The following is a 230686-nucleotide window of genomic DNA, read 5'->3' as shown; positions in this document are numbered from 1 at the left end:
GGCCAAACTGCTGATCGTCGACGATCTGCCGGAAAACCTGCTGGCCCTTGAAGCGCTGATCAAGCGCGAGGACCGCCAGGTGTTCAAGGCATTGAGCGCCGACGAAGCCTTGTCCCTGTTGCTGGAGCATGAGTTCGCCATGGCGATTCTCGATGTACAGATGCCCGGCATGAATGGTTTCGAGCTGGCCGAATTGATGCGCGGTGGCGAAAAGACCAAGAACATCCCGATTGTGTTCGTCAGCGCCGCCGGCCGCGAGCTCAATTACGCCTTCAAGGGCTATGAAAGCGGCGCCGTGGATTTCCTGCACAAGCCGTTGGATATCCATGCGGTGAAAAGCAAGGTCAACGTGTTCGTCGACCTGTTCCGCCAAAGCAAAGCCATGAAACAACAGGTCGAAGCCCTGGAGCGCAGCCGGCGCGAGCAGGAACTGCTGCTGACGCGCCTGCAGGCCACCCAGGCCGAGTTGGAGCAGGCGGTGCGCATGCGGGACGACTTCATGTCGATCGTCGCCCACGAAGTGCGTACGCCCCTTAACGGCCTGATCCTGGAGACCCAACTGCGCAAGATGCACCTGGCCCGTGACAACGCCGCCGCGTTCACCCTGGACAAGATGCACGCCATGGTCGACCGCGATGAGCGCCAGATCCAGAGCCTGATCCGCCTGATCGAAGACATGCTTGATGTCTCGCGCATCCGCACCGGCAAACTGTCGATACGTCCGGCGCGCTTCGACCTGACGCAGTTGGTGAGCAACCTGGTGGAAAACTTTGCGCCTCAAGTGGCTGCGGCGGATTCGTCCATGACACTGGCCGCCGACGGCCCGGTGGAAGGCAACTGGGACGAATTCCGTATCGAGCAAGTGGTGACCAACCTGCTGACCAATGCACTGCGTTACGGGGCCAAAAGTCCGGTAAAAGTGCGTGTGTACAGCGAGCATGGCGAGGCGCGGGTGGAAGTGCGCGACCATGGGATCGGCATCAGCGAAGAGAACCAGAAGCGTATTTTCCAGCAATTCGAGCGCGTCTCCGCCAGCCAAGTGGCGGCGGGCCTGGGCCTCGGGCTGTTCATTTCCGAGCAGATCGTTGCGGCCCATGGTGGCACTATCGAAGTCGAGAGCCAGATAGGCGAGGGCGCCTTGTTCCGGGTATGCCTGCCGTTGCAGGCCTCGGCATGAATTCAATCGTCACCTCGACGCAACCTCTGCGTGACCCCATGGTCGTAATTGCAGCAATTGACCGGACTAAGGCTTCCCATGAGTGAAGATGCACAAGATGTCGTTCTGATCGTCGAGGACGACGAATCCATTATGTTTGTGCTGGGTGAATACCTGGCCGGCCTGGGCTATCGGGTGTTGAAGGCGATTGATGGGGAGCAGGCCTTCGAAATCCTCGCGACCAAGCCGCACCTGGACCTGATGGTCACCGATTACCGCCTGCCCGGCGGGATTTCCGGGGTGCAGATCGCCGAGCCGGCGATCAAATTGCGCCCTGAGCTGAAAGTGATCTTCATCAGCGGTTACCCGCAGGAAATCCTCGACTGCAACAGCCCGATCACGCGCAATGCACCGATCCTGGCCAAGCCGTTTGATCTGGATACGCTGCAAGAGCATATCCAGCGGTTGTTGGCTTGAAAGAGGCGGCGTCTTTCCGTTGCGACGCCGCTGTTTTCAAAGGGTTGATGGCTTTAGTTTGTTGACATTGGCATTGAGCACGCTGGCCGGGGTAAAGGCGAACTGCCAACCTGCATTTCCATTAAATCCGTCGATGAAGTTCTGCAAGCCTTTGTGTTTGCCATTGCCAAGGTTGTAAACCGTCATTGCGCCACTGAGTTGGGGCGGGTTGCCATTCCTCACCATTGCCGCATCCAGGTCCAGGTTGTTCGTATTGAACAGCATCAACTCATTGCTACTGGTTTTCTGGACGTAAACAGTGTGACCAAACTGGCCATTTGGCGTGGAGTGCTTGAAATTAAGAAACCCAGACTCGGTAATCTCGACCGGGTTGAATGTATCTTTCAAGTTGCCTGGTTTGACCTCCATGAGCTCAAGGTAGCGGGTTGAATAATTAATGCCGTCACTGCCGGTCGTTGCGTCTGTAACGGCATCGAATACTTTGGGAGAGAGCGTCTTTTCAGCCTGCCCGACACGCAGGGACGCTTGATAACAGTTCAGCGCATGATTGTCCGGGTCTGCATGCAGTTTCTCCCAGTTCATCTTCAATTGTTGGTGGCTGAGAGGACGCGGCGCGGCGGACGGAATAATTTGCGCCTCGTACAGTTTTTTGAACTCCGGACCGAACACACTGTTTTTCTGTTGCCACTCATCGTCATGGTCAAATACCTTGAACTTCAGTGTGTTTGAATCGTTGGCGTGGGTTTTATACTGCACATTCATTTTTTTATCGTGAAACAGCTTTTTAAGGCCTCCTTCCATGTCCGCCGCGCTCGAAAACGTTGCGACACCGTGGTTGGGGTCATAAAAGTAAAAGCTTTTGACATCACCCTCGATTTTGACGCCGGCGGCCATTGCGTGGCCCGGAGAGTCAATCATCACCGACTTTGAAACCGCGGAATCGGCCAATCCCTTTACCATCTCTTGATAGGTCTCCAAGCGAGGGACTTTGCCGGCGTGGAAGGCCGTTTCGCCACCTACCTGGACCTGAAGCTTGCGCAGCGATTCCATGAACCGTCGGGAAGCGGGGTCTGTGGGAAAAGCCGCTGCGGTGTACATGTTCTTGATCAACAGATGATCCTTGCCCTCGGCCATAGCGCTCGCGAATGTGCGCGCCAATGCCGCGCATTGTCCTTCGGACAGTTGGGATGTCTGGCTGAAGTAAACCACTTGCGGCATGGGCGTCACGCTGCCGAAGCGCGGTTCTATATTGTCGATGAAACGGGCCACACCACGATGACCGAACGCGTAGGCGAGATCGTCGTATCTGCGCATCAAGACACCTGCCTGAAGGGCGGTCAGGTTTTGGTTACCGCCCAACTTGATCAGGTCCGCAATTTTTGAGGACTTTGATAGCCCGGGTACACTTGCCAGGGTTCCAGAGCTGTAGCCATTTTCAAATGCGTCCCTCTCGTTACCTTCCCGGTGCTTACGAACAGCTTTTTTCCAAGTGTTTACAACATTGTCATCGAGCTTGCTGACATCCCTCGTCGTCTCCCAGCCTCCCAAACGGTTCGTTTCCAGTCGTGCACTGGGCACGAAGTCATCCAGCGACTTGCCAAACGCCTGTCCGTTGGCCGTATCGAAAGCGTGCCATTTACCGCCGCTGAGCACGGCGGGCCCTTCAACAACGGTACCTTGCAGCTTGAATGTCCCGATGGCACTGGCGTCGAAGCGTTTGCTGGCCTTGAGCAGGTCATAGCTGTCGATACTGCCGCGTAGCCAACGGTAGGAATAGACGGAGCCGTTTGCTCCGGCCTTGGCTGATCGAACCGCCAGATTACCCAAACCGTCCAGAGGATTGAGCGTACTGATCGCTGCGCGCCCGACAATTTTTGCTCCTCGGGCGATTTTGCTGGCGACAGAGGCACCCAGCTGGAGGGCCTTGGCGCCTTTGGCTGCGGCACCCAATCCAAGCATGAAGCCGAAAGCATCCATGGTCAGGTCGATAATGCCTTCACCGTAGTTACCCTCACTGAAGTTTTTGATCGCGGACCTCAATGGAATCAAATTCAGCATGAACTCCGTGGCGGTCTTGTAAAAGGGCACTTCAGTGTCGAATGTGGTCAGCCCTAGGGCGGCTGCCTTGAGACCCTCAATATTCACCTCTTTCATCATCGCAGCAGCAATGTAGGAGGTGCGGTCACTGCTGAAGCTATTGGGTATGCCCGATGCACCTTTGGTTTCATCGGCTATGCCGCTGTCATAGGTGCCTGAGGGCACAACCTCCCGGTACGTCACAGATCCCTCTTGCTGCGAGACATCAAAGTCTCCCAAGTCATCGCGGTGGAGGATTTTGTTCTGCTTGATATCTATTTCGTAGATATTGACCTTACCCTCGCGTTCGGTCCTCACCAGCAGGCTATGGCCCTCAGACACGGTCGTCCTGCTTTTCACGACGCTGCGGCTGAAGTGATCATGCTCGGTGATGACTTGTTTGGCCAACGTGATCTTGCCAAACTCGAAATTGCGTCGGTGTTCCAGGCTCTGTGTCGATACGAGCTGTTTGACTTGGGTCGCCACGCTCTTGTTGATGCCGTCGGCGTAAAGGGGGAAGGCGACTCTGAAGTCGTTTTTCAAATGCGGAAGATCGATCAGAACGGGCAGTATTGTGTCGAGATCGACATCGGTTGACGTGGAGATCCACTGGTTTGCGCTGTCGGCCGTGTCCCGCGTAATCCCATCATAAAAACCCGGCGTCCCCTGCGCGCCGTCGTGCATATACAGATCAAGCAACGAGTAGGGGCCGGGGAAATCCAGGTGCTGACGTTTCAACTCGATGCATTTTTTCTCAAAGAGCCCGGGCGCCATATCAGGAAAGGCCTTGGCCAGTTCCTGCAATCCTTTTTGCTTCACATCGGGCATTACCCTCGAATGGGCGGCAGACGCCGCACTCAATTCGCTGATGTGTTGATCAAATGCCTGGCGCACCGTCAGCATGGACTCATCGGACGCAGGAAACTCCATCCCGTTGACGACCGCCCAATCCTTCAGCGCCTGTTGTTGCGCCTGGTACTCGACCTGGCGCTGCTCAAGGCTGATCGGCGCGATGTCGGCGGCGAGCATTACTTGCGCATACGTCATAGCCGCCGTAGCCCCCGGCGCGCTCGCCTCGATGCGTGAAACTGCGGTAGCGAAACTGACCCAGCTATGGGTACCGAACTTCACCGCATCGGGGATCCCCTTGACCAGCAACTCCGGGGCCTGAGAGGACAACAGCAGGTGTGCCAAAAGCTGAGCTTTTTCGTAGGAAGAGGACCTGCCGGTGTCAAGCAAGTGATCAGTCAGTGTCAGCACAATCTCTGAGGCCGTGTACGCACCATTTCTGGCATCTGTAAGCAAAAAACCCGCGATATTGCGTTTATCGCCTTGCTGCGCGTGCTGTGGATCGGCGCTCATGGCCGCCAGCAACCAATCATTCGCACTGCCGCTGACGGACCTGTTATTAAACCGGGCTTGAATCGCTTGACCCAGCGCACGGCCTTTTGGCGAGTTGATCAGGCGATCGAGCAACTGACGCGGATTGCTGAGCGCCTCAGGCGTGATGACTGCCTTATCCAGCAGGTATTCAAGCACGTTGGCGAATGGCGAAATGTCGATATCGCCAAAGGCCCCCTGACGCAGGTCTGCCATGAGTTCCAGTCGTGTGAGGTTGTCTGCGGGCAGCGGCCAGTCGAGCGCACCCGCGTAGTTGTCATGCTCGGGACGTACGGGGGGTGGCGTTATCAATGCCTTTACAATATTTTCCAACTGGGCGTGATCGGTTGGAATATCCCAGCCATTACTTGCAAACACCTGTCTGAGACTGGGTGTAGTGCCCGCATATTCAGAATCACTGTCGGGATGGACCGATGCATGGTAGTCCGTCAGATAGGTCGAGATCTCAGCCGTGCCCGACTGCAGTCCCGCGAGCAATGTCTTCAATGTTTCAGCGACATTGCGTCGGGTGTGCACGTTACCCAGCAAGGCTTTTTGCTGTGCCAAGGTGTCTTCGTCGCGCTGGGCGCGCAGCTCTGCGAACGCTGGATCGTTGATCACAGGAAAGCCTTTCCCGGCCGCAAAGTCCGCGACACGCTCCTGGGGTGTTGGGAGAGGCGAAACATTGCGTTCTCTGTAGAAATGACCGATCAGTGCCATCGGTGCAATGTTGCTGGTCTTGGCCTGAGGCGGCTTGAATGTCGCAAAATACGAACCGGCAGCAATAACGCGTGCGGCCATCATGAGGTGGCGGCTCGCGGCCGCCCACTGCGCATCGTCCTGTCCTACAGTGTGTATGACTTGCCGCGGGTCCAGGAGGCGTTTGAGCCGGAACATGACTTGTCCCGTGCCTGGGTTGATTTCCAATGAGTCCGGGTCAATGCCGCGCTCATTCATCCATTGCGTGATATCGGGCGCCTGGAACGCACGTCTCAACTGCGCCCACCATTGACCGAACGTCGAGTGGGCTGGAATGGGCGACACCTGACCGTCCAAAGCATGATCATCCAAGGACTTGGCCAGCGTTATTCCGTAGTGTTTTGACAGCTCCAGATCGCCTTGGCTGCGGGTGTTTTCTTGAGAAGGGGGAGATTCTATGGATTGGCTACTGGAAGCAGGGGGCGCTTGGGTGAGGGGGCGTTGCTGAAATTGGGTCAATGGCAGGTGGCGGGGCGCTGTATCGATAGGGCCGGCAACGGTCATAGGTTCGCTCGTCGGGATGTATGAATACCAGAGTGTTTGTATTCATAACCACAACAACGATTCCAATCCTAATGTGTGTAGCTGTTGCCAGGCATATCACGCTTTATTGCTGGATCATTTCCCGAACTTTCGCCGTCAACAAATCGAACGTGAACGGCTTGGTGATCAGTTGCATGCCTGGATCGAGAAACCCACCCCGCACCGCCGCATGCTCGGCATAACCGGTGATGAACAATACCTTGAGCTCTGGCCGGATCTGCCGACCGATTTCCGCCAGTTGGCGGCCGTTCATGCCGGGCAGGCCAACATCGCTGATCAGCAGGTCGATGCGCTGGGCCGACTCGATAATCGGCACGGCTGTATCAGCATCACCCGCTTCCACAAACCCATAGCCCAACTCTTTAAGCACTGCGCTGACGAGCACACGCACAGCAGGGTCGTCTTCGACGATCAGGACCGTTTCTCCGGCATTGGCGAAGGGTAGCAGCGCTGCATCGGTCGCCACATCGGCCACGACTTCCCCAATGAATCGAGGCAGAAACAGGCTGACTGTCGTGCCTTTGCCGACTTCACTGTGAATGGTGACGTGACCATGGGACTGGCGGGCGAACCCGTAGATCATCGACAACCCCAGGCCCGTGCCCTGGCCAATCGGCTTGGTGGTGAAGAACGGATCGAACACGCGCCCCATCACACTTTCCGGAATGCCGCAGCCGGTGTCACTGACGCTCAGTTCAACGTAGTCACCGGGTTTCAAGGTGCCATAGGCGGCCGTGAAGACGCTGTCGAGGTGGCGGTTGGTGGTTTCCACGGTGAGGCTGCCGCCGTTGGGCATGGCGTCGCGGGCATTGATTACCAGGTTGAGCAGGGCGCTTTCCAATTGGTTGGGATCGGCCTCGGCGGTCCACAGCTGACCGGTGAGGCGCATGTCCAGGGCGATGCTCTCGTTGATGCTGCGTTGCAGCAATTCGCCCATCGAGGTCACCAGTTGGTTGATCTCAACGGGTTTTGAATCGAGGGATTGCCGGCGGGAGAACGCCAGCAAGCGGTGAGTAAGGCCCGCAGCGCGGTTGGCTGAGGTCACACCGAGGTCGATCAGGCTGTCTAGGTCGTCCAATTTGCCACGGGACACACGCCTTCGCAGTAGCTCCAGGCTGCCGATGATGCCGGTGAGCATGTTGTTGAAGTCATGGGCGATGCCGCCGGTCAACTGGCCGACCGCTTCCATCTTCTGGGACTGGCGCAGGGCATCTTCGTTGTGGCGCAGTTGCGCCGTGCGTTCTTCGACCTGTTGTTCCAGGGTTTCCAGGGTGCGTTGCAGGCGCAGTTCGCTTTCACTCAGGTCGATCAGCCGGTCGCGGGCTTCGTATTGCCGACGACGCCCGCGCAGGGCGGTGCTGACCAGGCTGATCAGCGTCACCGGGTGGAACGGACGCTCCAGGAACGTCACGTTGCCCAGCAAGCCGCTGAACTGGGATGAACCGTTCTGTTCGCTGCCGCCGTGGTGGGTCATCAAGACAATAGGCAAATCCGACCAGGCCGGTTGTTGATGCAGATGCTCCAGCAACGGATCCAGGTCAAAACCGCGCAGGGCTTCGGCAGCAATGATCAGCAGGCCGCAACCTTCCTCCAGCGCCTCGCACAGCATGACCAGGTCGCTGGCGACGATGCCGTTGTAGCCGGCTTCATTGAGCATCATCAGCGCCAGCGAGCCGTCACGGCCCATGGGCGCAAGGATGATTGCACGCTCGGAGATGGGGGTAAGTGCCAACACTAGCCCAAATCCTTGAGCAGGGGAGAACCGGCGCCCATGTAGGTGGGAATGCCGCGCAGGACCCCCTGGAAGTTGTTCAACGGCTCGCCGACAGTCATGCCACGGCTGCCGATGCGGTACTCACGAATCGTCGACTCATGGGAGCCGGTACGTTTCTTGATAATCGAGATGGCGCGACGCACTTCACCGATGGCCTCGAAGTAACGTAGCAGAATCACCGTGTCGGCCAAGTAAGTGATGTCGACCGGCGCCTGCATGTCTCCGACCAAACCATGCTGGGCGACGGTCATGAAGGTGGCGGCACCACGGCGGTTGAGGTACAGCAGCAGTTCGTGCATGTGCAGGATCAGTGCATTCTCTTCCGGCATGGCGGCCTGGTAGCCGTTGATGCTGTCGATCACCACGGTCTTGATGCCCCGGTCGTCCACGCACCGGCGTACACGGTGGGAGAACTCGCCGGGCGACAGTTCAGCGGCATCCACTTGCTCGATCAGCAGGTTGCCGGTGGCTTGCAAGGCCGCCAGGTCGATGCCCATGTTCTTCATGCGCTCGAACAACAGGCCCAGCTCTTCATCGAAAATAAACAGCGCGGCCTTTTCGCCACGGGCCACGGCGGCGGCGGCGAAAATCATCGAGATCAGCGACTTGCCCGTACCGGCCGGGCCGAGGATCAGGCTGCTGGAGCCGGTCTCGATACCACCGCCCAACAACGAATCCAGCTCGCGGATGCCGCTGGTGAGGGTCTCGCGGTTGTAACCGCCACGGTGTTCGGCCGCGACCAGGCGCGGGAACACATGCACGCCACCTTGCATGATGGTGAAATCATGGAAGCCGCCACGGTATTTTTGCCCGCGGTACTTCACCACCCGTACCCGGCGACGTTCGGCACCGTAGTTGGGGGTCAGTTCTTCCAGGCGGATCACCCCATGGGCGACGCTGTGCACGGTCTTGTCCAAGGATTCGGTGGTCAGGTCATCCAGCAGCAGTACGGTGGCGTCATAACGCACAAAGTAATGTTTGATCGCCAGGATCTGCCGGCGATAACGCAAAGAGCTCTGCGCCAGCAGGCGGATTTCGGAGAGGCTGTCGACGACCACGCGAGTCGGCTTGACCCGCTCAACCACCTCGAAGATCTGCCGCGTGGCTTCGCCAAGCTCCAGGTCGGAGGAATACAGCAGGCTTTGCTGATGCTCAGCGTTGAGCAGGCTTTCCGGTGGGGTCAGTTCGAAAATATGGATATTGTCATCCAGATCCCAGCCGTGGGACTTGGCGCCTTGGCGCAGTTCACGTTCGGTCTCGGACAGAGTGATGTACAACGAAGTCTCGCCGTTTTTCGCGCCCGCCTGCAGAAAATGCAGGGCGACGGTGGTTTTACCGGTGCCTGGTTCACCTTCCAGCAGGAACAGATGGCTGCGCGATAGCCCGCCGGAAAGAATGTCATCCAGACCTTCGATGCCGGTGGCCGCCTTTTCACTGAACAGCTCGTTGGATGTAGACAAGGAGTGCCCTCAGGTCACGTTCAAATAGAGGGGCGCACCGGTGTTGGCGCGCCATATTTACTTGACCGTAGTGGCCATTGGCGGTTCAACGTTTCGTAAAATTTGTACAACGCTGGCTTGGGTTTACAAGTTTTTAGTCTGAATCTACAGACCTTGTTGCAACGCCGGATCATCCGGGTTCTGTTGCTCAAGCTGCGCAAGCAGGACCTGGACGTTCTGCAACTGACCGCTTTCCTTCCAGTAATTGATCAGCAGCACCCGTGCCTTGCGATTGGCGGGGTGGCGTTGAATGATTTCCTCCAGTTGGCGCTGGGCGGCTTCCAGCTCTTGCTGGGCATGCAGCGTGGTGGCGAGGTCGTAGCGGTAATCCTGATTGTCCGGTTCCAGCTCCACCGCCTTGGACAGGCCGAGCAGCGCGTACGGCCGCTCGCCGTGGTGCAACAACCACATGCCCAAGGCATGTTGCAGGTAGGCTGACTCAGGGTGCGCGGCCAATTGGCGCGCCAGCAACTGGCGGGACTCTTCCGTCTTGCCCTGCTTATCCAGCAATTCAATCTGCGCCACCACCGCTTGCAGATTGTCCGGTTGCAGGCGCATGGCTTGTTCCAGGGCATTTTGCGCCTCCGGCAACAGGGCGCTGTGGATGTACAGGCGCGCCAGTTGAATCCAGCCTTCGGCCGATTCGGGCTGGGCCTTGAGTTTCTTCACGAACTCATCGAGGACCTGCTGCAAGGGCCCGAAGTACAAGCCCAACGTATCGGGCGACAGGCCAAGCAAGGCATTGGCGGCGGCAAACCGCACGTCCTGCTCGGGATCGTCCAGTACCGGCCCGAGCAACAGCGTGCGTTGACCGGTGGGCACCAGGCCGACAATGCTGTGGATGGCGGCTTCGCGCACCAGGGGCGACTCGCTGGCCAGGTCTTTGTCTGCCAGCTTCAGCGCTTGGGGGCTGGGGTAGTTGGGTAATTCAGCATGCAACGCAGCGCGACGTTCGGGCGACAGGTCCGGCCGGCCCAGTTGCTGGTACAACACGCGGGCTGCGCCGGGTTCGCCGTTACGCGCCTGTTTCAGGGCCTTGGAGTAACCATGGGCGATGGCGGGCGCTACAGCCACCGGGGTGGAGCGAGAGAAATACCAAGTGATCAGCACAATCAACAGCAGGGCGCACAGGCCGACGATGGAGTAACGGCGTGACTTTGACATGCAGGCGTCCGAAAGCGTGGGCAGCAAAGCCGTCAGCTTCGGTCAGACCACGGCAGGTGTCAAACCCGCATCAGGTCAGCACGTATTCCACCGGCTCCAGGGGCGGCGGCAGGTCGGTTTCACCGAGGGCCGCCAACACTTCGCGCTCCAGGGTGCGCAGGAGGGCATTGCAAGGCAGGTCGTTTTCGTCAAAGCCGAACGGGTCTTCCAGGTCATCACCGATTTCATCGAGGCCGAAAAACGTGTAGCTGACAATGGCGGTAAACACCGGCGTCAGCCAGCCCAGCGGCTCGGCCATGGCAAACGGTAGCAGGATACAGAACAGGTAAATGGTGCGATGCAGCAATAAGGTATAGGGGAAGGGCAGCGGCGTGCTCTTGATCCGCTCGCAGGACGCCTGCACCTGACTGAGGCTGACCAGACGCGCCTCCAGTTGGGTGTAGCGCCATTCGCTGATCACGCCTTGTTCGGCTAATACGGAAAACCGCGCGCCGATCTGTTGCAGCACGTTATCGGGCAAGTTGGGGTGGCTGGCCTGGACCTGACTCCACGGCTTGATGGCCAGGGCTTCATCTTCATGACGCAGCCGGGCGACCAGGCCATGGGCAAAGCCACACAGGCTGCGCAGCAAGCCCGCCCGCTCGGCGGGATCGCGCAGCACCTGGGTTTCGCGAATCAACGAGCGCACGTCGATGATCATCTGCCCCAGTAGCTTGCGGCCCTCCCACCAGCGGTCGTAGCAGGCGTTGTTGCGAAAACTCATGAAGATCGACAACGACAGGCCGAGCAAGGTGAACGGCGTGGCATTGACCTTGGAAAAGTACGCCGGGTGCAGGGTTTCCACCAGCACGATCACCGAGGCCAGCAGCGTGACCAGCAAACTGCGCAGGGCGATGCGCTTGGCAATCGAGCCCTTGAGGGAAAACAGGATGCCCAGGAGGTTGGGTTTGGGTCGGACTATCATTCAGGGGCGGGCTTCTTGGGTGGCGCAGCCCATCAGAGTAGAAGCCTGCAGTGTGCCCGTCCAATCGCTTGGGCTGACCGGCTGATCGGCGCGGTCGATGACTGGCCAAACCAGTCAGGCAGGTTGAGGGCTTTGACCATTGCCGCAGTGGCGCTCTGGGGCGACTATTTCGACGATTCGGACTGTTAAAGAGAATAACAATGCAGATTGAAAACAAGATCTTCCTGGTCAGCGGCGGCGCTTCTGGCCTGGGTGCGGCCACCGCTGAAATGCTTGTAGCGGCAGGCGCCAAGGTGATGCTGGTAGACCTCAACGCCGAAGCCGTGGCCGCCAAGGCCCAGCAGCTGGGCGAGAATGCCCGCAGCGCCGTGGCGGACATCAGCCAGGAAGCGGCCGCCGAAGCCGCCGTGCAGGCCACCGTTGCTGCGTTTGGCGGGTTGCATGGGCTGGTGAACTGCGCCGGGGTAGTCCGTGGCGAGAAAATCCTCGGCAAGAACGGCCCCCACGGCCTGGCCAGCTTTGCCCAGGTGATCAACGTCAACCTGATCGGCAGCTTCAACCTGCTGCGCCTGGCGGCCGCCGCCATTGCCGAAACCGAGGCGAATGCCGACGGCGAGCGCGGTGTGATCATCAATACCGCCTCCGTCGCCGCCTTTGACGGGCAGATCGGCCAGGCGGCGTATTCTGCGTCCAAGGGCGCCATCGCCAGCCTCACCCTGCCGGCCGCACGCGAGCTGGCGCGCTTCGGCATCCGCGTCATGACCATCGCGCCCGGCATTTTCGAGACGCCGATGATGGCCGGCATGACCCCGGAAGTCCGTGATTCCCTGGCGGCCGGCGTGCCATTCCCGCCACGCCTGGGCAAACCCGCCGAATACGCCGCGCTGGTTCGGCACATCATTGAAAACAGCATGCTCAATGGCGAGGTGATCCGTCTTGACGGTGCCTTGCGTATGGCAGCCAAATAAGGAGGATTTTCCATGACCGATCCCATCGTGATTGTCAGCGCCGTGCGCACGCCCATGGGTGGCTTCCAGGGCGACCTCAAGGGCCTGACTGCGCCGCAGTTGGGTTCCGCCGCGATTCGTGCGGCCGTCGAACGTGCCGGTATCGCCACCGATGCCGTGGATGAAGTGTTGTTCGGCTGCGTACTCCCCGCAGGGCTCGGCCAGGCGCCAGCACGCCAGGCTGCCCTGGGCGCGGGGCTGGATAAGGCCACGCGTTGCACCACCCTCAACAAAATGTGCGGCTCAGGCATGGAAGCCGCGATCCTGGCCCATGATTCGCTGCTGGCCGGCAGCGTCGACGTGGTGATTGCCGGTGGCATGGAAAGCATGTCCAACGCGCCGTACCTGCTCGACCGCGCCCGCAGCGGCTACCGCATGGGCCACGGCAAGGTGCTGGACCACATGTTCCTCGACGGATTGGAGGATGCCTACGACAAAGGCCGCCTGATGGGCACCTTTGCCGAGGACTGCGCCCTGCACAACGGTTTTACCCGCGAGGCCCAGGACGCGTTCGCCATCGCGTCCCTGACCCGCGCGCAGGAAGCGATCTCCCACGGCCATTTTGCCGCCGAGATTGTCCCGGTACAGGTCACCGTGGGCAAAGAACAGAAAACCATCCTGCATGACGAACAACCGCCCAAGGCCAAGCTGGACAAGATCAGCAGCCTGAAACCGGCGTTCCGTGAAGGCGGAACGGTGACGGCGGCCAACTCCAGTTCGATTTCCGATGGCGCGGCGGCCTTGCTGCTGATGCGTCAGTCCGAGGCTGAGAAGCGTGGTCTCAAGCCCTTGGCCGTGATTCATGGGCATGCGGCGTTTGCCGATGAACCGGGGTTGTTCCCGGTGGCGCCGGTGGGCGCTATCCGCAAGCTGATGACCAAGACCGGTTGGAACCTGGATGAAGTGGATCTGTTCGAGATCAACGAAGCCTTTGCCGTGGTCAGCCTGGTGACCATGAGCAAGCTGGAAATCCCCCACGGCAAGGTCAATATCCACGGCGGCGCCTGTGCCCTGGGCCACCCGATCGGTGCGTCCGGTGCGCGGATCCTGGTGACGCTGCTGTCGGCCCTGCGCCAGAACGGCCTCAAGCGTGGCGTCGCCGCCATCTGTATCGGCGGTGGTGAAGCCACGGCCATGGCTGTTGAATGCCTGTACTAAGGACTGACCATGCTGCCCAATGACGAACAACTGCAAATCAGCGACGCCGCCCGGCAATTTGCCCAGGAGCGCCTGAAACCCTTTGCCGCCGAATGGGACCGCGAGCATCGCTTTCCCAAGGAAGCCATTGGTGAAATGGCCGAGCTGGGCTTCTTCGGCATGCTGGTGCCGGAACAGTGGGGCGGTTGCGACACCGGCTACCTGGCCTACGCCATGGCCCTGGAAGAAATCGCCGCCGGTGACGGCGCCTGCTCCACCATCATGAGCGTGCACAACTCGGTAGGCTGCGTGCCGATCCTCACGTTCGGCAACGATCAGCAAAAAGAACAGTTCCTCAAACCCCTGGCCAGCGGCGCCATGCTCGGCGCCTTCGCGCTGACCGAACCCCAGGCCGGTTCCGACGCCAGCAGCCTGAAAACCTGCGCGCGCCTGGACGGTGATCATTACGTACTCAATGGCTGCAAGCAGTTCATCACCTCCGGGCAGAACGCCGGGGTGGTGATTGTATTTGCGGTGACCGACCCTGCGGCGGGTAAGCGCGGGATCAGCGCATTCATCGTACCGACCGATTCGCCGGGCTACAGCGTGGCGCGGGTCGAAGACAAGCTCGGCCAGCATGCGTCGGATACGTGCCAGATTCTGTTTGAAGACGTGAAGGTGCCGGTCGCCAACCGTCTCGGGGAGGAGGGCGAAGGCTACAAGATTGCCTTGGCCAACCTCGAAGGCGGCCGCGTGGGCATCGCCTCGCAAGCGGTGGGCATGGCCCGCGCCGCCTTTGAAGCGGCCCGCGACTATGCCCGCGAGCGTGAAAGCTTCGGCAAGCCGATCATTGAACATCAGGCCGTGGCCTTCCGCCTGGCGGACATGGCCACGCAAATCGCGGTCGCCCGGCAGATGGTGCATTACGCGGCTGCGCTGCGTGACAGCGGCAAGCCAGCCTTGGTAGAAGCCTCGATGGCCAAGCTGTTCGCCTCGGAAATGGCCGAGAAAGTCTGTTCGGCCGCCTTGCAAACCCTGGGCGGTTACGGTTACCTGAGCGACTTCCCCCTGGAGCGGATCTACCGCGACGTGCGGGTCTGCCAGATTTACGAAGGCACCAGCGATATCCAGCGCATGGTCATCTCACGCAATCTCTAAGGAGCCGATACATGAGTTACGAAACCATTTTGCTCGACGTCCAAGGCCGCGTCGGGCTGATTACCCTCAATCGCCCACAAGCCTTGAACGCCCTCAATGCGCAACTGGTCAGCGAATTGAACCAGGCGCTGGATGGCCTGGAAGCCAACCCGGAAATCGGCTGCATTGTGCTGACGGGCTCCAAGAAAGCCTTCGCCGCCGGTGCCGACATCAAGGAAATGGCCGAGCTGACCTACCCGCAGATCTACCTTGATGACCTGTTCAGCGACAGTGACCGCGTGGCCAACCGCCGCAAGCCGATCATCGCCGCCGTGAATGGCTTCGCCCTCGGTGGCGGCTGTGAGCTGGCGCTGATGTGCGACTTCATCCTGGCCGGCGACAGCGCCAAGTTCGGCCAGCCGGAAATCAATCTCGGCGTACTGCCGGGTATGGGCGGCACCCAGCGCCTGACCCGCGCCGTGGGCAAGGCCAAGGCCATGGAAATGTGCCTGACCGGGCGTTTTATCGACGCCGTAGAAGCGGAGCGCTGCGGGATTGTCGCGCGGATCGTGCCCGCCGATGAACTGCTGGAAGAAGCACTGAAAGTCGCCACCCTGATCGCCGGCAAGTCGGTGCCGATCAGCATGATGGTCAAGGAAAGCGTGAACCGTGCGTTTGAAGTGAGCCTGTCGGAAGGCGTACGTTTTGAGCGCCGGGTGTTCCATGCGGCGTTTGCGACGCAGGATCAGAAGGAAGGCATGGCGGCGTTTGTGGCCAAGCGTGCGCCGGAGTTTAAAGACAAGTAAGCGCATGTAGGAGCTGGCTTGTGTGGGAGCTGGCTTGCCTGCGATGCAGGCACCTCGGCGGTGCTGCTATCGCAGGCAAGCCAGCTCCCACCTTTGTTGTGTAGCGTGTCAGTTACAGCTGATAATTTTTCAGTTCGCGAGCAATCACCATCCGCTGAATCTCGCTGGTCCCCTCATAAATCTGCGTGATCCGTGCATCCCGGTAGTAACGCTCCACCGGATAATCCTCCAGATAGCCGTACCCACCATGAATCTGCATCGCTGACGAGCAGACTTTCTCGGCCATTTCCGAGGCAAACAGCTTGGCCTGGGAAGCTTCCGACAAACACGGTTTGCCGGCACTGCGCAGTCGCGCGGCATGCAGGATCAACAAGCGCGCGGCATTCAGTTGGGTCTGCATGTCGGCCAGCAAGTTGGCCACACTCTGGTGTTCGATGATCGCCTTGTTGAACTGCACGCGATCACGCGCATACGCCAATGCTGCCTCAAACGCGGCACGGGCGATGCCCAGCGCCTGGGCGGCAATGCCGATGCGTCCACCTTCCAGGTTGGAGAGGGCAATCGCCAGGCCTTTTCCGCGCTCACCCAACAGGTTGGCCTCGGGCACTGTGCATTGGTTGAGGGTGACGGCGCAGGTGTCGGACGCGCGGATGCCCATCTTGTGTTCGGTGCGGTCCACCACGAAGCCCGGTGTTGCGGTGGGCACCAGAAACGCCGAGAGGCCTTTTTTGCCCAGTTCTGGGTCGGTCACGGCAAACACGATCGCCAGTTTGGCGCGCTTGCCGTTGCTGACGAATTGCTTGGCGCCGGTGATCACCCACTGGCCATCGCGCAGCTCGGCGCGGGTGCGCAGGTTGTGGGCTTCGGAACCCGCTTGGGGTTCGGTGAGGCAGAAGCAGCCAATCGCCTGGCCGCTGGCGAGGTCCGCCAACCATGTCTGCTTTTGCGCTTCTGTGCCGTAGTTGAGGATCGGCCCGCAACCCACTGAATTATGGATGCTCATCAGCGCGCCCGTGGCGCCGTCGCCGGCAGAAATCTCCTCCACGGCGAGGGCGTAGGCGACGTAATCGACATAGGTGCCGCCCCATTCTTCCGGCACCACCATGCCCAGCAGGCCGAGTTCGCCCATCTTGGCGACCAGGGCATCGTCGATCCAGCCCGCTTTTTCCCACGCTTGGGCGTAGGGCGCGATTTCGCCACGGGCAAAGTCGCGCGCCATGTCGCGAATCATCACTTGTTCTTCAGTGTATTCAATGTCTTGCATGGCTTAATTCGCAACCTTCTCGAAGTGATGAAAGAAGCTTTCTACATGGCTGAGGGCCAGACCATGCAGGGTGGGTGGGTTCCAGCGCGGGGCTTTGTCCTTGTCGATGATCAGGGCGCGCACGCCTTCGATCAGGTCGCCACGTTCGAACCATTGGCGGTCCAGGTGCAATTCCAGGGCAAAACATTGCTCAAGGGGCAGGCGGCGACCACGGCGTAGCATTTCGAGGGTGACGGCCATGGCCAGGGGAGAGCGCGTCTGCATCAGGTTGGCGGTGGTCAGTGCCCATTCGTGGCTGTCGCCGACGGTGACTTGCTGTAGCTGCTCGACGATGCTCGGGACATCCGGCAGCGCGAAGAAATGGTCGATGGCCGTGCGCAAGGCGGCCAGCGGTGCGTCGGGGAGTTGCTGCACGGCCAGCTTGGCGAGCACGCCTTGCAGGTCCTTGAGCGGCGAGTCGTGCCACTGAAGGCGGTCAAGCTTCTGGTCCAGATCGGCCAGCTTGGTGCTTTCCAGATACCAATCCGCCAAACCGCAGTAGAGCGCGTCGGCTGCGCGGATCTGCACCCCGGTGACGCCCAGGTAAATCCCCAGCTCACCCGGAATGCGCGGCAGGAAGTAACTGCCGCCCACATCAGGGAAGTAACCGATGGCCACTTCCGGCATCGCCAGGCGGCTGCGCTCGGTGACCACGCGCAAGTCAGCGCCTTGCACCAGGCCCATGCCGCCGCCCAGGACAAATCCATCCATGAGTGCCAGTACCGGTTTGCGGTAATGGTGGATGGCCAGATCCAGTGCGTATTCCTCGACGAAAAAGTCCTGATGCAGCGTATCGCCGTTCTTGAAGCTGTCGTACAGCGAACGGATATCGCCTCCGGCACAGAAGGCCTTTTCGCCGGCGCCGCGCAGGACCACGGCGTACACTTGCGGGTCATCGGCCCAGGCCTGCAGTTGGGACGTCAGGCTGCGCACCATGTTCAGGGTAATGGCGTTCAAGCCAGCGGGGCGATTGAGGGTGAGGTGGCCGATATGGTTACGGACCTCGGCGAGGACTTCGTCCTGAAGTGTTTCTGCGTGGCTTGCCTCGGATGAAACCTGAGCAGTCATCGATAACTCCCTGCTTTTATTGTTCTTTATCAAGATGTTCGCGGACGAACCTTCTTGTGATCGTACCAGTGCAAATTTCCCCAGTACAACCGTGAATCCTGCAGGTCGTTTTTGCATTTATGCAGGGGGGTACGATGGGCTCAAGGCACCCGGCTGGCCAGGACTTCACCAATGCTGCGGCGTCGCGCGTGGGTTTCTGCGGCGTGGATCAATTGTTCCAGCTCCGTGGGCTCCACATCGTAGAACTGCTCCATGTCGGCCAGCGCCAGCTTCAAATCGGCGGCAGTAATGGCGGGGTTTTGAGCGGCATCAGAGTTATTCAAGGGAAACGTTGGTGCTTCAGCGGCGCCTTTGGGATACCGCGTGCGAGTGGCGTTGTTGTAAGCCAGCGCACAGGCCAGCAGCGCGCCAGCCCCGAGCAAGACCGCGCCCAACTCATACCAACCGAGGGCGGCGGAGGCGGGGTCGGCCAATACCAGCGTCATGGCCAAGCCGCCGGCCGGCGGATGCAGGCAGCGCAGCCAGCACATCAGCACCACGGTCATTCCCGCCGCCAGGCAGGCACCTCCCAATGAAGGGCCCAGGACGCGAGCCACCAGCAGCGCCACGACACCCGCACACAGGTAGCTGCCGATAATTGACCAGGGTTGCGCCAGGGCGCCGGACGAAACAGCGAACAACAGCACCGCCGAAGCCCCGAGCGGGCCCAGCAGGTGCAGCGCCACCTCCATCCCAAACACTTGTGAGCACAGCCAGACACTGAACAGTGTGCCCAGGGCCATGCCGATGGCGGCACGGCTCCATTCGGTGGGGCGGGTGTTGATAGCAGCGGGGAACCAGCGAGCGAGCATTGAAAGTGGATCCATAAACAGCGGGCAAAAAAAAAGACTTGTCTGGTTGCCCGGAAAAGCCCTTTGAAAGTTCCAACATTTGGGGGAAGGAACGCATGCAGTGTGCCGCCCCGGAGAACAGGGCGCCAATGCATATTAATGAAGGTTGAGTGCAAAAAAAATGAAGTTGATCCTCAGGGTTGTGGGCTTTTTTCCAGATGCAGCAGCACGTAAGGGTTGCGATCAAACTCGCCGGCCAAGGTCGGCGTGATGGAACGCAAGCGTGGGTCCGTCAAGCCTTCATAATCCGCCTCGCTCATCACCAGCCACGCGGGCCCCTGGAGGGGCTTGAGGTCGGCCGCCTGCTGAGTGAACAACGGCACCTGGTCGCAATCGAGGTTGACCATGTACTTGATGGCCTTGGCGTCTTTGCCCAAGCCGTGCAACACCACCGGTGCCTTTTGCTGCATCACCTGTTCATGCACTTGCAAAGTAAAGGTGCGGGTGTCGTAGACACTGCGCTCCAGCGGTTCGACCACCATAATGTAGGTGGTCCATACGGCCAGTACCGCCGCAAACGCCGGTCCGACCGTACGCAGTTGTGTCTTGAGCAGCGCCAGCAGTGCCACGACTTGCAACCCACCCAGCACACCGAATACCCAGCCCAGATGGCTCAACTGTTCCGGATAGCGCGGCCGTGCGAACAGCAACCCGGCGATCAACAGTGTCGGCAACAACGTCCAGATACCCAGCATCAATCCGCGCAACCCGGCAAACAATCGCCCATGTGCAACCTGGAACGGATACGCCGCAATCATCGCCGCCATGGGCAGCATCGGCAGCACATAGCGCGCCTTCTTCGCCTGGGGAATCGACAAGCCCAGCATCACCAGCAACCCGGCGGCCGCGCAGTACCACACCAACTGCAACGCCGGCCCAGGCGCCCGGCGCCCGCTGATCAGCATGGCCAACAGCACCAGCACAGCCATCGGATACGCCAGGGCATAGTTGCCCAGGGAACTGGTGAAGTAATACAGCACGCCGCTGGAACCTTCGCTGCCGTCCATGCGCCCGAGGAATTGCATGCGGATCACGTCCTGCATGAACGGCTCGCCGCCACTCAGCTTGGCCATCAGCAACAGCAGGCCGACACAGGCCACCAACAACGCCAGCGCAAGCAAGCCGAAGCTGAACAGTTGCCGCCATTGGCGGTTGATCAGGTAATAGCTGCACAACACGCCCGTGGGAATGACCAAGCCGATCGGCCCGCGCACGGCAAAGCCGATAATCAGCAGCAGGTACAGCCAATGCAGGCGTTTACCGGCGCCAAAGTGATCGTGGGCATACCCTAGGTAAAACACCGCCAAGGCGATGGCGGCCAACATCTGGTCGAGGGACACCGCGCGGGTTTCGCTGATGAAGGTGCTGCTCAGCAACAGGATCGCAATGCTCAGCAAGCCCCAACGCTGGGAGTAGGGCGCGGTCAGGCGATACACCAGGGTAACGATCACCGCCGAGGCCATCGCCGTTGGCAACCAGGCTGTAAGGCTGGTGACCTGGCCCAGCGGCAAGGACAACAACCACGTCAGCAGCGTCGACGTGGCCAGGTAATCCGCATAAGGCTGGCCGTAGGTGGTCGGGAAGAATCCCGGTCCATGGCGCAGCATCTCCTGGGCGAACAGCACGAAGCGGGAATCGAAGCCGATAATCGCCTGGTGCCAACTGCCGGCGATGAACAGCAACAACGCCAGCAATCCCAAACCGAGGGATTGGCGGCGGATCGTTGGGGTTAACAGGGGCGGTCGATCTTTGTTCACGTCTCAGGCTTCCACGACCTGCGGCAACCACTGCTGCTGCGGAATCGGCAACTGGCAGGAGTCGCCACGGCCGATCGGGTAGTACTGGAAGCCTTTGCGCGCCAGGCGCTCGCCGTCGTAGAGGTTGCGACCGTCGAAGATCACCGGGGTTTTCAGGCGCTGGTGGATCAGATCGAAGTCCGGCGCCTTGAACTGCTGCCATTCGGTGCAGACGATCAGCGCATCGGCGCCACCCAGGGTGGATTCCGGGGTGCCCATCAGCATCAGCCGTGGATCATCGCCGTAGATACGCTGGGTTTCCTGCATGGCTTCGGGGTCGAACGCACGCACGTTGGCGCCGGCGGCCCACAAGGCTTCCATCAGTACGCGGCTCGGCGCATCGCGCATGTCGTCGGTGTTCGGCTTGAACGCCAGGCCCCACAGGGCAAAGGTCTTGCCGCGCAGGTCGCCCTTGAAGAACGCGTTGATGCGTTCGAACAGCTTGCTCTTCTGGCGCTGGTTGATGGCTTCCACCGCTTCCAACAGGTCGCTGGAGCAGTTGGCTTGTTTGGCGCTGTGGATCAGGGCACGCATGTCCTTGGGGAAGCACGAGCCGCCATAACCGCAGCCGGGGTAGATGAAGTGGTAGCCGATACGCGAGTCGGCGCCGATGCCCAGGCGTACGGCTTCAATGTCCGCGCCCAGGTGTTCGGCCAGCTCGGCGATCTGGTTGATGAAGCTGATCTTGGTCGCCAGCATGCAGTTGGCGGCGTATTTGGTCAGCTCGGCGCTGCGCAGGTCCATGAAGATGATACGGTCATGGTTGCGGTTGAACGGGGCGTACAGGTCGCGCATCACCTCGCGCACTTCTTCGCGCTCGCAGCCGATGATGATGCGGTCCGGGCGGCGGCAGTCGGCCACGGCCGAGCCTTCCTTGAGGAATTCCGGGTTGGAGACGATATCGAACTCCAGGTGACGACCCGCCAGGTGCAGGGCTTTTTCGATATGCGCGCGCAGGGTGTCGCCGGTACCGACAGGCACAGTGGATTTTTCCACCAGGATCACCGGCTCCTTGCGATGACGAGCGACGGCATCGCCCACCGACAGCACGTACTTCAGGTCCGCCGAGCCGTCTTCATCCGAAGGCGTGCCCACGGCGATAAACAGCACTTCGCCGTGTTCGACCGCGAGCTTCTCGTCATAAGTAAAGTGCAGTCGCCCGCTTTCCAGGTTTTCCTTGACCATCGCCGCCAGCCCCGGCTCGAAGATCGTCACATGGCCTTTCTGCAAAGATTCGACCTTGTTTTTGTCAACGTCCATGCAGATGACATCGTGACCGACTTCGGCCAATACGGTGGCCTGCACCAGACCGACGTAACCACTACCAAATACACTGATTTTCATGGGGCATTCCTGGGACTTGTAGCGCTAGCACGACGAGAGTTGATAACCAGCACACCGAGGATGACCAAGGCCACCCCCAGGGTTTTTGAAACGGAAAAATGTTCGTTGAACACCGGCAGGCTGGCCGCCAGCAGGTACACCAGCGCGTAGCTGATGCTCAACAGTGAGTAGGCGCGGCCCAGCGGCAGGTGCTTGAGCGCACCGAGCCAGCAGAGCATCGACAGCGCGTAGGCGAGGATCGCCAGGCTCACCACGCCGAGGGCGCCAAGATCGATCTGTGCACTGAGCCATTCGTTGGGCAGCGGCAAGCGCGTCATGCTCCAGCGCATGCCCAACTGGGCAGCACTGACCAGGCCGACACTGCCCAGGGCCAGGGCAAAACCTTGGACCCGGCTCATACGTGACGCCCCAACAACACGACACCACCGATCACCAGCGCCACGCCCAGCCAATGACGGCTGTCGATGGGCTCATGAAAGACAAACCGCGCCACCAGGGTGACCAGCACAAAGTTCAGGCTGAGCATGGGGTAGGCGATGCCCACTTCCAGGCGCTGCAACACCAGCAGCCACACCAGCAGGCCGAGGCCCAAGCACATCAGCGCCGACCACAGCCACGGCGAACGCAGCTTCAGCGCCCAGCCCTGGGGCACATCGCGCCAGCTTTCCACGGCGAATTTCTGCGACACCTGGCCCATGCAGGTCAGCAGGCACGCGGCCAATAACAGCAGCAGGGTGATCACGGCGTCACCTGCGGGAAGATCAGGATCACGATATTGCCTTGCTCATAGCGCTTGCCGTCATTGGGCAGCAGCGCCACTTCAGCGATTTCATCGTCACCTTTGACGCGCATCACCACGCCGACCGGGCCTTTTTTACGCGCCTCGCTCATCCACTGCTGGACTTGAGTGATGTCAATCTTGTGGTGCGTGGCGTCCGGGTAGGCCAGGCCGTATTTGACTTCGCCGACGGTGTTGTAGAGCGTCACGTCCGGGCGTGCCAGGCGCCAAGACAAGGCCGACGCCGCGCCGAGGTCGTTGCTCAGCAGGGCCGTGGCTGGCTGCAGTTCCTGCAGGTGGTCGATGATGAATTGGTCAGGTGTCTTGTTGTAGACCACCGAATGCGGCAATGCGGCTGGCAACAAGGCCACCATCAGCCAACTGCCGAGTACCGGCGCGGCCCACAGACGTAGCGGTCGCGCAGCCTGCAGCAGGTTGACCAGGATCCAGGCGAACAGAAAGGTGAACACCAACACCAGGCTGAGGGTTTCCTGGCCGTGCTCGTATACTGGCTTCTTCAGTTGCACCCAGGTCAGCGCCAGCAAGGCCACCACGCCGATGACCAGGTTCAGCCAACCGTTGATGCGCAATGCACGGCTACGGCCCTGGGCCAGTTTGTCGGCCAGGGTGTTGCCCATCAACAACGCCAACGGCAGCAGGCATGGCACGATGTACGAGGGCAGCTTGCCCTTGGCCAGGCTGAAGAACGCCAGGGGCATCAGCAGCCACAGCAACACAAAACCGATCTTTGCGCTGCGCTTGTCTTGCCAGGCCTGTTTGAGCGTGGACGGCAACAACGCCACCCACGGCAGGCAGAACGCAACCAGCAGCGGCAGGTAATACCAGAACGGCTCGGCGTGCTGCGCATCGTCGCCGGCAAAGCGCTGGATATGCTCGTGCCAGAAGAAGAAGTTCCAGTAGTCGGGCTCTTGCAGGTGCACGGCCAGCGCCCACGGCAGGCTGACGACAATTGCTACAACCACAGCGACCAGGCCATAACCCAGCAGCTCGCGGAAACGCTTTTGCCAGATCGCATAGGGCAGCGCGATCAATACGGGGAGCAGCCACGCCAGGAAACCCTTGGTCATAAAGCCCATGCCGCAGGCAAACCCCAACAGCGCCCAGGCACCGAGTCGCCCATTGCGGGTGGTGCTGTCGAAGCAAAACCACAAGGCCACACCGGTCAGGTTGACCCAGAACGTGAACTGCGGATCGAGGTTGGCATAACCGCCCAGGGCCGCCACGCTGACAAAACTCATGTACAGCACGGTGCTGATCAGGCTTTTTTGCGGGTCATTCCATAGCCGGCGTGACACCAGGTACACCAGCACAATGCTCAAGCCAGTGCTCAAGGCCGACGCAAAGCGCACACCGAACAGGTTCTGCCCGAAGATCGCCTGGCCCAGCGCGATCATCCAGTAGCCCGCGGCGGGTTTTTCGAAGTAGCGGATGCCCATGAAGTGCGGCGACGCCCACTTGCCGGTCAGCAGCATTTCCTGGCTGATCTGCGCGTAGCGCGTTTCGTCCGGAATCCACAGGCCATGGGTGGCCAGTGGCAACAGGTAAAACACGCCAAACGCCAACAGGAGCAGGGGCAGGGCCCAACGGCGGATCATGCCTGTTGCACTCCGAGCCAACCCTCGCGGCCGGGCAAGGCGCCGCGCACCAGCTGTTGCTGGGGCAGGGTGGTCAGGTCCGCCGGCAGCAAGTCGCCCAGCGGTTTGAAGTCGATGCCGCGCTGCCCTGCCTGGGCGAGCAACTGGCGAAAATCATTGGCCATCAGAATCCCTTCTACTTCTGCGTGGATCGTATAGACGTTGAGCTTCGACGCGGCAAAGCGGTCGAGGATGAACGTGTTGAAGTCTTTGGCAGCCACCACCGGCCCGACGACTTCGTCGAAGGTCGGCAGGTCCACCGGAATTTGTGGGGTGCCCGCACTGCCATCGGCCAACGTGGGACGAAACAGGCTGGTGCCCCGGCAATCACTGTTGTAGCGGAAATTGAAGGCTTGCTTGGCTTGCACCACGCGCTCGTCGGCACGCCAACCGGCGGCGGCCGAACAGTCGATGCGCTCGCCGAGAATGTCATTCAAGGTGTCGACGCCACGGCGGATCTGTTCGATCAGCTGTGCCTCGCTCCAGCGCCCGGTGTTGGCCTGCCAGCCGTGGTGGTCCCACGCATGCAGGCCCACCTCATGCCCGGCGGCCTTGGCCTGGCGCATCAGATGCCCCAGGTCACGACCAATCGGCTTGCCTGGCCAGGCGGTGCCGGCCAGCAAGATATCCAGGCCATACAGCCCGACGGCGTTGGAACGCAGCATCTTCCACAGGAACTGCGGGCGGATCAGGCGCCACAGGTGGCGCCCCATATTGTCCGGCCCGACACTGAAGAAGAACGTCGCTTTTACCCCCGCTTCATCCAGGGACTCAAGCAACCGTGGCACACCTTCACGGGTGCCGCGGTAGGTGTCGACGTCGATTCGCAAGCCTGCCTGCATTACTTCTTGTCCGCTATTTCGAGCATGGCTTCACGCAGGAAGAAGTCCAGCGTGTTGCCGATGGTTTCGCTCATTTCCACGGTCGGCTCCCAGTTCAGCAGGCGCTTGGCGTTTTCGATGCTTGGCTTGCGGTGGGCCACATCCTGGTAACCGGTGCCGTAGAACGCCTTGCTCTCGACATCGCGGAAACCGGCGAACGGCGGGAAGTTGCCACGCAGCGGGTGCGCTTCGAACTGACGCAGCAGCTCTTCACCCAGTTGACGGATGCTGGCTTCGTTCTCCGGGTTGCCGATGTTGATGATCTGGCCATTGCACGCGTCGTTGTCGTTATCAATGATGCGCGCCAGGGCTTCGATACCGTCAGCGATGTCGGTGAAGCAACGCTTCTGCTCGCCACCGTCGAACAGGCGGATCGGCGTGCCTTCCACCAGGTTCAGGATCAACTGGGTGATCGCACGGGAGCTGCCGATACGCGCCGAATCCAGGCGGTCGAGGCGCGGGCCCATCCAGTTGAAGGGACGGAACAGCGTGAAGTTCAGGCCTTTGGCGCCGTAGGCCCAGATCACACGGTCCAGCAGTTGCTTGGAGACCGAGTAGATCCAGCGTTGCTTGTTGACCGGGCCGACCACCAGGTTGGAGGTGTCTTCGTCGAAGTACTGGTCCTGGCACATGCCATAGACTTCAGAGGTCGACGGGAAGATCACGCGCTTGTTGTACTTGACGCAGTAGCGCACCAGCTTGAGGTTTTCTTCGAAGTCCAACTCGAACACGCGCAGCGGGTTGCGGGTGTACTCGATCGGGGTGGCGATGGCCACCAGCGGCAGGACCACGTCGCACTTCTTGATGTGGTACTCGATCCACTCGGTGTGGATGCTGATGTCGCCTTCCACGTAATGGAAGTTCGGGTGGCTGCGCAGGCGCTCGATGGCGTCGGAGCCGATGTCCAGGCCGTAGACTTCGTAGCGGTCGTCACGCAGCAGGCGCTCGGACAGGTGGTTACCGATAAAGCCGTTCACGCCGAGGATCAGCACGCGAGTACGGCGTGGCTTGCGGCCAGACTCGGCACCACGCAGCACGGAACCGTCGACCAGGCCCAATTCGTTGGCCAGGGACGGGCCGGCCAGGTACAGGCCGTTGTCGTTGCGCTGGCCGAACTTGACCACCAGGGAGTCTTCACCGCAGGCAATGCGCAGCGGGTTGACGCTGATCACACGGCCCGGCGCGAGGCCTTCGTTGCCCTTGACCACTTCGGCTTGCCACACGATCAGCTTGTGCTCGCCCACCGCGCAGAAAGCGCCTGGATAGGGTTGAGTCACCGCGCGCACCAGGTTGAACAGTTCTTCAGCCGGCTTTTTCCACTCCAGCTTGCCATCGGCAGCGGTGCGGCGGCCGAAGTAGGTGGCCTGGCTTTCGTCCTGGACGGTTTCAGCCAATTTGCCTTGGGCCAGTTGCGGCAGGGCATCGCGCAGCAGGTTGCTGGCGGCCTCGCGCAGTTTGGCGTGCAGGGTCAGGCCGGTATCCGAGCGGTCGATCACGACTTTCTGCTGGGCCAGGATTGCGCCAGCATCGGCACGCTTGACCATGCGGTGCAGGGTCACGCCGGTTTCGGTTTCGCCGTTGACCAGCACCCAGTTGGCCGGGGCGCGGCCGCGGTATTTGGGCAGCAGCGAGCCGTGCAGGTTGAACGCGCCTTTGCGGGCGGTAGCCAGCAGGGGCTCACTCAGCAGGTTGCGGTAGTAGAACGAGAAAATGTAGTCCGGGTTCAGCTTGGCGATGCGCTCGATCCACAGCGGATGGTTGGCGTCTTCCGGCGCGTGCACCGGAATGCCATTGCGTGCGCACAGTTGGGCAACGGAACCGTAGAAGTTGTTTTCCTTCGGGTCGTCGGCATGGGTGAACACAGCAGCAATTTCGTAACCGGTGTTGAGCAGCGCTTCAATGCCTGCACAACCAATATCGTGGTACGCGAATACAACAGCTTTTGAACTCATGTTTAGACCTGATCAGCAGAAGTAGAGGTATGGGAAGACACCAGGCCGTCAACGACGACCACGGGAGCCGGTGCTGCCGGTTGGTTGCGCAGCACTTTTTCGATAAAGAAGCGTGGGCGGGCGCGCACATCGCTGTACATGCGGCCCAGGTATTCACCCAAGAGGCCCATGCCGATGAACTGGCCGCCGGTGAATACGAACAGCACCGCAAACAGCACGAACATCCCTTCGCCGGCCCATTCGGCACCAAAGGCCAGGCGCAGGACGATCAACGCAATGGCAAACAGCATGCCCAGCGCCGCCAGGCTGAAGCCGACGATGGACAGCAGGCGCAGCGGGGTGGTGGTCATGCACGTCAGCAAGTCGAACATCAGGCTGATCAGGCGCATGGCGCTGTATTTGGACTCACCGTGTTCACGCTCGGCGTGGTGCACCAGGATCTCGGTGGTGTGGCGGGCAAAGCCGTTGGCCAGGATCGGGATAAAGGTGCTGCGCTCGCGGCAGGCCAGCATCGCGTCGACGATGGTGCGGCGGTAGGCGCGCAGCATGCAGCCGTAGTCGGTCATGGCCACGCCAGTAGAGCGCTGCACGGCCAGGTTGATCAGGCGCGAAGGCCAGCGGCGGAAGGCCGAGTCCTGGCGATTATTGCGCACAGTGGCGACCACGTCGTAGCCGAGGGCAGCTTGTTCCACCAGGCGCGGGATTTCTTCGGGCGGGTTCTGCAGGTCGGCGTCGAGGGTGATCACCACTTCGCCCCGGCACTGCTCGAAACCGGCCATGATCGCCGCATGCTGGCCATAGTTGCGGTTGAGGATCACCGCGACCACGTTGCTGCCGTCTTCAGCAGCGGCGTCTTCCAGCAGTTGGGCCGAATTGTCGCGACTACCGTCATCCACCAGGATGATTTCGTATTCGTAGGCCAGTTGCTTGCAGGCTGCAGTGGTGCGGCGCAGCAATTCAGGCAGGCTCTCTTGTTCGTTGTAGACCGGGATAACGATCGACACGCAATGAATAGGGTAGGGTTTCAAAGATTCATGACCTCGGGGTTAGAGCAACTTGGAGCATGGAAACAGCAGCAATCATTAGGCGAAAGTCCAGGCCGCAGGCTAAAAAGCGGAACCAAAGGTGAAGCGTAATCAAGAGGTTAGACGATATAGCGCGGTTTGCTATGAAGTGCTGTGTTTAAGATTAAGCGTAAAAATGTGGAACAGATATGAAAGGCAGATGAAAAACTCGTTTATTTGACAGGTAGACAGCTAGGGTTCAGCTAGGCAACTAACGCTTAGTTGGCAGGCGAAATAGGAACGGTTCGGCGTGCGTTTGGTTCAACTTGAACGCGCGACCTCGGCCACCCCATTTAGTGAAGAATCTTCTCTGCAATACGCCCCAAGTGCCGGTAAAGTAAGCCGTCTCTTGCCAGGGTGATCGGATGAATAGCGTGCAGCGTTTACGGGGCCAGTTGCGGCCAGTGTTGATGGGTTTGTTGATGAGCGTGGCGTGGGTCAGCACCGTACAGGCCGACGACGGGGTCGCGCTCACGAGCATTGACCAGGTGCCGGACGGTGTCGAGGTGCGTGGCAAGCAGATCGCCGCCTACACCTGGGACGACAAACAAGGCAAGAACCTGCTGGTGCTTGCCGAGCAGGTCAGCGAGCGTGACGACGACGGTACTCAGTCGGCGTTTGTGTACGCGGCCCAGTACCTGATCGATGGCAACCGCCCCAAGCGCGTATGGATGCTCTACGACGATGTGCAGCATTGCGAGTTCGACGCCTCGCTGCGCTTTGACCGGGCTGCAACCAAGGTCACTGACCTGACTGGCGATGGCATCACCCAGGCCACCGTGGGCTATTCGCGCACCTGCACCAGTGATGTCAGCCCTAACGAATTCAAGCTGATCATGCATGTCGGCAAGTCGCAGAAGTACCGTCTGCGCGGTGTCGACCGGGTCGGCGCGGCCTGGTGGGACGAAGAGGCCGGCGCCTTGCGTGGCATGCCATTACCCAAGGATTGCAGCGTGGCCGGGCAGCAAGCGTTGGTCAGCCAGTACAAGGAGCAGGGCACCGAGTTGCCATTGCCCGGTTGCTACGGCGACGAAAAGGATTTTGCCAAGGCCCCCGACGCCTACCTTACGTTCATGCGCCAGCACTGGTTCGCGCTGATGCAGAAGCAGGACAGCGACTGGAGCCAGACCCAAGTCCAGCCGCAGGACGCTACCGAAGATGACGACACGGCCCCGTGATTTTGTGCCAGGGCCGCTCCTGGGTTAGACTCAGCCTTCGCCAATTCACTAAATACCTCGATTAATCAAAGGCTTGTTCGAGGTATTTAAGCCAAAGGCTGACATAACTTGACTGAGTCTATCCGCAACCCGCTGACCCTTTACCTCACCCGCCTGGCACCCTCCAGCCAACTGACCATGCGCTACGTGCTGCAAGACGCGGCCGACCGCCTGGGCTTTGAGGACATCAACCTCGACGACATCGACTGGCACCTGCTGCAACCCGAGCACGTGATTGCCCTGGTCGCCGCCTTGCGTGAGGACGGCTATGCGCCGAACACCTCATCGTTGTACGTCAACGCGGTACGCGGTGTGATGAATGAAGCCTGGCGCCTGAACCTGATCAGCCAGGAACACCTGCTGCGCATGCGCACCGTCAAGGCTGCACCGGGCACGCGCCTGAGCCAGGGCCGCAACCTGCGGCGCAGTCTGATCCGCGAAATGATGGAAGTCTGCGCCGCCGACCCACGCCCGCAAGGTCTGCGGGACGCAGCGGTGATCGGCATTCTCTACGGTTCCGGCATGCGCAAGTCGGAGTCGGTCAACCTCGACCTCGCGCAGATCAACTTCGAAGAACGCAGCCTGCGGGTGATCGGCAAGGGCAACAAAGAGCTGATCAAGTATGCGCCGGACTGGGCGTTTACCAAGTTGCAGGCGTGGCTGGCGTTTCGCCGCGAGCAGCTCAAGGAAGGCGAGCAGGATGACAACTTCCTGTTCAATCGCATCCGCCGCGGCAGCCATATCACCCGCGAACGCATCACCAAGCACGCGATCTACTACATCGCTCGCCAGCGTGGCGAGCAAGTGGGGGTAAAGATCATGCCCCACGACTTCCGCCGCTCGTTCATCACGCGGGTGATTGAAGAACATGACTTGTCGATTGCGCAAAAACTGGCACATCACACCAATATCCAGACCACCGCCAGCTATGACGTGCGTGACGACAATGAGCGTCGGCGCGCGGTGGATCGTTTTGATTTGTGATTTTTCGGCTCCAGGGCCTCACTTGACTTAAGGAAGATGTAACGACATGACGTTTGTGGAATTTTGGTGGTCAACCGCAGTAGCGTTGGCTGTTTGGGCCGTGCTGACGGCCTCTATCTGTATACGCGTTCGAAGCGGCAAGGTGTGGAGGCGCTCCACTGCGGCCCGACAAAACATCATTTTGGGTCTGCTACTGGTTTTGCTGTCGGCGGTTCCACCGGCATTTTTGTTGGATAAGCTCGACGATTTCAAGGCCACTCAAGATGCAGAGTCCCTAGACGCGCAAACCAAGAGCGATAAAACCAACGCGGATACTGAGAGAAAACGATGCGGGCGGGCCCTCTCAGAGGGTAAACAATGTGATGAGCCCAAACCGGGATCGGACATATCCTCGTTCAGCAAACCGCTGTATCGGACACTGGATAAATTCGTCGATGTCATTGGCCTCGTACTGGGTCTGCTGGGTGGCGCCCTGGGAGTGAACATTTTATCCGATGGTTTACTGAGAAAAGACGTTTCGCCGATGCGCCTTGTCCGTCGAGAAGTCAAAACGACGCGAACTATTGGTTTCAGCAATTGGCAGATCAAGCAGGTCACTACCAAGACCTGTACCCGCTCAAGCGAAAACGTCTGAACTTAGGAGGGCGGGGCGCTGGCCAAGTGAGCCGGTAGGCGACGCAAGGTCCACAGTGTGGTGAGCATCGCAGCGATGGCGCATAGCGCAATGCCAATCAGCATCGGCGCTGGCGTGTGATCGGCGAACACACCGATCACCGTCATGGACACGGCCGCCGTGATCATCTGGATCGCCCCGAGCAGGGCCGACGCAGAACCGGCCACGGCGCCGTGGTCCTCCAGCGACAACACGCCGGCGGCCGGCAACAGTAGACCGAGAAAACCGAAGCCGATAAACAGCAACGTCATCATCAAGGCCAGGCTGTCGACCCACAACGTCGTGACCGCCAGCACCGCCATAACCGCCGCCACAGCCACCACCGACCAACGAATCAGCGGCGCCAGGCCAAAGCGTGCGCTGAGGCGCGCGGTGAGTTGGCTCATGGCGAAAAACGACGCAGCATTCACGGCAAACCCCAGACTGAACTGCGTGGGCGTCAGGCCGTAATGTTCAATGTACACGAACGGCGCGCTGCCGATAAACACAAAGAACGTCGCCAAACCGAATCCGCACACCACCGACAAACCGATGAATACCGGGTCTCGCAGCAATGCGCCATAGCTGCTGAAGGCGTTGCCCAGGGTCTTGCCCAAGCGCCGTTCGGCGGGATGGGTTTCCGGCAGTTGCACGATGGTCATCACCAGGCACGCCACCGCAAGCACCGCCAGCACGGCAAACACTTCGCGCCAGCTCCACAACGAGATGACCAGGCTGCCAGCGAGCGGCGCAAGGATCGGCGAAACACTCATCACCAGCATCAGCAACGCCATGAGTTTCGCGGCTTCATGCCCGGTGTACAGGTCACGCACGATGGCGCGCGGAATCACCATCCCCGCGCACGCGCCGAACGCCTGCAGGGCACGAAAGGCGATCAGTGATTCAATCGTCGGCGCCAGTGCGCAACCGACACTGGCCACGGCAAAAATCACCAGGCCGGCATAAATCGGCGGCTTGCGCCCGAACACATCACTGATCGGCCCGTAGAACAACTGGCACACGCCGACAATGACGAAGAACACCGTCAGGCTCATCTGCACCAACGCCGGCGAGGCGTGCAGGCTCGCGCCCAGGGTCGGCAGCGCCGGCAGATAGATATCGATGGCGAACGGGCCGACGGCAGTGATCAAGCCCAGCAGGAGGGCAAGGTGGGCGATACTTCGAGACATGAGCAGTTCCGGGCGGAGCAAGGGCCGGTCAGCTTAAGGGATACGCGCAGATCCGCAAACTTAGGCTTCAATAAGCAGTAGGGATGGCCGATAACATGAGCAGCGGGGCTTCTGCGGTTGGGTTCCCAACCGGCTGACCAGGCACGGGGATACCAGCATGACGATCAAACTACGCTTGATGCTGTTGATAGCGACCGGATTGCTCGCCGCCTTGATCATGAGCCTGGCCGGCTACCTGGGAAATACCCGGATGGGCACTGCCGTGCAAGACAGCGAAGTGAGCATGACGGTGCTGCGCAACCATATGGAAGCCGACATGATGCACGACGCCCTGCGCGCTGACGTGTTATCGGCGATGCTGGTGGGCCTGGGCAAAAGCACCAGCAGCAAGGCCGAAGTCGACAGTTCTTTGAAAGAGCATGCCGAGCATTTTCGGCAAGTATTGGCAGACAACCTCAAGCTGCCGCTGGACGATTCGCTCAAGGCAAGCCTGGAAAAAATCAAACCCAGCCTGGATAACTACATCGCCACCGGCGAGCGAATCGTCGCCCTGGCGCTGGACAATCCTGAAGCCGCACGCGCGGAACTGGGCACGTTCAACAGCGCGTTCAGCCAGTTGGAAGATCAAATGGCGGGCCTGAGCGAGTTGATCGAAACCAATAACCAGCAGACCAGCATGGGCACCCGGCAGACCATCAGCAACGCCAACGTCACCCTGGGCGTGGTGTTGATTGCCAGTCTTCTACTGCTGTTGGCCCAGGGCCGTTGGGTGATCCTCAGCATCATGGGCCCCTTACAGGCGGCCAGCCGCATTGCCGCCAGCATTGCGCGTGGCAACTTGAGCGAACCCATCGTCGAGCCCCAACGCAAGGATGAAGCCAGCGCCTTGATCCGTAGCCTGGCGACGATGCAAAAGGACCTGCGCGGCATGATCGACGTGGTGCGCAGCAACGCCCATGGCGTCAATGGCATGAGCGAGCAACTGAGCCGTGGCTGCCATGAAGTGGCCGGCAGCAGCCAGCAACAGAGCGCCGCCGCCAGCACCATGGCCGCTGCCGCGAGTGAAATGACCGCAAGCATCGAGGAAATCACCCGGCATGCCGGACGCGCACTGGACATGGCCAACCAGGCGGAAACCTTGGCCAAGGACGGCGGCCGGGTGATTCATCAGGTGGTCAGTGACATGGATGGCATTGCCCGTTCCGCGCAGCAATCGGCCCAGGTGATCCGCACGCTGGACAAGGAGTCCGAGGCCATTTTCAGCATTATCCAGGTGATCAAGGGGATCGCTGACCAGACCAACCTGCTGGCCCTGAATGCCGCGATCGAGGCCGCTCGTGCTGGCGAGCAGGGGCGCGGATTTGCTGTGGTTGCTGATGAAGTGCGCAACCTTGCCGGACGCACCAGCGCGTCGACCCAGGAAATTGCCGCCATGGTCGGGCGTATCCAGCAAAACACCCGGGAAGCGGTGACCAGTATGGAGGAGGGCGTTGCTCAGGTGGACAAAGGCATGGCGGTCACCGCCGAGGTGGAGCGGGCGATTCGCGAGATTCTCCAAGCGACGTTGAATACCACGGAAATGGTCAACGATATCTCCCGGACCATCGGCGAGCAGAGCCTGGCCAGCAATGAAATTGCGCACCAGGTGGAGATGATTGCGGGGATGTCAGAGAGCAATAGCCGGGTGATCGGGCAGACGGCCTCGACCACCGATGAACTGTCCAACCTGGCCGGGAAGTTGTCGCAGTCGGTCGATCGCTTCCAGATGTAAGCTATTGATTTAACTCAACTAAATAGTCATTTAGTTGAGTTGGCTATCAGGGCAGGGGACTCAAGACTGGGAGAGGGTGGCAGTACGCCGCTCAGCGATACGCTCAACGGTTTGCATATGCTCCGTACCCCATTGGCACAGCCCGCCCAACGCCGTCGCCAAGGACCGCCCGAACGGTGTCAGCGAGTACTCGACCTTGGGCGGTATCTCCTGGAAATCCACGCGGGAGATGATCTCGTCGCGCTCCAACTCCTTGAGTTGCTGGATCAGCACCTTATCGGTTACGCCGCCAATCGCGCGTCTTAATTCCCCATATCGATGAACATTTTGCGCCAGGTTGAACAGCACCAATGGCTTCCATTTACCGCCAATCACCGCCAGGGCGGCCTCGAGCCCGCAATTGAATGAGTTGTTGGCCATGATCGAGCTGACTCCACGTAGGGTACTTACTAAAAGGTGCATACTATTCAAATTAATAGCACGGATCTACAGTTGGGCCTCAACCTTATTCACTGGAGTTCACCATGAGCAGGCTCAACGGAAAAATCGCAGTCATTACCGGCGGCAACAGCGGCATCGGCCTGGCAACCGCCATTCGCTTTGCGGCTGAAGGCGCTCAAGTCGTCATTGTAGGCCGTCGACAAGAGGAACTGGACAAGGCGCTGCAACTGATCGGCCCTGAAGCCATCGCCATACAAGGCGACATTTCAAAACTGGACGACCTCGATCGCGTGTTCACCCAAGTCAAAGCCGCCAAAGGCCGGGTCGACGTGCTATTTGCCAATGCAGGTCTGGGGGATTTCCAGCCGATCGGCTCGATCACCGAGGAATCGTTTGACCGTACCTTCGGCATCAACGTCAAAGGCACGCTGTTCACCGTACAAAAAGCCTTGCCACTGATGAGCGCCGGCAGCTCGGTGATCCTCACAGGTTCGACCACAGGCACCATGGGCACACCGGCATTCAGCGTGTACAGCGCCACCAAAGCGGCGCTGCGTAATTTCGCCAGGAGCTGGGCACTGGACCTGAAAGGCACCGGCATTCGTGTCAACGTACTTTCACCAGGGCCGATCTCGACACCGGGTCTGGACTTGGCGCTTTCAGGTACAGGCCAGAAAGACGCAATCATCGACGACATGACCGCGCAGGTTCCGTTGAGCCGTATTGGCAAGCCGGAAGAAGTTGCAGCGGCAGCGTTGTTCCTGGCATCGGATGAGAGCAGCTTCATGACCGGCAGTGAAATGTTTGTCGATGGAGGCTTTGCTCAGGTTTGAGTGAGATAGGGGTTTTGCCTGTTGAAATCTGATGGGCACTGCCCCTGATTACGCAATACGATATTACGCATAATGTATATTATGTTAAACGACAGGCTATGTGATAAATGTTCATGAGCCTTGTAAGGTACTGATTCGACGAATCCGGTTTGGATGACTAGTCTTGCAACGGGCCATGTATTTCTTGTTCATGGCGAGACCTTGAATGAGGTGTCTGCCAATGAAGCTGGTTCAGTCTCATTTCTCGTCAGGCCAGCGCGTGCCAGTGCTTGTGCAGGATGGTTCAGCGGCGCCCTTGCCCAAGCTGGTCCCATTTATCTACGTCCAGCTCAGATTCAAGCATCGTGCCTACAACACCGTCGCAGCGCACCTGCGTGCGATCCAGGCTTTCTACACCTATGCCGAAAGCCGGGGGCTTGATATCGATGAGGCCATCATGGCCTGTCACTTCGAGACGATTTTGGCACTGCTGGACGGTTACACCCTCTGGCTCCAAAGCGGTCGCCAGGCGGATAATCTGGTCGCCCGAATCGGCACAACTGCAACGGCATCTCTGCCACCGATAGATCCGCACACCCGTGACCAGTACCTGCGGCAGTTGAAGCAGTATCTGTCCTGGTCTGTTACACGATACATCCCGCGCGCTCGTCAGAATTCAGCCACTCAAGCTAACCTCGAGGTGGCATTTGCAGATGTTGCCGACGTCATTGAGCGACGCTTTGACAGCCATATCACCAATGTTCGTCCCGACCATGCCCGTTATCGCAGCCTGACCGATCCCCAACTCCAGATCGTTCGCACACTGATTCGTCCGGGTGCTGTGGGAAATCCGTTTCCCAAGCGATTGCAGTTGCGCAATTGGCTAATGATTGAATTGTTGCTGGAAACCGGCATGCGTCGTGGAGAGCTTTTGAAGCTCTACACCACGGATATTAATAAGGGTTCTCAGCACGCCTATGTCACCATCAATGACCGCGAACATGACCCCGCCGACCCACGTGCTGAAGAGCCTGCGCTGAAAACCCACGGACGAACCGTAGGTATTTCTGCACAGTTGTATGAGGTCTACGAGCACTACATCCAGAGCGAACGGCGCCCTCTACGTGACGGCAAACCGATGAAATTGCTGCACCGCTATCTGTTCATCTCTGACAGAGGCCGCCCGCTGTCGATTCGCGCATTGTCTAACGTCCTCGATCGGCTGTTTCTGACCATTGAACTGGCGCATCCGGGGTTGTTGCCTACTCTTTCTGCGCATGACTTTCGCCACACCTTCGCCGACCGTTTCTTGGCTTACCTGGTCGAGCAGCGTGGGCACGACCTGGAGCGCGCCACGGACGAACTTCGGCGAGTCTGCGGTTGGGCTGAGACTTCGGCGATGCCACGTCGTTATGCAAGTCGTTATCTAGCCGAGTCGGCCAACCGCCATAACGCGCAGCGTGCCTCGTCAGCGTGGGGCCGACTTGACAGTTAAGGAGCTTCGTCGTGCCTAAATCAGCCGATCCTAAACAGGCATCACCCTCCTCCTCTCTTTCGGCTTACGTATTCGAGGGCCCGGCTCTGGTTGCGATTCGAACTCGCACCAATGATCAGCCAAAGTACGTCGATACCCGTTTGCCGGTGTGGACGTGGTACGACGGCGGGCTCGCAATGACAATCGATTGGGCTGCGCTTCAATTGAACTCAGAGCTCATCGAAATTGGCAAGGGCTTCATGGCCTACGCACTTGAGAAATACGCGCCTCGAACAGCGGCAATGTTCGCAGACTCCCTTCGCTCTTTATCTAATACGAACCTAGCGACTGGGCTCCCTTGGGAATCCACCGAGCTAAGCTCAGCTCTTGAAGAGTTAAAAAAATCTAGAAGAGCTTTGGTAGGATTTCGAGCGTTTTATCGCTGGGCAAACGATAGAGGAATTAATGGGTTCGACACAAGATCTTACTTAAAAGTCAAGGATGCAAGATCGGATCGGGTTGATCCGTATGCGAGAATTTTTCTCTCGCAGTCTAGCTTAGAGCTCGATGAAGAAATTCGGTTGCTAAAGCGCATCGAACGAGATTTATCATTCTGCTCTTGGGAGGAAATCCAGCTTAATATGGCACTTCACTTGGGTTTCGAACTCGCACCAAGATCCATCCAATTTCATTCGCTAGACATTGCCGATTTTGAGTTAATTGAAAGTGCTGATCATGAGACGTACTATACTCTATGGCTCCCCATGGCCAAAAAGATCGGCCAGCGCAGGCCTGAGAGGCGCCCCCGTAAAATAACCACCCGCCTGGGCGAGAAAATCTCACGGCACGTTTCAGAAATTCAACGCCGTTTTGGTAGCGACTGTGAACCATTATTCGTCAATCCTTGTGGACGGCGTCTCTCGGTTCTTGAAATCGGTTCAGGCCTCAAACACGAGTTGCGTGAAGCTGGGATAGATAGGCCGAATCAAGTAACCATGTTGTTGCGTCATCACCTCGGGCAAGGCTTGGCGGATCAGGGAACTCCGGCGGACATGATTGCCGAACTGCTCGGACACAACAGCACGGTTGCAGCGCGTGCTTACGTAACGGCCACCCCCAACATTGCCCGGGTCAAAGAGAAAGCACTAGGTAAAAGTCCGGCCTATCAACGCATCATGCGCAGCTTATTAACTGGGGAAATCGTCCAACGCCGCGATACAGCTCCTGAAAGAGCCGTCCGCGGCGTCATTGATACGCAATACATAGGCGATATTGGTGCCTGCGCCCTGCCCGTTCATACCCACTGTCCCTACAACCCTATATACGCGTGCTACACCTGCAAGAAGTTCCATCCCTTTGCTGACGGCCGCCATGAGCAGGTAAAGGATGCGCTCCAGCGGGAGGCCCAACGGTTCATTGATATGGCAGAACTAGCCGGTGACCTCATTCACAACCGGCCCCTCGCCCAGCATCAGACAACCATCCTAGCGGTAAGCGCTACGATCGAGCGCTGCCGGCAACAAAGTGAGGATGCTGCAGATGACGCTGTCTAAAGCAAGTCAACGCCTCGAAGGTTTTGTTAAACAGGAACAAGCGATTTTCCATTCGCTACCGATTTCAACACCGTGGGCGTCATCGTTATGGGGCGTTGGAGGCTGGTTACCACAACGGGGAAAGCAAAATACGCTCACCTTCGAGGCGCACCGGCAAGCACTCGAAAAAACGGGCTATCCTACTCCGGCGAAGGGCCCACTCCCTCTCGTTTTCCAAGATTTTAACAAGGCCCTGATTGTGTATTTACAACGCACCCGGAGCCTGAAATTTTCGATGGTGGCTGCATACAATATTGCCGTCCGCCGGCTCTACAATCCCTTGTTTGAGCGCGGTGTATCCGACCCCACACAATTGACGCGAGGAGACTTTGATCGCGTCGTAGGATTTCTCCGTGAGAGCAGCTACAAAAATCTCTATGATGCGATCTCTCACCTCCAAGTAATAGCGGATACGATTGATAATATGCAATTAACCGAGATCGCCATCCACTTTGAGCATGATACAAAGCCAGAAAAACGCCGACACGATTACATTTCATTGTACGATCCTGATCGAGTGGTAAAACAGCGTAAATCTGATGATAAATTACCTTCTCGTGAGGCGATGGAGGCATATGCCATATGTTCGAACAATCCACTCAGTGACGGCGAAGAAATTCTGCTGCGCGTGATCGATTTATTGATCGCGACTGGACAACGAGGTAATGAAGTAGCAGTAATACCCTATGATTGTTGGGTCGAAAGGCCGATCAAAGGGACGACAGGGGAAGTAGTTGTCGACGCCCATGGCAAGCCTCTGGTCGAATGCGGGATTAGGTACTTTGCGGAAAAGCAATTTCAATCCCGAATTCATTGGTTTGCGGAAAGCGATGTCCCTCTAGCTAGGCGTGCAGTCAAGCGACTTAAATTACTGACCCAGGAACAACGCGAAATAGCTAAATGGCAAGAAGATCATCCAGGGCGGCTCTGGGACTACTCGCCCAAGAAGGAAATGTCAGAAGCTGAAGTTTTTAGCTGGCTTGGATTCAGTCAGAATCGCGATGCGTCTCGGAACCTAAGTGCGTACTTTTCAAGAAATGGAATCCATCCTAGCAAGGCGCGGAGGCGACATTACTTAGCCGGCGATATTGAGAGTTTTCTAGTCCCTAAACTTCATGATCATGCCGCGCTTACCGAAAATGTCAGCGGTAAGCTTCGTATACTCCTAAAAACGAGTGAAACACTTGCCATCGCATTTGAAGGACAATTTCGATTGGGGGGGCGTGAGGCCAATGTGTTCCGTGCCATCCCACGACGAGTGATGTTGGTTGACATTAACCGAGCGCTCGGCGCGGATCCGCGATTCTCGTCCATATTCTCGCGCCGTTCATTATTTGAAGCTGATGGGACACCGATCAAGCTGACTAGCCATCAACCGCGCCATTGGCGAAATACTATTTACCATCTTACTGGGATGAGCAATGTTCAGCAGGCGCTGGCTCTGGGGCGAAAACGCCTCGACCAGAATGTCTATTACCAACACACAAGCATTGAAGAAAACACCGCTACCCATCAAGAGTTCTTGGCGTTCAATAGCCATCGCGAGCGTATCGACTTTCTACATGCGGGCATAAGAAATAAGCGCATTCATGGCGCTTTGACCGACAGTTACCATGCTTTGCTATCAGATAAAGGTACAACAACTGCTGAAGCATTCCTCACCGTACACGCCACGGCGCTACATGTGACCCCTTTCGGAGGTTGTATCCACGATTTCTCCCAGGCACCCTGCCCTAAGCATCTTCAATGCTGGAATGGCTGCTCGCATCTACATCTGATGGGCACTCCATCGGAGCGGGTCAACCTTGAAAAACAAGCCAAGAATCTAGCTAAGGCAATATCCATCATGCGCGACGCAGGCACCGGAGAGGCAGGCAGCGATGTATGGCTAGCAGACCAGGAAGACAAGCTCAACAATTTAATATCTGTCCTTGCACGCGATACCAATGGAGGTGTGCAACGCGTGTTTCCAAATGGGCGTCCAATCACGGTTGCGGACTCGGAGAAACGACACAGTTCGGTATCAGATGACTAGAGGCAACTATGGCACGACGACAGACATTGAGGGGCGGCACTCTTGACGAAGCAATAGACGCTCTCCTCGCCCAGATGATTAGCTCAGGAGTGGAGCTCGCTCCCATTTCCCGACCGGAGGTGCAGCGCCGACTGGGCCTGACAAGCCGAGCTACGCTAGGAGGTGACCGTGGAGACAGAATCGAGTCAGCCCGAATTGCACAACTTAAGGAAAGCGGGAGAGATCCAGACCATGCCCGTCGGCGTAGAACCCTTGAAGAACGTATTGCAATTCTTAGGACGGAAAATGCAGTCCTGGTGAGACAGCGAGACCAGCTTTTTGAAGCCCTTTCGGCAATAGCTAACAACTGCCTTCTAAGTGGACTGGATGTGGAGTCGATAATGGCGCCGCTGAGGAACACCCATAAATCTACGTAGCCAGTCTATTGACTACAGATTACGGCATGATCAGCTGAGCTGCCCTAGGATCAGCTTGTACAGGTTTCTAACGACTATACATTACGGTATGGGCTCCATGCTGTGACCCTACAATCAGGTCAGCAGGTAGAGGCAGCTAAGTAAGGTCTGCCCGGTTGGATGGCTGAAGCGGTAGGGCGCGGAACGGTAGCAGAGGAACCCATAGCGAGTTGCAGCATCTCTTCAACCTGGCTTGTGCCTTGCTGACTAATCAGCATCTGCGCTGGTGCCATGCCGCCGAATCGCACCATGGGCTTTGAGAGCCAAAGCTTGGCTTTGTCGGACCCACCAAACACCGCATCGGCCATAGGCGTGGGTATGCGCGACGCGAACGAAGCGATCACTCTTCTCAACTGTCAGGAGCTGATCGCGGTTGATGCGACTCTTTAGCGTTCGCAGTGGGATAAATTGATCGCGTTCGAGCTGCGACACCGTTCCGTCTTCAGTCAACTGCACCAATCGCTATATCACATGATGTGTGACGGTCACGGTTTGATGCAAGAAGTTGACATCTGCATCAATCACCCATAGTGTTTCATCCGTAGCCCTTGAGGCACTTGAGTTCTATCCCCTAGAGGGATCTGCAAAGCCCGGTTAGTGACCGGGCTTTTGCCTTTGTGCGATTCGGGATTGGACGTCAAGGTAAGCGCAAGCCTCATAGCACTTTGCTGTCAGCGGAGCTCTATGAGCCGCGCTGACATCACGTCGAATACCTGCGCCCTTGCCCCCAGGGTTAGCAATCAGCCGTGCTTGGACACATGGTTTGAAGTAGTCAACTCTAAAATCGACCACCCGGCATTCTTGAGTGCCGCCCGCCGCTTTTCGCCTGCGGCTCCCTCCCCCAGTGAGCTCTGACGTATGGCCAGACACAGCATATGAGTCGGTCGGGTCATCCCCACGTACATCAGCATCATGTCCTTCTTGATGCTCTCCTGGGGACGTTTGGTACCTGCTTTTTTGCCTTCAAGGCACGGCATAAGCTTCTGAATGAAGTGGCTTTTCCGGAAGGTCTCTAGAATCAACGTAGCAGCGTGGGTCTTACCCTTTTCCGAATGGATGGATGACATCCGGATATCGACGCCGTCGGCCCCATCCTGGAATCGGTAGGTGTTGACCAGGGATCCTCCGCTCTCTCCGACCTCAGTGGCTGCTGGGGCAGACTCCCAGGCAAGGTATTGGCGGCCTGGGAGGTCAACCGTCACACCCTCGGAGTCATAGAGCACGGCTGCCAGCAGCAAGAGTTTCGGGGATATGACCGTGATCCAATCCTGCTGCGTGATTTCAGACGATACAAACAGGATCTGCTGGAGACACTCGCGGTACTGGGCGAAGGTTTTGATCCTAGTCGCGAGCTTTTCCTCCACTGAGGTTTTGTGTCGGCCTCTCAGTCGCACTGAGCTGTTTGGAAACGCCAACTCGCCGAGATTGATCAGGCACGAGGCCAACAGTTCAACGGCCGAATAGGCTGTGGGCTCCTGCATCGCATAACGCCGCGCGATATGGGCGCCTTCCGCGAACGTGCGGGGCTTGAACGAAGTCTTGGTCGTATCAGACCGATAGGCTGGCCAGTAATGCTCCAGGGCCTTTGGGTACTGGTTCGCTTTGAAGTTCTCAAGCCGGTGCACGGCGCCGACGGCGAACACACCAGCCTTGCGCGTATCCGCTGGTAAATGTTTCAGCACCAGCTTGCCGAATTCGTCCAGCACCCCGGTTGCATCCTTGTCTGGAAAAACGATGATCGTGTTAGGGACGGTGCTGGTTTCGCCGTCAGCCCGAAGTCCTTTCAAGCCATCCGTGATGGGGACATACGCAAAGGGGTTAGCTATCGACGCGATGGCCTGATCAAAGCGGAAGCTGCTCGCGATTTCCAACTGACGTCGCGGGTCAGGGAACGGATCCAGAAGCGCCGTCTTCTTCTCGAAGATTTCCTGATTGGGATCGCCGACGCGGATGAGCCGGACAGCTGGGTCATCATGGGGAAAGATACGTTGAAGCACGCGCGCTTGCTCAGGCTGGGTGTCCTGCATCTCATCGATCAATACGCACGGAAACCGTAGGCGTAAGGCGGCGCCCACACTTTCCTCCTGATCGAGCAAGGCATGGCCCAACACGAACACTTCGTCGAAGCAGAAGTACCCGGCCTTGGCTGCACCACTGAGCGATTTTACCACGCTCTTGTACGTCTCCGTATGTGGTGCAAAACCAATATCTTCATCGCCGAGCGGCTGGTCGAAATCGGCAGACCGGATCCGCAAGCTGAGAAGGGTTTTGAATTTTTTCTCGAAGGCGGTCTGTGCACCTAGATGTTCGCGGTACGTCAGTTCCTTTCGACGGGCTTTATGGGTGGCCTCATCGTCGATTGCCTGCAGCGCGATGCTTTTCGAACGTAACCATGGCAAGGCCAGGAATCGGCCGGTGAAGCCATGAATGGTGTCGATGTAGTGAGGAAAGCGCAGCAGCCGTTGCCCCACCTCTGTACCGCCTAGGCGCTTTTCGATCTCCTCCCGGGCGGCATTGGTGTGCGAGAGCACGCAGATACCCTGCATGCGGCTCTTCCAATGACGAGCCAGGATGGCGAGCTTCGCGACAACCAGAGTCGTCTTCCCACTACCGGGACACGCCGCCACGTCCATGGTATTCATGGACTTCAAGAAGTTGCGACGGGGCTCGTCCAGCGCCTCCAGCCCCATCAACTCAATGACCCAGTCAACATCGGCGTCGGTGATGGGGGCGACCAGTTGGCTGAGCGTCATTTGGCTGCCTCTTCCAAAGAATCCGCAGCTCCTGGGCTTGGCGCGGCGTGTACCGGCGTCCGGTGAACCGGGCTGGTGGCGGTCAAGGCAGAACCACTAGTCGCATATTCAATCGCATGGACAACATAGGTGGGCAGTAGAGCCCGCAGCTTGGTGGCGTCCAGGGTGTGGTCATCGAAGCGCTGGTCAATAAAGTCGATCAGGTGCTGGGCCGCGATTGCTTTTGACGCCCTGTTGAATAGCTTGTAGATCGAAGAGCAACGGGCTTCCTCGGTAGCATGTGCGGCCTGGATCTTATTGAATTCTGTCTGCGCCTTCTTCAGCAAGGTGGCCTTGGTTTCCGTGCCACCATCGATCTTCTCCTCATGGATGGCCAAGTACGCGGCATGATGGACTTCCTTCGAGAGCCCCTTAAATGCCAGGTCGTATTCGAGCGTCCAGTGGTCGGCCACGAACGTTCGCACACATTGCCCATCGCTCTCGGCGCGCTTTTCGCGATGTTCCTTGAGGCCCTTTTCAATTTCCGCCTGGGTGGAGCCAAAGTCTTTCATGGCGCGCCAGCGCCGTTTGGCGATGTCTGGCCACTCCGCCCCCTTCACTCCCTTCAGGCCCCGAATCTCGGGGGCGCAGTCCGGCATCACGTCCATGTCGGTGATACATGCCGTGGGCACGGTGATCTCGCCCTGGGAGGTATCCTTGCGCTGCAGGATCTTTGAGTAGCGCCGCAACCCCACACCGCCCACGTTGATGACCGAAACTCCGTGTTTGGTGAGATCCTTGCCCAGCCGTCGCGCAAGCGAAGGCAGCAGAATGGCTTCCGCATCACCTTCCACGACAAGCAAGCCCTTGGCAAAAAACAGGCCCGCCTTGGTGACGTCCAGGAAGCGACTGAGGAAACGATAATCATCAGGTGCCAAGCAGGTCTGTTCCTCCGCAAGCGAGAAGGCCTGCTGACGCTGCATCAGCACCAAGTTCTGCAGAGGGATTTTCGAGCTCAGATTGGGGCTGTGCGTGGTCAGGATAACTTGAACCGGCCTCAAGCCTGTAGATGGCTGGGCCGCGGCCTCAAGAAACTCCATCAATTGGAGCTGGCGCTGCGGGTGTAGGTGGGCTTCAGGCTCTTCGATGAGCAACAACGGAAGACCGTCAGGCTCTTTACCGAGCAGCAGTAACTCGCAGGCCATGAACAACACGTTGTTGGAACCCAACCCGTAAACGCCCCGAGCCTCACCAGTGGCATGATCCAACAGCCCGAGTTCCAGGCGCTCTAGGATCTGCTTGAGCTTCGCGGGATCAGTTCCGGCCTCCCCGAAACCGATTCGGCTTGTCAGGGGCTGGCCAGCGAGCGATAGCGGGCGTAGGTATGTGTCGTTGATCTCCTTCTGGGCGGAGACAATGGCGGAATGACTGTTCACTAGGTGGCGAAGAAAGTCGCCCATGCCGGCAATGCTCAAGGCTTCAGCGTCAGCGAGGTCAGTTGGGAGCGCCGCGGGGTCGAATGAACTGCCGGCGTCAATATTGGGGAAACTACTCAGTACCTGGGACAGCCGAGAGTTTCTGCCCGGGGACATCTCCCGCTCTGCGTCACGCAGCGGTTTCAGGTATGCGGTGGCCAGCAGTTGCCGTACACCCACGTCCAGAGACGTGCCTTCTCCGTTTTCACCCGAACGAACCGAGATATCGACCCATTTGCGGGTTGAGGCAGAGGCGACGACGCGGCGAGCTGACCAGTGAACGTACAGCCGTCCCACGCCGTCCTTGTAGGTTACGTATTCAGCGAAAGCGCCGAGTTCGGCAGGGCTAAGTCCTTCCAGGGTGCATCTGAGGGTGATGGTTTCCGCCTGAGTGCCATCGCTGGCAATGTGAAAGTCCTCAATCTGCAGTCGAAGATATTCAGCATCCCGGGTTTGCAGAACATAGCGGATCGCATCAATGACGGCGGTTTTACCCGCGTCGTTTTCGCCAACGAGAGCAGTCACCCCTTCATTGAATTGGATATCCAGTGCACCATTGGCATGGCCGAACTGGCGGAAATTCTCGATCCTTAAAGCAGAAAGGTACACAGAGCTGCTCCCATCTTGGTTTTATGGCAGGGAGCGATCTCGTCCAGAGCAAATCTGACTGGCGCCCCCCATCCCTAGGCGTGCCGGCTATATGCCATGAAAGCCAAGCGCAGGCTACCCAATGCCTAAATAAAACCACACCGTAGTGGTCAGCGAGAAATTCAGTCGAACGGTCTTGTCCTTATGTCTGAACCTGCAAGCAAGAGGGGGTGTGCTACCATTGCGCCATCCTTGCCAAGAAGTTCTTTCTGCTCTCAGGTGATCGCCATGGACGACGTAGTAATAACGCATTCCGATGTGTACCAGAGCTGGCAAAACCACCTCTTCAATTTCAGTCTGGATGACCCTAAGACCAAGGCGCCTGGCCTGCGAAAGCCGCAACTAGCAGCGCTTTACGCCACCCTTGGTCATCTGGTGGTCGACCCCTCTACTACGGCTACCGTGGTCATGCCCACGGGTACAGGTAAAACCGACACAATGCTCGCGCTGGTCATCGCTGCGAGAATGAATCGGACACTGATTCTTGTACCGTCGGACGCCCTCAGAACTCAATTGGTGAACAAATGCGCTGAGATGAAGACGCTGCGTACCGTGGGAGCAGTATCAGATACGGCGCGTAATCCTATCGTTACTGCCATCGACTCGAAGATGTCTGAGGCGCAGGTTGCTGAATTGGCTACCGCCAATATCATTGTGGCCACTCCCCAAGCCCTGCAGCTGTTCGACGAGACCGCCTTGGGTGCGCTGGTGAAAATGTGCAGCCACCTGATGATCGATGAGGCACACCACGTCGCGGCGACTAGTTGGAACCGGATAAAGACTGCCTTCAGGGGCAAACCTTGTATTCAGTTCACAGCGACGCCATTCCGGGAGGATGGTCTGGCTCTGACTGGAAAGATCATCTACAACTACCCGCTCCGGGATGCGCAGCTCGATGGATATTTCAAAGGTATCGAGTTTCATCCTGTACGAGAGTACAACCTTAAGCTGTCCGATCAGGCCATTGCAGACAAGGCCGTTGAGCTGCTCAGGGCTGACCTCAAGGCAGGGTACAACCACTTGATGATGGTACGGGCCAAGTCGCACAAGCGTGCGACAGACCTATTTGAGATTTACAAGCAGCACGCAGACTTGACGCCGGTCTTGATCCACAGCAAGGTGCCGAACCAAGCTAGGGTTCTGGCGGAGATCGTCAAGAAAAAGCACCGGATCATCGTCTGTGTCGACATGCTTGGCGAAGGCTTCGATCTGCCCGAGCTCAAAATCGCCGCCATTCATGATCAACACCAAAGCCCTGCGGTGACGCTCCAGTTCATTGGCCGGCTGACGAGGGTAGATGCTGCCCTTGGTGATGCCAAGTTCGTGGCCAACATTGCTAACCAGAAGACCGACCACCAGATGGCAGCCCTCTACAAAGAGAGTGCTGACTGGGGTGCAGTCATTCGCGACGTGAGCGAGCAAAAGGTCAGCCGGGAAGTTGAGAAGGCGGACTTCAACGAGCAGTTTGCCGACGGTGACGATGCCCAAGTGATATTTGGGCTGAACCCGAACCCCAAAATCAGCGCCTTGGCGTATCACGTCTCCCCCACAGACTGGAGACCACAGCGTGCGCATGGCCTGGATGGGCGCAGAGAAACACTGCAGTACATCTCGATCAACGATCAGGCCGATACAGTCATTGCCGTGACTCGACGAGAGACGTTGGTCGGGTGGGCTCAGACCGAAGAAATTTTCGATACCAATTGGATTCTGTACATCGCGTTCTACAACAAGGCGCAGAAAACCCTCTTCGTTCACACTTCGGGTGACGACACTCAAGCGACTCGTTTTCTCAACCTGGTGGCCAAGGACCCGCGTCGCATCAATGGTGAGCCGACCTTCCGTACGCTCCACGATATCAAGCTGATGAAGCTGCAGAACGTTGGCCTATCCCGCGCCCGTAAAGACCTGCGGTTCACGATGCACGTGGGGCGCGATATCAATCAAGTGATCAGCGACATCGAGACGGGCAACGCGACAAAATCCAACATCTTCGCCACCGGTTTTGAGAATGGAGAACGAACCACCGTGGGCTGCTCGCACAAAGGCAAGATCTGGGAGATGAACTCCTCTCCGATCAACTACTGGGTTGAGTGGTGCAAGCGCATGTCGGTCAAACTCAACGACGATACCATCGACCCTGCTGACGTACTCAAAAATGTCATGCGTGTTGAGCAAATCAAGGGCAAGTGGCCAGAAGGCCTGTTCTACGCCGACTGGCCTGTGTCGATTGCGATCGAAAATGAGCAAAGGATCTCGCTTTATTTTCAGGGAGAGACCTTCAACCTTCTCGACGTCGAGCTTGGTAAGCCTGAATACAACGGCGCGCGGACGCTGGATATCCCCGTCTTGGTTGCGGATAACGACGGTGAGGAGCGTCGCCTCACCACGATCGCAATCAAGCTGTTGGAGGACGGATACAAGACCTCCTGCCCTGGCGTGAAGATCCTTTACCCACAGGAAATGCCACTCGACTCCTACTTGGATGGAGAGCCGCTTGTATTGCTCAAGGTCGACGGTTCCATGGTGCAGGGCAACTACCGTCAATACTCGCTCAACAGCGTGGATGTCAAATTACCGGCCGGTTTGCTCGAACCATGGAGTTGGGGGACGACGAAAATCCATCAAGAGTCCATGCGTGCGGAGCGACGTGCGGACTCTGTACAAGGCTTCACCTTCGCCAAGATCGCTGACGAATACTCGATCGTCTTCAATGATGACGGCAAAGGCGAAATCGCTGACCTGGTGGCAATCCGGGAAAGCAAGGACGCGATCTACGTAGACCTCTATCACTGCAAATTCTGCCCAATGACGGATGGCGTGGCCGCGCCCGGGGCGCGCGTCGCCGACGTCTATGAGGTATGCGGTCAGGCGTCCAGATCGGTGAAATGGCTGTACACCGGCGATAAGTTCTTCAACCGACTGATGGATCGCTACCAACAATCACTGCTCAAGGACTTCGACAGAATCCTGAAAGGCACGCCTCAGCAGCTGGAGATACTGCGCAACAAATGCCACGACCACGAGCTGATCTTCAAATTTGTCATCGTGCAACCCGCGATATCAGCGAAGAAGGTTTCGAAGGAGCAGCTTGCCGTCCTGGGCACGAGCTACTCATACATCAAGAGTATCTCGGGATCGGATATCAAGGTCATCGTTAGCCCATAATCAACTTACATCAGGGGAATCGCAACTGACTCCCCTGATGTCATGCCTCCAATACCTACTGTCGTTTATATTCTGGATGCAACAAACCCGATACGCATAGGAATACCATCATCAAACATGGCGAAGAAATGAAGACAGCAGACAACTGGACAGCAAGGTACGAAGACTTCCTGGCTTGCTCTGACCGGCTCACCCAGGAGCTGGACAGGTTTGAACGCCAAATGCGGGCCAACAAGGCAGTGCTCGACCAAGCCGGTCAATACACAGAGCATGTCGACGTGACCAGCAAGCGGATTAGTGAACAGGTCGAGCGAGCGCAGGCGGCGTGGTCAAAGGCGGACGACATGGCGGCCCAAGCGGCCAAGGTTGCTTATTTGTCCGCGTTTGAGGGTGTTAAATCATCTCTAAACACCGTTACGGAAGAACTAGCTCGGTCGGTTCAAGCAAACACTAGGGCTGCAACTCTAGTAAACCAATCGTTCACTCAAACACGAAATTCGATCCTGTTGTTGGGGGGCGCGTTCGTGGTGGTCAGTGGCTTGGCTATCTTTGCCGCCGTATATCTGGCTAGCATCCGACCTTCCCCTACCGATCTTGAAACGAGCCTGAACGCGGCGCGCTTTGAATTGATTTGGAACAACGCCAATAAGCAAGAGCAGATCAGGCTGCGAAAGCTGCTGCAGCGCTCTCCCGAATAGAAACCGATTTCTGATGAGCGATGGTTATGGCAATTAGCCAAAGGTCCGCCCATCACGCGGCTCTCGGGTGATGCCTTGAGTGCGCTTATGCTCATAGGTTTTCTCTCTGATCCTGGGCTCTAACATCAACTGGAGAGCGTCAAGCCCCTGAAATCGACTGTGAGCGTATCTTGCCGGAGTTCGACCATCTCCTGGCAGGTATACACACACCATCCCTTCAATGGAGGAGGCATCGCCCTTTCCCTGTCCTGCAAGCTGCCCTAATTCATCTACATAGCGTTTGAAACGCTCATAGGTTCCGCCCATCAATCGGGATCCAAGAAAGGTATCCAGAAAGGCCTGTGTGCTGATATCCGCGGAGTCGTTCATTTCCAAAGCTGTGTCCATAAAGGGGGCGACATGCACCGCATAACGGTTCAGCAGATCAATCTCTTCCACGATTGGAATCGCAAAGCCGGGTGGTTGATGCCGATGAGTCGTCCCCCAGCAGACAAAATGAAAATCCAGGCAACGACGTAGGAAATCGCTGCGCATCGCGAGTAAGTGAAACAGTTTTTGCCGGAGAGGTTTCTTCGCCTCCGTGCGAATGGCCAAGAAGTTCGCCTTGAATTCAATGAGCGCAAAGCGAGCATTGGCGGCTAACAGATGATCTGCAAAAACGTTGTCCTGAGCTCCGAGCGATGTATTCGCCCACCCGGGGATCAATTCATCAGGTGCTGAAGTAGGAAATCTTGCTTCGAAAGCCCGGGAAAACCGAAGAATAACATTATGTTCCATGTCCCGCTGGGACGGGTCAGTTTCTGCCACTAGGTTCAGTCCTTTTAACTCCCCCTCAATGCTCAGGGGCAATACTTCAGATGGTACCTCGCCCAGGCAAGATGGGCATCAATGGAGTTCGCTGGCGGCCGGGCAACTGAATCACCCCTGGTTTCCTAGACACCTCCGAGCCTCACAGACCGGGCGAGCTCCGGGCTTATGTGAAGATGCACGGAATAGTCATAAAATAACGGCTCAATTACGTTTGCTCCAAACCACAATCCGCTTGGCTTCAGGTTTAACGGCCCCCAAAAAACCCCTTGTAGCAAGTGCTTCGATCAGTCGGCGATCCACATCATGAACCGGGAAATTCACGCGCCTCTTTTTGAGTAAAGCCTGATACTCCTCACCCGCGAGTGGCAACACTTCAGCTACTTCTAGCCAACTGCAGCCCATTGAGAGCGCATGGATCAGTATGTTGATCCGTTGCTCTCTAGAAAGTGCCCCAGCCGGGAGCAGCCTCAGCATCGTCGGAAGGTAGGCCATCGGGAATCGCAATCCATCACGTGTTGCGCGTTCACACACCCTAGCCAATGCTTCAACGGCACCTTCGCATGTGTCATAGGCATCGCCGGGAATGCCCGACCATATCTCGATGTCTTCAGCTGTCGAGCACATTTCTGCCTTGCTCAGCTCAAGGGCCAACGACACCGGTAATGCCGACATGTCCATCTGCTCTCGGGCAAGGCTCCACCGGCGGATGAGGTAGGCGCCTAGATACGTGAACGCATGTTCGGCAATGAACGCCCTGATGTCTTCCCGGTACTCGACCATGTCACTATTAACGAACATGATCCACCGGTTGCGAGGCGTCGCGGTGTCCATGACAACGCCTGGGCTCAACACGACCTTTGAGAGAAGCGTGCGAAGGGTGGCATTGTCGACTTGCGGCGCGCGAATGAGGAAAGTCTGCAAGCCATCGTTGCGATTCGCTTCCTGCCATAATTCTTCAGCCAGGTCTTGAGCGTTGTGCTTGAGGTAATCAACGAATGTAGCTAGTGCTGACTCACCCAAATCGACGAAGTCTTTGGATTCTTTATCAGCTACAAGCGCCCGATTGAAGTACGTCCAAGCCGCATCACCAACAGGGTGAACACGTCCCGCCATCAGGATCTTCGCCCATAACGAGGTCGGTACCGCGTCAAGGTCAGTCACGCTGCAAGTTGTATTTTCGAGCAATACCTCCAGTGTGTAGGGTTCGCTCTGGCAAAGTCCGAACAAGGCCACGAGCGATTCCGGTGTCTCCTCGAGCCCCCCCTCTTGGCTTACGAGCTGCGCCACGAAACCGTCCGGATCCTCCTCGATCATGCTGTCCAGGCCAGTAATTTCCAGCTTGCTGAGACGTTGGTACGTTACCCTATCACTCTGATTACCCGGATCCAGTGCCTGGCAGAGCAATTGCAGCATTTTGAGGTTCAGTGCCAAACACCCCCACTCCACCATTTGCCGCAGGTCTTCAGCCGTGGCACTCGAATCAAGGTTCGAGAATTGCGCCGGCAGCTCCCTGACCCACCTCCATCCGCGCTGGTTGCTCGCAATCTTCGCGGCGACAACCGATGCCTCACGAAGCTCACTGATGGCCTTCCGTAGCCCGCGAGGCTTATCGTCGAGTGTTTGCATCTCCGTGGGTGTCAGAACATCCAGAAGCGAAACGAGGAACTGCTGCCTCAACGTGGGGGCTTTAAACCGATGATGGTTAAGCAGTAAAGGGATGAGGTCGCGGTCTGCGTCATAAATGGCTCTTATGAGCGCCGTGGCGTGCATCCGAGGGGTAATCGATGCAACAGCCTCGGCGAAACGCTCTGTGTAAATATGACCACTTCGAAGGATTAAGCGGAGCTTGTCTTTCCTGGCAGCCGCGTCATCCTTGTGCGTGTGCAGTAGCTCATGGATGAGATCAACCATGATACCGCGCCCGCCATCTACCGACTCCAGATCCAGCTTGCTGACCACAAGCTCCGGATTATGTATTGGGGTAGTTACATCGTACTCCTCACCCCGAACCATTCCCATTATGAGGTTCTTGTCCGACTGGGTGAGTGAGCCTTCGTAGAAATAGCCTAGGTAATCGACATAGTCAGTATCGAAGAAGCCGCGGTGAACTAGGAAGACTATGAGTTCCAACCCTTTCAGACGCTTGGCAACTTCATTGCCGTACCCCATGGATACAATCTGTCGGAAGCCTGCCGTTTTGAGACGCTGCACCTTGCGTCGGTTCGTGTCGAACTGGTCATCCAGCTCATCAAGCGAGGTCTGGAAGTGTTCCAGGCGCTCATCATAACGAGCTGCTTGCAGAGCCTTTTTAGATAGAACGGCTTGTCCGACATCCTGCCAGTGTGAAATCACCATAGGTTGCACGCTTCGGCATGCTACTACTTGGGCGAACACGGGATCAGATACGAAGTCCAATAGCGTAAAGATAGTCCCGCCATCTAGCCGAACGTGGTTTGCAGTGGGTTTACTTCCAAGTTTCAAAATCTCAAACCAGACGGACATTCGCAAATGCTCCACGCTATCGGCTACCTCGTCTTCACGTGCTGCACGCTGATCCTTTAGCGCTTGAGCTTCCGTATCGAGCAAATGTGTTTGAGCTTTTACCCACTTTGCGTAGCCATCAACGACTCCGTAGATCGCGCCTCGCCGCTTGACCAAGTCCGCATAGGCATTAGGGTGCAGGTTTCGAATCGCAACCATGGCAAACAGTTTGTTGGGATCCAGCTCCAGACCGTCCTTGGCCAGTGCATTCGCGTAGACGTCATACTCGTTGACGATATTCTTGATCAGCCGCATTTCGTCGATGTAGTAGGGGCGAATAGAGAAAACGGAAAAAATCGTACGCTAGGGTTTTCCGGGCAGCCTTAGCGGCCGAAACTTCCCGTCCTCCAGCCTGCGGCTCTGCCGCCAGACGTATTTGCCGGTCAGGTTGATGTGTTCCCAGCCCAGCGGCGACAGGTATTGCAGCAGCTCGCCGTCCACCGGTTTGCCGGCCTCGACCAACCCCTGGGTGGCGCGCTCCAGGTACACCGTGTTCCACAGCACGATGGCGGCCGTCACCAGGTTGAGACCGCTGGCCCGGTAGCGCTGTTGCTCGAAACTCCGATCCCTGATTTCCCCAAGGCGGTTGAAGAACACCGCCCTGGCCAGGGAGTTGCGTGCTTCACCCTTGTTCAGACCGGCATGCACGCGGCGGCGCAGTTCGACGCTCTGCAACCAGTCGAGGATGAACAGCGTGCGCTCGATCCGGCCCAGCTCGCGCAGGGCCACGGCCAGGCCGTTCTGGCGTGGATAGCTGCCGAGCTTGCGCAGCATCAGCGAGGCGGTGACGGTGCCCTGCTTGATCGAGCTGGCCTAGCGCAGGATGTCATCCCAGTGGGCGCGGACGTGCTTAATGTTCAGGGTGCCGCCGATCAGCGGGCGCAGCGTCGGGTAGGTGCGCAGTTCCTGGGCGTGCTCGCGGCGAGTCACGTCTCGCTCGCCGTACTTCGGCCAACTCGCCGGGTCGGCCTGAACTTGCTTGGCCACCCATAAGATGACCGGCTCGGGCGGCTCGCTGTCGGTGCCCAACGCATAGCCGGGGTAGCGCAGCAGGCTGAGCTGCACCGCGAAGCCAAGGCGGTTGGCGTCGCGCGTCGCTGGCGGATCAGCGACAGGTCGGAGTCGTTGAAGGTGTAGTAGCGGATCAGGTCATCCTGGCTTTCCGGTAGCGCAAGCAAGGTGTCGCGCTCGGTGGCCGAGAGGATCGAGCGACGCGGCATAAATCAGTCGTCCGTGCGGAGGTACTGGTAGAGGGTTTCACGGCTGATGCCGAACTCGCGGGCGAGCTGCGCCTTCGGCTCGCCGGCAGCGGCCCGCTTCCGCAACGTGATGGCTTGCTCGTCGGAGAGAGCTTTCTTGCGGCCACGGTACGCGCCGCGCTGCTTGGCCAGGGCGATGCCCTCGCGCTGCCGCTCGCGGATCAGGGCGCGCTCGAACTCGGCGAAGGCCCCCATCACCGACAGCATCAGGTTGGCCATCGGCGAGTCCTCGCCGGTGAAGACCAGCCCCTCCTTCAAGAACTCGATCCGCACGCCACGCTGGGTCAGCTTCTGCACCAGGCGGCGCAGGTCATCGAGGTTGCGGGCCAGGCGATCCATGCTGTGCACTACCACGGTGTCCCCTTCGCGGACGAAGCTCAGCAGCGCTTCGAGCTGGGGGCGCTGGGTGTCCTTGCCCGAGGCCTTGTCGGTGAACACCTTGCTCACCTCGGTCTGCTCCAGCTGGCGTTCCGGGTTCTGGTCGAAGCTGCTGACCCGGACGTAACCGATGCGTTGTCCCTGCAAGATGCCTCCATGGGCTGGATGGGCGGCAGGGCTTACGTTGGTTTTGGTTCCATTGCACCCGAAGCCTTGAATTTATCAGGCTGAAATCTAAGACCTTGGCAAGCATGTGTCAAAGAATGTGAAAGCGGACTCTATTCTGACGGCGCGGCACGGGCATGCCTGACATCCGGTTAGGGTATACCTCAAATTGACACTGCGTATTCCAGAGAACGTGATGACGGAAGGTTGAACCTTCCGTCATAGCGCATCTGGTTTGGCCTCCCGTCAGCCAACCACGGGAAACACTGACTCGATCATTGGAGAATGGTCAGCTTGGCCTTGAGATCAATGGCTCTCGCGAAGTTGTGGTAATTCGGCGATGTTCGCTGCACCTGCGCGTGCAATGCTTTCAGCGCCGCCGAATCCGCCGACGACTCCATTTCGACCTCATACTCGACCTGGTCGTACCCTGGATTGATCCCAGGATCGATTCCAAGAAAACCTCTCAGATCGAGGCTTCCCTTCGTGCGGATAGTCAGCGATTGCAACTCGATGTTCATTGCCGCCGCATTTGCCGCGTAGGTTGCAGTCATGCATGCGTTCAACGCAGCCAGGATCAATTCTTGTGGATTAGCGGCCGTGTCGGTACCGAGCAATTCTGCCGGTTCGTCCGCGTCGATGACAAAGCCGCGCGCCAAGGCCGTGTCACCTAGTACGAGCGGCATGGTTCGCGCACGCGTCCGGGTGCCACCCTCCCAGGTTGTCACGACGCCGAACGTCGCGATGCCTGCGGCGGGCTTTGCTGCGACCTGATCTGCAAACTCACGCAATGCGCCGACGTTGATCCCGTTGCCGGGAGTTCCTTTAATGTTTGTGTTCATTTCTCGTTCCCCCATTATGTGTTACGCCCGGCCATCACGCCGCCGTCAACGTCCCAGATTGCGCCCGTCACCCATGCTGCCTTGTCCGACAACAGGAAGAGGATGACCTCGGCGACGTCTTGTGGCGTCCCAACCCTGCCGATTGGGTGGAAGCTGTTGAATCCCTGTAAGGCGCCATGAACCTCGGCCTTGGGTATGAATCCCTCGTAAATCGGCGTTTCGACAACCGCCGGAGAAACGGCATTGACCCTGATTTGTTTGGATGCCAGCTCCATCGCAAGGTGCTGGGTCAGCGAATGCAAACCTGCTTTTGCCATCGAATACGCGGACGACGGCGTAGCCGCAATCGCCTGCTTGCCCCACATCGAGCCGATGTTCACAATGGCGCCGGGACGCTCGCTGGCCACGAGATTGGCCACGACTTTTGTGTGATGAAGAAGAACGCTTTATTCAACGTCAAATATTGTTCGTAATCACTTTCCGTGTGCTCAAGAAACGCCTTCGGGAAGAACACCCCAGCCGCGTTGACCAGAAGATTGATGTCCTTGTGGTGTTCATCGATGGTATGCAGGAGTCGCTTCACATCTTCGGCTCGCGAGAGATCGGCAGTCAGGGCGGTCACGGTGCCCAACGACGACAGCGCCTTGCGGGCCTCTTCGGCCTTGTCTTCACGGTGACCGACGATGACGACGCTTCCGCCTTGCTCAAGAACCATGCGGGCAGTTTGCAGTCCCATCCCGCTAGTGCCGCCGATGACCAACAACTTCTTGCCATTAAATTCAGTACTCATAATAATCTCCTTAACTACCAACTAAATGGTAGGGTTGTGTTGCAAAAAAAGTGCCGACCTCAGGTCAACACGGTGGAAAGAAAAGTGTTTCCAACTTGTAGGTCCGCGTGACGACCGCATGCCACGGCCCACCATCATCGAGCCTTCCAACGCGCACAAGAATGCCTCTGCGAGAGCCTCTGGGGTGGAATTCGAGGTGATCAGCGCGGCACGCTGACCATCGGCAACGACAAGAGTCAACCAGTCGAGATTGACTTTAAAGAATCGCTCGACCTCGCTCACAACGGCGTCCGGCAGCGAGTCCGACTCGGCACCCAACATGCCGCAGACACAAAGGCGCCGGTCCTTGGCGAAGGTGCGTTCGAAAAGTGCCGCATACGCAGTTAGCCTGTCAGGCGCTTTCGCATGCTGCCCTTCGATGCTCAGCAACTCCTCACGAAACCGGTGCGTGTAGCGCTGTGCGACCACGGCCACGAGTTCACCCTTCTTGGGAAAGTGGTGGTGGATACTTGGTTTTTGATGCCTACCAACTGGGCCACGTCGTCGTATGAGAAGCCGTTGTAGCCGTGCTGCTGTACCAACCCTTCAGCGGCATCGACCACCCGCTCGGCGGTCGGCGAGATTTCGGAGAAATGCTTCATGCAAGCGCCTCATTTGATTCGGCGACTGGCAGGTGGCCTGTCTTGACCAGGATGGTGCAGCCTGTATTGCTGAAGGGACGGTGAGCACTCAAATGCGGACTGCGCATCCATGTGCCGGTAGGGTAGCTTCCGAACTCATCCTCAAAGACGCCTTCCAACACATAGATTTCTTCACCGCCGTAGTGACGATGCGAATTGAATCGTGTCCCCGGGGCCCAGCGCACCAAAGCCGTATGTTGTGTGTCGAACTCAGAAAGTGGCATCACCGACAGACCCGGCACGAGGCCTGGAAACCAGGGGCCGTTACGGGTGTCGACCACGGTGCGTTGGCTGTCGGCTAGATCAAGATGGCGCAGCTTGACGAACAACGTGCAACCCGTCGCGGAGCTCGGTGCATGCGAAGAACCTGGTGGATTCTTGATGTAAGTCCCAGGCCCGAAGGTCCCGGATTCGTCGCTGAATTCGCCGTCCAGGACCAGAATCTCCTCGCCCAAGTCGTGCTTATGATTTTCAAAAGCGGAGCCCGGCGCGTATCGCACGATCGAGGTGGCACGCGCCACTTCGTCGCCATCACGCTCCAGTAACTGGCGTTGAATCCCGGTCGCTGGCGAATCGACCCACTGTAAGCTTGAAGGCTCGACGACAACACGCTGCGAAAGATCTGAATTGAGTTTCATGGCTTTATTTCATCTACCGACTACTTGGTAGGTAAGTTATAAGATCCCGATTTGTTTGTCAAATAGCTTTCGCCATTTTCTTTCATCCATTGAAAAAACAATGAATTGGTTACAAGAACTCGCGAAGCTTAGCGTACGATTTTTTCCGAATTCTCTATCGTCCCCAACAAGAACCGTTTATTCGACGCTGAACAGCGGCGCCCCCAGCCGGCCGACATCCACTTCGATGCCCAGCCCCGGCCCCGTCGGCGCGCTGCCGAAGCCGCCCTGCGAACGCGGCTGGTAGTGGGCCAGGTGGCCGTCGGTCCAGTCGTTGAAGAACGGTGTCATCAGCAGGCTTTCAGGGCGGGTGGTGGCTGCTACGTGGCTGGTGGCAGCGGTGATGATGTCGCCGCCCCACATGTCCTCCACCGACACCGCCATGTTCAGATCCTGCAGCAGGTCGCGGGCGCGCACCAGGTTGGTCAGGCCGCCGAGCTTGCCGAACTTGATGTTCACCGACACCGCGTTGGCCTCGTACTTGGCGCGGAACACTTCGTCGGCGCTGACGATGGATTCGTCCAGCACCAGCGGCAGGCTCGAGCCGCGGGCAGCGAGGATGCAGTCAATGGTGCTGCGGCACGGCTGCTCGACATACACCGGCAAGCCGGCCATGCCCTGGATCGCCAGCTTGGCGCTGGCCAGCGACCAGCCGCCGTTGGAGTCGGCGACGATCACCGTCGCGGTTGCGGTGGAATTCCACCAGCCCTTCCGACTCCAGGCGCTTGAGCGCCTCGCGCACCGGGATCTTGCTGACGTTGAACGACTTGGCCAGTTCGTCTTGGCGGATCGGTTCGTCTTCCGGCAACTCGCCCTTGATAATCGCGTCCCGCAGGTGCTTCAGGATGATCTCCGAGCTGGAAGGGGCAATGCCCAGGTTGGGGACGTTTTTCAAGAAAAGAGACACGGTGGTTTTTCTCCAGGGCGGACTTCGAATATTTTATACGAAATTTTTCAGCCCGCACCATAGCCCGATCCGCGCCTGCCCCGGTAGCCCGGAGCAGGTACAGGATATGTCAGGCCGCCGCCGTGCTCGCCCGGCCATTGACCAGGCGCGTGATGCCCAGCGGGTTGTCGCGCTTGAGAGCATCGGGCAGCGCGCTGTCCGGGAAGTTCTGGTAGCACACCGGGCGCAGCCAGCGCTCGATCGCCAGGCTGCCGACCGAAGTGCCGCGCGCATCCGAAGTGGCCGGGTAAGGCCCGCCGTGAACCATGCCGTCGGCCACCTCGACCCCGGTCGGGTAGCCGTTGACCAGCAGGCGCCCGGCCTTGTCCTCCAGCAGCGGGATCAGTTCGGCGAAGGCCTCCAGGTCTTCGTCATCGCCGATCAGGGTCACCGTCAGCTGACCTTGCATGGCCTCCAGGCCACGCAGCAGTGCGGCCTTGTCATCGAGGGCAATCAGCACCGATGCCGGGCCGAACACCTCTTCCTGAAGCACTTCATCGCCTTCAAGCAGCAGGCGCTGATCGGCGCCGAACAGGCGGGCCGGCGCCTGCCCGTCGGCCGCGCCCTCCGCCAGCAGGCGAATTCCGTCAGTGTCCTGCAGATGCTGCGAACCGCACTGGTAGCTGCGTAGGGTGCCGGCATTGAGCATGGTCTGCGCCGGCTTGCCTTGCAGGGCGCTGCCGAGCACCTCGCCGAAGGCGCTGAAGGCCGGCGAGCGCAGGCCGAGCACCAGCCCCGGATTGGTACAGAACTGGCCGCAGCCGAGCACGATCGAGTCCGCCAGTTGCCCGGCGATGACCACGCCACGCCGCTCGGCGGCACGGGGCAGGACGATCACCGGGTTGATGCTGGACATCTCGGCGAACACCGGGATCGGCTCCTTGCGCGCGGCGGCCATGTCGCACAGGGCACGGCCGCCCTTGAGCGAGCCGGTAAAGCCCACGGCCTTGATCCGCGGGTGCTTGACCAATTGCTCGCCGACCCCGCTCCCGTAGATCATGCTGAACACCCCCGCCGGCAGGCCGCAGCGCTCGACCGCCCGGGTGATGGCGCCAGCCACCAGTTCCGAGGTCGCCATATGCCCGCTATGGGCCTTGAACACCACCGGGCAACCGGCGGCGAAGGCCGAGGCGGTATCACCGCCCGCAGTGGAAAAGGCCAGGGGGAAGTTGCTCGCGCCAAACACCGCCACCGGGCCAATGCCGATCTTGTATTGGCGCAAATCCGGCCGCGGCAGCGGCAGGCGCTCCGGCAATGCGCTGTCGATCCGCGCGCCGAGGAAATCACCACGGCGCAGCACTTCGGCGAACAGGCGCAACTGGCCCGTGGTGCGCTTCTGCTCACCCTGGATCCGGGCACTCGGCAGTGCGGTTTCGCGGCAGACGATGGCCACGAAATCCTCACCCAGGGCATCGATCTCGGCGGCCACGGCGTCGAGGAAATCGGCTCGCTGCCCGGGGCTGGTGCTGCGGAATCGAGCCGCCGCCGCAGCGGCGGCATCGCACGCCTGGTCCACTTCCTCCGCGCTGGCTTGCCAGAAGGTCCAGGGCAGTGCCTCGCCGGTGCTGGCATCGACACTGCGATGGGGGGTGGTGCCGTTGGCGCAACGCGCACCGGCGATGAAGTTCTTGCCTGATATAGCCGTCATCACATGTTCTCCAGGCGCTACCGATGCAGTAGCGCGTTCAGTTCGTCCAGCAGTTCATCGTTGATCTCGACGCCCTGCGCCAGGCTGCGCCGACGCGCCTCGTAGCGCCGGGCGGAAGGCAGGCGGGCACCCTGCTGCTCGATGCTGTCGAACAGGGTTTCCGCGCTGTGCAGGTAATGCTCGTAGCGCTCGCCAAGAAAGCGCCTGGGGTCGAAGGCCAGGATCAGCTCGCCATGGAACGGCGAGGCTCCCGCACCAGCGTCGTGGGCCAGCGACTGGGCGCTGGTCAGGTCGCCGATCAGCGGCCCCGCCAGCAGTTCGATCATCGCCGCCAGGGCCGAGCCCTTGTGCCCGCCGAAGGTGAGCATGGCGCCCTGCAGCACGGCCTCGGCCGACGTGGTCGGCTCGCCGTCGGCAGATACGCCCCAGCCCAGCGGCACCGGTTTGCCGGCACGCCGGTGCAACTCGATATCGCCACGGGCAATGGCGCTGGTGGCCATGTCGAAGACAAACGGATCCTTGCCCGGGCGCGGCCAGCCGAAGGCGATCGGATTGGTCCCGAACACCGGCCCGCGCCCGCCCGCCGGAGCGACCCAGGCATGGCTCGGGTTGCAGGCCAGGGTCACCAGGCCGAGGTCGGTCAGGGTCTCGATCTCGACCCACAGCGCCGAGAAGTGCACGCAGCGGTTGATCACCAGGGCCGCCACGCCGTTGTCCACCGCCTTGCGCCGCAGCAGCGGTACACCGCGGTCGAAAGCCAGCTGGGAAAAGCCACCGGCGGCATCCACCCGCACACTGCCCGGCGCATGGTCATGCACCTGCGGCTCGGCGCGCGGGTCGACCTTGCCGGCCTTCAGCGTGGCGATGCACACCAGCAGGCGGTAGACGCCGTGGGAAGCGCACTCATCCCGTTGTCCGCAGACCATGGTCCGCGCCACGGCAAGCGCCTGTTCGCGACTGAAACCGTGCAGTTCGAGCACCGCGCGGGCGAGGCTGTCCACCTCGCTCAAAGCAAGACGCGCCAAAAGTCGTTTCTCCATCAGGATGTCCGGCGGCGAACGGGTCGCCGCCGGACCGGGGCAGGGTCAGTGGGGCATGCCGGCAGGCAGTCCGGGTTTGTCCAGGGCCGGCGCCAGCGCTTCGCGCCAGGCCGACACTTCCATCGGCGCAGCGACCTGGCCGAGGATGTGGTCGGACAGTTTTTCCGCCAGCATGATGGTCGGGGCGTTGGTGTTGCCGGTGGTCAGCGCCGGGAACACCGAGGCGTCGACGATGCGCAGCCGGTCGATGCCATGGACGCGGCCGTCATGGTCGACCACCGCCATCTCGTCCACCCCCATGCGGCAGGTGGAACAGGCGTGGAAAGTGGTGCCGGCGTTGTCGCGGATCCAGGCTTCCAGCTCGGCATCGCTCTGCAGGTGCTTGCCGGGGCTGAGCTCCTCGCCGCGCAGTTCGTCCCAGGAGCGCTGGGCGATCATTTCCCGGGTCTTGCGCAGGCCTTCGCGCAGTTGCTCCAGGTCGCCCGGCGCGGTGAGGAAGTTCAGGCGGATCAGCGGATCGGCCTTGGGATCCTTCGAGGCCAGGGTGACGCTGCCACGACTGGCCGGGCGCATGACGCTGGTGAAGTACTGGAAGCCCGGGGTGATGCGCGCCTTGCCGCGGTAGAACTCGCCCACCATGGGGAGAAATTCGTGCTCCAGGTTGGCGTACTCGACCTGGTCGTTGCCACGGAAGAACGCCCCCACCTCGAAGTAGTTGGACGCCCCCAGGCCACTGCGCGCGGCCATCCAGCGCGCCCCGACGAACAGCCGCCCGAGCGGCGACAGCGCGCGGGTCGGCGACACACCCTGCTTGGGCGTCGAATACTGGATCGCCACGGCCACGTGGTCCTGCAGGTTCTTGCCGACCCCGGGCAAGTGGTGGCGCAGCTCGATGCCGAGGGCCTTGAGCTCGTCCTGATCACCGATGCCGGCGAGCAGCAGCAACTGCGGCGAACCGAAGGCACCGGCACTGAGGATCACTTCCTTGGCGGCATGGCTGATCTGCTCGACGCCATCGATCTCGTACTTCACCCCGACCGCGGCCTTGCCGGAGAACACCAGGCCGGTGACGAAGGCGCGGCTTTTCACCACCAGGTTGTCGCGCCCGGCGGCCGAGTCCAGGTAGCCACGCGCGGTGCTCCAGCGCTCGCCCTTGTAGGTCGAGGCCTGGGCCACGTTGACTCCTTCCTGGCGCTCGCCGTTCTGGTCCGGGTTCAGGCGCAGGCCGTAGTCCTGGCCGGCGCCGAGGAAGGCCTGGTACAGCGGGTTGTCGGCCTTGCAGCGGTGCACGTGTAGCGGCCCGGAACCACCACGGAAGTTGTCCGTGCCACCGTCGAAGGTCTCCATCTTCTTGAAGTACGGCAGGCAGTGGCTGTACGACCAGTCGGGCAGCCCGGCCGCCGCCCAGCCGTCGAAGTCCAGCGGGTTGCCGCGGACGAAGACCATGCCGTTGATCGACGACGAACCGCCAAGCACCCGGCCACGGTGCTGGTCGCTGCGGTTGCCGTTCAGGCCCGGCTCGGGCTCGCTCTTGAAGCCCCAGTTGAAACGCTTGCTTTCCAGGGGCAGGCCCAGGGCGGCGGGCATCTTCAGGATCACGCTATCGTGGCGCGGCCCGGCCTCCAGCAGCAGGACCCGGGTGGTGCGTTCGGCGCTGAGGCGGTTGGCCACCACGCACCCCGCCGACCCGGCACCGACCACGATGTAATCGAACTCGTTCTTGCTCATTTGCCGCGCCTCATTATTTCAGTTGGATCCAGATCGTCTTCACTTCGGAATACTGGTCATGGGCCAGGAACGACTTTTCGCGACCGCCGAAGCCGGACTGCTTGAAGCCACCGAACGGCACCGACTGGTCGCCTTCGGAGAAGCAGTTGACCGACACGGTGCCGGCACGGATGGCGCGGGACACCTTGTGCGCGGTGTGCAGGTTGTTGGTGTAGAGCGATGCGGCCAGGCCATAGGGGGTGTCGTTGGCAATGGCGATGGCCTCCTCGACGCTGGAGAAGGTGATCACCGAAAGCACCGGGCCGAAGATCTCTTCGCGGGCGATGGTCATCTGGTTGCTGACGTCGTCGAAGATGGTCGGCTCGATGTAGTAGCCGCCGGTCTCCTGGCGAATGCGCTGACCGCCGAGGATGATCCGCCCACCCTCCTCCACGCCCGCCTTGATGTAGCCGAGGATGTTGTTCATGTGCTTCTCGTCGATCAGCGCACCGATGCGCGTGCCTTCGACCAGCGGATCGCCGACGGTCCAGGTCTTGAAGTGCTCGACCAGCGCTTCCAGCAGCCGGCCCTTGACCTTCTCATGGACCAGCAGGCGCGAACCGGCGCTGCAGTTTTCGCCCTGGCTGAAGAGAATGCCGATGGCCAGTTGCTCGACGATCGGCTGCAGGTCATCGACATCGTCCATGACGATGGCCGGGCTCTTGCCGCCCAGTTCGAGGATGACCTTCTTCAGGTTGGACTCGGCGGCGTACTTGAGGAAGTAGCGGCCGACTTCGGTGGAGCCGGTGAAGCTCAGGCAATCCACGTCCGGGTGGCGACCGAGGGCCTGGCCGACGGTCTCGCCGAAACCGGTGACGATGTTGAATACGCCGGCCGGGATCCCGGCCTCGGCCACCAGTTCGGCGAAGCGCAGGGCGCTGAGGGTGGTCTGCTCGGCGGGCTTGACGATCAGCGAGTTGCCGCCGGCCAGGGCCGGGGCGGTTTTCATCGCCAGGACGGCCAGCGGGAAGTTCCACGGGATCACCGCGCCGACCACGCCGACCGGCTCACGCACCACCAGCGAAACCAGGTCGCCGGGCGTCGGCGAGCTCTGGTCGTAGAGCTTGTCGATGGCCTCGGCGTGCCAGCGCAGGGTCTCGATGGCGTCCGGCAGGTCAGCGGCCAGGGCGTCGTCTACCGGCTTGCCGTTGTCCAGGCTTTCGATCAGGGCCAGCTCTTGGGCGTGCTGCTCGACCAGGTCGGCCAGGCGCAACAGCGCACGCTTGCGCTCCTTCGGCGCCAGGCCGGCCCAGCGCCGGTCCTCGAACGCCGCCTTGGCGGCCGCTACCGCCACCTCGACATCCGCCGCGTCGCACTCGGCGATGCGGGTGAGGACTTCACCGTTGGCCGGGTTGACGGTAGTGAAGGTCTTTCCGTCCAGGGCATCGACGAAGCGTCCATCGATAAAGGCCCTGGTCTGGAAGCGCTGGGCCTTGGCCCGCTCGGCGAAGTTGGGGCGAAGAGTGTTGGTCATGCTGTTTCCTCATTGCTGGATAGGTGACTGCCGCACGGGCATGGCTGGACCGGGTTACTCGCAGAGCACCGACTTGATCCGTTCGTACTTGGCTGGATGGCATCGCTTGACGTAGAAGCCGTAGGCCCAGCCGGCGGCGAACACGATGAACACAAGCGCCGCCAGCAGGTTAGCCCAGGTGCCGCTGAGGCCCAGGAGCAGCTCCACGCTGCTGAGCGCGTAGTAAAGGAAGACGCACAGGCCGGCGACGGCGATCAGCGGGGCCAGGAAGGCATTCCAGAAGCGCTGGTCGCAGCGGGTGCGGCGGAAGAACACGAAGATGGCGATGCTAGCGATGGTCTGCGCCAGGACGAGGCCGATCGCGCCCATGCCGGTCATGCTGGCGTACAGCACGTTGTACGGGTCCAGGCCCATCACCGCGAAGAAGCCGACGCAGATCACGGCACTGACGGTCTGCACGATCGAGGCGACGTAGGGGGTCTGCGCCTTGCGTCCGGTGTAGCCGAGCGGCGACCAGACCAGATGCTGGCGGCCCAGGGAGTACAGGTAGCGGGCGATGTTGTTGTGGATGGTCACCATGGCCGCGAAGATCGCCGTGACGATGAAGATATTGAAGAAGCTGGTGGCCCAGCCGCCCAGGACCATGTCGCTGACCCGGAACACCAGTTTGCCCGACTCCTTGGTGGCGATCTCCACGGCGTGATCGGTGCCCAGGGTGCAGATGATCAGCCAGGTGACGCCGCTGTAGATGGCGGCCATGAAGAACACCGAAAAGTAGGTGGCGCGGGGAATGGTGCGTTTCGGGTCGCGGGCTTCCTCGCTGTAGATCGCGCTGCCCTCGATGCCGCTGAAGGTGACGCAGGCGAACATCAGGGCCACGCCCAGGCCGGGGCTGAGCAACGCCGACGGTGCGAAGGGCGCCAGGCTGAACGAGGTTTCGGCTGGGCTGTTCAGCAGCATGCCGCCGGCCAGGACGAACAGCAGCAGGCATTCGAAGCTCATCAGGAAGCCCAGCACCCGCGCGCCGGAATGCACGCCACTGACGCCGAGGTACAGGCAGGCGGCCGCCGCCACCGCTGCGCACAGCCACCAGGGCACGGCCACGCCGGTGGCCTGGAGGATCACCTCGGCCGCATAGAAGCCAAAGCCGCCATAGAGGCCGACCTGGATCGCCGTATAGGAAAAGATGGTCAGGGCCGCCGTGCCCAGGCCGGTCAACTGGCCCATGCCCAGGGTCACGTAGGCATAGAGCGCACCGGCATTGCTGACATGCCGGGCCATGGCCACGTAGCCCACGGCGAACAGCATCAGGATCGACGCAGCAAGAATGAAGGCCGCCGGCGAACCGACGCCGCTGCCGATGCTGAGCATGATCGGCACGACGGCGACCACGCTGGTCATCGGCGAGGCCGCCGCGATGATGAAGCAGGCGATGGACGTAACGCCGAGGGTGTTGCGTTTCAGACCGTGGTTGCTACCGCCGCCGAGCGCTAGGGCATCGGCGGAGCGCACCTCGGGTTGCTGGGTATGATTCATCGTTTCAGCTTCCTGTAGTTATTTTTGGCAGCTAAACAAAGGGGAAGGCCCATTATTTTATATTGTATACGATTGTTTCCAATCTGCACCCTGCGCCGTTTCCGGATTGCTCCGGTACGCGCCGTGAAATCCGTTTTCCTTCTCGCCGGTCAAGCGGGAAAGACGGCTGCAGCAACAGCCCTGCAAACATCTACATCGAATCCGTGAAAATTACCCTTGGGGTCGGTATAAGAGAAGCCTGGCAGGCCATCACTGATACCACATTGAACAAATCCCTTCTTCTTGACATTGTCGAGCGTCGTACCGGCCATGGCACCCATTGACATCATCGAACTCAGCGTCAGTGCTGCGACTGTCAGGCCAACTTTGAAGATCTTGTTTTCATTTTTCATGTTATTGCTCTCATGGATTGCAGCAGAGACATTCCGCCCAAGAGATGACGCTCTAGCAGGTACTCAACCAACTCTCAGAGGCAGAAAACATCAGACAGGCCACTACGGCCCAGAGAAACAATCAGAAGATTTTTTAAGTGGCATAGGCTGCCCTCTTTTTATTTTTAAAAAGCCCCGTTTCCGGGGCGAAATATGAAGCACCGTCAGACCTACCGAATTACTGAATGTCAGGATCAGCAATTGAGTGTGCCCAACCGAGAGTCTCCTCCCGGTTGAGATCAACCTAGCGCCTATAGAAAAAGAGAAAAAGCGAATAATTTTACAATATTACGTAAGCTAAGCTTACGAATGCGGCTACACGCCACTATGATGTTGATTTTTAGGGGGGTCACCGAATCTCAGCCGCGTGTTGCTCTAGGCATTGTACGAACACCTGAAGCGCCGGGCTCCTCTTCTCACCCTTGCGAAATGCAATGGATATGCGGCGCCGAATCTCTGGTTCCAGTCGACAAATTCGTGTGCCCTGTAAATCTTTACGAGCCCTAAGTCCAGGGAGTATGGCAATCGCGCACCCCTCGCTAACTAACGCTCTGGTAACCTCGAATCCCTTGCAACGCGCGATGATGTTGGGCGTGTACCCTGATTTCTGGCAAGCATCGGTCAACATCCTGGTGTAAGTGGAGGAGGCTGTATCCATCACCCAGTTTTCATGCTCAAGATCCTGCCACGTGACAGTCTCCATCACTGCTAAGCGATGATCAGGCGACATCATCACGTTGAACACGTCTTCGATGAGTGGTGTGATTTCGATACTGGGGTCAAGCAGGCCGGGTGGTACGTTCAAGTCATCGATCAGCGCAATATCTGTCTGCCAACTGCGCAGAGCATTCATCCCTTCCTCAGGCTCCATTTCCTCAAACAGCACCTCCAGGCGAGGATGAGTGGCATGGAGTGTTTGAATTGTCTTGGGCATCAACGCTGCTGCAACTGAGGGAAATGCAGCAATCCTCAGGTCTCCAGCCACGACCTTTTTCAACTCGGCCATATCGGCCCTAGCGGATTCGAGCTCTTCAAAGATCCTATTGGCTCGCTCAACGAGCTTTCTGCCAGCGATGGTCAGATCTACGCCTCTCCCGCGCCGTTCTACCAGATCGATCCCCACCTCCTGCTCCAACAGCGAAATCTGCTGGGAGACAGCGGATGGCGATACGTGCATCGCTTCAGCAACGGCTGCCATGGTCTTACGTACCGCAAGCTCTCTCAAGGCACGCAACTTACTGATATCCATCAAGTTTCCCCTAAAAAGCGACATCTCAGAAAATCATTAAGTATTGCTTACGTATTATTGAAATATTATTCGCTTTTTTTGATCTGGGACAGGGTATAGGTTTGAAAAAAACCCCAACAAAGGTAACGCCGTAATGACCCACTCCTACTTCAACGACAATCTTGCTGAGCGCGACCCGCTGATCTTCAAAGCTCTCCAAGACGAGAAAAAACGTCAGCAAGGCCAGATCGAACTGATCGCCTCTGAGAACTCGGTGAGCTTCGCCTCTCTGGAGGCCATCGGTTCGGTCATCACCAACAAGACCGTTGAAGGCTACCCAGGCAAGCGTTTCCACGGCGGCGCTGATTTCGCCGACGTTGTCGAGCAAGCTGCCATTGACCGCGCAAAAGAACTTTTCGGCTGCGGCTTCGTGAACGTGCAACCACACTCCGGCACCCAGGCCAACCAAGCTGTGTTCTTTGCACTTCTGCAACCAGGCGACACAGTATTGAGCCTGGATCTGGCTTCGGGTGGGCACCTGAGCCACGGCGCAAAGCCGAACCAGTCGGGCCGTTGGTTCAGCATCGTTTCGTATGGCGTAGATCGCGAAACTGGCCGAATCGACTACGACAACGTCGAAGCTCTGGCCTTGGAGCACAAGCCGAAGCTCATCATCTCGGGTGGCTCGTCTTACCCACGTGAAATCGACTTCCCGCGTATGCGAGAGATTGCCGATAAGGTTGGCGCAACTTACCTGGTGGACATGGCCCACTTTGCCGGACTTGTCGCTGCTGGAGTGCACCCTTCGCCGATTCCACACGCAGACATCGTGACCTGCACCACCACCAAGACCCTCCGTGGTGCTCGCGGCGGCTTGGTCATGACCAACCGCGAAGACCTCTTCAAGAAGCTTCAACCGGCTGTTTTCCCAGGCGTACAAGGCAGCGCACACCTGGCAACCATCGCCGGTAAAGCAGTGTGCCTCGGTGAAGCTCTGACCGATGAATTCAAGACCTATGGTGCAAACGTCAAAGCGAACGCTCGCCTGCTTGCAGAAGTTCTGCAGAAGCGTGGTGTACGCATCGTCAGTGGCGGCACTGATACTCATGTTGTTCTGGTAGATGTTTCGTCCAAGGATCTGACCGGTCAGCAGTCGCAGGACGCGTTGTCGGAAATCAACATCACCTCGAACAAAAACCCGATTCCGTTCGACAGCGCCAAGCCATCAGAGTGGAAAGGCCTGCGCCTGGGTTCGTCAGCGGGTACTACTCGAGGTTTTGGTGCCAAAGAGTTCGAAGTCATCGGCAACCTGATCGCAGATATCTTCGATGCACAAGTTGCTGACGAAACTACCCGTGCCGCCGTCATCGCGAAGAGCCGCGCAGTAGTTGCCAAACTGGTTGCCGACTTCCCAATCTATGCCTAAGGGGTACATGGCGGATGCCTAGACCATCCGCCTCACTCCACGCTGTAGGAAAATAAAAATGAGCGTTCAACTTCCCAATGATCCAGCGCGTGACGATGTCCTGGCTGGCCGACCTGCGCTTTGGCTAAACCCGAACCTGAAAGCCAACGGCATTGCTGACCAATCGCTGCCGATCCGGGCTGCTCAAGTTAAAGAGGCCGAAGAAAACTGGCAGCTGCTGGCGCCAGTGCTGGAGACGTGCTTCCCCGAACTCAAGGCATCGAAGGGCCGGATCCAGTCCAAGCTGATCGAAGCCGAAGATCTGCGTGGTGCTCTCGGGTATGGCACTTCGGAATACGGTCGTGTCTTCGTCAAGGCAGACGGGGACTTGCCCGTCGCGGGTTCGATCAAAGCACGTGGTGGCGTTTATGAAGTCTTTATGCACGCCAAGAAGATGGCTGAAAAGCGCGGCATCCTGACTCCTGGTGGCGATATTACCGTCCTGGTGGGAGAGCAGGCCCGCGCTCTTTTTGCCCAGCACACCATTGCCGTGGGCAGCACAGGTAATCTGGGGCTGAGCGTTGGTATTGCCGCTCGCGCTCTGGGCTTCCGAGCAGTGGTGCACATGTCGTCGGACGCCAAACAATGGAAAGTTGATCGGCTCACACGCCTGGGCGTGGAGGTCGTGCAGCACAAGGCCGACTATACCACTGCAGTCGAACACGCTCGCATTGATGCAGAGGGCGATCCAAGCATCTACTTCGTGGATGATGAGCGCTCGGAAATGCTGTTCTTCGGTTACAGCGCTGCTGCCAGCGAGCTGGCAGTGCAGCTCAAAGAGCAGGGGGTCACCATCGATGAAGACCATCCATTGTTCATCTACCTGCCATGCGGTATTGGCGGTGCACCCGGTGGCGCGGCATACGGACTGAAAGCTATTTTCGGCGATGCCGCTCACGCTTTCTTTGTTGAGCCGGTTCAGTCTCCATGTGCCATGGTTCACATGATGAGCGGTTCTAAAGAGCTGATTTCGGTGTATGACGTTGGCCTGACTAACCGAACTGAAGCAGACGGTATGGCGGTTGCCCGTATGTCGGAGTTCGTAGCGGATGTCATGAAGCCAATGCTGTCCGGCGTTTTCACTGTCGACGACGACGACTTGTTCCGCTGGCTCTGGAAGGCGCAAACCACTCAAGCAATTCGCCTTGAGCCATCAGCTACTGCAGGCTTTGCCGGCCCAGAGTTCATCGTGAACAGCAATCAAGGTCGTGCTTATCAAGAAGCTCACGGACTGAGCAATAAACTCGCTCAGGCAACACACGTCATTTGGACAACTGGTGGCGCTTTCGTTCCTGAAGAGCAATTCAAGGAATTCATGGCGCGCGGAGCTTTACTGGTCAAATAAGACCAGAGCTCTAAAGGGGGTGGCAAACAACACCCCCACTCCTCAAATTTGCGCCAATGAAAACCAATCACGCCAGTCAATGACGTTGAGGTGTTAGTTTCATGAACAATCAATTCTTGGCCGACCGTATCGACGGGAAAGGCTTTGCAGCCAATCTCGTGGACAAACTTACGGAAGAAGTAACCGAGATTAAAGAGCAAACAGGACTCATTCCTGGCCTGGCTGTTGTACTTGTTGGCGAGGATCCAGCAAGTGGCGTTTATGTAAGTGCCAAACACCGCCAGACATTGGCCATCGGTATGCAGTCGTTCGTTCATAGGCTGCCCGCTGATACAACCCAAGCTGAGCTAATGGGTCTCTTGGACGAGCTGAATGCCGCTCCGGAAGTTAATGGCATTCTCGTGCAACTACCTCTTCCTGCACACCTTGATACCAACGCGGTTATCAATGCCATTGATGCAGACAAAGATGTGGATGGTTTTCACATCCTGAACGCTGGCCGTTTGGCCACAGGCCAAGACGCCTTGGTTCCCTGCACCCCGCTGGGCTGCTTGATGATGCTGAAAGACCGTTTGGGCAGCTTGGCCGGAATGAATGCTGTAGTTGTCGGCAAATCAAACATTGTTGGTAAGCCAATGGCCCAGCTGCTGATGGCCGAGAACTGCACCGTGACCGTCGCGCACTCCAAAACGCGAGATGTCCCTGCGTTGTGCCGAACTGCCGACATTTTGGTGGTAGCGGTAGGGCGGCCTGAGATGGTGAAAGGCGATTGGATCAAGCCAGGCGCTGTCGTTATCGACGTAGGTATCAACCGCATTGAACGTGATGGCCGGTCGCGCATCGTCGGCGATGTTGCATATGACGAAGCAGGGCATGCATCGGCGATTACACCAGTACCAGGCGGTGTTGGCCCGATGACCATTGCGTGCCTGCTGGCCAACACTGTGACCGCGTTCAAGCGTCAGCACAAAATCGTAACCAAAAAAGAAGCTGTTGCTGTTTAAGGTGATCCCAAATGACCAAGACTAAAAATAATTATGTACTGCGAGTAACTTGCCCTTCGATCCGTGGCGTCACAGCTGACATCACCAGCTTCTTGTCTTCTCGCGGCTGCAACATCCGCGACAGCGCACAGTTCGACGATGAGAGCACCAACCACTACTTCATGCGTATTACCTTCCGTTCGGAAGAAGGCCAGTCGCTTGAAGATCTGAGAAAAGAGTTCCAACCCCTTGTTGATAAATACAAGATGGAGTTCGAATTCTTCGATGAGCGCGCCAAGCGCAAAGTCATTCTGATGGTTTCCCGTTTCGGCCATTGCCTGAACGACCTGCTGTATCGCTGGGGCATCGGCGCCCTGCCAATCGATATTGTCGGTGTGATCTCCAACCACCTGGATTTCCAAAAGGTGGTCGAAGGGCATGGTATTCCCTACCACCATATTAAGGTGACCAAGGAGAACAAGGCTGAAGCTGAAGCAGCACAGATGCGCATCGTCCGCGAGGCGGGTGCAGAGCTGATCGTACTCGCCCGTTACATGCAGATTCTGTCTGACGAAATGTGCCAGCAGATGTCGGGGCGGATCATCAACATCCATCACTCGTTCCTCCCGTCGTTCAAAGGCGGCAGCCCCTACAAGCAAGCCTTCGAGCGAGGCGTGAAGTTGATCGGTGCAACCTCTCACTTCGTCACCGCCGACCTGGATGAAGGCCCCATCATCGAGCAAGACATTGTTCGAATCACCCATGCGCAAAGCCCAGAAGACTATGTCTCCTTGGGTCGAGACGTAGAAAGCCAGGTGCTGGCACGGGCCATTCATGCCTACGTGCACGGGCGTGTGTTCATGAACGAGAACAAGACGATTGTGTTCCCGCCGTCGCCTGATTCGTACTCCTCTGAGTCTATCGGTTGAGATGAGCGCGTCCCGCGCTCGTTTCGCCATAGTACCTAAGTGTTTGATCAAAAATTGGTGTAGGTGACTTGTACCCTCTTGGACGTCAACCCAAGGGGGTATTCCTACTCGTAAAAATTGAAATTGCAAGTTGAAGTAAGCCATGCCTAATCAATAAAGCTTCGGCACTTTACCTATCTCATTTATAGCTGCCCAAATAAAGAAAACAAGGTGCGAGGCATAGAAATGCAAGATACAACTTGGCTGTTAGGAGTTCTGTTTTCCTCCATTGCACTGATCATCTTCTTGATCATGAAAGTACGACTTCACGCTTTCTTGGCGTTGATAATCGCGTGCTTTGTCGTCGGCTTCGGCTCCGGCATGCCGGCAACTCAAATCGTCAAATCACTGGAGTCGGGAATAGGCGGAACCCTTGGGTTCCTGATCGCCATCATCGGGCTCGGCGGCATCTTGGGCAAAATGCTTGAGGAGTCAGGCGGGGCCGAGCGGCTGGCCAAGACTCTTCTCGACAACTTGGGATCAACACGGGCCCACTGGGTCATGGCTATCGTCGGCGCTATCGCTGGCATTCCTGTGTTCTTCGAGGTTGGATTCGTACTTCTCATACCTTTGGTGTATGTGGTGGCCCGCGAAACCAAGATCAACTTGATGTTTCTTGGGATCCCACTGGCCATCTCTCTGATGACCATCCACTGCATCCTCCCCCCCCCACCCGGCTGCCATGGCCATCACTGGTATGCTACATGCCGATGTAGGTACCGTGATTCTTTACGGCCTTATGGTCGGCATTCCGACCATGATCATTGCCGGGCCCATCTGGGTGAGTCTGTTCTGCGGAAAAGCAGCGAGCGAAAAGCAGCAAAGCTTCTTGGAGTCGCACGGAAAGCACTTGCCTGCTGAACGGGCACTCCCAGGCATCGGCATTACGCTGATGACCATCGCCTTGCCACTGATCCTGATGGTCTTCAAAACCGCTGCTGCTGGCCTACCGGCTGACTCTCTGGTACAGCATGTCGCGCAGTTTGTGGGCAACCCACTGACCGCCCTGATGATCTCCGTCGCCTTTGCCTACTGGTCTCTTGGCTTGCGCCAAGGCCGCACCATGCAGCAACTGCTAGAGATTACCCAACGCGGTTTCCCAGCGCTTGCAAACATCATCTTCGTGATCGGCGCCGGCGGGGCTTTCAACGCCGTCCTTATCGAGAGCGGCGTTGGTAAAGCGATTTCGAACATGCTGGCCGGCACTGATATCAACCTGATCATCCTGGCATGGTTCATCGCATGGCTGATGCACTTCGCCGTGGGCTCGGCAACTGTGGCCATGGTAAGCGCTGCGAGCATGATCAACCCAATGCTGGCCGCTGACCCTCACCTGAAACCGGAAATCTTGGTCGTCGCTATTGGCGCCGGCTCCATAGGCTGGGCACACGTCACCGACTCGGCATTCTGGGTCGTGAAGGAGTATTTGAATGTCTCGCTGTCGGAGGCACTCAAGAAGTTTACCGGAGGAACCGTTGTTGCCTCCCTCGTTGCACTCCTGGCCACCCTGATACTGAATTACTTCCTAGGTTGACTTTAGCCATTTGCCATTGACGGCCTCCTTTCCCAACCTATTTGACGCCAAGCGGAATGGACGTCAAATAGGTAAGCACCTGGTGAATTGAAACTATGCCAACACATTATGTTTATCTCGGCCTTGGCAGCAATGTAGAGCGGGAAATCCACATTGATATGGCCCTGTCGATGCTTGAAGAACACATCGACCCTCTGCGCCGTTCGCCTATCTATGAAAGCGCCTCGATAGACCCTCGACAATCCCCGTTTTACAACCTGGTCGTAGGGGGCAGTACCGACCTCAGCCTGGCCGAACTCAACGCGTGGATCAAAGACATCGAACTCCTTCATGGGCGAACCAGCAGCACTCAACGCTTCATTCCCCTTGATATCGATATCTTGCTGTTTGATGACCTCGCGGGCCTCCATGAGGGGATAGAGCTCCCCAGAGCAGAAATTCTCGACCGGGCGTTCGTGCTCTATCCGTTGCAGCAACTGGCCCCACACCTCAAGCACCCAGGCCTCGGCATTTCATTCGCCGAGTTGTGGCGTCAGTTGCAGCCAGGGCCTCAGCTGTCATCTGTACGTTATCCCTTCGGTGTCAGCTCGTTTGCTCTTACAGTGCAAGCCGGGAGATTTCCGCTACCGGGTGATCCCTGCCAGCTCGCAGCGATATAGCCCGATCAACGATCCACACGTCTTGAACTCGCTGGAGCCTTGTATGCAGCCTTTTCACGTGCATCCTCTCCCTTACTTGGCAGACCCCACCGTCTTTTTCGCAGTTATCCGTAATGCCCCTGGGGCTGTTCTCTTTGACTCTGGTCGCCCAACGTCCCAACGAGGCCGCTACGATCTGATGAGCGCCTGGCCGATCAGAAGCTTTCAACCGTATGAAGGTGAGTCTTCAGCAGCATTCGCAGAGCGTTTACGGGCTGCGCTCAAGAGCCTCGGGCATAGGCGCCCAGATGAAGAGTTGCCATTCACGGGCGGCCTCATGGGGTATCTCAGCTATGACTTTGGCCGAGCAGTGATTGGTCTCAAGCCGTCGGAGAGGGTGCAGATCCCAACTGCCCTTATCGGTCTATACACCTGGGCCCTAGTATCAGACCATCAAACGCGCCAATCACGACTGATCTTCAATCCGGCTGTAAATAACCAGGAACGCAAAAGCATCATTTCGCTGTTTCAATCGGGCACGACAAGGAAAACAGACGAGCCTTTCACATTGGGCGCCAAGTTTACTCCGACCGTTACCTACAACGCTTACGAAAATGCCATCTCCAGCATCCATGACTACATCGCAGCGGGTGACTGCTACCAAGTGAATTTCACACAGAAGTTCTTTACCAGCTATTCGGGCAATCCATGGCGCGCCTATGAAATCCTCCGAAACCATTGCGCAACCCCTTTCGGTGGCTACATCAACCTGGGTCAGCATGACGCCATAATGAGTTTTTCACCCGAGCGCTTCATTCAGAGCATCAATGGGCGGGTTGAAACTCGACCTATCAAGGGCACGATGCCTAGGGGCCGGACAAGCGCTGAAGACCAACACTACGCAGAAAAACTGGCAGCCAGCGAAAAAGATAGGTCTGAAAACCTGATGATCGTTGACCTGCTTCGTAACGACATCGGGAAGAACTGCAGATCCGGCTCAGTCAGCGTCCCTGAGCTGTTCAGCATCGAGTCATACCCAAACGTTCATCACCTGGTCAGCACTATCCAGGGCGAGCTAGCCGAGGGCAGAGATCCGATAAACCTGCTGTTCGATGCGTTCCCCGGTGGATCGATCACGGGTGCACCGAAGAAGCGCGCCATGCAAATCATCGATGAGCTGGAAGCGACTGAGCGCAGCATCTACTGCGGCTCTATGTTCTATCTCGACACAGCCGGCCATATGGACAGCTCGATCACCATCCGGACACTGCTCGCCAACAGTGGGACGATCAGTTGCTGGGGTGGTGGAGGGATAGTGGCCGAGTCGACCGCCCAGGGTGAGTATCTAGAGTCCGTGACGAAGATCCGAAACCTCCTGAAGTGCCTGGAGAGCTACTTTCTACCGTAATCAACCTAGTTCACGACATCAGCAACAGATTCAGTGAACAGGGTGCACTCCGGCAACGTGACGCCCTTCTTGACGATCACGCCTCCACACAACACTGACTGAGCGTGAACAGTGACGCCCCGCTTCAACACCGGGCTTTTGCATGCCCCTACAGGGCTGCGAAGGACGCTAACCGCATTCCAAAGCGTGACATCGTCTTCGATCACCACACCGTCATCAATCACCAAGCCTTGGCCATGGCGGACAACTACACCTTTGCCGATCTCCGCGCCAGGATGAATATCGATTCCCCACACCTGAGCAGCCCAGTTCTTCAACATCATGGCGTTGTGGTGTTCGAGATTGAGCCAGAGCATATGACTGATGCGATAGAGCTGCAGAGCCTGGAAGCCTGCACAGGAGGACAGCGCGACATAGTGATCGACACAGGACGGATCATCTTTTACGAAACGCTCGAGATCAGCTGCAGACTGCACAGCGATTGCCGGCTCAGAGCGGAGCAGCGCCGTCAGCCAGGCCTGCAGCTTGTCTCCGCCCAGGTGCCTCAAGCTGAACCCGAGATTGGCGCCCAGAGCTGCCTCGAAGCAGTCATGTTCGAGAACGCGGTACTCCACATTCCATCGCATAACGGGGTTCCAGCCCGCAAACTGCTCAGCTTGTTGCCTGAGCGAACGCCATACCTTGCTCATGTGGCCTCATGAATTTCAGAATCAAGGAGATGATGAGTTAATGTGGCACGTAGTTCCACAACAGTATAGCTTAAGGTTCCTTAAGCATTAGGTAAGAATAGCTTACCAAAAGGAGGAACCTACCCAAGCCTTACGCTGATGAGTAATTTTGAAGCATTAAGGGGACGATAGAGAATTCGGAAAAAATCGTACGCTAAGCTTCGCGAGTTCTTGTAACCAATTCATTGTTTTTTCAATGGATGAAAGAAAATGGCGAAAGCTATTTGACAAACAAATCGGGATCTTATAACTTACCTACCAAGTAGTCGGTAGATGAAATAAAGCCATGAAACTCAATTCAGATCTTTCGCAGCGTGTTGTCGTCGAGCCTTCAAGCTTACAGTGGGTCGATTCGCCAGCGACCGGGATTCAACGCCAGTTACTGGAGCGTGATGGCGACGAAGTGGCGCGTGCCACCTCGATCGTGCGATACGCGCCGGGCTCCGCTTTTGAAAATCATAAGCACGACTTGGGCGAGGAGATTCTGGTCCTGGACGGCGAATTCAGCGACGAATCCGGGACCTTCGGGCCTGGGACTTACATCAAGAATCCACCAGGTTCTTCGCATGCACCGAGCTCCGCGACGGGTTGCACGTTGTTCGTCAAGCTGCGCCATCTTGATCTAGCCGACAGCCAACGCACCGTGGTCGACACCCGTAACGGCCCCTGGTTTCCAGGCCTCGTGCCGGGTCTGTCGGTGATGCCACTTTCTGAGTTCGACACACAACATACGGCTTTGGTGCGCTGGGCCCCGGGGACACGATTCAATTCGCATCGTCACTACGGCGGTGAAGAAATCTATGTGTTGGAAGGCGTCTTTGAGGATGAGTTCGGAAGCTACCCTACCGGCACATGGATGCGCAGTCCGCATTTGAGTGCTCACCGTCCCTTCAGCAATACAGGCTGCACCATCCTGGTCAAGACAGGCCACCTGCCAGTCGCCGAATCAAATGAGGCGCTTGCATGAAGCATTTCTCCGAAATCTCGCCGACCGCCGAGCGGGTGGTCGATGCCGCTGAAGGGTTGGTACAGCAGCACGGCTACAACGGCTTCTCATACGACGACGTGGCCCAGTTGGTAGGCATCAAAAAACCAAGTATCCACCACCACTTTCCCAAGAAGGGTGAACTCGTGGCCGTGGTCGCACAGCGCTACACGCACCGGTTTCGTGAGGAGTTGCTGAGCATCGAAGGGCAGCATGCGAAAGCGCCTGACAGGCTAACTGCGTATGCGGCACTTTTCGAACGCACCTTCGCCAAGGACCGGCGCCTTTGTGTCTGCGGCATGTTGGGTGCCGAGTCGGACTCGCTGCCGGACGCCGTTGTGAGCGAGGTCGAGCGATTCTTTAAAGTCAATCTCGACTGGTTGACTCTTGTCGTTGCCGATGGTCAGCGTGCCGCGCTGATCACCTCGAATTCCACCCCAGAGGCTCTCGCAGAGGCATTCTTGTGCGCGTTGGAAGGCTCGATGATGGTGGGCCGTGGCATGCGGTCGTCACGCGGACCGGCCGAAGTTGGAAACACTTTTCTTTCCACCGTGTTGACCTGAGGTCGGCACTTTTTTTGCAACACAACCCTACCATTTAGTTGGTAGTTAAGGAGATTATTATGAGTACTGAATTTAATGGCAAGAAGTTGTTGGTCATCGGCGGCACTAGCGGGATGGGACTGCAAACTGCCCGCATGGTTCTTGAGCAAGGCGGAAGCGTCGTCATCGTCGGTCACCGTGAAGACAAGGCCGAAGAGGCCCGCAAGGCGCTGTCGTCGTTGGGCACCGTGACCGCCCTGACTGCCGATCTCTCGCGAGCCGAAGATGTGAAGCGACTCCTGCATACCATCGATGAACACCACAAGGACATCAATCTTCTGGTCAACGCGGCTGGGGTGTTCTTCCCGAAGGCGTTTCTTGAGCACACGGAAAGTGATTACGAACAATATTTGACGTTGAATAAAGCGTTCTTCTTCATCACACAAAAAGTCGTGGCCAATCTCGTGGCCAGCGAGCGTCCCGGCGCCATTGTGAACATCGGCTCGATGTGGGGCAAGCAGGCGATTGCGGCTACGCCGTCGTCCGCGTATTCGATGGCAAAAGCAGGTTTGCATTCGCTGACCCAGCACCTTGCGATGGAGCTGGCATCCAAACAAATCAGGGTCAATGCCGTTTCTCCGGCGGTTGTCGAAACGCCGATTTACGAGGGATTCATACCCAAGGCCGAGGTTCATGGCGCCTTACAGGGATTCAACAGCTTCCACCCAATCGGCAGGGTTGGGACGCCACAAGACGTCGCCGAGGTCATCCTCTTCCTGTTGTCGGACAAGGCAGCATGGGTGACGGGCGCAATCTGGGACGTTGACGGCGGCGTGATGGCCGGGCGTAACACATAATGGGGGAACGAGAAATGAACACAAACATTAAAGGAACTCCCGGCAACGGGATCAACGTCGGCGCATTGCGTGAGTTTGCAGATCAGGTCGCAGCAAAGCCCGCCGCAGGCATCGCGACGTTCGGCGTCGTGACAACCTGGGAGGGTGGCACCCGGACGCGTGCGCGAACCATGCCGCTCGTACTAGGTGACACGGCCTTGGCGCGCGGCTTTGTCATCGACGCGGACGAACCGGCAGAATTGCTCGGTACCGACACGGCCGCTAATCCACAAGAATTGATCCTGGCTGCGTTGAACGCATGCATGACTGCAACCTACGCGGCAAATGCGGCGGCAATGAACATCGAGTTGCAATCGCTGACTATCCGCACGAAGGGAAGCCTCGATCTGAGAGGTTTTCTTGGAATCGATCCTGGGATCAATCCAGGGTACGACCAGGTCGAGTATGAGGTCGAAATGGAGTCGTCGGCGGATTCGGCGGCGCTGAAAGCATTGCACGCGCAGGTGCAGCGAACATCGCCGAATTACCACAACTTCGCGAGAGCCATTGATCTCAAGGCCAAGCTGACCATTCTCCAATGATCGAGTCAGTGTTTCCCGTGGTTGGCTGACGGGAGGCCAAACCAGATGCGCTATGACGGAAGGTTCAACCTTCCGTCATCACGTTCTCTGGAATACGCAGTGTCAATTTGAGGTATACCCTAACCGGATGTCAGGCATGCCCGTGCCGCGCCGTCAGAATAGAGTCCGCTTTCACATTCTTTGACACATGCTTGCCAAGGTCTTAGATTTCAGCCTGATAAATTCAAGGCTTCGGGTGCAATGGAACCAAAAACCAACGTAAGCCCTGCCGCCCATCCAGCCCATGGAGGCATCTTGCAGGGACAACGCATCGGTTACGTCCGGGTCAGCAGCTTCGACCAGAACCCGGAACGCCAGCTGGAGCAGACCGAGGTGAGCAAGGTGTTCACCGACAAGGCCTCGGGCAAGGACACCCAGCGCCCCCAGCTCGAAGCGCTGCTGAGCTTCGTCCGCGAAGGGGACACCGTGGTAGTGCACAGCATGGATCGCCTGGCCCGCAACCTCGATGACCTGCGCCGCCTGGTGCAGAAGCTGACCCAGCGTGGCGTGCGGATCGAGTTCTTGAAGGAGGGGCTGGTCTTCACCGGCGAGGACTCGCCGATGGCCAACCTGATGCTGTCGGTGATGGGGGCCTTCGCCGAGTTCGAGCGCGCCCTGATCCGCGAGCGGCAGCGCGAGGGCATCGCCCTGGCCAAGCAGCGCGGCGCGTACCGTGGCCGCAAGAAAGCTCTCTCCGACGAGCAAGCCATCACGTTGCGGAAGCGGGCCGCTGCCGGCGAGCCGAAGGCGCAGCTCGCCCGCGAGTTCGGCATCAGCCGTGAAACCCTCTACCAGTACCTCCGCACGGACGACTGATTTATGCCGCGTCGCTCGATCCTCTCGGCCACCGAGCGCGACACCTTGCTTGCGCTACCGGAAAGCCAGGATGACCTGATCCGCTACTACACCTTCAACGACTCCGACCTGTCGCTGATCCGCCAGCGACGCGCGACGCCAACCGCCTTGGCTTCGCGGTGCAGCTCAGCCTGCTGCGCTACCCCGGCTATGCGTTGGGCACCGACAGCGAGCCGCCCGAGCCGGTCATCTTATGGGTGGCCAAGCAAGTTCAGGCCGACCCGGCGAGTTGGCCGAAGTACGGCGAGCGAGACGTGACTCGCCGCGAGCACGCCCAGGAACTGCGCACCTACCCGACGCTGCGCCCGCTGATCGGCGGCACCCTGAACATTAAGCACGTCCGCGCCCACTGGGATGACATCCTGCGCTAGGCCAGCTCGATCAAGCAGGGCACCGTCACCGCCTCGCTGATGCTGCGCAAGCTCGGCAGCTATCCACGCCAGAACGGCCTGGCCGTGGCCCTGCGCGAGCTGGGCCGGATCGAGCGCACGCTGTTCATCCTCGACTGGTTGCAGAGCGTCGAACTGCGCCGCCGCGTGCATGCCGGTCTGAACAAGGGTGAAGCACGCAACTCCCTGGCCAGGGCGGTGTTCTTCAACCGCCTTGGGGAAATCAGGGATCGGAGTTTCGAGCAACAGCGCTACCGGGCCAGCGGTCTCAACCTGGTGACGGCCGCCATCGTGCTGTGGAACACGGTGTACCTGGAGCGCGCCACCCAGGGGTTGGTCGAGGCCGGCAAACCGGTGGACGGCGAGCTGCTGCAATACCTGTCGCCGCTGGGCTGGGAACACATCAACCTGACCGGCAATTACGTCTGGCGGCAGAGCCGCAGGCTGGAGGACGGGAAGTTTCGGCCGCTAAGGCTGCCCGGAAAACCCTAGCGTACGATTTTTTCCGTTTTCTCTATTCGCCCCTAGTAGCACACCGTCTCTATGAGTTTGAGATTCAATCCATCATCGAGCGGTTTGCCGGCCAGCTGGCGCGCCTTCATGAGCTCGACCAGCTTTTCCCTGGAGTTCTCGGAGTTGATCACAGGGATGATGGGGATGATGAGGTCGAAGAATTTCGTCTTGTCCGTAACAGTGAACAGCTCATCACGGATGGCATAGACGAAATGGACAGAACGTCTGATCTGAGGTGATCGCTGGATGATGAAGTTGATCTCTCTCAGCCTGAAGAAGATGTCCTGGATGTCGAAACGATCCAGGTCTTCAATGACTACTACGTTGATATCACTGCGCTCGAAGCAATAGATGATCTCATCGACGTTTTTATGAAGCACCGATCCATGATGAGTCGCCTCAAGCTTGCCTCCCTTGAGGGTCAGGCCATCGATGGTGAACAGGGACATGAACCTCAACCCCGAATACAACAGATAGACAGCACCAATGGCCACACCAGCCAATGCTGCAGAGTCGGGAAGAACCATCAATCCCTTGATCAGCCATTCCAGCGACACGGTTTTTATCATCGCAAGCTTGGGTACATAGAGCCTCAAGGCGCAGACGGCAAGTAGAGTAAACCCGAGGGTGCGCATGCTGATACTGAAGGTTGAGGCCTGGGCTATCCGCTTCAGGCGAGTCTTGGGCACTTTCGCTGCGGGCACCGCGTAGAGCAGTTGCTGGACGATGGTCTCTTCAATGCGATTGACCAGGTCGACATCGCCTGGTGTGTGCTCGCCCCCAGTAACAGCCGGGCCCTCAGGTTCCGAGTCAAGGTTGGAAGGTTGACCACTCGGCTGAGGTGTCAAACCCAAGGTGGGTTTGCTGAAGGTTGCTAGAGACACATAGGTGTGGTTGAACTGTGGATGATTGCTGAAGAACGTCTTCAGCACGCTGCTCTTGCCCGCGCCATAGCTACCTGTGAGCGCGATGTTCAGAACATCGGGGTTTTCTAGTGCATGTAGCAGCTCACGCTCATACCGGGCCGATCGGCCATCCGTCACAATGACGGGAGTCAAGGGCTCAAAGAAGGGGTCAACGCTGTCCCCCTGGTGACGGGTAGAAAGCACCCTCCACGCGGCTCTCCCTCCAACCACAAGCGCTTCCCACGCCAAGCCTAGACGACTTTTGATAGCTCCCAGCATCTACCCCGATCTCATGCAATGGCCTTCCGTGTCCCGCTGAGCAGGCGAATGACCGCTAATAGTCCAGTCGATGCAGCTTTGGCGCTGCAACAAAATCCATAGAGGCTATATGCCATATTCGGTCGCGAAACACCACGTAAGCGCTGAAGTGGAACATACCTGAACCATCCGGACGGATGGGCGACGAGACTAACGACGGGAAAGCTAGATCTATGAACACCAATCGATGAACAGATGCATTCATTTCAGGAGCATTGAGCTAGTAATTGAGCGCTTTTGTGGCGCTTATGAACATTCGACATCGCCCACTTGTTAAATCGTGTATTAAGATTGCGCCGACTCTGCTCCCACACGCCCAGTACCCGCCACGCGTTTAACCCATGCACTTTCACAAGTAATTTCCCCCACCCCTAGGTATGCTCCGCGTTTATTGCCGATCACTGATACCGGGATGCCAGCCCAGTTCTCTGCTGCCCACGCAGTGTATGGAGCCGTATCCTCTCAAGGACGTTTGAACACGATGAGTACCCCTGCGCTGGATATCAGCAGCCTGACGCCATTGCCTTACCACCAGCGTGTGGTCGACTACCTGAAAGCCCATGAACCTGCCGTGTGGGAATGGGCCTCGTCCTTGGGCGTTCAGGAGGAACACGCCCAGGATGTACGTGCGCAATTGCTGCGAGACACTTATCGCTTGAGCCCCGAGACCCATCCGCAGGCTTATCAGGCCTGTGAAACCGCATTGCAGTGTTTGCAGATCAAGGCACCCGCCACCCTTTACCAGGCTGGCGACGGTGCGATGAACGCGAGCCTGTATTACCTGGCCGATGAAGTGCATGTGGTGTTTTATGGGCCGATTCTTGAGCGTCTGGATGCCCAGGAACTGCTGGCATTGCTCGGGCATGAGCTGGCTCATTACCGGCTGTGGTCGGAGCACGGTGGTGACTTTCTCACCGCCGAGCGGATTCTCAATCACGCCATGGCCGATGTGAATACGCCGCCCAGCCTGGAACAGACTGCACGTCTATATAGCCTGCACACCGAAATCTATGCCGACCGCGGCGCGGCACTGGTGGCCAATGGGTCAGAGGCGTCGATTACCTCGCTGGTCAAGATTCACACCGGCATCGTCAGCGTCGATGCGGCCAGTTACTTGAAGCAGGCCCGCGAGCTGGATGGTAAGGATGCCCAGCTGTCCCAGGGCGTCTCCCATCCGGAGACGTTTTTGCGCTCCCAGGCGGTGGACAGCTGGTGGCAGCAACTCCCGCAGACGGATAACTGGCTGGATCGCCGGTTGCGCGGGCCCTTGTCGCTCAATCGTCTGGATGTGACCGACCAGGTCGAGTTGACCGCCCTCACCCGCGGCTTTATGGCCCATTTCATCGGCTCACCGGTGTTGCAATCCGAGGTTGTGCTCAATCAAGTACGTGGTTTTTTCCCGGACTGGAAAGACAACGAAACGCCGCTCGACCTGACGACGTTGAATGCCGAGCGCATCGACACCAGCATCCATGAATACCTGCACTTCATCATGCTCGACCTGAGCCTGGTGGACCGCGACTTGCGGGATGAGGCTCTGCTGCACGCCGCGCGCACCGCGAAGAAACTCGGCAGCGCCGATGACTTTATCAGCGTGCTCAAGCGCGATATCAAACTACCCAAACGTGAGCTCGACCCGCTCGTTCGCGCGCTCAAAGCGGAGGTCGACACATGGACCCAGTAATCCAACCCGTCACGTTCACTCAATTACTGCAGAGCCACGATGGCGCCGCCGTGCCCATCGACGATGTGTTGTTCCTGGCGCTGCCACTGCTGCGTGAGGTGGCACAGCTGCACGAGCTGGGACGTGTCGCCCAGCTCAGTTATCTCGATGTGATGCAAGGGCCGGAACGCACGCTGCAACTGCGTTACCCTGAAGGCGTGCCGCCACGGCTGGCGCTGGAAGCGATCAAGCAGGTGCAGCCCAATCCGGAATCGGCGCTGAACGTCGTCGGCAAAGTCCGCCTGACCCGGGATTCGGAAAGTGGCGTGGCCATTACCGACCTGCAAGTCCAGGAGGATCTGCATCAAGCCATCGACCACCCGGTGTTCCTTCCGGACCTGCACAGTTGGGAGCATCGTCTCGGGCACCACGATGAGATCACCGACATATTCCAGCTCGGCCAGTTGCTGGCGTGCCTGGCGTGCGGGTTGGATTTCACCGATATCAATGACCTCAAGACGTTTGCCCGGCACCGTCGCAATCTGTTCCAGCTCAATGGCCGGCTCAACCCGGTGCTGGCCAACCTGATCGTCGAGATGACGGAGCTCAACCGCCACGAACGTGCCACGGATGTGGGCTCGCTGGCGCGGCGCCTCGAGTCCTGGCGCGAACAGCCGGCCAGCCTGGATGTCGAGCGTGTGCTGGCCCAGGCTGAAGGCCCGGCATCGCGGCGTACGGTGGTGCTGGAACATCTGCGCAACCGCTTGTTTGACCTTTCGCGGCGCAATCGCCTGCTGTATTTCCGGCCGACCCAGGCCAACGTCAACTTGACCGTGGCCAGCGTGCCGTTGGTGATGCGTATTGAAAGCATCCGGCCCGAAGCGCTGTGCACCTGGCAGCCGACCTTCGGCGGGTTCTCCGAACAAGTGCTGAGCGGCAAGCCCGTTGGCCTGCAACAGTGGCTGCGCTTTGAAGATCAGACTTGGTTGCAGGCGTCGCTGGAGCGCATCATCCAGGAAACCCGGCGCGACCGTGCCGAGTTTGGCTTCAGCAACCTGCGCCTGGTGGTGGCCTTCATGCGCTGGCACAACCTCAAGGACACGCCGGAAGAACGCATCGTCACCCCGCTACTGTGGCTTCCAGTGGAGTTGAGTCGCAAAAAAGGCGTGCGTGACCAGTTCGTGTTGCAGTGCGACGAAACCGAGGCCGAATTCAACCCGGTCCTGCGCCATCAACTGCGTCAGCTCTACGATATCCAGTTGCCGGAAACCGTCGACCTGCAAAAGACTTCGCTGGAAGACATCCACGCCGATATTGCGCGCCAGATCAAACTGACCGAACCCGGCGTCGAGTTACGCCTGCAAAGCAAACCGCAAATCGAATTGATCCACCAAAAGGCCGTGCAGCATCTGCACCACTTCCAGCGCCGTCGTGCCCGCCAGCGCTCGGCGATGCCTTTGGTGAAACCGGATTTCAGCTACGACCGCGAAGATTTCCGTCCGCTGGGCCTGCAATGGTTCCAACAGAAGGTCCTGCCCAGCGAATTGCCGCTGCGCCTGGCCGTAGGCGCCAAACCTGTGCTGCGCAATCAACATCCTCAGATGGTTGCGAGCAGCGCCGAAAACAGCACCTTCGCTCTGCCCGAGAACCAGGGGCATCGCTACGCCTGGGACATCGACCTGACCCAGGTGACCCTGGCCAACTTCAACTATCGCAAGATGTCGCTGGTGCGTGACTATGCCCAGTTGATCGACGAACCGGCGCAGAACGAAGCGTTTGACCGGATGTTTTCCATCGAACCTCGCGATGTCGAGGTCCAGGCCCCCGACGCTATCCCACTACCCGAACAGTGGAACGTGGTGGCCGGCGACGCGACACAAAATGCTGCCGTCAGCCTGGCCCGCACTGGGCGCAACTTCATTATTCAGGGACCGCCGGGCACGGGCAAATCCCAGACCATCACCAACCTGATCGCGGACTACGCCGGTCGCGGCCTGCGAGTGCTGTTTGTCTGTGAGAAACGTGCGGCGCTGGACGTGGTATTCCATCGCCTGCAACAAAGTGAACTGGGCGACTTGTGCTGCTTGATCCATGACTCCCAGACCGATAAGAAAGCCTTCGTGGGTAACCTGCGCGAGTGCTATGAGCGTTGGATCGCCGGTGATGCCCAGTCGCCGCAGTTGCAAGCGCGGCGCGACACCTTACTGGCCGGCCTGAGCCAACAGCTGGGCTTGATCGAGCGTTTTGAACAGGCCATGACAGGCGTGCCGGAGTCCTTGGCATGCTCGGTACGCGAGCTGGTGCGTCATCTGATCGAGCTGCCGCCCGTGGTTGCCAAGCTACCACCCGAAGCCTTGGAGCGTCTGCCCGAGTGGCGTCATTGGCAGGCCCAAAGCGAGCTGACCGGCCGCGTGTATCAGGCGATCAAAGAACGTTTCGGCCTTGACAGCTTTGCACGGCATCCTTTCAGCCGCTTGGCCTCAAGCCTGATTACCCATGAACATGCGTATGGTCAACTCAAGGCATTCCTGGATGAAGCCAGTGGGTTGATGGACAGTGTCGAACTGTTTCTGGAGTCATCGTCGAGCCTACTGTCCGGGAATACTCGCCTGGCAGATGCGTGCGTACTGACCCAGGCCGCCGAACAACTGACCAGCGCCAACCTGGCCGCGCACCTCGATCTGCTGGAGCCAGGCTCATCAGGCTCTCAAGCGCTGCATGCCGAACAAGCGGCGTTGCAGGCACTGGCCGTGCAGCAACACAACGCCCGCGAATCCACCCACCACTGGCGTGAAAAACTGGCGCCGCAAGACACCCAGGCGGCCCTTGAGCTGGTACAGCGGTTGGAAAGCTCGCCGCTGCGTTGGCTGCAACCCGCCTGGTGGCGGCTGCGCGGTGAATTGCAACGACGCTACGACTTCAGCCAGCACGCGATTCGCCCGAGTTTGCGCAGTGTGCTCGACAACCTGGCGGGCGAGCACCGCGCCACGGCCGAGTTGCACGCCGAGCAGCAACGCTTGCAAGGCCGCTATGGCATCCCGGACATCGACCTGTTCGTACACAACCTGCAGGCCCTGCTCCAGCAACTCAGCGCATCACCGCTGTTGCGCCAGTGGATCGAAAGCCTGCGGGGTAACCCGGGCGCCCTCCCCGGCGTGCGCCAGGAAGCCAGCCTGCGTCAGCCGTTGGCACGCCTGGCCGAGCTGGTCGCGCAACATTGTGTGTTCGACCCCGCGCCGAGCCTGGGCGAGTTGGCGGAATACCTGCGCGATCTGCGTGAAGAACTCGACGAACTGCCCGATACCCTGCCCCTGCTCAATGAGCTGCACCAGGCCAATCCTGTCTGCCTCGCGGTCGTGCAACAGTACGCCTTGGCGCAACGTGCACTGGACGGCTTGATTGCCCAGGAAAACCTGACCCGCCTGTACCGCGCCAACCCACAGCTGGCCCGCTTCGATGGCCCGGCCTTGAGTTTGGCCGCGCGCCAGGTCAGCCAGGCAGAAAGCAACCTGCTCAAAAGCAACGCTCACGTGCTCAGCGCGACGCTGCACCAGCGTTTTCTGGAGCATGTGAAGCAGTCGGCGATGTCGGTGACGCAACTGGACGCCCAGGCGCGCGAGTTCAAGAAGGCCTACGCCAAGGGTCGCCGTGAACTGGAGCATGAGCTGGGCAAGACCATGCGCTATCGCTCCATTCGTGAAATGGCCAGTGGTGACAGTGGCCGGGTGATCAACGACCTCAAGCCCATCTGGTTGATGAGTCCGCTGTCGGTGTCCGACACCCTGCCATTGACGCCGGACCTGTTTGACGTGGTGATTTTCGACGAAGCCAGCCAGATCCCCAGCGAAGAAGCCGTGCCGGCCCTGAGCCGTGCGCAGCAGGTGATTGTGGTGGGTGACGAGATGCAGTTGCCACCGACCAACTTCTTCTCCAGTGCCGGCGACCAGGACGATAACGAACTGATTGCCATGGAGGACGGCGAACAGATCGCTATCAACCTGGATGCCGACAGCCTGCTCAGCCAAGCCGCGCGTAACCTGCCGGCGACCCTGCTGGCGTGGCACTATCGCAGCCGCCACGAAGCCTTGATCAGTTTCTCCAACGCAGCGTTCTATGAAGGGCGGTTGATCACCATTCCCGACCGTCGTATCGAGCGCCCTGCCCCGGCCCACGCCGCGCTGGACTCCTCGGATACCGAGGCCGTGATCCAAGGTGCCGACACGCTGTTGGAAAGCCCGATCAGCTTCTTGAAGATGAGCGACGGTGTCTATCTCAGCCGCAGCAACCTGGCCGAAGCACGCTATATCGCCAACCTGGTGCGTGAACTGCTGCAACGCGAGACCGGCCTGAGCCTGGGCATCGTGGCGTTTTCAGAGGCCCAGCAAGGCGCCATCGAGCAGGCGTTGGAAGACTTGGCTAGCAGCGACTCGGCCTTTGCCACACGGCTTGAGCGCGAGTATGTGCGTGAAGATGCCGGGCAATTCAATGGCCTTTTCGTCAAGAACCTGGAAAACGTCCAAGGGGACGAGCGTGATGTGATCATTCTGAGCATCTGCTACGCGCCAGGGCCGAACGGCAAGATGCTGATGAACTTCGGCCCGATCAACCAGCGTGGTGGGGAAAAACGCCTGAATGTGATCTTCAGTCGCGCCCGCAAGCGCATGGCGATCGTCTCCAGCATTGAGTCCGAGGCCATCACCAACACCCACAACGATGGTGCCGCTGCACTGCGCGCGTTCCTGCAGTTTGCCCAGGCCAGTGCCACTGGGGATGCGCCGCGCTCCCAAGGCATCCTCGCCAACCTCAACCCAGGCGCCAAGCAATCCTTTGCCGTCAGCCTGCCCAAGGACCACCTGCGCAGCGCCCTCGCCGCCGCGTTGCGCAAACGCGGGCATTCGGTCCAGGAGTATGTCGGGCGTTCGCAGTTCCGCTGTGACCTCGCGATCAGTGACGCCAGCGGCGAACACTTCAGCCTCGGCGTACTGCTGGACGGCGACACCGCAGCGGCCACGGACGTGCGTGAGCGCTACATCTTCCGCCCGACGGTGCTGCGCAGTTTCGGCTGGAAGATCATCGACGTGCTTAGCCATGACTGGCTGCGCGATCCGGAGGACGTACTCAATCGCATCGAATCGCTCCTGCGAGGTGAGGAAGCCCCTGCGCTGCCAGAACCGGAACAGGTAGAGGAAAGCGTCGAGATCGAGGCTGAGCCGCCTGTCACCGCTGAAGCGACACCCTTGATGCGCGAGTTCACCTTCGGTGAAGGCAACTCCAACAAGTTCTGGCGTATTGGCGTCGCAGAAGCCGAGGTGACGGTGCATTTTGGCCGTATCGGCACCAAGGGTCAGACCCTGATCAAATCCCTCGACAGCCCCGAGCGCGCGCTGCGTGAGGCGCAAAAGCTGATCGAGGAGAAGCTGCGCAAAGGCTATCAGGAGCAGACGGGCTGAACCGTCATACCTGAGCCACAAACCACAAAGCCCGCATCCTAGATGCGGGCTTTGTCGTCTCACCTCAAACGCTTACCACAGGTAGCGATAGCCGACGTTGACCGCATACGGCTGCTCGATGCCGTCGCCTTTGCTGTATTCGGCATCGATAAAGAACTTGTGCTGCTTCGCGGTCTGCAGGATGACCCCGCCACCGATTTCTGCGCGAGACCCCGGCAGGTTGCTGTCCAGGCGTGTGCCGTTGACCTTCACGTGGCTGTCACCGGCGTGCTCAGTGATCCATGAGGCCTTGGCATAAGGCTGCACCGTCATGCCGTTATCCAGCTTCAGGTTACGGCCGAACAGGCTGCCCACGCGGCTCTGAACGGAGGTCACGGCGTCCTGCTCGACGTTGAGGCCGTTGCTGGCGTTGTAATTGCCACTGCTGATACGGAACGCCTGCACTTCCAGTTGCGGTTCGACGAACCAGCCTTGTCCCAGCTGGAGTTGCTTGCCGATTTCAACATCAACCGCCACGGCATGGTTTTTGTACTTGGCATCGACCTTTTCGCCCGTGTTGCTGGTGATGTCGACCTTGTTGTCCAAGTGGGTGTATTTCAACACGCTGTCGACGTACACCCCGCTTTGGTCAACATAGGTGGCGTAGCTGCCGAGCATGGCGCTGTCGGTGGTGCCTTTGCCGCCTTCGCCGAAGTCCTGGCGAGCCTCACCTTTACCGGCCATGCCACCGAGGTAGAGCTTACCGTTGTAAAACGCAATGGCCTTGTCGGCGCCGATCTCGAAACCGTTGACCTGCTGCTTGAAGGCGCGACTCGAGCCCGTGTCAATCTGTTGCTCCTTGCTGAAACCACGTGTCCACAGGCCTCCGTCATCCTCGCCCATGCGCAGCTCGCCCAGACGCTTGACCAAGGCATTCATTTGCGCGCCGATCAGTGCGCCGGACGCTGCGTGCTGCGCGACGGCAGCATTGGCGCCTTTGCTCAGGCTCTCGGTGCCACGGGCCATACCCGCCAGATACCAGTCATCACCGCGCTGCTCAAGTTGGTAGCGCAAAGCGCCCACGTCAACGGCGCCGCCGTGCAGGTCGAACTTGCCTGTGCCGCCATGGGTGTCCACCAGCATCAGGGCGCCGCCTTGGGCTTCATGCCCTGAATCGGCGACGAACAATGTGTGTTCGCCTTCGAATTGACCTTCAACCTTGAGCAAGTCGCTTTGCAGGGTCGACAGGTCAGCGTTGAGCAGGAAACTGCCATTGCCGCTCAAGTCGCCAATGGTCAGGGTCTTGAACTGACCATCGCTGTGATCAACGTTGACACGGCTGTCTTGCAGCGACAGCGAGCCAAGCGAAGAGTCGCCAGTCATCGTCCACGCACTGCCGCTGCTGAGTGTCAGGCTGTGCAAACCCGAAGAGGCGCCTTCCCAACTTGAGGCGTTGAGGGCCAAGCGGCTGTCGACGGTGTAGTCCCGTTCGATGACCACGTCGCCTTTGAGGCGGGAGCCGCCGCTGGCGTCAAGTGTGACACGCGCGACCCGCTGGCCGCCCCCCGCGGCGGTTCCCCCGGCCATCAGGGTTTTGCCTTCGAGGGTAGAACCCTCAGCGGTGACATCGAAGGCGCTGCTGTCATTGGCTTTGATTGCAATGTTGTCGGAGCTCACCTGCGTGTTTTGCAGCTGGATTCTTTGCAGGCCGGATGTGGCGCTCGACAGTGCGGTGGCATTGGCGCCATTCACCACCACACGGGAATTCGTCAGGCTCGCTGTGGAATTGCTCGATCCATCACTGACGCGCAGGCCGGTATTGAGGCCGGTATCGCCGCCATTGATGACGATATCAACGTTATTGCCCACGGTTGTGCCGCCATACCGGGTCACAATGCCGACGCCACCCTGCTCACCCTGGATGCGCACAGTGTCGAGCGACACCCGGCCCGCGTCGTTGTAAATGGCTGAACCCCCCGGCATCGCCAGGTTGATCTCGCTGTTGGTCAGGTTCAGCTGCGATCCGGAAAAGCCCCAGATCACCGGGCGATCACCCCCGGTTTGGGTCAGGTACACGTTATTGGCGTTGACGGTGCCTTGCCGGATCCACATGGCAACTTGTGCCGCAGTCAGGTTGGCCGACTCAAGATTCACCGTGCCCCCAAGATCCACGAATACAGCGGCGCCTCCCCCACTGCCTGGCAGGCCCGCACGTGTTGTGGTGATGTCCATATTCTGGATGTCGACGGTTGCCCCTGACGTTGCCTGGACGCCATAGCCGTTTGTCCCGCTGGTGGTGATGCTGCCGCCCTCCAGGCTGACGCGAGAGCCTGCACCGGTGGCAAATACTCCACGACTGTTGGCACCCGAGGTGGTGATAGCCATGTTGGCCCCTGTCACCGTCCCGCCCGCCGAGGTGTAGATCCCATGCGCGCCGGAGTTGGTCGTGTCGATGATGCCTGCGTTGACGTTCACGGTGCTGTTCGCGCCGGTCAGAAGACCCACCCCGTTCACACCCGTGGTCGCGATGTCGAGATTGCTGATGTCGACCTGGGAGTCATTCACTCGCAGGCCAGTACCGCCACTTCTGATGGTCAGCCCTGTGCCATGCAGCTCGCTGCCCTCGGTGACATTCATCGCAATGCTGTTGCCCAGTGCAAAGACTTGAGCATTGGTGATGTTGACCTGTGACGCGCCGGAGACCAGCAACCCCGGTGTATTGGCCTGCAGGGAGGTCAACCTCGTATCGATCAGGTTCAAGGTGGAATTGCTTTGCACCAGGACGGTGCCCAGACCTGTGCCCGAGGCAGCGAGTACACCGCTGGTCCAGGTTGCGTCGCCCCCATTCATTACCTGCAACACGGGGTTATTGTTACCCGCTGCGGCTTTTGAACCGGTGCCGCTGTAGGTCGTGCCGTCAACGGTCACGACCGCCGCGTGGCCCAGCGCAGAAAACGCCCAGAGCAGGCTGGCAGAAAGGGCTTTGAGTGGAAACGCAGGGCGTTTGACGCCCGAGGGGTCAAGACGCTGGGGGCTGATGCAGTTCATGTTTTCTCTTCGAATGGGTGCTTTCCCGGCACGCTTCAGCACATCGAGTTTTGAAGCGCATTGAAGAGAGATGAAAACAGGAAGGAGTAAGGCGAAGACCTGGAAATTTCCTCCTGACTTGTAGGAAAATTCCGACACGGATCTTGCATAGGTCTGTTCAGGAGGGGTGCTGATACAGTGTCATGCGAGATGGAGGAGTATGTGCTTTGCGCATACCCCATTCTCAAACGTCATAATCCTGCGTTTTCCTACATGGTAATCTCACACGCCTATCCATAGGCATTGATCGTATGTCGACAATAGCTCCAACCAGGAAAGATCATGCCAAAAAAGTCTCACACAGCCCTGCGCCGCAATTTCCGTGAACTGCTCGCAACGCCATCATGCGTTGAAACCGCTTCTGTATTTGACCCCATGTCCGCGCGTATCGCAGCTGACCTGGGTTTTGAGGTTGGCATCCTGGGCGGCTCCGTCGCCTCATTACAGGTACTGGCAGCTCCCGATTTCGCGCTGATCACCCTGAGTGAGTTCGTTGAGCAAGCCACCCGTATCGGGCGTGTCGCCCAACTGCCGTTCATTGCCGACGCCGACCACGGCTACGGTAACGCGCTGAACGTGATGCGCACCGTCGAAGAGCTTGAGCGTGCCGGTGTGGCCGCGTTGACCATTGAAGACACGTTGCTGCCCGCGCAGTTCGGCCGCAAGTCCACCGATCTGATCTCCATCGAAGAAGGCATCGGCAAGGTCCGCGCCGCGCTGGAAGCCCGTGTTGACCCTGAGCTGTCGATCATTGCCCGGACCAATGCCGGTGTGTTGCCGACCGAAGCCGTCATCGAGCGCACCCTGGCGTATCAGAAAGCCGGCGCCGATGGGATTTGCATGGTCGGTGTAGCGGACTTCGAGCATCTGGAGAAGATCGCGGAGAACCTGACGGTGCCACTGATGCTGGTGACTTACGGCAATCCCAAGCTCAATGACGCCAAGCGCCTGGCAAGTCTCGGCGTGCGTGTGGTGGTTGCCGGTCACGGCGCTTACTTTGCCGCGATCAAGGCGACTTATGACAGCCTGCGTGCCCAACGCCAATTGACTCACAGCACTGATAACCTCAGCGCCACCGAGTTGACGCACACCTACACCTTGCCGGAAAACTACGTGGCGTGGGCTGAAGAGTTCATGGACGTCAAAGAGTAAAGCGCCCCGCTCCGCTTTCCTTGCTGGCAAAAAAAGTTCCAACGCCCCGGTTGATCAATGGCTGTCGGGGGCGCTGGAACAAAACTGAATAAAACCGCAGGGTTTAAGCGACCCGGGCTGCTTGCTGCAGAAATCTCAAGATTTCATAGGCGATCAATTCAGGCGCCTCGCGCTGTGGAAAATGCCCCACCCCCTCGATAACAACCCGTTCGTAGTGCCCGGAAAAGAACGCTTCACGGCCTTTGGAGCTGTCTGGGTGATTGCACGTATCGGCACCGCCATGCAGGACCAGGGTTGGTAGCGACAGGACTGGGGCTGGAATCAGTTTCAAATCTGCGGCATCCGATACCGCATCGCCGTCAACGAATCCCCATCGATGGCGGTAGGAATGCAACACCACCTCCGCCCAATCCGGTCCTTCAAATGCACGGCTGGCCGTCTGGAAGTCGTCCTCCGTAAACCATCCGGCAGGTGACCAGGTTTCCCACAGAGTGCGGGCGAATTCATGCCGGTTCTGCTCAACCGTTTCGCGCCCCCTGGGTGTCGCCATGAACCAGTGATACCAGTAATTTCGCGCTTGCTGGAGGGAAATGGGTTGATGAGGATCATTGGTCCCGTAGCCCACCGACACCATCACCAAGGCCGAAGCGACACCCGGCCGGAGCCCGCAGGCGTTGGCAACAGCCCTGGCTCCCCAGTCATGGCCGACCAGCACGGGCGCCTGCAAATCCAGGGCGTCGATGAAATCCAGCAGGTCCAGCCCCAAGGTTGCCAATGCGCCACTGCGTGGTGTGTCGAGGTCACGGAACGTGGTGGGCGCGAACCCCCGCAGTGCCGGCGCCAATACACGAAAGCCGGCATCGGCCAAGGCTGTTGCGGTGCGCATCCAGGTTTCAGGACTGTCCGGCCAGCCATGCACCAGTACGGCGACTCTGTTCGAGCCGGGGTTCCATTCCAGATAACCGACGTTCAACAGCGGTGTGGACACAAAGGCGTAATTCATGATGGTGCAGGCTCCAGGCGATTAGCTCAGACAGATGCTATCGCCGCGAAACAAACTGATTCATGATGAATTGCGACTGATTGACAACTTTTTGAGGTGAATGCCGTGAGCCTGGACAATCCCGCCGTTTCCCTGGATCTCTCCCTGCTGCGGACCTTTTTGACGGTGGTCGATTCAAGCAGTTTCGCCTCAGCAGCGGAGGTGCTGGCCATCACGCCTTCGGCGGTCAGTGGCCATATCAAGCGCCTGGAGGACGACGTCGGGGTCCGGCTGCTGACCCGGACAACCCGCCGTCTGGCGCTGACCCCCGAGGGAGAATTGCTCTACACCTATGCGCGAAACATCACCTCGCTGGAACGGGAGTTTCGCGCAAAGTTGCGCGGCTCGCATGTCGAGGGCCGAATCCGTGTTGGCTCTTCCGAGGACTTCGCAGGCACGTGGTTGGCCGAGGTACTGCAAGCCTTCGGGCGCAGTTTTCCGCGCACGGCCATTGAAATGAAAGTCGGCATCACCTCCGATCTACTGCAACAGCAGCAGCAAGGCAAACTCGATGTGGTGTTCGGCAAACAGTGCAGCCGAGTGACGGATGAAGGCGATCTGCTGTGGGAAGAACCGCTGGTGTGGGCGTTCAATTCAAAGGCCGTACTCACTGACGACAGCCCTGTTCCACTGGCGGTATTCCCGGAGCCCTGCGTGTATCGTGAAGCCGCCATCCGCGCATTGTCGGGTGCAGGGCGACCTTGGCGGCTGGCATTCGAGAGCAGCAGCATGGCCGGGTGCATTTCCGCCGCCCTGGCCGGCTTTGCCGTTGCACCCTTGGCCCGTAGCCAACTGCGCGAAGGTATTAAAGAGCTGGGGGCAGCTGAAGGTCTACCGCCCCTGGCCTGCGCACGATTCTATGCCTTTTACGACAAAGCCGAAGGCCCCCTCAGGGCCTTGGTCGAGTCCGTCAAGGACATTGGCAGGCGCCGCCGTTTTATCTCGCACTCATTCCAAACCAACGGTTAATTCAAAAAGTACCCGTGCTGCGTTTTTTAGCGTGTATCCCTGCTGTATCGTAAAACCGATACACGCTTTCAAATCAACGCAACGAGGCAGTACCGTGAATAGGATATGCAACAAGGTTAGGGTTCACGGCGCTGTACTGTCTGGGTGTTTGTTAGTTGCGACATGCACTCAGGCCTCCCAGGCACCTGTCCCTGCCTATGGGCTGTATAACGTTGCCGATTCATTAAAGAAGAACATGCAACAGCCGTATTACACGGCCCCTTACTTACTGTCTGATACGCTGGCCTCACGCCAGGGCATTGCCTTGGTTGTTTGCGTACAAAAGGCCCTGGCCGAGCGGGAGTATTACACCGGGGAGATCGATGGCATCGTCGGGCAGGAGACCGAAACCGCGCTGTTCCTGTTTCAAATGGACCTGGAGTTGAATATCACCGGCAGCATTAACTCCGCCACCCTGGAAAAACTCAATATCGACACACCTGAATGGTTTAGCCAGTAAGCCATTTCTATGAACCTGTCTGTCACTGAATTCCCCTGGCGCTTTCGAGTAGTCATCTCACTCTTTGCAGCGCTGGTCGCTTTGATCTCCTGGCGCATCCTCGATTTGCAGGTCATCAACCGGCAGTTCCTGATAAAACAAGGGGACGCCCGCAGCCTGCGCCATCTCCCACTCCCCGCGCAGCGCGGCCTGATCACTGACAGAAATGGCGAACCGCTGGCTGTCAGTACCCCCGTCATTTCCTTTTGGGCCAATGCCCGGGAGCTTGCCATTGCGCAAGACAAATGGCCGTTGCTGGCGGCGCTGCTGGAGATACCTGAACCCCGGCTGGCCGCGTTCCTGGAAAAAAACGCGCATAAAGAGTTTGTTTACCTGAGCCGGCGCCTACCACCGGACAAAGCCGACGCGATCACCCACGGGGTCCATGACAACCACATCCCCGGCGTATACAGCCTGGAGGAATCCCGTCGTTTCTATCCGGCAGGTGCTCTGACCGCCCATGTCGTGGGGTTCACCGACCTCGACGACAAAGGCAGCGAAGGCATCGAATTGGCGTTCGACAATGTGTTGAAAGGGGTTGCGGGACGCCAGCAAGTCCTGAAGGACCGACGTGGCAGCCTCATCCGCGACCTGGGTACCGCCAAGCCGGCAAGGCCAGGGCAAGACCTGGCGTTGTCGCTGGATCTGCGCTTGCAATACATGGCAAACCGGGAGCTTCAGGACGCCATCAGCGCCAATGATGCCTTCGCCGGCAGCGTGGTCATCATGGATGTCCGCACCGGGGAGGTGCTGGCGATGGTCAATTACCCCACCTACAACCCCAACAACCGAAGCCATCTCCAACCGGTGATGATGCGCAACAGGGCCTTGATTGATGTGTTTGAACCCGCCTCGACGATGAAGCCCTTTTCCATGAGCGCTGCGCTGGAGTCCGGGCGCTGGAAGCCTACCGATACCGTCGAGGTCGGTTCGGGGATCCTCAAGATCGGCCGGTATACGATCCGAGACCTGTCCAGGACCCAGGGCCCGGTGCTGGACATGACCGGCATCCTGATCCGCTCGAGCAACGTGGGAATGAGCAAAGTGGCATTCGATATCGGCGGTGAAAAGGTCTTCGACCTGATGCGCCGTGTCGGCCTGGGGCAGGAAACCGGGCTGGGTTTTCCCGGTGAGCGGGCCGGCAACTTGCCCAACTACCGGGAGTGGCGCCCGGCCGAGACCGCGACGCTTTCATATGGGTATGGGTTATCTGTCACGGCCGTCCAATTGGCCAAGGCCTACGCGATCCTCGCGGACGGTGGCAAAAGCGTGCCGATCACCCTGCTTCGGCGGTCCTCGGCGCCCGCCTCCGTCCAGGTGATTCCAGCCACCGTTGCGGATACCCTCAAGCACATGCTGCAACAAGTCATCGAAGCCCCCAAGGGCATATTCCGGGCCAAGGTGCCTGGCTACCATGTGGCCGGTAAAAGCGGCACGGCGCGCAAAACCAGTGCCGGCGTAAAGGGCTACACAGCGAACGCCTACCGCTCCGTCTTCGCGGGTTTTGCGCCCGTGCAGGATCCTCGGTTTGCCATTGTGGTGGTCATCGATAACCCACGCAAAAACGGCTATTTTGGCGGGCTGGTAGCGGCTCCGGTGTTCAGTCGGGTCATGGCAGAAGCTTTGCGGATGTACAACATCCCGCCTGACAACCTGGGCGAGAACACGCGTTAGCCCAGGCGGGCCATGACGAAGTCGACAAAAGCCGCCAACTTGGGCAGGGACTTTTTCTGGCGCGGGTACACAATTTGTACCGGCTTGGGCTCAGGCAAAAATGCCTCCATGATGCTGACCAGCTTGCCGTCTTTAACGGCATTGGCGACCAGAAAGTCGGGCTGCATCAGTATGCCGTTACCTGCAATGGCGGCCTGGAGCAACACCTGGCCGTCATTGCTCTTGAGCACTGCGCGCTCTGGCCAGGGAAACTCCGCATCGCCGCTTTTCAGCGACCAGGCAAATGTGTTGCTCCAGGAGGTGTGCGTCAGAATATCGTGCGTACGCAAATCCTCGGGCGTGGTGGGTGTTTGCCGCGCCTGGAGGTACTGAGGCGCCGCACAGATCACCATGCGATAAGGCGGAAGCGGCTTGGCAATCAGATTGGCTTCGATCAGTTCGGAAATCCTGAAGCCTATATCGAATGAGCTTTCGTACAGGTCCATGACCTCGTTGCTCAGGATCAACTCGATCTGGATGTCCGGGTAAGCGCGCATAAAGTCCGAGACCAACGGCGCCACCAGGGAAACCCCCAAGGTCATGGGCGCGGTGATGCGCAACAACCCGCTGGGCTTGCCGGTGGAGGCCTCGACCAGGCTGTAGGCATACTTGACCTGCTCCAACGCGAGTTTGGCTTCCTCGTAAAACAGCCGGCCCTCGCCCGTCACCGATTGACGTCGCGTTGTTCTTTGAATCAATTTGGTATTGAGTGTGGTTTCCAGGCTTTGAATGTGGCGGCCTACCATGACAGCGGACATGCCCACCAATAAAGCAGCGTCGGCAAAACTTCCGGCTTCGACCACTGCCACAAATACTTCCATCTGCCTGAGTTTGCTCATGAGCGAATCTTCACACCTTAAAAAACGACGCTAACAACAAGGCCGCAGAAAAATACGCACGCTTGTTAAGTTCGTCAACACTCACTATCGGAGCGATAACTTTATAAGTTAGATAACGGCGTATTAAGTACTTCGGGTTCGACTATTACTAACTCACGCTACTTTTCTACTGTGAAGCGCAAAGGCTAGATTGCTAACCTCAGGTTAGTAGACAGCAAACGGCCGGTCCATTTATTGCTGGCGTGTTTATGCATAGAGTCATCCGTCATCACCCTGAGCGACGAGGCTTTCCCCATGCAAACCCTACTGGATACCGCACTCAGCGCCTTTCCCAAGGCCGACCTGCTGCAAGGCCCCACCCCGATTCAACGGGCGTCTCGGTTGGAACAGCACTTGGGCTTGGTCGAACAAGGCATTGGCCTGTTCCTCAAGCGTGATGACCACATGCTCATCGGCGGTGGTGGCAACAAGCTGCGCAAGCTGGAATTTCACCTGGGGGCTGCGCTTGCACAAGGCGTTGACACGATTATCACCGTGGGCGGTATTCAGTCGAACCATGCACGCTTGACCGCGGCCGTCTGCGCAAGGCTGGGAATCGCCTGCGAATTGGTACTCACACGCTCGGTGCCCAAGACGGAACTCGAGTATGAGCTCAACGGCAACGTGCTGCTGGACCAGCTGTTTGGTGCCCAAATGCACGTGTTGGACAAGGGCGCTGACGCGTTGGCCGGGGCCGAGGCCAGGGCGGCACACCTGCGCGAACAAGGCCGCAAGGTCTTGGTGCTTCCAACCGGAGGGTCGACGGCGGCAGGCAGCCTGGGTTATGCGCGCTGCGCTGCGGAAATCGTTCGCCAGGAAGCGTCACTCGATCTCGCCTTTACTCAAGTAGTGGTGGCCAACGGCAGCTCTGGCACCCACGCGGGGCTCTCTGCAGGCTTTGAGCTACTGGGCAGGGGCGCTTCCATCGTCAAGTCGTTTTCCGTACTCCATGATCAACAGACCAGTACCCACCGAACCTTGCAATTGACCCTGGAGACGCTGGCCTTGCTCGGCAGCAAGGCCGACCTCGACGCAGCGGTTATCCATGTCGACGGCGGTCAACTGGGCGAAGGTTACGGCGTGCCCACTGAGGCCATGGTGGACGCCGTGCACCTGATGGCCCGTTTTGAGGGCTTGCTGGTGGACCCTGTGTACTCCGGCAAGGCGTATGCCGGGTTGTTGGCCGACCTGCGCCAAGGTCGTTTTCGCCGTGGCGACAATGTGTTGTTCGTCATGACGGGGGGCACGCCTGGGTTGTTTGCCTACCGCGCGGCATTGACCCAGGCGTGAGCGCCCTTCCGTCGGTCAGTAGTTGGCGCTGGGGTTGCCCACCTCGATATAGCCGTTCTTCGGCGCGATGATCACGTCCAAGGGCGGCGGTGTAACGCCAAAATCATCCAATTGGTCCTTGAGCCCGGTGTACCAATCCTCTTGCTGTTTCTTGCGTGCATTGTCGGCCTTGATGTCGGCAATGATCGCGTAGATCAGCCCGCCGACTGCAGCAATACCGCCCACGGCACCGGCCAAGGCGCCTGCGGCACCGCCGATAACACCTGCGGCTTCGGCGACACCTGCCGCCACGGTCGTGATTCGCGGCACCACGTACGTGGCCACTTCTACTGCGCCCGCCACCGCCGACAGGCCATTGAGCCCGGCAAAGGTGCCCTGGAAGCCTGCGCCGACCTTGTCACCACTCTGGGCGGAGTTCTTCGCAGAAATCGCCCCGGTCACCAGGCCGAGCACGTTACCCGCCACGCCGCCCAGGCTCTTGCCGATGTTTTCCACGTCTTTCACGTACTTGGGCGCGTCAAACTTGTAGGTGCCTTGTTTGGTGCGGTCGAACTGATCCTGGACAAACTTGGCGCCGCCCTCCAGGAACAGACCCGCCGCCTGGAATGACTGGCCCACCGTCTGCGCCGTGCTGCCGCCCTTACCGCTGGCGATACGCGTGCCGATAGCCCCGGCGAGCAACACGCCGGACACGCCGTGCATCACCCCGGTTTTATACGCATCGCTGACCCCGGACGGGAGGTTACCGCCCCAACTCAGTTGGACTTTCTTGATCGCATCGTCGAACTTGGCGCCGCCACGCATCGCATCGTCCACCGCGCGGATACCGCTGATGATATCGGCGGTCTTCGGCGGAGCTTCTCCCGGAGGCGTGAACGCGGCAATGTTGTCGTTGATCACCTGTTCCAGGCGCGGATCATTGGCGCCGCTGACACCCAGGCCACGGTAGAAGTCATCGATGGTCTGGCCCTTGAGCAAGTCCTCGCGACCCAGCTTGGCGGCAGCGTCGTTGAACGTCGAGGTGCCGGCTTGCACGGTCTTGTCATCGAGCACCGCGTCGAAGATCACCTTGTTCACCCCGGACTGGATCACCGCCTTGTCGGCCGGCATGCCACTGGCAATCAGGTCGGACATTTCCTTGCCGGACGTGATGTGTGCGTACTCGGCCTGGACCTTGTCCTTGATCGCCTGCGGCGCGTTGTCCAAGGCCTTTTTGTAGTCCGGCTGCTTGCCCAGGGCCTGGGCGTAGAAGTCCGGGTACTTGATAAAACTCGACAGTGCGTCGGTGGTGCTGGCGCCCTTGGCGGCGAAGGCACTCTCCAAGGCATCGGTGCTGGATGAGGCTTCCAGGCGCCGCTCCATTTCCGCTTTGAGTGCCGGGTCGGCGGCGACCACTTTCTGCAGTTGCGCGGTGCCCTGGGTGTTGAGGAATTGTTGTACGTCCGGGTCCTTGCTCAGCGTGTCGATGCGGCTTTGCACGTCTTTGATGAAGTCTTCGCGTTGCTCGCCTGGGGACTTGCCCTCGCCTGACCACTCTTTGGCGGCATCCGGCCCCTGGTGGGCGAAGGCATCCGCCCCGGCCTTGTAGTTGGCCAAGCCTGTGGACAGCTGGATGATCGCAGCGACTTTATCGGCGCCGCTGGCGCTGGTCTTGCCGGTGGTGAAATAGTCGGCGCCGACCTTGGACGCGTCCCCTCCAGCCGCCTTCACCGCGTCTTCCGTGGCCTTGGCGTTGAGGTCCTTGATCTGGTCGTCGGCACTGTTACCGTCCAGGCCCTTGAGGTTCTCGTAGCCGTACTTGCCAAAGTCCTGCAGACGGCCCGCCTCGGTCCCATGGCGGGCTTCACCGTCCTTGGTGAAACCGTCGATGCGGCCGTTGCCGACGTCACCGCCGTCGATGTGCTTGCCGGTTTCGTCGTAGTTCTCGACATAGTTGAGTACTTGGGCGGCACGCCAGGCGGCATCGGGGTCGTGTTCGAAATCACCGACACGCTCGCGCAGCTTGTCCTTGACCCCGCTCTGATTGCCGAGGTTTTTCAGCAGCGGGTTGTCATCGATGATCTGTTGTGCGCTGCGGGTATCGCCCATCGGCCGGCCTTCGCCTGGCAGTGGCAGGTGGTTGGACGGTGCGTCACCCTTGGGCGGCGTTTTCGGCTTGGGTTGCGGCAGTTCGCCCTTGAGCGTGTCCCAGCCGTATTTGCCAAAGTCCTGCAGGCGCCCGGCCTCTGTCCCGTGGCGGGCATCGCCGCCTTTGGTGAACCCGTCGATACGCCCATTGCCAGCGTCATTGAGTTCGGCGCGCTTGACTGTCGGCTTGCCGTTCTCGTCGAGTTTCTCGATGTGTTCCAGCACGCGGCTGGCGCGGTAGGCGGCGTCTGGGTCATGTTCGAAATCACCGACGCGCTCGCGCAGCTTGTCCTTCACACCGCTCTGGTTGCCGAGGTTTTTCAGCAACGGGTTGTCGTCGATGATCTGCTGGGCAGAACGAAAGTCCCCGCTTGGGCGTCGGGTGTCAGGGCCGAGACCATTGTCGCCCGGTTGATTGTCTACCGCCCTGGATACCGCTTTGTTCCAATTCGCGTTGGCGCCTGCGGTGGGTTTGCTGTCGACCGGATTGACCTGCATCACCTATCTCCTGTTTGGGCGTGGGGACAGGGATTATTGAAGGGTGAGTGCAACAGTCTTGTGACATGCGGACGATCGGCACATCCCAGGCAATTATGAACTTCAAGCGCATAACTCGTTTGTGTTTGCGTGGATTATCGAAGGCAATCCCTCACCGTAACCTGTGCCCATAGCGCAAGCACACCGCCTTGCGCAGCACACAAACGGAGCTTTCCATGACCTTATCCACTCCCCGCCAGCTTGAAGGCAAAGTCGCGCTGATCACCGGCGCCAGCTCTGGCATTGGCCGTGCGGCCGCCGTTGTCCTGGCTCAACGCGGCGCAAAGATCGTTGCCGCTGCCCGCCGCCAGAGTGAGCTGGACGAGGTGGTTGCCGAGATCACCGCCCAGGGCGGTATCGCTTCCTCCATCGTGGTCGACGTAACCCGCGAAGCCGACATCATTGCCATGGTCCAGTTTGCCGTGGACACCTACGGCCAGTTGGACATCGCCTTTAACAATGCCGGCACCGAAGGCGTGTTCGCGCCGCTGATCGAGCAGGACAATGCGCGCTTCGACCTGGTGTTCGAACCCAATGTGCGCGGCGTCTTCAACTGCATGAAGTACGAGGCCAAGGTGATGCTGGAGCAGGGCTTTGGCAGCATCATCAATAATGCGTCCATGGGCGGCGTGATCGGTTTCGAGAATGCCGCGCTGTATATCGGCACCAAGCACGCCGTGGTGGGCATGACCAAGACCGCATCCATTGAGTGGTTCAAGCAAGGGGTACGGGTGAATGCGCTGTGCCCAGGGCTGATCGAAACGCCCTTCCACCATCGCGGGATCTGGCCGTCGGTGGAAGCCCAGCAGGCGTTCGCCGCCAGCACGCCGGCCAGTCGTTTCGGCACGGCTGAAGAGATGGCGACGGTCGTGGCGTTCTTGGGCTCGGAAGATGCCAGCTACGTGTCCGGTCACGCCCTGCTGGCCGACGGCGGCTACTCGGTGGCCTGACGGTTACGCGCCTGGAAGAAGTCGATAAATGCCCGGAGCTTTCCGGGCATTTGCGCACGGTTGGCGTAATACAGATGGAAGGTCTCGGCGGGCGCCGCGTATTTTTCCAGCAACGCGACCAACGCGCCGCTGGCGATGTCCGCCTGGGCAAACGGCCGGAACACCAGGGCCACGCCACACCCCAGGCGCGCCGCCGACAAGGTGGTGCGCATCTCATCCAGCACCAGGCGTCCCTTCACCTGGAGCTCGACATTGGCCTTGCCGATGCGAAACGTCCAATCCATCAGCGGCCCGCGACTGCTCAAACGCTGATGGATGCAGTCGTGGGCCAGCAGGTCTTCAGGTGTGTTCAACGGCGCCGAGCGTGCCAGGTACTCCGGCGTGGCCACGGCCACCATCGGCTGCGATGCCCCCAGCGGCACAGCAATCATGTCACGCTGCAAGGCCTGGCCCAGGCGGATACCGGCGTCGAAGCCTGCGCCGATGATGTCGCTCAAGCCATTGTCCAGGGCGATATCCAGGCTGATGTCCGGGTACTGCGCGAGAAACGCCGCCACATGCGGTTCGATCAGCGAGGCGTAGGCCACGTAGGAGCTGTTGATTTTCAACGCGCCATACGGGCGGCTGGCGGTGTCGTGTACCTGCTGCACCGAGAAGCGGATCTGCTCCAGGGCCGGGGCCAAGGTGTCGAGCAATTGGCTGCCCGACTCGGTCAACGCCACGCTGCGCGTGGTGCGGTTGAACAGGCGCACGCCCAATTGCGCTTCGAGCTGCTTGATGGTCTTGGACATCGCCGTGGGCGTGACCTCCATCTCGGCCGCCGCCCGCGCGAAGTTCATATGACGGGCCACGCATTCGAACGCGATCAAGGCCGGCAGGTGGGTGGATTTCAGGCTCATGCAGCGTCTCGAAGGGTGGATGCCAATGGTGTCGCGCAGCATAGGTGAGTTCAACTAACCCGGCCACGCAAAAAAATCCGCCGCAGAATCTGCGGCGGCAACCAAAGGATTTTGTCGAAGCAGAGCGGCTAAGACAGCGTCCACGCTACACCCGCAGTCGATTAAAAATAGTGAAGTTTAATTAATCGAGTTTCATCCATTGACCCGCTGCAGGCCCCGCAGACTGGGCTTAGAATCAAGCTCGGCAACCACGCCGAACACAATAAAAAACCGTAACAGCTCACCTGCAAACATCTGCCCATACACCTTTATGCACCCTCCAATCAGTGCGGTGTTTTTGTGCGCGCGTTCATTCTTCCGGGGAAGTTACAACATGATTAAACAGTCGAGCCTGTTAGCACTGGCGGTGTGTGCCGGTATCAGTCAACTGGCGTTTGCCGAAACGGTCACCGACCAGGCGGACTCCAAGGGGTTTATCGAAGGCAGCAGCGTCACCGGGTTGTTGCGCAACTACTACATGAACCGTAATCGCGAAGGTGGCCGGGCCGATAACATCGACTGGACCCAGGGCGCGATGCTCAACTACGCCTCGGGCTTCACCCAGGGCACCCTCGGCTTCGGCGTGGATGCCTACGCCTACGGCGGGCTGAAACTGGACGCCACCCACGCGGACGCCGGCACCGGCAACCTGCCGACCGACCGCCATGGCGACCCCGAAGACGCCTACGGCTCCGTGGGTGCGGCGGTGAAGATCAAAGTCTCCAAGACCCAACTGAAATTCGGTGACATGCAACCCACCGCCCCGGTCTTCGCCACCGGCGGCACCCGCCTGTTGCCGCAGACCGCCACCGGTTTCGACCTGACCAGCAGTGAAATCGCCGGCCTGGACCTGGAAGCCGGACACTTCACCAGCACCAACAGTGGCATGACCAGCAACCATGACCACGATATCTACGCGACCTACGCCAATATCGCCGCCAACAGTGCCAGTTTCGTCGGTGGCAAATACACCTTCAGCCCGTCCCTGAGCGCGACCGTCTACGCCGGCGAACTGGAAGACATCTGGCGCCAGTACTACACCAACCTCAACTACGTGATCCCGCTGGCCCATGACCAGTCACTCGCGCTGGACGGCAACCTCTATCGCACCCTCGATACTGGCAGCGCCAAGGCCGGCGCGATCAACAACACCACCTACTCGCTGGCAGCAGCGTACTCGTTCCTGCAGGCGCACACGTTGACGCTGTCGTTCCAGAAAGTGCATGGCGACACGCCGTTTGACTACATCGGCACCGGCAACAACGGCGCGGGCGAAGGCGGCGATTCGGTGTACCTGGCCAACTCGGTGCAGTGGGGGGACTTCAACGGGCCGGGCGAACAGTCCTGGGGCATTCGGTATGACTTGAACATGGCCAGTTATGGCGTGCCAGGGCTGAGCTTCATGGGCCGCTACATCAACGGCTCGGACATCAATGGCACCCATACACCGGATCACAGCGCCTATGTGGGCGACTACGGCGCCGACGGCGCGCACCACGAAACCGACCTGGAGGCCAAGTACGTGATCCAGAGTGGCCCGGCGAAAAACCTGTCGTTGCGTGTCCGCGATGCGATCGTGGCATCGAACGCCGACCAACGTGATGGTGACCTGAATGAGTTGCGGCTGATCGTCGACTATCCGTTCACCTTGCTCTAATCATTCCGGCATCGCCCCCAACCGCTGGCGCATCCCTGCGCTGGCGGCTGGACCGGCTTGGATCGTGCACTGGTCCAACGGCACACACTGGCCTGCGGCATTCGCCATCGCCGGCTGCACCGGCAACCCGGTCGCACGCTCTACTACTTCCACACTGTGACCTTCTTCTGCGAAATGCCGGTTGCCCCAGGCCACCAGCGACATCAGCACCACGCTGAAGTCCTCACCCTTGGCCGTCGGCACATATTCGTAGCGTGGCGGTCGCTCGCTGTAGGGCCGACGCTCCAACATTCCCGCCTCCACCAGGCCATTCAGACGCCGCGTCAGCATATTCGGCGCGATACCCAGGCTGCGCGAGAACTCGTCGAAGCGGCGCAGGCCGTGCAAGGCGTCGCGCATGATCAGAATGCTCCACCACTCCCCTACCCGCTCAAGGCTGCGGGCGATCGGGCATTCGTCGCTGATGAGGGACTTGCGTTGCATGGCGTTTCCTGTGGGTCAGTGCAAATGTGTGTGACGCCATGTTACTTTCATGATGATAGTGACGTCCATAGGGTCTGTTCCCTCACCGCAACCGGAGTCGATTGATCATGAGTAAACGCATCGTTGTGACAGGCATGGGCGCGCTGACGCCGTTGGGCGCTGACGTGGAATCCACCTGGCGCCGCCTGTTGGCCGGGCAATCGGGAATCCGTCGCCTGCCGGAAGAGTTGATCGGGGATTTGGCGGTCAGCATCGGTGGCCAGGTGCAGAGCGCTATCCAGGATCCTGAAGCCGGATTTGACCCGGACCGCCTGCTGGCGGCCAAGGAACAACGCAAGATGGACCGCTTTATCCTGTTCGCGCTGGCGGCGGCGGATGAAGCCTTGAAACAGGCTAGTTGGGCGCCGGACACAGTGGAACAACAGGAACGCACGGCGACCATCATTGCGTCGGGTGTTGGCGGTTTCCCGGCGATTGCCGATGCAGTACGCACCACTGACAGCAAAGGCCCGCGCCGATTGTCCCCGTTTACCATCCCATCCTTCTTGAGCAACATGGCCGCCGGGCATGTGTCGATCAATTACGCCTTGAAAGGCCCGTTGGGCGCGCCGGTGACGGCCTGTGCCGCGGGGGTGCAGGCTATCGGTGATGCGGCGCGAATGATTCGTGCCGGTGAAGTCGATGTGGCGGTGTGCGGCGGCGCGGAAGCGGCGATTCATCGGGTCAGCCTGGCGGGTTTTGCGGCGGCGCGGGCGCTGTCCAGTGACTTCAACGGCACGCCTGAATTGGCTTCGCGGCCATTCGATCAGGCGCGCGACGGTTTTGTCATGGGCGAAGGTGCCGGCATCCTCGTTATCGAAGAACTGGAGCATGCCCTGGCACGTGGCGCACAGCCCATTGCGGAGTTGGTGGGCTACGGCACCAGTGCCGATGCCTACCACATGACGGCCGGCCCGGAAGACGGCGACGGTGCGCGACGCGCCATGCAGCAAGCCTTGCGTCAGGCCGGAATCGAGGCAGCCCAGGTGCAGTACTTGAACGCTCACGCGACTTCCACACCGGTAGGCGACAAAGGCGAACTGGCCGCGATCAGGACGGTATTCGGTGCTAACGGCAGCCCGGCGATCAGTTCGACCAAGTCCGCTACCGGGCACCTGTTGGGCGCTGCGGGCGGTATCGAAGCCATCTTCACCGTACTTGCCCTGCGCGATCAGGTCGCCCCGGTCACCCTCAACCTGCAAAACCCCGACGTGCTGGCGGACGGCCTGGACCTGCTGCGCGGCGCAGCCCGGCCGATGCCGATTGAATACGCGCTGTCCAACGGCTTCGGCTTTGGCGGCGTGAATGCCAGCGTGTTGTTCCGCCGCTGGGCGTAGTTTGCCCCTGCGGTATTTTTCGGGGACCATGGGCGCCTTTCTGAACCTGCCAATGAGAGGCGCCCATGGCCAACCACGACCTGCACTACACCCCGGATCCCGATGCCGACTCGATTTCTTCGGATGTGATCGGCTTCAACGGCATCCTGGTGTCCACCCAGATCCCGACCCGCGCCGATGGCAGCCTGGAGCTGGGCGATATCACCCTGCAAAGCGAATGCACCCTGCAAGCCTTGAAAGTCGCCCTGGAAAAGGCCGGCAGCTCCATGGACCGGGTGATGCACCTGACCATTTATCTGACGGATATGGCTGATCGCGCGGCCTTCAACGAGGTCTACAAACGCTTCTTTGCCAAGCCCTGGCCCGTGCGTGCGGCGGTTGGCGTTGCCGCGTTGGCGGTAGAGGGCATGCGCGTGGAAGTCACCGCGATGGCCGCTCAAGCCTGAGTGGGTGCCGGTCAGGCATTTCACAGCTACAATGCGCGCCTCAACCGTGACAAGCCTGACTAAAAAAACTATGTCCTTGCCCAAGCATCACCTGGAATTGCTCAGCCCTGCCCGCGATGTCGCCATCGCGCGCGAGGCGATCCTGCACGGCGCCGACGCCGTGTACATTGGCGGCCCGAGCTTCGGCGCGCGCCATAACGCCTGTAACGACGTGAGCGATATCGCGTCCCTGGTGGAATTCGCCCGCCGTTACCACGCGCGCGTCTTCACCACCATCAACACCATCCTGCATGACAACGAACTGGAACCCGCGCGCAAGCTGATCCATCAGCTCTACGACGCCGGCGTCGACGCGTTGATCGTGCAAGACCTGGGCGTGATGGAGCTGGATATTCCGCCCATCGAGCTGCACGCAAGCACCCAGACCGACATTCGTACCCTGGGCCGCGCCAAGTTTCTCGACCAGGCTGGTTTCTCGCAGCTGGTATTGGCCCGTGAGCTGAACCTGCAGGAAATCCGTGCCATCGCCGATGAAACCGATGCCGCCATCGAATTCTTCATCCACGGCGCCTTGTGCGTGGCGTTCTCCGGGCAGTGCAACATCTCTCACGCACAGAACGGCCGCAGCGCCAACCGGGGCGATTGCTCCCAGGCCTGCCGCCTGCCGTACACCTTGAAAGATGACCAGGGCCGCGTCGTGGCCTTTGAAAAGCACCTTTTGTCGATGAAAGACAACAACCAGAGCGCCAACATTCGCGCACTGGTCGAAGCCGGCGTGCGTTCGTTCAAGATCGAAGGCCGTTACAAGGACATGGGCTATGTGAAGAACATCACCGCCTATTACCGCCAGCGCCTGGATGACGTGCTTGAAGACCGCCCGGACCTGGCGCGCGCCTCCAGCGGCCGCACCGCGCACTTCTTCCTGCCGGACCCGGAAAAAACCTTCCACCGTGGCAGCACCGACTATTTTGTTACCGATCGCAAGGTCGACATCGGCGCCTTCGACACCCCAACGTTCACCGGCCTGCCGGTGGGTGTGGTGGAAAAAGCCGGCAAGCGTGACTTGCAAGTGGTCACCCATGAGCCGCTGTCCAATGGCGATGGCCTGAACGTGCTGATCAAGCGCGAAGTGGTGGGTTTCCGTGCCAACATCGCCGAGCCTAAGGGCGAGTTCGAGGAAGACGGCGAGAAGCGCTACCGCTACCGCGTCGAGCCGAATGAAATGCCGGCCGGCCTGCACCAGTTGCGGCCGAATCATCCGCTGAACCGTAACCTGGACCACAACTGGCAACAGGCGCTGCTCAAGACCTCATCCGAACGCCGTATCGGCCTGACCTGGGCCGCGCGCCTGCGTGAAGAACAGTTGGAAGTCACCGCTACAAGCGAAGAAGGCATCAGCGCCAGCGTCACCCTGCCCGGCCCGTTCGGCGTGGCCAACAAGCCGGAACAGGCGCTGGACACCCTGCGCGACCTGCTCGGCCAACTGGGCACCACCGAATACCACGCGACCAACATCCAACTGGATGCGCCGCAGGCGTTCTTCATCCCCAACTCACAGCTCAAGGCCTTGCGCCGCGAAGTGATCGAAGCGCTGACCGCTGCCCGTGTGGCCGCTCACCCGCGTGGTGGACGCAAAGCCGAAACCACCCCGCCGCCGGTCTATCCGGAAGCGCATCTGTCGTTCCTGGCCAACGTCTACAACCAGAAAGCCCGTGATTTCTATTACCGTCACGGCGTGAAGCTGATCGACGCCGCCTTCGAAGCCCATGAAGAAACCGGCGAAGTGCCGGTGATGATCACCAAGCACTGCCTGCGCTTCTCGTTCAACCTGTGCCCTAAACAGGCCAAGGGTGTCACGGGCGTGAAGACCAAGGTCGCGCCGATGCAACTGATTCACGGCGATGAAGTGCTGACCCTGAAGTTCGACTGCAAGCCGTGCGAGATGCACGTGGTGGGCAAGATCAAGGGCCACATCCTTGGCTTGCCGCAGCCGGGCAGCGCAGTGGAGCATTTCAACCCGGAAAACATCATTTTCCAGGGTACGCACTGACGCTCTGGGAGCGGGGCCACCACCAGCCCCGCTGCAACCCCGCCGCCGCCAGCAGAATCGCCGCCACACCCAGCCATTGCAGCCAGCCCAGACGATGCCCGAAGGCGATCCAATCGACGAAGATCGCCGCAATCGGGTAGATGAACGACAGCGCGCCGGTAATGGCCGTGGGCAGTTTCTGGATCGCGCCGTACAACAACACGTACATCAAGCCGGTGTGCACCACACCCAGCGTCACCAGTGCCGTCCAGGCATTGGGGGTGGCCGGCAGACTGTTCCAAGGCACCATCGGCGCGAGTAACAGCGCGCCGGTGGTCACCTGGATCAACGCCATCAAATGCGGCGGCACTTCTTTTAGACGCTTGATGATCAGCGCCGCAATCGCGTACAGAAAGGCCGCGCCCAGCGCCAGGGCGATGCCGACCAGGTAATCGTCGCCGGTCGGTTGATCGCCATGGGCGGTGACAATCGCGAGCATCCCCAGGAACGCCACGCCCAGCCACGTCAGTTTCTGCGCGGTGATCTTTTCTCCCAGGAACACCGCCGCCAGCATCACCAACATGAACGGCTGCACGTTGTACACCGCCGTGCTGATGGCAATCGACGCACGGGAATAGGATTCGAACAGCAGCAACCAATTGCCGACAATCGCCACGCCGCTGAGCATCGCCAGGCCCAGCTTGGTCCAGCTCAGCAGGTCCAGGCGCAAGTAACCCAGCAGTGCGCAGACCAGCAACAGCGTCAGCCCGCCGATCACGCAACGCCAGAACACCACTTCGATCACCGACACGCCAGACACCAATACAAACCAGCCAATGGTGCCCGAGATCAGCATGGCGGCGATCATTTCCCACGACCCGCGACGGATGGATGTGTCCATGATTGAAGCTCCTCAAGTGAGGCTCAATTATGGCAATCTGCTTGGAAGTGGCTCCAGCGCCTAAAAAAGGCAAAACCACTGGATTACCTTTACTTATTAGGTAGACACCATGATTGACACCATCGACCAGCAACTCATCGCGGCTTTGATGGACGACTCGCGCCTGTCCCTCAAGGCCCTGGCCGGCATTACCGGGCTGTCCTCGCCCAGTGTCGGCGAGCGCCTGCGCCGTCTTGAAGAGCGCGGCGTGCTGACCCACTACACCGTCAACATCGACCCCAAGCATTTCGGCTACCTGCTGCAAGCCATCGTGCGCATCCGCCCCCTGCCCGGCAAATTGCATGAGGTGGAACGGCAGATCCAGGCGATTCCCGAATTCACCGAATGCGACAAGGTGACCGGCGAAGACTGCTTCATCGCACGCCTGCATGTGCGCACCATGGATCATCTGGACAGCCTGCTCGACAAGCTGAATGCCTACGCCGAAACCAACACTGCCATCGTCAAGAAAACCCCGGTGAAACGCCGCCTGCCGCCGCTGGGGGATTAGTGATTTTGAGTCACTAGCGCAATGCCTGAGCGAGCATTCCGTCATGACTGAGCGCTGTTTATCCTGGCGCCACTCTTTGGAACAACAGGTAGAACGCTCATGTACGTCATTACGGGAATCACAGGCAAAGTCGGCGGCGCTCTGGCGCATAATCTGATCAAGGCGGGTCAGCCGGTGCGCGCGGTGGTGCGCGATGCAGGCAAGGCAGCCTACTGGGCTGACCTGGGCTGCGAAGTCATGTTTGCAGAGATGGAAGATGCTCAAGCGCTGACGGCTGCATTCACAGGCGCGACCGGCGTGTTCATCCTGCCGCCGCCAGGCTTTGATCCGCACCCCGGCTTCCCCGAGGCCCGCGCCGTGATCAGCGCGGTCAGCCAGGCCCTGCAAGCCGCCGCACCGCCGAAAGTGCTGTGCCTGTCGACCATCGGCGCCCAGGCTGAGCAGGTCAACCTGCTGACCCAGCGCACCTTGATGGAGCAAGCCCTCAGCGCCCTCGACATCCCCGTCACCTTCCTGCGCCCGGCGTGGTTCATGGAGAACTCGCTGTACGACGTGATCTCAGCCCGCGACACCGGCGTGATCCACAGCTTCCTGCAACCGCTGGACAAAGCTGTGCCGATGATCGCCACGGCGGATATCGGCAGCGTAGCGGCACAGTTGCTGCAACAGAACTGGGCCGGCCAGCGTGTGGTGGAACTGGAAGGCCAATGGGTGAGCCCCAACGACATCGCCCGCACCCTGACGCAATTGCTGGGCCGCGACGTGCATGCCGAGGTGGTTGAGCGGGATACCTGGGAAGCGCTGCTACGTTCGCAAGGTGCGCAGAACCCATTGCCGCGCATGCGCATGGTGGATGGGTTCAATGAAGGGTGGATTTGTTTTGAGCATGATCAGGTGCTTAAAGGGGCGACGCCGTTACAAACCGTATTGCGCGAGCTGATGAATAAATAAACAGGTTTTCTGTGGTGAGCAGGCTTGTTGTGGTGAGCAGGTTTCCTGTGGCGAGCCCGCTCGCCACAGGAAGCGGCAGCCGTCAGTCATGCAGCGCTTTTGCCGCAGCAAGCAAGCCTTGGAACTTGCGGTAACGCACTTCCAGTACCACCTGCTGCTTGGCATCCGGAAAATATCGCGCCTTCACCGCCATCCCCGCCTGCAACAAATCTTCCCCCTGCCCGATCGACAGAAAGCCCAGCTTCGCCGCGCCGATGCAGGCGCTCAACTCACTGCCGTGCAACGTAAAGATCTCCCGTTGCAGGATGTTGGCCAGCAACTGCGCCCAATACTCGCTGCGCGCCCCGCCACCCACCAAGGCGCAGGCCCCTATATCGGCGCCGGCCGATTGCACGGCGCGCAGCGCATCCAGCAAACCGAAACCCACGCCTTCCATCACGGCATAACCCAGCATCGCGGGTGTGCAGTCGTGGCCCAGGCCCATGAAACCGCCGCGCAGCAGTGGGTCGTTGTGGGGGGTGCGTTCTCCGGCAAGGTACGGCAGAAACAAAGGCGTGCTGAGTGGCACGGGTTGTTCGATCGGTAATTGCGCCTGCACCTGGTCAAGCAACGCCTGTTCATCCGCAGTGCCCGTCAGCCGTGTGACCCAGCGTAGGCAACTGGCCCCGGCGAGCATGGCGCCCATGGTGTACCAACGGTTCGGCAGCGCATGGCAGAAACTGTGCACGGCGCTGGCCGGGTTGCCGGCGGCGTGGCCGGTGATTGCGACGATGGCTGCGCTGGTGCCGAGGGTGATGAAGCCGTCGCCAGCATTGATCGCACCGATACCAACAGCCGCCACCGGGTTGTCGCCACCGCCGCCAGCGATCACGACGTCAGCCGACAACCCAAGGTCCATCGCCGTCAAACAAGCGCTCGCGGCACCGCCTTCGATCAACCGGGGCATTTGCTCCGGCGCAAGTCCCGTAGCGCGCAGCATGGGAGCGAACCACGCGCGTCGTGCCACATCCAGCCATAACGTGCCGGCAGCATCCGACATCTCACTGATGCGCTCGCCACTCAGGCGCAACCGCAGGTAGTCCTTGGGTGACAGCACACAGTCAATGGCCCTGAACACTACAGGTTCATGGTGTTGCAGCCACAGCAATTTCGGCGCCGTCAGCCCGGCCATCGGCAAGCTGCCGGTGATGCCGGAGAATTCCGGGCCCAACTGCTCGGCCTCGGCGACCGCACGGGAGTCATCCCACAGAATCGCCGGGTACAACACCCGATCATCCGCCCCCAACAACACCGCGCCGTGCATCTGCCCGGACAGGCCAATACAGGCCACACGCGCAAATGCCTCATGTGTGCGCAACTGGGCCAGCGCTTGCAAACAGGCCTGCCACCAATCCTGCGGGTCTTGCTCGGACCAGCCGCTATGACGCCGCGACACGCTCAAGCGCACGCCGGCATGGGCCAGCACCGTACCGTCGAGGTCCATGAGGATGGCCTTGAGTTCCGAGGTGCCGAGGTCGATGCCGAGGGAAACGGGATTGCTCATACGGGGTCATTCCACTCCATTACAGCCACATGAATGACGCCATTGCAGGGTCGGCGCCAAGCGCAGGCTCTGGGTCGGCGCGTGGGGCGATGCCATGCGTTGTAACAACAGGTTCACCGCTTGGACACCGAGTGCCTGCACCGGCTGCGCGATCAATGTGAGGCGCGGCACGAAAAAATCCGCCCAGTCGAAATCATCAAAACCCACCAGCGCCATCTGCGCTGGCACGTCGATCTGCGCGTCACGCAGGGCCTGCATGGCCCCCAGGGTCATCAGATTGTTACCGGCCATGATCGCCGTCGGCGGTGCCGCCAAGCCCAGCAACTGCACCGTGGCCTGGCGCGCCGGCTCAGTGTTGGAGCCGCCATTGACCAGCAGCTCCGGATCAAACACCAGCCCCGCCCCCTGCAATGCGGCGCGGTAACCAGCGACACGTTCATCAGTGGTGCTGAACCCCTCGCGACCTGCGATAAAGCCGATCCGCCGATGACCATGGCCGATCAGGTGTTCAACCAGCGCCTGGGTAGGCTGGGCATTCTCCACCCCAACCTGGTCGAAGTCTTCACTCATCATGCGGTCCACCAGCACCGCTGGAATTTCGTTGGTGCGCAGATAATCCAGGGCCTTTGAGCCGTTTGAAGGCGCCAGCACAATCCCATCCACCCGCCGATGATGCAGCGCCGTGACGACCCGCAGTTCCTGCTCCGGATCATCATGGGTGTCGACAAACAGCATCATGTAGCCGTGCTGGGCGCACGCGGTTTCAATCGCGTGCACCGTTTCGCTGAAATAGTGGTTGGACAACGCCGAGATCGCCACGCCAATCGTGTTGGTGCTCGACCGGGCCAGCGAGCGCGCCAGGGTGTTGGGGATATAGCCCAACGCCTGGATCGCCTGCTGCACCGCCAGTACGGTGGCCGGGCTGACCTTGCGGGTGCCGTTCAACACGTGGGACACCGTCGACGTCGACACCCCCGCCCTGCTTGCCACGTCATCCATGGTGACCACGACGCTGTTCCTTCTCAGTGGATCAATGTTTGCTCGACCAACCGCTGTACGTCGCGACGTTGTCACGGGTGATCAGTTTGGGCGTGAGCAGGGTAACCGCTTCGGCCGGGGCTTTGTCATTGAGAATGTCATTGCCCACATTGACGGCGGTCTGCGCCATGGCCCACGGGTCCTGGCTGGACGACGCCTGGATCTGCGTCTCGGTCTTCAAGGCATTCTCGATATCCGGCGCCCCGTCGACCGAGGTGATGATAATGCCGCTGCGCTTGAGCTGCTTGGCGGCCAAGTCGCTGCCGATGGCTTGCGGGTCGTTGATCGCGAACAGGCCGTCGATTTTCGGAAAGCGTGTGAGGTAACCCTGCATCACGTTCAAGCCACCTTCGCGGGAGCCTTTGCCGTCCTGGTCGTCGGACAGCACCTTGATGTCCGGCGCAGCGGCCAGCGCGGCCTTGCAGCCTTTGACGCGGTCAGTCACGGCGGTGACTTGCGGGCCGTTCTGGATGATCACGTTGCCTTTGCCGGAGAGTTTGTCCACCAGGTACTGGCAGGCCAGCTTGCCGGCTTCGACGTTGTCGGTCTGCACGGTCGCGTTCACGCCCTTGGCGTCCACATCCACGGCGACGACTACGATGCCGGCATCGCGGGCTTTCTTGATCGCCGAGGCCATGGCGGAGGGGTCGACGGCGTTGATCAGGATCAGGTCGACCTTGGACGAAATGAAATTGTCGATCTGCGAAAACTGCTTGCTCAGGTCGTAGTCAGCCGACACCGAAGTCACCTTGACGTTGGGGTTCAGCTCCTTGGCCCGCGCCGTTGCACCGTCGGCCAGGGTCACGAAATACGGGTTGCCCAGCGAGCCCATACTGATACCGAGGGCCTTCAACTCACGGGCTTCGACGGCTTGGGACATCAGGGCAGCCAAGGCAATGACGGGAAAGATACGTTTAAGGTTCATGCGGGTCTCTCTTGTGATTGTTGTAGGAATCAGGTCCGCGCACCGGACTGGCGATAACGATCCAGCGCCACCGCGCCAATGATCACGATGCCCTTGATGATGTATTGCCAGATATCCGACACACCCAGCAGCACCAGGCCGTTGGTGAGCACGGCGATGATCAGCGCACCGATCAACGTGCCGCCGATGGTGCCGACGCCGCCGGTAAAACTGGTGCCACCGAGAATGACTGCTGCAATCGCATCCAGCTCATAGGATTGCCCCAGTTGCAGGCCATTGGCGGCAAACAACCGCGAAGCGCTCATCACTGCGCCCAATCCGGCCAGCGCACCGGACATGGCGTAGACGAACAGCAGCACTTTCCACACCTTGATCCCCGACAAGCGCGCCGCTTCCGGGTTACCACCCACCGAGTAGATCTGCACGCCCATCACCGTGCGGCGCAGGATGAACCACGACAGCGCCACCACGGCCACGGCAATGATCACCAGCCAGGGCACGCCGAGCACTGAGTCATTGCCGATAAAGGCAAACGGCAGGTCCGGGTTGAATACGGTCTTGTCATCTGCCAGCAAACGCGCCAGCCCGCGCATGGCCGTCAGTGCGCCGAGAGTGACGATAAACGGCGGCAGGCGCATGAAGGCGATCAAGCCGCCGTTGACCAACCCCAGCAGCAGGCCAAAGCCGATACCGGCAGCAATCCCGAACATGCCGAACTGCGGCGACATCGATGCCTGCAACGCCACCACGGCTGAAGCAGCCAGGATCGCGCCCACCGACAAGTCGATACCGGCAGTGAGGATCACAAAGGTCATGCCCGCCGCCAGCACCACATTCACCGACGCCTGCTGGGTGATGATCGACAGGTTCTGCACCGTCAGGAAGTTCTCGCTGGCCAGGGCAAAACCCACCAGCAGCAGGATCAGCACCGGCAACATGCCCACCGTGCGCATCAACTCGCGTGCGCGTTCTGCTTTACCGATTGTCGCGATATTCAACTCAGCCATGGGCAACCACCTGATCGCCACCGGTGGCGAGGTCAATAATGCGTTCCTGGGAAATAGCCTGGCCGGAGGCGCCGCCGACTTCAGCGACGAGCTGGCCTTCGCGCATGATCAGCACACGGTCGCAGGTGCCGATGATTTCCGGCAGCTCGCTGGAGATCACCACGATGCCGACACCGGCCTGGGCCAATTGATTGATGATGCGGTAGATCTCGGATTTGGAGCCGATGTCGACGCCACGCGTAGGCTCGTCGAGGATCAGCACGTGCGGCTTGACCTCCAGCAGTCGCGCCAGCAACACCTTCTGCTGATTGCCACCGGACAGCGCGCCGACATTCACCTTGCCCGACGCCACGCGAATCGACAGCGACTTAATCGCGTCATTCGAGCGCTGCAAGGCATGCCCGCGATCCAGCACGCCACCGGCATGCGCATCCGGCACACAGGCGCAGACGTTGATGTTGTCCGCCACGCTCATGTCGAGGAACAGGCCCTGGGCCTTGCGGTCTTCGGTGAGGTAGACCACGCCGGCACGGATCGCGTCCGCCGGGGTGCGCAGTTGGGTGACGGTCTTGCCGACCACTTCCAAGGTGCCCGAAGTGCGTGGGTCGGCGGCAAAGATCAGCCGCGCCAGCTCGGTGCGCCCTGCTCCGACCAGCCCGGCAATGCCCAGCACTTCACCGGCATGCAGGTCGAAGCTGCAATGGCGCACGCGCTTGCCGTCGGCCATGTCGCGCACGCGCATCACCAGGTTGCCGGGGTTGTAGGCGGCGTGTTCCTTTTTGTAGAAGCCTGACAGGTCGCGGCCCACCATCATTTTTACCAGCACTTCGGCCGACAGCGCGTCGCGGGTCAGTTCACCGATGTATTGGCCGTCGCGCAGCACCGAAACACGGTCCGACAGCTCGTAGATCTCGGCCATGCGGTGGCTGATATAGATGATCGCCAGGCCTTGGGTGCGCAGTTGCTTGATCAGCGCGAACAACCGGTCGGTCTCGCGGGATGACAACGGCGTGGTCGGCTCGTCCATCACCAGGAGCTTGGCGTGGGCATGCAGGGCGCGGGCGATCTCCACCAACTGGCGCTCGGCAATCGACAGGCTGCTGACCCGTGTGGCGGGTTTGAACTCGGCGCCGAGACGTTGCAGCACCTCGATGCACCCCGCCTCCATGCCCTTGCGGTCGATGGTCCAGCCACGCCGCAGTTCGCGGCCCAGGTAGATGTTCTCGGCCACGCTCAGGTTGGGGCACAGGCTCAATTCTTGATAGATAACGGCAATGCCGAGGGTTTTCGCGGTGGCGGGGTCGAAACAGGTAATGGGTTCACCGGCAATGCGGATTTCACCGCCGGGGTCGGCTTGATAGGCGCCGGAGAGGATTTTCATCAGCGTGGACTTGCCGGCGCCGTTCTCCCCCATCAAGGCGTGGATTTCGCCGGGGTAGACCTTCAGGCCGACATTCTTGAGCACGCGCAAACCATTGAAGGTTTTGCTGATGCCCTGCATTTCAAGCAAGGGTTCAAGGCTCATGAATGAGCTCCTGGTTTTATTATTTTTGTCGTCAGTGGTCCGACTCTAATGTAGAAACATTTCCTTACGCAAGCGCTTGCTTCATGGTTTTTCTGCATGAAGAAACGTTTCATCAAGCCAATTTATTGAATAGGCACGCAAAGCATCGAATTTACCGTTTGTCTGCTATTGTCCAATGACCTCATCTCCTCCTCATCGCCCCCAAGCGATCTTCTGTGAGCATGCTCTGCACCCTCGTCGGTTGACGATGGTGGGCCTGAACGTCACGGAACGCCCAAGCGATGGACACACCGTTACCCGAACAGCCGCAATCGCGCGCCGAAAAAATCGTCGAGTTCAAACGGCAGAAAACCCTGCTCAAGACCGGCGCGCTGCAAGACGCCATCTTCAACAGCGCCTACTTCTCCAGCATCGCCACCGATGAAAAAGGCGTGATCCAGATTTTCAACGTCGGCGCCGAACGCATGCTCGGTTATGCCGCCGCCGACGTAGTCAACCGCATCACCCCCGCCGATATTTCCGACCCTGTCGAGCTGATCACCCGCGCCGCTGCCTTGAGCCTTGAGTTGGACACACCGATCACGCCGGGTTTCGAAGCCCTGGTGTTCAAGGCCTCACGCGGTATCGAGGACATCTACGAGCTGACCTACATCCGCCAGGACGGCAGTCGCCTCTCGGCGATGGTCTCGGTGACGGCCCTGCGCAACCGACATGACACCATCATCGGCTACCTGCTGATCGGCACCGACAACACCGCGCGCAAACAGGAAGAAGCCGAGCGCAAAGGCTTCGAGCGCGCCCTGGGAGAAAAGAACCTGGAGCTGGAACACGCCAGCCACATGAAGTCCGAGTTCCTCGCCACCATGTCCCATGAATTGCGCACGCCGTTGAATGCGGTGATTGGCTTTTCCGAGGCGCTCAAGGACGGCCTGGTCGGCGACATGAGCGAGACCCAGCGCGAGTACATCGGTGACATCTTCACCAGCGGCCAGCACTTGCTGTCGTTGATCAACGACATTCTCGACCTGTCCAAGGTCGAGGCCGGGATGATGGAACTGGAGCTGGAAAGCGTTGAGCTGGCGGGCCTTTTGGCCAACAGCTTGCTGATAGTGCGGGAAAAGGCCGCGCTGCAACGTATCCAATTGAAACTGGAATGCCCCGACGACCTCGGCCACCTGGAACTGGACCTGCGCAAGACCAAGCAGATCGTCTACAACCTGCTGGCCAACGCGGTGAAGTTCAGCGAACACGGCAGTTCGGTAACGCTGACGGTGCGCCAGGTGGCTCGCGATCAGGTCGGGCAAATTCCCGGCGATTGGCCGGTGTATCGCTTTGCCTTGCCCGCGAGCCCTCAGCAGCAATTCCTGGAGTTGAGCGTCAGCGACACCGGTATCGGCATTGCCGAGGACGATATGGGCAAGCTGTTCAAGGCCTTCAGCCAGATCGACAGCAGCCTGGCGCGAAAATTCGAAGGCACGGGCCTGGGGTTGGCGATGGTCAAGCAACTGGCGGACTTGCACGGCGGCAGTGTCGCGGTGGCCAGTCGCGAAGGCTGTGGCGCGCGGTTTGTGGCGTGGTTGCCACTGCACCGCGCGGCGGAGGCTCCATGGCCCACGTCCTGATCGTTGAAGACAATGAAGCCAATATGCGCCTGGCGCGCCTGTTGCTGGTGAACGCCGGTCATACAACCGTGTGGGCGCCCGATGCCGAGACCGGCCTGACCCAGGCCCGCGAACAGCAACCGGCCTTGATCCTGATGGATATCCAACTGCCCGGCATGGACGGCCTGACCGCCACGGCCCTGCTCAAGCAGGACCCGCTGACGGCGCACATTCCGGTGATCGCCCTGACCGCCATGGCGATGAAGGAAGACCGTGAAAAGACCCGGCTGGCCGGCTGCGACGCCTATGTGATCAAACCCCTGCGTTACAAGGAGCTGTATCAGGTGATCGATACGCTGCTGCAAACCCACAACGACCCTCTCAGATGAGAATGCACCCATGGCCACGCTGCTGATCGTTGATGATGAACCTCAGGTGCGCAAGCTCCTGGAAACGCTGTTGCACCACGAAGGCTACCAGACCGTCAGCGCGAGCAGCGGCGAAGAGGCGCTGCAGGTGGTGGCGCAACAGGCGCCCGACCTGATCCTGCTGGACATCATGATGCCGGGGATGGATGGGTATGAGGTGGCCAGCCAATTGAAAGGTGACGACGTCACGGCGGGTATTCCCATCATCATGCTGTCGGCCCTCAGTGATCCTGGTGCGCGCGTCAGTGGCCTGGAGAGCGGTGCCGAAGAGTTCATCAGCAAACCGATCGAGCGTATTGAACTGTCTTTGCGTGTGCGCAACCTGCTGCGGCTCACCGCTCACGGCGAGCGGGCGGATAACCTACGCCAAGCCCTGCAACCCGACGTCGACCGTCGGGACCTGGAAAGTGCCTTGCGCCAGGCCGTGGAACGCAATGAATTCATCGTTCACTACCAGCCTAAAGTCGAGCTTGCGACGGGCCAGCTTTGCGCGCTTGAGGCCCTGTTGCGCTGGGACCGACCGGGTCATGGCGCCGTTTCCCCCGCGGTGTTCGTACCGGTATTGGAGAGCCTCGGCCTGATCGTGCCGGTAGGACGCTGGGTGATCGAGGCCGTTTGCCAGCAGATTGCCGCCTGGCAACGCAGTGCCATTGGCGCCGTGGAGGTGTCGGTCAACGTTTCCGGCCATCAACTCATAGAAGGCGACCTGATTGCCGATATCGCACGTATCCTCGCGCAAACCGGCGTCGAGCCGCACTGGCTGGAAGTGGAGCTGACCGAAGGCTCGCTGATGGAAAACACCCAGCACACCATCGCCAGCCTGCAACGCTTGCATGCCATGGGCGTGAAAATCTCCATCGACGATTTTGGCACCGGCTATTCAAGCCTGGCGTACCTGCGGCGTTTTCCCATCGACACGCTGAAGATCGACATCGCATTTATCCGCGAAGTCACCAGCAACCCCCAGGACGCCGCGATCACCCGCACCATCATTGAGCTGGCCCACAGCCTAAACCTGCGGGTGGTCGCTGAAGGCGTAGAAACCCAGGCGCAATTAGCGTTCCTGAAGCACGCCGGCTGCGATCAGATCCAAGGCTACCTGTTCAGCCGGCCATTGCCGGTGGACACCCTGGAGCGGCTGCTGCTGGAGCGTTCAGAGACTCCGTGAAATCTCCTCGCGCAGGCACTCGATCAATCCACGGTGAGTCGCGCTCAGGCGCTCGGCGCCGCTGACCAACGCCAGTTCCGACGGCGGCACAGGAGGAAGCTCGGTGCAGATGCGGTGGCTGGGCAGTACGGCACTTTTCGGCAGGATGCTGATACCCAACCCTGACGTGACCGCCGCCTGGATCCCGGTCAGGCTGTGGCTGCCAAACGCCACGCGCCAACTGCGCCGGGCCTTGTCCAAGGTGCGAATGGCGCGCTGGCGGTAGATGCAGCCTTGGGGAAACAGCGCCAGGGGCAAGGTGTCGAGTTGCATATCCTGGCCCTGGCCACATACCCACACCAAGGGCTCCGGCCAGCTGGCGTGGCACTCGCCGCTGCCGGCTTCGCGCTTGACCAGGGCGATGTCGATTTCGCCGCTTTCCAATTGCCGGCGCAGGTCGGTGCTCATGCCGCTGACCGTCTCCAGCCGCGCCTCGGGGCGAGCACGTACGAAACCCGAAAGCATCGACGCCATGCGCGTCGCGTCGAAATCCTCGGGCACGCCCAGGCGCACCGGCACTACGCGGGCCTCAGTGTCCAAGGCATCGCGGGCTTCGCGGGACAGGTTCAACAGACGGCGCGCGTAATGGGTCAGCAGTTCGCCGTGTTCGGTGGCACTGACTTGCTGGCCCGAACGGTCGCGCACCAGCAACACCTGGCCGACGCTTTCTTCCAGCTTGCGAATCTGCTGGCTGACCGTGGACTGGGTGCGGTGAACGCGCTCGGCTGCACGGGTGAAGCTGCCTTCGTCGACCACGCAGACCAGCGTGTGCAAGAGTTCCAGATCAAACATGGCGGCAACCTTCTTATCGACAATTCAACTGTGATGTAGAGGCTAATTTAATTTCCTACTAAGAGCGAGGTTTCCTATGCTGCATCGACCACCCACTCTTTTTACAGGTGCTCCATGCCACTCGAACACTCCCCTCGCCCGCTGTGGCTGACCTTTGATTGCTACGGCACCCTGATCCAATGGGATGAAGGCCTGCGTGCCGCCATCGACCGGATCCTGGATCAGAAAGCCGAACACCAGGTCGACCGCGAAACGCTGCTCAGCGTCTACGACCACCACGAACACGCCCTGGAGCAAACCCCACCGCACCGCAGCTTTCGCACCCTGGCCGGGCTGAGCCTGCAACTCGCGCTCAAGGAACTGGGCTTGCCTGCCAATGACCACGATGGTGCGACGCTCACGGATAGCATCAGCGCAATGCCACCGTTTCCCGAAGTGGTGGATACGCTCAAGCAGTTGAAGGCCCTGGGCTACAAACTGTGCATCGTTTCCAACACCGACGATGACGTGATCGCCGGCAATGTGGCGCAACTGGGTGGCCACATCGACCGGGTGATCACCGCCCAGCAAGCCGGTGCCTACAAGCCCAACCGCCGCCTGTTCGACTATGCCCATGAACAACTGGGCGTGAGCCTGGATGAGGTGGTGCACATCTGCGCCAGCCCGCACCTGGATCACGCCGCCGCGCGCGATATCGGTTTTCGCTGCGTATGGATCGACCGTGGCACCGGCCGTCAATTGCTGGCCGACTACACACCCGACGCGATCCTGCCAACCCTCGACGGCGTTCCCGAACTGTTCAAGTCCTTGGGGTGGTGAACCATGGCCCATACCTTCACGCCCTCCTCCCTTGGCCCGCGCGCCGGGCGCTTGAATCTCGATAGCCTGGCCGCCATCGACGCCCGCGTAGAACTCGCGGCTTGCCTGCAATTGGCGGCGCTGCATGGCATGGAAGAAGGCATCTGCAATCACTTTTCAGCGACGGTGCCGGGGCATGACGATGTGTTTTTCGTCAATCCGTTCGGCTACGCCTTTGAGGAAATCACTGCGTCCCGTCTGCTGGTGTGTGACTTTCACGGCAACGTGATCGACGGCGACGGCACGCCGGAAGCCACGGCGTTCTACATCCACGCCCAGCTGCATCAACAGCAGCCGCGCATCAAGGCGGCGTTCCATACCCATATGCCGAATGCGACGGCACTGTGCCTGCTGCAAGGCCCGCCCTTGCTGTGGCTGGGGCAGACGGCGTTGAAGTTCTATGGGCGCACGGCGGTGGATGAGGATTACAACGGCCTGGCGTTGGATAACGGTGAAGGTCAGCGTATCGCTGCAGCGTTGGGCGATGCCGACATTCTGTTCCTGAAGAATCATGGAGTGATGGTGGCTGCGCCGAACATCGCCGAAGCCTGGGATGATCTGTACTACCTGGAGCGGGCGGCCGAGGTGCAGTTGAAAGCCATGGCCAGCGGGCAGCCGCTCAAGCCGATTGACCCGACGGTGGCGCAATTGGCCTATGAGCAGATGCGTGAAGGCGACCCGGCGAGTGCGCGGGCGCATCTGGACAGTGCGATGCGGCGGTTGAAGCAGCGCGGTTCACCGTTCGATCAATAACAAAATGGGGGCCTGGGCCTAATGCCAGTCAGTTGAGGCGAACACTGTACCTGTGGCGAGGGAGCTTGCTCCCGTAGGACTGCGCAGCAGTCCCAGGCTTTTTAAACAAAGAGCTGGGGCCGCTTCGCGGCCCAACGGGAGCAAGCTCCCTCGCCACAGGTCACTTTTTACACGTTCAACTTCTTAACTGACTGGCATTAGGCCTGGGCCCCCACTCTTTTGGTTACTGCGCGTTGGCCTTGGCCGCATCATTGATGATCGCCACCACCCGCGCCGGGTTCGACACCATCACCACGTGCGAAGCGCCCTTCACGTCCACGGTTTCCTTGGAGCCCGCACGGTCAGCCATGAATTTAAGCGCGGCCTCAGGAATATTTTTGTCCGCTGAACCGTATATGAAGTAGGACGGCACGGTTTTCCAGGCCGGGTCACCCGACGGTTCCTTCAGCGCAGCTTCGGTGATCGGGCGTTGCCCGGCTGCCATCAACTGGGCTTCCTTGGGCGCCATGTCGGCGGCGAACTGGCTGTTGAACTTGTCTTGCTGGATGTACAGGTCGGTCACGCCGTCCTTGGAAATCACGGGTTTGTCCAGGGTCGGACCGAGGGTGCCGCCAGGGTAGCGGCCGGACAGCTCAAACGCGGTCTCGCCTTTTTCCGGGGCGAAGGCGGCGACGTAGACCAGCGCCTTGACCTTGCTGCTGCCATGCACGGCGTTGGAGATCACCGAGCCACCGTAGGAATGGCCGACCAGGATCACTGGGCCTTGGGTGTGTTCGACGATATCGGCCACGTAGTCCGAGTCGGTCTTGACGCTGCGCAGCGGGTTGGCCACGGCGACCACCGGGTAGCCTTCAGCCTTGAGCCCGGCGATCACGCCGTTCCAGCTGGAGGCGTCGGCGAACGCGCCGTGCACCAGCACGACGGTGGCTTTCTGTGGGGCGGCAACACTGGCGGTGGCGACACCGAGGGCGAGTGCGCCGGTGATCAGGGCGGCGGCGACGCGGGAGAACTTGAAGGTTTTCATGAACGTTTGCTCCGTTGGGGGGTGGGCGCTCAAGGCGTTGAACGTGAGGCCATGATGCCGAAGCGTGTTTTACAAATGGAGGCTAATAGTCGACGATATGGCGCAGATCGTCTAAACAGATCGTTAATTGAAATCAGGTGAGTCATGGATCGTTTGTCCACACTGCTGGTGCACTTCGGCATCGGTGCCGATACCTTTCACAGTGGGCCGCTGCACGACGCCCTCGACACCCGCGATCTGCAGCAGCGCGGTCGGGTCTACCTGCTCAAGGACGGCCAGGCCAGCCTGGAAATGCCCGACGGCACTCTGCGCATTCCCGAACCCAGTTTGGTACTGGTGCCGCGTCCCCTGCCCCATCGGCTGGTGGCGACCAAAGCCGATCGCGCCCAGGTGGTAGCGGCTTCGTTGCGCTTTGATGGGGGCATCGATAACCCGTTGTCCGTGGCGCTGACCGACACCATCGTGATGCCGCTCAAGCAGATCCCGATGATCGCCGGCACGCTGGACTGGCTGTTCGATGAAGCCTTCGCCGAACACTGCGGACGCGAGGCGGTGATGAACCGGCTGTTCGAGCTGATGGTGATTCAGTTCCTGCGCCACATGATGGCCTATCACAGCATGACCACCGGCATGATGTCGGGCCTGGCCGACCTGCGTCTGGCGCGGGCCATGACCCTGCTGCACAACAACCCCGAACGCCCGTGGACCGTGCAGGAAATGGCGGTTGAGTCGAACATGTCCCGTGCCAGTTTCGCCGCGCACTTTCATAAAGTGGTCGGCCAGACGCCAGCCGACTATGTACTGAGCTGGCGCGTGAGCCTGGCGCAGAAACGCCTGCGTGAAGGTCGCCCCATCGCCCTGATCGCCGACGAAGTCGGTTACGAAAGCCCCTCGGCGCTGGCCCGTGCGTTCCGGCGCAAGATCGGCACCAGCCCGCGCGAGTGGCTGCAGTTGCAGACGCCGCTACGGGTCCAGCACGCCGCCGCTGTAGCTGCCGGATAAGCGTGTACCGGTGAACTTGGCGACCACCGAGCCTTGCGCTACCAGGCGTTCGCGATGCCCCGTGATCATGCGTCCGGCCTGGGCGGCGTGCAGGGTCACTTCGGAGGTCGGGTCACCGGGGCGGCCGATAATGCGTGCGAAACGCTGGCCTTCTTCCAGGTCGTCGCCCAGGCCCTTTTCGAACACCAGTACGCCGGCGCAAGGGGCAAGTACGGTTTCCATGCAGCCCATGTCGACCACGTCGCCTTGCCATTCAGCAATGTCGGCCACCTCGTCGATCACACCGTTGATGCACAGCCAGGCCCACAGCCCATCCGCGTCCTGTTGCGCCAGGGCGTCGCTGACGTCTGCCTGCCCGCGCAGTTCAATAGTGGCGGCCAGTTGCGGTGAAGCGTGGTTGATGAGGGTTTCTTCAAAGGAGCCATCACCGCCTTCATCCCAGACAATCACCAGGTCCACCTGCAACGCTGCCGCCAGTGCCAGGCCTTGTTCGGGCCAGAAGCTGCGGTGGATGTAGAGATAGGGCAACGCCTCGTCGTCGGTGTGCAGGTCCAGAATCAAGTCGGCCTCGGCGGCCAGTTGCACCAGGCGTTTCTGCCATTGCGCCAGGTTGCTCGCCGGGCGCGCCATGGCCAGCGAACAATCGAAGGCACGGTTGAAGTTCTGCCCGGTGGCTTCGTGAAAGCGCCCGAGCAAGCGGCCCTGGCGAAACTGGCCGATACCAAAGGGGTTGGCTTGGGGGACAACCGTGACCGTGCCTTTGAGCCGGCCCTGCTCGGCGCACGCCTGCAAGCGCGGCAGGAGTTGATGCAGCACCAGCATCCCAGCGATTTCGTCGGCGTGCACACCGGCCTGCAGGTGCACCTTCGGTCCGCGGCCGTCGCCGTCGAAGCGCCAGGCGCCGATGTGCAGCACATTGCCGGAATCGCCCGTCACCTGCCACGAAAGGTCTTTCGCCATGCCTTGCCCTCCTCTGATCAATTAATCGGTAGAGATTGAACACATGTTCAACTAACCTGAGCGCTGTGCTGTTTCACCCAAGGCCTGCCCATGACCCCCGATCTGCCCAAACTGCGCCGCGCCGACCCCGACGAACGCCGGGACCTGCTGATTGCTGCCACCCTCACCTGCCTGGCCCGCGATGGGCATGCGGGGATTTCCGTGCGCCGTATCGCTTCCGAGGCCGGGGTGTCGGTGGGGTTGCTCAACCACCATTTCGGCAGCATCGACGCGCTGATTGCCGAGACTTACCACAAGCTGGCCAACGAACTGACCAGTGCCCTCTGGGCGCACGTGGAACAGGCCGAAGGCCCTGCTGCGCGCCTGGATGCATTCCTCAGCGCCTCGTTCTCGCCCCGGGTCATGGACCCCGACCTGCTGGGCGTGTGGGTGGTGTTCTGGAGCCTGATCCGCCATTCGCCCCACGTGAACCAGTCCCACGAAAACAGCTACCACGCCTACCTGGCATTGATCCAACAGCTGCTGGACGATCTGGCCCGCAGTGAAAACCTGCTGATCCACGACAGCCACCTGGCCGCCATCGGCTTATCGGCGATGCTCGACGGACTCTGGCTCGAGGGGTGCCTCAACCCCGGCACCTTCAGCCCCGCCAACGGCCTGCACATCTGCCGCTGCTGGGTACAGGGGTTGCGTCAGGGTGCATTCGGCGCCGATCACGTCCTGTGACACCGGATGCCGTGCGCTGAGCATGGCAAGGGTGCCGCTGATGGCGATCAACACCGCGCCGATGATCAGTGAGCCATCCATCAATGTGCCCCACACCAGGCTCGACAGGAGGAACGCCCAGATCAGCCCGGTGTATTCGAATGGCGCGAGTAATGTCGCGGTGGCGCGGCGAAAGCTGGCAAACAGCAGGAATTGCCCAATGCCGCCGACCAAACCTGCCGCCAGCATGCCCAGCCAGGCCGGCGTGGGCGCCGGTGTGTGAGTCCAGGGCAAGGTCACGCCCATGCACAGCACAAACACGACGTTGGTAATGAGCATTTGCTCCAGCACCGAGCTGCTCGGGTCGACCTGGCGCAACTGGATATAGGTAAACGCCCAGCACAACGCCGCGCCCAACGTCAGAGCGATGGGCCACGGGTCGAGCATATGCGTAGGACGGCAGGCGATGACCACCCCGACAAAACCGATGATCAGCGCGATCCATTGCCCCCGGCTGGCGCGCTCCTTGAGGATCAGCGCAGCCAGCAGCGTGACCATGATCGGCGCAGAGAAATACAGCGTGGTCATTTCCGCCAGGCTCAGGTCCTTGGCCGCCGTGTAGTACAGCAACCATGCGAGCGACGACAACAAGCCGCGAATGATCAGCAAGCGCCGGCTCACCGACGTCCAGGCACTGCGCACCAGGCCCATGCGCCCCGCGATCAAACACGCGACCACTACCACCAGGCTGCGCCAGAACAGAATGGTGAACACCGAGTAATCGGCCACCAGCCACTTGACCACAGCGTCCTGCAACGCCAGGAACAAATACGCCAGCGAACACAGGGCAATCCCTTGCAACGAGCGGTCCTGTTTCATCCGGCCGACCTGCGCAGCGGCGTACCGCGCCGTTCGGCGATGGCGTAGACACCTTCGATGAGAAAGGTCAGGCACAGGTAGACCGCCGCCACCAGCAGCAGCGGCTGGTAGATCTGCAAGGTCTGCGCGCGGACTACGTTGGCCGCGCCTAACAGGTCGACCACGGCAATGGTCGAGGCCAGAGCGGTGGATTTGAGCAACATCACGGTCTCCCCGGCCAAGGTCGGCAACAACAGGCGCATTGCCCGTGGCAAACGCACGCGCAACAAGGCCTGGCGCGGCGTCATGCCGAATGCCGAGGCGGCTTCCATTTCGCCCTTGGGCACCGCCAGCAGGCCACCGCGGATCACTTCGCCGACGTAGGCACCCACCGACAACACCAGGGCAAACACGATGTACCAGTAGCCGTCACGCAAGTACGGCCACAGAAAGCTGCCGCGAATCATCGGGAACTGGGCAAACAGACTGCCCAGCCCATAATAGAAAATGTAGATCTGGATCAGCAGCGGCGTGCCGCGCAACACACTGGTGTAGGCCAGCGCGCCACGGGCCAGCCATTTGCGCCGCGACAAGCGCGCCAGCGCCACCAGCACCGCCAGCGCGAAACCCAACACCGCCGAGATCACCAGCAGCGACAAGGTGGTCTGCAAGCCTTTGGCGATCAGGCCGGCGTAATAACTTATCCATTCAGGCATGGCCCGCTCACTCGACAACCGGCATCCAGCGACGGATTCGTCGCTCCAGGCGCCCGGACAGGTAGTTGGAAGCCAGCGTCACCAGGTAATACAAGGCGGCGGCCGTGAGGTAAAACAGCAGGTACTGGCGGGTCGAGCCTGCGGCCTGCTTGGCGGTGTACAGCAACTCGTTGGTGCCGACCACGCTGATCAAGGCGCTGTCCTTGATCAGGTTGATCCACAGGTTGGACATGCCGGCCAGGGCGAACGGCGCCATGATCGGCAAGGTCACCCGGCGGAACAGGCCAAACCCGCTCAAGCCAAACGCCCGCGCCGCTTCGATCTGGCCGTGGGGAATCGCCAGGATCGCCGCGCGGAAGATCTCCGACGCGTAGGCGCCCTGCACCAGGCCCAACACCAGGATCGCCACCAGCGGGCCGCTGATGTTCATCTGCTCGAAGCCCATCCCCAGCATCAGCGCGTTGAGGCCCATGGAGCCGGCGTAATACAGCAGCAGGATCAGCAGCAGTTCCGGCACCGCACGAAACACCGTGGTGTAGCCGCGCATCAGCAGCGCAATCGGCCGTGGCGCACTGAGCTTGGCGCAGGCCACCACCAGGCCGATCAACACACCCACCGCAAACGAGCCGGCGGAGATTTGCAGGGTCATCCATAACCCTTTGAGCAACGCATTGCCCCACCCTTGTTCGCCGAAGCTTAAGAGATCGAGCATTATTCGGTCTTCTGGGCGACTTGTTGATAGGGGCTGTCACAGGTCTTGCTGACAAACGCCGGGGTGTCACCGCGCTTGCACGGGCTGACCGACAAGCCGAAATAGTGCTGCGACAGGTCGTCGTAGTCCTTGCTCACCAGCAATTCGCCGATGGCCTTATCCAGGAGCGCCTTGAGCGCCGTGTCTTCCTTGCGCAGGCCGGCGCCGACACCTCGGCCGATGATCGGGTCGTAGGGCACGCTGGCAATATGCGCCAGACCGCTGGCTTCCGGGGTCTTGACCATCATGGCAATGGCGGTGTCGTCGGCCATCATGTAGTCGATACGCCCGGCGATCAGGTCGGCGTTGGCCGATTCCTGGGTGTCGTAGTACTTCAGGTCCGCGATGTTTTCGTAATACTTCTTCAGGTAGTTGGCGCTGACCGTAGAGATCTGCACGCCGATCAACTTGCCCTTGAGGCCCGCCGGGGAGATCTCGACTTCGCTGCCTTTGGGCCCGGCAACGCCTAACAGGGAATCGTAGTAGGCGCGGCTGAAAGCGATCTGTTTTTCACGCTCATCGGTCACCGACATCGACGAGAAAATCACGTCGATTTTCTTCGCCAGCAACGAAGGAATAATGCCGTCCCACGCCACTTCCTTGATCTGGCACTCGGCTTTCATGCCTTCGCAGAGTTTGTGGATCAGGTCCACTTCAAAGCCGGACCACTGGCCGTTGCCGCCTTTAACGGTGAAGGGCGGATAGGGTTCCGCGGCGACCGCAAACACGATGGGCTTTTCCGCCGCCTGGGTGAAACCTGCAGCCAACATCAACACAGCACTGCTCAACCACGTTGCCATACGCTTGGATTTCATGATTTTGCCCCGTCTTTTTATGGAGTTAGCGAGTTTGATGCGCGTTGACGAACTGTCGGCAACGTTCACTGCGTGGGTCGATAAACACCGCATCCGGCGAGCCGGTTTCTTCGATCATGCCTTGGTGCAGAAACGCCACTTTCGACGACACATCCCGGGCGAACGCCATTTCATGGGTGACCAGGATCATGGTGCGGCCTTCCTCGGCCAGGGAGCGGATAACGCGCAGCACTTCGCCCACCAATTCCGGGTCGAGGGCCGAGGTGGGTTCGTCGAACAGCATGACTTTGGGACGCATGGCCAGCGCACGGGCAATCGCCACCCGTTGCTGTTGGCCGCCGGAGAGGAACGCCGGGTATTCGTTGCGCTTGGCGGCCAGGCCGACGCGGTCGAGCAAGGCTTCGGCGCGTTCGATGGCCTCGGCACGGCTTTCGCGCAGGACCTGGGTGGGGGCTTCGATGAGGTTTTCCAGGACCGTGCGGTGCGGCCACAAGTTGAAGTTCTGGAACACCATGCCCAGGGTCGAGCGAATACGTACCAGCTGTTTGGCATCTGCGACCAGGGGCGCGCCGGGCCGACCGTAGTTGAGCTTGATGCTTTCGCCGTCCACATGGATGCTGCCCTGGTCCGGCACTTCGAGCATGTTGATGCAGCGCAGCAAGGTGCTTTTACCCGAGCCGCTGGCGCCGATCAGCGAGATCACGTCGCCTTCGTGGGCCGTGAGGGAAATGCCCTTGAGTACTTCGATATTGCCGAAGCGTTTGTGCAGGTCGATGACCTCGATCATCTTTTTGACTGCGGCCGGCGGCACCCCTTCGATCCTGGGCGCCGCCGCAACACGCGGCTCACCGGCCAGCTTGGCGACAAATTGCACGATGCGTTGGCAGGCTTCGCTCAGGCGCTCTTCACCCAGGGTGAACGACAAGCGCACGAAACCCTGGGCCGGCTCGCCAAAGGCGGCGGCGTCGAGCACCGAAACCCCGGCTTCCCGAAACAGGCGCCAGGCAAAGTCGAGGGAGCCCAGGCCGGTGCCGCGTACATCCACCAGCACAAACATCCCGGCTTGCGGCGCCTGCACCTGGATGCCTGGGCACGCACTCAGCCCCCTCACCACCAGGTCGCGTCGGCGCCGATAAATCTCGCGCATGCCCTGGGTCACCTCGTCATGGGCCAGTACGGCGGCGGTGGCGGCTTCCATCACAAAGCCCGGCAGCCCGTAGAGCATGCTGAGCACCAGGGTCTCGGCGTGGGCGACCATCTGCGGCGTGGCGATGATCCAGCCAATGCGCCAGCCGGTCATGGCATGGGACTTGGACAGGCTGCCAATCACTACGCAGCGCTCGGCCATGCCCGGCAGCGCTGCAAGGCTGTGGTACTCACCGTCGAACACCAGGCTTTCATAGACCTCATCCACCACCACCCACAGGTCGTGGGCGATGGCCAGGTCGGCAATGGCTTGCAGTTCGTGCGGGTTGAGCACCACGCCGGTCGGGTTGTTCGGGTTGGAGAAGAAAATCGCCCGCGTACGCGGTGTGATGGCTGCGCCGAGCAACTGGGCATCGAGGCGAAAGCCGGATTCCGGCGAACAGGGCACACGCACCAGCGTCGCACCGCTGGCCTTGAGCGTGGCCTCGTAGGTGACGTACATCGGGTCGAGCACCAGCACTTCATCACCCGCTTGCAACAGACACAGGGAGGTCACAAATAAGGCGTTCTGCGCCCCGGCCACCGTGATTACGTTTTCGGCGTTCAGCCGACGGCCCAGGGTCTTGCTGTAGCGTGCCGCAATGGCCTCGCGCAATGCCGGGCGACCGGGAATTTCGGTGTAGTGGGTGTCACCTTCGCGCAAGGCGCTCACGGCGGCGTCGGTGATGAAGGACGGCGTGGCGAAATCCGGATCGCCAACGCTGAGGATGATGATGTCTTCGCCCTGGCTGGCCGCTTGGAATGCGGCGTGGTGGATGTCCCAGGCGGCTACGCCCTGCCCTGCAATTCGTTCGACGAAGGGGGAAAACCGCATGCCAGAGCCTCTCGTTCAAGAAGAAACAGCGCGAACCCGTTACGTGACAAACGGGTGGATGCGGTCAACATAGTTCAAACTGAACAGTCGTTCAATGGGTAAGTCTGCGGCCGTGTCGTTTATGCTCCAAAGAGGTCGTTGTGGTGATTTTTGTCGGTTTACAGCTGGCTCATCAGGTCGCAGCGATAGTCCTGCAGTTCGCCGGCCGAGCCGAGGTTCAGCTCGCTCAACGTGACATGAGTGCTCAGCAGCACGAAATTGCCATCGGCACGCGGTGCCATCAGCAGGCTGTACTGGCTCATCGAGTCGCCTTGGGCGTCCACATAATCACGCAACACTGCCAGTGGGTCGCGCAGCTCGGCATCGGCCGCCGACAGCAGCCGGGCGCTGTAGGTGTGCCCCATCAACTGCACCGGCAGCGTGCGCCACTGCTCATCCAGCACTTGCTGGTTGAGCGTGCTATAGACATCCCGGCGCAGGCAGGCGATATGCACGTGCAACTGGTTTTGGGAGCGACCGTAGCGAGAGTTGATCGCCACCGAGACGAACTGATCGGCAATCGGTTTTTTCAAGCCCTCGGACAACACCCGGCGATGTTGCCAGGCCTGGGTGAAGTAATGCGGCAGCAGCGCGCGGCCAAGGGCCGGGTCTTCAATACCGGTGACCTTGTCCGCCGGCATCAGCAGGTTGTGCAGCGGGCCGTTGCGGTCTTTGTACAGGACGTAGCCGCGGTCCAGGTCCACCGCCAGGCAGGGGTCGGGCTTGAGCTGCTGTTGCTGGTGGGGCACACATTGCTGGCTGACGGTCTGCCACAAGGCATCCGGGTTACCCCGCCACTTCCAGGCCCCCACGAGCACCAACCCACAGAGCAAACCACCAGCGATCGTGACTACGGAACCGCGCTTCATGCAAAAACCTCGACGTACAGGGATGTTATGTGTGTTGCTGGCGACATCCCTGTCGCAGGGTTAACGCTTGGGCGGGGCCAAAAATTCCGGGCCGATCGGATCTTTTATCGTGCTGGCCAGAATACGGTCGATATGCGTCAGGTCTTCGGGCGTCAGGTGCCAGCCGAAGGCTTCCTCGTAGCCTTTCAACTGCTCAGGGCGCCGGGCGCCCCACAGGGCGATGGTCGGGCCTTGATCGAGCACCCAGCGCAGGGCCAGGGCCAGCACCGATTTGCCGTGGCACTCGCGGGCATACATATCCAGCGCGGCCACGGCGGCCAGGTATTGTTCGAAACGCGGCGCCTTGAACTTGGGATCGAGCTTGCGCACGTCATCGCCAACAAAGCGCGTGGCCGAGTGCATGCTGCCGCTCAGTAAACCGCGGCACAGCGGGCCGTAGGCCAATACCACCAGGGAATGTTGCTCGGCATAGGGCAGGATGTCGCTGTCGATGGCCCGTTCGAACAGGTTATAGGGCGGCTGCACCGTGGCCAGTGCGGTGTACTGGCTGAAATCGTCCATTTGCGCAGAGGAATAGTTACTCACGCCGACCGCGAGTATCTTGCCTTCACGGCGCAGGCGTTCCAGTTCATCGGCGGTTTCTTCCTGGGCCACCAGCGGGTCGGGCCAGTGGATCTGGTACAGGTCGATGTAGTCGGTATGCAGGCGCACCAGGGAATCTTCGACTTCCTTGCGGATGCGCTGGGCCGTGGCGTTGCGCCGGGGTGTGCCGGTGTCCCATTGCAGCCCGGCCTTGGTCGCGATCACCGCGCTGTGGCGCACGCCGCGCAGGGCTTTGCCGATCAGCTCTTCGGACAGGCCAAAGCCGTACACGGGCGCGGTGTCGATCAAGTTGATACCGATGGCCAGGGCATGGCGCAGCGTGCGGATGGCCTGTTCATTGTCCGCCCCGCCCCACAGGTGCCCGCCCATGGACCAGGTGCCGAGGGCAATCCGCGAGACCGTTTGGTCGATGCCGGCAATTCTGATGGTCTCAACGTGCATAAAAAAATCCCATGGCGCGCAACAATGCTTAGAAAAACAATTACTCTAAGTCATCTACGGTTGAATAGGGCTCAACGCCGCATGCAGCCGAATTCCCGCACAAGAGACTTGAAATGGCTGCTTTCAACCGCTCCGAATTGGCTGATCTCAACGTGTTCATGGCGATCATCCGCCGCCGCAGCTTCCGCCACGCCGCCCATGAACTGGGGGTGACCACCTCGGCGTTGAGCCACACCATGCGCAACCTGGAAACCCGCCTGGGCGTCAAGCTGCTCTATCGCACCAGCCGCGCCGTGGAACCCACCGATGCGGGCTCCCTCTTGGCGGAAAAACTCCTCCAGGGGTTTGCCACCATCAAGGACGGCCTCGACACCCTGGAGTTGTACCGCGAGGCACCGATCGGCCGCCTGCGCCTGAATGTGCCACGGGACGCGGCGGTCTTGCTGCTGGCGCCGATTCTTGGGGACTTTTGCGCGGCTTACCCGCAACTGCGCCTGGACCTGATCGTGCAGGACCAGATGATCGACATCATCGCTGAAGGTTACGACGCGGGTATCCGCTACGGTGCCACCGTGCCCCAGGACATGGTCGCTGTACCGCTGACGGCTGAGCTGCGCTGGATCATGGTCGCCTCCCCCACCTATCTCGCCCGACGGGGCACGCCCCAGGCCCCCAAGGACTTGCTGGAGCATGCCTGCATCCGCATGTACCTGGGCGACAAGACCACCTACAAGTGGGAATTGGGCAACGGCACACGGCAACAACGCATCGACGTGCCCGGCCACTTCAGCGCGGCCGATACCGAGACTATCGTCAATGCCGCGCTGCAAGGGGTGGGGATTGCCTACTGCCTGTCCAATCGTGTGGAGCAGGAGCTGAAAGAGGGGCGCCTGGTGGAGGTGATGCCTGACTGGGCCTGCATGGGCGAGCCGCTGTGCATGTATTACCCCAGCCGGCGCCAGTCACAGCCGGGGTTGCGGCAGTTGATGGATATGATCCGGATGAAAACCATTGGCTCACAGATGATCGAGTGACGCTCAGTCCTGGTTTTCGGTATTGCCCACATCCGCCGCGTCATCCAGATCGTTGAGCGGCACTTCTGCATCGTCCATCAGTGAACCCGGGTCTTCGTTACCTGGGTCGTTGAGTTCATCGTCGAGTTCTTTGGACATGACCGTCTCCTCTAACCGCCTTGGGTGTCGATATCGGCATCGGTTTCAGGCTTGGGCTCAGGCTTGGGCTTGAAGTCTGGACTGTAGTCGTTTTCCTTGGCCTTGGGGTCTTTGGCCGGAACCGGGTCTTTGGGCGCATCCGCACCGGTGGCGGGTTGTTTGTCTGTGCTCATGGTTACCTCTCGGAAAATATCGCCTGGGTAGAGTTAAGGTCATGCCCAGGGCGGTGAAGTTCCATCGGCTTACGACCCTGGGTTGTCGACCTGGATGTAAAACGCATAAGCGGCGAGCAATACCCAGAACACCATGAACAGCCACGGCGCGCGCATGGAGAACAGCAGCGACTTGCGATAGCCCTTGTGGGACGACTCCATTTCGGAAAACAGCGGTGACTCGTCGTACGCCATGCCCATTACCGGCTCGCTGCGCAACAACTCGCTTTGCTTGAAGTGCCAGTGGTCGATGATGTCATACGCCGCGCGTATCCCTGGCCAGGCGTTGAGGGAACTGAGGATGCCCAGCGCCGCGAGGAAAATCGGCACCACCACGGTGAACAGCTTGCCCCACTCGGGGTTGAGGTTGCCCATGCCGGAGACGAAGGCGATCACCAGGAAGGACTGCGCGGTGAGATAGGCGTCCGTACGGTTGGCGAGAATGGTGGTTTCGTATTGGATTTCACGCCGGTAGAAGTCCAGGCGGTCCTTGGGCGAACCGAAGATCTTGGCGTTGTGTTCGCTGTGATCGGGCAGGCTCGATTCCGGTGTCTCTGGTGAAATGATTCTGGGCACGTCGGTGCTCCATGCAGGTTCGTGTGCTGTTAGAAGAATCGCGGGCGGATGAAGTTCAAGTTTGTTCGTGCACCAAGTCGGAGCATGGGGTGCACTGTAGTGAGCGGGCTTGCCCCGCGCTGGAGTGCGTAGCGCTCCCGCTTTTGGTGGGGCCGCTGCGCAGCCCAGCGCGAGGCAAGCCCGCTCACTACAAAAGCCTGTCAGCTGGACAGCTTGAAAAGGGTTTCCGGCACAAGCATTGCTTTATCCATTCATCTGCCCGGATACAGGAGCATTGGTTACCCCCCGACCCAGAGCCGACCCCCATAAGAAAGTAAGGACCAGGCCCATTGGCACCCACCGCCACGGGCTCATAAAAAATGCGTTTTTTGAAACGGCAGTGCCACCTGTTCCCCTCGGCACTGACAAGGTACTGGAATGGCTCGATCTTTCTTTGATGAAATGAATGACGCAAACGGCGTGTGCCGTGCGCATTACCAGGATTTTTCCCGCTGGCTGGCGAATACGCCGCCGGAACTGCTGGCCCAGCGTCGCCGTGAAGCCGATTTGCTGTTCCACCGCGCCGGAATCACCTTCACCTTGTATGGCGACGAGCAAGACACCGAGCGCCTGATCCCCTTCGACATCATCCCGCGCAGCATCCCCGCCAGTGAGTGGAGCGTGATCGAACGCGGCTGTATCCAGCGCGTCAACGCGCTGAACATGTTCCTCGCCGACATCTACCACGACCAGCGCATCATCAAGGCCGGGATCATTCCGGCAGACCAGGTGCTGGGCAACGAGGGTTACCAGAAGGCCATGGTCGGGCTGGACCTGCACCGCGACATCTACTCGCACATCTCCGGCGTGGACCTGGTGCGCGATGGCGACGGCACCTACTACGTGCTGGAAGACAACCTGCGCACCCCCAGCGGTGTGAGCTACATGCTCGAAGACCGCAAGATGATGATGCGCCTGTTCCCCGAGGTGTTCGCCAAGCAGCGCATCGCACCGGTGGACCACTACCCCAACCTGCTGCTCAAGACCCTGAAAAGCTCAAGCCGCCTGGACAACCCCAACGTGGTGGTGCTGACGCCGGGTCGCTTCAACAGTGCGTTCTTCGAGCATGCGTTTCTGGCCCGTGAAATGGGCGTTGAGTTGGTCGAGGGTGCGGACCTGTTCGTGCAGGACCTCAAGGTGTTCATGCGCACCACCGACGGCCCCAAGCCGGTGGATGTGATCTACCGGCGCATTGACGACGCTTTTCTCGATCCCAAGGCCTTCAACCCTGAGTCGATGCTCGGCGTGCCCGGCCTGGTCGCCGCCTATTGCGCTGGCAATGTGGTGCTGGCCAATGCCATCGGCACCGGCGTGGCCGACGACAAGTCGATCTACCCCTATGTGCCGGAAATGATCCGTTTCTACCTGGACGAAGAACCGGTGTTACAGAACGTACCGACTTTCCAGTGCCGTAAGCCGGATGAGCTGTCGCACGTGCTGGCCAACCTGCCGGAACTGGTGGTCAAGGAAACCCAGGGCTCCGGCGGTTACGGCATGCTGGTCGGCCCGGCCTCCAGCGCCGCCGAGATTGAGGATTTCCGCCAACGCATCAAGGCCAGGCCCCACGCCTACATCGCCCAGCCGACGTTGAGCCTCTCCACCTGCCCGACCTTTGTCGAAAACGGCATCGCCCCACGGCATATCGACCTGCGGCCGTTTGTACTCTCGGGCAAGGAAACCCGCCTGGTGCCCGGTGGCCTCACCCGTGTGGCGCTGAAGGAAGGTTCGTTGATCGTCAACTCGTCGCAAGGCGGCGGAACCAAGGACACCTGGGTGGTGGAGGGCTGAGTATGTTGAGTAGAACCGCCGCAGATCTGTACTGGATGTCCCGTTACCTGGAGCGCGCCGAGAACCTGGCGCGCATGCTCGAAGTCAGTTATTCCCTGTCATTGATGCCCCAGGCCGGGCGCAGTGACGGCCTGGATGAGCTGGCCATGTCCTTGCTCAGCAGCGGCACCCTGGACAGTTACCTGGAGCGCCATAAACAGCTGGACGCCGAGCGCATGCTGCACTTTTTCGCCCTCGACGAAGAAAACCCGGCGAGCATCTACAACTGCCTGCGCGCCGCACGCGGCAATGCTCATGCGGTACGCGGGCGCATCACCGCCGACATGTGGGAAAACCTCAACGCCACCTGGCTGGAAATGCGCAGCATCGCCGCCGGCGGCCTGGCGCGGCATGGCATCAGTCACTTCTGTGATTGGGTCAAGCAGCGCTCGCACCTGTTCCGGGGGGCGACGTCCGGGACGATCATGCGCAATGACGCCTACCGGTTTATCCGCCTCGGCACCTTTGTCGAGCGCGCCGACAACACCCTGCGCCTGCTGGATGCGCGCTACGAGATGTTTGGCGAGGAATCGGAAGAAGTCAGCGACTTGTCGGCACGCGGTTATTACCAGTGGAGCGCCCTGCTCCGCGCGTTGTCGTCGTTCGAGGCGTATACCGAGCTGTACCCGAATGCATTGAATGCCCGCTCCGTGTCCGAGTTGCTGCTGTTGCGCAGTGATGTGCCGCGTTCGTTGCATGCCTGCATCGAAGAACTGAGCCATATCCTGGCGGACCTGCCCGGCAGCTATGGGCGCACGGCGCAGCGTTTGGCGGCAGAGTTCGAGGCGCGGCTGAGGTACACGGGCATCGATGAGATTCTGGAAGATGGCTTGCACAGCCGTCTCACCGAGTTCATCGATACCGTGCGCGAGCTGGCCCGCGCGATTCATAGCTCGTACCTGGAAGTTGTCTGAAGACTACTGGTTCTTGACCAGGGCAGGCTCTGCCCGGTACTGGTCAGGGAACAGCTTTTTCAGTTGCGCCACTTTCGGCAGGTCGTTGATCACGATGTAGGGGTAGGACGGGTTCTCGGTGAGGAAGTCCTGATGGTAGGACTCCGCCGGGAAGAACGCCTTGCCCATTTCGATCTGGGTGACGATGGGTTTGTCGAAGGATTTAGCGGCATCCAACTGGGCGATGTAGGCCTGGGCGACTTTTTGCTGCTCCGCGTTCTGCGCGAAGATTGCAGATCGGTATTGGGTGCCGGTGTCCGGCCCCTGGCGGTTGAGTTCGGTGGGGTTGTGGGCGACCGAGAAGTAGATCTGCAGCAGCTTGCCGTAGCTGACTTTACTCGGGTCGTAGGTGACGGACACGGACTCGGCGTGGCCGGTATCGCCCTCGCTGACCGCTTCATATTGCGCGGTACTCGCCGCCCCACCGTCGTAACCGGACACGGCGTTTTTCACCCCTTGCACGTGCTGGAATACCCCCTGCACACCCCAGAAACAGCCACCGGCGAACACGGCGGTTTGCAGGTTGCCTGAGGTTGCAGGCAGGTCCAAGGCCGGCGGCGCGATGACGACGGCATCGTCGGCGGCGCCGAAGGAGAAGGCTGAGCTTTGGCCGACAAAGGCGGCGAAGGCCAGTGCGGGCAGGTATTTGAATACATTCATGGCAGGCACTCCGGGTTAACCAAAGGTGAAGGCATACGCCGACACGTTGGGGTCAAGGAATTCGATGGTGAAGGTGCGGTCCTGCACGGCGCCCGGCTGACGCACAAGCTGGTACAAGCGTTGTTCGGTGACGGTGCCGCGGCCATCCGGGGCCACGTCGGTGCCATGGGCGTCGGCTGGGGCCTGGCCATCGATCGTGACTTTGAAGCGCACCGGTTTTCCATCGGCGCCAGGACCCAGTACCAGATGCAGGTCGCGGGCATGGAAGCGGTAGACGATGCGCCCGCCGGCCTGGTCGAGGGTGACCTGCTGGCCGCCGACGTTCCATTGGCCTTCCAGGGTCCAGTTGTTCAGGGCCAGGGGGCCGGATTTGACGAAATTCTCGGCGCGCTGGGCGCCCAGGTAGGTTTCCGGCGATTGCACTTCGTTCATGTCCGGCGCTTGCTGCACGCCCTTGGCGTCGGCTTCGATCAAGCCGCCAGCGACGTGCAGGGCACCGGCTTCACGCAGCAACTGCTGGATCACCCGCTCCGACTCGGCATAGTCGCCCTCGCCAAAGTGGTGATAGCGGATCTGCCCCTTGGCATCGGCAAAGTAATGGGCCGGCCAGTACTGGTTGTTGAACGCGCGCCAGACCTTGTAGTTGTTGTCGATGGCCACCGGGTAGGTAATGCCCAGGTCCTTCATGGCCTTGGTCACGTTGTTCACGTCGCGTTCAAAGGCGAATTCCGGCGCGTGCACGCCAATCACCACCAGGCCCTGGTCGCGGTACTTGTCGGCCCAGGCCTTCACGTAGGGCAAGGTGCGCAGGCAGTTGATGCAGGAGTAGGTCCAGAAATCCACCAACACCACCTTGCCCTTGAGCGCTTCGGCGCTCAGTGGCGGGCTGTTGAGCCATTGCACGGCGCCGTCCAGGGGCGGCAGCGCACCTTCGATGGGCAGTGTGTCGCTGTGGTTGGCGGCGGCCATCATTGCGCCCCCCGCCATCATCGCCCCGCCCTTTTGTTCCGGCTTGGCGCTGAGCGTGTCCACCAGGCGTTGCTCCAGGCCGCCGGTGGAGGCAGTCGATAACCGCGACAGCACGCCGGTGTCCAGGCCCAGCGCAATGGCGGCCACCCCGGCCAGCATCAGCGCACCCAGGCCTCGGCGCAGCCATTCACCGGCACCCAGGGACTTTTTCATGAAGCCAAAGACTTTACCGCCGACCAACAAGGCCAGCGCGAGGGAGGTAGCAGCCCCGGCGGCGTAAGCCAGCAAGAGCAAGGTAGTGCCGATGCTGGCGCCCTGCAGCGCGGCGCCGGTGAGCACCAGCCCCAGGATCGGCCCGGCGCACGGCGCCCACAGCAACCCGGTGGCCACACCGATCAGGAACGATGCGCCCGGACGCGGCCTGGCGTCGGCCCCGGCGGCTTCCGACAGGCGACTGCCGGCGGCCACCAACGGGCGTGTCAGACGTTCCGACAGCTGCGGCAGCAATAGCGTTAAGCCGAACAGCGCAACGCACAGCAACGCGAGCCAGCGACCGTATTGATTGACTTGCACCACCCAACCGCCGCCCACCGCCGCGAGCGTTGCCACCAGGGCGAATGTCACCGCCATCCCCGCTAACAGCGGCAAGCCACTGCGCAAAAACGGCTGCCCGGTGCGAGCGAAGACAAAAGGCAGAACAGGCAGGATGCACGGGCTGACGATTGTCAGCACGCCGCCCAGGTACGCGAGAACCAGAAGCCACATGGCAGGGAACCTTATAAGAGAAAGACATCGGCTTAAGCCGCCGTGAACGTCATGGCGGCGCCGTTCATGCAGTAGCGCAGGCCGGTGGGTGGCGGGCCGTCATCGAACACGTGCCCTTGGTGACCGCCACAGCGACGGCAGTGGATTTCCTTGCGCACCACGCCGTAGGACGTGTCCCTGCGACTGGCCACGGCGTTGTCCAGGGGCTGCCAGAAGCTCGGCCAGCCGGTGTGGCTGTTGAATTTGGTGGCTGAGGAAAACAGCGGCAACGCACAACCGGCGCAGGCGAAGGTGCCCGCACGGTGTTCGTCGTTCAGCGCGCTGGTGTAAGGACGTTCGGTGCCCTCCTCGCGCAGGATTTCGTACTGCTCGGCAGTGAGCAGGCTGCGCCATTGCGCGTCGGTGTGAGTGACTTCGAAGGGTTCGGCGGCTTCGGCTTCGGTGACCATAGTGAATTGTTTGAGCAGGCCACCGGCTACGAGCGCAACCCCGATGCCACCGCTGGCCAATAATATTTGACGTCTTGAATACATAGGACCTCCTTTGTGCGCAACTTGTGGTGAGCGGGCTTGCCCCGCGCTGGAGTGCGCAGCGCTCCCGTTTTTTTGGGGCTGCTGCGCAGCCCAGCGCGAGCAAGCTCGCTCACCACAACAGGCGCTTCGCCTTAGCATTGAAACCATCCTGAGCCCTGGCCGGTCGCGGAATCCTCACGCAGAGTTAAACAATTCGTGATAACTACACTGTTGCAAAACCCGCACAATGCGCGGACTACAAGCGAAGGTTTCTCTTACATGGATCAGCCAAAACGTGTCCTGGTGGTTGAGGACGATGCCCATATCGCCGACCTGATCTGCCTGCACCTGCGTGATGAACAATTCCAGGTGGCGCACAGCGCCGACGGCACCGAAGGCCTGCGCCTGCTGGAGCAAGGCGGCTGGGATGCGCTGATCCTCGACCTGATGCTGCCCGGCGTCGACGGCCTGGAAATCTGCCGCCGCGCCCGTGCCATGACGCGCTACACACCGATCATCATCACCAGCGCACGCTCCAGCGAACTGCACCGCATCCTCGGCCTGGAGCTGGGCGCAGATGACTACCTCGCTAAACCCTTTTCCATGCCGGAGCTGGTGGCCCGAGTGAAAGCGCTGTTGCGCCGGGTCGACGCCATGGCGCGTAACCTGAAGATGGACGCCGGCAGCCTCGACCTCGGCCAACTGTTCATCAACCCGTTGACCCGCGACGCCACCCTGCAAGGCCAGCGCCTGGACCTCACCCCACGGGAGTTCGACCTGCTGTACTTCTTCGCCCGCCAGCCGGGCAAGGTGTTCTCGCGCATGGACCTGCTCAATGCGGTGTGGGGCTACAGCCACGAAGGTTATGAACACACGGTCAACACCCATATCAACCGCCTGCGCGCCAAGGTCGAAGACGACCCGTCCAACCCGGCGCGCATCCTTACGGTGTGGGGTCGTGGCTACAAATTTGCCGAGAGCCCACCATGAAACTGACCCTGACCCAGCGCCTGTCGGTGGTGTTTGCCGTATTGCTACTGGTCTGCAGCGGCACCTCGGCCTGGTTGCAGGTGCGCTCCAACCGCATGCATGAGCTGGAGGTGGTGCAAGGCCTGTCCCGCGACCTGGCGGCGCACATTGCCCGCGACACACAACTGATGGACGCCGATGGCCTCAAGCCCGACGCGGTGCGCAACCTGTTCAGCCAGTTGATGCTGGTCAACCCGAGTGTCGAGGTGTACCTGCTCGACATCGACGGCCGCGTGGTCGGCAACGCCGCGCCCAGTGGTCACTTGCTGCGTGATCAGGTCGACCTCGCACCCGTGCGACGTTTCCTGGCCGGGTTCATGCTGCCGATCCTCGGCGATGACCCGCGCAGCCTCGATGGCCGCAAGGTGTTCAGCGCAGCGCCACTCATGGCTGGCGGCCAGCAGACCGGCTTTCTCTATGTAGTGCTGCTGGGTGAAGCCCATGACGTGTATGACGCCAAGGATGCCACCGGCATGGCATTGAAGATCGCGCTGTGGTCCATCGGCCTGGTCGCCCTGCTCTGCTTGTTGGCCGGCCTGATTGCGTTCGCCTGGATCACCCGACCGCTGCGCCAGTTGACCGACAAAGTCGGCCAGTTCGACATCAATGGCGCACCGAAAGCGGCTGAAACCGCTGCGCCGGAACTCACCAGCGGCGATGAAATTGCCGTGCTCGACCACGCCTTCGTGCAGATGGAAAACCGCCTGGGCGAACAATGGCGCGCCATCACCCATCAGGACCAGGAACGCCGGGAAATGGTCGCGAACATCTCCCACGACCTGCGTACGCCGTTGGCCTCGCTGCATGGTTACCTGGAAACCCTGTCGCTCAAGGATGCCAGCCTCAGCCCCGAAGAACGCCGCCGTTACCTCGGCATTGCCCTGGACCAGAGCCGCAAAGTCGGTGGACTGGCCCAGTCATTGCTGGAACTGGTGCGTCTGGAGCATGGTTTTGTCCAACCGGTGATCGAAGGGTTTTCATTGCCGGACCTGGTGCAGGACATCTTCCAGAAATTCGAACTCACGGCCGAAGCGCGCGGTATTACGCTCACTGCGACCCTTCCACCGCAAGTGCCCACGGTACTGGCGGACCTGGGCCTGATTGAGCGGGTGCTGACCAACCTGCTGGATAACGCCTTGCGTCATACACCGGTGAACGGCGAAATAGAGGTGACGTTGTCGCCGGAACCCAATTCTGTCGCTATCACCGTCAGCGACAGCGGCCCAGGCATCGACGCCGAGCTGCGCGAAGGCTTGTTCCTGCGCGCCTTTACCATCGGCGGCGCCCGTCGTGACGGCGGCCTGGGCCTGCGTATCGTGCACCGTATCCTGCAACTGCATGGGCGTAGCATCCGCCTGGTGGATCAACCGGGTCGAGGGGCAACCTTTACGTTTTCCCTAGAAACCCGAGCATCAGTGCGTTGACCTGTTGGGCTTGTTCGTTCTGGATCCAGTGACCACAGTTGGCCAGCACGTGCTGCTCAAGCTGCGGCACTGAATCCGGCATGCGCTTGAGCGTGTGGGCTTCGAAGACCCCGACCGGGTCGCGGTCGCCGATCAGGAACAACGTGGGTTGCAGGACCTGCTGCCCCGCCAGGCATTCAGTGCGTTGCCAGTTGCGTTCAAAGTTGCGATACCAGTTCAGCGGGCCACGAAAACCGTGCTCGGCAAAGGTGTTCACATACACGTCCAAGTCCGCTTGGGAACACCAATGCGGCAATGCACCGGGCGCCGACACGCCTTCGAGCAAGGTGGCGCTGGCTGGCTTGCGCTGTAGAAACACATCCTGGTCCTGCATGAACAGGCGCAAAGTCCGTTCGATATCAGCATTCAACTCCTGCTCGGCAACGCCCGGCGCCTGGAAATACAGGATGTAGTTGAAGCGGTCGGCGTACAGCTCGCGCATGATTTCGATCACCGGCCGCCGTGCGCGCCCAGCGAACGGGACTGACATCGTGATCAAGTGTGTGACACGCTCAGGCTCAAGCAACGCCAGGTGCCACGCCACCGCAGCGCCCCAGTCATGGCCGGCCATCACCACCTGCGTATGGCCAAAATGGTCCATGGCTTGCTGGATATCGCCGCACAACGTCAGCAAGTCATAGTTGGCAATTTCAGCCGGTGAACTGCTGCCCCCGTAACCACGCATTTGCGGGGCAAATACGCGATAACCCGCCGCTGCCAGTGCGGGAATCTGTTCGCGCCAGGAGTGCCAGCACTCAGGGAAACCGTGAAGCAACCAGATCGGCGTCCCCTGTTCGGGGCCCGCACTATGAACGCTTAACTCAATACCGTTGACGCTGATGAGGTGCTGGCGCATGGGCATGACCTACTTGAAGGTTTTCCCCAGCGTGGACCATGGCGGCTGAAGCCACCAGCATCATTGATGGCAGGAATGACTCAAGCCATCGCCCACCAGCGCGGCAACAATTGACGTACACGTGCCTCGCCAAATCGGTCATCGATCAGCATCACCACACCCTGGTCCTGCTGGCTGCGGATCACCCGACCCGCCGCCTGCACGACTTTCTGGATGCCAGGGTACAGGTAGGTGTAGTCGTATCCCGCGCCGAAGATCGCGCCCATGCGCAACTTCATCTGTTCGTTGACTGGGTTCAACTGGGGCAGGCCAAGGGTGGCAATGAATGCGCCGATCAAACGGGTTCCGGGCAAGTCGATGCCCTCACCGAAGGCGCCGCCCAGCACGGCAAACCCGATGCCCTGGCTGTGCTCGGTAAATTGGTCCAGAAAGGCTTGGCGCTCGCCCTCGGCCATGCCGCGAGACTGTTGCCACAGCGCGATCTTCGGATGCCGCTCGGCCAGCAACTGCGCCACCTGCTGCAGATAATCAAAACTCGAGAAAAACGCCAGGTAGTTGCCCGGCTGTTGCAGGTACTGGCGAGCGATCAACGCAACGATCGGCTCCAGCGAGGCCTCGCGGTGCACGAAGCGCGTGGAGATTGCATCGACGATACGTACCTGCAACTGCTCGGCCTTGAACGGCGACTCCACATCGATCCACGCCGTATCAGCGGGCAGGCCCAGCAAATCCGCGTAGTAATGACGGGGGCTCAGGGTCGCGGAAAACAACACGCTGCTGCGGGCCGCCGTCAACCGTGGGCGGATGAACTCGGCAGGCACCACGTTGCGCAGGCACAGGGTCGAGCTGCTGCGTTTGCCGCCGAGCTGGCGCTTGCTGATGTCGAAAATGAAGTGTTCGTTGAACAGCTCGGCGACCTTGCCGAATTGCAGCACCTCGAAATAGAAATTTTGCAGGTCGCCGCTGAGGGATTCGGGGTGATCGTTGAAGTATTCGCCCATGGCGCTCGCGCACAGGCTCAGGGCCTGCAGCAGTTTCTCGGGGCGGACGCTGTAGGCCTGGTACGGCGCGAGTTGGTCTTTATGCAGCGCGTTCCACTCACGGTTGAGGCGCTGCAAGGGCTTCTTCAAGGGCTCCGGGGCTGTGTCGCGCAGGGTCTTGAGGTGGTACTGGTCGAGGCTGGCGCTGTACATCGAGCGGGCCCGCTCGACCAGGTTGTGCGCCTCGTCCACCAACACCGCCGCGCGCCATTGGTTGAGCTGGGCAAGGCCGAACAACATGGCGCCGAAATCGAAGTAATAGTTGTAGTCGGCGACCACCAGGTCGGCCCAGCGCGCCATTTCCTGGCTAAGGTAATAGGGGCAGACGTCATGGGCCAGGGCCACCTCGCGCAGGTTGCGCTGATCGAGCAGGCGCACCTTGGCGGCGGCGATGCGTGCGGCGGGCAAACGGTCGTAGAAACCCTTGGCCAAAGGGCATGAATCGCCATGACAGGCCTTGTCCAGGTGTTCGCAGGCTTTGTCCCGCGCCACCAGCTCCAGCACACGCAGTGGCAGCTCCGGGCTGCTGGCATGCAGCACCTGGGCGGCATCCAGGGCCAGTTTGCGGCCGGGCGTCTTGGCGGTGAGGAAGAACAGCTTGTCCAGTTGCTGGGGCGCCAGGGCCTTGATCAAGGGGAAAATCGTACCGATGGTCTTGCCGATACCGGTCGGTGCCTGGGCCATCAGGCAACGGCCGGTGCTGACCGCCTTGAACACCGATTCGGCAAGCGAACGCTGGCCAGGACGGAAACCGGCATGGGGAAACGCCAAGGTTTGCGCGGCGCTGTTGCGCGCTTCGCGGTGTGCCATTTCCTGCTCAGCCCAACCGAGGAACAGCGCACATTGCTGGTTGAAGAAGGGTTCCAGCTCGGCGGCTTGAAAGCGTTGGTTGAGCAGCGTCTCGCCTTCGCCGACGATGTCGAAGTAGACCAGCGCCAGGTCGATTTCCGAGAGGTTGAGCTTCTGGCACATCAGCCAGCCATACACTTTGACCTGGGCCCAGTGCAATTGCCGGTGGTTGGCCGGCTGGGCGTCGAGGTCGCCGCGATAGGTCTTCACCTCTTCCAGGCGGTTCGCGTCAGGGTCGTAACCGTCTGCCCTGCCCCGCACCTTGAGCTGCTGGTACTCGCCCTCAAGCGCCACTTCATTCTGGTAGTGCGCGCTGCGCCGCGAGGCGACGGTGCGGTGGCCGACAATGCCTTCCTGGGCACTGGGTGACGGTGTAAAGCGCAGGTCCAGGTCACCGACCTTGGCCGTGAACTCACACAGCGCACGCACGGCAACGTTGTAGCTCAAGCGGACTCTGCCCAACGCACATAACAAACCGTCACCGGCATCTGGTATTCGCCGCAGAATTCCAGCCAGCGCAACTGGTTGTCCTGCAGGCGATCGCCGGGCCCCTTGACCTCGATCATGCGGTAGGTTTTTTGCGCTGGCCAGAACTGGATCAGGTCGGGCATGCCGGCGCGGTTGGCGCGGATGTCCAGCAGCAGCCGTTCAAACCAGTAGCGCAGGTGTTCGGCGGGCAGGCAGGCCAGGGCCTGTTCCAGCAGCTCTTCGCTGAGCAGGTTCCAGAACACGAACGGTGACTGGATCCCCCACTTGTCGCGGTAACGCTGGCGAATGGTGGCTTTGTAGCGTTCGTCCTGCAATTGCTCGAAACACGCGGCGAACAGCGGTGCACGACGCTGGTGGAAGTCTTCGCTGTGCAGGTCCGCTGGACCGCGTTGGAACGGGTGGAAAAATGAGCCCGGCAGCGGCGTAAAGATCACGTCCCAGCACAACAGGCCAAACAGTGAATTGATCAGCCCGTTTTCAACGTAGTGCACTGGCCCATCAGGCTCGCTGAGGTGGGCCTGCACGCAGTATTCCACTGACATCAGCGGCTCGGGCAGTGCAAGGGCCAGGTCCAGTCGGGTGACCGGACGTGGCTTCGTTTTGGGCAACGCCGGTTCACCCAGCTTGCGGCGCAGGCGTGGTACGACACGCAATAAGTGTTGCTGCTCGGCGGCGCTTTCCGGGGCCTGTTGGGCGGCAGTTGCCAGGGCCATGGCTTGGCCGTAGTCCTCCTGGCGCTCCAGCACGCGAATCAGTCGTGAGCGGGCACCAGGATAGGTACAGGCGCGGTAAATCTGTTCCGCCAACGCCAACTCGGCAATGCGCTCGCAGTATTGACCGACCTGGAACAACAACTTGGCCCGACGTTTTTCCAGCCAGGGGTTGTCGGTACTCAGGGTGGCGATCCTGGCAAGTACCTCCTCCAACGCTTCACCGGCTTCAAAGGCCTGCTGGCATTGGTGCAGGAACAGAAAGCCGTGCACATCGTCACGGCTGCGCAGCCCACGGGATTCTGCGCAGAATTTGACTTTTTCGTAGGTGTAGATGCCCAGGTCGGCCAGCACGAATTCCGACCAGTCCTGATGCAGGTTGCCGAAGAACATCAGGCGCAGGCGATCGCACAACTCCATGACGGTAAGGCTGTACAAGGTGTCGGCAAGGTCCGGACACCAGTTGGCAAAACTGCGGCTGTCGGTGAATTGCGTCGCCAGCCCTTCCAACCAATCGGACTTCTTGCCCTTGGGCTGGTCGATCCAGGGCTTGAACGCACCGAGTATCTCGCCTTTTTGCAGCAAGCCGAACAGCGCTTCAAAGGCCAGTGGGGACTGATTGTCGACCCAACCCAAGGCGAGCAACGGCGCGGCAGCGGCGTGGGTGCAACCGATCTCCAGGTAATTGAGCTTGCCCGCCCGAAAATGCACACCCTTGCGCATCACCATGCGCACCAAAAGCGCCTGGGACGCCTGCGGCAACCTGTCAAATTGCTGAATGAAATGCTGTTCGTCCGCATCCAGCAGGTCCGCATAGCGTTGCCCCAGCCAATGCAGGACCTGGCGGAAGTTATGCAGGTAATAGAGCGGGTCTTCGAGGGGGTTGGCCATGGCGTGCAGCGTTCAAATACTGGTTATGCATACAGAGTGCCGTCGCCAAGGCCAGGTTGCAATGGCTAATAGATAAATGGCGCCTGCAACTTTTCACATAAAAGTGATCAGATGGGTGAGCCGATGGCGTAACATTTGTTGCCCGCGCCTCTGGCGTGGGACTTTTCAAGGTTAAAGGTAAGGGTTATGAACATGAAGAATTTGGGTCTGCCACTGGTTGCACTCACTTTTCTGGTATTGGCCGGTTGCGCGACGCAGACCGTAGTGACGCTGCAAAACGGCACACAGTATTTGACCAAGGACACCCCGAAAACCAAGACCGCCGACGGTTTCTACGAATTCACTGATATCGCCGGCAAGCGTGTACGGGTCAAGGCCGACGATGTGGCCACCGTGCGCAAGGAAGACTGATTGAGCAATCATGTGGGGGCCTGGCCCCCACATGTGTCTGTCAGACGATGACAACACCCTCCCCCGACCATCCGCTCACCCCAACCAGTGTCACCGAATCCCCGCCCACACTGATCACCGTATCCCCACCGTGTTCACGGTAATCCACACTGCCGTGCACATCCTTGAACACCAGCGTGTCTGTCGATTGATAGCCAATCACTCGGTCCTGCCCGAAATGCCCGCTGAACAGAAAGGTGTTGTGCCCGCTGTTATCGCGGATCGTGTCATTGCCCTTGCCGCCCTCGATAAAGTCCGCGCCCTTGCCCCCCTGGATCAGGTCATTGCCGTCGCTGCCAATGATGAACGTATTGCCTTTGTGCGGTTCGGCATTGCGGTTGAGATCCTGCACCCAAGTATTGGCCCGCGCTGGGTCGGACAGGTTGGCGACAATCACCGTGGAATCACGGGTCATCTGCTCGTAGAAACCTGACTCAAGCACCCGCGTCAGGCCATCGCCATAACCGGTGGGCAAGTGCGAGATCCAGGTCGGCAAGTTGACAATGGAAAATGGCAGCACATTCCACAACGTCGAGGCGTAGTGGTCGTTGAAGCTGACGATATTGTCCGTGGTCGACTCATGGGGCTTGTCATGCACGCCCAGGGAAGACAGGTTGAAGGACGCGCCATCCAACGCACGGAACACCGGGTCGTTTTCATAGCCGATATTCAGCACCTTGTCGCCGGCACTCTGGGTCGGTGACGCATAGGCCACGTAGTTGGCGTCCTTGTAGAAGCCGGCCCATTTGCTGTTGCTCAGATCCGCCATGCTGTTGACGGCCAGCCCGCCCAGGCTGTGGCCGCTGACGACTACATCCTTGCCGCTCAAACCGTGGGCGCTGGCATAGTCAGCGACGTTCTTGAGCAAACCGCCAAAGGCCTCCCCGGCATAATTCTTGGCGTAATCCTTGGGGCCCAGTGCGGCCAGCAGGTCACTGACCAGATCGCCGATGGAATCGCTGATCAAGGTTTCCCGAGGCCCTGAGGTGCCGCGAAAGCCGATGCCGATCTCCAGCAGTTTTCCGGCGTCATCGTACTTACCCAACACCTCGACCTGGGCCGTGGTGTAGCCGGCCTTCTCACCGAAAAACGTGCCCCGCGCATCGACCTTGCCACCGTAGCCCAGGGTGCTGGCGCTGATGGGTGTCCAACCGGCCTTTTGCACCGCGTCCAGCGCGGCTTTTTCCGAATCCGGGTTCCAGGGAATGCCGGGGATCACACCCTGGGAATCCGTACTGCCGAGCAACGCACCGACCAACGTGGCCGGCAAGCCCAGCCCCAGGCCATTGTGCTGGTAACCCACGGCAAAGCCGTTGTCCAGGTTGTGATAGGAATACAGCGTGATCGCCATCGCGTCGGCGAACAACGCCTTGGAACCCTCGGTGCCGAGGTTTTTATAGTCAAAGATACCCATGTCAGTGCCTCTCTTATTGTTGTGAACACCCAAAATCAACGCCCAAACGCCTCATCCACCTTGGCCAGGTCGGTATCGCGCAGGTTGCCGGCGTAGTAATGCAATTTGGTCCAGGCCATCAGGTAGTCGTACCGCGCCTGGGCCAGGTCTCTGCGAGTGCTGTAGAGCTGCTGCTCGGCGTTCAGCGCATCCAGGTTGACCCGCTCGCCCCCCAGGATGCTTTGCTGGGTCGACACCACCAGCGCTTCGGCCGACACCAAGGCCTTCTGATACGCACGCAGCTTGCTCACCCCCGACAGGCAGGCACTGAACTGCCGACGCAGCTCGATCAGGGTTTCGCGGGTCTTGCCCTCCAGTTCGTACTCGGCCTGTTCCATGGCGCGGCTGGCCTGGCGCGTGGACGCCGAGATACCGCCACCGGCATACAGCGGCAGGCTGACTTCGACGCCGATAGTGTTGGTGTCATAGCGCTGGTTGTAGGTGTTGCCGCTGTCGGACTCCTGCTGGCGCGAGCTGGCATAGGCCGTGACCTTGGGCAGATGCCCGGCGCGGTTGCGTTCCACTTCATAACGCGCCACTTCCAACGCCTGGCGCTGGGAGGCGAGCGTAGGGTTATTGCTGATCGCCAGTTCATGCCAGGTGTCGTAGTTGGCCGGCGTCAGGGTGAAGGCGGCAAAGCCCCGGTTCAGCGGGGCCAGGTCGTGGATGTTGACGCTTTGCACGCCGATCAATGCGCCCAGCTCCCGCAAGGACGCGTCCTGTTCATCCAGGGCCTGGATCTCTTCGGCGGTGGCCAGTTCATAGCGTGATTCAGCTTCCAGGATGTCGGTGCGAGTGCCCTCGCCTTGCTGGAACAAATGCTGGTTCTGCTGGAACTGCTGCTCGAACGCCTTCTTCTTCGCGCGGGCGATGTCGATCTGGTCCTGGGCAAACAAGGCCTGGGTGTAATAGGTCAGCACCCGCACCAGCAGCGCCTGGCTCTTGTCGCGAAAGCTTTCGTCGGCAAACAGCGCCTGGGCCACGCCTTTGCGGTAGTTGGCGTAGGCCTCGTAGTCAAACAGCGGTTGTTGCAGGCTGAAGGTGGAGCCGTAGCTGTTGTAGTTGCGGTCATCGTGGTAATTGCCGCCGCGCCCGTCCGGCAAGGTGGCCTGGGAATTGTTGCGGCCCTTGTTGTAGTTGTACGAGAGCTTGGGCAACAGCCCGGCGCGGCCGATGGCGCGGTTTTCCAGGCCGGCGTCGCGCTCCTTGATCGCTCCGAGGAACACCGGGTCGTTGCGCAACGCCTGTTCGTACACATCAAACGGGCCCATGGCGGCCTGGGCACTGGCGCTGGTCAACAGCAAGGCGATAAACATGTGCTTCATGTCTATTCCTCGGTCAACGCGGAGCCGGCGCGGTCGAGCAGCGGCTTGAACAGGTAATTGAGCAGCGAGCGCTCGCCAGTGCGCACGAACATCTCGGCGGGCATGCCGGGTTTGATCACCAATCCGTGGAGTTTTTCCAATGCCGCTTCGCTGACCGTGGTGCGCAGCACGTAATAGGCCGCGCCGGTTTTTTCATCGAGCATCTGGTCGGCGGAAATCAGGCTGACCTCCCCCGGCACACGCGGTGTGCGGCTCTGGTTGAAGGCGGTGAACAGGATATCGACCGGCAAGTGCGTGCCGACCTTGTCGACCAAATGCACCGGCAAGCGCCCTTCCACTTCCAGGCGCGTGTCCTGGGGCACGATCTCCAGCAGGGTTTCACCCGCCCGCACTACGGCGCCTTCGGTGTGCACGCTGAGATTGACCGCGATGCCATCCGCCGGGGCGTTGATTTCGCTGTGTTGCAGGTCGAAACCGGCGGAGGTGAGTTGCTGTTCAAGGGTCAGGCTGCGCAATTGCGCGTCGGCCAACTGGCTGCGCACTTCCTTCTGGTATTCCTCGCTGTGCTGTTGCAGTTTCAGCCGCGATTCAAGAATGCCCTGTTCGACCCGGCCACTTTCACCGGTGTTCTGCGCCAGGTCCTGTTGCACCTGGGACAACTGGCGTTGGTAGTCCATCAGCCGGTTGCGCGGGATGTAGCCGTTGTCCGCCAAGGGTTGCAAGTTGCTCAGTTGATCACGCAGGGACTGGGCCTGGGCGGTCAGGTCGCTGCGGGCGCGGCGCATGCCGCCCAACTGCGCGGTGGCGCCGTCGATATTGGCACGGATACCCGCCTGCTCACGGGCAAAGGCCTCACGACGGCTGCTGAACAATTGGCGCTGGCCTTCCAGCACCAGCGCCAAGGCCGGGTCGGGATTGGCACTCAGCTCAGCCGGAAAGCGGATGCTGGCCTGGTTGTCGCGCTCGCTCTGCCAGCGTGCCACGCTGGCCCAGGCCATACGGTACTGGGCTTGCAAGGATTGCACGTCGGCCTGGTGCTGGGTCTGGTCGAGACGAAACAACGGCTGGCCTTGTTTCACAAACTCGCCCTCCTTCACCAAGATTCGGCTGACCACACCGGGGCTGAGGGTTTGCACCGCCTTGCGCTTGCCCGACACCACCACCGTGCCCTGCACCGGAATGCCCTGATCCAAGGGCGCCAGGCTGGCCCACAGGAAGAAGCCACCGGCACCGACCACTGTCAGCAGCCAGCCCATGCGGGCGAAGAAATTGGCGTCGTGTTCTTTGAAGCGAGGTTCAACAGTGAGGCTGCTCATGCGCCTGGATTCCTTCCGGCCTGGTACTGACGACTGAAACTCACGCCCGGTTTCTCCTTGGGCGGCTCCTGCTGGCCGGACAACGCCCGCAGCACTTCCTGGCTCGGCCCAAATGCCTGCAAATGCCCTTCGCTGAGCACCAGCAACTTGTCGGCCTGGGCCAGCGCCGACGAGCGATGGGTGACCAGCACCACGCTGCTGCCCTGGGCTTTCATCTGCACGATGGCACTGGCCAACGCGGCTTCGCCGACAGTGTCGAGGTTGGAATTGGGCTCATCCAGCACGATCAAGCGCGGCCCGCCATACAGGGCGCGGGCCAACGCCACCCGTTGTTTCTGGCCGCCGGACAGGCCGCCGCCGTTGTCACCCAACAGCGTGTCGTAGCCCTGGGGCAAGCGCAGGATCAGCTCATGCACGCCAGCCTGCTGCGCGGCATGTACTACAAGTTCGGGATCAGCCTGGCGAAAACGCGCAATGTTGTCGGCAATGCTGCCGCTGAACAGTTCGATGTCCTGGGGCAGATAGCCGATGTGGGGACCGAGGTCATCGCGGTCCCAGCGGTGAATATCCGCGCCATCCAGGCGCACCGTCCCGGCCAGCGTCGGCCACACGCCCACCAGCACACGGGCCAGGGTGGACTTGCCGGAGCCTGATGCACCCAGAACGCCGAGCACTTCACCCGCGCCGAGGTTGAAGCTGACTTGATGCAAGGTCGCCACCCGACGCCCCGGCGGGCCTGCACTGACCTGTTCGAAGCTGACTTGGCCCTTGGGCGCCGGCAGCTTCATCTGCTCGACTTCAGGAGGAAATTCACGCAACAAATCATCCAGCCGCTGGTACGCCAGCTTCGCCGAACTCCATTGCTTCCACACCGCAATCAACTGGTCGATGGGGCTGAGCACCCGGCCCATCAGGATGGAACCGGCGATCATCATCCCGGCGGTCATATCGCCCTTGATCACCAGCAACGCCCCCAGGCCCAGCACCAGCGATTGCAGGCACAGGCGCAGGGATTTGCTCAAAGACGTCACAACCGAGCCGGTGTCACTGGCCTTGTTTTGTAAACCGAGAAACTGCGAATGCACCGCAAACCAGCGCTGGCGCAGCGCACCGAGCATGCCCATGGCCTGGATGGTCTCGGCATTGTGCAAGTGGCTGGTGGCCAGTTGCGTGGATTGCTGGGAATAACCACTGGCCTCGCCCAACGGTTTTTTGGTCAGGTATTCGTTCAGGCAGGCGAGGCCGATCAACAGCACCGCGCCCGCCGTGGCCAATACGCCGAGCCACACGTTGAACAGGAAAATCACAAACAGATAAATGGGAAACCACGGCGCGTCGAAAAACGCGAACAGCGCCGGCCCGGTGATGAACTGGCGGATGTGGGTCAAATCGCCCAGGGATTGCCCGGCATGCCCCTGCCCGCTTTTCAAGTTGCGTTCGAAGGCGGCTTTGTACACGCGCAGGTTGAAACGCCGCTCCAACTGGCTGCCGATACGGATCACGATAAAGCTGCGGATCACCTCAAGCGTGCCAATAAACGCAAAGAAGCCGACGACCATCAGTGTCAACATCACCAGGGTGGCTTCATTCTGGGAAGACAGCACGCGGTCATACACTTGCAGCATGTAAATCGATGGCACCAGCATCAGCAGGTTAATCAATGCGGTGAAACAGCCAACACTGATCAAAATACGTTTGTATTCACCCAACGCCTTGAATAACGGCGCGACGGCATGGGACTTCGCCATGGTTTCTGATCTTCCCTGAAACAAATTTCACGCAATAGTTGCCCCAACCCCGAATGACGGAGCGGCCAACTAAGACATTCAAGTTATAGGCTTATAACTACAACTAAGGTGTGCGCTGCAATACAACTTCGAGGCCGGTGGGCGTGCGACCTTTATATTCGCCCTCTTGCTCTCGGTTGAGGTGGGTTATCCCGCTGCCTTCGGCATTCATCAGCCAGATGCCATCCGGTGTCGGCGTCCAGGTCAGTGGCTTTTCACCGAGCCATTGCGCCGCGCAGGCGACGTCACCGGCCAAGGCATTTGCCTGTTCCAGCAGGTCCAGTGCGCACACCTGATCCTGTTGATGCAATTGCCAGTGCCCAGCCAACTGGGCGCTGGTGGGTAATACAAGACTGCTCGCCATCACGTGGGCTCCTGCCGATACGAACATCACCTGCAACACGCCGGTGATCACTTTGAAAAAACGCTGCATCTTCACGCTCCATCGCTAAAGCGCGGCGCCGAAGCGCCGCGCCCGTGCATTACGCCACGATGTCGCTGACAGCTGCCTGGCCGACGGTGGTGACGAGGAAGTCCGCCACGCCGTGCCCGGAGAAGTCGACTGCCAAGGTGCCCAGGTTGGTGCCTGCGGCATAGGTCAGTACAGCATCGCCGGCATGTCCGGTGAAGGCATTGACGAAGGTCAGGCCTGCGCCCTTGGTAATACCCGACAAATCGATCTTGTCCGAACCCGAGGTAAAGTCAAAGATCTTGTCCGCAGCGCCTGGCTTGGAATCGGAACTGGCACCGAACACAAAGGTGTCGTTGCCTGCGCCGCCCCATAGTTGGTCCGCACCGCCGCCGCCGTAGATGATGTCGTTGCCGGCCCCACCCTTGATCACGTTGGCTGCGTTATTGCCGATGATCAAGTCATTGCCGGCGCCGCCGAAGGCGTTCTCGATGGTCACGCCCTTGGCGATGGACACGTTGCCCACCAGGCCGCCAACGTCGGAGAACGACGCTTCATTGAGGTTGATCTTCTGGTTCTGGGTGAAACCGGAGAAGTCCAGGGTGTCGTTACCACCGCCGTCCCACACCGAGAACACCAGCTTGTCGGCATTCGAGGTGGCGCTGAGGAAATCACGCCCGGTGTTGGAATTGAAGCCGTAGGTGGTGTCGCCGGCACGGGTGTTGTAGTTGGCGCCGTAGAGCTTCTGGATCGCCGCGATGTCATCGATCAGCGGGCCGGACGCGTAGGCTTCGACGCCGCCTTTGCTGAAGTTCTGGTTGGTGTTGCTCTCGCTCCAGTAACTCATGACGCTGTAGCCACGCGTGTCCTGTCCATAGTCCGCGTCTTTGTAGGAAGGGTTACCGGTCCCGGCGTTGTAATCGCCAGGGTGGTCCAGGCCCAGGGTATGGCCGATTTCGTGGGTCAGGGTCTGGCGGCCGTAGTTGTTCAGGTCCGGCGTTTTGTTCGGCGTGTAGCTGCTGTTGGTCAGGTACCAGGAGGTGCCGTCCAGGCCGCTTTCGTGGTACTTGTCGTTGGTGCCCGGCAGGTAGGCAAACGCGGCCGCGCCGTCCTGGCCACCGCTGTAGTTGCCAAACGTCATGTGGAAGTCACCGCCGGAGGCTTTCTCGGTGAAGGTCACATTGGCCACATCCGCCCAGGATTGCATGGCCAATACGGCCTGTGCTTTCTGCTGGGCGTTGAACTGGCTGAACCCGGTGATGCCATGTTTGTTCATGGTTGCCGAGGACGCCGAGGTGAGGAAGGTGTAGGTCAGATCAATCTTGCCGTTGCCATCCAGGTCACGATAGGCCGCGTTCTCGCGCAACAGGTGGTCAGCTGCCTGATCCACCGAGAACGAAGGTTTACCGTTGACCGTGAGGTTGCCGCCACGGTCGTACAGATGGCTAAAGCTATCGATTTGCGAGTAAGCGGTGCTGGCTTGCGCCGCCGACACGATAGCCTTGTCTTTTACTTTTGACATAAACGTACTTCCTTGTTTGCAAGTGCATCAGTCTTTGTTCGATAGGAACCTCGCGGGCGAGATCGTCCTATCACTCGCCTCTTTTGAAGGCGTAAGAAAACTGACACAACTTGAAATCTTTCGTCTACATCTTTTCCAGCACTCTAAACCACTCAAACAACAACTTAGTTGAGTCCTGTGCCGTGTTTATTGGGTGACAGTGGTTTTGTCCGACAAAAAACAGCTGGCTCATATTTAAATATTAAATAGCACTAACGCCGCTCAAGTAGAGCGGCGCCGCCATTTAATGGATCCAATATATTGGCAGGGTGTCATTAGCAACATTAAACAGCCACTACTTGTATTAATAACTTAGGTTGCCCCCTATTACCGGGACATACTCCACCCCGTCTTATGCAATACCGCCAATAGCGTTTCTCCGTCTAATCCGGGCACCAGCACACCTTCATCAGTGAGCATGCTCTCCCCGGCCAGGATCGCATTGATGATCGCTTCTTCCACCGCCTCCGCCGCCGCGCTGAACAGCGGCGAAATATGGTCGTTGTTGACCATCTGCAAGGCGCTGCTGAACGGCAGGCCCTTGCGTCCATAATCCGCTGGCGGCAGATCCTGGTTACCGGTGGCAAAGGCCAGGAACAGGTCACCGCTGGAATCTTCGGTGCCGCCGCCAGTGCGGGCGATGCCGATGGACGCGCGCTGCGCCAAGCGCTGGCATTGGTGCGGTAACAGCGGCGCATCGGTGGCCAGGATCACCACGATCGAGCCCATGCCCGGCGTGCCTTGCTCGGCGAAGGGCGACGCAATCTCCATCAACTGGCGCCCCACCGGGTAGCCGTCCACCCGCAGCTCCTGGCGCTTGCCATGGTTGGCCTGCACCAGCACGCCGACAGTCCAGCCGCCCTGCTCCGTCGGCAAGCACCGCGAGGCTGTGCCAATGCCACCTTTGAACTCATGGCAGATCATGCCCGTGCCGCCGCCAACCGCGCCTTCCTGCACCGGGCCGGTTTCGGCATTGTCCACGGCTTCGCGCACATGCTCGGGGCCGACATGCTGACCCCAGATGTCATTGAGCAGGCCGTCATAGGTTTCCATCACCACCGGCATGCACCAGTACACCGCCGGGTCCGCCAGGCGCTCGCGCTCCAGGGCGATCAGGCTGTCGCGCACAATGCCGATGCTGTGGGTGTTGGTGATGGCCAACGGCGTGGTCAACAGCCCCGCTTCGTTGATCCACTCAAGGCCAGTGGCGTCGCCATTGCCATTGAGCACGTGGTAGCCGGCGAAGCACGGTTGCTGGCGGGCTTCGCCGGCGCGCGGCTGGATCACGCTGACGCCAGTGCGCACGTGCTTGCCGTCGACCAGCGTCTTGATCGTGCTGTGCCCGACCCGGACACCGGGCACATCGGTAATGGCGTTCCATTCACCGGGCGTGCCGAGCCCCAACGTGATGCCCAATTGACGTGCGCGCATAACCACTCCTTACAATTTCTGGAAGACCGGACTCAACCGGCCACTGATGCAATACAGAATCACCGACAGCGCCAGCAAGCCGATGATGATCATGATGTCGCGGATCGAAGCCGCCGCCACCAGGGTGACCAACAGATAACCCGCCCCGAGTACCGCGACCAACGCCGGCAGCGGCCACAGCGGCATGCGATAGGGATGCTCGCGATCACGCAGCAGCACCCGGCTCATCAACGCGCTCAACGCCACCACCAGGTACACCAGCATGATCAGCAACACGCTGAACGAGGTCAGGTCGGCCAGGTTGGAGCTGAAACTCAACAGCGCCGAAGGAATCGCCAGGAACAGCGTAGCCAACCAGGGCGAATCCCAGCGTGGATGAATACGCGTGAACAGTTTGTTGATGCTCGGCGTCCACAGCGCGTCGCGCCCGCTGCTGAACACCACGCGGCCGATCTGGATCACGATCGCGACAATCGCATTGAACACCGACAGGAAGATCCCGGCGCTGACCAGCCGCGACAAGGTTTCATTGCCATGGCTGGTCAACAGGTAGCCGATAGGGTCCGGGCTGCTGATCATCTCACTCAGCGAAGGCGCACCGATCAACAGCGCAGTGATCGGCACCAGCTCGATGATCACCACCAGGCCGAGGGACCACAGCACCGCCTTGTGTACGCCTTTGCCGCCGCATTTCATGTCCTCGGCCAGCAACACTGCCGGGCCGTAACCATTGTAGGAAAACAGACCGATACCCACCGCGCCGATCACCAGCGCCCACGGCGCCAGGTGCAGCACGCCGTTTTCGACGATCTGCGGCTGGAACAACACACTGGCCGGTTGCACCGGGTTGCCGAAGCCGATCACCACGATCACCAGCAGCGCAGCCACTTCAAGCAGCAGGCACGTACCGGTGATCCAGGCATTGAGCTTGATATTGAGGATGCCCAAGGCGTAGCTGCACACCACGATTACCAGCGCGACGGTCTGGGAGTCGAACTTCGTGCCCAAGGCGTTATTCAGATAAGTCGCGGCGCCTGTGGCCAGCACCGGCGGGATAAACAGCAACATCACCAGCACCGTCAGGAATGTCGCATATCCGGCCATGCCGCCAAACACGCGCTTGGCGTACACATACTCGCCCCCGGCGCTGTTGTGGGCGCGGCCCAGTTCGGCGTAGCAAAAGGCAAACATCAGCGCGAGCAAGCCTGCCATCACAAACGCCAGGAACACGCCGCTGCCGGCCTGCTGGATGGCAAAGGGCGCAATCACAAACACGGAACTGGCCGGCGTCACCGCCGACACGGTGATGGCGACCACATCAAAGACACTCAAGGTGGGTTTCAGCACGCCGTCGAGCGTGGGGGAAGTACTCATATCGTTATCCTCTGTCGTTGTTCTTGGTGTGAGGCAGAAACGAAACGTCTGAATATCGCGGGATATGTTTCCCGCTGAATGATGGCAACCATAAACAGGGCGTTCATGTCAGCCAATTCCCCTATTGGCGTACTCCCCTTGACGCCACCGGGCAAAAGCCGAACCCTTGGCCGATCTTTTGCGGGTGGGAGCCTGCCACATGAGCCTGTTTCGCGAAGTCGGCATGCACGCCGGCCTGGGCCGCACCGTCGCACACATCGGCACCGAGCATTTCTGGAAACAGTTGGTGTTGTTGCTGCACCAGTGCCTGCCGTTCGATAACGCCTTGGCGATCTTCTACCCGGTGGATGGCCCGCCCCAGGCCTTGGAAGAATACGACGCGCAGCCCAGCAGCAAACCTGCGTCGATGCTGGTGTACCTCAATGGCTTGTATTTGCTCGACCCGTTTTTCCAGGCCTGTCGCGAGGGCTATGCCAGCGGCGTGTACCGCCTGGAGGAAGTGGCACCGGATCATTTTCGCCAGAGTGAATACTTCCTCAATTACTTCCATGACAACGTGCTGGAAGACGAGGTGCAGTTCATCCTGCAATTGCCGGGCGCGGGGACGTTGTCGCTGTCGTTGGGCATGCAGCGGCGTTTCAGTTTTGATGAGACCGGGCTGATGACCACCGTGGCCGCCTGGGTATTGCCGCTGATGCAGCAGCACTGGCAGCAAAGCACCCAGCGTGCGCCGGCGATGGACAGTCAGATCAGGGACGCGTTGAGCCAGTTCGGTTGTGGTGTGCTGTCGGACCGCGAGCTGGAAATCGCCCGGTTGGTGCTGCGCGGGTTCTCGTCCAAGGCTATGGCCGAGCGCCTGAATATCTCCCCGGACACGGTGAAGGTGCACCGTCGGCATTTGTACGCCAAGCTGGATATATCGTCACAGCCAGAGTTGTTTTCGTTGTTTATCCAGTCGTTGGGGCATGATCTGGAAAACCCTTGACCGGTGGCAGGCCAGCTTATGTGGTGAGCGGGCTTGTCCCGCGCTGGGTTGCGCAGCAACCCCAAGGCCAGACGCCGCGGTTTATCTGGATAACCGCGGTGATCTTATTGGGGCCGCTTCGCGCCCCAGCGCGGGACAAGCCCGCTCACCACAATTTATAACAGCCCTTCAGCGCCCGGTGCGGATGGTGTTCCACACGCGCGTACGCACCCGGTCGATATTCAATGGCATCGCCTCCAGCGCAAACAACTTGCCCATCATTTCCGGGCTCGGATACACCTTGGTATCTGCCTTGATTGCGGGCTCCACCAGGCTGTCGGCGGCTTGGTTGCCGTTGGCGTAATGCACATAGTTGGTGATGCTGGCCATCACTTCCGGGCGCAACAGGTAGTTCATGAAGGCATACCCGGCTTTTTCATCCGGGGCGTCCGCAGGCATGGCGACCATGTCGAACCAGATCGCGGCGCCTTCCTTGGGAATGTTGTAGCCGATGTTCACGCCGTTCTTGGCTTCCTTGGCACGGCTTTCCGCCTGCAGGATGTCGCCGGAGAAGCCCACCGCCACGCAGATATCGCCGTTGGCCAGGTCGGCGGTGTATTTCGAGGAGTGGAAGTACGCGACGTAAGGGCGCACTTTCATCAGCAAGTCTTCAGCCTTTTTGTAGTCCTCAGGCTTCTTGCTGTGGTGCGGCAGGCCCAGGTAATTGAGTGCCGCCGGCAGCAGTTCCGGGCCGTTGTCCAGAATGGCCACGCCGCATTTTTGCAGCTTGGCCATGTTCTCCGGCTTGAAGATCAGGTCCCAGGAATCGACCGGCGCATTGTCGCCCAGCACCGCCTTGACCTTGTCGATATTGTAGCCGATGCCGGTGCTGCCCCACAGGTACGGGAAACCATGGGCATTGCCCGGATCGTTGTTTTCCAGGGCCTTGAGCAGCACCGGGTTCAGGTTCTTCCAGTTGGGCAACTGGCTCTTGTCGAGCTTCTTCAACGCGCCGCCCTGGATCTGCCGGGCCATGAAGTGGTTGGACGGAAACACCACGTCGTAGCCGGATTTACCGGTCATCAACTTACCGTCGAGGGTTTCGTTGCTGTCGTACACGTCGTAGGTGAAACCAATGCCGGTTTCTTTCTGGAAGTTTTTGGTGGTGTCCGGCGCAATGTAGTCCGACCAGTTGTAGATTTTCACCGTCTCGGCGGCCTGGCTGATAGAGGCCACCAACATCAAGGGCAACAGGGCAATGGCTTTCATGGTTCGATTTCCTGGCGGTTTTAGGGCTGTTTTTATGGCAGGCGATCAAGGATCAAAGCGTTACAGGATCAATACGTAGGTCTTGCGCACGGTTTCCTGGATGTCCCAGATGCCGGTGCTGTTGGCCGGCAACATCAGTGCGTCACCGGCTTGTATGTGGACGATTTCACCGTTGTCAGGGGTGAAGGTGCAGCGGCCCTGGATAAAGTGGCAAAACTCCTGGGATTTGATCTGTCGACGCCAGACGCCTGGGGTGCATTCCCAGATGCCGGTCTCGACGCCGTCGCTACGCTCGACGCTCAGGGTCGAGGCCACGGCAATGGGCTCGCCCAACGGCACGGCGACGGGCGACGAGTCCGGCAGGTGGGCGTTCAGCGTGTCTTTGAATTGCGTGATGCTCATGGGGTTTTCCCGTGTGAGTGAAACGACTTAGTGCATGAAACCTTCCATGAACCCGGCCACGCCGGTCGCCAGCTTGCGGCGCCAAGGGGCGGTGTTGGGGTTGGCCAACACCTGGTCTTCATGGACAAAACTGCGAATGATCGCGTTGTAGCCCAGCCAGCGGCAGGGTTCGGGCTCCCAGGGCTTGAGCGCGTCCAGCCCACGTTCACGGATTACCCAGGGTTGATGGGTCAGCGGCGTGTCGCGGCCAAGGATCAGGTCGGCCAGGGTACGACCACCCAGGTTGGTGGCGCCGACGCCCTCCCCGCCATATCCGCCGGAGAGCGCGATGCCGGTCTTGTGGTCGCACAGCATGTGCGGTCGGAAATTGCGCGACATGCCCAGGTTGCCGCCCCAGGAATGGGTAATCTTCACGTGTTTGAGCTGTGGGAAAAGCTCACCGAACAGGTAGCGACGCAGTTCCACTTCGCTGTCAGTCAGATCGAAGTTGTGCCGCAGCTTCCCGGCAAACTGGTAGCCGCCACGGGCGCCGAACACCAGGCGGTTGTCCGCCGAACGCTGGCCGTAGGTCACCTGGCGACTGCTTTCGCCAAAGGCTTGGCCGTGGCTCAGGCCGATTTCATCCCAGGTGCTGGCCGGCAACGGCTCGGTGGCGACGATCAGGCTTTGCACCGGCAGTTGATAACGGCCCAGGGGCGGTAAGGTGTTGGCGTAGCCCTCCACTGCCGGCACCACCCAAGCGGCACGAACACCGGCCTTCGCCGTGCGTAGGCCGCCGGATTGCCAATGGGTCACGGGGCTGTTTTCGTAGATCGTCACGCCCATGCTCTCAACCACCCGCGCCAGGCCACGCACCAGCTTGGCAGGGTTGATGGTCGCCACATGGGGCGCATAGATACCGCCATAAGGTTTGGCGATGCGAATCTGTTCGGCCAGTTGCTGCGGGCTGAGCCAGCGATAGTCGGCTTCGGTCAGGCCCTGGGCGTAGAGTTTGTCGAGGTAACTGCGCAGGCTGCCTTCCTGCTCGGGGTAACGCGCGGCGCAGTACAGCGCGCCGCCCTTGCGGTAGTCGCAGTCGATACCTTCACGCGCCAGCACTTGGGCGACTTCATCAGGGATGGCATGCAGCAGGTCAAACGAGGCGCGCCGTTGTTCGGGGTTCAGGCCAGCCAACAGGCGGTCCTCGCCCAGCAGGTTGCCCATCAGCCAACCACCATTGCGGCCGGAGGCGCCAAAACCGGCGGTTTGCGCTTCGATGATCGCGATGTTCAGTTCGGGCGCCTGGCGTTTCAGGTAATACGCGGTCCACAACCCGGTATAACCGGCGCCGATGATGGCCACGTTGACGTCCAGGTCCTGCTCCAGCGATGGCCGCGCGAGCAGCGGGTCATCCAACTGGTCCATCCATAAGCTGATGTTGCGCCATGCCGGCATGCCGGGTTCCCCTACCTCGTTTCGATAGGGTGGATCCTAGAGCGCGGTGTCAGGGGCTGTCTTGCGCGCGTGCACGCAGGGAAATTTGTTTGACGTAGGCCTTGGGTGACTGGCCCGTGTGCTGACGGAATGCGCTGTAGAACGCTGACAGTGAGTTGAAACCGGCGGCAAAGGCCAGGTCGTCGACCTTTATCGGCGGTGCTGCCTTGTCCAATGCGGCCAGCAAGTGCTGGAGCCTGGCTTGGTTGACGTAACGATAGAAGCTTTGCCCCAGCACCTGGTTCAGCAGATAGGAAATCTGATTGCGACTGTAGCCGCACTCCTTGGAGACGCGCTGCAGGTCCAGTTCTGGGTCCAGATAAGGTTGCTTGCGTTCGAAATACTGCTGCAGGTCATTGGCCATATGCCCCAATTGCTGGGGCGACAAGCCCAAGCGGCTGACCGAAGGCCGCGCGGCCTGGATAGGTTGCTCGTGCACCAGGGAGGCGTACTCATTGACCCGCCAGATCAGCCCGTCGCGCACGGTGATGGCTTCGCTGGTACGAAATGACACCAGGCCGTGGCCGCCACGCAAGGTGATGCGGTACTGGATGAAGGCCGTATCACCATCGGCGCGGATGCGGTCGCTGTGCTCGATGGCTTCATCGGCCTCGCGCGGCATGCTGGCTTGAAGGTAATCACGCAGCTCGGCGTAACCGACGACACGGTTCTGGAAAAAGTCGTGGTACTGGATGTCCGGATGGTAGTAGGACATGACGCCCTCCAGGTCCCGATGACGCCAACACAGGTGGTGACGCAGCACCAATTCGCGTGTGGCGTGGGACTGCTGGGGCTCATCGTCTTGGGCGATGTCGGGCATGGAAGGCTCTGCGGCGGGTAAACCCTGGAGATTGCCGAATTTTGCTGGGAGCTTCAATGGCGAATTGGTACTTCTGACTAATGGCCTTTTGCCCAATTCCAAGTAGGACATGACCCACATCAAACTTATGAAAAACAACCGCCGAACGGGGCCAAAAAAGTCACCTTGCGTGTGCGAACGGATGCTATTTTTAAGTTCTTAGATGCCACGACCAGTGAAGGTTTTGGCCCCCTGCCGCGAGCTAAAGGAAGCGCTCAATGAACAAGGTGGGCAACATGAACAAAGTGACGTTCCCCAACGCCTGCCAGCTGATGCGCTGGCATTTTCATCCGATGGGTTTTGAGGGCAGCATGGATGCGCCTGGGAGTATGATCGCCCGATTGTTCGACCGCGCCAGCGGCGAGACGCTGATCGCCATTGCCGGCATCCCCTGCGCCACCGTGATGAATGCCGCCGATGTGGAGCGCATCATTGAGGCCGTGGAGGATGAGCTGGAGTCGTTTGTGCCGCCGGTGTCATTGCGGGCCTGAGTGATCAGCGCCTAAACGCGCTGATCATCGAAAAACGCCTTCTTGCCATCCACCCGCTCCGAGGCCCTCGGCACGTTCACGGCCTGGCCTTCAGGCTTTTCCACGTACCAGTAGCAATGGCTCACGGCGCGGGTTATGCCCACGTACGCCAGGCGCAGCACTTCGTCCCTTTGCGCATTGTCATAGGGTTCGCTGTCGCCAGCCTTGCCCAGGCCCGCCATGCGGTAGACCTGATTTTTGTACGGCGAGCTGGTGACATGCTGGCAATCCCCAAGCAGAAACACCGCGTCTGCCTGAAGCCCCTTGGCACTGTGATAGGTCAACTGTTTCAACCTGCGCGCCTGCGGCTGTAAGCTAGAATCCACATTAACTACAGATTGAATATGCTCTTGAATCAATAGCTTATCGCTACTTTTTCGATAAAGCATCAAGATCGATTCACCCTTCTGATAGTGCTCCGACAACTGCCGCCCCAATGCCGCATCGTCGCGCTCCAACACCTTGACCGGCAACAATGCCTTGGGCGCGCCACTGGCCTTGGCCTTCTTGCCAGGAATCGCCGGTGCGGCGCGCACGATGTGCTCGGCCGCATCGATGATGTGCTGGTGGCTGCGGTAGTTCTCGCCCAGCATCACGCGGGTGGTCGACGGCGATGGGAACTCCTTGTCGAACTCCATGAAGTACTTGGGCGAACTGCCGCGCCAGCCATAGATCGACTGCCAATCATCCCCCACACACAGCAAGGATGAGCGCTGCGCGCCGCGCCCCACATGCATGGCTGGGCCACGGCTGCGGATCTCGCGCAGGCTGGCACGGATCCACGAGACGATCTGCGGCGAAACGTCCTGGAACTCGTCGATCATCAAGTGCGACAGGGGACGCAGCAGCGGATCGCTGAGCAGCTTGAGGTTTTCCGGGGTGTTTTCGCCAAACAGCGAGAACATCCGGTTATAGGTCATAATCGGTGGCGATTGGTCCAGCAAGTGATCTTCCAGGGCTTTCCAGAAAATACTCAGGGCTTCGAAGAAGAAGCGGTCCGGGTCATCCTTGGCAAAGCTCATCTGCCCAACGGCGGTGGGTACGTCCAGGCCGAGGTTTTCGATGAACCCGGCGGCCATCACAAAACTGTCCAGCAGCGGCGCTGAAGCCAACTCGCCTTTGACCTTGTAATCAAAGCCGGGGCCGGCGGTGGCATCGCCGGCCAGACTGCTTAGCAGGCGCTTTGATGATTCGTAGTTATCTATCCATATCAAAGGCTTACGACAGAAAGCTTGAAACAACGTGCGCTTTACCGCCCATTCTGCGCGCACCGACAGCTTCGAGTTTGGCCGGCTGGTCTGCGCGTTTTCCCGTGAGTCGAAGCCCAGCACCACCCAGGCATCCAGCTCGGGAATGTAGCCATGGCAGTGAAATTGCGCACCGTTGATTTCCACGGTCTGGCGGTTGGGTTCAATGCCCTTGATTGGCCAGGCGCCTGCGCGAAACCACAGGTCCTCGATCACATCGCAGAGTTCTTCGTCGCGCTTGGCCGCCAGTTCGGTCACGGCCACGCGTTTTTGCACATCCGGATGATCGCGCTCCAGCTCCTTGAGCTGCAGCCCGTGGCGCGCCAGTGGCGCAACCAGCTCACGGAAACGCGGGTGCTGCCCCTGCAGCCGGTGGTAGCAGGCATTCATCTGCTGGCGCTGGGCTTCGTTGATACGCAGGTCGAAAGGGTTGCTGTCGGCGTCTTCAAAACCCGAATTCAGGTTCTCGAAGGCTTGCAGGCGCTCAAAGCCCGGCAGGCTGCGTACCATGGGCAGAATGCGCGAGTGAAAGGTCCGCACCACGGCTTGCGCTTCTTTCATACCAAGGGGTTGGCCCCAAAGGTTGAGAATCTCCATGAGCTTGTTGATGAAGTCCTTGCGCGATTCACGGGTGAAGGTCACCACCGTCATCGAACTCAGTTCAAACCCCAGGTAATGGGTGAGCAGCAAAATGCGCAGCACCAGCGACGTGGATTTGCCCGCACCGGCCCCAGCGATCACGGAGGTCGAGGGCGTCTCGCTGAAAATCATCTTCCATTGCGCCGCGCTCGGCTGGGCATGAGCCGGCAGCAATCGCGCGACGTCGGCCTTCATGCGCTTCTTCAGCTCGGCGGTGAGCGGCAGGCGCCAATCATCGAACAGGCTGTCGTCCACGCCCGGCGCACGGTGCTCATCCGAGCGAAAGTCACGAATCAACAGCACTTGGCGACCCTCTTCGATGCCATCGGCTTTGCCTTCGCGATAGCCGTACTCCACACCCGCCTCATGCCCGCTGCGAAAACCGTCCGCCTGCCCGTGCAGCCAGGAAAACCGGTGCTGGGCGCGCAAACGGGTCAAGCCATGGCCAAACAGGCGCGCAGCCAGGCGTTTGAATAGCGGCATGTCTGCCAAGGGGCGCAGTTCGGGAGGAAGATCAGGCTTTTGTTGCGACACGCGGACTCCTGCGATGAGCTGGGTTCAAACAAGTGCGCCATGGTCGCCGGAATCGACGCTCAGTTCCAGCCAATTGCTTTGCCGTCATGCAGTTAGGCGATGAACTGAAAGTCAAAGCGCCACTAACCAATCTAATCGACTGATAGGAATCAGGCAGTTTTTACGCTTTTTATCGATCATGAGCTGCAGGATCATAGGGCCATTCACAGGAGACGATCATGCTTGAACTTCGACCTTTCACTTCCCTGGGCGGCGCCCACCACGGCTGGCTTGACGCTCATCACCACTTTTCGTTTGCCGAGTACCACGACCCCAAGCGCATGCACTGGGGCAACCTGCGGGTGTGGAACGACGACATCATCGCGCCGGGCACCGGCTTCCCGCAGCACCCGCACCGCGACATGGAGATCATCACCTATGTGCGCGAAGGTGCGATCAGCCATGCCGACAACCTCGGCAATAAAGGCCGTACCGAAGCCGGTGATGTGCAAGTGATGAGCGCAGGCACCGGGATTGCCCACAGCGAGTACAACCTGGAGGACACGCCGACCAAAATCTTCCAGATCTGGATTATTCCGAACGAAGCCGGTTTGCCACCTTCCTGGGGCGCCAAGCCGTTTCCCAAGGGTGACCGGGAGGGTTTTGTAACGCTGGCGAGTGGTAAGGCCGGGGACAGCGAGAGCTTGCGCATTCGTGCGGATGCACGCCTGGTGGCGGCGAACCTTAAGGCGGGGGAAAGCGCTGAATACCGACTGGACAGCGGGCGTCGGGCTTACTTGGTGCCGGCGACCGGGGTGATTGAAGTCAATGGCTTGCGTGCACAAGCTCGAGACGGTGTCGCGGTTGAAGATGAACAGGTGTTGCAGGTAACGGCAATTGAAGACAGCGAAATTGTGTTGGTCGACCTAGCCTGAATATAGGCAGGAGCTGGCTTGCCAGCTCCTGCAAGGGCTATTTATTGGCTGATAGCACCGTCTACCAGCACCTGCGCCTCTTCCACGAGTTGCTTGAGGTGATCGTCACCAATAAAGCTCTCGGCGTAGATCTTGTAGATATCCTCAGTACCGGATGGCCGTGCGGCAAACCAGCCGTTTTCAGTCATCACCTTCAATCCGCCGATCGCCTGGTCATTGCCTGGCGCATGGCTGAGGATCTGCTGGATGCTTTCACCGGCCAACTCGGTAGACGTTACCTGGTCTGGCGACAGCTTGCCCAGCAGGGCTTTCTGCGCCGGAGTGGCCTTGGCATCCACACGAATTGCAAACGGCTCACCCAATGCGTCGGTCAACCCACGGTAGATCTGGCTCGGATCCTGGCCTTTGCGCGAGGTCATTTCCGCGGCCAACAGCGCCGGGATCAGGCCGTCCTTGTCAGTGCTCCAGACAGTGCCGTCCTTGCGCAGGAACGAAGCACCGGCGCTTTCTTCGCCACCAAAGCCCAACGACCCTTCGAACAGACCATCGGCAAACCACTTGAAGCCAACCGGCACTTCATACAGACGACGGCCAATGCGCGCAGCGACGCGATCGATCAAGCCGCTGCTGACCACGGTCTTGCCCACGGCGGCGTCTGCGCGCCAGTCAGGACGGTTCTGGAACAGGTAGTCGATGGACACCGCCAGGTAGTTGTTGGGTGCAAGCAAGCCACCGGACGGCGTGACGATGCCGTGACGGTCGTGGTCCGGGTCACAGGCGAACGCCACATCGAAGCGTTCCTTGAGACCAATCAGGCCCTGCATGGCGTAGCTGGAGGACGGGTCCATGCGAATCTGGCCGTCCCAGTCGACGCTCATGAAGCGGAAGGTGGAATCGACTTCGGTATTCACCACGTCCAGGTTCAGGCGGTAATGCTCGGCAATCGCCGACCAGTAGCGCACCCCTGCTCCACCCAGCGGGTCCACGCCCAGGCGCAGGTCGGCACTGCGGATGGCGTCCATGTCGATCACATTGACCAGGTCAGCCACGTAGCTGTTGAGGTAGTCATGGCGATGCGTGGTATCCGCCTTGAGTGCCTGGGCGTGGGTGATGCGCTTGACCCCGGCGAGTTTGTTGGCCAACAGTTCGTTGGCCTTGGCTTCGATCCACTTGGTGACGTGGGTATCGGCTGGGCCGCCATTCGGGGGGTTGTACTTGTAGCCGCCACTCTGCGGCGGGTTGTGCGACGGCGTGATGACGATACCGTCGGCCAGGCCGCTGGTGCGGCCACGGTTGTAGCAGATGATGGCGTGGGAAATCGCAGGCGTTGGCGTGTATTCATCGCCTTCAGCCAGCATCACATGCACACCATTGGCAGCCAGCACTTCCAGGGCGCTGGCACCAGCAGGTGTCGACAGTGCGTGGGTGTCCAGGCCGACGAACAGTGGGCCGTTGATGCCCTGGGCTTCGCGATACAGGCAGATGGCCTGGCTGATGGCGAGTACGTGCCATTCGTTGAAGCTCAGTTCAAACGAGCTACCACGGTGCCCGGAAGTACCGAATGCCACGCGCTGGGTGGAGATTGCTGCATCAGGCTGGCCCGTGTAGTAGGCCGTGACCAGTCGCGGGATATCCACCAGCAGTTGGGCTGGCGCCGGCTTGCCCGCAAAAGGACTGATTGTCATGCATAAACCTCGGAAAGAAGGATTTGGAATAAAATGGCAGTTTACTGAGAGTTGGACTGCTGCGCGACGTTATCGATCCTACAACAGTAAGAGAAACTTCACGCGATCATCCTATCTGTGCCTTACGCAACGCTTCGCTGAGAGCCGCCAGGACAATATCCAGGTTCGGCTGCCCCTGAAAGGTATGGCTCAGGCGCAAATGCTGCTGATGCAGGCCACTGATACTGAACAGTTCGCCAGGGGCAATCACCACTTGCTGGGAGAGCAGGCGCTGGAAGACCTGGCGCATATCCACGGGTCGTGTGGCGTTCAACCAGAACGCCGCGCCGGCAGCGGGCGCACGATAGGCCATTTGGTCTCCCAGGTGCTGTTCCAGGCGCTCGCACATTTCGTCTGCCTGCTGACGTAGCTGCAGGCGCAGCCCACGCAGGTGCTGGTCGATTCGCCCGCTGTGATAAAGACGGGCAATGGCACGCTGGCGAATCGGCGACAAGCGAAAGGAGCGCAGCAGGAAATGGCGCTGCAGTTCGCTGTTCATACGCCGAGACAGCAGGTAACCATAGGGCGCTTCCGAGCCCAGTACTTTCTCGAACGAGGAAAACACCATCAATCGCTCAGGGTTCACCAGCTCGCGCAGCGCGACCTGTGGCTCGTGGAAACCCAGTTCGCCAAAGGTGTCGTTCTCCAGCAGCCAGCAACCGTACTGATCCAGCATGTGCGCGATGGCCACTCGATCCTGGGGCGGCATGGAAACTCCGGCTGGCACACTGACCCTGGATGACAGCAACACCAGATGCACCGACTCGGCGCATAACAATTGATCAAGGCATACTAGATCGAGTCGCCCTTCTGGCGTCCAGGGCAGCTCGATAATACGCACCCCGGCATCCTGAAGCAGGCGCAGGACCAGCCAATCACACGGCGACTCCACAATCACCGCAGCCCCCCTCAGGCCCAACACTTCGATGAGGATGTCCAATACACCGCGCAGGTCGGCACCGATATAGACGTCATCGGCATGCCAGCAGCGGGTCGGCGACGACGTATAACGCGCCGCCAGTGCTGCGCGCAGCTCCCAGACCCCGCAAGGCTGGGACCAGGGTTGAAGATATTGCGGATACTGGCGGACCAGTTCTCGCTCCAAGCGCAACAGCGTGCCATCCAGCGAAGCCAGCAGCGCAGGCTCATCGCCGCTGAGCACCACCATGCCTGGGCGCCGTGCCGCTGCGTAGAGCCGATCCAATAGGTCACCGCTGGCGCCTGCCAGCGGATTTGCCGAGAGCGGCCAGGCGTAATAACCCGATTTGGCCACCGAATAGACCCGGCCCTCTTTTTCAAGCAGCGAGTAGGCATACTGGACGGTTGAAATCGACACGTTCAAGCGCCCCGCCAATTGTCGCAGGGAGGGCAGTTTTACCCGTGCGTCAGTACTGACTTCGTTGATCAGGCTGATCATGTAGCGATAGACCGCCTGATACGCGAAATCTGCCTGCCGCTCGCCGCGCAGCGTCATCGTCCGGACAATTGACAGGCCTGCGCGCTGTCATGGGCCGCAGTACCGACATTGCGCAATTTGCCGCCTGCATAGCCCAGCGGACGTTTGCGATAGAGGTGTTGCAACAAAGCCATCGGCAAGCCGCTGGTGTCAGTGACCCACTGTTGCAGCATGTCGGCGGACGGCTTGCCTTGCAGGACCTTGTGCAATTCGGGCAAGGCCACCAGCATGCCTGGGTGGCATTGGCGCAAATAGCCTTCCAGGCGTTCACCGTGATGGATAAACGGCGAAAACAGCAGGCAAATCAATTGAGTCTCGTCCAAGCCAAAGAACTGCTGGGCGTAGGCGCCTGACTGGATGCGACCTTCGCGCCCCCCCACCTGCGCAAGCAGTTCATCGGGCATGCAGTGTGGGACCTGCTGGATAAAGCGCTGTACCCCCTCCTCGTAATCCAGGTCCCGCAAGCACTGGGCTTGCAGCCCACGTAGATGTGCCATAAGCCGAGGGTTGGAATACGCGGGATGACTGAAGTGAAATTCCTGCGGGTCGGGTGCGAAGGCCATGAATTCGTTGAGCATGGCCGAGGATGAAAGGTCGACATCGTCCAGCAAATCGGCAACGCCAATGTAAGCCAAGTGGCGATGACCGTTCCTGCTGGGGTTGTCACTTTCAACATAATGTTCCCCATACACATCACGGTAATATCCGGTGCTCCATTCATCCATGCGCGCGAACAAACCGGTGAGTGACGACGGCCAGACTTGCGGTATAGCGATACCGGCGCCCAACGCCGTGTTCTTGAGCCAGGCAAGGAACTGACTTTGCTTGCGCGGGGAGTCACCGCTCACCAGTGCGTGCACCCCACCATTCCAAGTGGTGATGCGCTGGTAGAAATCCCCCAGCGCCAGGTACGTATCACTGCACAGGGTGGCGCGGCAGTCGCCTGAACTCAAATGGCCCACCATCAACATGTTGCGCTGGCTGATTTCTCGCCCAACGCTGGAAACAGGTCGCAAGTGGTTGAAGGGCAACACTTCCTGGTTTTCCACCATCAGCAGGTCAACCCTTGGGTCATCGTGCAGAAACAGGCGGCCGTAGCCCTGGTTGATGCCGTCGAGCATGCCCTCGGTCATTCCCGCATGGCGTAATGTCGCGACACGCAGTTGAAAGGTTCGAGGGGATCGACCAGCGATGGTCAATTGCGCGGCCCGCAACAAGGCCAGCGTGTAGCTACTCACTTTGCCACCGCCATGGACTACCAGCACTTTATAGCCCCCCACTTGCTCCATGCCACCTGCCGCCACAACGATTCGCTGGACCAACAACTGGAGTGCCGTGCGCTCTTCGCGAGCGAAGTGCCCGATCAAGCGCTGTAGAACTTGCTGATAAACATAAGTCATAGCCTGTTCGTGAATAGTGCTCATCATTCTATTACCTGAGTTTGGATATTCAGTTTCAAGCAACTGCTGACAGTATTTGCTCGACCTATTGCACGTGTAAGAAATTCGCGCGCAGCCTGTGCGGTTATGACTAGACACTAGCACCACGCAATAAAATGACATCAGTGCCATCGGATTGGGGGGGCACGCCCTGCAAACACACGCAAGCGCCGTATTTGCTGGGGCCAGGCAAACATAATCGTGATCCTAGGATCTTTCCGACAAACCCTTACACGCATCTAACCAACTATTCGAGGAAGCGTCTTACAAATAACTGCGACCAACTTTCCAACTTGTTGCATTGAGTCTTTTCATGGGCGCATGTATTTCCCTGGCGCCCGGCGTTTACCACGAGATTAGTTTCAACTACTCGCAATAGTGGTATCGGATATTCAATCATTGCTCAGTCCTTGAGATGAAAGTGAAGGCGCAATTATCAGTGCTGGAATAATGATTAATAGATACAGAACCCTGCCGAAAACCAGTGCAGATGACTTGCGGCCACTCCCTGAATCACGCGCACACGAAAACGCCGCGCTGGAATCCAGCGCGGCGTGGGGGAAAAAGTCAGGGTTCAGGCGTTAAAACACCAGCCTTATCGTGAAGGAACACTACAGTTTCAGCCCTTTCAAATGGCGCATATGCCCCACAAGGTAGGAGCGAGGAACACTCATTTGAGAATATTCCTACACCCTAAACAGCCTCAACCTGCAACGCAACGCGCTCGCGGCACGGGCATTCGTCCATGTAGCGATGCGCTTCCACGAACTGATTGAACGGAAACACCGTGGTTTTCAGCGGCACCAACACGCGGTCGGCGGTGAGTTGGTTGATATCCCGAAGCGCTCGCTGCAAGGCGACCTGGTCCTGGATAATGCCCAGTTCAGGCTTGCCGGTGAAGTTACCGATACAGTGCACGAAGAACTGAATGTTCTTCTGGAACGCCGCACACGCCGGGAATGGCGTCTGGTTACCGCCCTGCAAGCCATACAGCACCAGGCTGCCACGGGGCGCCAGCACATCGCCGAGCAACGACATCTGCGGGCCGCCCAAACCGTCGAACACCACGTCGACGCCGCGGTTGTCGGTGAACTTGTTGATTTGCATCAACAGGTCCTGTTCTTCGGTGACGATGACTTTCTCGGCACCAAGGGACAGCAGGTATTCACGCTCATCACTGTCTTTGGTCGCGGCAATCACCCGCACCCCCAGGGCTTTGCCCAGTTGCACAAAGGATGGGCCGGCGCAGTGGCTGGCGTCAGTCACCAAGGCAAACTGCCCAGGCTTGACCCGTGCCAAGTCGACGTAGGCAAAGTAGGCAATCAACAGCGGCGTGTAGTGCACGCTCGCCTCGATAGGGCTCAAGACATCCGGGTACCGGGTCAGGGCCGAACGGGGCAGGACGATCTGTTCGCCATACACCGGGTAATCATTGGGGCTCTCGGCCGGAAAACTGGCCACTTTATCGCCCACGGTCAAATCATCCACGCCATCGCCTACGGCGACCACGACACCGGCCATCTCATGGCCAAGGCCAGACGGCAGGCGTGCATGGGAAGACGCCAGGTTCTGGCGCCACAGAATGTCATACCAGCTGATGCCAATCGCTTCGACACGCACCTGCACTTCGCCCGGTGCGGGCTGCGCGGCTGCATGCTCTTCGCATTTGAGCACCTCGGCCGGACCAAACTTGTGAAAACGGATCGTGCGGGACATCGCAAACCTCGTCAAAGTAACCTCTAATGCCATGAACTCTATCTGGGCTTTCCGGGTAAGACCACCGGTCGCCATTAATAGTCGACATGCCTGTCATTGATTCCGCATGTGAGGAATAGACCTCAGCTATCGTAGGAAAACTCAATTATCCTGTGCAGAGTACCAGCCTTTCCCCGTAAGATTCATGCCGGTCATTGTTTACATATGGCCGCTCTCGTCAAGTTTGCTGACTCTTCCAGGACACAAGATGAACCGTAACGACCTGCGTCGTGTCGACCTTAACCTCTTGATCGTATTCGAAACCTTGATGCATGAGCGCAGTGTGACCCGCGCTGCCGAGAAATTGTTCCTCGGCCAGCCGGCCATCAGCGCGGCCTTGTCACGCCTGCGCGGGCTGTTTGATGACCCTTTGTTCGTGCGCACCGGCCGCAGCATGGAGCCATCGGCCCGCGCGGTAGAAATCTTCGCCCTGCTCTCCCCGGCCCTGGACTCGATTTCCACCGCCGTCAGCCGCGCCGCCGAGTTCGACCCGGCCACCAGCACGGCGGTATTCCGCATTGGCTTGTCCGATGACGTTGAATTCGCGCTGCTGCCCCAACTGCTCAAACGCCTGCGTGCCGAAGCCCCCGGCATCGTGCTGGTGGTGCGTCGCGTCAACTACATCCTGATGCCGGGCCTGCTGGCCTCCGGCGAAATCTCCATCGGCGTCAGCTACACCGCCGACCTGCCGGCCAACGCCAAACGCAAAGTGCTGCGTCGCAGCCTGCCAAAACTGCTGCGCGCCGACAGCGTACCGGGCTCCCTCAGCCTGGACGACTTCTGCGCCCGCCCCCACGCGCTGGTGTCGTTTGCCGGTGACTTGAGCGGGTTTATTGACGAAGAACTGGAGAAACTCGACCGCAAACGTCACGTGGTACTGGCCGTGCCACAGTTCAACGGGTTGGGTACCTTGCTGGCCGGCACGGATATTCTGGCGACCGTGCCGGACTATGCCGCTGAGGCGCTGACCTCCGCGGGTGGCTTGCGCGCGGAGGACCCGCCGTTGCCGGTGCGCAGCTTTGAGCTACACATGGCGTGGCGTGGGTCGCAGGATAATGATCCGGGGGAGCGGTGGTTAAGGTCGCGGATTCAGATGTTTTTTGGGGATCCGGATAGTCTCTAGGCGTCTTCGATTTTCATGTAACAGCGTCTGCAACTCTGCCCAACAAACAAGGCTAGAGTACTGACTAATACGTCGGCGCGGGTGCAGCGTCGATCTTCACACGCAACAGGCTGTAGGGCTTCTGCCGCAAGTCCTTGCCTGCATGAAAAATTGCCTGGCGATGCAACTGATTGGCCATGAAGTACAGATAGCCGTCCGGGCCGATCGAGAACGTGTCAGGCCAGAGCACCCGAGGGTCATGCACGATTGTTTGCCACTGGCCGTCCGCGAGGCGCTTGCGCACGCTGTTGTTTTCATAATCGCCGGCATAAACCGCCCCTGATGCGTCGGCCTCCAGCCCATCGGACGCGCCTTTTTCTTCGCCAAGGTCCTTGACCGCTTCGGCGAGTTGCGCCTCAGTGATCGATGCATCACGCAGCAGTACGGTGGGCACTGAATATAGGTGCCGGCTCGACAGTGGGCAGAAATACAAAGTCTGGCCATCCGCCGACAGTGCAATGCCATCGGACGCCACGGCAAAGGGTTGTGAGCTGCCGTCGGGTTTGCGGACTTTGAGGATTTCACCTTCGACCTTGGGCACGAAATGCGGATCGACTGAGGTCGATGCCGCGCCGCTGAGCCGGCGCAACGCCGTGCCGCTGGCAATGTCCATGACGATGATTGCGCCAGGGCCGCTGAGGGACGAGTCCGTGAGGTAGATCACGCCTTCGTCGCCCACACGAAAATCAAAGCGCATGTCGTTGACGTAGGTGCTGGGCAGCATGACGTTTTCAGGGAAGACCAGCGTCTTCACCACCTTATTAGTGGCCAGGTCAACCGCGACCAGCTTCGCGCCACCGGGCTGCGGCGCCGAGAACCCAGGGGCTGCGGTATCGAGAATCCAGAGCCGCCCGCGTCCGTCCGCCACGACGCTTTGAACACTGATAAAACCTTTGGCTGGATCCTTGGGGTTGGCTTGGTTCATGGCCAGGTCTGGGTAAGGCACCACCTTGCCATTGCGCAGCTCTGCAACGGTAAAAGGCACGTTGTCGCCCCAGCGCGGAAAGTTGACAAAGAGGCGGCCTTTCTCAGTGACCGTCACGCCGGTGGGCATGGCGTCATGGAAGGCGAATACCGGCTCGATCACGCCCTGATGCTGTTCACTGGGCAATGCGGCATGGGCGACCTGGCTGCCGAGGGCAACTGTTGTCGCGAGGAAAAAACAGGCGAGTGGACTTTTTACGTGCATGGCGGTGCTCCAAGCCCTGTTGGTCAGGCCAGTGGGCTTCGGTTGGACAGGATGGACGGAATTACCCAGCGACTGTCGAAAACAGTTTCATCGAAATGAAGAGAATGCGATCAGGATCGCTTGAGTCGATCAGGGCATTGCTCACAGAACTGGGAGGACATATCGACAGGCCTCAAGTGGAGGCTCCACAGCTTGAAAAGAACGGCGTCGACGCGCTTGGAAAAGGTGATAAGCGTAGTGAGTGACATGATAGATATCCGCTGCTGGGGTTAGAGGTGTGACCAGCGTAACGAAGTGCGTACCGCGATAGCAGTCTGTGAAAACGGATACACTTTCAATACTAAATTGAAAATCACCAGAGACTTCCGCTCTGTCTAAATTGCCAGGAGTGGCAGCGAGAGCCTCGCACTAAATAAAAATATGTGATGTTATGCACCATAATAATGCCTATTTATAATAATTAGCTTATTCCAAAAAAGACTTTCACTCAGGTTTTTTATAGGATTATCTTCGCTTCACAGACCGACCCCATACCTGGCGGAGGACGTATTCCCTAGCCCCCCAGGTTGCCTACATGCCAGACATCGCACTCCCCACCGCCCTTAACAAATTTCACCTGTCACTCTTGGCCAGCTCCATGCTGATGGCCGCCGCGCCCGCCTTCGCCGAAGACGCCAAGCTCGACACCGTGACCGTGATCTCCACGGGTCTGCGTGGCCAGGAGCGCACAGTGGCCGACAGCCCGGCGCCCATCGATGTGATCAACAGCGACCAGTTGCTCAAGACCGGTCGCGCCGAGCTGTCCGAGGCGATTGCCAAGCTGCTGCCCTCGTTCAACTTCGGCACCAACATCGCCGGCTACAACTCAGTGACCCGCCCGTTGAGCAACCGCAGCCTCGGGCCGGCCTACACGCTGGTGCTGGTCAACGGCAAGCGCCGCCACAACGGCGCCACCGGCCAACGCGGTTCGATCGATAACAGCGGTGCGAATGCGGTGGACATCGACCTGATCCCGGTCAGCGCGGTGGACCATATCGAAGTGCTCAAAGACAGCGCTGCCGCACAGTACGGCTCCGACGCAGTGGCGGGTGTGATCAATATCATCCTCAAGAACACCAAGAGCGGCGGCCACCTGGAAACCAGTTACGGCCAGCTGTATTCCGGCCAGGGCGAGACCATCAAGGTGGCGGGCGACCAGGGTTTTGAACTGGGCCAGGGCGGCTTCTTCCACTTCTCGGCTGACGCGCGCAAACGCGGCAGCGCTTCCTGGAATGACAAAGCCGACCGCAGCGTGCGGGCATTCAGTGACCCCGCCAAGGAAGCGGCTTGGGACCGTGTCGCGATCAAGAACGGCGACCCGGACCTCAAGGCCTTCAACCTGGCCTACAACGCCGAACTGCCGCTGGAAGACCTGACGCTGTATTCGTTCTCTACCTATGGTGAACGCGATGCCGAGGCCGCCAACTATTTCCGCCTGCCGACCGGTACCGCCGCAGTCCCTGAGGTATTCCCGAACGGCTACTTCCCGCTCAACAACATCAAGGATCGCGACTACCAGCTGCTGTTCGGCGGCAAGGGCCTAGTGGCCGACTGGAACTGGGACCTGAGCACCACCTACGGGCGCAATAACGTGCACCACTCCAGCGACCTCAATATCAACCCGTCGCTGGGCACGGCGTCCCCCACCAAGTTCGACAACCTGGCGACCTTCCGCTTCGAGCAATGGGTCAACAACCTGGATTTCACTCGCCGCTACGACAGCTTGTTCAACCTGACGCCGCCAGTGCAGGTGTCGGCGGGCCTGGAGCATCGTTGGGAGCATTTCAGTACCTTTGCCGGCGACCGCGAGGCCTATATCACCGGCACCTACCCCGCCGCTTCCGGCGCGCAGGCTGCCGTGACGATTCGCCCGGAAGACGAAGTGAGCCTGATCCGCAACAACTACGCGGGCTACCTGGACCTGGGCTTCGACCTGACCGAGCGCTGGTTTCTCGACGTCGCTGGCCGTGTCGAACATTACGACGATGACTCGGGCAACACGTTCGGCCTGAAGCTGAATTCGCGCTACGAATTGACCGACACCGTGGCGGTGCGCGGCACCGTCGGCACCGGCTTCCGTGCACCGTCCCTGACCCAGATCGGCTACACCGTGGCCGACAACCGGGTGGCGACCGACGTGAACGGCAACGTGGTGCCGGCGGTAACCCGCCTGACCCCGTCCGGCAGCAACTTGGCCAAGGCCCTCGGTGGCGATGACCTCAAGCCGGAGAAATCGCGCAACCTGGGGCTGGGCCTGACCTGGCAACCGGCGCCACGCACCAGCATCACCGCCGATGCCTACCTGATCGACATCGACGACCGCATCGCCCTGACCAGCAACATTTATGACCGTGGCAATGGCGCGATCAATGCCATCCTCGCCGCCCAGGGCGTGCCCACTGGAACCTGGGTCAACTACTACACCAATGCCTTCGACACCCGCACCAAGGGTCTGGACGTGGTCGCCGACCACACCACGCCGCTGGATGCCTGGGGTGATGTGCGCTGGAGCCTGGGGTTCAACTGGAACAAGACCACCATCGAAGGCACCCGCGACACGCCCAGTGCGCTGGCCGGTTCAGGCGTGACCCTGGTGGGCCGTGACCGTGAAGGCGACCTGACCGACGCGTCACCCAAGACCAAATGGATCCTGGGCGCCAACTGGAAGGTCGAGGACCTGGCGGTCAATCTGCAAACTGCCCGTTACGGCGCGGTCAAGACACTGGCGGTCAACCCGAGCGGCGACCGCAGCTTCGGCGCCAAATGGATCACCGACCTGGACATCAGCTACACCTTCGTCGACAGCCTCACCGTCAGCATCGGCGGTACCAACATCTTCGACGTGCGCCCCGACAAACACGCGGTGTACAGCAACCTCGGCCTGGCCGCCTACGGCAACCCGCCGTTCTACCCCGGCGGCGGCTACTGGTACACCAAGCTCGCCTATGACTTCTGATCCAAACGCCACCTGAGGGCACTCCATTGAATACCTCCAACTTGATGAGCCGTCTGCTGGCCCCCTGCGCCTTGGCGCTGAGCCTCGCCGCCTGCTCGCCCGGGACTGACACCCAGGCGGGCAAGACCCTGAACATCGCGTTCTTTGGCGATAACACCACCCTGGTCAGCGTCGACCCGTTCCAGGTGTATTGGCTGGAACACCGCGTGCTGCTGCGCAACGTCGCCGAGTCCCTGACCGACCAGGACCCGGACACCGGCAAGATCATTCCCTGGCTGGCCGAACGCTGGGAAGTCAGTGATGACGCGCTGACCTATACCTTTCACCTGCGTGAGGACGTCACCTTCAGCAATGGCGAGCGCTTCGATGCCAAGGCAGTGAAAACCGCGTTCGACAGCGACAAGGCCCTGGCGACCGAACTGCCGGCAACCTTTGGTGCGACCTACCTGGCGGGTTACGACCATGCCGAAGTGGTCGATGAGTTCACCGTCAAGCTGGTGTTGTCCAAGCCCAATGCGGGCTTCCTGCAAGCCACTTCCACCACCAACCTGGCGATCCTCGCGCCCGCCTCCTACGCACTGACGGTCAAAGAGCGCTCCCTGGGCAAGATCATCGGCACAGGCCCGTTCGTGCTGGCCAGCTACACGCCGGAAGTCGGGGCGCACCTGACCAAGCGCAAGGGTTACGCCTGGGCCTCCGCGAATATGAAGAACCAGGGCGAGGCGCACCTGGATGCGGTAGACATCAGCTACATTCCCGAAGAAAGCGTGCGCAACGGCCTGTTCCTGCAAGGCAAGGCCGACATCCTGTGGCCGCGTAACCCGTTCTCGGAAGTTGACCTGAAGTTGTTTCAGTCCAAGGGCGCGACGATCCAGAGCCGTTCGTTGCCGGGGCCGGCGCTGAACCTGTATCCCAACACCCGTGGTGAACGCATCCTGGCTGACCAGCAAGTACGCCTGGCAGTGCAGAAGTCCCTCGACCGCAAGAGCTACGCGAGCACCGTCTATAACGCCGAATTCCCGGTGGTGGACGGCGTGTTTGATGTCACCACGCCGTATGTCAAAAGCCAGGCGGCCAAGCTCGGTTATGACCCGGCCGGTGCAGAGCGCTTGCTGGACGAAGCCGGCTGGGCCAAGGGCGCGGATGGCTACCGGCAGAAAAACGGCAAGCGCCTGAGCCTGAGCTATAACATCAGCCCGGCCGAGACGGCCGGCGATGTGCTGATCCAGGACCAACTGCGCAAGGTCGGTATCGAGTTGAAACTCAGCGTAGTCACCCGGGCCGAATGGGTCGCCAACAACTCCGCCGGCAACTACGACCTGACCATTAATTACATGACCCGCGCCGACCCGATCATCCTGCAAACCATCCTCGATCCGCGCAGCGCCAACAGCTCAACCGTGGCCACCAACACCTACGAACCGGCGGTACTGGACAAAGCCAAGGCGTTGTTTGATGCCGGCATCACCGCCACCCAGAGCCCGCAGCGCGCAGCCGCCTACGGCGACCTGCAAGACCTGTTGATTGATGAGAGCTCGGCATTCCCGATCTACGAGCGCGTGTGGCAGGCGGCAACCTCACCCAAGGTGAAAAACTTCCGCTGGACCGCCGAGGGTTTTGCGCTGCTGGGTGATATCGAGATCGGCACGCCATGAGCCGTTACCTGATCGGTCGGGTCGGCCAGGCGCTGCTGGTGTTGTGGGGTGCCTATAGCATCACGTACTTCATTCTCTATCTGCTGCCGGGCGACACGCTGTCACTGATGCTCAGCGCCTCGGGCATGGAAGCCGACGCGCTGTCGGTAGAAGACCTGGCAAAGGCGCGGGCCTATTACGGTTTGGACAAGGGCGTATTCGAGCAGTATTTCGACCTGCTGTGGGGCGCCGTTCGAGGTGACTTCGGACAGTCGCTCTCGCTTAACCGCCCGGTCGCCGATCTGCTGGTTGAACGCCTGCCGCAAACCTTGTCGTTGGCGGGCCTGGCCATCGTCCTGTCGTTGCTGGGCGGTATTGGCCTGGCTTACCTGACCGCCTACATCCGCTGGCAACCGTTGAAGAAAGCGTTGACGCGCTTGCCGTCCCTGGGCTTTTCGGTGCCGGTGTTCTGGATGGGGCTATTGCTGATCCAGGTGTTTGCCTTTGGCCTGGGTTGGTTTCCCGCCACCGGCAGCCGAGGCTTCGAAAGCTTGGTGCTGCCGGCCGTCACCCTGGCCATTCCCAGCGCGGCGGTGTACGCCCAGGTACTGCAACGGAGCTTCCAGGGTGTCTGGAAAGAGTCCTACATCACCACCGCCTACGCCAAGGGCCTCAGCCGTGGGCAGGTGCAGGCGCGCCATGGGTTTAAGAACGCCGCGCTGCCGATCCTCACCCTGATCGGCTTGCAGGTCGGCAATACGGTGTCCGGCGCAGTGCTGGTGGAGACCATTTTTGCGCGATCCGGCATTGGCCGACTGGCCCAGGAGGCGGTGCTGCGCCAGGACATTCCGGTGGTACTGGCCATCGTCGCGGTGTCGGCTGCGGCCTTTGTGCTGGTGAACCTGCTAGTCGATCTGCTTTACCCCTGGTTCGACCCGCGCATCTCCCACACGCCAAAGGTGTCTTAGACCATGACCATCCTTGAGCAGAACCTGCGCGGCACAGCCATCCCGGCCAGCCAACCGCTGTGGCGTCGCCGCAGCCGGTTGCAGCGTGCGACGGCCGTGTTGCTGCCCTTGCTGCGACGGCCTGGTTTCAGCCTGGCACTGTTGCTGGTGCTCTTCGCACTGATTTCAGCCGTGGCGCCACACCTACTGACAAGCTTTGACCCCTACGCCACCTCGCCTGTCGACAAGCTGCGCGCGCCAGGCCTCACCCATTGGTTTGGCACTGATGAACTGGGCCGTGACCTGTTTACCCGTGTGGTCTACGGTTCAAGCCTATCGATGCTGGCTGCCTCGCTGGCCGTCGGTATCGCCCTGCTCGGCGGCTTGGGGCTGGGCATTCTGTCGGGCTTTGCCGGCGGGCGTATCGACTCGGTGATCATGCGCTTCGTCGATGTGCTGCTGGCCTTGCCCGGCGTGCTGTTGGCCCTGGCGATTGTCACCGCGATCGGCTTCGGCACCGTACCGGTGGCCATCGCGGTGGGCGTCGGCATTATTCCTGGGTTCGCCCGCACCACCCGCGCCGAGGTGTTGCGGGTCAAGACGTTGCCCTATGTGGAAGCCGCGCGCCTGGGCGGTGCAAGTTGGAGCCGTACGTTGTTGCGCCACATCCTGCCGAATGCCTGGGGCCCGGTGGCAGTGTTGGCGACGCTAGACTTTGGCGCTGCGATCCTGGCGACCGCGGGGCTGAGCTTCCTCGGTTTCGGCGCGGTGCCCCCCGCCGCCGAGTGGGGCACGCTGATCGCCAATGGTCGGCACTTTCTGATCACCGCCCCGTGGGTCTCGCTGCTGCCCGGCCTGTTCCTGGTGGCCGTGGTGTTCAGCCTCAACCATATCGCCCGCACCTTCGAGGAGACCCCGCGATGAATGCTTTAGTGGATGTTCGCCAACTCAGTGTCAGTTATCGGCACGGCAACACGGCGGTCGATCGCCTATCCCTGAGCATTGCCCAGGGCGAGACCGTGGCGATTGTCGGTGAGTCCGGCTCCGGCAAATCGACCCTGGCCAACGCGATCCTGGGTCTGCTGCCGGAGAGTGCGCAGATCAGCGCCGGCCAACTGTGGGTAGACGGCCAGGACCTGACCCACGCCAGTGAACACCAAAAGCGTACCTTGCGCGGCCGTACTATCGGCCTGGTGCCCCAGGACCCGATGGTCAGCCTCAACCCCACATTGCGCGTGGGCCAGCAAATCGCCGAGGCGCTGATCCTGGCCAAGGGCAAACGCTACCCCGCTGTCGATGCGGACATTGTCGAGCTGTTGCAACAGGTGGGCATCGACAAACCCGTGCTGCGCGCCCGTCAGTATCCCCATGAACTGTCCGGCGGCATGCGCCAGCGCGTGCTAATCGCCATTGCCCTGGCCGGCAACCCACGCCTGATCATCGCCGACGAGCCCACCAGCGCCCTCGACGTCACCGTGCAACGCAAGATCCTCGACCACCTGCAACACCTGGTCAGCGAGCGTGGGATTTCGCTGTTGATCATCACCCACGACCTGGGTGTGGCAGCCGACCGCGCTGACCGGATCCTGGTGATGCAACAAGGCGAACTGGTCGAACAGGGTCCGCCACGGCAGATTCTCGATGCCCCGCAACACGACTACACTCGCGCGCTGATTGCCGCCGCGCCGGCGTTTGCCAAACGTCGTGAACCGCGGGTGCAGATTGATCCGGCACAACAGCCGATATTGCGCCTGCAAAACGTGGGCAAGACGTTTGCGCTGCCCAAGGTAAAAGGTGAGCAGTCGACTTTTGTGGCGCTTGAAGGTCTCAACCTGCAGGTGTATCCCGGCCAGACCCTGGCCATCGTCGGCGAATCAGGCTCGGGCAAAAGCACCGCATTGCGCATTGCCCTGGGCCTTGAAAAACCGAGCCAGGGCCAGGTCTGGTTCGAACAGCAGGACGTCACGCACCTGAGCTGGCGCGACTTCCGCCCGCTGCGCCAGCGCCTGCAACTGGTGCAGCAAAACCCGTTCGCCGCGCTGGACCCGCGCTTCACGGTGTTCGACAGCATCGTCGAGCCGCTGGTCTCGTTCGGCTTGCTCAAGGGGCCAGCGCTGGAACAGGCCGCGCGGGAATTGATCAGTCGCGTGCACTTGCCCGTCAGCTACCTGGACCGCCTGCCACGCGAACTGTCCGGCGGCCAATGCCAACGCGTCGCCATTGCCAGGGCGCTGGCGTTGAAGCCGGACCTGTTGCTGCTGGATGAGCCGGTCAGTGCCCTCGACGTGTCGGTGCAGGCGCACATTCTGGATCTGTTGGAAGAGCTGCAACGGGAGATGGGCATTGCCTATGTACTGGTGTCCCACGACCTGTCGGTGGTGGCCAACTTTGCCCATGAGGTGCTGGTGTTGCGCAATGGCCGGGTGGTTGAGCAGGGTTCGGTGGAGCGGATATTCAATCGGCCGGCGAGTGATTACACGCGAGAGCTGATTGCTGCGATTCCGGGTCGGCACCTCACCGCAAGCGCTGCCTGACAGCGACTACGGCGGATTTGGCTGCATACGCGGGGTCATCAATCACCCCGACATGCCGGTCCAGCAACAATGGCAACTGCACCTGCAAAAACGCCACCCAGGTACGCACCTTGGCATCCAGAAAGCGTCGCGAGGGGTACACGGCGAAGACACTGCGTTCACGCAGTCGGTAATCCGCCAGCAGGCGCACCAGCGAGCCGTCTTGCAACGCCTGGGAGACACTGAAAAACGGCAACAGGCTGATACCCATGCCTTCCTGTGTCGCCTTGACCATGGCGTCGGCCACGTTGGTCCTGAAGCTGTCACCGGGTGCAATCGCGATCTCACCTGATGCTCCGGTGAACAACCAGGCATCTTCCTGGAAGTCTTGCAGATGCAGGCGCTGATGCTGCCTCAGGTGCTCCGGCTGTTCGGGGACGCCGTGCTGTTGCAGGTACCGGGGCGCAGCGCAGGGCACGCTGAACAACTGGCCGATGGTCTGGCTGACCAGTGCGGAGTCCGGTAGCGAGCGGGCAATCGAAATCACCACATCGTGGCCTTCCCCCAGCGGGTCCGGGTTGTGCTGGGAGAGGGTCAGTTCGATGCCGACGTGCGGATAATGCTCGCTGTAGCGGGCGACCAGCGGGGTGATCAGCACGCCCAGGCCGCTCATGCAATGCACACGCAGACGCCCTCGGGGGTTGAGGTGGGCGCCACTGGCTTCTGCCGTCGCCTCCCTGACGTCTTCCAGAATGTCACGACAGCGCAGCAAAAAACGTTCGCCCGACTCCGTCAGGCACAGACGCCGTGTGGTGCGTTGCAGCAGGCGCGTCTGGAGGTGTTTCTCAAGCTCGGACACCAGCCGGGACACCTGCGCCCCAGACAGCTCCAGAGACTCAGCGGCGGCGGCGAAGCTGCCACTGTCGACGACACGGGCAAATACCTGCATGCCATTGAGCATATCCATCAGTGTTGCCCCGCGATTGCTACGTAATCCGTATGAGTCATTTACCTGCCCCTGTCTTTAACCCTGCGCGGTTCTGACTAAACTGAAGCCAACTGAACGAGGGCCACCGTATGAAGATCAAATTTTCCAGCCTTATCCTGCTTTTCGTCGCCAGCGGTGCCTTTGCCCAGGGCAGCCCTGAGAACGCTGCGCCGGATATCCAGCGCATCGTTTCCGTGACGCCCGTGCCAGGCAGTTGCCAGGTCGAGCCAGCGACCCTGGTGTACGTCGACAGCCAGGGCGTCAGCCATAGCGTGAACTACCTGGTGATGGGCACGTGCGAGGGCGGCGTTTAAAGCAGCGTCCAGGTGTAACTGAGAATCAGCCGGTTCTCGTCGATATCGCTGCGGTAGTTGGAGCGCGCCATGACGTTGCGCAACCGGATACCCAGGCCACGCAGAGCACCGTTCTGCACGGCGTAGCCGATATCCAGGTCGCGCTCACGGTCCTTGCCCTCGTAACCGGCCCCGGTGTTCACGTTGTCGCCGGTGATGTAACGCACCGTCGTGATCAACCCTGGAAGCCCGAGTACCCCGAAGTCGTAGTCGTAGCGCACTTGCCAGGAGCGCTCGTCGGTGTAGGCAAACTCGTAGGTAGGCACCTCGTTGCCCAGCGGCGTGACGTTGGCAAACACCCGTGGGAACGCGCTGTCGCCGTACATTGCCTGGTAGCCGACATACACCGTATGACCACCGCGCCGGGCTGATAGCAGCGAGAAAAACGCCTGGTTGTCGATCTTGCCGAGCAATTTATCGCCGTCCTCTCGCGCTGCGTAGTAACCCAGGTTAGCCCCCAGCACCCAATCACCCATCGGCTGGCTGTGCTTGAAGCCAAGAACGTTCTGCGCATAGATGTCTTGCAACTGGCCACGCCAGAGGCTGACGCTGGTGCGGTTGCCATTGAAGGCGTAGTCACCGCCGACATAGTTGAAGGCGTCGCTGTCGGCACTGCGCTGCGGTACATGGCCGAGCATGGCGATCATCTTCTCGTCGCCGGCCTCATTACGCAGGCTGGTGGTGGTCAGGTGCCCGGCCTGCAGCGTGAGGCCTGCGACCTCACTGGAGCTGATATTCACCCCTTGATAACTTGGCGGCAGCAGGCGGATATCGCTGAAGGCGAGCACCGGCAGGTTGGGCTGTAACTCACCCACTTTCAGCTCGGTCTTGGAAACCCGCGCCTTGAAGGTCAGGCCAAGGCGGCTGTAGTCATCTGCCGCACGGCCATCGTCCTTGACCGGTAACAAGCCGCTGTTGACCCGATCCGGGCTGCTGTCGAGCTTGAGGCCCAGGGTGCCGAGTGCATCCAGGCCGAAGCCGACAGGCCCTGGGGTGTAACCGGATTTATAGGTGAGGATAAAACCCTGCCCCCACTCTTCTGCCTTGGATTGTTTGTTGGCACCGACAATGTCGGAGAAGTCACGGCTGAAGTAATAGTTGCGGGCTTGCAAAGTGGCACTCGAGCCTTCGAAAAAGCCACCTTCGGACGCGGTCGCCGCCAAAGGCATGCCGAGTAGGGGCAGCCAGATACGCTGTAGGGTCTGTTGATTCATGTCGTTGCTCTTTTAATTGTTGTTATCGACGGTGGCAGATCAACGCACGCCAGCAGCCTCCAGATGGCTGCGCGGCCGACGCTGACTCAGGGCGTAGGTCATCATCGCCAGCGCAGCAATCGCACCCGGAATGGCAAAGACCAGGAAGTTGAGCTGCAACGGCAGCTCCGCAGACATCAAGGCGCCGCCCAGCAACGGGCCGACGATTGCGCCGTTGCGACCGATCCCGGACGCCCAACCCAGGCCGGTGGCACGCATGGACAAACCGTAGAGCTGCGCCGCAGCGGCATACAGCAGGATTTGCGTGCCGATGGTGGTGGCGCCCGCGAGGAAAATAAGCAGGTAAAGGACCGGCATCGGGCTGTTGATCCCCAGCAAGCTGATGGAAACCACACCGGTGACGAAGAAGCCGATCATCACTTTGATCAGGTTCAACCGGTCACCCAGCCAGCCTCCGACAAGCGCCCCGGCCATACCGCCCAGGTTCAATGCCACCAGGAACGACAGGCTCGACCCCAGGCTGTAACCGGCGCCCGCCATCAGTTTGGGCAGCCATGAACTCAATGCGTACACCATCAACAGGCAGCAGAAAAACGCGGCCCAGACCATCGCCGTGCGCACGCCCAGGCCATGGCGAAACAACTCCACCACCGAGGCGCCCTTGGCTTTTACTTCGTTGAGCAGCAGTTCATCACCTGCTTCGATCTGCGTACCCGGCGACAAACGCATCAGCAGCGCGCGCGCCTGCTCCTGGCGACCCTGACGCACCAGAAAACCGATGGATTCGGGCAGCCAATACACGATCAAGGGCAGCAGCAACAGCGGAATAGCCGCCGCGAAGAACATCGACGACCAGCCATAATTGGGCAGCATGTAAATCCCGACACTGGCCGCGAGCATGCCGCCCAGGGAATAGCCGCTGAACATCACCGCCATCAGGGTGCTGCGCAGTTTCTTCGGCGCATATTCGTTCATCAGTGCCGCCGCATTGGGCATCAGTCCGCCGCAGCCCAGGCCCGCGATAAAACGGCAGATGCCGAATTCGGTGGGACTGCTGGCAAACCCGTTGATCACCGTGGCAACGCTGAACAGCGCGAAGCACACAGCGATGCCTTTTTTGCGCCCGAACCGGTCCGCCAGGCTGCCGAACACCAGCGCGCCGAACATCATGCCGAACAGTGCATAACTGCCCAGCGCACCGGCCTGCAACGGCGACAGATTCCATTCTTTCATGATGGACGGCAGGACCACGCCGTAGATAAACAAGTCATAGCCGTCAAAGATCAACAGCAAGGCACACAGGCCCACCACCCTCCAGTGAAAACGGCTGAAGCGGGCATTATCGATAATCGAATGAACGTCATGGGTACGCATGGCAGTGCTCTCTTTATTGTTGTTGTGAGTCAGTGTCTGCAGGGGTAACGGCGCTCAGCCCAGGTCGCCGCCTCCTACGGGCAAGGTCACGCCGGTGATGTAGGAGGCTTCGTCAGAGGCCAGGAACAGGATCGCGCCGACTTGCTCGTCAATGCGGCCGTAGCGTTTCATCGGGCTGCTGTCGAGGGTCTGGTCGACGATCTGTTGATACCAGACGCGTTCCTGTTCGGTTTGCGGCTGGTTGTTGCGCGGAATGCGCCGTGGCGGTGCCTCGGTGCCGCCGGGTGCCGTGGCATTGATACGAATGCCACGGCCGGCGGTTTCCAGGGCCAGGCAGGCGGTCAGCGCATTCACCCCGCCCTTGGCCGCCCCATAGGGCACCCGATTGATGCCGCGCGTGGCAATCGACGACACGTTGACGATGGCGCCGCTGCCCTGCTCCAGCATGTAAGGCAACACGCAATGGCAGCACCACAGCGTGGGGAACAACGAGCGGCGCACTTCCGCTTCGATTTCCGGCTCGGCGTAGTGTTCGAAGGGTTTGGCCCAGATGGTGCCGCCGACGTTGTTGATCAGGATGTCGATGCGCTTGAAACGCGCCTTGGCCTGCGCCATCACCCGTGCGCATTCGGCGTGCTGCTCCAGGTCGGCGGTAAGGGTCAGCGCCCGCGTGTGCTGCAATTCATGCACCAGCTCCGAACGATCGACCGCCACCAGCCAGGCGCCCTCCTCCAACAAGCGTTCGGCAACGCGCCGGCCAATGCCCTGTGCTGCGCCTGTGACCAGCGCGACCTGGTTGTTGAAACGTAGTGTCATGTGGGTTTCCTCAGGCGGCGTCGCCGGTGACGAAGGCGTTGGGCGTGAACTTCTCGTAGTAGAAGCTGGCCGGGCTGACGCCCTGTTGCTTGAAGTGCTGGCGCACGGCATCCACCATCGGCGGCGGGCCGCACAGGTACACATCGACGTCACCGTGGTTAAGCAGGTCGTTCGCCATGTGCTGGGTGACATAGCCCTGGCGCGGATGGGGGGTCTGCGGGTCGGCCACGCAGGTGATGACGCTCAAGTTCGGCAGGCGCTGGGTAAACGCTTGCAGCGCCTCGACCATCACCAGGTCCGCGTCACGGGTCACGCCGTAGATCAGCGTGATCGTGCGCGTCTCCTGACGCTCCGCCAGCACTTCGAGCATCGACAAAAACGGCGCCAGCCCGGTGCCACCGGCCAACAGCAACAAGGGCCGCGTCACCTCGCGCAGATAAAAGCTGCCCAGGGGGCCGGTCATCAGCACCGCGTCACCCACCTCTGCCTGTGCAAGCCAGCCGCTCATCAACCCGCCGGGCACATGCTTGATCAAGAACGAAGCGCACGTGTCACCGGGGCGGTTGCTGAACGAATAGGAACGAGTCTGCCCGCTGCCCGGCACGGCGATATTCACGTATTGGCCCGGCAGGAAAACCGGTGCCTGGTCCAGCTCGAAACACACCTCCAGCGCCGCATCGGCGTGCGGGGTAATACGGGAGAGCGTTGCGGCAAACTGCGCAGTGCCGGTCTTGCAGGCACTGGAGGGCACCGGCACCGCTATCACGCAATCGGACTGCGGCACCATCTGGCAGGTCAGCACCTGCCGTTGCTGGGCTTCGTCTTCGCTGAGGGCGTCGTCGATGTAATCGTCCCCCAAGTCGTAGACGCCGGTTTCACAGCGGCATTTGCAGGTGCCGCAGACACCGTCCGAGCAATCCATGGGCAGGTTGATACGTTGGCGAAAGGCCGCATCCAATACCTTTTCACCTACCTTGCAGTCGATGAAACGGGTGACCCCATCCTCGAAGTTCAGGGCAATGGCGTACGTCATGGGGCTGTCCTCAGATGTGGTAGATATCGATGACCTGATGGATGTAGTCGTTTTTCAGCACCACCTTCTTGCGCGTGATCAGCGGCTGTTCGCCGCGCATATCGAGGCTGTAGAACGAGGTGCCGAAGTACGTGTCCGTGGTCTTGTAGCGGTGGCTGAGGGTTTGCCAGTTGAAGCGCAACCTCACGTGCTCACCGTCGTCGGCCAGCACTTCGAGGTTGGTGATCAGGTGCGCGGTGCGCGGCTCCGGCGTACTGGCGCTGGAGCGTTCGGTCTTGATGCGGAACACTCGGTCTTCCAGGCCATCGCGGCTGGGGTAGTAGATCAGCGATATTTCGCTTTGCGGGTCTTCGGTGAGGGTGTCGTGATCGTCCCACGCAGGCATCCAGAATTCGACCTTGGGCGAGTAGCACTCCAGCCACGCGTCCCACTGGCGATCATCCAGCAGGCGCGCTTCGCGGTAGAGAAAGTCGAGCAGGCGGTCGCGGGAGGTACTCATGACAGCACCGCCTTGTCGCTGGCGATCAGGCCCTGCTGCTCGTGCTGGATGGCGCGTTGCAGGCTCTGCGCCCAATGGGCGTGCTGGCGCACGAACAGGCCTTCGTCCTCAGTCTTGATCCCGCTGAGCTGCGGGTGCATGCCCATGGCCTGGGCGTTTTCATCGGCGCCTTCGACCCACTGCTTGGCGCCACGGCTGAGGTCGTTCCACAGGGTGGTCGCGCCTTGGTAGCCGGTCTGGCAGGCGCGGAATTCTTCCAGGTCATCCGGCGTGCCCATGCCGCTGACGTTGAAGAAGTCTTCGTACTGGCGGATACGGGTGGCGCGCTCCTCGGCGCTTTCGCCGATGGGCGCCATGCAATAGATGGTGACTTCGGTCTTGTCGACGGCAATCGGCCGCACCACGCGGATCTGGGTGGAGAACTGGTCCATCAGGTACACGTTGGGATAAAGGCACAGGTTGCGCGTCTGATCGACGATAAAGTCGGCGCGCTCCTTGCCCAGGCGCTCGGCGAGGGCCTCGCGGTGAGCATGCACCGGGCGTACTTCGGGGTTGAGCAGGCGTGTCCACAGCAGGATGTGCCCGTGTTCGAAAGCATAGACGCCGCCCAGGCTTTTCGACCAGCCATTGGCGTCCACGGTGCGGGTGCCTTCGGCTTCGTAGTTGCGCCGGCCCATGGTCGCCGAGTAGTTCCAGTGCACCGAGCTGACGTGATACCCGTCGGCGCCATTTTCGATCTGCAGCTTCCAGTTGCCGTCGTACACGTAGGACGAACTGCCGCGCAGCACTTCCAGGCCCAAGGGCGCCTGATCGACCATCTGGTCGATGATCACGCGGGTTTCACCCAGGTAATCGCTGAGTTCCGGTACGGATTCGCTGAGGCTGCCAAACAGGAAGCCACGGTAGTTTTCGAAACGACCCAGGCGCGTCAAGTCGTGGGAGCCGTCGCAGTCGAAGCTGTCCGGGTAAGCGCCGGTCTTGGGGTCCTTCACTTTGAGCAACTTGCCGGCATTGCTGAAGGTCCAGCCGTGGAACGGACAAGTAAACGAGCCTTTGTTGCCTTGCTTGCGCCGGCAGAGCATGGCGCCACGGTGCGCGCAGGCGTTGACCAGGCCATGCAGGGTGCCGTGTTTATCACGAGTGATGACCACCGGTTGGCGGCCGATCCAGGTGGTGAAGTAGTCGTTGATCTCGGGCACCTGGCTTTCGTGCGCCAGGTAGATCCAACCGCCTTCGAAGATGTGTTTGATCTCCAGGGCGAACAGGTCGGGGTCGGTAAAAATGTCGCGGCGGCAGCGGAACACCCCAGTGGCGGGATCTTCCTGAACGGATTCGCCGAGTTGCCGGGCGAGGCGGTCGAGCGTGCTGATCATGGGGTAGGCCCTCGGTTGTTCTTGTATCAGGCGCCTTCACTGTAGGGGCACGCTCCACTCCTCAATATCCGTTGGCTGCAAAACGTTATCCGCCGGGCGCAGGCTGTCAGCGCTGGCGTTTCCAGGTCTGCGACGGCAATTCGCCGAAGCGTTTGCGGTAGGCCTCGGAAAAACGCCCCAAATGCACGAAACCATGATCCAGCGCCACTTCGGTCACGCTACGAGCCGAGGGCAATTGCAAGCGCGCGTGCACGCGCTCCAACTTGCGTTGACGCACGTAGTCGCGCGGCGACAGGCCGATCTGACGTTCAAACAGGGTATAGAGCGAACGCTCACTGACCTTGGCGGTGGCCATCAGTTGTTCGACGCTGATGTCTTCGGTCAGGTGTTCCTCGATGAACTGGCGCACCGCTTCGAAACCACCGCCTTGAGCCGCTTGCGGGGCAACGCGCAACACGTTGCTGGCCAACAGCGCCAAGAGTTTATTCGCCACGATGCGTTCATACAGGCCTTGTACTTCGCACTCGGCGGCGTTTTCAGCCTCATGGCAGATCAGCCCCAATAGTTGTAGGAACCCACTCATCTCACTCAGCGCATGTCGCGCCGTGGCGAAACGGATGCCCTGTTGCGGCAGCGTCCAGCGCTGTTCCAGGCAGGCGTTCTCCAGCAGGCGCACCGGCAACTTGATGATGAATTTCTCGCAGTCGGCGGAATAGGTCAGGTCCACCGGGTCATCCGGGTTGATCAGCAGGATCTCACCGGGTTGGAAGACCTGCTCTACGCCACGGGCATTGGAGCGACAGTGACCGCTCAGCAGGATTTGCAGGTGATAGATGGTTTGCAGCGCATCCGACGTCACTCGCACCGGCGCACCGTAGCTGATCCGGCACAGGTCCAGGCTGGAAAAGGTGCGGTGGCTGATGCTCGCCTGTGGCCGCCCACGAGGTGGCAGGCGAATACAGTGGCTGCCGACATGCTGGTTGACGTAATCGGAGACCGCATAGGCATCGGCACGTTGGAAAATCTGGCTGCGCTCACTCAATAGCACGGTCATGGTTGCGCCTCTTTTATAGTTATAGGGTTCAGGCTGTCGCTTGGCGGTGCAAGGCGTCCAATATGGATAAGGTCTCAATGAATACTCAGCGGGTATGGAACCCACGCAAACCGCCTTCTACCGCGCTACTGACGGGCGCTGGATCTTCAGTTTGATTTATTCCGAAACAATCTTAAGGTGTCCTGCACGGGCCAGACCCTGAGCGGCGCAATCAGGTTCCTTACCGTTACGGCAAAAGACTTTTGCCATTAATCTCATTGATAGCCTGCTAACGAAACCCCCATGCTAGAGGGCTAATCCCGCGCTTATATCATTCCGAATGATAGTTACCTTTGCTTCATTCGATTCGTGACATAGCACATCGCCGCGCATGATCCGCCCATCTCAAATACATTGGCGGATGCACCTCATGGAACAGTCACTCAAACACTTGCGCTTCCCCCTGGCGATTCTGGCCGTGGTGGTGATGAGCGCGTGCGGCAAGACCCCGGACCAAGCGGCCGCCATGCCAGCGGCCAAAGTCAGCGTGGCCAAGGTGCTGGAGCAACCGGTCAACGAGTGGGATGAATTCACTGGTCGTCTGGAAGCCCCGGAAACCGTGCAGATTCGTCCGCGCGTGTCTGGCCAGATTGACCAAGTCGCTTTCACCGAAGGCGCATTGGTCAAGAAAGGCGACCTGCTGTTCCAGATCGACCCACGGCCGTTCCAGGCTGAAGTGCGTCGCCTCGAAGCCCAGCTGCAACAAACCCGCGCCGCGGCCACCCGCAGCGATAACGAAGCTCAACGCGGTGAACGCCTGCGCCAGAGCAATGCGATTTCCGCCGAACTGGCCGACTCGCGCACCACCGCCGCCCAGGAAGCCCGCGCCGCTGTCGCCGGAATCCAGGCGCAGTTGGACCTGGCCAAGCTGAACCTGAGCTTCACCCGCGTCACGTCGCCGATCAGCGGCCGTGTCAGCCGTGCCGAAATCACGGCCGGCAACCTGGTGACCGCCGATGTCACCGCGCTGACCAGCGTGGTCTCGACCGACAAGGTCTACGCCTACTTCGATGCCGATGAGCGCGTGTTCCTCAAGTACACCGAACTGGCTCGCCAAGGCCGTCGCGGTGCGACCACCCCGGTGTACCTGGGCCTGTCCAACGAAACCGGTAACCCGCACCTGGGCCAGATGAACTTCGTCGACAACCAGGTCAACCCGGCCACCGGCACCATCCGGGGTCGCGCCGTGTTCGATAACAGCAAGGGCGAATACACCCCTGGCCTGTACGCCCGCCTGAAGCTGGTCGGCAGCGGCACCTACTCCGCCGTGCTGATCAACGACGAAGCCGTCGGCACCGACCTCGGCAAGAAGTTCGTGCTGGTGATGGAAGGCGACAAGCCGGCGTATCGCTCGGTAGAACTGGGGCCGAAAATCGAAGGTTTGCGCATCGTGCGCAGTGGCCTCGATAAAGAAGACACCATCATCGTCAAGGGCCTGCAACGCGTGCGCCCAGGATCGCCGGTCGCTCCGGAAACCATTCCGATGGCCAGCAAGGAAACCCTCGCCGCCTTGGCCCAACAACGACAAGCGCTTGAAGCCAGCAACCTGGAACAAGTGGCGCCGGATAAAGCCGCGCCCAAACTTGCCAGCGCTGCGACTCCACGCGGTTAAGGGATACGACTCAAGATGAATTTTTCCAAGTTCTTCATTTCGCGGCCGATCTTCGCAGCAGTGCTTTCGCTGCTGATCCTGATCGCCGGCGCGATCTCGCTGTTCCAACTGCCGATCAGCGAATACCCGGAAGTGGTGCCGCCGACCGTCGTGGTCCGTGCCAACTTCCCGGGCGCCAACCCCAAAGTCATCGGTGAAACCGTGGCCGCTCCGCTTGAGCAGGCGATCACCGGCGTCGAGAACATGCTGTACATGTCCTCGCAGTCGACCGCCGACGGCAAGCTGACCCTGACCATCACCTTCGCCCTGGGCACCGACCTGGACAATGCGCAGGTGCAAGTGCAAAACCGCGTGACCCGGACTCAGCCGAAACTGCCTGAAGAAGTGACGCGCATCGGTATCACCGTGGACAAGGCCTCCCCCGACCTGACCATGGTGGTGCACTTGACCTCCCCGGATCAGCGCTACGACATGCTCTACCTGTCCAACTACGCCTTGCTTAACGTGAAGGATGAGCTGGCGCGTCTGGGCGGTGTGGGCGACGTGCAACTGTTCGGCATGGGCGACTACTCCCTGCGTGTATGGCTGGACCCGAACAAGACCGCTTCGCGCAACCTGACGGCCACTGATGTGGTGACGGCAATCCGTGAGCAAAACCGTCAAGTGGCCGCCGGTGCCTTGGGTGCACAACCTGCACCGACCGCCACCGCGTTCCAGTTGTCGGTGAACACCCAAGGTCGCCTGGTGACCGAGGAAGAGTTCGAGAACATCATTATTCGCTCGGGCGATAACGGTGAAATCACCCGCCTCAAAGACATCGCACGGGTGGAGCTGGGCTCCAGCCAATACGCCCTGCGCTCGTTGCTGAACAACCAGCCGGCCGTGGCGATCCCGATCTTCCAGCGGCCTGGCTCCAACGCGATCGAGATCTCCAACGAAGTGCGCGGCAAGATGGAAGAGCTGAAAAAGAGCTTCCCGCAAGGCATGGACTACAGCATCGTCTATGACCCGACCATCTTCGTGCGTGGCTCCATCGAGGCAGTGGTGCATACGCTGTTCGAAGCTCTGATCCTGGTTGTGTTGGTGGTGATCCTGTTCCTGCAGACCTGGCGCGCCTCGATCATTCCGTTGGTGGCGGTGCCGGTATCGTTGATCGGTACGTTTGCGGTGATGCACCTGTTCGGCTTTTCGCTCAACGCGCTATCGCTGTTCGGCCTGGTACTGGCCATCGGTATCGTGGTGGACGATGCCATCGTGGTGGTGGAGAACGTCGAGCGGAACATCGAGCTGGGCCTGGAACCGTTCCCGGCCACTGAAAAAGCCATGAGCGAAGTGACTGGCCCGATCATCGCCACCGCGTTGGTGCTGTGTGCGGTGTTCGTTCCAGCCGCCTTCATCAGTGGCTTGACCGGGCAGTTCTATAAGCAGTTCGCCTTGACCATTGCGATTTCGACAGTGATCTCGGCCTTCAACTCGCTGACCTTGTCCCCTGCCCTCGCCGCTGTGTTGCTCAAAGGCCACAACGCGCCGAAGGATGCGTTCTCCAAGTTCCTCGACAAGCTGCTGGGCGGCTGGCTGTTCAAACCGTTCAACCGCTTCTTCGACAAGGCCAGCCATGGCTACGTCGGTACCGTTCGCCGCGTGATCCGTGGCAGTGGTATCGCGCTGTTCCTGTACGCCGGCCTGATGGTCCTGACCTGGCTGGGCTTTGCCCACACACCCACCGGTTTCGTACCTGCCCAGGACAAGCAATACCTGGTGGCCTTCGCTCAATTGCCGGATGCCGCGAGCCTGGACCGTACCGAAGACGTGATCAAGCGCATGTCCGACATCGCGCTGAAACAACCGGGCGTGGAAAGCGCCGTAGCGTTCCCGGGCCTGTCGATCAACGGTTTCACCAACAGCCCGAACAGCGGCATCGTGTTCGTGACCTTGAAACCGTTCGACGAGCGTAAAGACCCGAGCATGTCCGCCGGCGCGATTGCCGGTGCCCTGAACGGCAAGTACAGCAGCATCCAGGAAGCCTACATGGCGATCTTCCCACCGCCGCCGGTACAGGGCCTGGGTACGATTGGTGGTTTCCGCCTGCAGATCGAAGACAGGGGCAACCTGGGTTACGACGAGCTGTACAAAGAAGTGCAGAACATCATCACCAAGAGCCGCACCACGCCGGAGCTGTTCGGCCTGTTCACCAGCTACACGGTCAACGTGCCCCAGGTCGATGCCGCCATCGACCGCGAAAAGGCCAAGACCCACGGCGTGGCGATCAGCGACATCTTCGACACCCTGCAGATCTACCTGGGCTCGTTGTATGCCAACGACTTCAACCGCTTCGGCCGGACCTACCAGGTCAACGTGCAGGCTGAGCAGCAGTTCCGCCTGGATGAAGACCAGATCGGCCAGCTGAAAGTGCGCAACAACAAAGGCGAGATGATCCCGCTGGCGACCTTCATCAAGGTCAGCGATACCTCGGGTCCGGACCGCGTGATGCACTACAACGGTTTCATCACCGCAGAAATCAACGGCAACGCTGCACCGGGCTACAGTTCGGGCCAGGCTGAAGCGGCGATCGAGAAACTGCTGAAAGAAGAACTGCCCAACGGCATGACCTACGAGTGGACCGACCTGACCTATCAGCAAATCCTCTCGGGTAATACCGCGCTGTTCGTGTTCCCGCTCTGCGTACTGCTGGCGTTCCTGGTACTGGCCGCCCAATACGAAAGCTGGAGCCTGCCATTGGCGGTGATCCTGATCGTACCGATGACCCTGCTGTCGGCCATTACCGGGGTGATCATCTCGGGCGGCGACAACAACATCTTCACCCAGATCGGCTTGATCGTACTGGTGGGCCTGGCGTGTAAGAACGCGATTCTGATCGTCGAGTTCGCCAAGGACAAACAGGCAGAAGGCCTCGACCCGCTCGCTGCGGTACTGGAAGCCTGCCGTCTGCGTCTGCGGCCGATCCTGATGACCTCGTTCGCCTTCATCATGGGTGTGGTGCCACTGGTGCTGTCCAGCGGTGCCGGTGCCGAGATGCGTCATGCCATGGGCGTGGCGGTGTTCTCCGGGATGATCGGTGTGACCTTCTTCGGTCTATTGCTGACGCCAGTGTTCTATGTACTGATCCGTCGCTATGTGGAGCGCCAAGAGGCACGCAAAGCGGCCAAGGCCTTGAAGCTGGAGACACAGCAATGAGTGTGAAAGTATTCCTGCCGAGCTTGCTGGTACTGGCGCTGAGCGCCTGTGCCGTAGGCCCGGACTACAAAGCCCAGACCCCGGAGGCGGCCAATATCACGGCCGCTGCCGATGCCAAAACGTATGACCACGCCAAGTTCGAAGGCATCTGGTGGCAGCAGTTCGAGGACCCGACCCTCAACCAGTTGGTGACCCAATCGCTGCAAGGCAACCGTGATTTGCGCGTCGCTTTTGCCCGTCTGCGGGCGGCCCGCGCGATTCGCGATGACGCCAGCAATGACGCCATGCCGACCATCACCAGCCGGGTCAGCAGTGACCAGGGCAAAGGCCAGATTCCGGGCCAGACCACCCGTCGCGTCAAGACCGAGCGTTACGACCTCGGCCTGGACATGGCCTGGGAACTGGACCTGTTCGGTCGCATCCAGCGCAACCTGGAAGCCACCGACGCCGACCAGCAGGCCGCCGAGGCTGACTTGTACCAGCTGCAAGTCACCCTGATTGCCGAACTGGTGGATGCCTACGGTCAATTGCGTGGTGCGCAACTGCGTGAACGCATTGCCTTGGACAACCTGAAGAACCAGCAGGAATCGCGCACCATCACGGTCAGCCTGCGGGATGCCGGTGTGGGCGACCAACTTGACGTGGAGCGTGCTGACGCACGCCTCGCGGCCGTCGAAGCCAGCGTGCCGCAACTGCAGGCCGAGCAAGTGCGCGAGCGTAACCGCATCGCCACCCTCCTCGGCCAGCGTCCCGACAAGCTGACCGTCGACCTGGGCCCGAAAGACCTGCCGGCGATTGCCAAGGCGTTGCCGATTGGCGATCCAGGACAACTGCTGCAACGTCGGCCGGACATCCTCAGCGCCGAACGCAAACTGGCTGCCGCCACCGCGCGTATCGGCGTGGCCAAGGCCGACCTGTTCCCACGGGTCAGCCTCAGCGGCTTCCTCGGCTTCACCGCCGGGCGTGGCTCGCAGATCGGCTCGTCCGCCGCGAATGCCTGGGCCCTGGGCCCAAGCATCACCTGGGCAGCCTTCGACCTGGGCAGCGTGCGCGCCCGTTTGCGCGGCGCCGATGCCGAAGCGGATGGCGCCCTGGCGACCTACGAGCAACAAGTGTTGTTGGCCCTGGAAGAGTCCGAGAACGCCTTCAGCGACTACGGCAAGCGTCAGCAACGCTTGGTTTCGCTGATCCGCCAAAGCGAATCCAGCCGCGCCGCCGCCGACCTGGCCGCGATCCGCTACCGCGAAGGCACCGTGGACTTCCTGGTATTGCTCGACGCGCAACGTGAGCGCCTGGCCGCCGAAGACTCCCAGGCCCAGGCCGAAGTGGATTTGTATCGCGGCATCGTCGCGATCTACAAAGCGTTGGGCGGTGGCTGGCAGCCGGATACGGTGGTCGCCAGCGCCAAGTGATGTGAAGAGCTCCTTTGGTTGGTCGCATCCAGCCAATTTTTTGCCCCGTGGTCCATTCGGTCACGGGGTTTTTTTTGCGCTTTATTATTTCAAGGGTTCCATTCAGGAAATTGCCTTCACATCACTCAGCAATATCTGTCGGATGTTTCTGAAATGTTTTAGAGAGCTAAAGCCCAACCACAGCACGTCGATAATGAGATACAACTCTCAATGCAGGAGTGCGACGACCATGAGCATGATAATTTCTAATACTGCGACAACTTTGTCCAAGCAGACGGATGCCTATACGATCAAGAATCCGAGCAAAGTGACCAACGAATTTACAATCACTGATGAATTCAAAGCGGCAGAGGCCTTAAGGCTCAAAAGCCAAGAAACAATCAATGAACTCAAGGAATTCCTGAAAGACTATGATATGACGTCAATCAGCAGTGAAGATCTGAGGCGGGTAGGAGGAAAACTTTATTACAACAACTTGATCGACAGGGATGCTTTCTATCTTTTCATACTGGGAGATGGTGCAAACGACGTCCACGGCAAGCCCACGAAAACAGATGTAAAGTTTAATGCCATTGCACTCTTTAATGAGCGATTGGAAGATCACATAGCCTATTTCAAATCTGATCGGTATTCCAAGCCGGAGCACGTTGCCTACATCCTGGGTGGAATGAGGGGCGCCAACCAGGCGATCAATGCGCTCGCTTACCTCTCCAACGCCACAATCAGCACTTTGTCGATAGACGAACATGCGTGATCAGCGCCTGAGGGAAAAAGTGTGCCTGAAAAAAGGCACACTCACACCCCCTCTGCTTATCGACCGTACCTGACATTGCCCGAGTACGCTTTTGACGCGGCTTCCGTGTTCTCCAACCGCACTCGATACGTACCATATGAACCCACATAGGAAACACTGCTGCCGATACTGGTCGCGACTTTACTCCATCCACCACCAGACTCTCGCTCGATTGAAATCATTGGGGCCCTCCCTGCTCCACCGGGGGAAACCAACGCATCAATATTGGCTCCGGAACAACCATTAGAGGACGTGATGGTGAACGGCCCATGAGCGGTTTCTTCAATACCGGGTGCGATGACCCCGCTAAAACTCTCAGAAACATTCAAACATAACGCCGACGCTTGAAACGAAACGCCCATCAACACAGCAACTGGCAATGCAATAAGACCTTTCATAAATTCACCTTCATAAATCAATGATCAGGACATCAGCATGCAATGCGTAGAGCAACGCAATCACCACACCTCAATCTCTTATAGACTTCGCATCGCTATGCCATAAGTGGTAATCAGCGAATATCGATAAGTACCACACAAGCATTTGTGCACGAATTATCGACTAAGGTAAGGCATCCACGTCCTAAACATTTGCGGGAAAGGTCTTCGGACGTTTATCAAGGAAGAAAGCACTATTTATTGAGCATCTAACACGCACAACTAAACCTGCGCCACTTCATTCAAAATCAAACTCCGATAATGCCCCGGATTCGACCCACTCCACTTACGAAACGCCTTGTAAAACGAACTCGTATCAGCAAACCCCAACCGCCCCGCAATCTCGGCAAAACTGATCTGCGGTTCCGCCAACCACACAATCGCCAATTCCTTACGCACGCTGTCCTTGAGCCCCTGATAGGTCTGCCCTTCTTCTGCCAGGCGACGGCGCAAGGTTGAGGCGGAAATGCACAGGCTGACCGCGAGGCCTTCGGTTTCCGGCCAGGTATCGGGGGGCAATTGGCGCAGGTCGTGCTTGATGCGGGTGGCGAGGCTGTCGGGGTCGCGGTACTTGACCAGGATATTGGCCGGTGCGTGGGCCAGGAAACGCTTGAGTTCTTCCGGGGTGCGCTTGATCGGCAGGTCCAGGCAGTCGGCGGAGAAGATCATGCGTGTGCGGGGTCGGTCGAAACGCAGGTTGTCGGAGAACATCACCTGGTAGTCGTCGCAGAAGTGCGGCTTTGCGCAGCGCAGCTCAATCGCCAGGATTGGAATACGGCGTCCTGCCAGCCAACAGGCCACGCCGTGGACGATCATCCAGTAAGTGAAGTAGGCGAAGGCTCGATTGGGTTCAGTCTCTGGCTCGACCAGCACGATCTCCGCCAGGCTTTGTTGACGCACCAACTCAGCGGGCAGTCGCTCCAACATCAGTGACAGGAACCCCAGCCCGGTCTCCAAGGCAGTGGCAAGCGTTGGCTGCGCCATTGCAGCACGGCAGAGAAACGCCAGGCTGCCGGACCTCAGCTTGCGCGGGTCCATCCCGAAGAACTCATCGTCGGTGCGCCGTGCCAGAAGACGCCACAGCCGTGCGTAGGTGGTGGCCGAAACCCGTGCGGCAGGCTCGGCCAGCCACTGCGGGTCAATGCCGGCTTTATGCAGCACGTCGGCACGGGCCACATCGCCGTCGCAGCTTTGCAACAAGGCTTCACGCACAAGATGAATAGAGATGGTGTCTTTTTCCGACATGGTGGACCGCGTATCCAGAGCTGCGCAAAGAATGGCACGCATCATAAGGGTGGACGCGCATTGCCACCACCGTTCAGCCACTGTTCAGCAAACGTCAAGAATTGTTGTTTAGCAATGAGTATCATTATGTTACAACTTAGCACCCTATCTAGTTGTGACGCGGTGCCGAATGCTCGTTCCTTTCCTCATCATGCTGCGCGAAGGCATTGAAGCCGCATTGATCGTTGGCATTATCGCCAGCTACCTGCAACAGACCGGCCGTGGCCAGTGGATGCCCGCCGTGTGGATCGGTGTATTTCTCGCCGCCGCACTGGCCCTGCTGGTCGGCGGCGGCCTGGAACTGGTCAGCGCCGAATTCCCGCAAAAGCAGCAGGAACTGTTCGAAGGCATCGTCGGCCTGGTCGCCGTAGGTATCCTCAGTTCCATGGTGTTCTGGATGCGCAAGGTGGCGCGCTCCATCAAGCATTCCCTGCACGAATCCCTCGATCACGCGCTGGCCGGTTCCAAACACCAGGTCACCGCGCTGATTCTCATGGTGTTTTTCGCCGTGGCCCGCGAAGGCCTGGAAACCGTATTCTTCCTGCTGGCCGTGTTCCAACAAAGCGAAGGCCCAGGCGCGCCGATTGGCGCCCTGCTCGGTCTGATCCTGGCGATTATCGTCGGTTTCCTGATTTACACCGGCAGCATGCGCCTGAACCTGGGCGCGTTTTTCCGCTGGACCGGCCTGTTTATCCTCGTCGTGGCCGCCGGCATCCTCGCCAATTCAGTGCAAGCCCTGCACGAAGCGGGCGTATGGAATCACTTGCAAACCGTGCTGTTCGACTTCAGCGCTGCACTGCCCATGGACAGCCCGTTGGGCTCGGTACTGGCCGGCATGTTCGGCTACCAGGAAGCGCCGACCATCAGCACCCTCGGCGCCTACCTGATTTACCTGGTGGTGGCGCTGGTGATGTTCTTCCTGCCCGCCGCACCGTCCAAGCCTGCCGCCTCGCCCTCTTCCGTTTCCAGCCAGTAAGGACCGCCTCTTGTCCAAGCCTACTCCTCAACCCTCCTCGCCACCCCGCGCCCTGCGCTGGGCCGTGGCGGGTTCGGTGGTCGTGATGATCGCCGCCGGAGGCCTGTTCTATTACGCCTCGCAACTGGCGGCCAGCAAGCGCCAGACCAACCACAATGAAATCGCCGTGACCATCCATGGCCACGCCTGCGAACCGAATGAACTGACGGTGCCCGCCGGCCGCGCCAGCTTTCGCATCATCAACCGGTCCGACCGTGCGGTGGAATGGGAAATCCTCGACGGCGTGCTGGTGGTCGAAGAGCGCGAAAACATCGCCCCCGGCCTGACCCAGGTGATCAACGCCAACCTGCTGCCCGGCGACTACGCGATCACCTGCGGCCTGCTGAGCAACCCGCGCGGCACCTTGCACGTAACGCCGACCGCCGAGTCCGACGCGCAAGCCAAGGCCAAGCCGTCGATGGTGGCGTTTATCGGGCCGCTGTCGGAGTTCCGCGTGTACCTGAGCAGCCAAGGCAGCGCCTTGGTCAAGGCCGTCACCGCCTTGCAACAGGCCGTCGACGCCGGCGACCTGGCCCAGGCTCAAGCGCTCTATGTTCCAGCGCGCGAGGCTTACCAACGACTGGCTCCCGCGTCGCAACGCCTGGCCGAGTTGGACAACGCGATCAACGCCCGCGCCGACTACTTTGAAAAGCGCGAGCAGGATCCAGCCTTCAGCGGCTTCCACCGCCTGGAATATAGCCTGTTCCAGCAACACACCCTCGACGGCCTGGCGCCGGTTGCCCAACGCCTGCTGACCGACGTCACCACGCTCAAGCAACAATTGCTCGCCCAGTCGCTGCCGCCGGAGCAACTGGTGAGCATTGTGGTGCGCAACCTCAACAGCCTGGCCGATGTACGAGCCATCAGCGGTGAAGAGGAGCGCTACAGCCACGTCGACCTGAATGGTTTCGCCGCCAACCTGGAAGCTGCCCACAAGGTTGTCGACCTGATGCGCCCACTGCTGACCAAGTCTGCCGCCGACCTGCTGCCTAAGGTCGACAGTGCTCTCACGGCCTTCGACAGCCAACTCAACGAATTGAAAGTCGACGGCCAATACCGCCGCTACGACAGCGTAACCGCCGATCAGCGCAAGCAGATCGCCGACAAGGCCAAGGCTCTGGCCGCTGCACTCGATGGAATCGACCCCGCCCTTGGCCTCTCCGGCCTGCAGTGAAGACGACCGCACACATGAGTGATTCAGAACAATTTGACCTTACTCGCCGCCGTGTCCTGCTGGGCATGGCCGCCACCGGCGCCGCCATTGCCGGTAGCACCCTGACCTGCCCGGCCATGGCCGCCGAGCAAGTCACCACCGCGCCACGCAGCGACAAGACCCAGGACCACCACGATTTCTTCGGCAAGCACCAGAGCGGCATCGTCACCCCGCGCCCGGCGTGCGGCATGCTTGTGGCGTTCGATGTATTGGCCAGTGATCGTGAGGACTTGGAGCGGCTGTTCCGTACCTTGAACGAACGCATCAGCTTCCTGATGACCGGCGGCACCGTGCCGCAAGTCGACCCGAAACTGCCGCCGACCGACTCCGGAATCCTCGGCCCAGTGGTCACGCCGGACAACCTGACCATCACCGTATCGGTCGGCGAGTCCCTGTTCGATGAGCGCTTCGGCCTCAGCGCCGTCAAGCCCAAGCGCCTGAGCCGCATGGTGGGTTTCCCCAACGATGCGCTGGAACCGGCGCAGTGCCACGGCGACCTGAGCCTGCAATTCAGCTCCAACACGCCGGACACCAATATCCACGCCCTGCGCGACATCGTGAAAAACCTGCCCGACTTGCTGCTGGTGCGCTGGAAGCAGGAAGGCAGCGTGCCACCCCAGGCGCCGAGCAAAGCCGGCGAGCCTGCGCAGAGCGCACGTAACTTCCTGGGTTTCCGTGACGGTTCGGCCAACCCGAACTCCAACGATGCCAAAGCCATGGACCAGATTGTCTGGGTGCAACCCGGCAGCGACGAACCGGCCTGGGCGGCCAACGGCAGCTATCAGGCGGTGCGCATCATCCGCAACTTCGTCGAGCGTTGGGACCGTACCCCACTGCAAGAACAGGAAAGCATCATCGGCCGCATCAAGCCGACCGGCGCGCCCATGGACGGCGACAAAGAAACCCAAGTGCCCGACTACAGCAAGGACCCGGAAGGCAAAGTGACCAAGCTCGATGCCCACATCCGCCTGGCCAACCCGCGCACCCCGCAGACTCAGGCCAACCTGATCCTGCGCCGGCCGTTCAACTACTCCAACGGCGTCAACAAAAACGGTCAGCTGGACATGGGGCTGTTGTTCATCTGCTACCAGGCTGACCTGGAGAAAGGCTTTATCAGCGTGCAAACCCGGCTCAACGGCGAGCCCCTGGAGGAATACCTCAAACCAGTCGGCGGCGGGTACTTCTTCACCTTGCCGGGAGTCACCGGGCCCAAGGATTTCATCGGCCGCACGCTGCTGGCTGCAACGCACCCTCAAACCACTGCCCATACCTAAAACAAACCCAGAGCGGAAATCGTCCCATGAAAAAGTCGTCTATCGCGTTGTCGTTGTTGCTGACCCTTTCGCCGCTGGCAGCCTTCGCCGCTACCGCGCCGCTGGACCTGGTAGGGCCGGTGTCGGACTACAAGATCTACGTCACCGAAGAAATCGGCGAGCTGGTCACCCAGACCCAAGCCTTCACCGACGCCATCAACAAGGGCGACCTGGCCACAGCCAAGAAGCTCTACGCGCCGACCCGCGTGCACTATGAGTCCATCGAGCCAATCGCCGAGCTGTTCAGCGACCTCGATGCGTCCATCGATTCGCGCGTCGACGACCACGAAAAAGGCGTGACCGCCGAAGACTTCACCGGCTTCCACCGTATCGAATACGCGCTGTTCTCGCAGAACACCACCAAGGGCCTGGAAGCGTTGACCGCCAAGCTCAACACCGACGTCAATGACCTCAAGACCCGCGTCGACGGCCTCACCTTCCCACCGGAGAAAGTCGTCGGCGGTGCCGCAGCCTTGCTCGAAGAAGTCGCCGCCACCAAGATCTCCGGCGAAGAAGACCGCTACAGCCACACCGACCTGTATGACTTCCAGGGCAACATCGACGGCGCGAAGAAAATCGTCGACCTGTTCCGTGGCCAGATCGAGAAACAAGACAAGGCCTTCCTGACCAAGGTCGACAAGAACTTCGCCACCGTGGACAAGATCCTGGCCAAGTACAAGACCAAGGACGGTGGTTTCGAGACCTACGACAAGGTCAAGGAAAACGACCGCAAGGCTCTGGTGGGCCCGGTCAACACCCTGGCGGAAGACCTGTCTACCTTGCGCGGCAAGCTGGGCTTGAACTAAGCGACAAAAAAAGACCCCGCGCCTGTTGAAGGCGCCGGGTCTTTTTTTTGCCCGCAGGTTTACAGGATGCGGTACAGCAATCGTTCGATCCGCACACGGCTGACACGGCGCAGGAACTTGCCGACTGCCTCCGGGTAGTCCGGCAGCGTTTGCAGGTCCTGATAACGCTCGATCCGCGTGGTGTGCTGGAAAATCTGCGCCAGCTCGGTACGTCGCGGCGCCAGCCATTCACTTTTGGGATCATCGATCAACAAGGCGTTTTCCAGGTCGAGGCGGAACGCGCGCGGGTTGAGGTTGTTGCCGGTGAGCAAAGTGTAGCGCTGGTCGACCCACATGCCCTTGAGGTGGTAAGTGTTATCGCCGTCACGCCACAGGTGCAGGTTCAACTGGCCGCTGTCGATCATCGGCTGATGGCGTTTGGCAAAGCGGCGCAGGCTGATTTCGTAGAGGTAAGGCAGCGCCGCAATGACCTTGAACGGCTCGCTGGGCGGGATGTAGAAGTCGTTGGCGGTCTTGTCGCCGACGACGATGTCGATCTTCACCCCGCGCGCCAGGGCGCGGTTGATTTCGCGGGTCACCGGTAGCGGCAGGTTGAAGTACGGGGTGCAGATGGTCAGCTGATGCTGGGCGCTGGCGATCAGTTCGAGAATCACCCGGTTCAGGGGGTTGTTCTTGCCGACCCCGAGCAAAGGGCTGACTGACAGGTGACCATTGGGCAGTTGCCCGGCCGTGGTGTCGTAAGCCGCGTGCTTCAGGCGGCTGCGCAGATCGCCGATGTCATTGCGCAGGCTGCGGGTGGTGGGCGGGTTGGGCAGGTCCAGGCGATTGACCGCCTTGGACGCCACCAGGCCGTGCTCCACCAGATGCTGCATGGAATCGGCAAGCGCTTTGTTGTGAATCAAGTGGTAGCGGTCAAAGCGGTACTTGTCGAACTTGTGCAGGTACACGTTGTTCAGGCTGGCGCCGCTGTACAGCACCGTGTCGTCGATCACAAAGCCCTTGAGGTGCAGCACACCAAACAACTCGCGGGTTTGCACCGGCACGCCGTACACCGGCACTTCGCTGCTGTGGCTTTGAGTCATGGCCTGGTACCAGGCACTGTTGCCCGGTTGTTTGCCGGCGCCGATCAAACCACGCTGGGCGCGCAACCAGTCGACCACCACCACGATGTCCAACGCCGGGCGTGCAGCCTTGGCGGCGTGCAGGGCGTCGTAGATTTCCTGCCCCGCTTCGTCCTGCTGCAAGTACAGCGCGACGATATAGATGCGCCGGGTGGCCTGGGCAATTTTCTCCAGCAGGCAGCGACGATAAGCGTCGGCGCCGGACAGCACCTCAAGGGCATCGGGAGTGAGGGGGAAACCGCGCAGTTTGGGCAACAGGGAGCGTTTGAAGAACGACGGCATAAGGCTCGCAATGGGTCGAATCCGAAGAGGCCCCGAGCTTACACCATGGGGGTGCTCAGGTCTCGCTGCGGCGCATGGAAAAATTTTAATTGACCAAGAAGAACGATCGTTCTACTGTTCGAAGCATGAACGACATGACCAGTAATGAAACCCGCGACATTATCCTCGACGTCACAGAAAAGTTGATCTATCGCCATGGCATAGCCGCCACCGGCATGGACTTCCTGGTGAAAACTGCCGGCGTCTCGAGAAAAAGTATCTACCGCTACTTTGCCAATAAAGACGAGTTGGTGATGGCCGCGCTGCAACGTCGCGATGAGCGCTGGATGCAGTGGCTGCGCACTGAAGTGGAACGTCGCGAAGACACCGGAGAACGCCTGCTGGCGCTGTTCAGCGCGCTCAAGGACTGGTTCGGCACGGCTGACTTCCGGGGCTGCGCGTTCATCAACACCAGTGGTGAAACCGGTGACCCGCAAGACCCGGTACGCCTGTTGGCCAAGGCGCATAAACAGAAACTGTTCGAGTACGCACTTGAACTGTGTCAAGCACATGGCACCCCCGACCCCGAACGGCAGGCCGCGCAACTGCTGATCCTGATCGATGGCGCCATTACCGTTGCCCTGGTGATGGGCGATTCAACGGCTGCCGATAATGCGCAATGCATGGCGCGAACGTTATTGGGACTTTGAACCCGCCAGCAGGCGCAACTTCCGATAAAACCTTATTCATTGAGGAATTGCCAATGTCATCGACTGTAGAAACACGTCCGCCCCTGCCGCCGTTCACCCGCGCGTCGGCCATCGAAAAAGTCCGCCTGGCCGAAGACGGCTGGAACTCCCGTGATCCGCAGCGGGTGTCCCTGGCCTACACGCTGGACACACAGTGGCGTAACCGTGCCGAATTTGCGCATAACCGCGAAGAAGCCAAAGGTTTCCTCACGCGCAAATGGGCCAAGGAACTGGACTACCGCCTGATCAAGGAGTTGTGGGCATTCACCGATAACCGCATCGCGGTGCGTTATGCCTATGAGTGGCACGACGATTCGGGCAACTGGTTCCGCTCCTACGGCAACGAAAACTGGGAATTCGACGAGAACGGCCTGATGGCCAATCGTTTTGCCTGCATCAACGATCTGCCGATCAAGGAAAGCGAACGCAAGTTCCACTGGCCGCTGGGCCGACGCCCGGATGATCATCCGGGGTTGTCCGATTTGGGGTTGTAAAACAGGTGGGGCCGGTTTGCCGGCCCCACTGCTTAATCCTGATTCAGCCCAACCCGATACAACACGCCATCATCTTCATCCGTCAGCACATACAAGAACCCGTCCGGGCCCTGCCGTACATCGCGGATCCGCGCCTTCAGGCCGCCGAGCAAACGTTCTTCGTGGATCACCTTGTCGCCATCAAACTGCAACCGGATCAACTCCTGGCTGACCAGCGCACCGATAAACACATTGTGCTGCCAGGGCTTGAAGCGATCCGCATCGTAAAACGCCATGCCACTGATACCCGGCGACTTTTCCCACACATGATGGGGCGGCACTGTGCCTTCCACCGTTTTGCCCTTGGCTTCGGGAATCGGTGTCAGGGAGTAGTTGATGCCGTGGGTGGCCAACGGCCAACCGTAATTCTTGCCGCGCTCGATGATGTTGATCTCATCACCTCCGCGCGGCCCGTGTTCGTTTTCCCAGATCGTGCCGCTCCACGGGTTGAGCGCCAGCCCTTGAGGGTTGCGCTGGCCGTAGGACCAGATCTCCGGGCGCACGCCTTGCTGGCCGACAAAGGGGTTGTCATCCGGCACGCGGCCGTCCGGGTAGATGCGCACGACCTTGCCCTGCAACTTGTCCAGGTCTTGGGCCGTCGGGCGATCGTTGTTTTCGCCCAGGGTCACGAACAGGTAGCCATCGCGGTCGAACGCCAGGCGCGAGCCGAAGTGGTTACCGGTCGACAACTTGGGCTCCTGGCGCAGGATCACCTTGAAGTCGGTCAAGCCACTCAGATCTGCCGCCAGACGCCCACGGCCCACGGCTGTGCCAGCGGTACCGCCTTTGCCGCCGCCTTCCGCGTAGGAAAGGTACACCATGCGGTCCTCCTTGAAGTCCGGCGACAACACCACATCCAGCAAACCGCCCTGCCCTTTGGCCCAAACTTGCGGCACGCCCTTGAGTGGCGCGGACAGCTTGCCGTCGGGGCTGACAAAGCGCAGGTGACCAGGGCGTTCCGTCACCAGAAAGCCTTGCTTGTCCGGCAAAAAGGCCACCGCCCAAGGGTGGTCCAGGCCTTTGGCGATTGGCGTCGCGGTGATGCTGCCCTGTTCGCTGGGGAACTGCTGGGCGTCAGCGGCGTGAGCGGCCGTCAACGGCAGCAGCGTGGTGGCGCAAAGGGCGACTAACAGGCTTTTGCGTAGAAACATAAGGCGAGATCCTTACCGACGATTGCCGTTGGCATCATAAGTGGGGGCTTTGGTTTCGGTGGCCGGGCGGCTGGGGGCGGCATTACGTTTGGGGTAGCTGTTGCCGATGCCGCCGTTTTCCAGGGTCGGCGTGCGTGTGGTCGGCCCGGTCTGGATACCGCGAACGGGCGGCGCATTTGGCTGGGTGCCCTGCATGCTATTGGGATTGGCCCGGTGGATCGGGCCGTTGTTGCCGTTGTTGCTGCCGGGCAGGTTTTGCGCCTGGGCCACCGGGATAAGGGCCAGACCCAACAGCAGCGCTGCTACGTGACGCATACAACTGTTCATGACAAAGCCTCTCTGGGGCGAGGAGTACGTGCTTTCGATAACACGCTACGCCTTGGGTTCGGCTTTCGACACTAAATAGTTTCTCATCAGGTGTAACACGATCTGTCCGCGCATCTGCTCGGGGAAACTTTTCCCACCGCCTTCGAGTCACCAGAACACAGCCTCTTCAAAAGGAATCGCACCTATGCCACGGGCAATCTGGAAAGGCGCCATCAGCTTTGGCCTGGTGCATATCCCGGTCTCATTGGTCTCGGCCACCTCCTCTCAAGGCGTTGACTTTGACTGGCTGGACAAGCGCAGCATGGACCCGGTCGGTTACAAGCGCATCAACAAGACCACGGGCAAGGAAGTGACCAAGGACAACATCGTCAAAGGCGTTGCGTTCGAGAAAGGCCGCTACGTGGTGCTCAGCGAAGAAGAAATCCGCTCGGCCCACCCCAAATCGACCCAGACCATCGAGATCATCGCGTTTGTCGCCAGCGACCAGATCCCGTTGCAGAACATCGACACCCCCTACTTCCTCGCACCGGATAAGCGAGGCGGCAAGGTCTACGCCTTGCTAAGGGAAACCCTTAGAAAAACCCGCAAGGTCGCCCTGGCCAATGTGGTGCTGCACACCAAGCAGCACCTGGCGGCGTTGATGCCCCTGGACTCGGCGCTGGTGCTGGTGATGCTGCGCTGGCCCGCCGAAGTGCGCAGCCTGGACGAATTGGAACTGGGCAGCGACGTGACCAAACCGAGCCTGGCCAAGGGCGAGCTGGACATGGCCAAGCGCCTGGTGGACGACATGAGCGCCGACTGGCAGCCCGATGACTACCGCGACAGCTTCCAGGAAAAAATCATGGCGCTGGTGGCCAAGAAGGCCAAGGCCGGCAAGATCGAGGATGTGGAGACCAAGGACAGCGAAGAGCGCAAGTCCGCCGATGTGATCGACCTGACGGAACTGCTTAAGCGCAGCCTGGCCGGCAAACCCGCGAAGAAGCCTGCCACGAAGAAATCCACCAAGGCCTCCTGAGTCATGTCCAAGCCCCTCAGCGAATACAACCGCAAGCGCGATTTCGGGATTACCGCCGAACCGGCAGGCAGTGCGCCTGGCACTAAACGCAAAGCCTCGGCGCTGTCCTTCGTGATCCAGAAGCACGACGCACGCAACCTGCACTATGACTTTCGCCTGGAACTCGATGGCGTGTTGCTCAGTTGGGCCGTGCCCAAAGGGCCTAGCCTTGATCCCAGCCAGAAGCGCCTGGCCGTGCATGTAGAGGATCATCCGCTGAGCTACGGCGGCTTTGAAGGCAGCATTCCCGCCGGTCAGTACGGCGCCGGTGATGTCATCGTGTGGGACCGTGGCATCTGGCAGCCCCATGACGAACCCCGCAAGGCCTACGCGGCCGGCAAGCTCAAATTCACCCTGGTCGGCGAGAAGCTCTCCGGCGACTGGGCGCTGGTGCGCACGCGCTTGAAAGGCAGCGGCGACAAGCAACAATGGCTGCTGATCAAAGAAAAGGACCCGCAGGCGCGCGCGGCCGACGACTACGATATCGTCCAGGCCCAGCCGAACAGCGTGCTCAGCGATGCCTCAGTGGGAAAGCCCAAGCCTCGGGCCAAAGCCCGGAAAACCCAGCTTCCCGAGCAATTCACCCCGCAATTGGCCACCCTGGTGGATCGCGCCCCCGAAGGCGATTGGCAATACGAAATCAAATTCGACGGCTACCGCATGCTTGCACGCATTCAGGACGGCGACGTGCGCCTGTTTACCCGCAACGGGCATGACTGGACCGACCGTCTGCCGCGCCAGGTCAAGGCCTTGCAGGCTCTGAAGCTCAAGGACAGCTGGCTGGATGGCGAGGTGGTCAGCCTCAATGGCGACGGCCTGCCGGACTTCCAGGCGCTGCAAAATGCTTTTGATATCGGCCGTAGCCTCGACATCGTCTACTACGTGTTCGATGCCCCCTTTCTCAACGGCCAGGACCAACGCCTGGCGCCGGTCGAGGATCGCCGTGCCGCTCTAAAGGTCGCGCTGGCCGGTAGCCGCAGCAAATTGCTACGTTTTTCCGAGGCATTCACTGCGCACCACCGTGACATCTTTGAAAGCGCCTGCGACTTGGCCCTGGAAGGCGTGATCGGCAAGCGCCTGGGCAGTCCGTACGTCTCCAGCCGCAATGCCGACTGGATCAAACTCAAATGCCGGTTGCGCCAGGAGTTCGTGATTGTCGGCTATACCCGGCCGCAAGGCTCACGCACGGGGTTCGGCGCGTTGTTGCTGGCAGTCAATGATGAGACTGGGCTGGTGTACGCAGGCCGCGTGGGCACGGGTTTTGATCAAGCATCGCTCAAGACTATTTATGCGCAACTGACATCGTTGGAGCGCAAGACATCGCCGCTTGAGAAACCGCTGACCAGCACCCAAGCACGTGGCGTGCATTGGGTGGCGCCCACGTTGGTCGGTGAGGTGCAGTTTGCCGAGTGGACACGCGAGGGCGTGGTCCGCCAAGCCGCATTCGTCGGGCTGCGCACCGACAAGCCGGCAGCGCAGATTGTTCATGAACAACCGCGAACGGCCAAATCCATGAAGCCTGCCAAGAAGACCCGCAGTGATGTGAATATCACCCACCCAGACCGCGTGATCGACAAACAAAGCGGCACGCAAAAACAGCAACTGGCGCAGTTCTACGACAGCATCAGCCAGTGGATTCTGCCCTTTCTGCACCATCGGCCCGTGTCACTGCTGAGAGCACCCGAAGGTATCGAGGGCGAGCAATTCTTCCAGAAACACTCGGAGCACCTGGCGATACCCAACATCAAGCAGCTTGACCAAGCACTCGATCCCGGCCATGCGCGGCTGATAGAAATCGACAACGTCGGCGCGCTGATCGGTGCCGTGCAAATGGGCTCAGTGGAGTTTCACACCTGGGGCGCCACCTCTGACAAGATCGAAACACCGGACCTGTTTGTGCTCGACCTCGACCCGGACCCTGCATTGCCCTGGAAAACCATGCTGGAAGCCGCGCAACTGACCCTGTCGGTGCTGGATGAGCTGGGGCTGCAAGCGTTCGTCAAGACCAGCGGTGGCAAAGGCCTGCACCTGATCGTACCGTTGGCGCGTCGGGACGGCTGGGACACCGTCAAAGCATTCGCCAAGGCCATCGCCCAGTTCATGACCGAGCAGTTGCCGGAACGCTTTACCGCGACATCGGGGCCCAAGAACCGGGTCGGCAAGATCTTTATCGATTACCTGCGTAATGCACGGGGAGCCAGTACCGTAGCCGCGTATTCCGTGCGTGCGCGGCCGGGTTTGCCAGTGTCGGTGCCGATCAGTCGTGAGGAGTTGAAGGGGTTACGCGGTGCACAACAATGGACAGTCGCCAATCTGCAGCAACGTTTGAATGCTTTGAAAGCGGATCCCTGGGCGGGATATGCCAATCGACAGAAGATCAGCAAGAGGATGTGGGACAAACTGGGCGCCCATCCACCGAAGTGAACAGCGCCCGTGAAGCGGGCCTCAGATCAGCAGGAAAATCGCTGCCAATCCAGCAAAGATCGCCCACTTTTCCAGGTAGTAGCGCGTACGATTGCGCTTTTTCAGTTCCTTGCCACGCAGACGAATCTTGTACAGGCGTGTGAACGCGCGGTTGAGCCCACCGGTCTTGTCCCCGGCATCGTTGGGCGAGCCGGCGGCCGCCATCACGTTGCGGCTGAACCAGCGGTTGAACGCGGCGGCCCAGCGATACTTCATCGGGCGCTCAATGTCGCAGAACAGGATGATGCGGTTCTGCTGCGTGGTGTTTTCGGCGTAGTGGATGTAGGTTTCGTCAAACATCACCGGCTCACCGTCACGCCAGTAGTAGTTTTCGCCATCCACATTGATATAGCAGCCAGGATCGTTCGGAGTATCCAGGCCCAGGTGATAGCGGTATGAACCGGCATACGGATCACGATGGCGTACCAGCTTGGAGCCCGGTGGCAGCTCGGCGAACATCGCGGCCTTGATCGAACCGATGCTTTGCACCAGCTCAGTGGTGCGCGGGCACAGCTTCATCGCTGAAGGATGACTGTCGCCATACCATTTCAGGTAAAAACGCTTCCAGCCCGACTTGAAGAACGAATTGAAACCCACGTCGTTGTACTGGTCCGAACGCTTGATCTCCCCGGCACGCATTAGATTCTGCCCTTCCAGGCGGATTTCTTCCCAGTGCTCCTGGAGCGGGCTCAAGTCGGGAAAATCACTGGGCGACAGATACGGTCGGCTGGGCAGCTTGGAGAAGAGGTAGAGAAAGCAGTTGATCGGTGCCAGGAAGGTCGAATGATCACTGAGCTGGCGACCCAGCTTGTGCCGCACCCGGCCACGCAGGTGTACATACGCAATCGAGGCAACGTAGAGAACAACAATGATGAGTTTCAAGAGATTTCGTCACAAGTCAGAAGAGAACAGGCTGCTCCTGCGTGCCCACAACGGCCGAGGTTGGATAGCAGCACCTGAAATCACAATTCACACAATGGGCCCGACCGGCTGAGTGACAACCCGGCTCGTGGCCCTTTGCAGTTATTTAGCCACAGGTTGTAACTAAAAGTTAACTAAGAATTGTGAAAAGCTGTCTTGTGAATGTGTTGGGCGGGCTTGTTGTGCGGCAAGCCCGCAAAGGGTTCAGATGGACCTACGGGCGTGGCAAACGACGCTCATCGTGCACCGAAAAGGGACCGGTTTCGCGGCGTACTCGAACGAAGTGTCGGATCAGTGCCACCAATACTCCCAGCATCAGACCTGCCAGCAGGCTCAATGCAACGATCACGGATTTTTTCGGTTTGAGCGGTCCCAGCGGCTCCTGCGCCTGCCGATCGACTGTCACCAGCTTCAGCGCGCTCATATCGATGTTTAGGCCGCGCAGCCGAGCTTCTTCAGCCCAAAGGGGTTCGACGTCTTGCAGGAACATATCTTCACTCTTGCGGCTGTCGAGCACTTCCACTTCGCGGTTGACTTCAAGCATGCGCAGTTCCTTGCCTATCTCAGCAATGCGGGGGTTGGTGAAGTCGCTGTTGGTACGTCGCGTCAGCGCAGCACGTTCGGCCTCCAGTGCCTCACTGCCCATGAAGTAGAGCGGGATCTTCTGATTGGTCACCTCAGTGCGCATCACCTGGCTGGAACCCCGCAGCGCCTCGGTTCCCATCGCTGAAGGTGTGGTGGGGTTCCGGATGCCGATAGACTTGGCAATCGAGATGGCTTCGGCCAGCTCGGCCAGGCGGCTGGTACGCTGCGTTTCCATCTGCAAACGCAACGCGCCGAGTTCATCACGCAATTGCGCACGTTTGACTTTATCCGCCTCCAACAACTTGGCGATCTGCGATGCCTTGCCGGTTTCATAGTTGGCACGCGCGGCGTCGATCTTGCCCTTGATCTCGCTGAGGCGGTTATTGACGATGACCTTGAGATCAGCGCCGACTTGCTGGCGTTGCCGCGCAATGGCATAAGCCACCAACCCATTTAGAATCGCCACCCCGTCAATCCCATTGGGGTACTGCATTTCCAGACGAACGGAATTACTGTCGGCCTTCTTCGGATCCGGCAACACGAGGTTGATGGCATTGTTGTTGAACGCTTCGAAACTTTGTTCAAGACTACGCCCAGGCTGCTGGAACGCTTCAAACAGCGCGGGGTTGGCCCGAAAAAAACCTAAGCGGGTTTCGTAGGAATCCAGCTGCGCAGTGACTTTGGCCAGCGCGTCAGCCGGCGGCAGCTTGTAGACTTCGGAGCGGTTGAGGGCATCGAGCTCATTGATTGCCGCAGGCCGTAGCACGCTGCTGACCTGATAAACCCTGGGCGCAAGATACGCATAGCCTACTCCCAGAAGGCCCGCCACGATCGTGCAACCGATAACCAGTTTTTTTTGCTTCCAGATCGCGCCGAACAGTTCAAAGAGATCGATTTCATCCGAAGGTAGATATTGATGAAGCTGGGGAGTGTTGTTCAAATGTCTTACACCCTGATGAGTTGAAATTCAGTGCCCTACTACAAAGACCTGATCAACTACTGAATAAACAGGGGGCAACGTCTGGGCACACAACATCTGTGGCCTTATGCCAGCAACGAGACCACCTAACTCACTGAAACTACACCTAGCAGCAAACGGTTTCATTTCAGTTACATGGGTGTCATGACTGACAAACACCCAGAGCTTAGACGGTTCGTATCAAGACGTTACCCCGCGGCCAGGCAAAATAACGCTAATTGCCTGAAGTTATAACGAAAAATCGCATGTCAATTTAAAAAATAGGATTGTTCCTACGCGCATCTACGCAATAAATAAAAAAAGAACGCCGCATTTACGCGAGCGCCCGGCGAAAAGCCCTTCAGCAAAAGGAATTTGTATGTCATCCATTCCAGACCCGGACTTGCAAGCCCTGCAAGGTGCCTGGGAGCAAACTTCACTCGAAGACAGTGGTGTGCTCAACCCAATCGATGCCCACAGTGCGCCTGGGGCAATCACCACTATTACCGGCGACCGCTTCGAAGTGAAGACAGTCAGTGGCGAAGTGTTGCTGGCTGGCCGGTTTTACCTGGACAGCAGCACCGATCCCAAGCGCATCACCTGGATCGACGCCATCGGCGAAGACGCAGGCAAACACTTGCCCGCCAGCTATCGTCTGGAAGCAGATGAATTTGTGTTCATTGCAGCCGATGAGAATATGCCCAGACCCACTGTCTTCAGTACTGTCGCAGGTCAAACCATGCGCACTTTTATGCGACGAGCCTGATCAGCGCATCATTTTCACAAAGCGTTCACTTTCGGGTCTATAGGGTGAAGCCTACCTACTCCAGTGAATCCCTTAGCCCGCCTCTCCTCGCGGGCTTTTTTTTGCTTGGAGCACATCGACTTATTCCGCACGTTTGGTGGCGGTCAACGTAAAGCACATTGGCAGCTGCGCCGGCTGGTGCTCGTACTGGTCGTACAGCTCTTCGCGATTGGAGTGCGCATATTCCTGCAGGTGGCCTATCTGCAACTGCGCGCAGATTGCGGCAGTGACCACATCGCCCAGGGTATGCACATACCAATAGGATGTGGGTCCTGCCACCTCGCCCTGGCCTTCATAGACAATCGACTCCTGCAGCACAAACGGTTCACGCTGGAAGTAGGAACTGGCCGGCAGGAACGGGTTTGACGCCCGCGGATCGAACACCTCCAGGAATGGATGGGTTTCATACATCACCAGCGTGCCGCCGGGTTTCAAGGTGCTGGCAACGTGGCGCATGAACTGCGCCACATCCGGCATCCAGCCCAGCACGCCGATGGTCACCAGAGCGATATCGAAACGCGCCTGCAAACGTTGCGGCAATTGGTGGATATCACTTTCTATGAACTCAGGGCTGTGCGGTGAGACGTCGGCCAGTTCACGGGCCTGTTGCAGAAACGCTCGGGATTGATCCACGCCCACCACCGAACGCGCGCCCAGGCCGTACAGCGAGAGGCTTTCGCGGCCATTGTTGCAGCACAGTTGCACCACATCCTTACCGTCCACACCCACGGCTTGCAGCAAGCCGGTCAGCGTCGGGTCCAGGCAAGAAAAGCCAGCCGCGCCGACACTGTTGAGCAGCGCGTTCCAGGTGTCCGTGGTTTTGTGCAGGCTGGCGGATTGGTCCCAGGCGTCCTTGTTGCAGTCGATTGCCTGTTGAGCTGAGGGCATGTCCATTGCGTCTCCAGATATTCATAACAGCGGGGCCCAGAAAATAAGCCAAGTGCCCTCGGATTAAAACCCCGAGAAGCGGGCGAAACTTAACGCAGGGCCCACAGGTCATTAACGCAATGCGTGTTCAGCCCTTGAACGCCGCCTCCGAAGACCTCGCCGTGGCCAAACACTCCGACCTGCGTAATGCCTTGTCCCTGGACAGCCTGAATTTCTTCCTGGCGGATGTGCGCGACGGCCTCGGCCCTTACCTGGCCATTTATTTGCTGGCCGTGCACAAATGGGACCCGGCCAGCATCGGCGTGGTCATGACGCTGGCAGGCATCGCCGCCCTACTCACCCAAGGCCCAGCGGGTGCTCTGATCGACCGCACCCGCAGCAAACGCGCAGTGGTGGCGCTGGCCGCCATCGTGGTGACCGGCAGTTGCCTGCTGCTGCCCTTTGTCAGTTCCTTCAGCCTGGTGGCGTTGACCCAGGCCGCCAGTGCTGTCGCCGCGTCCGTATTCGCGCCCGCCATCAGCGCAATCTCGCTGGGCATCACCGGGCCACGCGCGTTCACCCGCCGTACGGGGCGCAACGAAACCTTCAACCACGCCGGTAATGCCGTCGCGGCCCTGCTGGCCGGTGGCTTGGCCTATCTTTTTGGGCCCGTGGTGGTGTTTTACCTGATGGCGTTCATGGCCGTGGCGAGTATCGTGGCGATCAGTTGCGTGTCGGCAGAGGCGATCGATCACGAGGTCGCCCGTGGTTTTGACCCGGAGCATCACACGGACCACGAACAACCCTCCGGCGTGAGGGTATTACTGGCGAACCGCCCATTGCTGTTGTTTGCGATCTGCTGCGCCCTGTTCCACCTGGCCAATGCCGCGATGCTGCCGCTGGTCAGCCAGAAGCTCTCGCAGATCAACCTGCAGATGGCCACGCCGCTGACGTCGGCGTGTATTGTCGCCGCGCAATTGGTGATGGTACCGATGGCCTGGCTGGTCGGACTCAAAGCCGATATCTGGGGACGCAAACCCTTGCTGTTGGCCGGCTTCATGATCCTGCCGCTGCGCGGAGTGCTTTACACGCTGTCCAGCGATCCGTACTGGTTGGTGGCCGTGCAAATGCTCGACGGCATCGGCGCCGGGATCTTCGGCGCGCTGTTCCCGGTGATCGTCAAGGACCTGACCCAAGGCACCGGACGCTTCAACGTCAGCCTGGGTGCCCTGTCCACCGTCTTCGGTCTGGGTGCGGCGCTGAGCAGCAGCCTGGCCGGTTTCGTCGTGCAACAGGCCGGCTACAACGCGGCCTTCCTGACCTTGGCCGGCGTGGCGGCACTGGCGTTGGCGCTGCTGTGGCTGGCGATGCCGGAGACCTTGGCAAAACCATCCTTCGCCGGACATACAACTGTCGCCTGACATATGCGACAATGCGCGCCAAATTCCAACACACATCCAAAATCTTCTGCTCAGCGACCGGGTTTCGCGCCTTGATGTCGCTGTTGACGCATGCCTGAAGGCTCCTGCCGCCACGCTCGCAACCCATTGATAGGTATAGTAATTGATCTCCACAGCTAACATCACCATGCGCTATTGGGCGGGTTTTGGTGGTGGGTGGAGATCAATGTTTATTGGGCGAAGTGGGCGTGGGTGAGCGTTGGTAGTGCGTTGAAATGCACCTGTTGGTTCCAGAATTGGTCCCATTGGGTGGGGTTTTGACCTATGCCGAAACTGCATAATCCCTTCTGCGGCGTTCTGCCGAATGAATACAAAATCGAATTAGCAAGTGCACATCCCTACTGCGGCCTTTCCGCGGTACAAAAATCTACGACCCTTGACCGTCGGCTCCATCACAAACTGTTCTCGGTTATGATTTGTAAAATACTTTTCTACCAGGAATTCGCAGCCATACCATGCTCGAAATTACAGGGAACGACCTCACGAATTTGAGTGACGGAGACTTACGCACTCTCGTCGCACGTCTAGCGCTATCAGAGTTACGCGCTCAAGGCTATCCGCTCTCCTCGGTGACCGCTGGTGGCAATCAAGACGCTGCAGACGGTGGGCTCGATGTCCGCGTCGAATGCCCTAACATTCTTGGAAACCCTGATTTCGTACCTCGATCAATCACTGGCTTTCAGGTCAAAAAACCCGATATGCCTGCTAGCGCTATTCGTGAAGAAATGAGTCCTAAAGGGATTCTACGGCCAGTGATTGAGGAGCTGGCCGCTGTGTCCGGCGCATACATCATTGTCAGTGCACAGGGATCCGTCGCAGATAAGCCGTTAAAAGATCGGCGTAATGCTATTCGCGACCAGCTCCGAAACCTTCCAACATCGAGCAACCTCTTTACTGATTTTTATGACCGAGACCGCTTAGCAACCTGGGCAAACGAATATCCAGGAATTGTTGCGTGGATTCGCGGAAGAAATGGATTTCAATTTGCTGGCTGGGGGACTATTGGCACTTGGGCGGGCTTAGCTTCTGCAGAGCCTGCCCCCTTTTTGTTCGATGACCAAGCCTGTTTGATCGATGAACGATCTCGGGAACATGAGCAATTGAATATTGCAGAAGGCCTCCAACGTCTACGTTCAACGTTAAGCGAACCGAGACGTTGCGTTCGGCTGATCGGCCTATCTGGTCAGGGTAAAACACGCTTGGTAGAAGCTCTTTTTGAGAGCGGTGTCGGTGAAGCTCCGCTGGACCCCAGCCTCGCTCTATATACAGACTATTCAGTAGAGACAAATCCAACTGCCCGTGATATGGCTCGCGAACTCATTACGCGTGGACAACGCGCTATTCTCGTAATTGACAACTGCAATCCAGCGACACACAGCGAACTGGCTGGGATGTGTTCGAAGGCAGGAAGCCACGTTAGCCTATTGACGGTCGAATATGATGTGGCAGAAGACGAACCTGAGCAAACCGAAGTCTTCCGATTGCAACCAGCCTCCTCCGACTTAATCACGCAATGGCTCCGACAGTCCTTCCCTAACATCTCGCAAGTTGACCGATGCACGATAGCAGATTTTAGCAATGGAAATTTTCGGGTAGCTCGAGCAATTGCAGAGACATTGGCTAAAGGCGAAAATCTCGGAAAACTTAGAAATCAAGACTTATTTAAACGTATCTTTCAACAGCGAAATGATCCTGATCAGAACCTTCGTCTCGCGGCTGAGGATCTCTCTCTGCTCTACTCTGTGGACGGCGAGGATACTCTGGAGCAAAGCGAACTAGCAAAGATTGGAAAGATACGTGGCGTGGATGCTGCTCATCTATACGCAGAACTCACGAAGCTTCGCCACCGAGGAATCGCCCAATCTCGCGGCCGTTGGCGTGCGATCCTTCCTCACGCCATTGCCAATCCACTTGCTTCTTTTGCACTAGAACGGATTCCACCCCAGATTTTCGATAAGTTTTGTGAAGCCGCGACACCTAGGATGCAGAAGTCACTTTCTCGTCGATTAGGTTTTCTTCACGACAGCATTGCGGCCCAAGCAGCAGTCGCTCGATGGCTAGACGGTGATGGCCTTTTACGTGACCTTTTATCTCAGAGTAACCAAGGAATCCAAATCCTAACGAATCTCGCACCAGTCGCACCTGAGACGGTGTTAAGAAAAATCGAAAGACTCCTCGACGGACCAAGTAGAAGTTCGATAATTGATCCTCAGGCAGATGGACGCTGGCATTGGATCCGCCTCATTAAGACTCTAGCTTACGATTCCTCAATGTTCGACCGCTCAGTCTTCCTGTTGGCAAATTTCGTTTCCGTTGAGCCCGAGGGGCACAATCTTAATTCAGCAGTAGGACCGTTTGAAGAACTGTTTCATTTCTATTTATCCGGAACGCAAGCGCCCCCGGCACAACGACGTAACGTAATTAGGCAATTGGGTAACTCAAACGACCCAATGAAACGCCGATGCGTATCGATTGGCCTAAATGCATTGCTAAAAGCAGGCCGCTTTTCCTCTTCAAGTAACTTTTCATTTGGTGCTCGCACCCGTAATTGGGGGTGGGCGCCAAAGTTAAATCGAGATACCTGGGCATGGTATGACGACGCAATTCACTTAGCAGTGGAGCTTTCATCAATCGTTGAGGATGCCCGTGACATCCTGGCAAGCAGAGCCCGAGAGCTTTGGAGGTTTGCAGCCTGTCATGACGCCCTGGAAAACGCCTCGATCGGCTTTATGAAGGCTAGCCCTTGGATTGAAGGGTGGCTCAGCTTTCGCCTATTACACCGTTTCGAAGGGAAAGGAATGCCCGAAGATATTAGAGAAAGACTAGATAGATTGATTCAAAGATTGGCACCCTCCGACCTGTTGAACCAAGCACGCGCGGTGGTGCTTAATCGATCTTCTGGTTTAGACATCATCGATGGTTCCCCCGATGACGAACTACTGAAGCCTTGGGAAAAGGCTATGAAAATGGCACAACATATCGGGCGCTCGCTAGCTCTAGATCCTGACACACGGAATATTTTCTTAAAAGAAGTTTACGCGCAGAAATATCAGTGCAGATCTTTTGAATGTGGTCGCGGCCTTGCAGAGGAAACTGACAACATTACAAGTATGTGGCAGGAGCTTACTGCAAGTTTCACCTCATTCAAATTAAAAAACCGTAACCCTCAGCTACTCCAAGGATTCATATTCCAAGCAAACCTCCGAGATCCGGCATCAACTGTGGCGATATTAGAAGACATTATGAACAGTGATGATCTCGGCCCAAGCCTGCCCGAATTTCAAGTACGAGTAGGGCTCGACAAAGACGGCATCGAGAGATTACGGCGAGCAATTCGAAAAGGCGCACTCCAAGCCACTGACTTTAATAGCATTGCCAACGGCATTGTTGGAGATATACCACCTGAAGAACTTAACAACCTGATAATTGATATTTCCGAACTAGCAGGCGGAGTAGATATTTCTATTGATATTCTTCACATGCACTTCTACTGCATAAAAGAAAAGCACGGAAAATACAATAAATTACTAATCCAAACTGGCCGCAACCTCCTTGGACGCACCACATTTCTTACAGATGGCAATGGACTTCGTGATCTAGCCATGCAGAGCTTAATCAGCATCTGTTGCTCCAGGCCTGAGGGCGAGCAAACTGCTCGTGACGTATGCGAGAGAATCTATGAAATCCTTGCCTCTGGCGAGGCATCATCTTATCAACTGGCGTACGTTCTAAAATCGCTATTCGAAACTCAAACTTTTATTTCGTTAGACACATTTCTTCTACGTGAAGCCACTCCCGTCGACTACGGTTTTTTCAGCTCTTTTGTTGACTCGAGCACTCCAATTGATGAGATCGATCCTGCAATTCTTCGCTCTTGGTCAGATCTTGATCCGAAAAATCGTTACTTGGTCCTTAGCCGATGTATATCAATGTTCAGAACCCAATCGGGGGAAGAACAAAACGAGCTATCCCCGCTTCTGATGGAGTTGCTGGAGTATGCTCCAGACAAATACACCTTCCTCGGAAGTTATTGGTCGCGCTTGCATCCCAATGGCTGGATGGGCTCACTCGCTGACGTTTTGGCTAAACGCAGGGCAAGCATAATCAAACTTAATGATAGCCCTCACTTAGAAGTGCGTAGGTGGCTTGCTAATGCTATTCCCGAAGTTGATCATTGGATAGAGCAAGAGCGGGTTCGGGATAGAGGCCGGGATGAGAGCTTTGAGTAGAACTAGCCAGCCATACAAATAAGGAAATTTCCCACAGCCAGTTTCGCTTGAAGTGTAAACCCGACCCTGGTTACGATTGTTCAGTCACAGTCAGTCCTGTGACCGGGTGTCGCAACCCGACGTAGTCTGAGGCGCGGTAGCGCCATAGCTCTGTAGCAGGCGCTTTTTTATGCCTGGCTACCGCATCTATGGTGGACCGTGTGGGGCGGGCTCTTGCCCGGCCGGTTCCCTCGGACGCCGGTTTGCGACCCTCGCACGGTCCACCACCTTTTTCCGTGTCGCAACGGCCGTGGTGGTTCCTTCACTGTCCGAGGATCAAGGAGATGACCTATCCCCCTTTCGTATCCGGGCACCGCCCGTTACGTCTCAACGCGACATCCTCAAAATGTAAGCAGCTCAAAAGCGATCAACTGATCAAGCAGCACTGGTGGGAGGCCTGTTCATGACTCGCCGCCAACCTCCCGACAACAACTCCAGATGCCTGTTTACGGTACGATCTGATATCAGCACAGAGGAAGCATTGGTGAATGCCAGCGAACTGCTTGCGTCGGCCCAAGCCGCCGCACACGAGCATGCATTTTCACTAGACGGTCAACAAGGTGATCACGCGTTCGCGATAGCGCAATTGGTTGAAAATGCTCGGCTGCTGGTGAATACCGCATTGGAGCGCGTGAGCCCATCACAAGACTGATCAATGACCGGGTAGCAGGCAAGAATAGCCGCTACCCGACTCCAGTCGATGATGGATTGGAACGATTAACTGTAAAGGTCTTTAAAATAAAGGCTTGTATCAACGTCCCATCTCACCCGTACCATTTTTGTACCACCAGTTCTATCAAATGAGTTTTACACCCCCGGACAACCGCGTTTCTCAAAACGAGCAGGTCACAACCGGGAGTGGCGTTCACAACTCAGAAATGCTGAAGCTAAAATGAAATTTGGCGATGGTCGCATTGGTGCTTGGAATCGTGTACTTGGCTCAATTCGCGATTGCCCCATAGAGGCAAACCCCATATCCCTGGCGAACCCTACCTCTTAGAAGACATAAATAAGTAAGGCATCTAGTGTAGACGCTAATGATGTCGTTCTGATACCTTCCACTTCGGATAAAACAATCAAGGCATGCAAGGAAGGTAAGAAAGTATGTGGGAAGTTGGGTTTCATTTAACCGCACCAGCTATTACCGACCCAAAAAAGGTTGGGATTTTTGCCACCGGTACAGGTTGGAATGATTTCGGGTTTACTTTGCAAGCGGTTGCTAGACTTCGACTTAATGGTGCATATAAAGATATACCCATCAGACTTTTGCCATTTGTTGAGGACAAGCCGCAAGCATCAGTCCAAGACTGGATAAAATATTTACATAGTGTTAAAGATGGAAAGACTGAATGGAAACCCGCAAACAAGGTCTTCCCGACACACGTTACTGTGTTTGCTACAGAGAAGTCGTATCGAGAACTCGCAACTTCAATGGCCCATCAAGAGTATGAACAACTGCTAATCGCTCTGAATGAAATCAATGCGATTCATAAGTCAAACAAAATCAATAACGATACCTTCAAAAAAATAATCGAAACCCCACAATTTTCAGTTGCAGTACTTCGTGAAACGGCACCTTACAGATCTTTCCGTTTCGGCTACGCATCCGCGTTTCGGGCCCCACCGCTTGAGGATGCACGATTGGAGTTTTCGTTTAGCACTCAACTCGAAGGTTTCAAAAGCAGGCACTCAATCGACTTCACATACAAAGATATGCAGCTCATCTCGGATCGAGTACATGCTGTTATCGGAGTAAATGGCATCGGGAAAACGCGCTATTTAAACAACTTAATTATAGCAGTCCTACAAAGACTAAATTCTACCTATCCTACAGAGCAAGCTTCAGAACTATATGACAATAATGAAAAGTCAATGCCAGCATCAGAATTTGGCGTACACCAAGAGGATTGGGCCGCACTCCCCCTATATAGTAAAATAGCAGCTTACTCTTCTGACCCAAACAATATTTTACCTAGAACGGTGAGTCTGCAAGGGCCTTTCGACTATAAATATTTTGATATAGGAATTGAGAGTTCACAGAAACTCTCACAACTTATAGTAGACATAATGCGAAATGATGTAGACTTAATAGGTAGTGAAAGTCGATTCATTTTGCTAAAAAAAATACTTACAAAAATAACACCTACCGCCTTATTACTTATTCCGGCCATTTCAACTTCCGAAGACACATCTCACATCGTCGACGTAGACGGCAATCGCTGGATTGCATTAAAGTCAATTTTAGGTGGAGAGATGAGGAGGCTGGAAATTTTAAGCCAGATAGATTTCTCAAGGGACCTAGCTTTCCAAACACACGGAGGTAAGGTTATTCCGCTTAGCAGCGGTCAAAAAATGTATTTCCGATTCGCCACTCACTTTTTAACAGTCGCAAGCCAAGGCATGCTCGTGATAATTGACGAACCGGAAACCCACCTGCATCCAAATCTAATCACAGAATTTATGGATCTGCTTTACTTGGTATTGGAAGCGACGTCGTCAGTCGCGATCATCGCTACGCATTCCGCTTACGTAGTACGAGAAGCGCCAGCACACTGTGTTCATGTCATAAAATCTGATGAGAACCAGACAGTTCGAACTGAAACTGTTTACATGAACACACTAGGCGCAAGCGTTACGTCGCTCTCAAATACCGTATTCGGCGATAGCCTGGTAGAATCCTTCCATAGTAAAATAGCCACCTATATTGCCGAGTCGAGTTTAACTTTAGATGAAATCATCGATCAATATAGCGATACTTTAAGTATGGAGATGCTAGTAAAGATAAGAGAACTCATGAGAAAGAAAGGAGAGTAATTTTGCGAGCACTGACTTACAAAATTATCCCCGACCGCACGGTACTAACCAAACTCACGTCTCACTACGCGAGCTTGCGCACCATACACACTTCCATCAAAATTGCTTACAAAGAGTACGTACTAAAAAAAGCCTCACCATCCATTATACCATTAGTCGTTACGACCCAACAAAAAGATGACTTTGAAAAAGCCTATTCAAATAAGCCTACAAAGGCCGGCCTGGATTGGATTTCTAGCATATACATCAATGGATTGAGCAGTTGCCCATTTTGTGGCGGAGATGGCGGAAGAACAATTGAACACTTTTTACCTCAGGCTTCATATCCAGAGTTTTCCGTATACAGTTTAAATTTAAT

At 59.5% G+C, this 230686-nt stretch carries 182 protein-coding genes and 11 pseudogenes (2 of these 193 running past the window's edge); 86 read left to right on the top strand and 107 right to left on the bottom strand.

The window, feature by feature from the left end; genetic code table 11:
- Together OZ428_RS17205 and OZ428_RS17200 are read left to right on the top strand one after the other, a co-directional pair.
- Positions 1 to 1177: the 3' portion of a hybrid sensor histidine kinase/response regulator gene (locus OZ428_RS17205; RefSeq protein WP_269130626.1), read on the top strand. Its footprint begins 17 nt before the window's first position; 1177 of the gene's 1194 nt are visible here — the last part of the coding sequence; its start codon lies off the left edge, out of view; the stop codon is at positions 1175 to 1177.
- Positions 1178 to 1255: 78 nt separating this feature from the next.
- Positions 1256 to 1633 (top strand): response regulator, encoded by a 378-nt coding sequence (locus OZ428_RS17200; RefSeq protein WP_003217591.1) that lies wholly within the window; start codon positions 1256 to 1258, stop codon positions 1631 to 1633.
- Positions 1634 to 1669: 36 nt separating this feature from the next.
- Here the strand turns inward: OZ428_RS17200 and OZ428_RS17195 are convergent, their stop codons facing one another.
- From OZ428_RS17195 to OZ428_RS17175, 5 genes are all read right to left on the bottom strand, one after another.
- Positions 1670 to 6352 (bottom strand): hypothetical protein, encoded by a 4683-nt coding sequence (locus tag OZ428_RS17195; protein WP_269130625.1) that lies wholly within the window; start codon positions 6350 to 6352, stop codon positions 1670 to 1672.
- 103 nt (positions 6353 to 6455) lie between these two features.
- The gene (locus tag OZ428_RS17190) at positions 6456 to 8126 is read right to left on the bottom strand and encodes an ATP-binding protein (RefSeq protein WP_269130624.1); all 1671 of its coding nucleotides are present in this window, start codon (positions 8124 to 8126) and stop codon (positions 6456 to 6458) included.
- Positions 8126 to 9625, bottom strand: coding sequence for an ATPase domain-containing protein (locus OZ428_RS17185; RefSeq protein WP_269130623.1), 1500 nt, complete (start codon positions 9623 to 9625; stop codon positions 8126 to 8128). Before OZ428_RS17185 ends, OZ428_RS17190 begins: the two co-directional genes overlap by 1 nt.
- Before the next feature lie 144 nt (positions 9626 to 9769).
- Entirely contained in the window at positions 9770 to 10828 is a 1059-nt protein-coding gene (locus OZ428_RS17180) for a tetratricopeptide repeat protein (RefSeq protein WP_269130622.1), read from the bottom strand.
- Between the two features lie 70 nt (positions 10829 to 10898).
- A complete protein-coding gene (locus tag OZ428_RS17175; RefSeq protein WP_269130621.1) occupies positions 10899 to 11792 on the bottom strand; it encodes a bestrophin family protein in 894 nt (297 codons plus the stop codon).
- 200 nt (positions 11793 to 11992) lie between these two features.
- Here OZ428_RS17175 and OZ428_RS17170 point away from each other — a divergent pair, with 200 nt between their 5' ends.
- From OZ428_RS17170 to OZ428_RS17155, 4 genes are read left to right on the top strand one after another with little or no spacing between them, the layout of a single operon-like run.
- On the top strand, positions 11993 to 12760 hold the full coding sequence (locus OZ428_RS17170) for an SDR family NAD(P)-dependent oxidoreductase (RefSeq protein ID WP_177062050.1): 768 nt from the start codon (positions 11993 to 11995) through the stop codon (positions 12758 to 12760).
- 12 nt (positions 12761 to 12772) lie between these two features.
- Positions 12773 to 13957, top strand: coding sequence for an acetyl-CoA C-acyltransferase (locus OZ428_RS17165; protein WP_269130620.1), 1185 nt, complete (start codon positions 12773 to 12775; stop codon positions 13955 to 13957).
- 9 nt (positions 13958 to 13966) lie between these two features.
- Positions 13967 to 15094 carry an acyl-CoA dehydrogenase gene (locus OZ428_RS17160; protein ID WP_269130619.1) on the top strand — a complete coding sequence of 376 codons (1128 nt, stop codon included), beginning with the start codon at positions 13967 to 13969 and terminating at the stop codon, positions 15092 to 15094.
- Positions 15095 to 15105: 11 nt separating this feature from the next.
- A complete protein-coding gene (locus OZ428_RS17155; protein ID WP_269130618.1) occupies positions 15106 to 15879 on the top strand; it encodes an enoyl-CoA hydratase in 774 nt (257 codons plus the stop codon).
- Between the two features lie 112 nt (positions 15880 to 15991).
- Here the strand turns inward: OZ428_RS17155 and OZ428_RS17150 are convergent, their stop codons facing one another.
- The 11 genes from OZ428_RS17150 to arnC form a co-directional block, all read right to left on the bottom strand.
- Positions 15992 to 17143 carry an acyl-CoA dehydrogenase family protein gene (locus tag OZ428_RS17150; RefSeq protein ID WP_177049602.1) on the bottom strand — a complete coding sequence of 384 codons (1152 nt, stop codon included), beginning with the start codon at positions 17141 to 17143 and terminating at the stop codon, positions 15992 to 15994.
- A 3-nt stretch (positions 17144 to 17146) separates the two neighbouring features.
- Entirely contained in the window at positions 17147 to 18250 is a 1104-nt protein-coding gene (locus OZ428_RS17145; RefSeq protein WP_269130617.1) for an enoyl-CoA hydratase/isomerase family protein, read from the bottom strand.
- A 140-nt stretch (positions 18251 to 18390) separates the two neighbouring features.
- Positions 18391 to 19101, bottom strand: a complete 711-nt coding sequence (locus tag OZ428_RS17140) for an HPP family protein (protein WP_269130616.1) — start codon at positions 19099 to 19101, stop codon at positions 18391 to 18393.
- Positions 19102 to 19274: 173 nt separating this feature from the next.
- Positions 19275 to 20897, bottom strand: coding sequence for an ArnT family glycosyltransferase (locus tag OZ428_RS17135; RefSeq protein ID WP_269130615.1), 1623 nt, complete (start codon positions 20895 to 20897; stop codon positions 19275 to 19277).
- Positions 20898 to 20900: 3 nt separating this feature from the next.
- Positions 20901 to 22280 carry a UDP-glucose dehydrogenase family protein gene (locus OZ428_RS17130; RefSeq protein ID WP_016974732.1) on the bottom strand — a complete coding sequence of 460 codons (1380 nt, stop codon included), beginning with the start codon at positions 22278 to 22280 and terminating at the stop codon, positions 20901 to 20903.
- Positions 22277 to 22678, bottom strand: a complete 402-nt coding sequence (gene arnF / locus OZ428_RS17125) for a 4-amino-4-deoxy-L-arabinose-phosphoundecaprenol flippase subunit ArnF (RefSeq protein WP_033902883.1) — start codon at positions 22676 to 22678, stop codon at positions 22277 to 22279. Before arnF ends, OZ428_RS17130 begins: the two co-directional genes overlap by 4 nt.
- Positions 22675 to 23022 carry a 4-amino-4-deoxy-L-arabinose-phosphoundecaprenol flippase subunit ArnE gene (gene arnE, locus OZ428_RS17120; protein WP_033902882.1) on the bottom strand — a complete coding sequence of 116 codons (348 nt, stop codon included), beginning with the start codon at positions 23020 to 23022 and terminating at the stop codon, positions 22675 to 22677. Before arnE ends, arnF begins: the two co-directional genes overlap by 4 nt.
- Positions 23019 to 24674 carry a lipid IV(A) 4-amino-4-deoxy-L-arabinosyltransferase gene (gene arnT / locus OZ428_RS17115; protein ID WP_269130614.1) on the bottom strand — a complete coding sequence of 552 codons (1656 nt, stop codon included), beginning with the start codon at positions 24672 to 24674 and terminating at the stop codon, positions 23019 to 23021. The genes arnE and arnT overlap by 4 nt, the downstream gene beginning before the upstream one ends.
- Positions 24671 to 25555, bottom strand: coding sequence for a 4-deoxy-4-formamido-L-arabinose-phosphoundecaprenol deformylase (gene arnD / locus OZ428_RS17110; protein WP_269130613.1), 885 nt, complete (start codon positions 25553 to 25555; stop codon positions 24671 to 24673). The genes arnT and arnD overlap by 4 nt, the downstream gene beginning before the upstream one ends.
- A complete protein-coding gene (gene arnA / locus OZ428_RS17105; protein ID WP_269130612.1) occupies positions 25555 to 27546 on the bottom strand; it encodes a bifunctional UDP-4-amino-4-deoxy-L-arabinose formyltransferase/UDP-glucuronic acid oxidase ArnA in 1992 nt (663 codons plus the stop codon). Before arnA ends, arnD begins: the two co-directional genes overlap by 1 nt.
- 2 nt (positions 27547 to 27548) lie before the next feature.
- Positions 27549 to 28574, bottom strand: coding sequence for an undecaprenyl-phosphate 4-deoxy-4-formamido-L-arabinose transferase (arnC, locus tag OZ428_RS17100; RefSeq protein ID WP_269130611.1), 1026 nt, complete (start codon positions 28572 to 28574; stop codon positions 27549 to 27551).
- 401 nt (positions 28575 to 28975) lie between these two features.
- Between arnC and OZ428_RS17095 the strand changes: the two genes are divergently transcribed.
- From OZ428_RS17095 to OZ428_RS17085, 3 genes are all read left to right on the top strand, one after another.
- Entirely contained in the window at positions 28976 to 29788 is an 813-nt protein-coding gene (locus tag OZ428_RS17095) for a M949_RS01915 family surface polysaccharide biosynthesis protein (protein ID WP_269130610.1), read from the top strand.
- Positions 29789 to 29896: 108 nt separating this feature from the next.
- Positions 29897 to 30811, top strand: a complete 915-nt coding sequence (locus OZ428_RS17090; RefSeq protein WP_269130609.1) for a site-specific integrase — start codon at positions 29897 to 29899, stop codon at positions 30809 to 30811.
- A 46-nt stretch (positions 30812 to 30857) separates the two neighbouring features.
- Positions 30858 to 31445, top strand: a complete 588-nt coding sequence (locus tag OZ428_RS17085) for a hypothetical protein (RefSeq protein ID WP_269130608.1) — start codon at positions 30858 to 30860, stop codon at positions 31443 to 31445.
- 2 nt (positions 31446 to 31447) lie between these two features.
- Here OZ428_RS17085 and OZ428_RS17080 read toward each other — a convergent pair whose 3' ends face one another.
- Positions 31448 to 32653: a multidrug effflux MFS transporter gene (locus OZ428_RS17080; RefSeq protein ID WP_269130607.1), complete on the bottom strand. Its 1206-nt coding sequence runs from the start codon at positions 32651 to 32653 to the stop codon at positions 31448 to 31450.
- A gap of 157 nt (positions 32654 to 32810) precedes the next feature.
- Between OZ428_RS17080 and OZ428_RS34735 the strand changes: the two are divergent.
- Positions 32811 to 33566, top strand: a pseudogene (locus OZ428_RS34735) (MCP four helix bundle domain-containing protein); the annotation flags it as partial.
- Positions 33561 to 34424, top strand: a complete 864-nt coding sequence (locus OZ428_RS34730) for a methyl-accepting chemotaxis protein (RefSeq protein WP_442964841.1) — start codon at positions 33561 to 33563, stop codon at positions 34422 to 34424. The pseudogene OZ428_RS34735 and the gene OZ428_RS34730, both read left to right, overlap by 6 nt.
- 60 nt (positions 34425 to 34484) lie before the next feature.
- On the opposite strand, the gene OZ428_RS17070 is transcribed toward OZ428_RS34730, so the two are convergent.
- Complete coding sequence (locus OZ428_RS17070; protein WP_033902872.1) at positions 34485 to 34844, bottom strand: winged helix-turn-helix transcriptional regulator; 360 nt, start codon at positions 34842 to 34844, stop codon at positions 34485 to 34487.
- Between the two features lie 104 nt (positions 34845 to 34948).
- Between OZ428_RS17070 and OZ428_RS17065 the strand changes: the two genes are divergently transcribed.
- The 4 genes from OZ428_RS17065 to OZ428_RS17050 all read left to right on the top strand — a co-directional run bounded on the left by OZ428_RS17065 (position 34949) and on the right by OZ428_RS17050 (position 40778).
- Complete coding sequence (locus tag OZ428_RS17065; protein ID WP_122727041.1) at positions 34949 to 35698, top strand: SDR family NAD(P)-dependent oxidoreductase; 750 nt, start codon at positions 34949 to 34951, stop codon at positions 35696 to 35698.
- A gap of 220 nt (positions 35699 to 35918) precedes the next feature.
- Positions 35919 to 37172, top strand: a complete 1254-nt coding sequence (locus OZ428_RS17060; RefSeq protein WP_269130605.1) for a tyrosine-type recombinase/integrase — start codon at positions 35919 to 35921, stop codon at positions 37170 to 37172.
- Positions 37173 to 37183: 11 nt separating this feature from the next.
- On the top strand, positions 37184 to 38704 hold the full coding sequence (locus OZ428_RS17055; protein ID WP_269130604.1) for a site-specific recombinase: 1521 nt from the start codon (positions 37184 to 37186) through the stop codon (positions 38702 to 38704).
- Positions 38691 to 40778, top strand: coding sequence for a hypothetical protein (locus tag OZ428_RS17050; RefSeq protein ID WP_269130603.1), 2088 nt, complete (start codon positions 38691 to 38693; stop codon positions 40776 to 40778). Before OZ428_RS17055 ends, OZ428_RS17050 begins: the two co-directional genes overlap by 14 nt.
- A gap of 613 nt (positions 40779 to 41391) precedes the next feature.
- Here OZ428_RS17050 and OZ428_RS34515 read toward each other — a convergent pair.
- The 3 genes and pseudogenes from OZ428_RS34515 to OZ428_RS17035 form a co-directional block, all read right to left on the bottom strand.
- Positions 41392 to 41692: pseudogene (locus tag OZ428_RS34515) on the bottom strand (antitoxin Xre/MbcA/ParS toxin-binding domain-containing protein); the annotation flags it as partial.
- A gap of 281 nt (positions 41693 to 41973) precedes the next feature.
- Complete coding sequence (locus OZ428_RS17040) at positions 41974 to 43986, bottom strand: UvrD-helicase domain-containing protein (protein WP_269130602.1); 2013 nt, start codon at positions 43984 to 43986, stop codon at positions 41974 to 41976.
- On the bottom strand, positions 43983 to 46049 hold the full coding sequence (locus tag OZ428_RS17035; RefSeq protein WP_269130601.1) for an ATP-dependent nuclease: 2067 nt from the start codon (positions 46047 to 46049) through the stop codon (positions 43983 to 43985). The genes OZ428_RS17040 and OZ428_RS17035 overlap by 4 nt, the downstream gene beginning before the upstream one ends.
- Before the next feature lie 267 nt (positions 46050 to 46316).
- Between OZ428_RS17035 and OZ428_RS17030 the strand changes: the two genes are divergently transcribed.
- Together OZ428_RS17030 and OZ428_RS17025 are read left to right on the top strand one after the other, a co-directional pair.
- Positions 46317 to 49256 (top strand): DEAD/DEAH box helicase, encoded by a 2940-nt coding sequence (locus OZ428_RS17030; protein ID WP_269130600.1) that lies wholly within the window; start codon positions 46317 to 46319, stop codon positions 49254 to 49256.
- A gap of 128 nt (positions 49257 to 49384) precedes the next feature.
- On the top strand, positions 49385 to 49954 hold the full coding sequence (locus OZ428_RS17025) for a hypothetical protein (RefSeq protein ID WP_269130599.1): 570 nt from the start codon (positions 49385 to 49387) through the stop codon (positions 49952 to 49954).
- Between the two features lie 33 nt (positions 49955 to 49987).
- Here the strand turns inward: OZ428_RS17025 and OZ428_RS17020 are convergent, their stop codons facing one another.
- The 19 genes and pseudogenes from OZ428_RS17020 to OZ428_RS16930 all read right to left on the bottom strand — a co-directional run bounded on the left by OZ428_RS17020 (position 49988) and on the right by OZ428_RS16930 (position 68187).
- Positions 49988 to 50761, bottom strand: coding sequence for a hypothetical protein (locus tag OZ428_RS17020; RefSeq protein WP_269130598.1), 774 nt, complete (start codon positions 50759 to 50761; stop codon positions 49988 to 49990).
- Between the two features lie 204 nt (positions 50762 to 50965).
- Positions 50966 to 53569: a YobI family P-loop NTPase gene (locus OZ428_RS17015; RefSeq protein ID WP_330913878.1), complete on the bottom strand. Its 2604-nt coding sequence runs from the start codon at positions 53567 to 53569 to the stop codon at positions 50966 to 50968.
- A 39-nt stretch (positions 53570 to 53608) separates the two neighbouring features.
- Positions 53609 to 54199, bottom strand: a pseudogene (locus tag OZ428_RS17010) (Tn3 family transposase); the annotation flags it as partial.
- A 42-nt stretch (positions 54200 to 54241) separates the two neighbouring features.
- Positions 54242 to 54525: pseudogene (locus tag OZ428_RS17005) on the bottom strand (DUF4158 domain-containing protein); the annotation flags it as partial.
- Between the two features lie 3 nt (positions 54526 to 54528).
- The gene (locus OZ428_RS17000) at positions 54529 to 55089 is read right to left on the bottom strand and encodes a recombinase family protein (protein WP_009681541.1); all 561 of its coding nucleotides are present in this window, start codon (positions 55087 to 55089) and stop codon (positions 54529 to 54531) included.
- A gap of 293 nt (positions 55090 to 55382) precedes the next feature.
- Positions 55383 to 55949, bottom strand: coding sequence for an OsmC family protein (locus tag OZ428_RS16995; RefSeq protein ID WP_004574805.1), 567 nt, complete (start codon positions 55947 to 55949; stop codon positions 55383 to 55385).
- Between the two features lie 14 nt (positions 55950 to 55963).
- Positions 55964 to 56739 (bottom strand): annotated as a pseudogene (locus OZ428_RS16990) (SDR family NAD(P)-dependent oxidoreductase).
- A gap of 21 nt (positions 56740 to 56760) precedes the next feature.
- On the bottom strand, positions 56761 to 57213 hold the full coding sequence (locus OZ428_RS16985) for a hypothetical protein (RefSeq protein ID WP_269130595.1): 453 nt from the start codon (positions 57211 to 57213) through the stop codon (positions 56761 to 56763).
- Positions 57162 to 57380: a hypothetical protein gene (locus OZ428_RS16980; protein WP_269130594.1), complete on the bottom strand. Its 219-nt coding sequence runs from the start codon at positions 57378 to 57380 to the stop codon at positions 57162 to 57164. Before OZ428_RS16980 ends, OZ428_RS16985 begins: the two co-directional genes overlap by 52 nt.
- Positions 57377 to 58057, bottom strand: a complete 681-nt coding sequence (locus tag OZ428_RS16975; RefSeq protein WP_004574802.1) for a cupin domain-containing protein — start codon at positions 58055 to 58057, stop codon at positions 57377 to 57379. Before OZ428_RS16975 ends, OZ428_RS16980 begins: the two co-directional genes overlap by 4 nt.
- Before the next feature lie 177 nt (positions 58058 to 58234).
- Positions 58235 to 58774 (bottom strand): enolase C-terminal domain-like protein, encoded by a 540-nt coding sequence (locus OZ428_RS16970; RefSeq protein WP_198528928.1) that lies wholly within the window; start codon positions 58772 to 58774, stop codon positions 58235 to 58237.
- A gap of 4 nt (positions 58775 to 58778) precedes the next feature.
- A pseudogene (locus OZ428_RS16965) lies at positions 58779 to 58991 on the bottom strand (GntR family transcriptional regulator); the annotation flags it as partial.
- Between the two features lie 121 nt (positions 58992 to 59112).
- Positions 59113 to 60690 carry an aldehyde dehydrogenase (NADP(+)) gene (locus OZ428_RS16960; RefSeq protein WP_049696799.1) on the bottom strand — a complete coding sequence of 526 codons (1578 nt, stop codon included), beginning with the start codon at positions 60688 to 60690 and terminating at the stop codon, positions 59113 to 59115.
- 17 nt (positions 60691 to 60707) lie between these two features.
- Entirely contained in the window at positions 60708 to 61715 is a 1008-nt protein-coding gene (locus OZ428_RS16955) for an Ldh family oxidoreductase (RefSeq protein WP_047150112.1), read from the bottom strand.
- Between the two features lie 60 nt (positions 61716 to 61775).
- Positions 61776 to 63458, bottom strand: a complete 1683-nt coding sequence (locus OZ428_RS16950; protein WP_269130593.1) for a choline dehydrogenase — start codon at positions 63456 to 63458, stop codon at positions 61776 to 61778.
- 13 nt (positions 63459 to 63471) lie between these two features.
- A complete protein-coding gene (locus tag OZ428_RS16945; protein ID WP_255752124.1) occupies positions 63472 to 64971 on the bottom strand; it encodes an aldehyde dehydrogenase in 1500 nt (499 codons plus the stop codon).
- Between the two features lie 54 nt (positions 64972 to 65025).
- On the bottom strand, positions 65026 to 66507 hold the full coding sequence (locus OZ428_RS16940) for an APC family permease (RefSeq protein WP_269130592.1): 1482 nt from the start codon (positions 66505 to 66507) through the stop codon (positions 65026 to 65028).
- A gap of 158 nt (positions 66508 to 66665) precedes the next feature.
- Positions 66666 to 66899 (bottom strand): annotated as a pseudogene (locus OZ428_RS16935) (amino acid ABC transporter substrate-binding protein); the annotation flags it as partial.
- Positions 66900 to 67287: 388 nt separating this feature from the next.
- Entirely contained in the window at positions 67288 to 68187 is a 900-nt protein-coding gene (locus OZ428_RS16930) for a LysR family transcriptional regulator (RefSeq protein ID WP_029380371.1), read from the bottom strand.
- Between the two features lie 133 nt (positions 68188 to 68320).
- On the opposite strand from OZ428_RS16930, the gene glyA reads away from it, so the two are divergent.
- The 7 genes and pseudogenes from glyA (at position 68321) to pabB (ending at position 76507) form a co-directional block, all read left to right on the top strand.
- The gene (glyA, locus tag OZ428_RS16925) at positions 68321 to 69592 is read left to right on the top strand and encodes a serine hydroxymethyltransferase (protein ID WP_009683820.1); all 1272 of its coding nucleotides are present in this window, start codon (positions 68321 to 68323) and stop codon (positions 69590 to 69592) included.
- Between the two features lie 58 nt (positions 69593 to 69650).
- On the top strand, positions 69651 to 70976 hold the full coding sequence (locus OZ428_RS16920; protein WP_009683819.1) for a D-serine ammonia-lyase: 1326 nt from the start codon (positions 69651 to 69653) through the stop codon (positions 70974 to 70976).
- Positions 70977 to 71077: 101 nt separating this feature from the next.
- Complete coding sequence (folD, locus tag OZ428_RS16915; RefSeq protein ID WP_029380372.1) at positions 71078 to 71980, top strand: bifunctional methylenetetrahydrofolate dehydrogenase/methenyltetrahydrofolate cyclohydrolase FolD; 903 nt, start codon at positions 71078 to 71080, stop codon at positions 71978 to 71980.
- An 11-nt stretch (positions 71981 to 71991) separates the two neighbouring features.
- Complete coding sequence (gene purU / locus OZ428_RS16910; RefSeq protein ID WP_009683817.1) at positions 71992 to 72888, top strand: formyltetrahydrofolate deformylase; 897 nt, start codon at positions 71992 to 71994, stop codon at positions 72886 to 72888.
- Positions 72889 to 73113: 225 nt separating this feature from the next.
- Positions 73114 to 74461 (top strand): annotated as a pseudogene (locus tag OZ428_RS16905) (GntT/GntP/DsdX family permease).
- 95 nt (positions 74462 to 74556) lie between these two features.
- Positions 74557 to 75120 carry a 2-amino-4-hydroxy-6-hydroxymethyldihydropteridine diphosphokinase gene (gene folK, locus OZ428_RS16900; protein WP_009683814.1) on the top strand — a complete coding sequence of 188 codons (564 nt, stop codon included), beginning with the start codon at positions 74557 to 74559 and terminating at the stop codon, positions 75118 to 75120.
- A 43-nt stretch (positions 75121 to 75163) separates the two neighbouring features.
- A complete protein-coding gene (gene pabB, locus OZ428_RS16895; RefSeq protein WP_009683813.1) occupies positions 75164 to 76507 on the top strand; it encodes an aminodeoxychorismate synthase component I in 1344 nt (447 codons plus the stop codon).
- Positions 76508 to 76512: 5 nt separating this feature from the next.
- Here pabB and OZ428_RS16890 read toward each other — a convergent pair whose 3' ends face one another.
- The gene (locus OZ428_RS16890; protein WP_009683812.1) at positions 76513 to 77196 is read right to left on the bottom strand and encodes a serine O-acetyltransferase; all 684 of its coding nucleotides are present in this window, start codon (positions 77194 to 77196) and stop codon (positions 76513 to 76515) included.
- Positions 77197 to 77521: 325 nt separating this feature from the next.
- Between OZ428_RS16890 and OZ428_RS16885 the strand changes: the two genes are divergently transcribed.
- The 7 genes and pseudogenes from OZ428_RS16885 to OZ428_RS16860 form a co-directional block, all read left to right on the top strand.
- Complete coding sequence (locus OZ428_RS16885) at positions 77522 to 78202, top strand: cupin domain-containing protein (RefSeq protein ID WP_004574802.1); 681 nt, start codon at positions 77522 to 77524, stop codon at positions 78200 to 78202.
- Complete coding sequence (locus OZ428_RS16880) at positions 78199 to 78783, top strand: TetR/AcrR family transcriptional regulator (protein ID WP_004574803.1); 585 nt, start codon at positions 78199 to 78201, stop codon at positions 78781 to 78783. The genes OZ428_RS16885 and OZ428_RS16880 overlap by 4 nt, the downstream gene beginning before the upstream one ends.
- Positions 78784 to 78842: 59 nt before the next feature.
- Positions 78843 to 79619 carry an SDR family NAD(P)-dependent oxidoreductase gene (locus OZ428_RS16875; protein ID WP_004574804.1) on the top strand — a complete coding sequence of 259 codons (777 nt, stop codon included), beginning with the start codon at positions 78843 to 78845 and terminating at the stop codon, positions 79617 to 79619.
- Positions 79620 to 79633: 14 nt separating this feature from the next.
- Positions 79634 to 80200, top strand: a complete 567-nt coding sequence (locus OZ428_RS16870; RefSeq protein ID WP_004574805.1) for an OsmC family protein — start codon at positions 79634 to 79636, stop codon at positions 80198 to 80200.
- A 294-nt stretch (positions 80201 to 80494) separates the two neighbouring features.
- Positions 80495 to 81055 (top strand): recombinase family protein, encoded by a 561-nt coding sequence (locus OZ428_RS16865; protein ID WP_009681541.1) that lies wholly within the window; start codon positions 80495 to 80497, stop codon positions 81053 to 81055.
- A 3-nt stretch (positions 81056 to 81058) separates the two neighbouring features.
- Positions 81059 to 81342, top strand: a pseudogene (locus OZ428_RS34725) (DUF4158 domain-containing protein); the annotation flags it as partial.
- A gap of 42 nt (positions 81343 to 81384) precedes the next feature.
- Positions 81385 to 81975: pseudogene (locus OZ428_RS16860) on the top strand (Tn3 family transposase); the annotation flags it as partial.
- A 32-nt stretch (positions 81976 to 82007) separates the two neighbouring features.
- Here OZ428_RS16860 and OZ428_RS16855 read toward each other — a convergent pair.
- The gene (locus OZ428_RS16855) at positions 82008 to 83180 is read right to left on the bottom strand and encodes a YobI family P-loop NTPase (protein ID WP_269130591.1); all 1173 of its coding nucleotides are present in this window, start codon (positions 83178 to 83180) and stop codon (positions 82008 to 82010) included.
- A gap of 520 nt (positions 83181 to 83700) precedes the next feature.
- Here OZ428_RS16855 and OZ428_RS16850 point away from each other — a divergent pair.
- Together OZ428_RS16850 and OZ428_RS16845 are read left to right on the top strand one after the other, a co-directional pair.
- Positions 83701 to 84903, top strand: coding sequence for a M48 family metalloprotease (locus tag OZ428_RS16850; RefSeq protein WP_269130590.1), 1203 nt, complete (start codon positions 83701 to 83703; stop codon positions 84901 to 84903).
- Complete coding sequence (locus OZ428_RS16845; protein ID WP_269130589.1) at positions 84891 to 90332, top strand: WGR domain-containing protein; 5442 nt, start codon at positions 84891 to 84893, stop codon at positions 90330 to 90332. Before OZ428_RS16850 ends, OZ428_RS16845 begins: the two co-directional genes overlap by 13 nt.
- A 72-nt stretch (positions 90333 to 90404) precedes the next feature.
- Here OZ428_RS16845 and OZ428_RS16840 read toward each other — a convergent pair whose 3' ends face one another.
- Entirely contained in the window at positions 90405 to 93359 is a 2955-nt protein-coding gene (locus OZ428_RS16840) for an autotransporter outer membrane beta-barrel domain-containing protein (RefSeq protein WP_269130588.1), read from the bottom strand.
- 321 nt (positions 93360 to 93680) lie between these two features.
- On the opposite strand from OZ428_RS16840, the gene OZ428_RS16835 reads away from it, so the two are divergent.
- Positions 93681 to 94550, top strand: a complete 870-nt coding sequence (locus tag OZ428_RS16835; protein WP_269130587.1) for an isocitrate lyase/PEP mutase family protein — start codon at positions 93681 to 93683, stop codon at positions 94548 to 94550.
- Positions 94551 to 94653: 103 nt separating this feature from the next.
- On the opposite strand, the gene OZ428_RS16830 is transcribed toward OZ428_RS16835, so the two are convergent.
- A complete protein-coding gene (locus tag OZ428_RS16830; RefSeq protein ID WP_442964802.1) occupies positions 94654 to 95553 on the bottom strand; it encodes an alpha/beta fold hydrolase in 900 nt (299 codons plus the stop codon).
- Between the two features lie 105 nt (positions 95554 to 95658).
- Here OZ428_RS16830 and OZ428_RS16825 point away from each other — a divergent pair, with 105 nt between their 5' ends.
- From OZ428_RS16825 to OZ428_RS16815, 3 genes are all read left to right on the top strand, one after another.
- Complete coding sequence (locus OZ428_RS16825; RefSeq protein WP_269130586.1) at positions 95659 to 96561, top strand: LysR substrate-binding domain-containing protein; 903 nt, start codon at positions 95659 to 95661, stop codon at positions 96559 to 96561.
- A gap of 235 nt (positions 96562 to 96796) precedes the next feature.
- Positions 96797 to 97060: a peptidoglycan-binding domain-containing protein gene (locus OZ428_RS16820; RefSeq protein ID WP_269130585.1), complete on the top strand. Its 264-nt coding sequence runs from the start codon at positions 96797 to 96799 to the stop codon at positions 97058 to 97060.
- Positions 97061 to 97069: 9 nt separating this feature from the next.
- Positions 97070 to 98773: a peptidoglycan D,D-transpeptidase FtsI family protein gene (locus OZ428_RS16815; protein WP_269130584.1), complete on the top strand. Its 1704-nt coding sequence runs from the start codon at positions 97070 to 97072 to the stop codon at positions 98771 to 98773.
- Here the strand turns inward: OZ428_RS16815 and OZ428_RS16810 are convergent.
- The gene (locus tag OZ428_RS16810) at positions 98770 to 99651 is read right to left on the bottom strand and encodes a LysR family transcriptional regulator (protein ID WP_038843320.1); all 882 of its coding nucleotides are present in this window, start codon (positions 99649 to 99651) and stop codon (positions 98770 to 98772) included. The genes OZ428_RS16815 and OZ428_RS16810 overlap by 4 nt on opposite strands.
- Positions 99652 to 99945: 294 nt before the next feature.
- On the opposite strand from OZ428_RS16810, the gene OZ428_RS16805 reads away from it, so the two are divergent.
- Positions 99946 to 100980 (top strand): D-cysteine desulfhydrase family protein, encoded by a 1035-nt coding sequence (locus tag OZ428_RS16805; RefSeq protein ID WP_269130583.1) that lies wholly within the window; start codon positions 99946 to 99948, stop codon positions 100978 to 100980.
- 15 nt (positions 100981 to 100995) lie between these two features.
- On the opposite strand, the gene OZ428_RS16800 is transcribed toward OZ428_RS16805, so the two are convergent.
- A complete protein-coding gene (locus tag OZ428_RS16800) occupies positions 100996 to 103605 on the bottom strand; it encodes a hypothetical protein (protein ID WP_269130582.1) in 2610 nt (869 codons plus the stop codon).
- Positions 103606 to 103820: 215 nt separating this feature from the next.
- Between OZ428_RS16800 and OZ428_RS16795 the strand changes: the two genes are divergently transcribed.
- Positions 103821 to 104594, top strand: a complete 774-nt coding sequence (locus tag OZ428_RS16795) for an SDR family NAD(P)-dependent oxidoreductase (protein ID WP_269130581.1) — start codon at positions 103821 to 103823, stop codon at positions 104592 to 104594.
- Here the strand turns inward: OZ428_RS16795 and OZ428_RS16790 are convergent.
- Positions 104579 to 105493, bottom strand: coding sequence for a LysR family transcriptional regulator (locus tag OZ428_RS16790; RefSeq protein WP_269130580.1), 915 nt, complete (start codon positions 105491 to 105493; stop codon positions 104579 to 104581). The two genes, OZ428_RS16795 and OZ428_RS16790, sit on opposite strands and share 16 nt — an antisense overlap.
- A gap of 373 nt (positions 105494 to 105866) precedes the next feature.
- On the opposite strand from OZ428_RS16790, the gene OZ428_RS16785 reads away from it, so the two are divergent.
- Positions 105867 to 107189 (top strand): OprD family porin, encoded by a 1323-nt coding sequence (locus OZ428_RS16785; RefSeq protein WP_269130579.1) that lies wholly within the window; start codon positions 105867 to 105869, stop codon positions 107187 to 107189.
- Here OZ428_RS16785 and OZ428_RS16780 read toward each other — a convergent pair whose 3' ends face one another.
- Positions 107190 to 107672, bottom strand: a complete 483-nt coding sequence (locus tag OZ428_RS16780) for a winged helix-turn-helix transcriptional regulator (protein ID WP_269130578.1) — start codon at positions 107670 to 107672, stop codon at positions 107190 to 107192.
- A gap of 107 nt (positions 107673 to 107779) precedes the next feature.
- Between OZ428_RS16780 and fabF the strand changes: the two genes are divergently transcribed.
- The 3 genes from fabF to OZ428_RS16765 all read left to right on the top strand — a co-directional run bounded on the left by fabF (position 107780) and on the right by OZ428_RS16765 (position 111544).
- A complete protein-coding gene (gene fabF / locus OZ428_RS16775) occupies positions 107780 to 109048 on the top strand; it encodes a beta-ketoacyl-ACP synthase II (RefSeq protein ID WP_269130577.1) in 1269 nt (422 codons plus the stop codon).
- A 65-nt stretch (positions 109049 to 109113) separates the two neighbouring features.
- On the top strand, positions 109114 to 109494 hold the full coding sequence (locus tag OZ428_RS16770; RefSeq protein ID WP_025854722.1) for a RidA family protein: 381 nt from the start codon (positions 109114 to 109116) through the stop codon (positions 109492 to 109494).
- Between the two features lie 70 nt (positions 109495 to 109564).
- Entirely contained in the window at positions 109565 to 111544 is a 1980-nt protein-coding gene (locus OZ428_RS16765) for a peptidase U32 family protein (RefSeq protein WP_033902198.1), read from the top strand.
- Here OZ428_RS16765 and OZ428_RS16760 read toward each other — a convergent pair.
- Positions 111522 to 112424: a DMT family transporter gene (locus OZ428_RS16760; RefSeq protein ID WP_269130576.1), complete on the bottom strand. Its 903-nt coding sequence runs from the start codon at positions 112422 to 112424 to the stop codon at positions 111522 to 111524. The two genes, OZ428_RS16765 and OZ428_RS16760, sit on opposite strands and share 23 nt — an antisense overlap.
- Positions 112425 to 112533: 109 nt before the next feature.
- Between OZ428_RS16760 and OZ428_RS16755 the strand changes: the two genes are divergently transcribed.
- On the top strand, positions 112534 to 112974 hold the full coding sequence (locus OZ428_RS16755) for an Lrp/AsnC family transcriptional regulator (RefSeq protein WP_269130575.1): 441 nt from the start codon (positions 112534 to 112536) through the stop codon (positions 112972 to 112974).
- Between the two features lie 99 nt (positions 112975 to 113073).
- Positions 113074 to 113925, top strand: coding sequence for an NmrA family NAD(P)-binding protein (locus tag OZ428_RS16750; RefSeq protein WP_269130574.1), 852 nt, complete (start codon positions 113074 to 113076; stop codon positions 113923 to 113925).
- An 82-nt stretch (positions 113926 to 114007) separates the two neighbouring features.
- On the opposite strand, the gene xylB is transcribed toward OZ428_RS16750, so the two are convergent.
- From xylB to OZ428_RS16725, 5 genes are read right to left on the bottom strand one after another with little or no spacing between them, the layout of a single operon-like run.
- Positions 114008 to 115468, bottom strand: a complete 1461-nt coding sequence (gene xylB / locus OZ428_RS16745; RefSeq protein ID WP_269130573.1) for a xylulokinase — start codon at positions 115466 to 115468, stop codon at positions 114008 to 114010.
- Between the two features lie 6 nt (positions 115469 to 115474).
- On the bottom strand, positions 115475 to 116476 hold the full coding sequence (locus tag OZ428_RS16740; RefSeq protein ID WP_269130572.1) for a LacI family DNA-binding transcriptional regulator: 1002 nt from the start codon (positions 116474 to 116476) through the stop codon (positions 115475 to 115477).
- Positions 116477 to 116498: 22 nt separating this feature from the next.
- Positions 116499 to 117431: an ABC transporter substrate-binding protein gene (locus OZ428_RS16735; protein WP_028616135.1), complete on the bottom strand. Its 933-nt coding sequence runs from the start codon at positions 117429 to 117431 to the stop codon at positions 116499 to 116501.
- Positions 117432 to 117460: 29 nt separating this feature from the next.
- Positions 117461 to 118438 carry an ABC transporter permease subunit gene (locus OZ428_RS16730; RefSeq protein ID WP_016975702.1) on the bottom strand — a complete coding sequence of 326 codons (978 nt, stop codon included), beginning with the start codon at positions 118436 to 118438 and terminating at the stop codon, positions 117461 to 117463.
- A complete protein-coding gene (locus OZ428_RS16725; RefSeq protein WP_269130571.1) occupies positions 118431 to 119963 on the bottom strand; it encodes a sugar ABC transporter ATP-binding protein in 1533 nt (510 codons plus the stop codon). The genes OZ428_RS16730 and OZ428_RS16725 overlap by 8 nt, the downstream gene beginning before the upstream one ends.
- Before the next feature lie 281 nt (positions 119964 to 120244).
- Between OZ428_RS16725 and OZ428_RS16720 the strand changes: the two genes are divergently transcribed.
- From OZ428_RS16720 to OZ428_RS16710, 3 genes are read left to right on the top strand one after another with little or no spacing between them, the layout of a single operon-like run.
- A complete protein-coding gene (locus OZ428_RS16720) occupies positions 120245 to 121585 on the top strand; it encodes a sensor histidine kinase (protein ID WP_269130570.1) in 1341 nt (446 codons plus the stop codon).
- On the top strand, positions 121570 to 121953 hold the full coding sequence (locus OZ428_RS16715; protein WP_038848625.1) for a response regulator: 384 nt from the start codon (positions 121570 to 121572) through the stop codon (positions 121951 to 121953). Before OZ428_RS16720 ends, OZ428_RS16715 begins: the two co-directional genes overlap by 16 nt.
- A 10-nt stretch (positions 121954 to 121963) precedes the next feature.
- Positions 121964 to 123160, top strand: coding sequence for an EAL domain-containing response regulator (locus OZ428_RS16710; protein ID WP_269130569.1), 1197 nt, complete (start codon positions 121964 to 121966; stop codon positions 123158 to 123160).
- On the opposite strand, the gene OZ428_RS16705 is transcribed toward OZ428_RS16710, so the two are convergent.
- Positions 123146 to 123991, bottom strand: a complete 846-nt coding sequence (locus tag OZ428_RS16705) for a LysR family transcriptional regulator (RefSeq protein WP_269130568.1) — start codon at positions 123989 to 123991, stop codon at positions 123146 to 123148. The genes OZ428_RS16710 and OZ428_RS16705 overlap by 15 nt on opposite strands.
- 114 nt (positions 123992 to 124105) lie before the next feature.
- On the opposite strand from OZ428_RS16705, the gene OZ428_RS16700 reads away from it, so the two are divergent.
- Together OZ428_RS16700 and OZ428_RS16695 are read left to right on the top strand one after the other, a co-directional pair.
- On the top strand, positions 124106 to 124810 hold the full coding sequence (locus OZ428_RS16700) for a haloacid dehalogenase type II (protein WP_269130567.1): 705 nt from the start codon (positions 124106 to 124108) through the stop codon (positions 124808 to 124810).
- 3 nt (positions 124811 to 124813) lie between these two features.
- Positions 124814 to 125602, top strand: a complete 789-nt coding sequence (locus tag OZ428_RS16695; RefSeq protein ID WP_269130566.1) for an aldolase — start codon at positions 124814 to 124816, stop codon at positions 125600 to 125602.
- A 223-nt stretch (positions 125603 to 125825) separates the two neighbouring features.
- On the opposite strand, the gene OZ428_RS16690 is transcribed toward OZ428_RS16695, so the two are convergent.
- Positions 125826 to 126626, bottom strand: a complete 801-nt coding sequence (locus OZ428_RS16690) for an alpha/beta fold hydrolase (RefSeq protein WP_269130565.1) — start codon at positions 126624 to 126626, stop codon at positions 125826 to 125828.
- Positions 126627 to 126770: 144 nt separating this feature from the next.
- Here OZ428_RS16690 and OZ428_RS16685 point away from each other — a divergent pair, with 144 nt between their 5' ends.
- The gene (locus tag OZ428_RS16685; protein WP_269130564.1) at positions 126771 to 127628 is read left to right on the top strand and encodes an AraC family transcriptional regulator; all 858 of its coding nucleotides are present in this window, start codon (positions 126771 to 126773) and stop codon (positions 127626 to 127628) included.
- Here the strand turns inward: OZ428_RS16685 and OZ428_RS16680 are convergent.
- Positions 127590 to 128588: a succinylglutamate desuccinylase/aspartoacylase domain-containing protein gene (locus OZ428_RS16680; protein WP_269130563.1), complete on the bottom strand. Its 999-nt coding sequence runs from the start codon at positions 128586 to 128588 to the stop codon at positions 127590 to 127592. The genes OZ428_RS16685 and OZ428_RS16680 overlap by 39 nt on opposite strands.
- A 90-nt stretch (positions 128589 to 128678) precedes the next feature.
- On the opposite strand from OZ428_RS16680, the pseudogene OZ428_RS16675 reads away from it, so the two are divergent.
- Positions 128679 to 129218: pseudogene (locus OZ428_RS16675) on the top strand (TetR/AcrR family transcriptional regulator); the annotation flags it as partial.
- Here the strand turns inward: OZ428_RS16675 and OZ428_RS16670 are convergent.
- From OZ428_RS16670 to OZ428_RS16635, 7 genes are all read right to left on the bottom strand, one after another.
- Positions 129174 to 130172, bottom strand: a complete 999-nt coding sequence (locus tag OZ428_RS16670; RefSeq protein WP_269130562.1) for a DMT family transporter — start codon at positions 130170 to 130172, stop codon at positions 129174 to 129176. The pseudogene OZ428_RS16675 and the gene OZ428_RS16670 overlap by 45 nt on opposite strands.
- Positions 130169 to 130867 (bottom strand): ABC transporter permease, encoded by a 699-nt coding sequence (locus OZ428_RS16665; protein ID WP_028616125.1) that lies wholly within the window; start codon positions 130865 to 130867, stop codon positions 130169 to 130171. The genes OZ428_RS16670 and OZ428_RS16665 overlap by 4 nt, the downstream gene beginning before the upstream one ends.
- Positions 130868 to 130874: 7 nt before the next feature.
- Complete coding sequence (locus OZ428_RS16660) at positions 130875 to 131579, bottom strand: ABC transporter permease (protein WP_033902177.1); 705 nt, start codon at positions 131577 to 131579, stop codon at positions 130875 to 130877.
- A complete protein-coding gene (locus tag OZ428_RS16655; RefSeq protein ID WP_269130561.1) occupies positions 131579 to 132433 on the bottom strand; it encodes a transporter substrate-binding domain-containing protein in 855 nt (284 codons plus the stop codon). Before OZ428_RS16655 ends, OZ428_RS16660 begins: the two co-directional genes overlap by 1 nt.
- Positions 132434 to 132458: 25 nt before the next feature.
- The gene (locus OZ428_RS34510) at positions 132459 to 134453 is read right to left on the bottom strand and encodes an aminotransferase class I/II-fold pyridoxal phosphate-dependent enzyme (RefSeq protein WP_330911098.1); all 1995 of its coding nucleotides are present in this window, start codon (positions 134451 to 134453) and stop codon (positions 132459 to 132461) included.
- A gap of 158 nt (positions 134454 to 134611) precedes the next feature.
- A complete protein-coding gene (locus OZ428_RS16640) occupies positions 134612 to 135361 on the bottom strand; it encodes a CDP-diacylglycerol diphosphatase (protein ID WP_269130560.1) in 750 nt (249 codons plus the stop codon).
- Positions 135362 to 135421: 60 nt separating this feature from the next.
- Positions 135422 to 136405, bottom strand: coding sequence for an aldo/keto reductase (locus OZ428_RS16635; RefSeq protein ID WP_269130559.1), 984 nt, complete (start codon positions 136403 to 136405; stop codon positions 135422 to 135424).
- Positions 136406 to 136518: 113 nt separating this feature from the next.
- On the opposite strand from OZ428_RS16635, the gene OZ428_RS16630 reads away from it, so the two are divergent.
- Positions 136519 to 137439, top strand: coding sequence for a LysR family transcriptional regulator (locus OZ428_RS16630; protein WP_033902170.1), 921 nt, complete (start codon positions 136519 to 136521; stop codon positions 137437 to 137439).
- A 3-nt stretch (positions 137440 to 137442) separates the two neighbouring features.
- Here OZ428_RS16630 and OZ428_RS16625 read toward each other — a convergent pair whose 3' ends face one another.
- From OZ428_RS16625 to OZ428_RS16615, 3 genes are all read right to left on the bottom strand, one after another.
- A complete protein-coding gene (locus tag OZ428_RS16625) occupies positions 137443 to 137577 on the bottom strand; it encodes a hypothetical protein (RefSeq protein WP_256348987.1) in 135 nt (44 codons plus the stop codon).
- An 11-nt stretch (positions 137578 to 137588) separates the two neighbouring features.
- A complete protein-coding gene (locus OZ428_RS16620; protein ID WP_010210501.1) occupies positions 137589 to 137750 on the bottom strand; it encodes a hypothetical protein in 162 nt (53 codons plus the stop codon).
- 69 nt (positions 137751 to 137819) lie between these two features.
- Positions 137820 to 138365 (bottom strand): hypothetical protein, encoded by a 546-nt coding sequence (locus OZ428_RS16615; RefSeq protein ID WP_033902169.1) that lies wholly within the window; start codon positions 138363 to 138365, stop codon positions 137820 to 137822.
- A 417-nt stretch (positions 138366 to 138782) separates the two neighbouring features.
- Here OZ428_RS16615 and OZ428_RS16610 point away from each other — a divergent pair, with 417 nt between their 5' ends.
- Positions 138783 to 140192 carry a circularly permuted type 2 ATP-grasp protein gene (locus tag OZ428_RS16610; protein ID WP_028616117.1) on the top strand — a complete coding sequence of 470 codons (1410 nt, stop codon included), beginning with the start codon at positions 138783 to 138785 and terminating at the stop codon, positions 140190 to 140192.
- Between the two features lie 2 nt (positions 140193 to 140194).
- On the top strand, positions 140195 to 141145 hold the full coding sequence (locus OZ428_RS16605) for an alpha-E domain-containing protein (protein WP_012724311.1): 951 nt from the start codon (positions 140195 to 140197) through the stop codon (positions 141143 to 141145).
- Between the two features lie 3 nt (positions 141146 to 141148).
- Here the strand turns inward: OZ428_RS16605 and msrA are convergent, their stop codons facing one another.
- The 3 genes from msrA to msrB are packed head-to-tail and all read right to left on the bottom strand — an operon-like array spanning position 141149 to position 144111.
- Complete coding sequence (msrA, locus tag OZ428_RS16600) at positions 141149 to 141844, bottom strand: peptide-methionine (S)-S-oxide reductase MsrA (protein WP_269130558.1); 696 nt, start codon at positions 141842 to 141844, stop codon at positions 141149 to 141151.
- Between the two features lie 15 nt (positions 141845 to 141859).
- On the bottom strand, positions 141860 to 143578 hold the full coding sequence (locus OZ428_RS16595; RefSeq protein ID WP_269130557.1) for a cytochrome c biogenesis protein DipZ: 1719 nt from the start codon (positions 143576 to 143578) through the stop codon (positions 141860 to 141862).
- A gap of 32 nt (positions 143579 to 143610) precedes the next feature.
- The gene (gene msrB / locus OZ428_RS16590) at positions 143611 to 144111 is read right to left on the bottom strand and encodes a peptide-methionine (R)-S-oxide reductase MsrB (RefSeq protein ID WP_269130556.1); all 501 of its coding nucleotides are present in this window, start codon (positions 144109 to 144111) and stop codon (positions 143611 to 143613) included.
- Between the two features lie 258 nt (positions 144112 to 144369).
- Between msrB and OZ428_RS16585 the strand changes: the two genes are divergently transcribed.
- Together OZ428_RS16585 and OZ428_RS16580 are read left to right on the top strand one after the other, a co-directional pair.
- Positions 144370 to 145080: a response regulator transcription factor gene (locus tag OZ428_RS16585; protein WP_269130555.1), complete on the top strand. Its 711-nt coding sequence runs from the start codon at positions 144370 to 144372 to the stop codon at positions 145078 to 145080.
- Positions 145077 to 146543 carry a sensor histidine kinase gene (locus tag OZ428_RS16580; RefSeq protein ID WP_269130554.1) on the top strand — a complete coding sequence of 489 codons (1467 nt, stop codon included), beginning with the start codon at positions 145077 to 145079 and terminating at the stop codon, positions 146541 to 146543. The genes OZ428_RS16585 and OZ428_RS16580 overlap by 4 nt, the downstream gene beginning before the upstream one ends.
- On the opposite strand, the gene OZ428_RS16575 is transcribed toward OZ428_RS16580, so the two are convergent.
- From OZ428_RS16575 to OZ428_RS16565, 3 genes are all read right to left on the bottom strand, one after another.
- Positions 146506 to 147438: an alpha/beta fold hydrolase gene (locus tag OZ428_RS16575; RefSeq protein WP_269130553.1), complete on the bottom strand. Its 933-nt coding sequence runs from the start codon at positions 147436 to 147438 to the stop codon at positions 146506 to 146508. The genes OZ428_RS16580 and OZ428_RS16575 overlap by 38 nt on opposite strands.
- An 80-nt stretch (positions 147439 to 147518) precedes the next feature.
- Positions 147519 to 149774: an ATP-dependent DNA helicase gene (locus OZ428_RS16570; RefSeq protein WP_269130552.1), complete on the bottom strand. Its 2256-nt coding sequence runs from the start codon at positions 149772 to 149774 to the stop codon at positions 147519 to 147521.
- Positions 149771 to 151417 (bottom strand): VRR-NUC domain-containing protein, encoded by a 1647-nt coding sequence (locus OZ428_RS16565; RefSeq protein ID WP_269130551.1) that lies wholly within the window; start codon positions 151415 to 151417, stop codon positions 149771 to 149773. The genes OZ428_RS16570 and OZ428_RS16565 overlap by 4 nt, the downstream gene beginning before the upstream one ends.
- Before the next feature lie 186 nt (positions 151418 to 151603).
- On the opposite strand from OZ428_RS16565, the gene OZ428_RS16560 reads away from it, so the two are divergent.
- Positions 151604 to 151828, top strand: coding sequence for a YgdI/YgdR family lipoprotein (locus tag OZ428_RS16560; protein ID WP_033902158.1), 225 nt, complete (start codon positions 151604 to 151606; stop codon positions 151826 to 151828).
- A 40-nt stretch (positions 151829 to 151868) separates the two neighbouring features.
- Here OZ428_RS16560 and OZ428_RS16555 read toward each other — a convergent pair whose 3' ends face one another.
- The 8 genes from OZ428_RS16555 to OZ428_RS16520 all read right to left on the bottom strand — a co-directional run bounded on the left by OZ428_RS16555 (position 151869) and on the right by OZ428_RS16520 (position 162523).
- Complete coding sequence (locus OZ428_RS16555) at positions 151869 to 153281, bottom strand: polyurethane esterase (protein WP_269130550.1); 1413 nt, start codon at positions 153279 to 153281, stop codon at positions 151869 to 151871.
- Positions 153282 to 153316: 35 nt separating this feature from the next.
- Complete coding sequence (locus tag OZ428_RS16550) at positions 153317 to 154645, bottom strand: TolC family outer membrane protein (RefSeq protein ID WP_038850506.1); 1329 nt, start codon at positions 154643 to 154645, stop codon at positions 153317 to 153319.
- Between the two features lie 2 nt (positions 154646 to 154647).
- Entirely contained in the window at positions 154648 to 155961 is a 1314-nt protein-coding gene (locus OZ428_RS16545) for an HlyD family type I secretion periplasmic adaptor subunit (RefSeq protein WP_269130549.1), read from the bottom strand.
- The gene (locus OZ428_RS16540; protein WP_269130548.1) at positions 155958 to 157709 is read right to left on the bottom strand and encodes a type I secretion system permease/ATPase; all 1752 of its coding nucleotides are present in this window, start codon (positions 157707 to 157709) and stop codon (positions 155958 to 155960) included. The genes OZ428_RS16545 and OZ428_RS16540 overlap by 4 nt, the downstream gene beginning before the upstream one ends.
- A gap of 103 nt (positions 157710 to 157812) precedes the next feature.
- Positions 157813 to 158181 carry an AprI/Inh family metalloprotease inhibitor gene (locus tag OZ428_RS16535; RefSeq protein WP_177110127.1) on the bottom strand — a complete coding sequence of 123 codons (369 nt, stop codon included), beginning with the start codon at positions 158179 to 158181 and terminating at the stop codon, positions 157813 to 157815.
- A gap of 49 nt (positions 158182 to 158230) precedes the next feature.
- Positions 158231 to 159679 (bottom strand): serralysin family metalloprotease, encoded by a 1449-nt coding sequence (locus tag OZ428_RS16530; RefSeq protein WP_269130547.1) that lies wholly within the window; start codon positions 159677 to 159679, stop codon positions 158231 to 158233.
- A gap of 366 nt (positions 159680 to 160045) precedes the next feature.
- Positions 160046 to 161149, bottom strand: a complete 1104-nt coding sequence (locus tag OZ428_RS16525) for a DmpA family aminopeptidase (protein WP_269130546.1) — start codon at positions 161147 to 161149, stop codon at positions 160046 to 160048.
- A 9-nt stretch (positions 161150 to 161158) separates the two neighbouring features.
- Complete coding sequence (locus OZ428_RS16520; protein WP_033902149.1) at positions 161159 to 162523, bottom strand: APC family permease; 1365 nt, start codon at positions 162521 to 162523, stop codon at positions 161159 to 161161.
- Between the two features lie 199 nt (positions 162524 to 162722).
- Here OZ428_RS16520 and OZ428_RS16515 point away from each other — a divergent pair, with 199 nt between their 5' ends.
- Entirely contained in the window at positions 162723 to 163508 is a 786-nt protein-coding gene (locus tag OZ428_RS16515) for a helix-turn-helix transcriptional regulator (protein WP_269130545.1), read from the top strand.
- Between the two features lie 168 nt (positions 163509 to 163676).
- Here OZ428_RS16515 and OZ428_RS16510 read toward each other — a convergent pair whose 3' ends face one another.
- The 4 genes from OZ428_RS16510 to OZ428_RS16495 are packed head-to-tail and all read right to left on the bottom strand — an operon-like array spanning position 163677 to position 167451.
- Positions 163677 to 164756, bottom strand: a complete 1080-nt coding sequence (locus tag OZ428_RS16510) for a polyamine ABC transporter substrate-binding protein (RefSeq protein ID WP_269130544.1) — start codon at positions 164754 to 164756, stop codon at positions 163677 to 163679.
- Between the two features lie 60 nt (positions 164757 to 164816).
- A complete protein-coding gene (locus tag OZ428_RS16505) occupies positions 164817 to 165158 on the bottom strand; it encodes a cupin domain-containing protein (RefSeq protein WP_065891006.1) in 342 nt (113 codons plus the stop codon).
- A 27-nt stretch (positions 165159 to 165185) separates the two neighbouring features.
- Complete coding sequence (locus OZ428_RS16500) at positions 165186 to 166592, bottom strand: NAD(P)/FAD-dependent oxidoreductase (protein WP_033902145.1); 1407 nt, start codon at positions 166590 to 166592, stop codon at positions 165186 to 165188.
- Between the two features lie 49 nt (positions 166593 to 166641).
- Entirely contained in the window at positions 166642 to 167451 is an 810-nt protein-coding gene (locus OZ428_RS16495) for a helix-turn-helix transcriptional regulator (protein ID WP_269130543.1), read from the bottom strand.
- A 257-nt stretch (positions 167452 to 167708) separates the two neighbouring features.
- Here OZ428_RS16495 and OZ428_RS16490 point away from each other — a divergent pair, with 257 nt between their 5' ends.
- Positions 167709 to 167981, top strand: a complete 273-nt coding sequence (locus OZ428_RS16490; protein WP_014718395.1) for a DUF1652 domain-containing protein — start codon at positions 167709 to 167711, stop codon at positions 167979 to 167981.
- Between the two features lie 11 nt (positions 167982 to 167992).
- On the opposite strand, the gene OZ428_RS16485 is transcribed toward OZ428_RS16490, so the two are convergent.
- Positions 167993 to 170440 (bottom strand): UvrD-helicase domain-containing protein, encoded by a 2448-nt coding sequence (locus tag OZ428_RS16485; protein WP_269130542.1) that lies wholly within the window; start codon positions 170438 to 170440, stop codon positions 167993 to 167995.
- Positions 170441 to 170658: 218 nt separating this feature from the next.
- On the opposite strand from OZ428_RS16485, the gene OZ428_RS16480 reads away from it, so the two are divergent.
- Positions 170659 to 171354 (top strand): pirin family protein, encoded by a 696-nt coding sequence (locus OZ428_RS16480; RefSeq protein WP_269130541.1) that lies wholly within the window; start codon positions 170659 to 170661, stop codon positions 171352 to 171354.
- Between the two features lie 41 nt (positions 171355 to 171395).
- On the opposite strand, the gene pgm is transcribed toward OZ428_RS16480, so the two are convergent.
- The 4 genes from pgm to OZ428_RS16460 all read right to left on the bottom strand — a co-directional run bounded on the left by pgm (position 171396) and on the right by OZ428_RS16460 (position 177689).
- Positions 171396 to 173039, bottom strand: a complete 1644-nt coding sequence (gene pgm, locus OZ428_RS16475) for a phosphoglucomutase (alpha-D-glucose-1,6-bisphosphate-dependent) (protein WP_269130540.1) — start codon at positions 173037 to 173039, stop codon at positions 171396 to 171398.
- 106 nt (positions 173040 to 173145) lie between these two features.
- Entirely contained in the window at positions 173146 to 174552 is a 1407-nt protein-coding gene (locus OZ428_RS16470; protein WP_269130539.1) for an aminotransferase-like domain-containing protein, read from the bottom strand.
- Positions 174549 to 175958: a hypothetical protein gene (locus tag OZ428_RS16465; RefSeq protein ID WP_269134191.1), complete on the bottom strand. Its 1410-nt coding sequence runs from the start codon at positions 175956 to 175958 to the stop codon at positions 174549 to 174551. Before OZ428_RS16465 ends, OZ428_RS16470 begins: the two co-directional genes overlap by 4 nt.
- 708 nt (positions 175959 to 176666) lie before the next feature.
- Positions 176667 to 177689 (bottom strand): zinc-dependent alcohol dehydrogenase family protein, encoded by a 1023-nt coding sequence (locus tag OZ428_RS16460; protein WP_033902139.1) that lies wholly within the window; start codon positions 177687 to 177689, stop codon positions 176667 to 176669.
- A gap of 247 nt (positions 177690 to 177936) precedes the next feature.
- Between OZ428_RS16460 and OZ428_RS16455 the strand changes: the two genes are divergently transcribed.
- A complete protein-coding gene (locus OZ428_RS16455; protein WP_028616088.1) occupies positions 177937 to 178851 on the top strand; it encodes a LysR substrate-binding domain-containing protein in 915 nt (304 codons plus the stop codon).
- A gap of 64 nt (positions 178852 to 178915) precedes the next feature.
- On the opposite strand, the gene OZ428_RS16450 is transcribed toward OZ428_RS16455, so the two are convergent.
- On the bottom strand, positions 178916 to 180079 hold the full coding sequence (locus OZ428_RS16450; RefSeq protein ID WP_269130538.1) for an L-dopachrome tautomerase-related protein: 1164 nt from the start codon (positions 180077 to 180079) through the stop codon (positions 178916 to 178918).
- 574 nt (positions 180080 to 180653) lie between these two features.
- On the opposite strand from OZ428_RS16450, the gene OZ428_RS16445 reads away from it, so the two are divergent.
- The 5 genes from OZ428_RS16445 to OZ428_RS16425 are packed head-to-tail and all read left to right on the top strand — an operon-like array spanning position 180654 to position 188189.
- Positions 180654 to 183074, top strand: a complete 2421-nt coding sequence (locus tag OZ428_RS16445) for a TonB-dependent receptor plug domain-containing protein (RefSeq protein WP_442964801.1) — start codon at positions 180654 to 180656, stop codon at positions 183072 to 183074.
- A gap of 44 nt (positions 183075 to 183118) precedes the next feature.
- Complete coding sequence (locus OZ428_RS16440) at positions 183119 to 184729, top strand: ABC transporter substrate-binding protein (protein ID WP_269134189.1); 1611 nt, start codon at positions 183119 to 183121, stop codon at positions 184727 to 184729.
- The gene (locus tag OZ428_RS16435) at positions 184726 to 185676 is read left to right on the top strand and encodes an ABC transporter permease (protein WP_038850471.1); all 951 of its coding nucleotides are present in this window, start codon (positions 184726 to 184728) and stop codon (positions 185674 to 185676) included. Before OZ428_RS16440 ends, OZ428_RS16435 begins: the two co-directional genes overlap by 4 nt.
- A gap of 3 nt (positions 185677 to 185679) precedes the next feature.
- Entirely contained in the window at positions 185680 to 186579 is a 900-nt protein-coding gene (locus OZ428_RS16430) for an ABC transporter permease (protein WP_269134139.1), read from the top strand.
- Positions 186576 to 188189 (top strand): dipeptide ABC transporter ATP-binding protein, encoded by a 1614-nt coding sequence (locus tag OZ428_RS16425; RefSeq protein ID WP_269134138.1) that lies wholly within the window; start codon positions 186576 to 186578, stop codon positions 188187 to 188189. Before OZ428_RS16430 ends, OZ428_RS16425 begins: the two co-directional genes overlap by 4 nt.
- Here OZ428_RS16425 and OZ428_RS16420 read toward each other — a convergent pair.
- Positions 188170 to 189135, bottom strand: coding sequence for a LysR family transcriptional regulator (locus tag OZ428_RS16420; protein ID WP_269134137.1), 966 nt, complete (start codon positions 189133 to 189135; stop codon positions 188170 to 188172). The genes OZ428_RS16425 and OZ428_RS16420 overlap by 20 nt on opposite strands.
- 110 nt (positions 189136 to 189245) lie before the next feature.
- Here OZ428_RS16420 and OZ428_RS16415 point away from each other — a divergent pair, with 110 nt between their 5' ends.
- Positions 189246 to 189470: a DUF2790 domain-containing protein gene (locus OZ428_RS16415; protein ID WP_269134136.1), complete on the top strand. Its 225-nt coding sequence runs from the start codon at positions 189246 to 189248 to the stop codon at positions 189468 to 189470.
- Here OZ428_RS16415 and OZ428_RS16410 read toward each other — a convergent pair.
- The 7 genes from OZ428_RS16410 to OZ428_RS16380 all read right to left on the bottom strand — a co-directional run bounded on the left by OZ428_RS16410 (position 189467) and on the right by OZ428_RS16380 (position 196872).
- Positions 189467 to 190723: an OprD family porin gene (locus OZ428_RS16410; RefSeq protein WP_442964827.1), complete on the bottom strand. Its 1257-nt coding sequence runs from the start codon at positions 190721 to 190723 to the stop codon at positions 189467 to 189469. The genes OZ428_RS16415 and OZ428_RS16410 overlap by 4 nt on opposite strands.
- A 39-nt stretch (positions 190724 to 190762) precedes the next feature.
- Positions 190763 to 192097 (bottom strand): MFS transporter, encoded by a 1335-nt coding sequence (locus OZ428_RS16405; RefSeq protein WP_269134135.1) that lies wholly within the window; start codon positions 192095 to 192097, stop codon positions 190763 to 190765.
- 54 nt (positions 192098 to 192151) lie between these two features.
- Positions 192152 to 192913: a 1,6-dihydroxycyclohexa-2,4-diene-1-carboxylate dehydrogenase gene (locus OZ428_RS16400; RefSeq protein ID WP_269134134.1), complete on the bottom strand. Its 762-nt coding sequence runs from the start codon at positions 192911 to 192913 to the stop codon at positions 192152 to 192154.
- 10 nt (positions 192914 to 192923) lie between these two features.
- A complete protein-coding gene (benC, locus tag OZ428_RS16395) occupies positions 192924 to 193946 on the bottom strand; it encodes a benzoate 1,2-dioxygenase electron transfer component BenC (protein ID WP_269134133.1) in 1023 nt (340 codons plus the stop codon).
- Positions 193947 to 193956: 10 nt separating this feature from the next.
- Positions 193957 to 194445: a benzoate 1,2-dioxygenase small subunit gene (benB, locus tag OZ428_RS16390; RefSeq protein WP_177073821.1), complete on the bottom strand. Its 489-nt coding sequence runs from the start codon at positions 194443 to 194445 to the stop codon at positions 193957 to 193959.
- Positions 194442 to 195818, bottom strand: a complete 1377-nt coding sequence (locus OZ428_RS16385; protein WP_269134132.1) for a Rieske 2Fe-2S domain-containing protein — start codon at positions 195816 to 195818, stop codon at positions 194442 to 194444. Before OZ428_RS16385 ends, benB begins: the two co-directional genes overlap by 4 nt.
- 106 nt (positions 195819 to 195924) lie before the next feature.
- Positions 195925 to 196872, bottom strand: coding sequence for an AraC family transcriptional regulator (locus OZ428_RS16380; RefSeq protein WP_269134131.1), 948 nt, complete (start codon positions 196870 to 196872; stop codon positions 195925 to 195927).
- A 409-nt stretch (positions 196873 to 197281) separates the two neighbouring features.
- Between OZ428_RS16380 and mexE the strand changes: the two genes are divergently transcribed.
- The 4 genes from mexE to OZ428_RS16360 all read left to right on the top strand — a co-directional run bounded on the left by mexE (position 197282) and on the right by OZ428_RS16360 (position 203884).
- Positions 197282 to 198523, top strand: a complete 1242-nt coding sequence (mexE, locus tag OZ428_RS16375) for a multidrug efflux RND transporter periplasmic adaptor subunit MexE (RefSeq protein WP_269134130.1) — start codon at positions 197282 to 197284, stop codon at positions 198521 to 198523.
- Positions 198524 to 198538: 15 nt separating this feature from the next.
- Positions 198539 to 201718 carry an efflux RND transporter permease subunit gene (locus OZ428_RS16370; RefSeq protein ID WP_269134129.1) on the top strand — a complete coding sequence of 1060 codons (3180 nt, stop codon included), beginning with the start codon at positions 198539 to 198541 and terminating at the stop codon, positions 201716 to 201718.
- On the top strand, positions 201715 to 203130 hold the full coding sequence (locus OZ428_RS16365; RefSeq protein ID WP_269134128.1) for an efflux transporter outer membrane subunit: 1416 nt from the start codon (positions 201715 to 201717) through the stop codon (positions 203128 to 203130). Before OZ428_RS16370 ends, OZ428_RS16365 begins: the two co-directional genes overlap by 4 nt.
- A 229-nt stretch (positions 203131 to 203359) precedes the next feature.
- Complete coding sequence (locus OZ428_RS16360; protein ID WP_269134127.1) at positions 203360 to 203884, top strand: hypothetical protein; 525 nt, start codon at positions 203360 to 203362, stop codon at positions 203882 to 203884.
- Between the two features lie 56 nt (positions 203885 to 203940).
- Here OZ428_RS16360 and OZ428_RS16355 read toward each other — a convergent pair whose 3' ends face one another.
- Both OZ428_RS16355 and OZ428_RS16350 read right to left on the bottom strand, forming a co-directional pair.
- Positions 203941 to 204321, bottom strand: a complete 381-nt coding sequence (locus OZ428_RS16355; protein WP_269134126.1) for a hypothetical protein — start codon at positions 204319 to 204321, stop codon at positions 203941 to 203943.
- 261 nt (positions 204322 to 204582) lie between these two features.
- A complete protein-coding gene (locus OZ428_RS16350; protein ID WP_269134125.1) occupies positions 204583 to 205605 on the bottom strand; it encodes an AraC family transcriptional regulator in 1023 nt (340 codons plus the stop codon).
- A 169-nt stretch (positions 205606 to 205774) separates the two neighbouring features.
- Between OZ428_RS16350 and efeU the strand changes: the two genes are divergently transcribed.
- Genes efeU through efeO (OZ428_RS16330) form a run of 4 tightly spaced genes read left to right on the top strand, consistent with a single transcriptional unit; the run spans position 205775 to position 209991 of the window.
- Positions 205775 to 206620 carry an iron uptake transporter permease EfeU gene (gene efeU / locus OZ428_RS16345; RefSeq protein WP_016979906.1) on the top strand — a complete coding sequence of 282 codons (846 nt, stop codon included), beginning with the start codon at positions 205775 to 205777 and terminating at the stop codon, positions 206618 to 206620.
- A gap of 10 nt (positions 206621 to 206630) precedes the next feature.
- Positions 206631 to 207833 (top strand): iron uptake system protein EfeO, encoded by a 1203-nt coding sequence (gene efeO, locus OZ428_RS16340; protein WP_269134124.1) that lies wholly within the window; start codon positions 206631 to 206633, stop codon positions 207831 to 207833.
- Positions 207834 to 207847: 14 nt separating this feature from the next.
- Positions 207848 to 209146, top strand: coding sequence for an iron uptake transporter deferrochelatase/peroxidase subunit (gene efeB, locus OZ428_RS16335; RefSeq protein WP_269134123.1), 1299 nt, complete (start codon positions 207848 to 207850; stop codon positions 209144 to 209146).
- 26 nt (positions 209147 to 209172) lie between these two features.
- Complete coding sequence (gene efeO, locus OZ428_RS16330; protein ID WP_269134122.1) at positions 209173 to 209991, top strand: iron uptake system protein EfeO; 819 nt, start codon at positions 209173 to 209175, stop codon at positions 209989 to 209991.
- A 59-nt stretch (positions 209992 to 210050) separates the two neighbouring features.
- On the opposite strand, the gene pssA is transcribed toward efeO (OZ428_RS16330), so the two are convergent.
- Positions 210051 to 211394 carry a CDP-diacylglycerol--serine O-phosphatidyltransferase gene (gene pssA, locus OZ428_RS16325; protein ID WP_033901167.1) on the bottom strand — a complete coding sequence of 448 codons (1344 nt, stop codon included), beginning with the start codon at positions 211392 to 211394 and terminating at the stop codon, positions 210051 to 210053.
- A gap of 125 nt (positions 211395 to 211519) precedes the next feature.
- On the opposite strand from pssA, the gene OZ428_RS16320 reads away from it, so the two are divergent.
- Both OZ428_RS16320 and OZ428_RS16315 read left to right on the top strand, forming a co-directional pair.
- Positions 211520 to 212083, top strand: a complete 564-nt coding sequence (locus tag OZ428_RS16320) for a TetR/AcrR family transcriptional regulator (protein ID WP_269134121.1) — start codon at positions 211520 to 211522, stop codon at positions 212081 to 212083.
- Between the two features lie 53 nt (positions 212084 to 212136).
- Positions 212137 to 212616, top strand: a complete 480-nt coding sequence (locus OZ428_RS16315) for a nuclear transport factor 2 family protein (RefSeq protein WP_033901169.1) — start codon at positions 212137 to 212139, stop codon at positions 212614 to 212616.
- A gap of 32 nt (positions 212617 to 212648) precedes the next feature.
- Here OZ428_RS16315 and OZ428_RS16310 read toward each other — a convergent pair whose 3' ends face one another.
- Positions 212649 to 213806 (bottom strand): PQQ-dependent sugar dehydrogenase, encoded by a 1158-nt coding sequence (locus tag OZ428_RS16310; RefSeq protein ID WP_269134120.1) that lies wholly within the window; start codon positions 213804 to 213806, stop codon positions 212649 to 212651.
- A 12-nt stretch (positions 213807 to 213818) separates the two neighbouring features.
- Positions 213819 to 214133: a hypothetical protein gene (locus OZ428_RS16305; RefSeq protein ID WP_269134119.1), complete on the bottom strand. Its 315-nt coding sequence runs from the start codon at positions 214131 to 214133 to the stop codon at positions 213819 to 213821.
- A gap of 184 nt (positions 214134 to 214317) precedes the next feature.
- Between OZ428_RS16305 and ku the strand changes: the two genes are divergently transcribed.
- A complete protein-coding gene (ku, locus tag OZ428_RS16300) occupies positions 214318 to 215148 on the top strand; it encodes a non-homologous end joining protein Ku (RefSeq protein ID WP_038850440.1) in 831 nt (276 codons plus the stop codon).
- A 3-nt stretch (positions 215149 to 215151) separates the two neighbouring features.
- A complete protein-coding gene (gene ligD / locus OZ428_RS16295) occupies positions 215152 to 217611 on the top strand; it encodes a DNA ligase D (protein WP_269134118.1) in 2460 nt (819 codons plus the stop codon).
- A gap of 21 nt (positions 217612 to 217632) precedes the next feature.
- Here ligD and lpxO read toward each other — a convergent pair whose 3' ends face one another.
- Both lpxO and OZ428_RS16285 read right to left on the bottom strand, forming a co-directional pair.
- Entirely contained in the window at positions 217633 to 218532 is a 900-nt protein-coding gene (gene lpxO, locus OZ428_RS16290) for a lipid A hydroxylase LpxO (RefSeq protein WP_010210619.1), read from the bottom strand.
- Between the two features lie 253 nt (positions 218533 to 218785).
- Positions 218786 to 220096, bottom strand: a complete 1311-nt coding sequence (locus OZ428_RS16285) for a Wzz/FepE/Etk N-terminal domain-containing protein (RefSeq protein WP_269134117.1) — start codon at positions 220094 to 220096, stop codon at positions 218786 to 218788.
- 397 nt (positions 220097 to 220493) lie between these two features.
- On the opposite strand from OZ428_RS16285, the gene OZ428_RS16280 reads away from it, so the two are divergent.
- On the top strand, positions 220494 to 220880 hold the full coding sequence (locus tag OZ428_RS16280; protein ID WP_269134116.1) for a TIGR03067 domain-containing protein: 387 nt from the start codon (positions 220494 to 220496) through the stop codon (positions 220878 to 220880).
- Between the two features lie 120 nt (positions 220881 to 221000).
- Here OZ428_RS16280 and OZ428_RS16275 read toward each other — a convergent pair whose 3' ends face one another.
- Positions 221001 to 221813: a class I SAM-dependent methyltransferase gene (locus OZ428_RS16275; protein ID WP_269134115.1), complete on the bottom strand. Its 813-nt coding sequence runs from the start codon at positions 221811 to 221813 to the stop codon at positions 221001 to 221003.
- A 155-nt stretch (positions 221814 to 221968) separates the two neighbouring features.
- Here OZ428_RS16275 and OZ428_RS16270 point away from each other — a divergent pair, with 155 nt between their 5' ends.
- From OZ428_RS16270 to OZ428_RS16250, 5 genes are all read left to right on the top strand, one after another.
- On the top strand, positions 221969 to 223207 hold the full coding sequence (locus OZ428_RS16270) for an MFS transporter (protein WP_269134187.1): 1239 nt from the start codon (positions 221969 to 221971) through the stop codon (positions 223205 to 223207).
- Between the two features lie 494 nt (positions 223208 to 223701).
- On the top strand, positions 223702 to 227475 hold the full coding sequence (locus OZ428_RS16265) for a hypothetical protein (RefSeq protein ID WP_269134114.1): 3774 nt from the start codon (positions 223702 to 223704) through the stop codon (positions 227473 to 227475).
- Between the two features lie 442 nt (positions 227476 to 227917).
- On the top strand, positions 227918 to 228166 hold the full coding sequence (locus OZ428_RS16260; protein ID WP_269134113.1) for a DUF6124 family protein: 249 nt from the start codon (positions 227918 to 227920) through the stop codon (positions 228164 to 228166).
- A 452-nt stretch (positions 228167 to 228618) separates the two neighbouring features.
- Complete coding sequence (locus tag OZ428_RS16255; protein ID WP_269134112.1) at positions 228619 to 230328, top strand: AAA family ATPase; 1710 nt, start codon at positions 228619 to 228621, stop codon at positions 230326 to 230328.
- Positions 230329 to 230330: 2 nt separating this feature from the next.
- Positions 230331 to 230686 carry the start of a hypothetical protein gene (locus tag OZ428_RS16250; protein ID WP_269134111.1) on the top strand. 463 nt of this gene lie beyond the right edge of the window, so 356 of the gene's 819 nt are visible here — the first part of the coding sequence; it begins with the start codon at positions 230331 to 230333; its stop codon lies beyond the right edge, outside the window.

It is taken from the genome of Pseudomonas sp. GXZC, assembly GCF_026967615.1.
GTDB classification, from domain to species: domain Bacteria; phylum Pseudomonadota; class Gammaproteobacteria; order Pseudomonadales; family Pseudomonadaceae; genus Aquipseudomonas; species Aquipseudomonas azotoformans_A.
This window is presented reverse-complemented; position numbering and strand designations above follow the sequence as displayed.

What these genes read in the sequence shown, in the direction of transcription:
- OZ428_RS17200 (WP_003217591.1), top strand. Translation starts at nt 1,256, where the DNA reads ATGAGTGAAGATGCACAAGATGTCGTTCTGATCGTCGAGGACGACGAA.
- OZ428_RS17195 (WP_269130625.1), bottom strand. Translation starts at nt 6,352, where the DNA reads ATGACCGTTGCCGGCCCTATCGATACAGCGCCCCGCCACCTGCCATTG.
- OZ428_RS17180 (WP_269130622.1), bottom strand. Translation starts at nt 10,828, where the DNA reads ATGTCAAAGTCACGCCGTTACTCCATCGTCGGCCTGTGCGCCCTGCTG.
- OZ428_RS17175 (WP_269130621.1), bottom strand. Translation starts at nt 11,792, where the DNA reads ATGATAGTCCGACCCAAACCCAACCTCCTGGGCATCCTGTTTTCCCTC.
- OZ428_RS17170 (WP_177062050.1), top strand. Translation starts at nt 11,993, where the DNA reads ATGCAGATTGAAAACAAGATCTTCCTGGTCAGCGGCGGCGCTTCTGGC.
- OZ428_RS17165 (WP_269130620.1), top strand. Translation starts at nt 12,773, where the DNA reads ATGACCGATCCCATCGTGATTGTCAGCGCCGTGCGCACGCCCATGGGT.
- OZ428_RS17160 (WP_269130619.1), top strand. Translation starts at nt 13,967, where the DNA reads ATGCTGCCCAATGACGAACAACTGCAAATCAGCGACGCCGCCCGGCAA.
- OZ428_RS17155 (WP_269130618.1), top strand. Translation starts at nt 15,106, where the DNA reads ATGAGTTACGAAACCATTTTGCTCGACGTCCAAGGCCGCGTCGGGCTG.
- OZ428_RS17150 (WP_177049602.1), bottom strand. Translation starts at nt 17,143, where the DNA reads ATGCAAGACATTGAATACACTGAAGAACAAGTGATGATTCGCGACATG.
- OZ428_RS17145 (WP_269130617.1), bottom strand. Translation starts at nt 18,250, where the DNA reads ATGACTGCTCAGGTTTCATCCGAGGCAAGCCACGCAGAAACACTTCAG.
- OZ428_RS17140 (WP_269130616.1), bottom strand. Translation starts at nt 19,101, where the DNA reads ATGCTCGCTCGCTGGTTCCCCGCTGCTATCAACACCCGCCCCACCGAA.
- OZ428_RS17130 (WP_016974732.1), bottom strand. Translation starts at nt 22,280, where the DNA reads ATGAAAATCAGTGTATTTGGTAGTGGTTACGTCGGTCTGGTGCAGGCC.
- arnF (WP_033902883.1), bottom strand. Translation starts at nt 22,678, where the DNA reads ATGAGCCGGGTCCAAGGTTTTGCCCTGGCCCTGGGCAGTGTCGGCCTG.
- arnT (WP_269130614.1), bottom strand. Translation starts at nt 24,674, where the DNA reads ATGATCCGCCGTTGGGCCCTGCCCCTGCTCCTGTTGGCGTTTGGCGTG.
- arnD (WP_269130613.1), bottom strand. Translation starts at nt 25,555, where the DNA reads ATGCAGGCAGGCTTGCGAATCGACGTCGACACCTACCGCGGCACCCGT.
- arnA (WP_269130612.1), bottom strand. Translation starts at nt 27,546, where the DNA reads ATGAGTTCAAAAGCTGTTGTATTCGCGTACCACGATATTGGTTGTGCA.
- OZ428_RS17095 (WP_269130610.1), top strand. Translation starts at nt 28,976, where the DNA reads ATGAATAGCGTGCAGCGTTTACGGGGCCAGTTGCGGCCAGTGTTGATG.
- OZ428_RS17085 (WP_269130608.1), top strand. Translation starts at nt 30,858, where the DNA reads ATGACGTTTGTGGAATTTTGGTGGTCAACCGCAGTAGCGTTGGCTGTT.
- OZ428_RS17080 (WP_269130607.1), bottom strand. Translation starts at nt 32,653, where the DNA reads ATGTCTCGAAGTATCGCCCACCTTGCCCTCCTGCTGGGCTTGATCACT.
- OZ428_RS34730 (WP_442964841.1), top strand. Translation starts at nt 33,561, where the DNA reads ATGCAAAAGGACCTGCGCGGCATGATCGACGTGGTGCGCAGCAACGCC.
- OZ428_RS17070 (WP_033902872.1), bottom strand. Translation starts at nt 34,844, where the DNA reads ATGGCCAACAACTCATTCAATTGCGGGCTCGAGGCCGCCCTGGCGGTG.
- OZ428_RS17065 (WP_122727041.1), top strand. Translation starts at nt 34,949, where the DNA reads ATGAGCAGGCTCAACGGAAAAATCGCAGTCATTACCGGCGGCAACAGC.
- OZ428_RS17060 (WP_269130605.1), top strand. Translation starts at nt 35,919, where the DNA reads ATGAAGCTGGTTCAGTCTCATTTCTCGTCAGGCCAGCGCGTGCCAGTG.
- OZ428_RS17050 (WP_269130603.1), top strand. Translation starts at nt 38,691, where the DNA reads ATGACGCTGTCTAAAGCAAGTCAACGCCTCGAAGGTTTTGTTAAACAG.
- OZ428_RS17040 (WP_269130602.1), bottom strand. Translation starts at nt 43,986, where the DNA reads ATGACGCTCAGCCAACTGGTCGCCCCCATCACCGACGCCGATGTTGAC.
- OZ428_RS17030 (WP_269130600.1), top strand. Translation starts at nt 46,317, where the DNA reads ATGGACGACGTAGTAATAACGCATTCCGATGTGTACCAGAGCTGGCAA.
- OZ428_RS17025 (WP_269130599.1), top strand. Translation starts at nt 49,385, where the DNA reads ATGAAGACAGCAGACAACTGGACAGCAAGGTACGAAGACTTCCTGGCT.
- OZ428_RS16995 (WP_004574805.1), bottom strand. Translation starts at nt 55,949, where the DNA reads ATGAACACAAACATTAAAGGAACTCCCGGCAACGGGATCAACGTCGGC.
- OZ428_RS16980 (WP_269130594.1), bottom strand. Translation starts at nt 57,380, where the DNA reads ATGAAGCATTTCTCCGAAATCTCGCCGACCGCCGAGCGGGTGGTCGAT.
- OZ428_RS16975 (WP_004574802.1), bottom strand. Translation starts at nt 58,057, where the DNA reads ATGAAACTCAATTCAGATCTTTCGCAGCGTGTTGTCGTCGAGCCTTCA.
- OZ428_RS16960 (WP_049696799.1), bottom strand. Translation starts at nt 60,690, where the DNA reads ATGACGGCTATATCAGGCAAGAACTTCATCGCCGGTGCGCGTTGCGCC.
- OZ428_RS16950 (WP_269130593.1), bottom strand. Translation starts at nt 63,458, where the DNA reads ATGAGCAAGAACGAGTTCGATTACATCGTGGTCGGTGCCGGGTCGGCG.
- OZ428_RS16945 (WP_255752124.1), bottom strand. Translation starts at nt 64,971, where the DNA reads ATGACCAACACTCTTCGCCCCAACTTCGCCGAGCGGGCCAAGGCCCAG.
- OZ428_RS16940 (WP_269130592.1), bottom strand. Translation starts at nt 66,507, where the DNA reads ATGAATCATACCCAGCAACCCGAGGTGCGCTCCGCCGATGCCCTAGCG.
- OZ428_RS16930 (WP_029380371.1), bottom strand. Translation starts at nt 68,187, where the DNA reads ATGGATATCAGTAAGTTGCGTGCCTTGAGAGAGCTTGCGGTACGTAAG.
- glyA (WP_009683820.1), top strand. Translation starts at nt 68,321, where the DNA reads ATGACCCACTCCTACTTCAACGACAATCTTGCTGAGCGCGACCCGCTG.
- OZ428_RS16920 (WP_009683819.1), top strand. Translation starts at nt 69,651, where the DNA reads ATGAGCGTTCAACTTCCCAATGATCCAGCGCGTGACGATGTCCTGGCT.
- folD (WP_029380372.1), top strand. Translation starts at nt 71,078, where the DNA reads ATGAACAATCAATTCTTGGCCGACCGTATCGACGGGAAAGGCTTTGCA.
- purU (WP_009683817.1), top strand. Translation starts at nt 71,992, where the DNA reads ATGACCAAGACTAAAAATAATTATGTACTGCGAGTAACTTGCCCTTCG.
- folK (WP_009683814.1), top strand. Translation starts at nt 74,557, where the DNA reads ATGCCAACACATTATGTTTATCTCGGCCTTGGCAGCAATGTAGAGCGG.
- pabB (WP_009683813.1), top strand. Translation starts at nt 75,164, where the DNA reads ATGCAGCCTTTTCACGTGCATCCTCTCCCTTACTTGGCAGACCCCACC.
- OZ428_RS16890 (WP_009683812.1), bottom strand. Translation starts at nt 77,196, where the DNA reads ATGAGCAAGGTATGGCGTTCGCTCAGGCAACAAGCTGAGCAGTTTGCG.
- OZ428_RS16885 (WP_004574802.1), top strand. Translation starts at nt 77,522, where the DNA reads ATGAAACTCAATTCAGATCTTTCGCAGCGTGTTGTCGTCGAGCCTTCA.
- OZ428_RS16880 (WP_004574803.1), top strand. Translation starts at nt 78,199, where the DNA reads ATGAAGCATTTCTCCGAAATCTCGCCGACCGCCGAGCGGGTGGTCGAT.
- OZ428_RS16875 (WP_004574804.1), top strand. Translation starts at nt 78,843, where the DNA reads ATGAGTACTGAATTTAATGGCAAGAAGTTGTTGGTCATCGGCGGCACT.
- OZ428_RS16870 (WP_004574805.1), top strand. Translation starts at nt 79,634, where the DNA reads ATGAACACAAACATTAAAGGAACTCCCGGCAACGGGATCAACGTCGGC.
- OZ428_RS16855 (WP_269130591.1), bottom strand. Translation starts at nt 83,180, where the DNA reads ATGCTGGGAGCTATCAAAAGTCGTCTAGGCTTGGCGTGGGAAGCGCTT.
- OZ428_RS16850 (WP_269130590.1), top strand. Translation starts at nt 83,701, where the DNA reads ATGAGTACCCCTGCGCTGGATATCAGCAGCCTGACGCCATTGCCTTAC.
- OZ428_RS16845 (WP_269130589.1), top strand. Translation starts at nt 84,891, where the DNA reads ATGGACCCAGTAATCCAACCCGTCACGTTCACTCAATTACTGCAGAGC.
- OZ428_RS16840 (WP_269130588.1), bottom strand. Translation starts at nt 93,359, where the DNA reads ATGAACTGCATCAGCCCCCAGCGTCTTGACCCCTCGGGCGTCAAACGC.
- OZ428_RS16835 (WP_269130587.1), top strand. Translation starts at nt 93,681, where the DNA reads ATGCCAAAAAAGTCTCACACAGCCCTGCGCCGCAATTTCCGTGAACTG.
- OZ428_RS16830 (WP_442964802.1), bottom strand. Translation starts at nt 95,553, where the DNA reads ATGAATTACGCCTTTGTGTCCACACCGCTGTTGAACGTCGGTTATCTG.
- OZ428_RS16820 (WP_269130585.1), top strand. Translation starts at nt 96,797, where the DNA reads ATGCAACAGCCGTATTACACGGCCCCTTACTTACTGTCTGATACGCTG.
- OZ428_RS16815 (WP_269130584.1), top strand. Translation starts at nt 97,070, where the DNA reads ATGAACCTGTCTGTCACTGAATTCCCCTGGCGCTTTCGAGTAGTCATC.
- OZ428_RS16810 (WP_038843320.1), bottom strand. Translation starts at nt 99,651, where the DNA reads ATGAGCAAACTCAGGCAGATGGAAGTATTTGTGGCAGTGGTCGAAGCC.
- OZ428_RS16805 (WP_269130583.1), top strand. Translation starts at nt 99,946, where the DNA reads ATGCAAACCCTACTGGATACCGCACTCAGCGCCTTTCCCAAGGCCGAC.
- OZ428_RS16800 (WP_269130582.1), bottom strand. Translation starts at nt 103,605, where the DNA reads ATGCAGGTCAATCCGGTCGACAGCAAACCCACCGCAGGCGCCAACGCG.
- OZ428_RS16795 (WP_269130581.1), top strand. Translation starts at nt 103,821, where the DNA reads ATGACCTTATCCACTCCCCGCCAGCTTGAAGGCAAAGTCGCGCTGATC.
- OZ428_RS16790 (WP_269130580.1), bottom strand. Translation starts at nt 105,493, where the DNA reads ATGAGCCTGAAATCCACCCACCTGCCGGCCTTGATCGCGTTCGAATGC.
- OZ428_RS16785 (WP_269130579.1), top strand. Translation starts at nt 105,867, where the DNA reads ATGATTAAACAGTCGAGCCTGTTAGCACTGGCGGTGTGTGCCGGTATC.
- OZ428_RS16780 (WP_269130578.1), bottom strand. Translation starts at nt 107,672, where the DNA reads ATGCAACGCAAGTCCCTCATCAGCGACGAATGCCCGATCGCCCGCAGC.
- fabF (WP_269130577.1), top strand. Translation starts at nt 107,780, where the DNA reads ATGAGTAAACGCATCGTTGTGACAGGCATGGGCGCGCTGACGCCGTTG.
- OZ428_RS16770 (WP_025854722.1), top strand. Translation starts at nt 109,114, where the DNA reads ATGGCCAACCACGACCTGCACTACACCCCGGATCCCGATGCCGACTCG.
- OZ428_RS16765 (WP_033902198.1), top strand. Translation starts at nt 109,565, where the DNA reads ATGTCCTTGCCCAAGCATCACCTGGAATTGCTCAGCCCTGCCCGCGAT.
- OZ428_RS16760 (WP_269130576.1), bottom strand. Translation starts at nt 112,424, where the DNA reads ATGGACACATCCATCCGTCGCGGGTCGTGGGAAATGATCGCCGCCATG.
- OZ428_RS16755 (WP_269130575.1), top strand. Translation starts at nt 112,534, where the DNA reads ATGATTGACACCATCGACCAGCAACTCATCGCGGCTTTGATGGACGAC.
- OZ428_RS16750 (WP_269130574.1), top strand. Translation starts at nt 113,074, where the DNA reads ATGTACGTCATTACGGGAATCACAGGCAAAGTCGGCGGCGCTCTGGCG.
- xylB (WP_269130573.1), bottom strand. Translation starts at nt 115,468, where the DNA reads ATGAGCAATCCCGTTTCCCTCGGCATCGACCTCGGCACCTCGGAACTC.
- OZ428_RS16735 (WP_028616135.1), bottom strand. Translation starts at nt 117,431, where the DNA reads ATGAACCTTAAACGTATCTTTCCCGTCATTGCCTTGGCTGCCCTGATG.
- OZ428_RS16730 (WP_016975702.1), bottom strand. Translation starts at nt 118,438, where the DNA reads ATGGCTGAGTTGAATATCGCGACAATCGGTAAAGCAGAACGCGCACGC.
- OZ428_RS16725 (WP_269130571.1), bottom strand. Translation starts at nt 119,963, where the DNA reads ATGAGCCTTGAACCCTTGCTTGAAATGCAGGGCATCAGCAAAACCTTC.
- OZ428_RS16720 (WP_269130570.1), top strand. Translation starts at nt 120,245, where the DNA reads ATGGACACACCGTTACCCGAACAGCCGCAATCGCGCGCCGAAAAAATC.
- OZ428_RS16715 (WP_038848625.1), top strand. Translation starts at nt 121,570, where the DNA reads ATGGCCCACGTCCTGATCGTTGAAGACAATGAAGCCAATATGCGCCTG.
- OZ428_RS16710 (WP_269130569.1), top strand. Translation starts at nt 121,964, where the DNA reads ATGGCCACGCTGCTGATCGTTGATGATGAACCTCAGGTGCGCAAGCTC.
- OZ428_RS16705 (WP_269130568.1), bottom strand. Translation starts at nt 123,991, where the DNA reads ATGTTTGATCTGGAACTCTTGCACACGCTGGTCTGCGTGGTCGACGAA.
- OZ428_RS16700 (WP_269130567.1), top strand. Translation starts at nt 124,106, where the DNA reads ATGCCACTCGAACACTCCCCTCGCCCGCTGTGGCTGACCTTTGATTGC.
- OZ428_RS16695 (WP_269130566.1), top strand. Translation starts at nt 124,814, where the DNA reads ATGGCCCATACCTTCACGCCCTCCTCCCTTGGCCCGCGCGCCGGGCGC.
- OZ428_RS16690 (WP_269130565.1), bottom strand. Translation starts at nt 126,626, where the DNA reads ATGAAAACCTTCAAGTTCTCCCGCGTCGCCGCCGCCCTGATCACCGGC.
- OZ428_RS16685 (WP_269130564.1), top strand. Translation starts at nt 126,771, where the DNA reads ATGGATCGTTTGTCCACACTGCTGGTGCACTTCGGCATCGGTGCCGAT.
- OZ428_RS16680 (WP_269130563.1), bottom strand. Translation starts at nt 128,588, where the DNA reads ATGGCGAAAGACCTTTCGTGGCAGGTGACGGGCGATTCCGGCAATGTG.
- OZ428_RS16670 (WP_269130562.1), bottom strand. Translation starts at nt 130,172, where the DNA reads ATGAAACAGGACCGCTCGTTGCAAGGGATTGCCCTGTGTTCGCTGGCG.
- OZ428_RS16665 (WP_028616125.1), bottom strand. Translation starts at nt 130,867, where the DNA reads ATGCCTGAATGGATAAGTTATTACGCCGGCCTGATCGCCAAAGGCTTG.
- OZ428_RS16660 (WP_033902177.1), bottom strand. Translation starts at nt 131,579, where the DNA reads ATGCTCGATCTCTTAAGCTTCGGCGAACAAGGGTGGGGCAATGCGTTG.
- OZ428_RS16655 (WP_269130561.1), bottom strand. Translation starts at nt 132,433, where the DNA reads ATGAAATCCAAGCGTATGGCAACGTGGTTGAGCAGTGCTGTGTTGATG.
- OZ428_RS34510 (WP_330911098.1), bottom strand. Translation starts at nt 134,453, where the DNA reads ATGCGGTTTTCCCCCTTCGTCGAACGAATTGCAGGGCAGGGCGTAGCC.
- OZ428_RS16640 (WP_269130560.1), bottom strand. Translation starts at nt 135,361, where the DNA reads ATGAAGCGCGGTTCCGTAGTCACGATCGCTGGTGGTTTGCTCTGTGGG.
- OZ428_RS16635 (WP_269130559.1), bottom strand. Translation starts at nt 136,405, where the DNA reads ATGCACGTTGAGACCATCAGAATTGCCGGCATCGACCAAACGGTCTCG.
- OZ428_RS16630 (WP_033902170.1), top strand. Translation starts at nt 136,519, where the DNA reads ATGGCTGCTTTCAACCGCTCCGAATTGGCTGATCTCAACGTGTTCATG.
- OZ428_RS16625 (WP_256348987.1), bottom strand. Translation starts at nt 137,577, where the DNA reads ATGTCCAAAGAACTCGACGATGAACTCAACGACCCAGGTAACGAAGAC.
- OZ428_RS16620 (WP_010210501.1), bottom strand. Translation starts at nt 137,750, where the DNA reads ATGAGCACAGACAAACAACCCGCCACCGGTGCGGATGCGCCCAAAGAC.
- OZ428_RS16610 (WP_028616117.1), top strand. Translation starts at nt 138,783, where the DNA reads ATGGCTCGATCTTTCTTTGATGAAATGAATGACGCAAACGGCGTGTGC.
- OZ428_RS16605 (WP_012724311.1), top strand. Translation starts at nt 140,195, where the DNA reads ATGTTGAGTAGAACCGCCGCAGATCTGTACTGGATGTCCCGTTACCTG.
- msrA (WP_269130558.1), bottom strand. Translation starts at nt 141,844, where the DNA reads ATGAATGTATTCAAATACCTGCCCGCACTGGCCTTCGCCGCCTTTGTC.
- OZ428_RS16595 (WP_269130557.1), bottom strand. Translation starts at nt 143,578, where the DNA reads ATGTGGCTTCTGGTTCTCGCGTACCTGGGCGGCGTGCTGACAATCGTC.
- msrB (WP_269130556.1), bottom strand. Translation starts at nt 144,111, where the DNA reads ATGTATTCAAGACGTCAAATATTATTGGCCAGCGGTGGCATCGGGGTT.
- OZ428_RS16585 (WP_269130555.1), top strand. Translation starts at nt 144,370, where the DNA reads ATGGATCAGCCAAAACGTGTCCTGGTGGTTGAGGACGATGCCCATATC.
- OZ428_RS16580 (WP_269130554.1), top strand. Translation starts at nt 145,077, where the DNA reads ATGAAACTGACCCTGACCCAGCGCCTGTCGGTGGTGTTTGCCGTATTG.
- OZ428_RS16575 (WP_269130553.1), bottom strand. Translation starts at nt 147,438, where the DNA reads ATGCGCCAGCACCTCATCAGCGTCAACGGTATTGAGTTAAGCGTTCAT.
- OZ428_RS16565 (WP_269130551.1), bottom strand. Translation starts at nt 151,417, where the DNA reads ATGGCCAACCCCCTCGAAGACCCGCTCTATTACCTGCATAACTTCCGC.
- OZ428_RS16560 (WP_033902158.1), top strand. Translation starts at nt 151,604, where the DNA reads ATGAACATGAAGAATTTGGGTCTGCCACTGGTTGCACTCACTTTTCTG.
- OZ428_RS16555 (WP_269130550.1), bottom strand. Translation starts at nt 153,281, where the DNA reads ATGGGTATCTTTGACTATAAAAACCTCGGCACCGAGGGTTCCAAGGCG.
- OZ428_RS16550 (WP_038850506.1), bottom strand. Translation starts at nt 154,645, where the DNA reads ATGAAGCACATGTTTATCGCCTTGCTGTTGACCAGCGCCAGTGCCCAG.
- OZ428_RS16545 (WP_269130549.1), bottom strand. Translation starts at nt 155,961, where the DNA reads ATGAGCAGCCTCACTGTTGAACCTCGCTTCAAAGAACACGACGCCAAT.
- OZ428_RS16540 (WP_269130548.1), bottom strand. Translation starts at nt 157,709, where the DNA reads ATGGCGAAGTCCCATGCCGTCGCGCCGTTATTCAAGGCGTTGGGTGAA.
- OZ428_RS16535 (WP_177110127.1), bottom strand. Translation starts at nt 158,181, where the DNA reads ATGCAGCGTTTTTTCAAAGTGATCACCGGCGTGTTGCAGGTGATGTTC.
- OZ428_RS16530 (WP_269130547.1), bottom strand. Translation starts at nt 159,679, where the DNA reads ATGTCAAAAGTAAAAGACAAGGCTATCGTGTCGGCGGCGCAAGCCAGC.
- OZ428_RS16525 (WP_269130546.1), bottom strand. Translation starts at nt 161,149, where the DNA reads ATGCGCGCACGTCAATTGGGCATCACGTTGGGGCTCGGCACGCCCGGT.
- OZ428_RS16520 (WP_033902149.1), bottom strand. Translation starts at nt 162,523, where the DNA reads ATGAGTACTTCCCCCACGCTCGACGGCGTGCTGAAACCCACCTTGAGT.
- OZ428_RS16515 (WP_269130545.1), top strand. Translation starts at nt 162,723, where the DNA reads ATGAGCCTGTTTCGCGAAGTCGGCATGCACGCCGGCCTGGGCCGCACC.
- OZ428_RS16510 (WP_269130544.1), bottom strand. Translation starts at nt 164,756, where the DNA reads ATGAAAGCCATTGCCCTGTTGCCCTTGATGTTGGTGGCCTCTATCAGC.
- OZ428_RS16505 (WP_065891006.1), bottom strand. Translation starts at nt 165,158, where the DNA reads ATGAGCATCACGCAATTCAAAGACACGCTGAACGCCCACCTGCCGGAC.
- OZ428_RS16500 (WP_033902145.1), bottom strand. Translation starts at nt 166,592, where the DNA reads ATGCCGGCATGGCGCAACATCAGCTTATGGATGGACCAGTTGGATGAC.
- OZ428_RS16495 (WP_269130543.1), bottom strand. Translation starts at nt 167,451, where the DNA reads ATGCCCGACATCGCCCAAGACGATGAGCCCCAGCAGTCCCACGCCACA.
- OZ428_RS16490 (WP_014718395.1), top strand. Translation starts at nt 167,709, where the DNA reads ATGAACAAGGTGGGCAACATGAACAAAGTGACGTTCCCCAACGCCTGC.
- OZ428_RS16480 (WP_269130541.1), top strand. Translation starts at nt 170,659, where the DNA reads ATGCTTGAACTTCGACCTTTCACTTCCCTGGGCGGCGCCCACCACGGC.
- pgm (WP_269130540.1), bottom strand. Translation starts at nt 173,039, where the DNA reads ATGACAATCAGTCCTTTTGCGGGCAAGCCGGCGCCAGCCCAACTGCTG.
- OZ428_RS16470 (WP_269130539.1), bottom strand. Translation starts at nt 174,552, where the DNA reads ATGACGCTGCGCGGCGAGCGGCAGGCAGATTTCGCGTATCAGGCGGTC.
- OZ428_RS16465 (WP_269134191.1), bottom strand. Translation starts at nt 175,958, where the DNA reads ATGAGCACTATTCACGAACAGGCTATGACTTATGTTTATCAGCAAGTT.
- OZ428_RS16460 (WP_033902139.1), bottom strand. Translation starts at nt 177,689, where the DNA reads ATGTCCCGCACGATCCGTTTTCACAAGTTTGGTCCGGCCGAGGTGCTC.
- OZ428_RS16455 (WP_028616088.1), top strand. Translation starts at nt 177,937, where the DNA reads ATGAACCGTAACGACCTGCGTCGTGTCGACCTTAACCTCTTGATCGTA.
- OZ428_RS16450 (WP_269130538.1), bottom strand. Translation starts at nt 180,079, where the DNA reads ATGCACGTAAAAAGTCCACTCGCCTGTTTTTTCCTCGCGACAACAGTT.
- OZ428_RS16445 (WP_442964801.1), top strand. Translation starts at nt 180,654, where the DNA reads ATGCCAGACATCGCACTCCCCACCGCCCTTAACAAATTTCACCTGTCA.
- OZ428_RS16440 (WP_269134189.1), top strand. Translation starts at nt 183,119, where the DNA reads ATGAGCCGTCTGCTGGCCCCCTGCGCCTTGGCGCTGAGCCTCGCCGCC.
- OZ428_RS16435 (WP_038850471.1), top strand. Translation starts at nt 184,726, where the DNA reads ATGAGCCGTTACCTGATCGGTCGGGTCGGCCAGGCGCTGCTGGTGTTG.
- OZ428_RS16430 (WP_269134139.1), top strand. Translation starts at nt 185,680, where the DNA reads ATGACCATCCTTGAGCAGAACCTGCGCGGCACAGCCATCCCGGCCAGC.
- OZ428_RS16425 (WP_269134138.1), top strand. Translation starts at nt 186,576, where the DNA reads ATGAATGCTTTAGTGGATGTTCGCCAACTCAGTGTCAGTTATCGGCAC.
- OZ428_RS16420 (WP_269134137.1), bottom strand. Translation starts at nt 189,135, where the DNA reads ATGGATATGCTCAATGGCATGCAGGTATTTGCCCGTGTCGTCGACAGT.
- OZ428_RS16415 (WP_269134136.1), top strand. Translation starts at nt 189,246, where the DNA reads ATGAAGATCAAATTTTCCAGCCTTATCCTGCTTTTCGTCGCCAGCGGT.
- OZ428_RS16410 (WP_442964827.1), bottom strand. Translation starts at nt 190,723, where the DNA reads ATGAATCAACAGACCCTACAGCGTATCTGGCTGCCCCTACTCGGCATG.
- OZ428_RS16405 (WP_269134135.1), bottom strand. Translation starts at nt 192,097, where the DNA reads ATGCGTACCCATGACGTTCATTCGATTATCGATAATGCCCGCTTCAGC.
- OZ428_RS16400 (WP_269134134.1), bottom strand. Translation starts at nt 192,913, where the DNA reads ATGACACTACGTTTCAACAACCAGGTCGCGCTGGTCACAGGCGCAGCA.
- benC (WP_269134133.1), bottom strand. Translation starts at nt 193,946, where the DNA reads ATGACGTACGCCATTGCCCTGAACTTCGAGGATGGGGTCACCCGTTTC.
- benB (WP_177073821.1), bottom strand. Translation starts at nt 194,445, where the DNA reads ATGAGTACCTCCCGCGACCGCCTGCTCGACTTTCTCTACCGCGAAGCG.
- OZ428_RS16385 (WP_269134132.1), bottom strand. Translation starts at nt 195,818, where the DNA reads ATGATCAGCACGCTCGACCGCCTCGCCCGGCAACTCGGCGAATCCGTT.
- OZ428_RS16380 (WP_269134131.1), bottom strand. Translation starts at nt 196,872, where the DNA reads ATGACCGTGCTATTGAGTGAGCGCAGCCAGATTTTCCAACGTGCCGAT.
- mexE (WP_269134130.1), top strand. Translation starts at nt 197,282, where the DNA reads ATGGAACAGTCACTCAAACACTTGCGCTTCCCCCTGGCGATTCTGGCC.
- OZ428_RS16370 (WP_269134129.1), top strand. Translation starts at nt 198,539, where the DNA reads ATGAATTTTTCCAAGTTCTTCATTTCGCGGCCGATCTTCGCAGCAGTG.
- OZ428_RS16365 (WP_269134128.1), top strand. Translation starts at nt 201,715, where the DNA reads ATGAGTGTGAAAGTATTCCTGCCGAGCTTGCTGGTACTGGCGCTGAGC.
- OZ428_RS16360 (WP_269134127.1), top strand. Translation starts at nt 203,360, where the DNA reads ATGAGCATGATAATTTCTAATACTGCGACAACTTTGTCCAAGCAGACG.
- OZ428_RS16355 (WP_269134126.1), bottom strand. Translation starts at nt 204,321, where the DNA reads ATGAAAGGTCTTATTGCATTGCCAGTTGCTGTGTTGATGGGCGTTTCG.
- OZ428_RS16350 (WP_269134125.1), bottom strand. Translation starts at nt 205,605, where the DNA reads ATGTCGGAAAAAGACACCATCTCTATTCATCTTGTGCGTGAAGCCTTG.
- efeU (WP_016979906.1), top strand. Translation starts at nt 205,775, where the DNA reads ATGCTCGTTCCTTTCCTCATCATGCTGCGCGAAGGCATTGAAGCCGCA.
- efeB (WP_269134123.1), top strand. Translation starts at nt 207,848, where the DNA reads ATGAGTGATTCAGAACAATTTGACCTTACTCGCCGCCGTGTCCTGCTG.
- efeO (WP_269134122.1), top strand. Translation starts at nt 209,173, where the DNA reads ATGAAAAAGTCGTCTATCGCGTTGTCGTTGTTGCTGACCCTTTCGCCG.
- pssA (WP_033901167.1), bottom strand. Translation starts at nt 211,394, where the DNA reads ATGCCGTCGTTCTTCAAACGCTCCCTGTTGCCCAAACTGCGCGGTTTC.
- OZ428_RS16320 (WP_269134121.1), top strand. Translation starts at nt 211,520, where the DNA reads ATGAACGACATGACCAGTAATGAAACCCGCGACATTATCCTCGACGTC.
- OZ428_RS16315 (WP_033901169.1), top strand. Translation starts at nt 212,137, where the DNA reads ATGTCATCGACTGTAGAAACACGTCCGCCCCTGCCGCCGTTCACCCGC.
- OZ428_RS16310 (WP_269134120.1), bottom strand. Translation starts at nt 213,806, where the DNA reads ATGTTTCTACGCAAAAGCCTGTTAGTCGCCCTTTGCGCCACCACGCTG.
- OZ428_RS16305 (WP_269134119.1), bottom strand. Translation starts at nt 214,133, where the DNA reads ATGAACAGTTGTATGCGTCACGTAGCAGCGCTGCTGTTGGGTCTGGCC.
- ku (WP_038850440.1), top strand. Translation starts at nt 214,318, where the DNA reads ATGCCACGGGCAATCTGGAAAGGCGCCATCAGCTTTGGCCTGGTGCAT.
- ligD (WP_269134118.1), top strand. Translation starts at nt 215,152, where the DNA reads ATGTCCAAGCCCCTCAGCGAATACAACCGCAAGCGCGATTTCGGGATT.
- OZ428_RS16280 (WP_269134116.1), top strand. Translation starts at nt 220,494, where the DNA reads ATGTCATCCATTCCAGACCCGGACTTGCAAGCCCTGCAAGGTGCCTGG.
- OZ428_RS16275 (WP_269134115.1), bottom strand. Translation starts at nt 221,813, where the DNA reads ATGGACATGCCCTCAGCTCAACAGGCAATCGACTGCAACAAGGACGCC.
- OZ428_RS16265 (WP_269134114.1), top strand. Translation starts at nt 223,702, where the DNA reads ATGCTCGAAATTACAGGGAACGACCTCACGAATTTGAGTGACGGAGAC.
- OZ428_RS16260 (WP_269134113.1), top strand. Translation starts at nt 227,918, where the DNA reads ATGACTCGCCGCCAACCTCCCGACAACAACTCCAGATGCCTGTTTACG.
- OZ428_RS16255 (WP_269134112.1), top strand. Translation starts at nt 228,619, where the DNA reads ATGTGGGAAGTTGGGTTTCATTTAACCGCACCAGCTATTACCGACCCA.